The organism is Ruegeria sp. AG1 (assembly GCF_056541705.1).
Map to the genome: position 1 here is coordinate 1 of NZ_JBQFYU010000006.1, position 230,686 is coordinate 230,686.

At 58.3% G+C, this 230,686-nt stretch carries 215 protein-coding genes and 1 tRNA gene (1 of these 216 cut by a window edge); 98 read left to right on the forward strand and 118 right to left on the reverse strand.

Features of this window, described 5'->3' with window-relative positions; translation table 11 throughout:
• Positions 1–146: 146 nt before the first annotated feature.
• Positions 147–491 (forward strand): YbaB/EbfC family nucleoid-associated protein, encoded by a 345-nt coding sequence (locus tag ACR0B5_RS10185; protein WP_170328851.1) that lies wholly within the window; start codon positions 147–149, stop codon positions 489–491.
• Between the two features lie 61 nt (positions 492–552).
• On the forward strand, positions 553–1,146 hold the full coding sequence (gene recR / locus ACR0B5_RS10190) for a recombination mediator RecR (RefSeq protein WP_480540224.1): 594 nt from the start codon (positions 553–555) through the stop codon (positions 1,144–1,146).
• A 69-nt stretch (positions 1,147–1,215) separates the two neighbouring features.
• On the opposite strand, the gene ACR0B5_RS10195 is transcribed toward recR, so the two are convergent.
• Entirely contained in the window at positions 1,216–1,713 is a 498-nt protein-coding gene (locus ACR0B5_RS10195; protein WP_170666037.1) for a lactoylglutathione lyase family protein, read from the reverse strand.
• A 198-nt stretch (positions 1,714–1,911) separates the two neighbouring features.
• Between ACR0B5_RS10195 and ACR0B5_RS10200 the strand changes: the two genes are divergently transcribed.
• On the forward strand, positions 1,912–2,400 hold the full coding sequence (locus ACR0B5_RS10200) for a hypothetical protein (protein ID WP_170666038.1): 489 nt from the start codon (positions 1,912–1,914) through the stop codon (positions 2,398–2,400).
• Here the strand turns inward: ACR0B5_RS10200 and ACR0B5_RS10205 are convergent.
• Positions 2,397–3,038: a ribonuclease T2 family protein gene (locus tag ACR0B5_RS10205; protein WP_480540225.1), complete on the reverse strand. Its 642-nt coding sequence runs from the start codon at positions 3,036–3,038 to the stop codon at positions 2,397–2,399. The two genes, ACR0B5_RS10200 and ACR0B5_RS10205, sit on opposite strands and share 4 nt — an antisense overlap.
• A 130-nt stretch (positions 3,039–3,168) precedes the next feature.
• Here ACR0B5_RS10205 and ACR0B5_RS10210 point away from each other — a divergent pair, with 130 nt between their 5' ends.
• Positions 3,169–3,933, forward strand: a complete 765-nt coding sequence (locus ACR0B5_RS10210) for a DUF1013 domain-containing protein (protein ID WP_480540226.1) — start codon at positions 3,169–3,171, stop codon at positions 3,931–3,933.
• Positions 3,934–3,985: 52 nt separating this feature from the next.
• Positions 3,986–4,375 (forward strand): hypothetical protein, encoded by a 390-nt coding sequence (locus ACR0B5_RS10215; protein WP_170661522.1) that lies wholly within the window; start codon positions 3,986–3,988, stop codon positions 4,373–4,375.
• Positions 4,376–4,428: 53 nt separating this feature from the next.
• On the opposite strand, the gene ACR0B5_RS10220 is transcribed toward ACR0B5_RS10215, so the two are convergent.
• Both ACR0B5_RS10220 and ACR0B5_RS10225 read right to left on the reverse strand, forming a co-directional pair.
• Complete coding sequence (locus ACR0B5_RS10220; protein ID WP_475218526.1) at positions 4,429–5,460, reverse strand: permease; 1,032 nt, start codon at positions 5,458–5,460, stop codon at positions 4,429–4,431.
• Positions 5,453–5,761 carry a winged helix-turn-helix domain-containing protein gene (locus ACR0B5_RS10225; protein ID WP_170766627.1) on the reverse strand — a complete coding sequence of 103 codons (309 nt, stop codon included), beginning with the start codon at positions 5,759–5,761 and terminating at the stop codon, positions 5,453–5,455. Before ACR0B5_RS10225 ends, ACR0B5_RS10220 begins: the two co-directional genes overlap by 8 nt.
• Positions 5,762–5,893: 132 nt before the next feature.
• Here ACR0B5_RS10225 and pdxR point away from each other — a divergent pair, with 132 nt between their 5' ends.
• From pdxR to ACR0B5_RS10260, 7 genes are all read left to right on the forward strand, one after another.
• On the forward strand, positions 5,894–7,354 hold the full coding sequence (gene pdxR, locus ACR0B5_RS10230) for a MocR-like pyridoxine biosynthesis transcription factor PdxR (RefSeq protein ID WP_425083547.1): 1,461 nt from the start codon (positions 5,894–5,896) through the stop codon (positions 7,352–7,354).
• A gap of 129 nt (positions 7,355–7,483) precedes the next feature.
• Complete coding sequence (gene xsc / locus ACR0B5_RS10235) at positions 7,484–9,262, forward strand: sulfoacetaldehyde acetyltransferase (RefSeq protein WP_170642664.1); 1,779 nt, start codon at positions 7,484–7,486, stop codon at positions 9,260–9,262.
• Positions 9,263–9,267: 5 nt separating this feature from the next.
• On the forward strand, positions 9,268–10,305 hold the full coding sequence (pta, locus tag ACR0B5_RS10240) for a phosphate acetyltransferase (protein ID WP_480525786.1): 1,038 nt from the start codon (positions 9,268–9,270) through the stop codon (positions 10,303–10,305).
• Between the two features lie 55 nt (positions 10,306–10,360).
• On the forward strand, positions 10,361–11,392 hold the full coding sequence (locus ACR0B5_RS10245) for a YeiH family protein (RefSeq protein ID WP_480540227.1): 1,032 nt from the start codon (positions 10,361–10,363) through the stop codon (positions 11,390–11,392).
• A 27-nt stretch (positions 11,393–11,419) separates the two neighbouring features.
• Entirely contained in the window at positions 11,420–14,239 is a 2,820-nt protein-coding gene (locus ACR0B5_RS10250; RefSeq protein ID WP_480540228.1) for a molybdopterin oxidoreductase family protein, read from the forward strand.
• A gap of 103 nt (positions 14,240–14,342) precedes the next feature.
• Positions 14,343–15,092, forward strand: a complete 750-nt coding sequence (locus tag ACR0B5_RS10255; protein ID WP_480540229.1) for a 4Fe-4S dicluster domain-containing protein — start codon at positions 14,343–14,345, stop codon at positions 15,090–15,092.
• Positions 15,092–15,979, forward strand: coding sequence for a dimethyl sulfoxide reductase anchor subunit family protein (locus ACR0B5_RS10260; RefSeq protein WP_480540230.1), 888 nt, complete (start codon positions 15,092–15,094; stop codon positions 15,977–15,979). The genes ACR0B5_RS10255 and ACR0B5_RS10260 overlap by 1 nt, the downstream gene beginning before the upstream one ends.
• Before the next feature lie 71 nt (positions 15,980–16,050).
• Here ACR0B5_RS10260 and dapA read toward each other — a convergent pair whose 3' ends face one another.
• On the reverse strand, positions 16,051–16,923 hold the full coding sequence (gene dapA / locus ACR0B5_RS10265) for a 4-hydroxy-tetrahydrodipicolinate synthase (protein WP_480540231.1): 873 nt from the start codon (positions 16,921–16,923) through the stop codon (positions 16,051–16,053).
• A gap of 134 nt (positions 16,924–17,057) precedes the next feature.
• On the opposite strand from dapA, the gene ACR0B5_RS10270 reads away from it, so the two are divergent.
• Positions 17,058–19,031, forward strand: a complete 1,974-nt coding sequence (locus tag ACR0B5_RS10270) for a lytic transglycosylase domain-containing protein (protein ID WP_480540232.1) — start codon at positions 17,058–17,060, stop codon at positions 19,029–19,031.
• Here ACR0B5_RS10270 and ACR0B5_RS10275 read toward each other — a convergent pair.
• Both ACR0B5_RS10275 and mnmC2 read right to left on the reverse strand, forming a co-directional pair.
• Positions 19,005–19,874, reverse strand: a complete 870-nt coding sequence (locus ACR0B5_RS10275) for a DMT family transporter (protein WP_480540233.1) — start codon at positions 19,872–19,874, stop codon at positions 19,005–19,007. The genes ACR0B5_RS10270 and ACR0B5_RS10275 overlap by 27 nt on opposite strands.
• A complete protein-coding gene (mnmC2, locus tag ACR0B5_RS10280; RefSeq protein WP_480540234.1) occupies positions 19,871–20,536 on the reverse strand; it encodes a tRNA (5-methylaminomethyl-2-thiouridine)(34)-methyltransferase MnmC2 in 666 nt (221 codons plus the stop codon). Before mnmC2 ends, ACR0B5_RS10275 begins: the two co-directional genes overlap by 4 nt.
• Positions 20,537–20,591: 55 nt before the next feature.
• Here mnmC2 and ACR0B5_RS10285 point away from each other — a divergent pair, with 55 nt between their 5' ends.
• Positions 20,592–21,626, forward strand: a complete 1,035-nt coding sequence (locus ACR0B5_RS10285; RefSeq protein WP_480540235.1) for an NAD(P)/FAD-dependent oxidoreductase — start codon at positions 20,592–20,594, stop codon at positions 21,624–21,626.
• On the opposite strand, the gene ACR0B5_RS10290 is transcribed toward ACR0B5_RS10285, so the two are convergent.
• From ACR0B5_RS10290 to ACR0B5_RS10305, 4 genes are all read right to left on the reverse strand, one after another.
• Complete coding sequence (locus ACR0B5_RS10290) at positions 21,618–22,412, reverse strand: HTD2 family dehydratase (protein WP_480540236.1); 795 nt, start codon at positions 22,410–22,412, stop codon at positions 21,618–21,620. The genes ACR0B5_RS10285 and ACR0B5_RS10290 overlap by 9 nt on opposite strands.
• Positions 22,413–22,423: 11 nt before the next feature.
• Positions 22,424–22,969 (reverse strand): NADPH-dependent FMN reductase, encoded by a 546-nt coding sequence (locus ACR0B5_RS10295; protein WP_170552461.1) that lies wholly within the window; start codon positions 22,967–22,969, stop codon positions 22,424–22,426.
• Between the two features lie 126 nt (positions 22,970–23,095).
• Positions 23,096–23,767, reverse strand: a complete 672-nt coding sequence (locus ACR0B5_RS10300) for a YiaD family glycine zipper/OmpA-like lipoprotein (protein WP_170661536.1) — start codon at positions 23,765–23,767, stop codon at positions 23,096–23,098.
• A gap of 126 nt (positions 23,768–23,893) precedes the next feature.
• Positions 23,894–24,586, reverse strand: coding sequence for a helix-turn-helix transcriptional regulator (locus ACR0B5_RS10305; RefSeq protein WP_480540237.1), 693 nt, complete (start codon positions 24,584–24,586; stop codon positions 23,894–23,896).
• Between the two features lie 109 nt (positions 24,587–24,695).
• Here ACR0B5_RS10305 and ACR0B5_RS10310 point away from each other — a divergent pair, with 109 nt between their 5' ends.
• Entirely contained in the window at positions 24,696–24,887 is a 192-nt protein-coding gene (locus tag ACR0B5_RS10310) for a hypothetical protein (RefSeq protein WP_170471344.1), read from the forward strand.
• A gap of 2 nt (positions 24,888–24,889) precedes the next feature.
• On the opposite strand, the gene ACR0B5_RS10315 is transcribed toward ACR0B5_RS10310, so the two are convergent.
• Positions 24,890–25,537 carry an RluA family pseudouridine synthase gene (locus ACR0B5_RS10315; RefSeq protein ID WP_480540238.1) on the reverse strand — a complete coding sequence of 216 codons (648 nt, stop codon included), beginning with the start codon at positions 25,535–25,537 and terminating at the stop codon, positions 24,890–24,892.
• A 95-nt stretch (positions 25,538–25,632) separates the two neighbouring features.
• On the opposite strand from ACR0B5_RS10315, the gene ACR0B5_RS10320 reads away from it, so the two are divergent.
• Entirely contained in the window at positions 25,633–26,043 is a 411-nt protein-coding gene (locus ACR0B5_RS10320; RefSeq protein WP_480540239.1) for a nuclear transport factor 2 family protein, read from the forward strand.
• Between the two features lie 2 nt (positions 26,044–26,045).
• Positions 26,046–26,756, forward strand: a complete 711-nt coding sequence (locus ACR0B5_RS10325) for an SGNH/GDSL hydrolase family protein (protein ID WP_480540240.1) — start codon at positions 26,046–26,048, stop codon at positions 26,754–26,756.
• Here the strand turns inward: ACR0B5_RS10325 and rarD are convergent.
• The 11 genes from rarD to ACR0B5_RS10380 all read right to left on the reverse strand — a co-directional run bounded on the left by rarD (position 26,747) and on the right by ACR0B5_RS10380 (position 39,374).
• Positions 26,747–27,652 (reverse strand): EamA family transporter RarD, encoded by a 906-nt coding sequence (rarD, locus tag ACR0B5_RS10330; protein ID WP_480540241.1) that lies wholly within the window; start codon positions 27,650–27,652, stop codon positions 26,747–26,749. The genes ACR0B5_RS10325 and rarD overlap by 10 nt on opposite strands.
• A 254-nt stretch (positions 27,653–27,906) precedes the next feature.
• Positions 27,907–30,360 carry a GcvT family protein gene (locus ACR0B5_RS10335; protein WP_480540242.1) on the reverse strand — a complete coding sequence of 818 codons (2,454 nt, stop codon included), beginning with the start codon at positions 30,358–30,360 and terminating at the stop codon, positions 27,907–27,909.
• An 89-nt stretch (positions 30,361–30,449) separates the two neighbouring features.
• Positions 30,450–31,433 carry a GlxA family transcriptional regulator gene (locus tag ACR0B5_RS10340; RefSeq protein WP_480540243.1) on the reverse strand — a complete coding sequence of 328 codons (984 nt, stop codon included), beginning with the start codon at positions 31,431–31,433 and terminating at the stop codon, positions 30,450–30,452.
• 17 nt (positions 31,434–31,450) lie between these two features.
• Entirely contained in the window at positions 31,451–32,344 is an 894-nt protein-coding gene (locus ACR0B5_RS10345) for a homocysteine S-methyltransferase family protein (protein ID WP_170642648.1), read from the reverse strand.
• A gap of 12 nt (positions 32,345–32,356) precedes the next feature.
• Positions 32,357–33,409: an alcohol dehydrogenase family protein gene (locus ACR0B5_RS10350; protein WP_480540244.1), complete on the reverse strand. Its 1,053-nt coding sequence runs from the start codon at positions 33,407–33,409 to the stop codon at positions 32,357–32,359.
• A gap of 97 nt (positions 33,410–33,506) precedes the next feature.
• Positions 33,507–35,954: a GcvT family protein gene (locus ACR0B5_RS10355; RefSeq protein WP_480540245.1), complete on the reverse strand. Its 2,448-nt coding sequence runs from the start codon at positions 35,952–35,954 to the stop codon at positions 33,507–33,509.
• Positions 35,955–35,970: 16 nt separating this feature from the next.
• Positions 35,971–36,351: a GFA family protein gene (locus ACR0B5_RS10360; RefSeq protein ID WP_480540246.1), complete on the reverse strand. Its 381-nt coding sequence runs from the start codon at positions 36,349–36,351 to the stop codon at positions 35,971–35,973.
• A 4-nt stretch (positions 36,352–36,355) separates the two neighbouring features.
• Positions 36,356–36,979 (reverse strand): LysE family translocator, encoded by a 624-nt coding sequence (locus ACR0B5_RS10365; RefSeq protein WP_480540247.1) that lies wholly within the window; start codon positions 36,977–36,979, stop codon positions 36,356–36,358.
• The gene (locus ACR0B5_RS10370; RefSeq protein ID WP_170375545.1) at positions 36,979–37,548 is read right to left on the reverse strand and encodes a helix-turn-helix domain-containing protein; all 570 of its coding nucleotides are present in this window, start codon (positions 37,546–37,548) and stop codon (positions 36,979–36,981) included. The genes ACR0B5_RS10365 and ACR0B5_RS10370 overlap by 1 nt, the downstream gene beginning before the upstream one ends.
• Positions 37,549–37,673: 125 nt before the next feature.
• Positions 37,674–38,126, reverse strand: coding sequence for a GAF domain-containing protein (locus ACR0B5_RS10375; RefSeq protein WP_480540248.1), 453 nt, complete (start codon positions 38,124–38,126; stop codon positions 37,674–37,676).
• 75 nt (positions 38,127–38,201) lie between these two features.
• Positions 38,202–39,374, reverse strand: a complete 1,173-nt coding sequence (locus ACR0B5_RS10380; RefSeq protein WP_480540249.1) for a thiolase family protein — start codon at positions 39,372–39,374, stop codon at positions 38,202–38,204.
• Positions 39,375–39,474: 100 nt separating this feature from the next.
• On the opposite strand from ACR0B5_RS10380, the gene ACR0B5_RS10385 reads away from it, so the two are divergent.
• From ACR0B5_RS10385 to ggt, 3 genes are all read left to right on the forward strand, one after another.
• The gene (locus tag ACR0B5_RS10385) at positions 39,475–39,813 is read left to right on the forward strand and encodes an STAS domain-containing protein (protein WP_480540250.1); all 339 of its coding nucleotides are present in this window, start codon (positions 39,475–39,477) and stop codon (positions 39,811–39,813) included.
• Between the two features lie 101 nt (positions 39,814–39,914).
• A complete protein-coding gene (locus ACR0B5_RS10390) occupies positions 39,915–40,283 on the forward strand; it encodes an ATP-binding protein (RefSeq protein WP_480540251.1) in 369 nt (122 codons plus the stop codon).
• A gap of 228 nt (positions 40,284–40,511) precedes the next feature.
• Entirely contained in the window at positions 40,512–42,089 is a 1,578-nt protein-coding gene (ggt, locus tag ACR0B5_RS10395; protein ID WP_480540252.1) for a gamma-glutamyltransferase, read from the forward strand.
• Positions 42,090–42,114: 25 nt separating this feature from the next.
• On the opposite strand, the gene hspQ is transcribed toward ggt, so the two are convergent.
• Positions 42,115–42,441: a heat shock protein HspQ gene (gene hspQ / locus ACR0B5_RS10400; protein WP_170690673.1), complete on the reverse strand. Its 327-nt coding sequence runs from the start codon at positions 42,439–42,441 to the stop codon at positions 42,115–42,117.
• Between the two features lie 80 nt (positions 42,442–42,521).
• Between hspQ and ACR0B5_RS10405 the strand changes: the two genes are divergently transcribed.
• Complete coding sequence (locus ACR0B5_RS10405) at positions 42,522–43,403, forward strand: AEC family transporter (RefSeq protein ID WP_480540253.1); 882 nt, start codon at positions 42,522–42,524, stop codon at positions 43,401–43,403.
• Positions 43,404–43,464: 61 nt separating this feature from the next.
• Positions 43,465–44,046, forward strand: coding sequence for a transglycosylase SLT domain-containing protein (locus tag ACR0B5_RS10410; RefSeq protein ID WP_170375559.1), 582 nt, complete (start codon positions 43,465–43,467; stop codon positions 44,044–44,046).
• Positions 44,047–44,056: 10 nt separating this feature from the next.
• Here the strand turns inward: ACR0B5_RS10410 and ACR0B5_RS10415 are convergent, their stop codons facing one another.
• The 4 genes from ACR0B5_RS10415 to ACR0B5_RS10430 all read right to left on the reverse strand — a co-directional run bounded on the left by ACR0B5_RS10415 (position 44,057) and on the right by ACR0B5_RS10430 (position 50,257).
• Positions 44,057–44,653, reverse strand: coding sequence for an outer membrane lipoprotein carrier protein LolA (locus ACR0B5_RS10415; protein ID WP_170642640.1), 597 nt, complete (start codon positions 44,651–44,653; stop codon positions 44,057–44,059).
• Positions 44,654–44,692: 39 nt separating this feature from the next.
• A complete protein-coding gene (locus ACR0B5_RS10420; RefSeq protein ID WP_480540254.1) occupies positions 44,693–47,623 on the reverse strand; it encodes a DNA translocase FtsK in 2,931 nt (976 codons plus the stop codon).
• A gap of 14 nt (positions 47,624–47,637) precedes the next feature.
• Positions 47,638–48,819 carry an aminotransferase class I/II-fold pyridoxal phosphate-dependent enzyme gene (locus ACR0B5_RS10425; RefSeq protein WP_480540255.1) on the reverse strand — a complete coding sequence of 394 codons (1,182 nt, stop codon included), beginning with the start codon at positions 48,817–48,819 and terminating at the stop codon, positions 47,638–47,640.
• A gap of 109 nt (positions 48,820–48,928) precedes the next feature.
• A complete protein-coding gene (locus tag ACR0B5_RS10430) occupies positions 48,929–50,257 on the reverse strand; it encodes an amidase (RefSeq protein WP_480540256.1) in 1,329 nt (442 codons plus the stop codon).
• Positions 50,258–50,344: 87 nt separating this feature from the next.
• On the opposite strand from ACR0B5_RS10430, the gene ACR0B5_RS10435 reads away from it, so the two are divergent.
• A complete protein-coding gene (locus ACR0B5_RS10435; RefSeq protein ID WP_480540257.1) occupies positions 50,345–51,571 on the forward strand; it encodes an FAD-dependent monooxygenase in 1,227 nt (408 codons plus the stop codon).
• Positions 51,572–51,596: 25 nt separating this feature from the next.
• Here the strand turns inward: ACR0B5_RS10435 and ACR0B5_RS10440 are convergent, their stop codons facing one another.
• The 6 genes from ACR0B5_RS10440 to ACR0B5_RS10465 all read right to left on the reverse strand — a co-directional run bounded on the left by ACR0B5_RS10440 (position 51,597) and on the right by ACR0B5_RS10465 (position 55,773).
• Entirely contained in the window at positions 51,597–51,782 is a 186-nt protein-coding gene (locus ACR0B5_RS10440) for a Trm112 family protein (RefSeq protein ID WP_170460087.1), read from the reverse strand.
• Positions 51,779–52,420: an LON peptidase substrate-binding domain-containing protein gene (locus ACR0B5_RS10445; RefSeq protein WP_480540258.1), complete on the reverse strand. Its 642-nt coding sequence runs from the start codon at positions 52,418–52,420 to the stop codon at positions 51,779–51,781. The genes ACR0B5_RS10440 and ACR0B5_RS10445 overlap by 4 nt, the downstream gene beginning before the upstream one ends.
• A gap of 27 nt (positions 52,421–52,447) precedes the next feature.
• Positions 52,448–53,365, reverse strand: coding sequence for a thioredoxin (trxA, locus tag ACR0B5_RS10450; protein ID WP_475218443.1), 918 nt, complete (start codon positions 53,363–53,365; stop codon positions 52,448–52,450).
• Between the two features lie 76 nt (positions 53,366–53,441).
• Complete coding sequence (locus tag ACR0B5_RS10455) at positions 53,442–54,230, reverse strand: exodeoxyribonuclease III (RefSeq protein WP_480540259.1); 789 nt, start codon at positions 54,228–54,230, stop codon at positions 53,442–53,444.
• A 125-nt stretch (positions 54,231–54,355) separates the two neighbouring features.
• Positions 54,356–54,727 (reverse strand): VOC family protein, encoded by a 372-nt coding sequence (locus ACR0B5_RS10460; RefSeq protein WP_480540260.1) that lies wholly within the window; start codon positions 54,725–54,727, stop codon positions 54,356–54,358.
• 359 nt (positions 54,728–55,086) lie between these two features.
• Complete coding sequence (locus ACR0B5_RS10465; protein ID WP_170375588.1) at positions 55,087–55,773, reverse strand: response regulator transcription factor; 687 nt, start codon at positions 55,771–55,773, stop codon at positions 55,087–55,089.
• A 162-nt stretch (positions 55,774–55,935) separates the two neighbouring features.
• Here ACR0B5_RS10465 and ribA point away from each other — a divergent pair, with 162 nt between their 5' ends.
• Both ribA and ACR0B5_RS10475 read left to right on the forward strand, forming a co-directional pair.
• Positions 55,936–57,030, forward strand: coding sequence for a GTP cyclohydrolase II (gene ribA, locus ACR0B5_RS10470; protein WP_480540261.1), 1,095 nt, complete (start codon positions 55,936–55,938; stop codon positions 57,028–57,030).
• Positions 57,027–57,527: a L,D-transpeptidase family protein gene (locus ACR0B5_RS10475; protein WP_480540262.1), complete on the forward strand. Its 501-nt coding sequence runs from the start codon at positions 57,027–57,029 to the stop codon at positions 57,525–57,527. The genes ribA and ACR0B5_RS10475 overlap by 4 nt, the downstream gene beginning before the upstream one ends.
• Here ACR0B5_RS10475 and ACR0B5_RS10480 read toward each other — a convergent pair.
• Positions 57,511–58,170: a YggS family pyridoxal phosphate-dependent enzyme gene (locus ACR0B5_RS10480; protein ID WP_480540263.1), complete on the reverse strand. Its 660-nt coding sequence runs from the start codon at positions 58,168–58,170 to the stop codon at positions 57,511–57,513. The two genes, ACR0B5_RS10475 and ACR0B5_RS10480, sit on opposite strands and share 17 nt — an antisense overlap.
• Positions 58,171–58,273: 103 nt before the next feature.
• Entirely contained in the window at positions 58,274–59,347 is a 1,074-nt protein-coding gene (locus ACR0B5_RS10485; protein WP_480540264.1) for a porin, read from the reverse strand.
• A gap of 281 nt (positions 59,348–59,628) precedes the next feature.
• On the opposite strand from ACR0B5_RS10485, the gene ACR0B5_RS10490 reads away from it, so the two are divergent.
• The 4 genes from ACR0B5_RS10490 to holA all read left to right on the forward strand — a co-directional run bounded on the left by ACR0B5_RS10490 (position 59,629) and on the right by holA (position 64,258).
• On the forward strand, positions 59,629–60,117 hold the full coding sequence (locus ACR0B5_RS10490; protein WP_170376039.1) for a DUF3576 domain-containing protein: 489 nt from the start codon (positions 59,629–59,631) through the stop codon (positions 60,115–60,117).
• Positions 60,118–60,190: 73 nt separating this feature from the next.
• On the forward strand, positions 60,191–62,743 hold the full coding sequence (leuS, locus tag ACR0B5_RS10495) for a leucine--tRNA ligase (protein ID WP_480540265.1): 2,553 nt from the start codon (positions 60,191–60,193) through the stop codon (positions 62,741–62,743).
• Entirely contained in the window at positions 62,730–63,233 is a 504-nt protein-coding gene (gene lptE, locus ACR0B5_RS10500) for an LPS assembly lipoprotein LptE (RefSeq protein ID WP_170666101.1), read from the forward strand. The genes leuS and lptE overlap by 14 nt, the downstream gene beginning before the upstream one ends.
• Positions 63,230–64,258, forward strand: a complete 1,029-nt coding sequence (gene holA, locus ACR0B5_RS10505) for a DNA polymerase III subunit delta (RefSeq protein WP_480540266.1) — start codon at positions 63,230–63,232, stop codon at positions 64,256–64,258. The genes lptE and holA overlap by 4 nt, the downstream gene beginning before the upstream one ends.
• Here holA and ACR0B5_RS10510 read toward each other — a convergent pair.
• Positions 64,255–65,433 carry a TIGR03862 family flavoprotein gene (locus tag ACR0B5_RS10510; protein WP_480540555.1) on the reverse strand — a complete coding sequence of 393 codons (1,179 nt, stop codon included), beginning with the start codon at positions 65,431–65,433 and terminating at the stop codon, positions 64,255–64,257. The genes holA and ACR0B5_RS10510 overlap by 4 nt on opposite strands.
• A 46-nt stretch (positions 65,434–65,479) precedes the next feature.
• Between ACR0B5_RS10510 and ACR0B5_RS10515 the strand changes: the two genes are divergently transcribed.
• Positions 65,480–65,776, forward strand: a complete 297-nt coding sequence (locus tag ACR0B5_RS10515; protein ID WP_170483195.1) for an HNH endonuclease — start codon at positions 65,480–65,482, stop codon at positions 65,774–65,776.
• A 100-nt stretch (positions 65,777–65,876) separates the two neighbouring features.
• Here the strand turns inward: ACR0B5_RS10515 and ACR0B5_RS10520 are convergent, their stop codons facing one another.
• From ACR0B5_RS10520 to ACR0B5_RS10530, 3 genes are read right to left on the reverse strand one after another with little or no spacing between them, the layout of a single operon-like run.
• Positions 65,877–66,608, reverse strand: a complete 732-nt coding sequence (locus ACR0B5_RS10520; RefSeq protein ID WP_480540267.1) for a VOC family protein — start codon at positions 66,606–66,608, stop codon at positions 65,877–65,879.
• A 2-nt stretch (positions 66,609–66,610) separates the two neighbouring features.
• A complete protein-coding gene (locus ACR0B5_RS10525) occupies positions 66,611–67,219 on the reverse strand; it encodes an enoyl-CoA hydratase/isomerase family protein (RefSeq protein WP_480540268.1) in 609 nt (202 codons plus the stop codon).
• Positions 67,216–67,959, reverse strand: a complete 744-nt coding sequence (locus ACR0B5_RS10530; RefSeq protein WP_480540269.1) for an SDR family oxidoreductase — start codon at positions 67,957–67,959, stop codon at positions 67,216–67,218. Before ACR0B5_RS10530 ends, ACR0B5_RS10525 begins: the two co-directional genes overlap by 4 nt.
• 139 nt (positions 67,960–68,098) lie before the next feature.
• Here ACR0B5_RS10530 and ACR0B5_RS10535 point away from each other — a divergent pair, with 139 nt between their 5' ends.
• From ACR0B5_RS10535 to lpxK, 5 genes are all read left to right on the forward strand, one after another.
• Complete coding sequence (locus tag ACR0B5_RS10535; RefSeq protein WP_480540270.1) at positions 68,099–69,619, forward strand: DUF2125 domain-containing protein; 1,521 nt, start codon at positions 68,099–68,101, stop codon at positions 69,617–69,619.
• 108 nt (positions 69,620–69,727) lie between these two features.
• Positions 69,728–71,074 (forward strand): TldD/PmbA family protein, encoded by a 1,347-nt coding sequence (locus ACR0B5_RS10540; RefSeq protein WP_170766735.1) that lies wholly within the window; start codon positions 69,728–69,730, stop codon positions 71,072–71,074.
• On the forward strand, positions 71,061–71,861 hold the full coding sequence (locus tag ACR0B5_RS10545) for an inositol monophosphatase family protein (RefSeq protein ID WP_480540271.1): 801 nt from the start codon (positions 71,061–71,063) through the stop codon (positions 71,859–71,861). Before ACR0B5_RS10540 ends, ACR0B5_RS10545 begins: the two co-directional genes overlap by 14 nt.
• Positions 71,858–73,093, forward strand: a complete 1,236-nt coding sequence (locus ACR0B5_RS10550) for a 3-deoxy-D-manno-octulosonic acid transferase (protein WP_480540272.1) — start codon at positions 71,858–71,860, stop codon at positions 73,091–73,093. Before ACR0B5_RS10545 ends, ACR0B5_RS10550 begins: the two co-directional genes overlap by 4 nt.
• Entirely contained in the window at positions 73,080–74,081 is a 1,002-nt protein-coding gene (gene lpxK / locus ACR0B5_RS10555) for a tetraacyldisaccharide 4'-kinase (RefSeq protein ID WP_480540273.1), read from the forward strand. Before ACR0B5_RS10550 ends, lpxK begins: the two co-directional genes overlap by 14 nt.
• A gap of 54 nt (positions 74,082–74,135) precedes the next feature.
• Here lpxK and ACR0B5_RS10560 read toward each other — a convergent pair whose 3' ends face one another.
• Both ACR0B5_RS10560 and ACR0B5_RS10565 read right to left on the reverse strand, forming a co-directional pair.
• Positions 74,136–74,798, reverse strand: a complete 663-nt coding sequence (locus tag ACR0B5_RS10560) for a DsbA family protein (RefSeq protein WP_480540274.1) — start codon at positions 74,796–74,798, stop codon at positions 74,136–74,138.
• A gap of 13 nt (positions 74,799–74,811) precedes the next feature.
• Positions 74,812–75,318, reverse strand: a complete 507-nt coding sequence (locus ACR0B5_RS10565; RefSeq protein ID WP_170375623.1) for a DUF721 domain-containing protein — start codon at positions 75,316–75,318, stop codon at positions 74,812–74,814.
• 81 nt (positions 75,319–75,399) lie between these two features.
• On the opposite strand from ACR0B5_RS10565, the gene mutY reads away from it, so the two are divergent.
• Together mutY and ACR0B5_RS10575 are read left to right on the forward strand one after the other, a co-directional pair.
• The gene (mutY, locus tag ACR0B5_RS10570) at positions 75,400–76,455 is read left to right on the forward strand and encodes an A/G-specific adenine glycosylase (RefSeq protein WP_480540275.1); all 1,056 of its coding nucleotides are present in this window, start codon (positions 75,400–75,402) and stop codon (positions 76,453–76,455) included.
• Between the two features lie 61 nt (positions 76,456–76,516).
• Positions 76,517–77,653, forward strand: a complete 1,137-nt coding sequence (locus ACR0B5_RS10575) for an alkane 1-monooxygenase (RefSeq protein WP_480540276.1) — start codon at positions 76,517–76,519, stop codon at positions 77,651–77,653.
• A 78-nt stretch (positions 77,654–77,731) separates the two neighbouring features.
• On the opposite strand, the gene ACR0B5_RS10580 is transcribed toward ACR0B5_RS10575, so the two are convergent.
• The 4 genes from ACR0B5_RS10580 to ACR0B5_RS10595 all read right to left on the reverse strand — a co-directional run bounded on the left by ACR0B5_RS10580 (position 77,732) and on the right by ACR0B5_RS10595 (position 81,657).
• The gene (locus ACR0B5_RS10580) at positions 77,732–79,114 is read right to left on the reverse strand and encodes an adenylate/guanylate cyclase domain-containing protein (protein WP_480540277.1); all 1,383 of its coding nucleotides are present in this window, start codon (positions 79,112–79,114) and stop codon (positions 77,732–77,734) included.
• Positions 79,115–79,252: 138 nt separating this feature from the next.
• A complete protein-coding gene (locus ACR0B5_RS10585; protein WP_480540278.1) occupies positions 79,253–80,356 on the reverse strand; it encodes a DNA methyltransferase in 1,104 nt (367 codons plus the stop codon).
• 107 nt (positions 80,357–80,463) lie between these two features.
• Entirely contained in the window at positions 80,464–81,081 is a 618-nt protein-coding gene (locus ACR0B5_RS10590) for a ribonuclease HII (RefSeq protein WP_480540279.1), read from the reverse strand.
• Between the two features lie 108 nt (positions 81,082–81,189).
• On the reverse strand, positions 81,190–81,657 hold the full coding sequence (locus tag ACR0B5_RS10595) for a hypothetical protein (protein WP_170483169.1): 468 nt from the start codon (positions 81,655–81,657) through the stop codon (positions 81,190–81,192).
• 177 nt (positions 81,658–81,834) lie between these two features.
• On the opposite strand from ACR0B5_RS10595, the gene ACR0B5_RS10600 reads away from it, so the two are divergent.
• The 3 genes from ACR0B5_RS10600 (at position 81,835) to ACR0B5_RS10610 (ending at position 84,558) form a co-directional block, all read left to right on the forward strand.
• A complete protein-coding gene (locus ACR0B5_RS10600) occupies positions 81,835–82,122 on the forward strand; it encodes a hypothetical protein (protein ID WP_480540280.1) in 288 nt (95 codons plus the stop codon).
• Positions 82,094–82,795: a winged helix-turn-helix domain-containing protein gene (locus ACR0B5_RS10605; RefSeq protein WP_170460025.1), complete on the forward strand. Its 702-nt coding sequence runs from the start codon at positions 82,094–82,096 to the stop codon at positions 82,793–82,795. The genes ACR0B5_RS10600 and ACR0B5_RS10605 overlap by 29 nt, the downstream gene beginning before the upstream one ends.
• Before the next feature lie 185 nt (positions 82,796–82,980).
• A complete protein-coding gene (locus ACR0B5_RS10610; protein ID WP_480540281.1) occupies positions 82,981–84,558 on the forward strand; it encodes a DUF427 domain-containing protein in 1,578 nt (525 codons plus the stop codon).
• 111 nt (positions 84,559–84,669) lie between these two features.
• Here the strand turns inward: ACR0B5_RS10610 and ACR0B5_RS10615 are convergent, their stop codons facing one another.
• From ACR0B5_RS10615 to ACR0B5_RS10640, 6 genes are all read right to left on the reverse strand, one after another.
• Positions 84,670–85,464: a DUF1217 domain-containing protein gene (locus tag ACR0B5_RS10615; RefSeq protein WP_480540282.1), complete on the reverse strand. Its 795-nt coding sequence runs from the start codon at positions 85,462–85,464 to the stop codon at positions 84,670–84,672.
• Complete coding sequence (flbT, locus tag ACR0B5_RS10620; protein ID WP_170375637.1) at positions 85,461–85,862, reverse strand: flagellar biosynthesis repressor FlbT; 402 nt, start codon at positions 85,860–85,862, stop codon at positions 85,461–85,463. The genes ACR0B5_RS10615 and flbT overlap by 4 nt, the downstream gene beginning before the upstream one ends.
• Positions 85,859–86,236, reverse strand: a complete 378-nt coding sequence (gene flaF / locus ACR0B5_RS10625) for a flagellar biosynthesis regulator FlaF (protein ID WP_170483159.1) — start codon at positions 86,234–86,236, stop codon at positions 85,859–85,861. The genes flbT and flaF overlap by 4 nt, the downstream gene beginning before the upstream one ends.
• A gap of 77 nt (positions 86,237–86,313) precedes the next feature.
• On the reverse strand, positions 86,314–87,525 hold the full coding sequence (locus ACR0B5_RS10630; protein WP_170375639.1) for a flagellin: 1,212 nt from the start codon (positions 87,523–87,525) through the stop codon (positions 86,314–86,316).
• Between the two features lie 207 nt (positions 87,526–87,732).
• A complete protein-coding gene (locus ACR0B5_RS10635; protein WP_480540283.1) occupies positions 87,733–88,089 on the reverse strand; it encodes a flagellar biosynthesis protein FlgN in 357 nt (118 codons plus the stop codon).
• Positions 88,079–88,354 carry a rod-binding protein gene (locus tag ACR0B5_RS10640; protein ID WP_480540284.1) on the reverse strand — a complete coding sequence of 92 codons (276 nt, stop codon included), beginning with the start codon at positions 88,352–88,354 and terminating at the stop codon, positions 88,079–88,081. Before ACR0B5_RS10640 ends, ACR0B5_RS10635 begins: the two co-directional genes overlap by 11 nt.
• A gap of 112 nt (positions 88,355–88,466) precedes the next feature.
• Here ACR0B5_RS10640 and ACR0B5_RS10645 point away from each other — a divergent pair, with 112 nt between their 5' ends.
• The 3 genes from ACR0B5_RS10645 to ACR0B5_RS10655 all read left to right on the forward strand — a co-directional run bounded on the left by ACR0B5_RS10645 (position 88,467) and on the right by ACR0B5_RS10655 (position 91,274).
• A complete protein-coding gene (locus ACR0B5_RS10645) occupies positions 88,467–89,666 on the forward strand; it encodes a flagellar hook-length control protein FliK (protein WP_480540285.1) in 1,200 nt (399 codons plus the stop codon).
• Between the two features lie 3 nt (positions 89,667–89,669).
• A complete protein-coding gene (locus ACR0B5_RS10650) occupies positions 89,670–90,332 on the forward strand; it encodes a flagellar hook capping FlgD N-terminal domain-containing protein (protein ID WP_480540286.1) in 663 nt (220 codons plus the stop codon).
• A 93-nt stretch (positions 90,333–90,425) separates the two neighbouring features.
• On the forward strand, positions 90,426–91,274 hold the full coding sequence (locus tag ACR0B5_RS10655; protein ID WP_480540287.1) for a phosphotransferase family protein: 849 nt from the start codon (positions 90,426–90,428) through the stop codon (positions 91,272–91,274).
• Here ACR0B5_RS10655 and ACR0B5_RS10660 read toward each other — a convergent pair.
• From ACR0B5_RS10660 to ACR0B5_RS10670, 3 genes are read right to left on the reverse strand one after another with little or no spacing between them, the layout of a single operon-like run.
• Positions 91,261–92,253: an ABC transporter substrate-binding protein gene (locus ACR0B5_RS10660; protein ID WP_170678057.1), complete on the reverse strand. Its 993-nt coding sequence runs from the start codon at positions 92,251–92,253 to the stop codon at positions 91,261–91,263. The two genes, ACR0B5_RS10655 and ACR0B5_RS10660, sit on opposite strands and share 14 nt — an antisense overlap.
• Positions 92,232–93,599, reverse strand: coding sequence for a sensor histidine kinase (locus ACR0B5_RS10665; RefSeq protein WP_480540288.1), 1,368 nt, complete (start codon positions 93,597–93,599; stop codon positions 92,232–92,234). Before ACR0B5_RS10665 ends, ACR0B5_RS10660 begins: the two co-directional genes overlap by 22 nt.
• Complete coding sequence (locus ACR0B5_RS10670) at positions 93,589–94,257, reverse strand: response regulator transcription factor (RefSeq protein ID WP_480540289.1); 669 nt, start codon at positions 94,255–94,257, stop codon at positions 93,589–93,591. Before ACR0B5_RS10670 ends, ACR0B5_RS10665 begins: the two co-directional genes overlap by 11 nt.
• 107 nt (positions 94,258–94,364) lie before the next feature.
• Between ACR0B5_RS10670 and ACR0B5_RS10675 the strand changes: the two genes are divergently transcribed.
• The 5 genes from ACR0B5_RS10675 to ACR0B5_RS10695 all read left to right on the forward strand — a co-directional run bounded on the left by ACR0B5_RS10675 (position 94,365) and on the right by ACR0B5_RS10695 (position 99,366).
• The gene (locus ACR0B5_RS10675) at positions 94,365–95,348 is read left to right on the forward strand and encodes a tripartite tricarboxylate transporter substrate binding protein (protein WP_480540290.1); all 984 of its coding nucleotides are present in this window, start codon (positions 94,365–94,367) and stop codon (positions 95,346–95,348) included.
• 69 nt (positions 95,349–95,417) lie between these two features.
• Entirely contained in the window at positions 95,418–95,900 is a 483-nt protein-coding gene (locus tag ACR0B5_RS10680) for a tripartite tricarboxylate transporter TctB family protein (protein ID WP_170460001.1), read from the forward strand.
• 1 nt (position 95,901) lies between these two features.
• Complete coding sequence (locus tag ACR0B5_RS10685; protein ID WP_170375649.1) at positions 95,902–97,413, forward strand: tripartite tricarboxylate transporter permease; 1,512 nt, start codon at positions 95,902–95,904, stop codon at positions 97,411–97,413.
• Complete coding sequence (locus ACR0B5_RS10690; RefSeq protein WP_170642609.1) at positions 97,403–98,590, forward strand: CoA transferase; 1,188 nt, start codon at positions 97,403–97,405, stop codon at positions 98,588–98,590. The genes ACR0B5_RS10685 and ACR0B5_RS10690 overlap by 11 nt, the downstream gene beginning before the upstream one ends.
• Complete coding sequence (locus ACR0B5_RS10695; RefSeq protein ID WP_480540291.1) at positions 98,587–99,366, forward strand: citryl-CoA lyase; 780 nt, start codon at positions 98,587–98,589, stop codon at positions 99,364–99,366. Before ACR0B5_RS10690 ends, ACR0B5_RS10695 begins: the two co-directional genes overlap by 4 nt.
• Here the strand turns inward: ACR0B5_RS10695 and ACR0B5_RS10700 are convergent.
• From ACR0B5_RS10700 to ACR0B5_RS10720, 5 genes are all read right to left on the reverse strand, one after another.
• Positions 99,363–101,066, reverse strand: a complete 1,704-nt coding sequence (locus ACR0B5_RS10700) for an ABC transporter ATP-binding protein (RefSeq protein ID WP_480540292.1) — start codon at positions 101,064–101,066, stop codon at positions 99,363–99,365. The two genes, ACR0B5_RS10695 and ACR0B5_RS10700, sit on opposite strands and share 4 nt — an antisense overlap.
• A 4-nt stretch (positions 101,067–101,070) precedes the next feature.
• Positions 101,071–102,021, reverse strand: coding sequence for an ABC transporter permease (locus ACR0B5_RS10705; RefSeq protein ID WP_170375658.1), 951 nt, complete (start codon positions 102,019–102,021; stop codon positions 101,071–101,073).
• Positions 102,018–102,995 (reverse strand): ABC transporter permease, encoded by a 978-nt coding sequence (locus ACR0B5_RS10710; protein ID WP_170375660.1) that lies wholly within the window; start codon positions 102,993–102,995, stop codon positions 102,018–102,020. The genes ACR0B5_RS10705 and ACR0B5_RS10710 overlap by 4 nt, the downstream gene beginning before the upstream one ends.
• A gap of 106 nt (positions 102,996–103,101) precedes the next feature.
• Complete coding sequence (locus tag ACR0B5_RS10715) at positions 103,102–104,667, reverse strand: ABC transporter substrate-binding protein (protein WP_480540293.1); 1,566 nt, start codon at positions 104,665–104,667, stop codon at positions 103,102–103,104.
• A 90-nt stretch (positions 104,668–104,757) separates the two neighbouring features.
• Positions 104,758–106,338: an ABC transporter substrate-binding protein gene (locus ACR0B5_RS10720; protein ID WP_170678071.1), complete on the reverse strand. Its 1,581-nt coding sequence runs from the start codon at positions 106,336–106,338 to the stop codon at positions 104,758–104,760.
• A 273-nt stretch (positions 106,339–106,611) separates the two neighbouring features.
• Between ACR0B5_RS10720 and ACR0B5_RS10725 the strand changes: the two genes are divergently transcribed.
• The 3 genes from ACR0B5_RS10725 (at position 106,612) to ACR0B5_RS10735 (ending at position 112,602) form a co-directional block, all read left to right on the forward strand.
• Complete coding sequence (locus ACR0B5_RS10725) at positions 106,612–108,354, forward strand: type I secretion system permease/ATPase (RefSeq protein WP_170638171.1); 1,743 nt, start codon at positions 106,612–106,614, stop codon at positions 108,352–108,354.
• Positions 108,351–109,658, forward strand: coding sequence for an HlyD family type I secretion periplasmic adaptor subunit (locus tag ACR0B5_RS10730; RefSeq protein ID WP_480540294.1), 1,308 nt, complete (start codon positions 108,351–108,353; stop codon positions 109,656–109,658). The genes ACR0B5_RS10725 and ACR0B5_RS10730 overlap by 4 nt, the downstream gene beginning before the upstream one ends.
• 154 nt (positions 109,659–109,812) lie before the next feature.
• Positions 109,813–112,602 carry a bifunctional aconitate hydratase 2/2-methylisocitrate dehydratase gene (locus tag ACR0B5_RS10735; protein WP_480540295.1) on the forward strand — a complete coding sequence of 930 codons (2,790 nt, stop codon included), beginning with the start codon at positions 109,813–109,815 and terminating at the stop codon, positions 112,600–112,602.
• Between the two features lie 74 nt (positions 112,603–112,676).
• Here ACR0B5_RS10735 and ACR0B5_RS10740 read toward each other — a convergent pair whose 3' ends face one another.
• The 7 genes from ACR0B5_RS10740 to ACR0B5_RS10770 all read right to left on the reverse strand — a co-directional run bounded on the left by ACR0B5_RS10740 (position 112,677) and on the right by ACR0B5_RS10770 (position 121,227).
• Positions 112,677–114,737, reverse strand: a complete 2,061-nt coding sequence (locus ACR0B5_RS10740; protein ID WP_480540296.1) for a bifunctional aldolase/short-chain dehydrogenase — start codon at positions 114,735–114,737, stop codon at positions 112,677–112,679.
• Positions 114,738–115,838 carry an S-methyl-5-thioribose-1-phosphate isomerase gene (gene mtnA / locus ACR0B5_RS10745; RefSeq protein WP_480540297.1) on the reverse strand — a complete coding sequence of 367 codons (1,101 nt, stop codon included), beginning with the start codon at positions 115,836–115,838 and terminating at the stop codon, positions 114,738–114,740.
• Between the two features lie 105 nt (positions 115,839–115,943).
• Complete coding sequence (locus ACR0B5_RS10750; RefSeq protein ID WP_480540298.1) at positions 115,944–117,245, reverse strand: NAD(P)/FAD-dependent oxidoreductase; 1,302 nt, start codon at positions 117,243–117,245, stop codon at positions 115,944–115,946.
• On the reverse strand, positions 117,242–118,060 hold the full coding sequence (locus ACR0B5_RS10755) for an ABC transporter permease (RefSeq protein WP_170375678.1): 819 nt from the start codon (positions 118,058–118,060) through the stop codon (positions 117,242–117,244). The genes ACR0B5_RS10750 and ACR0B5_RS10755 overlap by 4 nt, the downstream gene beginning before the upstream one ends.
• Positions 118,057–118,947 carry an ABC transporter permease subunit gene (locus ACR0B5_RS10760; protein ID WP_170376046.1) on the reverse strand — a complete coding sequence of 297 codons (891 nt, stop codon included), beginning with the start codon at positions 118,945–118,947 and terminating at the stop codon, positions 118,057–118,059. Before ACR0B5_RS10760 ends, ACR0B5_RS10755 begins: the two co-directional genes overlap by 4 nt.
• The gene (locus ACR0B5_RS10765; protein ID WP_425083623.1) at positions 118,947–120,074 is read right to left on the reverse strand and encodes an ABC transporter ATP-binding protein; all 1,128 of its coding nucleotides are present in this window, start codon (positions 120,072–120,074) and stop codon (positions 118,947–118,949) included. Before ACR0B5_RS10765 ends, ACR0B5_RS10760 begins: the two co-directional genes overlap by 1 nt.
• Positions 120,075–120,141: 67 nt before the next feature.
• Positions 120,142–121,227 (reverse strand): polyamine ABC transporter substrate-binding protein, encoded by a 1,086-nt coding sequence (locus tag ACR0B5_RS10770; RefSeq protein ID WP_480540299.1) that lies wholly within the window; start codon positions 121,225–121,227, stop codon positions 120,142–120,144.
• Positions 121,228–121,369: 142 nt separating this feature from the next.
• Between ACR0B5_RS10770 and ACR0B5_RS10775 the strand changes: the two genes are divergently transcribed.
• The gene (locus ACR0B5_RS10775; protein ID WP_170661606.1) at positions 121,370–122,053 is read left to right on the forward strand and encodes a GntR family transcriptional regulator; all 684 of its coding nucleotides are present in this window, start codon (positions 121,370–121,372) and stop codon (positions 122,051–122,053) included.
• A 75-nt stretch (positions 122,054–122,128) separates the two neighbouring features.
• A complete protein-coding gene (locus ACR0B5_RS10780; RefSeq protein WP_480540300.1) occupies positions 122,129–123,526 on the forward strand; it encodes an aspartate aminotransferase family protein in 1,398 nt (465 codons plus the stop codon).
• Positions 123,527–123,596: 70 nt separating this feature from the next.
• Here ACR0B5_RS10780 and ACR0B5_RS10785 read toward each other — a convergent pair whose 3' ends face one another.
• The 5 genes from ACR0B5_RS10785 to ACR0B5_RS10805 form a co-directional block, all read right to left on the reverse strand.
• Positions 123,597–124,913 (reverse strand): lytic murein transglycosylase, encoded by a 1,317-nt coding sequence (locus tag ACR0B5_RS10785; protein WP_425083627.1) that lies wholly within the window; start codon positions 124,911–124,913, stop codon positions 123,597–123,599.
• 86 nt (positions 124,914–124,999) lie between these two features.
• Complete coding sequence (gene nagA / locus ACR0B5_RS10790; protein WP_425083628.1) at positions 125,000–126,157, reverse strand: N-acetylglucosamine-6-phosphate deacetylase; 1,158 nt, start codon at positions 126,155–126,157, stop codon at positions 125,000–125,002.
• Positions 126,154–127,185, reverse strand: coding sequence for an SIS domain-containing protein (locus ACR0B5_RS10795; protein ID WP_480540301.1), 1,032 nt, complete (start codon positions 127,183–127,185; stop codon positions 126,154–126,156). The genes nagA and ACR0B5_RS10795 overlap by 4 nt, the downstream gene beginning before the upstream one ends.
• 8 nt (positions 127,186–127,193) lie before the next feature.
• Positions 127,194–127,958 carry a GntR family transcriptional regulator gene (locus tag ACR0B5_RS10800; RefSeq protein ID WP_170638126.1) on the reverse strand — a complete coding sequence of 255 codons (765 nt, stop codon included), beginning with the start codon at positions 127,956–127,958 and terminating at the stop codon, positions 127,194–127,196.
• Positions 127,958–128,845 carry a glucosamine kinase nucleotide-binding domain-containing protein gene (locus ACR0B5_RS10805; RefSeq protein ID WP_480540303.1) on the reverse strand — a complete coding sequence of 296 codons (888 nt, stop codon included), beginning with the start codon at positions 128,843–128,845 and terminating at the stop codon, positions 127,958–127,960. The genes ACR0B5_RS10800 and ACR0B5_RS10805 overlap by 1 nt, the downstream gene beginning before the upstream one ends.
• A 156-nt stretch (positions 128,846–129,001) precedes the next feature.
• Here ACR0B5_RS10805 and ACR0B5_RS10810 point away from each other — a divergent pair, with 156 nt between their 5' ends.
• From ACR0B5_RS10810 to ACR0B5_RS10835, 6 genes are all read left to right on the forward strand, one after another.
• A complete protein-coding gene (locus ACR0B5_RS10810; protein WP_480540305.1) occupies positions 129,002–129,883 on the forward strand; it encodes an N-acetylmuramic acid 6-phosphate etherase in 882 nt (293 codons plus the stop codon).
• A 29-nt stretch (positions 129,884–129,912) separates the two neighbouring features.
• On the forward strand, positions 129,913–131,163 hold the full coding sequence (locus tag ACR0B5_RS10815; RefSeq protein WP_170690753.1) for an ABC transporter substrate-binding protein: 1,251 nt from the start codon (positions 129,913–129,915) through the stop codon (positions 131,161–131,163).
• A gap of 64 nt (positions 131,164–131,227) precedes the next feature.
• Positions 131,228–132,142: a carbohydrate ABC transporter permease gene (locus tag ACR0B5_RS10820; RefSeq protein ID WP_170459957.1), complete on the forward strand. Its 915-nt coding sequence runs from the start codon at positions 131,228–131,230 to the stop codon at positions 132,140–132,142.
• Positions 132,143–132,152: 10 nt separating this feature from the next.
• Positions 132,153–132,992, forward strand: coding sequence for a carbohydrate ABC transporter permease (locus ACR0B5_RS10825; protein ID WP_170375704.1), 840 nt, complete (start codon positions 132,153–132,155; stop codon positions 132,990–132,992).
• Positions 132,989–134,017, forward strand: a complete 1,029-nt coding sequence (locus ACR0B5_RS10830; protein WP_480540308.1) for a Gfo/Idh/MocA family protein — start codon at positions 132,989–132,991, stop codon at positions 134,015–134,017. The genes ACR0B5_RS10825 and ACR0B5_RS10830 overlap by 4 nt, the downstream gene beginning before the upstream one ends.
• A gap of 1 nt (position 134,018) precedes the next feature.
• Positions 134,019–135,014 carry an ABC transporter ATP-binding protein gene (locus ACR0B5_RS10835; RefSeq protein WP_170552175.1) on the forward strand — a complete coding sequence of 332 codons (996 nt, stop codon included), beginning with the start codon at positions 134,019–134,021 and terminating at the stop codon, positions 135,012–135,014.
• 2 nt (positions 135,015–135,016) lie between these two features.
• On the opposite strand, the gene ACR0B5_RS10840 is transcribed toward ACR0B5_RS10835, so the two are convergent.
• From ACR0B5_RS10840 to ACR0B5_RS10905, 14 genes are all read right to left on the reverse strand, one after another.
• Positions 135,017–136,276 (reverse strand): aminotransferase class V-fold PLP-dependent enzyme, encoded by a 1,260-nt coding sequence (locus ACR0B5_RS10840; protein WP_170552172.1) that lies wholly within the window; start codon positions 136,274–136,276, stop codon positions 135,017–135,019.
• Between the two features lie 146 nt (positions 136,277–136,422).
• The gene (locus ACR0B5_RS10845; protein ID WP_170471522.1) at positions 136,423–137,529 is read right to left on the reverse strand and encodes a LysM peptidoglycan-binding domain-containing protein; all 1,107 of its coding nucleotides are present in this window, start codon (positions 137,527–137,529) and stop codon (positions 136,423–136,425) included.
• Positions 137,530–137,569: 40 nt separating this feature from the next.
• A complete protein-coding gene (locus ACR0B5_RS10850) occupies positions 137,570–138,679 on the reverse strand; it encodes a LysM peptidoglycan-binding domain-containing protein (RefSeq protein ID WP_170375715.1) in 1,110 nt (369 codons plus the stop codon).
• 45 nt (positions 138,680–138,724) lie between these two features.
• Positions 138,725–139,987, reverse strand: coding sequence for a substrate-binding periplasmic protein (locus ACR0B5_RS10855; RefSeq protein ID WP_480540311.1), 1,263 nt, complete (start codon positions 139,985–139,987; stop codon positions 138,725–138,727).
• Positions 139,988–140,008: 21 nt separating this feature from the next.
• A complete protein-coding gene (locus tag ACR0B5_RS10860) occupies positions 140,009–140,794 on the reverse strand; it encodes a PP2C family protein-serine/threonine phosphatase (protein ID WP_480540313.1) in 786 nt (261 codons plus the stop codon).
• A gap of 3 nt (positions 140,795–140,797) precedes the next feature.
• Entirely contained in the window at positions 140,798–141,862 is a 1,065-nt protein-coding gene (locus ACR0B5_RS10865; RefSeq protein ID WP_480540315.1) for an FHA domain-containing protein, read from the reverse strand.
• Between the two features lie 203 nt (positions 141,863–142,065).
• Positions 142,066–144,258, reverse strand: coding sequence for a protein kinase domain-containing protein (locus tag ACR0B5_RS10870; protein WP_480540317.1), 2,193 nt, complete (start codon positions 144,256–144,258; stop codon positions 142,066–142,068).
• A 340-nt stretch (positions 144,259–144,598) separates the two neighbouring features.
• Entirely contained in the window at positions 144,599–145,882 is a 1,284-nt protein-coding gene (locus tag ACR0B5_RS10875) for a dynamin family protein (RefSeq protein ID WP_170690768.1), read from the reverse strand.
• Positions 145,879–147,921 (reverse strand): dynamin family protein, encoded by a 2,043-nt coding sequence (locus ACR0B5_RS10880; protein ID WP_480540319.1) that lies wholly within the window; start codon positions 147,919–147,921, stop codon positions 145,879–145,881. Before ACR0B5_RS10880 ends, ACR0B5_RS10875 begins: the two co-directional genes overlap by 4 nt.
• A 68-nt stretch (positions 147,922–147,989) precedes the next feature.
• On the reverse strand, positions 147,990–148,820 hold the full coding sequence (locus tag ACR0B5_RS10885) for a hypothetical protein (protein WP_480540321.1): 831 nt from the start codon (positions 148,818–148,820) through the stop codon (positions 147,990–147,992).
• A 23-nt stretch (positions 148,821–148,843) separates the two neighbouring features.
• Entirely contained in the window at positions 148,844–149,245 is a 402-nt protein-coding gene (locus ACR0B5_RS10890) for a hypothetical protein (protein ID WP_425083643.1), read from the reverse strand.
• 37 nt (positions 149,246–149,282) lie between these two features.
• Positions 149,283–151,013, reverse strand: coding sequence for a dynamin family protein (locus ACR0B5_RS10895; RefSeq protein ID WP_480540323.1), 1,731 nt, complete (start codon positions 151,011–151,013; stop codon positions 149,283–149,285).
• Between the two features lie 8 nt (positions 151,014–151,021).
• Positions 151,022–153,034: a dynamin family protein gene (locus ACR0B5_RS10900; RefSeq protein ID WP_170375735.1), complete on the reverse strand. Its 2,013-nt coding sequence runs from the start codon at positions 153,032–153,034 to the stop codon at positions 151,022–151,024.
• Between the two features lie 2 nt (positions 153,035–153,036).
• The gene (locus tag ACR0B5_RS10905; protein WP_170459901.1) at positions 153,037–153,459 is read right to left on the reverse strand and encodes a hypothetical protein; all 423 of its coding nucleotides are present in this window, start codon (positions 153,457–153,459) and stop codon (positions 153,037–153,039) included.
• 416 nt (positions 153,460–153,875) lie between these two features.
• Between ACR0B5_RS10905 and ACR0B5_RS10910 the strand changes: the two genes are divergently transcribed.
• Positions 153,876–153,960: transfer RNA gene (locus tag ACR0B5_RS10910), tRNA-Leu, on the forward strand.
• Positions 153,961–154,040: 80 nt separating this feature from the next.
• Here the strand turns inward: ACR0B5_RS10910 and ACR0B5_RS10915 are convergent.
• Entirely contained in the window at positions 154,041–155,099 is a 1,059-nt protein-coding gene (locus ACR0B5_RS10915; RefSeq protein WP_480540325.1) for a transporter substrate-binding domain-containing protein, read from the reverse strand.
• Between the two features lie 208 nt (positions 155,100–155,307).
• On the opposite strand from ACR0B5_RS10915, the gene dapE reads away from it, so the two are divergent.
• A complete protein-coding gene (gene dapE / locus ACR0B5_RS10920) occupies positions 155,308–156,447 on the forward strand; it encodes a succinyl-diaminopimelate desuccinylase (protein WP_480540327.1) in 1,140 nt (379 codons plus the stop codon).
• Positions 156,448–156,509: 62 nt separating this feature from the next.
• Positions 156,510–158,768, forward strand: a complete 2,259-nt coding sequence (gene rnr / locus ACR0B5_RS10925) for a ribonuclease R (RefSeq protein WP_480540329.1) — start codon at positions 156,510–156,512, stop codon at positions 158,766–158,768.
• On the opposite strand, the gene ACR0B5_RS10930 is transcribed toward rnr, so the two are convergent.
• The 4 genes from ACR0B5_RS10930 to ACR0B5_RS10945 all read right to left on the reverse strand — a co-directional run bounded on the left by ACR0B5_RS10930 (position 158,765) and on the right by ACR0B5_RS10945 (position 164,792).
• Entirely contained in the window at positions 158,765–159,877 is a 1,113-nt protein-coding gene (locus tag ACR0B5_RS10930) for a TfuA-like protein (RefSeq protein WP_480540331.1), read from the reverse strand. The genes rnr and ACR0B5_RS10930 overlap by 4 nt on opposite strands.
• Positions 159,874–161,082, reverse strand: a complete 1,209-nt coding sequence (locus ACR0B5_RS10935) for a YcaO-like family protein (protein ID WP_480540333.1) — start codon at positions 161,080–161,082, stop codon at positions 159,874–159,876. The genes ACR0B5_RS10930 and ACR0B5_RS10935 overlap by 4 nt, the downstream gene beginning before the upstream one ends.
• Positions 161,083–161,102: 20 nt before the next feature.
• The gene (locus ACR0B5_RS10940) at positions 161,103–161,399 is read right to left on the reverse strand and encodes a hypothetical protein (RefSeq protein ID WP_419739375.1); all 297 of its coding nucleotides are present in this window, start codon (positions 161,397–161,399) and stop codon (positions 161,103–161,105) included.
• 102 nt (positions 161,400–161,501) lie between these two features.
• Complete coding sequence (locus ACR0B5_RS10945; RefSeq protein WP_480540335.1) at positions 161,502–164,792, reverse strand: adenylate/guanylate cyclase domain-containing protein; 3,291 nt, start codon at positions 164,790–164,792, stop codon at positions 161,502–161,504.
• 183 nt (positions 164,793–164,975) lie between these two features.
• On the opposite strand from ACR0B5_RS10945, the gene ACR0B5_RS10950 reads away from it, so the two are divergent.
• From ACR0B5_RS10950 to ACR0B5_RS10990, 9 genes are all read left to right on the forward strand, one after another.
• On the forward strand, positions 164,976–165,617 hold the full coding sequence (locus tag ACR0B5_RS10950; protein WP_480540337.1) for an NADPH-dependent F420 reductase: 642 nt from the start codon (positions 164,976–164,978) through the stop codon (positions 165,615–165,617).
• Between the two features lie 1,079 nt (positions 165,618–166,696).
• On the forward strand, positions 166,697–167,257 hold the full coding sequence (locus ACR0B5_RS10955; RefSeq protein ID WP_480540339.1) for a hypothetical protein: 561 nt from the start codon (positions 166,697–166,699) through the stop codon (positions 167,255–167,257).
• 652 nt (positions 167,258–167,909) lie between these two features.
• Positions 167,910–168,935, forward strand: coding sequence for a LacI family DNA-binding transcriptional regulator (locus ACR0B5_RS10960; RefSeq protein ID WP_480540341.1), 1,026 nt, complete (start codon positions 167,910–167,912; stop codon positions 168,933–168,935).
• A gap of 94 nt (positions 168,936–169,029) precedes the next feature.
• Positions 169,030–170,331 carry an ABC transporter substrate-binding protein gene (locus tag ACR0B5_RS10965; protein ID WP_170471559.1) on the forward strand — a complete coding sequence of 434 codons (1,302 nt, stop codon included), beginning with the start codon at positions 169,030–169,032 and terminating at the stop codon, positions 170,329–170,331.
• A 109-nt stretch (positions 170,332–170,440) separates the two neighbouring features.
• Positions 170,441–171,307, forward strand: coding sequence for a carbohydrate ABC transporter permease (locus tag ACR0B5_RS10970; protein WP_170375757.1), 867 nt, complete (start codon positions 170,441–170,443; stop codon positions 171,305–171,307).
• 12 nt (positions 171,308–171,319) lie between these two features.
• Entirely contained in the window at positions 171,320–172,150 is an 831-nt protein-coding gene (locus tag ACR0B5_RS10975) for a carbohydrate ABC transporter permease (protein WP_480540343.1), read from the forward strand.
• A 12-nt stretch (positions 172,151–172,162) separates the two neighbouring features.
• Entirely contained in the window at positions 172,163–173,167 is a 1,005-nt protein-coding gene (locus ACR0B5_RS10980; RefSeq protein WP_480540345.1) for an ABC transporter ATP-binding protein, read from the forward strand.
• Positions 173,164–173,937, forward strand: coding sequence for an L-iditol 2-dehydrogenase (locus ACR0B5_RS10985; RefSeq protein ID WP_480540347.1), 774 nt, complete (start codon positions 173,164–173,166; stop codon positions 173,935–173,937). Before ACR0B5_RS10980 ends, ACR0B5_RS10985 begins: the two co-directional genes overlap by 4 nt.
• Positions 173,937–175,433, forward strand: a complete 1,497-nt coding sequence (locus ACR0B5_RS10990) for a mannitol dehydrogenase family protein (RefSeq protein ID WP_480540349.1) — start codon at positions 173,937–173,939, stop codon at positions 175,431–175,433. The genes ACR0B5_RS10985 and ACR0B5_RS10990 overlap by 1 nt, the downstream gene beginning before the upstream one ends.
• Positions 175,434–175,508: 75 nt before the next feature.
• Here the strand turns inward: ACR0B5_RS10990 and ACR0B5_RS10995 are convergent, their stop codons facing one another.
• The 5 genes from ACR0B5_RS10995 to ACR0B5_RS11015 all read right to left on the reverse strand — a co-directional run bounded on the left by ACR0B5_RS10995 (position 175,509) and on the right by ACR0B5_RS11015 (position 180,715).
• Positions 175,509–177,002, reverse strand: a complete 1,494-nt coding sequence (locus ACR0B5_RS10995; protein WP_480540351.1) for a cryptochrome/photolyase family protein — start codon at positions 177,000–177,002, stop codon at positions 175,509–175,511.
• A 27-nt stretch (positions 177,003–177,029) separates the two neighbouring features.
• Positions 177,030–178,265: an FAD-binding domain-containing protein gene (locus tag ACR0B5_RS11000; RefSeq protein ID WP_480540353.1), complete on the reverse strand. Its 1,236-nt coding sequence runs from the start codon at positions 178,263–178,265 to the stop codon at positions 177,030–177,032.
• Entirely contained in the window at positions 178,262–178,393 is a 132-nt protein-coding gene (locus ACR0B5_RS11005) for a DUF2256 domain-containing protein (RefSeq protein WP_170552600.1), read from the reverse strand. Before ACR0B5_RS11005 ends, ACR0B5_RS11000 begins: the two co-directional genes overlap by 4 nt.
• A 2-nt stretch (positions 178,394–178,395) precedes the next feature.
• Positions 178,396–179,934, reverse strand: a complete 1,539-nt coding sequence (locus ACR0B5_RS11010) for a cryptochrome/deoxyribodipyrimidine photo-lyase family protein (RefSeq protein ID WP_480540355.1) — start codon at positions 179,932–179,934, stop codon at positions 178,396–178,398.
• Between the two features lie 361 nt (positions 179,935–180,295).
• Positions 180,296–180,715, reverse strand: a complete 420-nt coding sequence (locus ACR0B5_RS11015; RefSeq protein WP_480540357.1) for a hypothetical protein — start codon at positions 180,713–180,715, stop codon at positions 180,296–180,298.
• A gap of 302 nt (positions 180,716–181,017) precedes the next feature.
• On the opposite strand from ACR0B5_RS11015, the gene ACR0B5_RS11020 reads away from it, so the two are divergent.
• Positions 181,018–181,206, forward strand: coding sequence for a hypothetical protein (locus ACR0B5_RS11020; RefSeq protein ID WP_170375770.1), 189 nt, complete (start codon positions 181,018–181,020; stop codon positions 181,204–181,206).
• A 238-nt stretch (positions 181,207–181,444) separates the two neighbouring features.
• Here the strand turns inward: ACR0B5_RS11020 and ACR0B5_RS11025 are convergent, their stop codons facing one another.
• Positions 181,445–182,596 carry a hypothetical protein gene (locus ACR0B5_RS11025; RefSeq protein WP_480540359.1) on the reverse strand — a complete coding sequence of 384 codons (1,152 nt, stop codon included), beginning with the start codon at positions 182,594–182,596 and terminating at the stop codon, positions 181,445–181,447.
• 179 nt (positions 182,597–182,775) lie between these two features.
• On the opposite strand from ACR0B5_RS11025, the gene ACR0B5_RS11030 reads away from it, so the two are divergent.
• The 3 genes from ACR0B5_RS11030 (at position 182,776) to ACR0B5_RS11040 (ending at position 185,433) form a co-directional block, all read left to right on the forward strand.
• The gene (locus ACR0B5_RS11030) at positions 182,776–183,393 is read left to right on the forward strand and encodes a PepSY domain-containing protein (protein ID WP_480540361.1); all 618 of its coding nucleotides are present in this window, start codon (positions 182,776–182,778) and stop codon (positions 183,391–183,393) included.
• 37 nt (positions 183,394–183,430) lie between these two features.
• A complete protein-coding gene (locus ACR0B5_RS11035) occupies positions 183,431–184,090 on the forward strand; it encodes a response regulator transcription factor (RefSeq protein ID WP_170375774.1) in 660 nt (219 codons plus the stop codon).
• Positions 184,091–184,164: 74 nt separating this feature from the next.
• A complete protein-coding gene (locus ACR0B5_RS11040) occupies positions 184,165–185,433 on the forward strand; it encodes a sensor histidine kinase (RefSeq protein ID WP_480540363.1) in 1,269 nt (422 codons plus the stop codon).
• A gap of 143 nt (positions 185,434–185,576) precedes the next feature.
• On the opposite strand, the gene ACR0B5_RS11045 is transcribed toward ACR0B5_RS11040, so the two are convergent.
• From ACR0B5_RS11045 to dctP, 10 genes are all read right to left on the reverse strand, one after another.
• On the reverse strand, positions 185,577–186,188 hold the full coding sequence (locus tag ACR0B5_RS11045) for a transmembrane anchor protein (protein WP_480540365.1): 612 nt from the start codon (positions 186,186–186,188) through the stop codon (positions 185,577–185,579).
• Between the two features lie 13 nt (positions 186,189–186,201).
• Positions 186,202–186,918: a HupE/UreJ family protein gene (locus ACR0B5_RS11050; RefSeq protein WP_480540367.1), complete on the reverse strand. Its 717-nt coding sequence runs from the start codon at positions 186,916–186,918 to the stop codon at positions 186,202–186,204.
• 49 nt (positions 186,919–186,967) lie between these two features.
• A complete protein-coding gene (locus tag ACR0B5_RS11055) occupies positions 186,968–187,288 on the reverse strand; it encodes a hypothetical protein (RefSeq protein WP_480540368.1) in 321 nt (106 codons plus the stop codon).
• A 197-nt stretch (positions 187,289–187,485) separates the two neighbouring features.
• Positions 187,486–188,295, reverse strand: a complete 810-nt coding sequence (locus ACR0B5_RS11060; protein WP_480540370.1) for a PhzF family phenazine biosynthesis protein — start codon at positions 188,293–188,295, stop codon at positions 187,486–187,488.
• A gap of 2 nt (positions 188,296–188,297) precedes the next feature.
• The gene (locus ACR0B5_RS11065) at positions 188,298–189,704 is read right to left on the reverse strand and encodes an amidase (RefSeq protein WP_480540372.1); all 1,407 of its coding nucleotides are present in this window, start codon (positions 189,702–189,704) and stop codon (positions 188,298–188,300) included.
• A 4-nt stretch (positions 189,705–189,708) separates the two neighbouring features.
• Positions 189,709–189,912 carry a hypothetical protein gene (locus ACR0B5_RS11070; RefSeq protein WP_170678175.1) on the reverse strand — a complete coding sequence of 68 codons (204 nt, stop codon included), beginning with the start codon at positions 189,910–189,912 and terminating at the stop codon, positions 189,709–189,711.
• Between the two features lie 129 nt (positions 189,913–190,041).
• Complete coding sequence (locus tag ACR0B5_RS11075; RefSeq protein WP_480540374.1) at positions 190,042–191,196, reverse strand: M24 family metallopeptidase; 1,155 nt, start codon at positions 191,194–191,196, stop codon at positions 190,042–190,044.
• A gap of 153 nt (positions 191,197–191,349) precedes the next feature.
• Positions 191,350–192,645, reverse strand: a complete 1,296-nt coding sequence (locus ACR0B5_RS11080; protein WP_480540376.1) for a TRAP transporter large permease — start codon at positions 192,643–192,645, stop codon at positions 191,350–191,352.
• Between the two features lies 1 nt (position 192,646).
• A complete protein-coding gene (locus ACR0B5_RS11085) occupies positions 192,647–193,258 on the reverse strand; it encodes a TRAP transporter small permease (protein ID WP_480525595.1) in 612 nt (203 codons plus the stop codon).
• 64 nt (positions 193,259–193,322) lie between these two features.
• Positions 193,323–194,327, reverse strand: a complete 1,005-nt coding sequence (gene dctP, locus ACR0B5_RS11090) for a TRAP transporter substrate-binding protein DctP (protein ID WP_480525594.1) — start codon at positions 194,325–194,327, stop codon at positions 193,323–193,325.
• Between the two features lie 172 nt (positions 194,328–194,499).
• On the opposite strand from dctP, the gene ACR0B5_RS11095 reads away from it, so the two are divergent.
• Positions 194,500–195,225, forward strand: coding sequence for a maleate cis-trans isomerase family protein (locus ACR0B5_RS11095; protein ID WP_480540379.1), 726 nt, complete (start codon positions 194,500–194,502; stop codon positions 195,223–195,225).
• Positions 195,226–195,269: 44 nt separating this feature from the next.
• Positions 195,270–195,965, forward strand: coding sequence for a GntR family transcriptional regulator (locus ACR0B5_RS11100; RefSeq protein WP_480540381.1), 696 nt, complete (start codon positions 195,270–195,272; stop codon positions 195,963–195,965).
• A 189-nt stretch (positions 195,966–196,154) separates the two neighbouring features.
• Here the strand turns inward: ACR0B5_RS11100 and ACR0B5_RS11105 are convergent, their stop codons facing one another.
• Positions 196,155–196,580: a hypothetical protein gene (locus ACR0B5_RS11105; protein ID WP_480540383.1), complete on the reverse strand. Its 426-nt coding sequence runs from the start codon at positions 196,578–196,580 to the stop codon at positions 196,155–196,157.
• 79 nt (positions 196,581–196,659) lie between these two features.
• Complete coding sequence (locus tag ACR0B5_RS11110; RefSeq protein WP_480540385.1) at positions 196,660–198,348, reverse strand: winged helix-turn-helix domain-containing tetratricopeptide repeat protein; 1,689 nt, start codon at positions 198,346–198,348, stop codon at positions 196,660–196,662.
• Between the two features lie 92 nt (positions 198,349–198,440).
• Between ACR0B5_RS11110 and ACR0B5_RS11115 the strand changes: the two genes are divergently transcribed.
• Entirely contained in the window at positions 198,441–198,914 is a 474-nt protein-coding gene (locus ACR0B5_RS11115; protein WP_480540387.1) for an SRPBCC family protein, read from the forward strand.
• Between the two features lie 423 nt (positions 198,915–199,337).
• Here ACR0B5_RS11115 and ACR0B5_RS11120 read toward each other — a convergent pair whose 3' ends face one another.
• The 6 genes from ACR0B5_RS11120 to ACR0B5_RS11145 are packed head-to-tail and all read right to left on the reverse strand — an operon-like array spanning position 199,338 to position 206,673.
• Entirely contained in the window at positions 199,338–200,411 is a 1,074-nt protein-coding gene (locus tag ACR0B5_RS11120) for an ABC transporter ATP-binding protein (protein WP_480540389.1), read from the reverse strand.
• Positions 200,411–201,658: an MGH1-like glycoside hydrolase domain-containing protein gene (locus ACR0B5_RS11125; RefSeq protein WP_480540391.1), complete on the reverse strand. Its 1,248-nt coding sequence runs from the start codon at positions 201,656–201,658 to the stop codon at positions 200,411–200,413. The genes ACR0B5_RS11120 and ACR0B5_RS11125 overlap by 1 nt, the downstream gene beginning before the upstream one ends.
• A gap of 5 nt (positions 201,659–201,663) precedes the next feature.
• The gene (locus ACR0B5_RS11130; RefSeq protein ID WP_480540393.1) at positions 201,664–202,872 is read right to left on the reverse strand and encodes a carbohydrate ABC transporter permease; all 1,209 of its coding nucleotides are present in this window, start codon (positions 202,870–202,872) and stop codon (positions 201,664–201,666) included.
• Positions 202,872–204,107, reverse strand: coding sequence for a carbohydrate ABC transporter permease (locus ACR0B5_RS11135; protein WP_480540395.1), 1,236 nt, complete (start codon positions 204,105–204,107; stop codon positions 202,872–202,874). Before ACR0B5_RS11135 ends, ACR0B5_RS11130 begins: the two co-directional genes overlap by 1 nt.
• Before the next feature lie 58 nt (positions 204,108–204,165).
• Complete coding sequence (locus tag ACR0B5_RS11140) at positions 204,166–205,521, reverse strand: extracellular solute-binding protein (RefSeq protein ID WP_170667753.1); 1,356 nt, start codon at positions 205,519–205,521, stop codon at positions 204,166–204,168.
• A gap of 21 nt (positions 205,522–205,542) precedes the next feature.
• A complete protein-coding gene (locus ACR0B5_RS11145; RefSeq protein WP_480540397.1) occupies positions 205,543–206,673 on the reverse strand; it encodes a LacI family DNA-binding transcriptional regulator in 1,131 nt (376 codons plus the stop codon).
• Between the two features lie 319 nt (positions 206,674–206,992).
• Here ACR0B5_RS11145 and ACR0B5_RS11150 point away from each other — a divergent pair, with 319 nt between their 5' ends.
• Both ACR0B5_RS11150 and ACR0B5_RS11155 read left to right on the forward strand, forming a co-directional pair.
• Positions 206,993–207,199 carry a HupE/UreJ family protein gene (locus ACR0B5_RS11150; protein WP_480540399.1) on the forward strand — a complete coding sequence of 69 codons (207 nt, stop codon included), beginning with the start codon at positions 206,993–206,995 and terminating at the stop codon, positions 207,197–207,199.
• A 461-nt stretch (positions 207,200–207,660) separates the two neighbouring features.
• On the forward strand, positions 207,661–207,852 hold the full coding sequence (locus ACR0B5_RS11155; protein ID WP_480540401.1) for a hypothetical protein: 192 nt from the start codon (positions 207,661–207,663) through the stop codon (positions 207,850–207,852).
• Positions 207,853–208,365: 513 nt separating this feature from the next.
• On the opposite strand, the gene ACR0B5_RS11160 is transcribed toward ACR0B5_RS11155, so the two are convergent.
• Positions 208,366–209,145 carry an MOSC domain-containing protein gene (locus ACR0B5_RS11160; RefSeq protein ID WP_480540403.1) on the reverse strand — a complete coding sequence of 260 codons (780 nt, stop codon included), beginning with the start codon at positions 209,143–209,145 and terminating at the stop codon, positions 208,366–208,368.
• A gap of 397 nt (positions 209,146–209,542) precedes the next feature.
• Between ACR0B5_RS11160 and ACR0B5_RS11165 the strand changes: the two genes are divergently transcribed.
• The 10 genes from ACR0B5_RS11165 to ACR0B5_RS11210 all read left to right on the forward strand — a co-directional run bounded on the left by ACR0B5_RS11165 (position 209,543) and on the right by ACR0B5_RS11210 (position 220,031).
• Entirely contained in the window at positions 209,543–210,862 is a 1,320-nt protein-coding gene (locus tag ACR0B5_RS11165; RefSeq protein ID WP_170375848.1) for an ABC transporter substrate-binding protein, read from the forward strand.
• Between the two features lie 79 nt (positions 210,863–210,941).
• Positions 210,942–211,889 carry a carbohydrate ABC transporter permease gene (locus tag ACR0B5_RS11170; protein WP_155150124.1) on the forward strand — a complete coding sequence of 316 codons (948 nt, stop codon included), beginning with the start codon at positions 210,942–210,944 and terminating at the stop codon, positions 211,887–211,889.
• Positions 211,886–212,824 (forward strand): carbohydrate ABC transporter permease, encoded by a 939-nt coding sequence (locus ACR0B5_RS11175; protein WP_480540405.1) that lies wholly within the window; start codon positions 211,886–211,888, stop codon positions 212,822–212,824. The genes ACR0B5_RS11170 and ACR0B5_RS11175 overlap by 4 nt, the downstream gene beginning before the upstream one ends.
• Positions 212,821–213,009: a hypothetical protein gene (locus ACR0B5_RS11180; RefSeq protein WP_155150119.1), complete on the forward strand. Its 189-nt coding sequence runs from the start codon at positions 212,821–212,823 to the stop codon at positions 213,007–213,009. Before ACR0B5_RS11175 ends, ACR0B5_RS11180 begins: the two co-directional genes overlap by 4 nt.
• Before the next feature lie 2 nt (positions 213,010–213,011).
• The gene (locus tag ACR0B5_RS11185; protein ID WP_480540407.1) at positions 213,012–214,109 is read left to right on the forward strand and encodes an ABC transporter ATP-binding protein; all 1,098 of its coding nucleotides are present in this window, start codon (positions 213,012–213,014) and stop codon (positions 214,107–214,109) included.
• Positions 214,102–215,094 carry an ABC transporter ATP-binding protein gene (locus tag ACR0B5_RS11190; RefSeq protein WP_170642541.1) on the forward strand — a complete coding sequence of 331 codons (993 nt, stop codon included), beginning with the start codon at positions 214,102–214,104 and terminating at the stop codon, positions 215,092–215,094. Before ACR0B5_RS11185 ends, ACR0B5_RS11190 begins: the two co-directional genes overlap by 8 nt.
• Before the next feature lie 11 nt (positions 215,095–215,105).
• Positions 215,106–216,728 carry a dihydroxyacetone kinase subunit DhaK gene (locus ACR0B5_RS11195; RefSeq protein ID WP_170642540.1) on the forward strand — a complete coding sequence of 541 codons (1,623 nt, stop codon included), beginning with the start codon at positions 215,106–215,108 and terminating at the stop codon, positions 216,726–216,728.
• 7 nt (positions 216,729–216,735) lie between these two features.
• Complete coding sequence (locus tag ACR0B5_RS11200) at positions 216,736–217,794, forward strand: LacI family DNA-binding transcriptional regulator (RefSeq protein ID WP_170678223.1); 1,059 nt, start codon at positions 216,736–216,738, stop codon at positions 217,792–217,794.
• A gap of 27 nt (positions 217,795–217,821) precedes the next feature.
• On the forward strand, positions 217,822–218,877 hold the full coding sequence (locus tag ACR0B5_RS11205) for a sugar phosphate isomerase/epimerase family protein (RefSeq protein WP_170678225.1): 1,056 nt from the start codon (positions 217,822–217,824) through the stop codon (positions 218,875–218,877).
• The gene (locus tag ACR0B5_RS11210; protein ID WP_480540409.1) at positions 218,877–220,031 is read left to right on the forward strand and encodes a Gfo/Idh/MocA family protein; all 1,155 of its coding nucleotides are present in this window, start codon (positions 218,877–218,879) and stop codon (positions 220,029–220,031) included. Before ACR0B5_RS11205 ends, ACR0B5_RS11210 begins: the two co-directional genes overlap by 1 nt.
• A gap of 324 nt (positions 220,032–220,355) precedes the next feature.
• On the opposite strand, the gene ACR0B5_RS11215 is transcribed toward ACR0B5_RS11210, so the two are convergent.
• Positions 220,356–221,324 (reverse strand): LysR family transcriptional regulator, encoded by a 969-nt coding sequence (locus tag ACR0B5_RS11215; RefSeq protein ID WP_480540411.1) that lies wholly within the window; start codon positions 221,322–221,324, stop codon positions 220,356–220,358.
• Between the two features lie 128 nt (positions 221,325–221,452).
• On the opposite strand from ACR0B5_RS11215, the gene ACR0B5_RS11220 reads away from it, so the two are divergent.
• The 7 genes from ACR0B5_RS11220 to ACR0B5_RS11250 all read left to right on the forward strand — a co-directional run bounded on the left by ACR0B5_RS11220 (position 221,453) and on the right by ACR0B5_RS11250 (position 229,406).
• Entirely contained in the window at positions 221,453–222,460 is a 1,008-nt protein-coding gene (locus tag ACR0B5_RS11220; RefSeq protein ID WP_170377124.1) for a TAXI family TRAP transporter solute-binding subunit, read from the forward strand.
• Positions 222,461–222,540: 80 nt separating this feature from the next.
• Positions 222,541–224,754 (forward strand): TRAP transporter permease, encoded by a 2,214-nt coding sequence (locus ACR0B5_RS11225; RefSeq protein ID WP_480540413.1) that lies wholly within the window; start codon positions 222,541–222,543, stop codon positions 224,752–224,754.
• A 4-nt stretch (positions 224,755–224,758) separates the two neighbouring features.
• Positions 224,759–225,997 (forward strand): NAD(P)/FAD-dependent oxidoreductase, encoded by a 1,239-nt coding sequence (locus tag ACR0B5_RS11230; protein WP_480540415.1) that lies wholly within the window; start codon positions 224,759–224,761, stop codon positions 225,995–225,997.
• A 28-nt stretch (positions 225,998–226,025) separates the two neighbouring features.
• A complete protein-coding gene (locus ACR0B5_RS11235) occupies positions 226,026–226,766 on the forward strand; it encodes an aspartate/glutamate racemase family protein (protein WP_480540417.1) in 741 nt (246 codons plus the stop codon).
• Between the two features lie 37 nt (positions 226,767–226,803).
• Positions 226,804–227,532 (forward strand): TSUP family transporter, encoded by a 729-nt coding sequence (locus tag ACR0B5_RS11240; RefSeq protein ID WP_480540419.1) that lies wholly within the window; start codon positions 226,804–226,806, stop codon positions 227,530–227,532.
• A 16-nt stretch (positions 227,533–227,548) separates the two neighbouring features.
• Positions 227,549–228,565, forward strand: a complete 1,017-nt coding sequence (locus ACR0B5_RS11245; RefSeq protein ID WP_480540421.1) for a D-cysteine desulfhydrase family protein — start codon at positions 227,549–227,551, stop codon at positions 228,563–228,565.
• A 355-nt stretch (positions 228,566–228,920) separates the two neighbouring features.
• The gene (locus ACR0B5_RS11250) at positions 228,921–229,406 is read left to right on the forward strand and encodes a DUF3124 domain-containing protein (RefSeq protein WP_480540423.1); all 486 of its coding nucleotides are present in this window, start codon (positions 228,921–228,923) and stop codon (positions 229,404–229,406) included.
• Between the two features lie 284 nt (positions 229,407–229,690).
• Here ACR0B5_RS11250 and ACR0B5_RS11255 read toward each other — a convergent pair whose 3' ends face one another.
• Positions 229,691–230,329 carry a class I SAM-dependent methyltransferase gene (locus tag ACR0B5_RS11255; protein WP_480540425.1) on the reverse strand — a complete coding sequence of 213 codons (639 nt, stop codon included), beginning with the start codon at positions 230,327–230,329 and terminating at the stop codon, positions 229,691–229,693.
• 105 nt (positions 230,330–230,434) lie between these two features.
• Here ACR0B5_RS11255 and ACR0B5_RS11260 point away from each other — a divergent pair, with 105 nt between their 5' ends.
• Positions 230,435–230,686, forward strand: partial view of a LysR family transcriptional regulator gene (locus ACR0B5_RS11260; protein WP_480540427.1) — the beginning only. 648 nt of this gene lie beyond the right edge of the window; 252 of the gene's 900 nt are visible here — the first part of the coding sequence; its start codon is at positions 230,435–230,437; the stop codon falls past the right edge of the window.

Sequence of the window (230,686 nt, forward strand, 5' to 3'; positions counted from 1 at the left end):
CTCGGGCTTTGCCCGAGCGCTGCCGGGCCCAACGGGAGGAAAGGTCTTGCCAAAGACCTTGACGACGGGCGGGAGTGTGCTCTGCTCTTGTGTCACCACGGTGACCCCCGTATCTAGTCAAAAACCGGACCTACAGGAGAAGCAACATGCTCAAAGGACTAGGCGGCCTGGGCGATATGGCCAAGATGATGAAATCCGCGCAGGATCTTCAGACCAAGATGACCGAGATGCAGGAAGAGCTAAACAACCTTATGGTTGTAGGCGAGTCCGGCGCAGGGCTGGTCAAGGCAACCGCAACCGCCAAGGGAGAGCTGAAGGGCTTGGATATCGATCCGTCGATCTTCAATGGCGACGACAAGGAAGTGGTCGAGGATCTGATCCTTGCGGCCATCAAGGACGCTCAGACCAAAGCCGCCGAGCGCTCGCAGGCCGAAATGGCCAAACTGACCGAAAGCATGGGCCTGCCCGCAGACATCAAGCTGCCGTTCTGATCTCCATCTTTTCAATAATACTCCCGCCGGAGGCTCCCTCCGGCGCCAGACAGGACAGGCCGTGAGTTCCAACAGCGACATCGACAATCTGATTGACCTGATGGCCAAGCTCCCCGGCCTCGGCCCCCGCTCGGCCCGCCGCGCGGTGCTGCACCTGATCCGGAAGCGCTCCCTGCTGCTGACGCCTCTGTCCGACGTGATGCAGCAGGTCGCCATCACCGCCCGCGAATGCCTGAATTGCGGCAATGTGGGCACCACCGACATCTGTGACATCTGCAACGATGAGGCCCGCGCAACCGGAGAGCTGTGCGTGGTCGAGGACGTCGCCGACCTCTGGGCGATGGAGCGTGCCGGCGTATTCAAAGGCCGCTATCACGTGTTGGGCGGCACGCTGTCAGCGCTGGATGGTGTTGGCCCGGATGAGCTGCGCATTCCCCGCCTCAAGGATCGGGTGGTGGCCGAAGGCGTCTCCGAAATCATTCTGGCCCTGAACGCCACCGTCGACGGCCAGACCACGGCGCATTACATCGCCGATCAGTTGGAGGGGCAGGTCCGCCTCACCTCATTGGCACAAGGCGTGCCGATTGGTGGCGAGCTGGACTATCTGGATGACGGGACGATTACGGCGGCGTTGAGGGCGCGGAAGGAGCTTTGAGCAGTGCAAAACACAGCAACCGGAACGCTTTCACCCCTTCCGGTTGCACACGAGACTCCGCCTCGCATGTCAGGTGTAAGCACCCGACGAGTAGGTCAATTCGTAGGAATGGCTGTAGATCTCGAAGACAATACCAAAGGGGTCTTCGACGTAGACCATTCGGTAGGGTTTTTCTCCGGGATAATAGTATCGAATCGGCATCCGTTGTTTGCCACCGGCTGCAACGATTTTTTCTACTAGACCTTCGACATCCGGGTCTTGGACGCAAAAATGGAACGTACCATTCTGGCGAAAGTCGATATTGTTTTCCGGTACATAATTCCCGTCAAACTCGAAAAGCTCGAACCCGATGCGATCAGCAGTCGCGAGATGCGCGATACGTAGTTTTTTCCATTCCGGACCAAACACATCAGTGCACATGACACCAATATCCGTGTCATCCTCTACCACATCAGTCGGTGGCATGATCACGTAGAAACCAAGGACTTCGGAGTAGAACTTTACAGCATCGTCAACGTTTGGGACGGACAATCCGATGTGAGAGAACGTTCTTGGATGTTGCGGCATGGCTCGTTCCTTGTCTTATGGGGCAAAAACTATTGTGCCACAGCCGAGTTTCAAGCGCCTCCCCCGGCGAGACATAGCCGGGTTCGGCCATGCACATAGGTCTTCTTTCGCGGCGACCTCAGTCAAGAATGGCCTTTGCCTGCCGCACGCGGCGTGTACTATGGCTATGACCTTATCCGTTTGATTTTGGGAGCTGTTATGAAACGCCTTTTCGCCCTGGCACTTGCCGCCTTTACAGCCACTGCAGCGTTTTCTCAGCAACTGATCGACAAAGGCTTTGTCGACGGCTGGAACATCATGATGGACCCCGCGTTGGGCAATGGGTGCCTGATCCAGACGGTGTATCAGGACCTCTCGGTCGTTCGGATCGGCTATGACGCGCTAGGCAATCGCGGGTATTTCGCCGTCTACAACAAGGCCTGGGGCGATATCGAGCAAGGCAAAACTTACCCGATCCGATTTGCTCTGGACGGCAAAAGCTATGACGCTACCGCCATTGGCTTCAACGAGCGTGACGTCCCCGGCGCGACCGTATTTTTCACGGATCGGAATTTCGTCACTGCGATTGCTCAGAACAAGACGATGACGGTTTACAACCCGGCCGGCGAAGTGGTGATGGCCATCGACCTCAAAGGCACCGCCAAGGCGCTGGAATACGCGCGAGATTGTCAGAATAAAAAGCTCTAGCGAATCGGGTCGAACAGGGCGTCCTTGGCCGTGCAGTCCCGGATGACATCGCGGCCACAGGGCACGGGATCAAGGTCGCGGGACAGGCACAGGCGGACCTCTTCGATATAGCCCTGTTTACAGGTGATGGTGATCATGTCGCGCTCGAGAGCTGGGTTGGCTTTTAGAAAGGCCTCTTCGACGATCGACGCGGGCAGATTGACCGAGGTATCAAGCTGCCGGAACACCTCGGGCCGGGTCACGCGACCATAAGCTTCGCGCGACAGATCCATATAGCCCTGCGCCGACAGGCCCGAGCAAGTGCCGTGTTTCTTCCACTGATGCCATGCAAGGCCCGCACTGCCCTGAATATCCTCCATCGCGCGGGTCATTGCGCGCGACGGCGGGGCCTCGGGCGTGCGGCAAAGGGAGGGCCAGCCCTGATGGAACTGAGGCCAGAGCCCGTGCAATATCCAGCCATGCTCATGCCGGGCGTCGCATTGGTCCGACCCGCGGGCATCCCCTTCGCGCGCGCACCAGTTCGGAGACCAGCTCAGCGCGAGGACGTAATAGTCGAACTCACCGGCCTTTTCGCCCTCGGCCAGCCCAGCAACTGCGCTTGTGACCCACAAAACCAGCGCTAAAAACCCTTGGCGCATTCGCCTCTTCCCTTCTTGCGTCGCGGCGACTATATACACCCCAAGTTCCCCGACAACGGAAACCTGCCCCAAAACCCCGGGGCCGCCGAATTCCGGCGACGGGACAGATGTATGTATAGGAGACGGGCTGATGGCAAAACCGCTTATGGCCAAGGCAACAGCCGTATGGCTGGTGGACAACACCACGATCAGCTTCAAGCAGATCGCGGATTTCGTAGGGATGCACGAGCTTGAAGTGCAGGGCATTGCCGATGGCGATGTGGCCGCTGGTGTCAAAGGGTTCGACCCGCTTGCCAACAACCAGCTGACACAGGAAGAGATCGACTCGGCGCAGAACAATCCACTGCACAAACTGAAGCTCAAGTTCAACCCGTCGGCAACGGGCGAGGAAAAGCGCCGTGGTCCGCGCTATACCCCGCTGTCCAAGCGTCAGGACCGTCCGAACTCGATCCTGTGGCTGGTCAAGTTCCACCCTGAACTCAGCGACGGTCAGATCGCCAAGCTGGTTGGCACCACCAAGCCGACCATCCAGTCGATCCGCGAACGCACGCACTGGAACATCGCCAACATGCAGCCCATCGACCCAGTTGCCTTGGGCCTGTGCAAACAGTCCGAACTGGACGCCGTGGTGCAGAAAGCCGCTGCGAAGAAAGCGGCTGAAGGCGGCGTGATGAGCGATGACGAGCGCCGCAAGCTGGTCTCGACCGAGCAGTCGCTGGAAATGGATGCAGCGCCGAAGATCCCGACCGCGATTGAAGGTCTGGAAACCTTCTCGCTGTCGGACGAGCCGGAAGCCGAGAAGGAAGACAGTGATCCGATCGTGGACGCCGACAGCTTCTTCAACCTGCCCAAAGGCGGTGGGGACGACGAAGACGAAGACGATCTGCGCCCCTGATTTCTGACCCGCCCCGGTCTAAACTGGCCGGGGCGTTTTCTTGGGACCTCTCATGCTCAACATTCTATCTGCCATCTTTGGCCCACACCGCGCCGTAACGATCTACGCCTTCCTAAAAACCTGGGGTTTGGGTCTGGCCGCTGCCGTGGTCATGGCTTTCATCGTCGGCGGTCTTTTCCTGTTGGGGGATGACGGCGAGCATGAGCATCATTCTTTCATGACCGTCCCGGTTCTGTCGGCCACAGCGATCAACGGGGACCTGAAAAACGGGGTCATCGCTTCGGTTCGTCTGCCGGATGGAACGGCCACGTCGATCACCTCGACCGAGGCGCCAATATCCCAATCGGTGGGCACCAGCGCCTGCGTGGAAAAACGCGTCTACGTGGAAAGCGGAGAGGCACGATACCGGTTCAAACTGCCTCGGTTCTGCGAGGCTGGGTGATCCCAAACGAACCAGAGAAAAACGCCCGGGCACTGCGCCGGGCGTTTTCTTTTTCAGAGCATCTGGAACAAGATCCCGGCGACAATCGCGCCCCCGACCCCGAGGGTCAGATAGGTGGCAAAGACGCGCGGTTTCACCAATGACCAGACCGCAGCCATGGCCGGGATTGAGCTTACCGCCCCTGCCACCATGAAGGACATGGCCGCGCCCGCCGTCATGCCTTGCTCCATCAGCCCCGCCAAAAGCGGTGGCGCGACGTAGGAGTTCAGATAGGCGGGCATTCCGACCAGCGCGGCAACGACGATGGGCAGAACGCCTTCTCCGCCGACAACGCGCGCGATCAGGTCTGCAGGCACATAGCTGACCAGAAGCGCCTCAAGCACATAGGCCAGAGCAAGCCATTTCAGCAGGAAAATACCGTTATGCACGAACTCAGAGCGGAAACGCTGACGGCGTTCGGGTTCCTGCCAGAACTTCCAGACGGGTTTGTCATCCAGCTTGGGGCCGCAGCCACAGCAACCAGCGGGTTTGTATTCGCGCAGGGGCTGAGCGAAGGCTCCGTTGCGCATCAGAAGGCGCACAGCGAACCCGCCGAACAGGCCCAAGGCAACCGCTGCAACAGCCTTGCCGATGGCAAAAGGCCACCCCAACGCGCCTGCGGTGATCAGCAATGTCGGCGGATCAATCAGCGGAGAGCTAAGCCAGAAGGCCATCACCGCAGACAGCGGCGCACCCAGTGCCAGAAGCCCGGCGATGAACGGGATCACCTCGCAGGAACAAAACGGCGCAAGCCCTCCGAACAAGGCAGCCAGAAAGATCATCCGGGTTTCCCGCCCCTCAAAAGCGCGCGCCACCATAACCTCGGCCCCAGTGGCCTTGAGATAGGACAGCAGAAGTACGGCGAACAGGATATACTGGCCCGTATGCGCCAGCGCCTTGGCGGCGAAGGTTACGACCTCAGCCCAGTTGCCCGGATCGAAAACTGCGACCAACGCCAGTATCGCGACGATCAAAGCCCAAGGCGTTTTGATCACATCCAGCGCGAGTTTGGCCGAGGCTTTTGGGTTTTGTGATAGTTCAGCCATCGTTTGCGGCCTTTCCTACTTCGTCTGCGCAGCATTCGCTTAGAATAAACTGCGCCAGGTTTCGCAACTCGTTGAAACAGGCGCGATTGATCGTCGTGCGCCCGTTCTTTTCCTGTTCAACCACACCACCTGCAGCCAGAAACCGAAGGTGATGCGCAAGGGTGGAGGGGGCGATGCCGGTACGTGTCTGGATCTCACCCACGGTCAGACCGGCCTGCCCGGCCCTCACAAGTGTTTTCAGAACCTTCAACCGGGCCTCGGACCCCATGGCCGAAAATCCTGCTGCAGCGGTTTCCCACATCTGAATTTTCCATTAAACTAGATTTCTAGTTATTTAGGTGATTCGAATTTACTCGTCAAGCCGCATCACAAATTCACTCCGAGGCATGTAAGTCCAGATTGCCACCGCCTTAAGTCCAATCTATAAGCGCTCATGGCTATCTCGGTTGACACTTTCTTTCTTGAGCTGAACGGACAGGGGACTCTGCAGGCGCAAATCCAGCAGATGATCGCCGAAGGCATTCTGTCGGGTCGGTTCCACATTGGGGAAAAGCTACCGTCGTCCCGCAAGCTGGCAACCCATCTGGGCGTCAGTCGGATTACGGTGACACTGGCCTATACCGAACTTCTGGCCAATGACTACCTGACCGCCAAAGGGCGTTCGGGCTACTATGTATCAGAAAATGCGCCGGTCCCGCCGAAATACACACCCGTCCCGCGCAGCGAAGAGACGGTCGACTGGGACAACGCGCTGGCCCGGCGGTTTTCGGGCGGTAATGTGCTGACCAAACCTCAGGACTGGCGCAACTACAAATACCCGTTCATCTACGGGCAGGCTGACCGGACACTGTTTGACCACGCGAATTGGCGGCTATGTGCGGTTCGGGCGCTGGGACACAAGGATTTCGAGTCCCTAACGACTGACTACGCTGATCAGGACGACCCGCTGCTGGTCGAGTTCATTGCCCGCCACACCCTGCCACGCCGAGGCATCACCGCCCGCCCCGAAGAGATCCTGATCACGCTTGGCGCGCAGAACGCGTTGTGGCTGGCCTCGCGCATTCTTTTGAAAAAAGGGCGCACAGCGGCAATCGAAGACCCCTGCTACTACGCGTTGCGTGAGCTGCTGAGCCATTCGGATTGCACCATGGCCCCGATTCGCGTGGATGGTGACGGTCTGCCGCCCGAGGCCCTGCCAGACGACACCGATGTTATCTTTACCACCCCCAGCCACCAAAGCCCCACAACGGCCACCATGCCCGTCAGCCGCAGAACCGCCCTCTTGGAACGCGCGTCCGCGCTGAACGCCATGATCGTTGAGGACGACTACGAGTTCGAGATGGCCTATCTAGGCGCACCTTCACCCGCGCTCAAGTCGATGGATCGCGACGGGCGGGTGGTCTATGTGGGCAGCTTCTCGAAATCGCTGTTTCCGGGGTTGCGTCTGGGCTACATGGTCGGGTCCGAGACCTTCATCCGCGAGGCACGCGCGCTGCGGTCGCTCGTGTTGCGGCATCCACCCGGGCATGTTCAGCGCACGGCAGCCTATTTCCTGTCACTCGGGCACTACGACGCTCAGATCAGGCGCATGTCTAACGCCCTGGCCCAACGGCGCGAGGCGTTGGACGAAGCCGTTCAGACCCATGCGCTGCAGGTCGCGGGGCGCGGCGTGCTCGGCGGGTCCTCCATATGGATGCAGGCCCCCGCGCATGTGGACACCGCGCAGCTGGCGGCCACGTTGCAGGCGCAAGGGGTGCATATCGAACCTGGCGCGCCGTTCTTTTCGGGGCCAAGGCCGCCTGGGAATTTCTACCGTCTGGGATATTCCTCGATTGCACCCGACCGCATCGAGGCCGGGGTGAAACTGATCGCGGATGCGATCCGGGCCAGTTAGCCCTCGGCTGGACGTATTCCGCCGCCTCATCTGGCCCTAACGCCATCCGCACCCATACGCCAAAACCGTATCAAAGGCCGGGCTGAACCCCCCCGGCCAATTCACGCATTCAGTTTTGGAGAGCCACCGATGAAAATGACCACGGAAGAAGCCTTTGTTAAGGTTCTGCAGATGCACGGGATCGAGCATGCCTTTGGCATCATCGGTTCTGCCATGATGCCGATCTCGGATATTTTCGGGAAAGCTGGCATCACCTTCTGGGATTGCGCGCATGAAGGCTCGGGCGGCATGATGGCCGACGGCTACACCCGCGCCACCGGCAAAATGTCGATGATGATTGCGCAGAACGGCCCGGGCATCACCAACTTTGTCACCGCCGTCAAAACCGCCTACTGGAACCACACCCCGCTGCTGCTGGTCACTCCTCAGGCCGCGAACAAGACCATGGGCCAGGGCGGTTTCCAGGAAATGGAACAGATGCGGATGTTCGCAGACTGCGTCTGCTATCAGGAAGAAGTACGCGACCCGTCGCGCATGGCCGAAGTCCTCAGCCGCGTGATCACCAAAGCCAAGCGCGCCTCCGCCCCGGCACAGATCAACGTACCCCGTGACTTCTTCACTCAAGTTGTCGACATCGAGCTGCCTGCAGTGGTCGAATTCGAACTGCCTTCGGGCGGCGCCTCTGCCGTGACCGAAGCTGCCGCTCTGCTGTCCGATGCCAAGAACCCAGTCATCCTTAACGGTGCTGGCACGGTACTGTCCGCGGGCGGCATCGAAGCGTCGAAAGAACTGGCCGAGCGTCTGGACGCCCCCGTGTGCGTTGGCTACCAGCACAACGACGCTTTCCCCGGCTCGCACCCGCTGTTTGCTGGCCCTCTGGGTTACAACGGCTCGAAAGCTGCGATGGAGCTGATAAAGGAAGCAGACGTGGTTCTCTGCCTTGGTACACGTCTGAACCCGTTCTCGACCCTGCCCGGATACGGTATGGAGTACTGGCCGACTGAAGCGAAAATCATTCAGGTCGACATCAACCCGGACCGCATCGGCCTGACCAAGAAGGTCTCCGTTGGTATCGTTGGCGACGCAGCCACCGTTGCAACCAGCATCCTGGCACAGCTTTCGGGCACTGCGGGCGATGAAGGCCGCGATGCGCGTAAGGCGAAAATCGCTGAAACCAAGTCGCGTTGGGCGCAGGAACTGACCTCAATGGACCACGAGCAGGACGACCCGGGCACCACCTGGAACGAACGCGCCCGTGCAGCCAAGCCGGACTGGATGAGCCCGCGCATGGCGTGGCGTGCGATTCAGTCCGCACTGCCGAAAGAGGCGATCATCTCGTCCGACATCGGCAACAACTGCGCCATCGGCAACGCTTACCCCTCGTTTGAGGAGGGCCGCAAATATCTGGCCCCTGGCTTGTTCGGCCCCTGTGGCTATGGTCTGCCGTCAGTGATCGGCGCCAAGATCGGCTGCCCGGATGTGCCCGTTGTTGGTTTCTCGGGCGACGGTGCCTTTGGTATCGCCGTAACCGAGCTGACTGCAATCGGCCGTGAAGAATGGCCCGCGGTGACCCAGATCGTCTTCCGCAACTACCAGTGGGGCGCTGAAAAGCGGAACTCGACCCTGTGGTTCGACGACAACTTCGTCGGCACCGAATTGGACACCAAGGTCTCTTACGCCGGTATCGCGGAAGCCTGCGGTCTGAAAGGCGTCGTCGCCCGTACGCAGGACGAACTGACAGCTGCGCTGAACCAGGCGATTGAAGATCAGAAGAACGGCATCACCACCTTGATCGAAGCCATGATCAACCAGGAACTGGGTGAGCCGTTCCGTCGCGACGCGATGAAGAAGCCGGTTGCGGTTGCGGGTATCGAAGCAGCAGACATGAAGCCGCAAGTCGAGGCCTGATCGCGGTGAAGCCCCTCCATCAAATTCTCGGGGCTGCGACCAGTTCCAAAAAGACCATCGCCCTTGCTGAGGGCGATGATCCACGTGTTGTAGAAGGTGCGCTGAAAGCACGTACCGAAGATGCAGCCGATATTATCCTTGTCGGCGATCAGACCAAAGTTGCCTCTTTGCTGGCTGAAAAAGGCGGAACGGATGTTGCCGGGATAGACATCCACGATCCGGCAACTTCGCCCCACTTGGATCGCTTTGCTGATGCCTATTTCGAACTGCGCAAACACAAAGGCGTAACGCCTGAGACTGCGAAGTCGCTGGTGCAAAACCGTCTGAACTACGCCGCGATGTTGGTCCATCTCGGGCTGGCTGACGGCACGGTCGGCGGTGCTGTGGAAACCACGTCGGACACTGTTCGCGCCGCTTTGCAGATCATCGGCAAAGCACCTGACGCCCATATGGTGTCCAGCTTCTTTCTGATGATCTATGACCGCGACCACCACACGGTTCAGGGCGCCCATATTTTCGCCGACTGCGGGCTGGTCGTTGATCCGAACGAACGCGAGTTGGCCGAGATCGCTCAGGCCTCGGCCGCATCCTATCGCACACTCACCGGGAAAGAGCCTCGTGTTGCGATGCTATCTTTCTCGACGAGCGGCAGCGCCAGCCATCCGAAAGTGTCAAAGGTGGTTGAGGCCACACAAATCGCCAAAACCGCCAATCCGGACCTGATCATCGACGGAGAGTTGCAGTTCGACGCTGCCTATGTGCCAGAGGTCGCCAGTAAGAAAGCCAAGAATTCGCCATTGGCAGGGAAAGCAAACGTGTTTGTCTTTCCCAACCTCGATGCGGGCAACCTGGGGTACAAGATCGCCCAACGTATTGGCGGGGCCGAGGCCATTGGGCCTGTTCTACAAGGCTTGGCAAAACCCGCAAACGACCTGTCGCGCGGCTGCTCTTCGGACGATGTGTTGCACATGATCGCCGTGACCGCCGTGCAGGCACAACAAGTGGGTTCATCGCAAGAGCCAGCTCATCCAGCTACTGCATAACCTCTGCGGCTTTGCCGTTTAACTGTAAACGTGTTCAAGAAAGATCAACGAACCGATGCTGGGTAAGACTGAACTCAAAAGCTCCTTAGGCGCGGATGTCGCCCAGACGGCTCGAACCATGTTCCCCGGGGTTATGGTGGCGATCACCGTAGCCGTAACGGCAAAATTCCTGTCGGAACACTACGCGACCCCAGCCATGCTGATGGCCTTGCTGCTTGGCATCGCACTCAGCTTTCTGGGCGAAGAGGGCAAGACTGTCCCCGGCATCGGTTTTGCAGCCCGATCCCTGCTGCGGCTTGGCGTGGCGCTTTTGGGTGTGCGGATTTCTATGACGCTAATGATGGGATTGGGTTGGGACCTGATCGCCCTTGTGGTTGGCGGCGTATTGGCCACCATCGCGTTCGGTCTTTTGATCGCACGTTTCTTTGGTCACAAATGGCGTTTCGCGTTCCTGACGGCGGGCTCTGTCGCCATCTGTGGCGCGTCTGCGGCAATGGCGATCAGCGCCATCCTGCCTAAAGACGAACGATCCGAAGAGCGGCTGATTTTCACCGTTCTCGGCGTCACTGTCCTGTCGACCATCGCCATGATCGCCTATCCGATTCTAGTGCGCACGCTGGGCATGGATGACGTAGCGGGCGGTGTGTTTCTGGGCGGAACGATCCACGACGTGGCACAGGTTGTCGGCGCAGGCTTCTCAATCTCTGAACAAACCGGCGACACCGCCACGCTGGTCAAACTGTTCCGCGTGGCGATGCTGGCCCCGGTGGTTCTGGTCGCCTCGCTGATCATCCGCAGCGTCACCGACATGGACGAAGCAGGCAAGCGCCCTCCGATCCTGCCCGGATTTGTGATCGGGTTTCTGGTGCTGGCCGCGGCCAGCTCGTTCGGCCTGATCCCGCCCTTCCTGTCCGAGTTACTCAGCCAGACTTCCCGCTGGCTGCTTTTGATCGCGATCGCGGCGGTTGGAATGAAGACGAACCTGAAACAAATCCTCTCGGTCGGAGGCGCAGCCATCGCCCTGATCGTCGTGGAAACTCTTTTTATTGCAGGAATTATCCTCGCCGGACTAACATTCCTAACCTGACCCGCCGCCCCGACATAAGGACGCCAGATGACAATCCAGCAACCGAAGATCGACACCAGCCCGAAAGTCTCGGACGAGATCCGGCGCACCACCTGTTATATGTGCGCCTGCCGCTGCGGCATCAATGTTCACATGAAGGACGGCAAGGTTGCCTATATCGAGGGCAACCGCGATCACCCGGTCAACAAAGGCGTGCTTTGCGCCAAGGGCAGCGCAGGCATCATGCAGGTCAACGCGCCCTCGCGCCTGCGCAAGCCTCTGCGGCGGGTCGGTCCGCGTGGCTCGGGTGAGTTCCGCGAGATCGAATGGGACGAGGCGATCAGCACTGCCGTCGGTTGGCTGAACGAGTTGCACGAGACCGCACCGCACAAGCTGGCCTTCTTCACCGGGCGCGACCAGAGTCAGAGCTTCACCAGCTTCTGGGCACAGAATTTTGGTACGCCCAACTATGCGGCCCATGGCGGGTTCTGCTCAGTCAACATGGCAGCGGGCGGCATTTACACGATGGGCGGCGCGTTTTGGGAGTTCGGCCAGCCCGATTGGGACCATACCAAGCTGTTCATGCTGTTCGGTGTGGCCGAGGACCACGACAGTAACCCGATCAAGATGGGCATCGGCAAGATCAAGGCGCGCGGCGCGCGGGTGATCGGGGTGAACCCGATCCGCTCGGGATATAACGCCATTGCCGATGATTGGGTCGGGATCACGCCGGGCACCGATGGGCTGTTCATCCTGTCGCTGATCCATGTGCTGATGAAGGCTGGCAAGATCGACCTCGACTACCTTGCCCGCTACACCAACGCGCCGGTTCTGGTGAATGCTTCTGACGGCCCGGAGAAGGGCCTGTTCCTGCGCGACGCCGACGGAAAGCCTTTGGTGATCGACCGTGTGACCGGCGAACCAACCGCCTTTGACAAACCCGGCGTGCGCCCGGATCTGTCCGCCACCTATGACAAGGATAGCGTAACTCACCGCCCGGTCTTCCATCAGATGGCCGAGAAATACCTCTCGGACGATCACGCCCCCGAAAACGTGGCCGAGCGCTGTGGCATTCCGGCCCAAAAAATCCGCGCCATCGCCGCCGAAATCGCCCGCGTCGCCTTTGATGAGGCCATCGAGCTCGACCAGGAATGGACTGATTTCCGGGGCGAAAAGCACTCCAAGATGACAGGCCGCCCGGTTAGTTTCCACGCCATGCGGGGGATCTCGGCCCATGCCAACGGCTTTCAGACCTGCCGCGCGCTGCATGTGCTGCAGATCCTGCTGGGCACGGTCGAGGTCCCCGGTGGCTTTCGCTTCAAACCGCCCTACCCCAAACCCGTCGAGGCGCACCCAACGCCACACGGAGACCGCCGCCCGGGCCGCCCGCTGGAAGGCCCTCACCTTGGCTTCCCGCGCGGCCCCGAGGACCTGCTGCTAGACGAAGACGGCACCGCTCAGCGTATCGACAAGGCCTTTACATGGGAAAACCCGATGTCGGCCCACGGGCTGATGCACATGGTGATCTCGAACGCCGCCGCAGGCGATCCCTACAAGATCGACACGTTGTTCATGTATATGGCGAATATGTCGTGGAACTCCTCCATGAACACCAAAGGTGTGATGGAGATGCTGTCGGCCAAAACCGAAGACGGCAAATACGTCATCCCGCATATCATCTACTCGGATGCCTATTCCTCGGAAATGGTCGCCTATGCCGACCTGATCCTGCCCGACACCACTTATCTGGAGCGGCACGACTGTATCTCGCTGCTGGATCGCCCGATCTGCGAGGCCGACGCCGCTGCTGATGCGATTCGCTGGCCAGTGGTCGAACCCGACCGTGACGTGCGCGGGTTCCAATCGGTGCTGATTCAACTCGCCAACCGCATGAGCCTGCCGGGCTTCACCAACGAAGACGGCACACCGAAGTGGAAGGACTATGCCGACTATATCGTCAATCACCAGCGCAAGCCGGGCATCGGCCCTCTGGCCGGGTTCCGTGGCGAAGATGGCACCAAAGAAGGCCGCGGAGAGGTCAACCCGGACCAACTGAACCGCTATATCGACAACGGAGGCTTCTACGTCGCGCATATCCCCGCAGGTGCGGATTACTACAAACCGTGGAATACCGCCTATCAGGACTGGGCCGTTGGAATGGGCCTCTACGACAGTCCGCAGCCCTACCTGTTCCAGCTGTACTCCGAGCCGATGCGCAAATTCCAACTGGCCGCCGAAGGACACGGACCGAACCAGCCCCCCGACCACCTGCGACAACGCATCAAGGATGCCATGGACCCTCTGCCCATTTGGTACGAGACCGACCAGCAAGGCAACGAGGGCTTCACCGTCAACGCCTTAACCCAGAGGCCAATGGCGATGTACCACAGCTGGGGCACCCAAAACGCCTGGCTGAGGCAACTTCACGGGCGCAACCCGCTTTACGTCCCCACGAAGCTGATGCGCGAACACGGGCTGCAAGACGGCGACTGGGCCAAGGTTACCTCTCCTCACGGCGAGATCACCGTGCCCGTGATGGAGATGGCCGCGCTGAATGAAAACACCGTCTGGACATGGAACGCCATCGGCAAGCGCAAAGGTGCCTGGGCGCTGCAAGAGGACGCACCCGAGGCCACCAAGGGTTTCCTACTCAACCACCTGATCCATGAATTGCTACCGCCTAAAGGCGACGGTATGCGATGGGCCAACTCAGACCCGATCACCGGTCAGGCCGCGTGGTTCGACCTGAAAGTCAGGATCGAAAAGGCGGCCCCTCCAGCAGATACCGAAAGCCAACCCGAATTTGCCCCGATCAATTCCCCCGTAGGCACCGGCCCGAAGGATATCGCGTGGAAGGTAGGCAAATGATCCAATCTTCATCTGGCCAAAAATATCTCGGGGGTGAATTGAGCCAAAGGCTCAAGAGGGGGCTGGCCCCCTGCCCCGCCCACCAAAGCCGAGGTTCCCTGATATGACGCAACTTCCCCAGTCTACCGAACGCAAAATGGGCCTCGTTATCGACCTCGACACCTGTGTCGGGTGCCACGCCTGCGTGATTTCCTGCAAAGGCTGGAACACCGAAAACTACGGTGCACCCTTGTCTGATCAGGATGCCTATGGCGGCAACCCCTCGGGCACATTCCTGAACCGTGTCCACTCCTACGAGGTCACACCGACCGAGGGCCCTGCCCAACTGATCCACTTCCCCAAATCCTGCCTGCATTGCGAAGACGCACCCTGCGTTACGGTCTGCCCAACCGGAGCCAGCTACAAACGCGTCGAGGATGGGATCGTGCTAGTCAACGAAAGCGACTGCATCGGTTGCGGCCTCTGCGCCTGGTCCTGCCCCTATGGCGCGCGGGAAATGGACATGGCCGAGGGCGTGATGAAGAAATGCACCCTCTGCGTCGATCGCATCTACAACGAAAACCTGCCCGAAGTGGATCGGGTGCCGTCCTGCGTCCGCACCTGCCCAGCCGGAGCGCGTCATTTCGGGGACCTCGGCGATCCTAACAGCGACGTCAGCAAGCTGGTCGCTGAACGAGACGGTATGGACCTGATGCCAGAAATGGGCACCAAACCTGTCAACAAATACCTGCCGCCCCGCCCCAAGGATCAGATCGAGGACCAGATCGACATTCTGGCCCCACTGCTGGCCCCCGTCGCGGAAGAGCCCAAAGGGTTCCTCGGCTGGCTCGACAAAACTCTGGAGAAGCTCTGATGCATCCGGCCCCATCCGTTATCATCTTCACCACCTTGTCCGGCCTCGGCTTTGGGTTACTATTTTTCCTGGGCCTCGGGATGCCAAACGTTACAGGCTGGGTCGCCTTTGTCTTCTTCCTGATTGCCTACGGGCTGGCCCTCGGCGGATTGCTGGCGTCAACCTTTCACCTCGGTCACCCAGAGCGTGCTTGGAAGGCGTTCACGCAATGGCGCTCTAGCTGGCTCAGCCGCGAGGGTTGGTGCGCCGTGATCGCACTGGTCCTGATGGGCCTGTTCGCAATCGGTTCAGTTTTCATGGGCGAACGCTGGAGTCTTTTGGGCTGGCTCGGCGCGTTGTTCTCGCTGGCTACGGTGTTCACCACATCAATGATCTACACCCAGCTCAAGACGATCCCCCGTTGGAACATGAAGCTAACGCCGGCCATGTTCCTCAGCTTCAGCCTGGCCGGAGGAGCCCTGATGGCCGGTCAAACCTCGGTCGCGCTGCCTTTGCTGTTGATCGCCGCTCTGGTGCAGATTCTGTACTGGCGTCAGGGGGACAAGGCGCTTGCCAGCTCGGGGACTGACCTTGGGACAGCAACAGGATTGGGTCAGCGCGGGTCGGTGCGGGCGTTTGAGCCTCCGCATACCGGGACCAACTACTTGCTACGAGAGTTCGTCCACGTGGTTGGCCGCAAACATGCTGAGAAGCTGCGGATCATCTCGTTCCTGCTGGCCTTTGCTCTGCCCGTCGTGTTCGTCGCGATCCCATTGGAAGGGCTCGCGCTAAAACACCTGCTTGCGCTTCTGGCGGTCGTTTCGCACTTGGCTGGGGTTGCCGCGTCACGCTGGCTGTTCTTCGCGCAGGCAGAGCATGTGGTTGGGCTCTACTACGGCAAACGTTGAGCACCTTTGCAGCAAACAAAAAAGGGCGGCGCTCGATATTCGAGGCCGCCCTTTTCATTAGAACGTCTAGTTTAGATCAGACCTGCATGCGCCATCGCGGCTTCGATCGCAGTCTTGGTGCTGTCTTCCAGTTCAGTCAGAGGGGAGCGAACTTCGGTGCTGCAGAGGCCCAGTTTGCTCAGCGCGTATTTGGCGCCGACTAGGCCGGGCTCGATGAAGATCGCTTCGTGCAGAGGCATCAGGCGATCCTGATAGTCCAATGCCTTGGCATAGTCGCCCGCCAGCGTTGCCTGTTGGAACTCGGCGCAGAGTTTCGGAGCCACGTTGGCCGTGACCGAGATACAGCCTACCCCGCCATGCGCGTTGAAGCCCAGCGCGGTGGCGTCTTCGCCCGACAGCTGACAGAAGTCGGCGCCACAGCTTGCGCGCTGCTGGCTGACTCTCGCCAGATCGCCGGTTGCGTCTTTGACACCGACAATGCGCGGCAGCTTGGCCAGTTCGCCCATGGTCGCGGGGGTCATGTCAATGACCGAGCGGCCCGGGATGTTGTAGATGATGATCGGAATCTCGGCGCAATCGTGCAGGGCGCGGAAATGGGCCAACAGGCCTTTTTGAGTCGGCTTGTTGTAATATGGTGTGACCACCAGTGCCGCATCGGCCCCGACATTCTTGGCAAACTGGACGAATCGAACTGCCTCGACGGTGTTGTTCGAACCTGCGCCCGCAATCACCGGCACCCGACCTGCGGCAGCTTTGACCACTTCGGCCACGACGGTTTCGTGCTCTTCATGGCTCAGCGTCGGGCTTTCGCCGGTGGTGCCAACGGGGACCAGGCCGGTTGAGCCTTCCTTTATCTGCCACTCTACCAAGTGTTTGAGCGTATCCAGGTCCAACTCGCCGTTGCTGAACGGGGTGACGAGGGCTGGAATTGAGCCTTTGAACATGGGTCGCGCTCCTTGAAGTGCGGTTGCAGTATTTGCACCATCCTCGCTCACGTTTTTGGCTTTGTGAGTTGATACTGGCGGCGCAAGGTTTATCCTGAATGGCTCTATCCTCGGTTGGTTGGGAAATGCAAGGGATGACACGCGTTCTGGCCTTTTTGGCAACAGTGATTCTGTGTTTTGGGATGCAGGCAAGCGCCGCGCGGGCCGATGCGACCGGTGATCTGCGCGCCGGGCTGGCCGAAATGCGCAAAGGTGACTGGAACGAAGCGCTAGCGGTTTCTGGCGCACGCGGCTCGGTTACGCGTGACATCATCGTGTGGCATTGGCTGCGAGAGGGCTTTGGCAGCTCAGGCGATGTGCTGGTGTTTCTTGAGCGTCGCCCCGACTGGCCCGGACTGGCCTGGCTGCGCCGCAAGAGCGAGCCGTCCTTTACCGGGGCTGATCCGGATCGAGTGGTGAACTTCTATGCCGATCAGCCACCGCAAACGGCCGAAGGCGCGCTCAACTATGCGGTCGCTCTGAAAGCCAAGGGTCGGATTGGGGACGCCGAGGCGGATATCGTCACAGCCTGGCGCACCATGCCCATGGGGTCAGGGTTGCAGCAGGACTATCTTGAGAATTTCGGCAAATTGCTGAAACCGCACCACACAGCGCGACTGGATCGGATGCTGTGGGACAATCATTTGGTCAGCGCCGGGCGTATGCTGCCTCTGGTCAACGCCGATCGGCGCAAGCTGGCGGAAGCCCGCATTGCCCTGCAAAAACGCGAACCGGGCGTGGACGGCAAGATTTCTGCCGTACCCAAGGCTCTGGCAGGGTCTCCGGGGCTGGCTTTTGATCGCTTTGTCTGGCGCGACAAGAAAGAGTTGGACGACAGCGCCATTGATCTGATGCTGTCACGCTCAACTGGCCCGGACGCCTTGGGTGAGCCGGACAAATGGGCCGAAGGGCGACGCCGACTGGCCCGGCTTGAGATGCGGCAGGGCAGTGCGGCCCGTGCCTATGAAGTCGCCGCCAATCATCATATGACGCCAGAGATGGGTTATGGATACGCCGACCTGGAATGGCTGGCCGGGTTTCTGGCTTTGCGAAAGTTGAACGACCCCGCGACGGCGGTTCGGCATTTCCAAAACTTCGAAGGCGCAGTGAAGTCTCCGATATCACGTGGCCGCGCCGGCTATTGGCTGGGTCGCGCTTACGCGGCACAAGGGGATGCCGAGAAAGCATATGACGCTTATGCAATGGGTGCAGATTATCAGACGTCTTTCTACGGCATTCTGGCAGCCGAACAGATCGGGCGACCGTTTGACAGCACCCTCGCCAACCCACCCCGCGCCGCGCATTGGCGACAAGCCGAATTTGCGAACTCCAGCGTTTTGGAGGCCGGTCTGCTGCTGCTAAAGGCAGGGGAGGACAATCTCTCAGAACGGTTTCTGACCCACCTGGTCGAAAGCCTCGATACAGCGCAAGCCAATCAGCTGGGCGATCTGGTCATCGAGTTGAAAGAGCCGCATCTGGCCGTGATGATCGCCAAACGCGCCGCGACCACGGGAACAGTTCTGCCCGCAGCCTATTACCCCGTGCATCCGGTCGCAGATATCGGCCTGCCGATGGCCAAAGAGATGACATTGGCCATCGCCCGGCGTGAAAGCGAATTTGATCCGGTGGTGATCAGTGGCGCAGGCGCGCGAGGCTTGATGCAGGTGATGCCAGCGACGGCCAAACTGGTCGCGCAGGAGCTGGGGATCCTCAGCGGGCATCAGACCGGGCGGCTGACCACGGACTGGGAATACAATGCCAAGCTGGGGGCCAACTACCTGTCCAGCCTTGCGGCGGATTTCAACGGCAATGTGGTCATGATGGCTGCCGGGTACAACGCCGGACCGCGGCGGCCGATCTCATGGATGGAGCGCTATGGCGACCCCCGCGCCGGTGAGGTGGATGTGGTCGACTGGATCGAGACCATCCCCTTCAGCGAAACGCGCAACTATGTGATGCGCGTGACCGAAAGCCTTCCGGTCTACCGCGCGCGTCTGGGCAAACCCGCCCTGCCTGTGCCCTTCTCGCAGGAGCTGACTGGATCAACCCTTGCGGCGTTCGCGCCATAGAGTGAACAGCCCCGCAGCAACCACCAGCCCTGCGCCGACGACAACTTCAGGGCGCAAAACCTCGTTGAAGATTGCGATGCCAAGGATCGCCACCCAGACCAGATGGAGGTAGGCAAAGGGCTGCACCGCACTGGCCTCGGCCGCCTCATAGCATTTGATCAGCAGCCAATGGCCAAAGGCACCGCTAACACAAAGCGTTGCCATCCAGGCCCAATCCGCCTTTGCCATCGGCTCCCAGAACCACATGCCGACCAGCGTCATGGCAACGGCTCCGCTGACACCAGTCCAGAAGAAGCTGGTGGCGGCGCTGTCTCGGCGCGCGGCATAGCGGGTGAGCAGCGAATAAACCGCAAACAGAAAGGCCGAGATCAGCGGAATGATTGCCCAAGGATTAAACACGCCGACCCCTGGTTGCAGGATGATCAGCACGCCGACGCAGCCGACCCCGATCGCCGTCCAGCGCCGCCAACCCACGCTTTCACCCAGAACCGGGCCGCTGAGGGCCGCGACCAGAAGGGGGTAGCAGATGAAGACCGCCATGCTGTTGATCAGACCTAGCTTGGTGAAACCAAAAACGGCGACACAGATCTCAGTCACCAGCAGAACGCCGCGAAAGATCTGCAGTTTCGGCTGATCGGTGCGCGCCGCAGCCTTCAAGCCACCCGGAGCGCGCGCCGCCAATGCGATGACAAAAGCCGCGAAGAACCAATAGCGGACCATCACCACCATATAAGTGTTATACGTCCCGGCCAAATGGCGCGAGATCCCATCCTGCAAGGCAAAAACCACCGTCGAGGCGACCATCAGCGCGATCCCGGCCGAGATATTGTTCTGCTGCGTCACGCTTTCACCGCCCGTGTCATATGCCGTTTGCGACCGTATCCGGGCGCGCGGGTAACTGCGAAACCGGCCTCCTCCAACCCGCGGCGGACAAAGCCTGCCGCGGTGTAGGTGGACGCAGTGCCGCCCGGTGCCATATGATCGGATACCTGCTGCATCAACTCCGCGCCCCAGAGTTCGGGGTTTTTCGCGGGCGAGAAGCCGTCTAGAAACCACGCATCGGCCTTGCCGGTCCATCCGGGCAACGTCTGACGCGCGTCGCCTTCGATCACCTCAAGGTGCAGCGTGTCGAACTGACAGGAGCCGCCGTGCCATTGCGACAGGAAGCGGTCTGCCCAAGGTTGCACCTCGGGGAATGCGGCCAAGGCGCGCGCCATATCCTCGGGGGCCATAGGGAAGGCCTCAAAACTGGTGAATCGCAGCGGAGTGGTCTGGCCTGCGGCCTCCCACGCGGACCAGACGGTCAGCAGGTTCAGGCCGGTGCCGAAGCCCAGTTCGGCAATATGAAACCCCGGCGCAAAGCGTGCGGGCAGGTCGTTACCCGATAGAAAGACATGCCGCGTCTCCTCCAACCCGTTCTGCAACGAGAAGTAGGGGTCATTGAACTGGTCCGAGACCGGAATCCGGTCCTCTCTCCATGTCAATTCGGCGTGCTGGTCTGCCATCGGGGAATCCTGTAGCTAAGCGGCGCGACACTGAACAAGGAAGAGGGGTTTGGCAATGGTCGATGTGACGGTACGCGGCGCTGGCATTTTTGGCCTCTCCATCGCCTGGACCTGCGCCCGGCGCGGCGCGAAGGTGCAGGTTGTCGATCCCTTTGGCCCCGGCGCGGCCTCCAGCGGAGGGTTGGTCGGCGCCCTGGCCCCGCATGTGCCCGAGAACTGGAATGCCAAGAAAGCCTTTCAGTTCGACAGCCTGATCATGGCCGAACCCTTTTGGGCGCAGGTCGAAGCGACCGGAGGGGTCTCAGCCGGGTATGGGCGTCTGGGACGTCTGCAACCCATCATGGATGAGCGCACCCTGCAACTGGCGCACCAACGGCATGCCACCGCGCAAGAGCTCTGGCAAGGCCAGGCCGAGTGGCAGGTGCTATCCACGACGGAGGCAGGCCAATGGTGCCCGCCCAGCCCGACCGGCTATGTCATCCACGACACCCTGACCGCGCGCATGCACCCGCGCAGGGCCTGTGCCGCGCTGGTTGCGGCGCTCTCGGTCATGGGGGTTGAGGTGGTCGCTGAGGCCCCGGACAAGGGCCATGTGCTGCACGCGACAGGTGTCGCCGGGTTGCAGGAGCTCAGCCAAAGTTTCGGAAAAACTGTCGGCAATGGCGTCAAGGGACAGGCGGCATTGCTGCGCTTTGATGCGGGTGCGGTGCCGCAGCTTTTTGCAGATGCGATCCATATCGTGCCGCATGCAGACGGCACGCTTGCGATCGGCTCGACCTCGGAGCGGGATTATGATGATCCAACCAGCACCGACGACGCGCTTGAGGATGTGATCGACCGCGCCACCCGCGCCGTTCCCGTGCTGCACGGAGCCGAAGTGATCGAGCGGTGGGCCGGCGTTCGCCCCCGCAGCAAAAGCCGCGCTCCGATGCTGGGTACACACCCGCTGCACGACGGTCAGTTCATCGCCAATGGCGGTTTCAAGATCGGCTTCGGCATGGCCCCGAAAGTGGCCGAGGTGATGGCGGACCTGATGCTGGACGGTCGAGATGAAATCCCTGCGGACTTCCGGCCCGAAGCATCACTCTGACCGCGCTTCTGCCTGCATGCACTGTCGCCCTTCGGGGCCTCGAACCCACAGGTCTTGTCCTTTGCGGCAGAGTGTGGCCGTCTCGAAATGCAAAAGCGGCGCGGTTGCCCTGAAGGAAAAGTACGTCAGCGGGCCGATCACCTCCTCCGCAAACAGCATTAACAACTGCGCCAATAGCGGCCCGTGTACGACCAGCCCGCCATACCCTTCGACATCGCGCGCATAGTCCAAATCGTAGTGAATCCGGTGGCCGTTGAAAGTAAGCGCAGAGTACCGGAACAATAGGGTGCTGTCGAAGCTCACCTCGCGATGGTCTGTTTCGTCACCACGCGCCACGGGCGGCGTTGGCTTTACCTCATCCAGACCGGGATCTTCTCGATAGACCAGATCCTGCCATTCGGTGACACAGAGCGCCCCATCCTGCCAGATCTCATGCTTGAGCGTGACAAACCCCAACGGCCCAGTGCGCCCGGTTTTGCGGCTCTGTTTCTCCAGAGCCGAGTACCGCTGGGCCTTCACACCTGCGCGCAGTGGGGTATGGAAATCCAACCGCCCCCCGGCCCACATCCGGCGCGGCAGGCCCATGTCCGGGATCAGATCAATACCGACCCGAGGGTGCCCGTCGCGCCCCAGATCAGATGGTGCACGCGGGGACCAGAAGTAAAGCTGATGAAAGAACGGTGGCAACGCTGAACCGCCAGAGATCGTAGGCTCCAACCCCAGCGCAACTTGCAAGCCCGCCGCCCGGGCCGGGTCCATCACATCGCTTTGCCGAACCTCATGCATACCGTATCCGCCTAAAGACGCCCGACCTCAGCCCGCAGTTTTTGCATCAACGCATGTATGGTCTTTTCGTAGCGCTCACTTGTCAGCCGTCCCCCGTCGTCAAACGCGTTGGAGCTGTCGGCCAGATGGACCTCGGGGCCTTGCAGAATGCGCGGCTGGAACGGCACCAAATAGGCGCGAAGGACCATCTGGGCGCGCTCCCCTCCGGCCCGGCCCGCTGCGGCGGACATTACCGCAACCGGCTTGTCGGCCCAAGGTTTGCCCGAAGTGCGGCTGACCCAGTCCAGCGCGTTTTTCAGCACGCCCGACGGCCCCTTGTTGTATTCCGGTGTGGAGATAATCACCGCATCCGCTTGCGCGATCTGGTCAGCCAGCGTTTGCACGGCGGCTGGGATGCCCTCACCCTCTTCCAGATCCCCATCATAGAGGGGCAGGTTCAGATCCGCTTCGACAAAGCTGGCAGGATCAAAAAGGCGTGCCGCCTCGCGCAGAAGCTTACGGTTTGTTGCTGACTGACGCAGGGAACCGGACAGGCCAAGGAGGGTCGGTTGGGACATTGCGGGAAACTCCGTTTCAGTGTTTCCCAATAGGTAGACCGAGACGCGCGTGATCCAAACCCCATTTCTTGCACAGATCGTGCGCGCAAAAGGGCAGCCCTAAGACCGCCCGCAATGCACATAGAATTACGAGTTTGCGCTGGGTACGATGACGATCTCGACCCGCCGGTTCTGCGACTTGCCTTCCGGCGTCAGGTTCGAGGCAACCGGGTTGTTTTCACCACGTCCGATGGTGACGATCCGGCTGTAGTTCACACCGTTCGCCTGAAGGACGTCAGCAACCGCATTGGCGCGACGCTCGGACAGGCCTTGGTTGTAGGAGGCCTCGCCATCACTGTCGGTGTGACCGATGATCTGCACGTTCGAGTTCGGATAGTTCACGAGGTTCTGACCAACTCGCACCAGATCGGCGCGCAATGCCGGGCGGACCGTCGCACTGTCAGTGTCGAAGGTGATGTCATTGGGAACGGTCACAATCAACCGGTCGCCCGCGTTGACAATGGTGATCCCATCATTGGCCAGCTGCTGACGCAATTCTGCAGCCTGTTTATCAAGTTGGTTGCCGATCAGGCCTCCGCCAGCCGCGCCGATCGCACCGCCTGCCACCGCGCCCAAAAGAGGGTTCGAATTATTCGCGATTGCGCCAACACCAGCACCGACCAAACCACCCAAAACTGCGCCTTGCTTTGCGTTCTGATTCGGATCGGAGGGCAGGTTCAACGTGCCCGGATCGGTACAGGCCGCCAGAGCCATGGCCGAGCATAGCCCGGTTGCCAGAAAAAACTTGGAAATCGTCATGGTATCACCTTCTGCTCGGGCCCCCGTTGATCGGGTTTGCCTTGTTGCAGATCAGTATATCACGGCAGCGTTGCGCGGGCTCAAGCAACAATGCGGTGAAGTCGGCGAATCCCCGCCCATACCGGTTCAGACGGTCTGCGTGGCCGGATCTTCACGCTCCTGCTCGTTCCACAAATCCCGTAGCGAACTGCCTTGGCCCCGGAAACTCTGGCCCGTGTCTTCACAGGCCCAGATACGGTCCGTCCGGAAATGCCGGAACCCGCTCCGCAGCTCGCACCACCCGGCGAGCATCGTGCATTCGATGTGGTAGATCAGAGCCACAGGCCGAATGACTCGCTCAGAGCGTTCGCCCGCACCGTTGACATAGGTGATGCGCACTTTCTGCTCGGCCCGTATCGCTTCGCGGTAACTGGCCACAGGGATGCATCCTTTCGCGGGATCATCAACCGGCGCACCCCAGGTCGAGACCTGCAGCCAATCGGCAGGACAATGGAGCGCGTCGATCTTGTCACAGATGCGCCGCGCTGCCCGTTGCAGATGACTGTCCCCGGTGCGCGCCAGCATCGACAGCCCGACCCACAGCGCCTCAACCTCTTCGGCGTCGAAATTCAACGGTGGTAGATCATAGCCGCGCCGCATCAGATATCCGACGCCTGCCTCCCCCTCGATCGGTGTGCGCTGCGCCTGTAGCTCGGCGATATCACGGTAGACTGTGCGCGTGGACACCTCGAGCTTTTCGGCCAGTTGATCGGCTGTCACAGGCGCATCTGCGGCCCTGAGCATCTGGATGATTTCGAACAACCGGGTCGAGCGGCTCATGTCGGGGTCTCCTGTCAAACTGCTGACAGCCTAGCACATCCCCCTGACAAGGGGGTGTCAGGAGTGGTGCGCAACTTTGGGTCAGATTTCAAAAACCCGGAGGCCCAATATGCCCAGCCTAGACAACCATGTTCTGATGCATCTGAAACTTGAGCGCTGGTCGCAAGATCACACCCTTCGCGCCTATGAGATCGAGCGTGAACTGGCAGCCGATCGACACCGCGCACAACCCGCGCGCCGCAAAAGATCGCGTAGGTTTTCCCTCGGGAACCTGAAACTGCTGTGGACCAACGTGGCCTGACCCTAGAAATCCGCCTTGGCGCGAAACTTCATTGCCACGCCGCCCTCGGGGCTTTTAAGGCGCAACTCCTCGGAATGCAGCATGAGGCGCGGGAAATCGCGCGCTGCGCCATCGGCGTAAAACGGGTCACCCAGAATCGGGTGGCCCAAGGCCAGCATGTGAACGCGCAACTGATGCGAGCGACCGGTTTTCGGAAACAGGCGCACGCGCGTCGTGTCACCTTCATATTTGACAACACGCCAATCGGTGACGGCCTGTTTGCCCGTGCCTTGGCACACCATCTGACGCGGTCGGTTGGGCCAGTCGACGATCAGTGGTAGATCAACCGTGCCCGTCTTGGCTTCCAGCCGCCCCCAAACACGGGCAATGTAGGTTTTGCGGGTTTGTCGCTGCTCGAACTGCATGCTCAGATTGCGTTGCGCATGGGGTGTCTGCGCAAACACCATCACGCCCGAGGTATCCCTGTCCAACCGATGCACCAGCAGGGCCTGCGGAAACACCGCCTGCACGCGGGTCAGCAGGCAATCCGCCAAATGCGTACCTCGCCCCGGCACCGACAACAAGCCCGAGGGTTTGTTCACCACAATCAGTTGCGCATCTTCATGCAGCACATCCAGCGGTGTCTTGGGGGGATCGTAGGTCTCGCTCATGCCCGCGTGCCTATCCCACAGCGTCCCTTCCCGCAACGTCGTCCTTGCGCGAGACGCGCGTATCGTGAACCGTTGAGGAAAGAAGGGGAGAGGACATGCATCCAACAATCGAACGTATGCAAGAAGTTGTCGCCAAAGGGGACGAAGCCCTCATTCACGCGCTTTTGGCCGAGGACGTCCGCTTCATGCCGCCCACCTACTACAGCACCTGGACCGGCCGCGCGCAGGTTGCGGCCGTTTTGAGCCATGTGGGCAAGGTATTTTCCGACTTCCGCTACCGGCGGATCATGGGCAGTGGCAATGACTGGGCGCTTGAGTTTCAATGCAAGGTCGGAGATCTGGATGCGGTCGGCGTGGACCTGATCACACTAAACGACGACGGTTTGATCCAGCAATTCGAGGTCGTCATGCGCCCTCACAAGACCATTGGTGCCCTGCGTGAAGCGATGATGGCCCGTGTGATGACCGACCCGCGATTTCAGGAATTCAAATCCGCACTGAGCTGATCATGTCAAATCCGCTTGCCGCCGATCAGATTCTGCGTGTGCCCCTGCTGCCGGTTCTGGCGGCTCAGGGCTTGGCTGTGCGCCGCAAGGCCCAGCTGCTGCCGGAACCAATCGGACCGCGCCAGGGGCGAACCGGCCGAGGGCCTCGCCTGCGCCTGTTAATTGCAGGCGACAGTTCTGCCGCCGGCGTCGGCGCGGGCACACAGGATCAAGCGCTGTCGGGCCATTTGGTCAAACACTTGGCGCGGCGTCACTCGGTCGAATGGCGGCTTGAGGCAACAACCGGACACACGACCCGAGACACGCTTGAGAGGTTGCAAGCGATCGACGGCACATACGATGCGGTCGTCACCGCGCTCGGCGTGAACGACGTGACCCGAGGCGTGACCTACAAACGCTTCGTCGAACGGCAAAACCAATTGGCCAGGACTCTGACCCAACGCCTCGGTGCGCGACGCGTCGTGGTGACAGAAGTACCGCAGATGAACCGCTTTCCGTCCCTGCCCCATCCCTTGGCTTGGGTATTGGGTCGACAATCCGCGCGCCTGGATCGTGGTCTGCAACAGGTCGTTGCCGCCCATCCGCAACTCCGGCACTTGTCGCTGGATTTACCGGATGATCCCGCTCTTGCCGCGCCAGATGGATACCACCCCAGTCCCAAAACCTACGCGATTTGGGCCGAAAGCGCCGCGCGTCTTCTGCTTCAGGCCTGAGCCCGCGCCTGTCGGATCATCGGGATCGAATACACCACAAGCGCCGCCCAGATCAGAGGGAAGGCAATCATGCGGCCCCGGTCAATCTGTTCTCCGAACACGGCGACTGCGGTGATGAAGATCATGGTGGGCGCGATGTATTGCAGGATGCCCATCGTCGACAGCCTGACGAGCTTGGCCCCGTTGGCATAAACCAGCAAAGGCACCGCGGTCACGACACCAGCGCAAGACAGCAAAACAGTATCCGAGGCCAACACCCCGAAATGCCCGGTTCCCTGAACCCCAAGCCACGTCACATAAGCGATCGCGGGAATCAAAAGGATCAGAACCTCAAGCAGAAACCCCTGATTGGGCCCAATCGGCAGAGACCTTTTGAAGAAGGCATAGAACCCCCAACTCACCATCAAACCCAGCGCCGCCCAAGGCAGACGCCCCGCCTCGACCACCAGAACCAAAACGCCCAAAGCTGCCAGCCCGACAGCAACCAGTTGCATGCGCGTCAGAGGTTCTCGCAGCAACACAGCGCCCAAGGCGATACTGAACAAAGGGTTGATATAATACCCGAGCGCCGCATCCAGCGCATGGCCGGTTGAGATCGCCCAGACATAAATCGCCCAGTTGACCGAGATCAGCGCCGCCGTCAAAGCCGCCATTCCCAACATCTTGGGATTGCCCAACGCGGCCCTAAGGTCTCGGGTCCGCCCCAGAATGACAAGCAGAAGCCCCGCCACCGGCACCGACCAGATGACCCGATGCGCCACAACCTCAACCGGGCCAATATGGCTCAGCGCTTTCATATAGAGAGGCAGGAAACCCCACATGACATAAGCAGAAACTGCCAGCACAAACCCTTTTGGGGTGTCCGCATTCTGTGAAGGTGAGGAGGCAGTCGCCACGGGAAATCTCCGACAAGTATCGGACCCATTTACGGCAGTTCCTGAAGGGTTGAAAACTCTGAAAACAGTGAAGTCGCGCATAACGAATTGTGATGGGTCGACTTCGAACTCGCGCTTTTAAGCGAGGCTCTGCCTCGCGCTCCGGGATATTTTTAGCCAGATGAAGACCGGATCCCCTGCTTCATCTGGCCCTAAATATCCCGGGGGGAGTCGCGGCTCGCCGCGGCGGGGGCGGAGCCCCCCTGTTCTGCGGGTTAAACCTTCACGCGCTCGGACTTTGGATCATACATCGGTTTCAAAGACGCCTCGGCCTTCACTTTGACACCGCAAACGTCAATCTCGTAGCTCGATGCCAGAACATCCGCAGCTTTTTCGCCTTCACACGGCACATAGCCCAGACCGATAGCACCACCCAGAGTGTGGCCATAATTGCCGGAACTCAGGTAGCCGACATACTCACCATCGCGCACGATAGGTTCGTTGTGGAACAATAGCGGCTCGGCCTCAGTCAGTTTGAACTGCACGAGACGGTTTTTTGGGCCGCTCTCTTTCCGCGCGATCACGGCTTCGCGGCCGATGAAGTCACAGCCCTTGTCGACCTTCACGGCAAAACCAAGCCCGGCATCAACCACGTGGTCTTCACAGGTGATGTCATGCCCAAAATGGCGGAAGCCCTTTTCGATGCGGCAGCTGTCCATCATGTGCATACCGCACAGCTTTAGACCCATATCCTGCCCAGCCGCGTGCAGCGTCTCGAAGGCATGTCCTGCCATGTCAGAAGAGACATAGATCTCCCATCCCAGCTCTCCCACATAGGTGACGCGATGCGCGCGGGCGAGGCCCATGCCAAGCTCGATCTCTTGTGCCGTACCAAATGGGTTGGCCGCGTTTGAGAAATCGTTGGGCGAGACTTTCTCGAGCAAAGCGCGCGCGTTCGGTCCCATGACGGCCAAAACGCCTTCGCCGGCGGTCACATCTGTGATGACGACGTTGAAGTTGCCCGCGTTGCGCTGCATCCATGTTTGATCCGACAGACGGGTCGCGGCTGGTGTGACGACCAGATAGGCGGTCTCGGTCAGGCGGGTCACGGTTACGTCGGCCTCGATCCCGCCGGTGCGGTTCAGGAACTGGGTGTAGACAATCTTGCCATTCGGCACCGAGTAATCTCCACCGCCGATGTAGTTCATGAACCTCTCGGCGTCGGGGCCTTCGACGCGGATTTTCCCGAAGGAGGACATGTCATACATGCCGACATTTTCGCGCACGGCGCGGTGTTCTGCGGCAGAGTTTTCGAACCAGTTCTGACGCTTCCAGCTATATTGGTATTCGCGTTCCTGCCCGTCATTGGCGAACCAGTTGGCGCGTTCCCAACCGGCCAATTCCCCCATGACCGCGCCTTGTTCCAACAGGTGATGGTGGAACGGAGTTCGCCGCACTCCGCGTGCCGTGGCTTTCTGACGGTAGGGGAAGTGATCGGCGTAGAGCAGGCCCAGAGTCTCTTTCGAGCGCTCGAACAGGTACTGCTTGTTGCCTTGGAAGGGCTGCATCCGGCTGATGTCGACATCGCCCAGATCAAACGGCTTCTCACCGCTGTCCATCCATTCGGCCAACGCCATGCCCGCGCCACCGGCCGACTGGATACCGATCGAGTTGAAGCCCGCCGCGACCCAGACATTGTCCATCTCGGGCGCAAGACCCAAGTGATAGGCATCATCGGGAGTGAAAGATTCAGGTCCGTTGAAGAAGGTGTGGATACCGGCTTCGGCCAGCATCGGCATACGGTTCACCGCCGCTTCGAGGATTGGTTCAAAATGGTCGAAATCCTCGGGCAGTTGATCGAACTCAAAGCTGTCGGGGATACCATTCATGCCCCAGGGCTTAGCGTTCGGTTCAAACGCGCCGAGCAAAATTTTGCCTGCGTCTTCCTTGTAGTAAGCGCATTCATCCGGGACGCGCAGAACCGGCAGCTGTGTCAGGCCATCGATGCCCTCGGTGACAATGTAGAAATGCTCACAGGCATGCAAAGGAACGTTCACGCCCGCCATGCGACCCACTTCGTGGCCCCACATCCCAGCGCAATTCACCACCATATCGCATTCGATGTGGCCGGAGGCATTGCCATCGTCGGCAACCCAGTCAACGCCGGTGACCTTGCGCCCTTGCTTGACGACATCGGTGACCTTCACACGCTCTTTCACAATACCACCGCGTTGGCGCGCGCCCTTGGCCAGCGCCAGCGCGATATTCGCCGGGTCACCCTGCCCGTCCAACGGCAGATACACAGCCCCTTTGACGTCTTCGATGTTGAGATGTGGATACAGCTCGGCCACGCGCTCGTTCGAGATCTCTTCGACCTCAACGCCAAAGGCGCGGGCCATGGCGGCCTGGCGGTAGATCTCTTCCTTGCGCTCATCGGTCAGCGCGACGGTGATTGAGCCACAGCGTTTGAAACCTGTCGCAACGCCGGTTTCTTCCTCGAGCGAGCCATAGAGTTCCTGACTGTACTTCGCCAGCTTGGTCATGTTCGCCGTCGCGCGCAGCTGCGCGATCAGACCGGCCGCATGCCAGGTCGTGCCGCTGGTCAGTTGCTTTCGCTCAAGCAGCACAACATCTTTCCAGCCCTTCTTGGTCAGGTGATAGGCAACCGAGCATCCGATCACGCCGCCGCCGATGATGACCACGCGGGCCTTGCTGGGAAGATCAACCATAGTGAAGACTCCGTTCGTTCAGGTTTGTCCCTGAATGGCATGAAAAATCGGCGCGGAATCCATCAAAAACGTCATCGCATCCGCAAAAATCATCTCTGCGCGGCTTGTCTCTTTTGTTGGCGCATCACAAAGGGGGTCACACCGAAAAAACTCCGGTAAACTGATGAGAACCCGTTCGGGAAACCGCAGGCCAAACCTATTTCGCGCACGCTCATGGTGGTGTTCAGCAAAAGATTGTTCGCCTTGGCCAACCGCATTTCGCGATAGAACCCGTTGGGTGTGGTGCCGAAGAACGCTTTGAACTTCCGCTCAAGAGATCGATTCGAGATATTCAGGCTGTCCACAAGGTCCTGGATCGGCAAAGGGTCTTCGATGTTGGCCTGCATCAGCTTGATGCAATGATCCAGTTTCTTGTCCCCAGTCGCGGTGTTTTTCGCGCCCGAGAACGGCTGCATCGACGAAAAATCGCGAATATTTTCATGCAGCATGACGTCCGCCACGGTCAATTGCGTGGGCCCCGAGATATGCCGCCCGATCACGACCAGTGCGATATCGGTGGTGGCCCCCATACCTGCACAAGTGACGACTGCGCCGCGCTCGGTTGCGATGGACAGTTTCGCTTCGAACCGTGCACCGCGCTCACGCAGGAATGAGGCGTTTTCCCAATGGGTTGCCAGATCGGCGGTACCCTGCTCGTCGATATACCGGCTTGCCGCCTCAGCCAACAAAAACACCCGCGCGCCGCGGTAGGTATAGTTCGACACCACTCGGCCCAAAGACAGGTCGGGGTGATCCGGGTCCGAGTTGCCAATCACAAACAGATAGGTGGCATCGGGTTGGTTCGGGATGGTTTCGGTCTGAACCGTTGCGTCGCTGCTGCTGGCGATTAGACCGCCACGCAGGGATCGGTAGGTATAGGTGAACGGCGGCGTCGCAGACACCCGATTGGAAATCCTTAGAACATCTACCAGCGACGCGAGTTCCAGCAGCACAAAGCCCGGCGCGACCAGAATGTCGAAATGCACGGGGCTGGTCTGACGCCTGTCAGTGGCTGGCGATGATGTCTCGGACATACCGTTCCCTTGTCGGTTCAGACGATCCGATGACCGGCTGATTCCAGGCGACGCGCGAGGGCCTCGATATGATCCGGGCCGATCTCGCAGCATCCGCCAACGATTGTTGCGCCTTGGTCGACCCAGGCCATCGCGTGGTCGGCATAGGCCTCGGGGCTGAGATCGTGGCGCTGTGCGAGACTATCAACCGTAGGGGCGTCTTGCAAAAACCCCTCGGCGATATGCGTGAAGCCGTTGGCATAGGCGCCATATGGCAGTCCCATCCCGGACAGTATCTCAAGCCCGGCTGGAACCGCTTCGGGACGGGTGCAGTTGATCAAAACGGCTTGCGGATTGTAACGCTCGACCAAGGGGGCAATCTGACCCAGCGGCTCGCCAGATCGCAGCCGCGTTCCGTCTTCGTCCATCGGAGACAGGGCCAGCCACACAGGTTTCCCGCAGCCAGCAGTGCCCCTCAGGGCGCCTTCGGCCTCCATCACCGACGAGACAGTTTCGATCAGGATCAGGTCCACACCATCGCCCATAAGCGCGACCAGTTCAGCGAATTTGCGTCCGGCCTCCTCCGGATCAGGCTCGAGATCGGGTCTGTAAGAGGCCAATAGCGGCCCGAGCGCTCCGGCAATGCGCCCGCCATTCCCTGCGCGCGCCAGATCGGCCTGAGACACGGCGGTGTGGATCAATTGCGCCAACTGGTCCTCGATCCCTTCGCGCACAAGGCGCGAGCGGTGGACGGCATAGGTGTTGGTTGTCGCGACTGTGGCCCCGCGCCGGAAGTATTCGGCATGAACCTCGCGCACCAATTCCGGATGATCGATCATCACCCGCGTCGACCAAAGCGGCGTTGGTTGTTTGCCGCTGCGCTTGACCAGCTCCTGCCCGATCGAGCCATCTAACAGAGTAATTTCGGCCATGTCATAAACTCCTTACGGGATCAGCACCAATTTCCCCGGCAACGCTTTGGATTGGAAATCCTCTTGTGCCTTGGCAATATCCCTTAGGGGATAGGTGCGGGAAATCAAAGGCTTGATCCGACCGGCATTCATCAGCTCAACCAGACGGCCAAACACCTCGGGCGGTTGGTGAGTGCAGCCGTGAATGGTGATATCGCGCAGGTAGATGTCGCGCAGATCGGCCTGCACCATCGGGCCTGCAATTGCGCCTGATACAGCGTAGTGCCCGCCGGGTTTCAGGGCCAGCATGAGGCCCGCCCATTTAGGGCCTCCAACCACGTCGATCACGACGTCGAACATGTCTGCAGGCAACGCAGCATCGCGATCAAAGGTCTCAACCGCGCCTTGGGATTTCACAACCTCGGCCTTGGCGGCACCGGTTATGCCCCAGACGGACGCGCCGCGCAGGCGGGCCAGTTGCACTGCCGCCAGACCGACACCGCCCGAAGCCCCAGTGATCAGCACCTTGTGGCCAGCTGTGACCCCGGCGCGGGTCAAAAGGTTCTCGGCCGTGCCATAGGCGCAGGGAATGGCCGCGATCTCGGTATCTGACAAGGGCGAAGCGGAGACATCGTAGAGATCATCCGCCTCCACCAGACAGTATTGGGCAAAGGCTCCGTCGATCTCCGAACCTAAGGCAATGAATCCCTGCGGATGGCCGGGTCTTGGGCGCGGCAGATTGATTGGGCAGGTCACGCGCTGACCGGGGCGGAATCTCGCACCCGGACCGGCTGCTTCGACAATACCGCACAGGTCGCCGCCTTGTATTCGAGGGAACTGCAGTGCGCCGCCCCACCCACCGGCGTCGACATCCTGATCGACGTCATCGGTGGCCGCTGTCACGTCCGAGGAGTACCACCCGACCCGCGTATTGATATCGGTGTTGTTGACCCCGGCAGCTGCGACGCGGACCAGAACCTGCCCAGGACCGGGCGTTGGAACGGGAATATCCTCGCGCCACTGCAAAGCCTCCGGCCCGCCGTGATGAGTGAGGTAAACGCCGGACATATGTGCAGGGATCGTCATTTAAGCCTTCCGATTTGGACTTTGGTGAAAGGCAGACTGGGGCCCGCCATGGACCCCAGCTTGGAGTTTTGTGCCAATTTGGCAATCCCCAAAGGGATCAGGCACGCAGACGCTCGTTTGCGGGATCCCAGAGCGGCTGGTCTTCCTGCACCACGGCGCGGTATTTCTGGCCGTAGATTTCAACCTCAAGCTCTGTGCCTGGGTTTGCGACGTCGGTCTTGACCATGCCCAACGCGATAGACTTGCCAACGCGATAGCCCCATGCGCCCGAGGTGGTCTCGCCCACGATCTGATCGCCCTGCCAGATGCAGGACATGTAAGGCGCATCGCAATCGCCTGCGTCCACTGTTAGCGTGACAAAGGATTTCTTCACGCCCTGCTGCTTTTCGTTCAGGATCGCGGCCTTGCCGGGGAAGTCCTGCGGTTTGTCCAGTTTAACGAACCGCTCCAGCCCGCCTTCCAGCAGCGAGTAGTCGGTCGACAGATCGCCCTTCCACGCGCGGTATCCTTTCTCGATCCGCAGAGAATTCAACGCATACATGCCGAACGGGGTTGCACCCGCGTCGAGGATCGCTTCGTAGATGGCTGGCATGTCTTCGTTGAGGGCGTGAACCTCCCAGCCCAGCTCTCCGGCGAAGGAGACGCGGATCAGGAAGACCGGTTTGCCCGCAACCGTCGCGGACTGATGCGTTAGCCAGCCAGTGGACAGGTCCGCATCGCTGAGGCCCGAGAGGATCTCGCGCGATTTCGGGCCGGTCACGATCAGCGTGTCGCGGGTGGTGGTGACGTCTTCGACCGAAACGCTGGAGGGCATGGCGGACAACAGGATGTCGCGGTCGTGCCACTGCGCGGTAGCGGCGGTGATCATCACAAACTCATCCTCGCCCAGACGAATACAGGACATCTCGGTCAGGATACGGCCACGGTCGTCCGAAATGTAGACGAGGTTGATGCGGCCAATCTTGGGCAGACCACCGGTGATCAGGCCACGCAGAGCTTCTGCCGCTCCTTCACCTTTGACCATGAAACGCGAGAAGCCCGGCAGGTCCAGCACGCCGCAATTGTCGCGGACAGCTTCGCACTCTTCCTTGATACGCTGCTCCCACGGGCCGGAGCGGCCCCATGTATGTGTGGCCTCAAGCGAGGTGTCGTCGCCCGGCTTGGCAAACCAGTTGGCGCGTTCCCAGCCGTTATAAGCGCCCATGACGCCGCCCAGTTCCTTGACCTTGGCATGGACTGGCGACAGTTTCTTGTCGCGCGCAGCAGGCCATTCGTGGTGCGGGAAGTGCATGGCGTATTCGTTGCCGTAGACCTCCATGCCCTTCTGGTTGCAGTAGTCCTGATCGGTGTAGTCGGTGTAGCGGCGCGGATCGACGGCCCACATATCCCATTCAGTGTGGCCATCAACGATCCATTCGGCCAGCACTTTGCCTGCACCACCGCCTTGCGCGATGCCGAAGGTAAAGCTGTGCGCTTCAAACGCGTTCTTCACACCGGGCATCGGGCCGATCATCGGCAGACCGTCCGGCGCGTAAGGGATCGGGCCGTTGATCACGCGACCAACCCCCGAGGTTGCCATCAGCGGAACGCGTTCCATCGCGTCGGTGATGATGTCCTCAATCCGGTCCAGATCGTCGTTCCAAAGCTGGAAGCTGAAATCCTCGGGCATCGGATCGTCTTCGGTCAACCACTCGCCCTTGCAGTTGGGCTCGTAGGGCCCAAGGTTGAAGCCGTTCTTTTCCTGACGCAGGTAGTATGAGATATCCACGTCGCGCAGCAGAGGCAGTTTGCCACCGTTCTCCTTCGACCATGCTTCAACCTCGGGGACTTCATCGGTCAGCAGATACTGGTGGCTCATGACCATGGCGGGCACCATGCGGCCGCCATAGGGTTTGAACATCTCACCGACACGCTGCGCGTAGTATCCAGCTGCGTTGACGACATAGTCACAGGCGATGTCGCCCTTTTCGGTGTGAACGGTCCAAGTGCCGTCATCGTGCTGCGTTACATCGGTGGCCGGGCAGAAGCGGATGATTTTTTGGCCCAGATCACGCGCGCCTTTGGCGAAGGCTTGTGTCAGCTGCGCCGGGTCGATGTCGCCATCGGTCGGGTCGTACAGCACGCCTTCCAGATCATGTGTTTCGAGGAAAGGGTAGCGCTCTTTCGCCTGCTCTGGGGTCCACATCTCCATCGGGATGCCCTGGTACAGGCCCATCGACATGGCGCGTTCGAATTCCTGCATGCGCTCTTTACTGTGCGCCAAACGGATCGACCCCGAAACGTGGTAGTTCATCGGATAGTCGACCTCTTCGGCCAGACGCGAATACAGCTCGGTCGAATAACGCTGCATGTTCATGATTGCCCATGAGGTCGAGAAGGTCGGCACGTTACCCGCCGCATGCCATGTAGACCCCGCGGTCAGTTCGTTCTTTTCCAGCAGAACGCAGTCCGTCCAGCCCTTTTTCGCCAGATGATACAGGGACGAGCAGCCGACAACGCCGCCACCGATGATGACCACACGGGCCTTGGTTGGAAAATCACTCATGTGTTTTGATCCTCTGTTACTGTGCCCGCTGGGGCAGATCGTCTGAGATGTCGTAGTAGTCACCCTTGTCCGCGACAAAGATGTGCTTTGAGAGTTTCAGGCCCGTCGGTGCGCTGAGCGCCCCCATCGAGATCGAAATCGTGTCTTCTTCATTGTGCTGCCAGAACAGGAATGAGCCGCACTCGCTGCAGAACCCGCGCCGCGCGGTCTCTGAGGCGCGGAACCAACGCAGTGTGTCACTGGCGGTGAAGCTCAGGTTGTCCTGATGTGTCCATGTCGATGACCAGACATGACCCGATTGTTTTCGGCACTGACCGCAATGGCAGGCGGAGGGCGGCGAGAGGTCTCCGTTAATCGTAAACGCGACTTTGCCGCAAAGGCAGGATCCCGTCTGCATATAGCTACCCCCTTGCTGCGGGCGCAGAGCTGGCACCCAGCAACACGCCATAGATGATGAAACAGGTCGCCATGATCCGGCGGACCCAGATATTGAACACAGCCCCCAATGCCGCCTTGCCCATCAACGCGCCCAGCAGGGTGAAGCCGGTATAGCTGAGCGTCGTGATGATCAGAGCGGTCGGCATGATTACCCCCATCTGCTGCCAGATCGGCACGTCGGGCTGCACGAATTGCGAAAAGGCCGCCAGATAGCCAGCAACGCTTTTTGGATTGATTGTCGCCACCGCAAGCGCATGCAGATAGACATGCCGCGCAGGGCGCTCAGTGGCAGGCGCCGGCCGTTTCGCGTTGATCCATCCGCGAATACCGACCCAGATAAGAAACCCCGCACCGATCAGTTTAGCGAAGAAGAAGGCGGTAGGTGAGGCTGCGATCAGGGCCGTTACACCCAGCGCTGACAAGATCAGAAACGCGCTGGCCTGTGTCAGGATCGCAAGCACCCCAAGCATCGCCTTCGGGAAGTGCAAGCTCATACCGTTTGAGATACAATTGACCGCATTCGGCCCCGGAGTGGTGACGAACACCACCCAGAACAGCGCGAATATGGTCCAGGCCTCAAAGCTCATCAGTATACCGGTGGTGCAATGACCCAGATGGCCACGGCGGGCTCATCATAGGGGTTTGCCCATTGATAGGGTTCGTGCTTGATGCGGAAACTATCGCCCGGCCCGACCGTGAAGTGCCGTGCACCGATCGTCAGGTCCAGTTGGCCCGAGATCATATATCCGACCTCCTGCGTTGGCCGGTCCGCGGGTTTTTGCATTTTGGATCGGGGCTCAAACGTGGAATGCACCATCTCGAAATCATCGGTCAGGTCTGGCGACAGCAGTTCTTCGATCAGACCTTCTTCACCCGAGCCCATAGGACGTCGTGAAACGGCGCGAACCACATAGCCTTGCTCCTCAACCGGAGCGGCAGAATGCGAAAACAGCATCGACATGGGAACACCCAGACATTCCGCGATCTGACGCAGGTCCGAGATTGAAGGGTCGGACATGTCCCGCTCGACCTGACTCAGCCAGCCGACCGAGCGGTTCAGGCGATCGGCAATTTCAGTCAGCGTCAAACCCCTTGCCTTTCGCAAGGCCCGCAAGTCCGCTCCGAGCGTCGCGCGCTGAGGGGTTTGCGTGTTCAAAGCCAGACTCCGATTCTCGTGAAATTCCTTCTACGTTTTTCACGATGCCTCAGTTCCGTGAAATTTCAAAGCATTTTTTCACGACAGGTCGTAAGTCAGCGACCAAACCCAAACATAACAAAGGCTTAGGCAGAGAACACGTCTTGAAGAATTTTCGTCAGTTCGGACGCGTCCACATCCGTGAAAGCATCCGGCTGGTCGCTGTCGATGTCAAACACGGCAATAACCGCGCCCGAGTCATCGCGAACCGGCAAAACAAGCTCTGACCTTGTGGAAGATGCGCAGGCGATATGACCAGGAAAGGCATCCACATCCGGAACCAGCTGCACTTCACCCGTGCGCGCGGCTGCGCCGCACACGCCGCGCTCGAACGGGATGACTAGACAGCCGTGACCGCCTTGATACGGGCCGATCTTCAGCAGGCCCGGTTCGGTGACGCGGTAGAACCCCGTCCAGTCAAAGCGATTATCGGCGTGATGCACCTCGCACGCGATGGTCGCCATCAGGGAGACCTGATCGGTTTCGCCTTCGGTCAGGGAGGCGATGGTTTTGGCGAGGGTGTCATAGTCGACGGTCATATTGGCACTGCTCCGATCCGGGTCTTGGGGTGGCGACGCCCCCAGTCCCCGGAGTATTTGCAAAAGCGCGAAGGGTCAAACGCGTTCGATGGCGATCGCCGTGCCCTCTCCGCCACCGATACAGATCGCAGCGATCCCGCGTTTCAGGTCGCGTTTTTCCAGAGCGTTCAGAAGGGTGACCATGATCCGGGCACCAGATGCGCCGATTGGATGGCCCAGGGCGCAGGCTCCGCCATTGACGTTGACCTTGTCGCGCGGCAGGCCCATTTCGTGCATGAAAGCCATAGGAACCACGGCGAAGGCCTCATTCACCTCCCACAGGTCCACATCATCTTTGGCCCAGCCCAGACGCTCCAATAGCTTTTGCGCGGCAGGAACCGGAGCGGTTGTGAACAGGCCCGGCGCCTGCGCATGGCTGGCGTGACCCAAAACACGCGCGCGGACGGTTAGTCCTTTCGCCTCAGCGGCGTCTGCAGAGGCTAGAACAAGAGCCGCCGCTCCATCGGAAATGGAGGAGGAATTTGCTGCCGTCACCGTGCCGTCTTTGCGGAAGGCTGGTTTTAGCGTCGGGATTTTCTCAGGCCGGGCGGATTTGGGTTGCTCATCCGACCCAAGCACCAGCGCGCCCTTGCGGGTTTGCACCGTAACCGCGGCAATTTCCCCATCAAACGCGCCACTGTCTTGGGCAGCCAAAGCGTTCGAAAGGGATCGCAGCGCATATTCATCCTGCGCCTCACGGGTGAACTGATAGGTCTCGGCGCAGTCTTCGGCAAAAGTTCCCATCAGACGGCCTTTGTCATAGGCATCTTCAAGCCCATCCAGAAACATATGATCCACAACCTGCCCGTGCCCGATCCGCGCACCGCCGCGCATCTTGGGCAGCATGTACGGCGCGTTCGTCATACTCTCCATCCCGCCCGCGATCATGGTATCTGTGTGGCCCAAGGCGATCTGGTCATAGGCGATCATGGCGGCCTTCATACCCGAGCCGCACATCTTGTTGAGGGTCGTGGCGGGCACCTCTTCACCCAACCCGGCAGCAAACCCCGCCTGACGCGCTGGGGCCTGTCCCTGCCCCGCCGGAAGTACGCAGCCCATCAGGACTTCGTCGACGGTTTCCGCGCCGGCCTGCTGCAGGGCTGCGCGAATCGCGGTTCCGCCAAGTTCGGCTGCGGGAATGCCATCGAACATGCCCTGGAACCCTCCCATAGGTGTACGGGCCGCGCCTGCGATCACTACGTCTTTCATCGAAAATCCCTCCTCTTGCCGGAACTTGAATACCGAATGGTAAGATTTGCCGTCTAGCGTATTTCTACGACGCAATTTCAGCTGAAAAGGGCGGTCAATCATGGGGCTGACCAGCACAACTACCGAAGGGGCACAGATCATCACCGTTCATTCGGAACGGATAGATGCGGCCATCGCGATCCAGTTCAAGGAAGACATGCGCCGCGAAACAGAAACCGACGCAGCTCGCATCGTTCTGGATCTGGCAGGCGTGGAATTCATTGATTCAAGCGGATTGGGGGCCATCGTCGCCTCGATGAAACAAATCGGAAGCGGGCGGCGGCTGGATCTGGCCGGGCTGCAACCCGTGGTCGAAAAAGTGTTTCGCCTGACGCGAATGGATACCGTTTTCAGGTTGTTCGATTCCCTCGACGACGCGCTGTCAGCACAAGCAGACTAACGCGGCCAACGTAGATGTGTGTAACGCCGTCCAGTGATCAAACCTGCCTGCAGCTGAGTTTTCCGGCTGTAGAAACGGAAGCCAGCGCTGGCATTGCAAAATTGAGCGCAGGCCTGGCCCGTCACGGCTTGCCTGTCGAAAAGGCGGATGACGTGAAGATTGCCTTGGCGGAAGCAATCAACAACGTCGTCGAGCATGCCTATTCTGGCATTGAACCCGCCAAGGTGCAGGTTTGTTGCCGGTTGGAGCACAACCAGCTGGACATTCTGATATCGGATACGGGGCGTCCGCTGCCCGGCTGCAAACCTCCGGATGGGACCCCGGCCTCGGTTGAGACCAGCCTGCAGAACCTGCCAGAAGGGGGTTTTGGTTGGTATCTGATTCACGAACTGACAAGCGAGCTTCGGTATGAGCGTCGTGATGGTTGCAATCTGTTGTCGTTGCGGTTCGACGTCCCAATGCCCGAATGACCCGAGGGATTTGACGCGAAATGGCCACAATAAGGCCTTTTTCGAACCATTACGCCGCCCCAAACGACTGTCAAACATAACACCGTAGCTCAGATAGCTTCCCTCGGCGCCAAGTGTCACAGCCCCCACCCAGTGAACGGCGCCGAGGAACCTCCCTACTCTCATTGAAGAACTGGACAATCATTCCCTGCGCGATAGTTTCGCGGTGTTCAAAACAGGGGGATAATGATGCGGGATTTACACAAGCCGGGCCGGTCCGAAGTTCTGGCCACAAACGGGATGTGTGCGACTTCGCACCCCCTTGCAGCGAAAACCGCCGTCGACATTCTGGAACGCGGCGGCAATGCCATGGATGCAGCCATTGCCGGGGCGGTTTTGCTGGGGATTTGCGAGCCGCAGATGACCGGTTTGGGTGGCGATTGCTTTGTCCTCTACAATCGCGCGGGGGAAAACCAAATCCGAGCGTTGAATGGCTCGGGCCGGGCACCTGCTGCTGCGCAAGCCAGCGCGCTGCGGGAACAAGGCTTGACCTCGGTGCCTTTGGCCAGCCCCGACGCGGTTACGATCCCGGGCGCGGTCGACGCCTTCTGTCACCTTAGCCAGACCGAAGGCCGATTGGCGCTGGATGCAATTCTGCAACCGGCCATTCACTATGCAGAGCAGGGTGTGCCGGTTGCTCCACGCGTTTCTTTTGACTGGCGCAATGGCGAACCGACCCTCCAGGGGGCCGCGCGGGATCACTATCTGATCCACGGGCAAGTCCCCAAGACAGGTCAGGTCTTCCGCGCGCCAAAACAGGCGGAGGTTCTGCGGCAGGTCGCAAAAGATGGCCGGGATGCGTTCTATTCAGGTGAAATCGCGGAGGATATGATCGCCGCCCTTTCCGCCTTGGGGGGCCTCCACACCGCCGAGGATTTCCAATCGACCCAATGCACCCCCTCCGAACCGATGCGCGGCACCTATCACGGCGTTGATCTGGTCGAGCATCCCCCCAACGGCCAAGGCGCAACGGCGATTTTGCTGCTCAATATTCTCAAGCATTTTGACCTTGCCAGCATGAACCCATTGGGCGCGGAACGGGTCCACATCGAGGCCGAAGCTACGAAACTGGCCTATGACGCACGCAACCGCTTCATCGCAGATCCCGATCATATGGCGCGGGCCGAGCAGTTTTTGGACAAAGACATCGCCACATCCCTCGCGGCTTTGATTGATCCGAAACAGGCCATGCCCGCTGCCGCCCCGCTGACCGAAGCGATCCACAAGGACACCGTCTACATTACAGTCGTCGACCGCGATCAGATGGCCGTGTCGTTGATCTATTCGATCTTCCACAGTTTCGGCTCGGGGATCGCATCCGAGAAATACGGCATCTTGCTGCAAAACCGCGGCGCAGGCTTCACCCTGCAAGCCGGGCACCCAAATGAGCTGGGTGGCGGCAAACGCCCGATGCACACGATCATTCCCGGCATGCTGGCCGAGAACAACCGCGTGATGATGCCCTTCGGTGTTATGGGCGGGGCGTATCAACCCACAGGACATGCGCGGTTCGTGTCAAACCTGATGGATTTCGGCTTTGACCTACAAGAGGCCATCAACGCCCCCCGCGCCTTCGCCGACGGAGGCATCCTGAAGCTCGAGCGCGGGTTCCCCGAAGCGGTAGTTCAACAATTAAGCGAATTGGGTCACACTGTGGAAACACCAGAAACTCCACTGGGTGGCGCACAGGCCATACGAATCCGTGAAGACGGTGTTTTGGAGGGGGCCAGTGACCCCAGAAAGGACGGTTGCGCGTTGGGATATTGATAAACGCGCCGACGCGTCGCCCCGCTCAGTTCAGATGGAAGTGCAGCGGGTATGACCCATCCTCGAAAGGGCCGAACATGTTGGGGATGTCAGGATGCTCAACCGGCTCACCCGATCGGTCCTCAATCAGATTTTGTTCTGAAACATAAGCCACATAGAAGGATTGGTCGTTCTCAGCCAACAGGTGATAGAACGGCTGATCTTTGATCGGCCGACTGTCTTCGGGGATGGCTTCGTACCATTCCTCGGTATTCGAAAACTCTGGATCCACGTCAAAAATCACCCCTCGGAAGGGATGTTTCTTATGTCGCACAATTTGTCCCAGGCCGTACTTGGCATGTGTCTTTAGCATTGTTTCAGCCCCCAAAGAGGTTACTACCTCTTTCCGGGCGGAAAAGCCAATCATTGATGTGAAATTAAGGGAAACAGTCTGTGAACCTCTTACTGACAGTGTTCGAAATTGCGGCACCCGTGTTCCTTTTGTCAGCAATCGGCTTTGTCTGGGTCAAGCTTGGCTTTGAATACCGCCTACAGTTTGTGACGCGTTTTGCGATGACGCTGGCAGTCCCCAGTCTGATTTTCGTGGCCTTGATGCAGACCGAAATTCCGGGTGGTGACCTGTCACGGTTCACTCTGGCCACCATTGCGGCCAATCTGATGCTCGCGGTCGTGTTCTGGGTCATTGTAAAGGTGCTAAAGCTTGAGCAGCGCACATATCTGTCGCCGCTGATCTTCGGAAACACCGGCAATTTGGGCCTTCCCCTATGCATCTTTGCATTTGGGCAGGCCGGTTTGGGATATGCCGTGATCTTTCTGGCCGTGACCGCGCTGTTTTCCTTTACCTACGGGATCTATCTGGTGGCGGGCAAAGGCGCTTTCGGGCAGGTCATCCGCCAGCCAATGGTCTGGGCCACGCTGCTGGGGGCGCTGTTTTTGTGGCAAGACTGGGAAACGCCTCTGTTCCTGACCAACACCCTGGATTTGCTGGGGCAAATGGCTGTTCCAATGATGCTGGTAACCGTCGGAGTTGCGATCGCGCGCCTGACCTCTCACAGTCTTCGCCAGGCCATTTGGCTGTCACTTCTCAAGCTGGCGGTCTGCTTTACCCTCGGATGGGGCGTTGCGATCCTCTTCGGGCTTGAAACCATCGCATTCGGTGTTCTGGTCTTGCAAATGTGTACCCCGGTCGCGGTCACCTCATACCTGCTGGCCGAGCGGTTTGAGGCCGATGCAGACGCCGTTGCGGGCATGGTCATGGTCTCGACAGTTCTGTCTGTCGCCGCGTTACCGGGTGTTTTGGCTATCGTTCTGTAACGATTGTGATTTCCTCAGCGCTCAATCTGCGCTAGAATGCCAGAAAAAAGGCACGAGGCACATGAGCAGAATTCTTTTCGTACTCCTAGGGGTGCTGCTTTTGGCATCCTGTGGTGGCGGGTCTAAACAGCCACCCAGCAGACTAAATGACGCGTGCAGCATTGCGCGCGAGAAACCTGACTACATCAAAGCCTTCAAAAAAACCGAGCGGAAATGGGGTGTCCCCGTTCACGTTCAGATGGCGACGATCTATCAGGAAAGCCGCTATCGTCACGATGCGCGTACCCCGCACCGCTATGTGCTGGGCGTGATCCCGATGGGTCGGCAGAGCAGCGCCTTTGGCTACAGCCAGGCTCTGGACGGCACGTGGGAAGAATACCAGCGTGAAACCGGAAAACGCCGCGCCAAGCGGGACCGAATTCGCGACGCGTCCGATTTCATCGGCTGGTACATGAACAAAACCTACGAGCGGAACGGCATCAACCTGGGCGACACTCGCAACCAGTACCTGGCCTATCATGAAGGCCATACGGGTTATGCGCGCGGCAGCTACAACCAGAAATCCTGGCTGTTGAATGTGGCCAGCGATGTTGATGCACGGGCCAACCTGTATCAAGCTCAGCTGGCCAGCTGCCGCTACTGATTTGGGCGGGTCAGCGGTCGCTGGACCCGACCCGCTTTCCGTTTGAGAACAAGCTCTGATCGAGGCGTCCGCCCTCGGTCAGTTCCCCCAGAAGAACCGTGGTTTGAGTGCCTGCGTTGTCGTGGATCACCCATTTCCGCAGCTCGACGGGGTTGTCCGTAAACATCAGCTCAATTCGCCCCGACTCAGGGTTTTTAGGGTCTTGTGCCGTCACAACGGTTGCGGTGCCGTCAAAGTCGTGACCAACGACCATATTGGCCTGCCCCAGATTTACGTTCCGAGCCAGCACAAGTGACAGAGGCGTCCGTTTCAGCGGGTATTGTTCGGGCGGCTGGTTGGATTTCGGGTCAAAGATCTGAACACTCCCCGAGCGCGCAAGAACAACAGCACTGTCGGGTGGATCATATTCGAACCGCATCTTCCCGGGCCGTTGGATCCATAGCTTGCCGGTACTCAGCGAGCCATCATCATTCACTTGGGTAAAGCTGGTCTGAACCGTTTTCATCTTGTTCAGATAATTAGAGATCTCCGACAGCGGGAGCTTGTCCGCAGCCCATGCGGCAGGCGCGGCCAGTGTCAAAGCAAGGGCAAAAGCAATCTGTTTCATACGACTCAGATAAGACTTCTGCCCTTGTTATTAAATATCCTACTGCTCGGGGACGAGGATTTCCCGCTTACCGACGTGATTTGCCGCCGAAACAACGCCTTCGTCTTCCATCTGCTCAACCAAACGCGCGGCTTTGTTGTAGCCGATGGCAAGTTTCCGCTGAATATAAGAGGTCGAGCATTTGCGATCCTTGATAACAATCGCCACCGCTTGGTCGTAAAGGGCATCCTCGCCGTTGGTGTTGCCGCCGGTGCTTAGGCCCAACACAGCGTCGATGTTGTCGGCTTTTTCCTCAGCCGGACCATCGACCACACCGCTCATGTAATCGGGCGGACCGAATTGCTTCAGGTGGTTGACGATTTCTTCGACCTCTTCGTCCGAGACAAACGGGCCGTGGCAGCGGGTAATCTTGGCACCGCCCGCCATATACAGCATGTCACCCTGCCCCAGCAGCTGTTCGGCGCCCATCTCACCCAGAATGGTCCGGCTATCGACCTTCGAGGTCACCTGGAACGAAATCCGGGTCGGGAAGTTCGCCTTGATCGTCCCGGTGATCACGTCGACCGAGGGGCGCTGCGTGGCCATGATCAGGTGGATACCCGAGGCCCGCGCCATTTGCGCCAGGCGCTGAATACAGGCTTCGATCTCTTTACCCGCGACCATCATCAGGTCGGCCATCTCGTCGACGATGACGACGATATAGGGCATCGCCTCGGGCGCGAACTCTTCCGTCTCGAAGGTGGGTTCGCCGGTTTCATCGTCAAAGCCCGTCTGGACCGTGCGGCTGAACATCTCACCTTTAGCCAGCGCGTCTTTCACCCGGCCATTATAGCCTGCGATGTTGCGGACACCCATTTTGGACATCTTGCGATAGCGATCCTCCATCTCGCCCACGACCCATTTCAGCGCGACAACCGCCTTTTTCGGGTCGGTCACAACGGGCGACAGCAGATGTGGAATGCCGTCATAGACCGACAGTTCCAGCATCTTGGGGTCGATCATGATCAGGCGGCATTCATCAGGGCTCAGTTTGTAAAGCAACGACAGGATCATGGTGTTGATCGCCACCGACTTACCCGAGCCGGTCGTCCCCGCGATCAGCAGGTGAGGCATCTTGGCCAGGTTGGCCACAACGGACTCGCCCCCGATATCCTTGCCCAGCGCAAGAGGCAGAGCATGGTTGCCATCACCGAAATCGCGGCTGGCGAGAATTTCGCGCAGCACCACCATCTCGCGGTTTTCATTGGGTAGTTCGATGCCAATGACCGAGCGTCCGGGCAGGGTCGAAACCCGTGCCGACAGCGCCGACATCGAGCGTGCGATATCGTCGGCCAGACCGATTACACGGCTCGCTTTCAGACCCGGAGCAGGCTCCAGCTCGTACATGGTGACCACGGGACCGGGGCGGACGCTGACGATCTCACCCTTCACGCCGTAGTCATCTAGCACGTTCTCCAGCATCCGTGCGTTTTCTTCCAGCGCCTCGTCACTCAGGTGATGACGCTGAATGCTGGCCGGGTTGGACAACAGGCCCAAGGGGGGCAGTTCGAAATCGGAATGGCGTTCCTCGAAGGACAGGGTCGGCTGCGCCTCGGCCTGTGCCCGACGAGACGGCGGCGGCGTGCGACGGACGGGTTGGGCCACTACCGGCTTGCGCGGCTCGGCCACCGGGATCTTCACGGCTGGGCGCTGCCGCACAACGGGTTCCGGTGTCGCCGTATCTTCGAACACCGCGTCATCGTCATAGTCCTGCGCGGCGTAGTCGTCCTCGGGCATGTAGCCTGCATCGGGCGCATAATCAGGTTCGGACTGATAGTCATGCGCCGTGTCTTGCCACGTCGGTTCAGCCGACAGAACAGGCTCGGGCGGCAAGCCAGCGGTCATGGGCGGTTCAGGCGGCAATTCATCCGCCCCTCTGGGATTGAAGATCAGCGGGTCCGGCCCACGACCGCGGCCCTTGGTCAGAGGCAGATTGGGGTCATATTCCGGGGCCATCTCACCGGTCGCCACCTTGCGATTGCGCACAGCGGCCGAAATCTTCGAGCGGATACGATCTTCACCCGGCATTTCATCGAAACCCTGTACAGGCATGGCTTCAACCAATTCAGGCTCTGGCAGTGGCTCAGGGCGGCGGATCAGCGCTGGCATCCGGGCCAGCAGGCCGGTCTTGGGGGCAGGTTCGGGTTCTTCCTCGGCGTCTTCGAAGATTGGGTCTTCAAACGCGATCTCATCGTCGAAAACGGGTTCGATCCGCGCGGCGCGGTGTTCCTTCCATTGCTCACGACGCTCTCGCGCAGACTGTACCGTGGCCGAGGCACCCCGACCCAACAGGTTCATCAGCATGTCGTAAGACATGACCAGCCCAAGCAGGAACGCCCGCGTTCCACGCGCGACATCAGCTTTGGTGAAGCCCAGAACAAAGATACCCAGCGCCAGCATTCCGACGGCCATGGCCAGCGACATCAGCTTAACCAGGAAATGCGAAGAGATCGGCAGAAGCGTCAGCAAAGCCCCCATGACGGTATCGCCAAACAGTCCGCCCAACCCATAGCTATGGGTCGCGCGCCAGACCTCGCCCGGAACCAGAGTGGCGGCGTAAACCGAGACAATGGCAATCCAGATCGGCGCAAAAATCAGCCGAGCCACGGCGCGATCTTCGCCGAAATGACCGGCAAAACGCACACCCCAGCCGATCAGAACCAGCGCGATCCCCCAGCTGCCCCAACCGACGATCATGAACAACGGCGCAGCGATGGAGGCACCGATCCGCCCCATCCAGTTTTGTACCGGCGCATCGGTCGAGACCATCCAGTTCGGATCTTCCGGCGTGTAGGACCAGATCATTGCCGCAGCGGCCAGCCCCAACAGAATCAGAGCGATCCCGATCAGTTCCTTGGTACGCCGCTCAATCGCGGCCTGAGTCGTGCTGTCCAGTAATGGATCGCGGTTGCGCGCGTTCAATGTTGCCATTTTGCCCTCGTACCTCACGAATAGATGCAGTCACGAAGCTTGATCAGCCCCTGCTGCAACTCTTTTTTTGGAGCCACCAAAGCGGCCCGGATAAATTGCTCTCCCGGGTTTTGCCCCGGATCACCCTGAGAAAGATATGCGCCCGGCAGGACCCGAACGCCGGTCTCCTGCCACAGCTTCAATGCGGTTTCTTCGCCGTTCTCGACTGGCAGCCACAGGAAGAACCCGGCCTCGGGCGGCATGTAGCCCTGCAGGCCCGAGAAGACCTCATCCGCGATGGCGTATTTTTCTTGATAGAGCGCGCGGTTCTGGGCCACATGCGTCTCGTCGGCCCAGACGCGCGCGGCAGCAGCCTGCAACGGCAGCGGCAATGGCGCACCCGCGTAATTTCGCAGCTGTTTGACCCGTTTGATACTATCCGGACCGCCAGCAATCAGGCCCGAGCGCAGCCCGGCCAAGTTCGAACGCTTGGACAGAGAGTTGAACAGCAAAACCCGCTCAGGATCAGCACCCAGCTCTTGTGCGACGGTCAAAGCACCAGTTGGGGCCTCATCGCGGTAGATCTCGGAATAGCATTCATCGGCGAAAATGCGGAAATCGTATTTCTCGGCCAACCCGATCAACTCGGCCCAATAGTCGCGCGAGGCGACGGCCCCCTGCGGGTTCGCAGGCGAGCAGATATAGGCGGCAACCGTCCGGTTCAGCACATCCTCAGGCAGGTTGGCATAGTCCGGCAAATGGCCAGTCGCGGCGGTGGCGGACACGAAGTAAGGCTGCGCCCTGACCGAGATCGAGGCGACCATATAGACCTGATAAAAGGGGTTCGGACACAGAATGATCGGATCCTGCCCGTTCTTCTGTTCGGGGCACAGCGCCATAGCGGCATTGTACAGCCCCTCACGCGTGCCGTTCAGGGCCATCACGTTGGTATCGGGGTTCATCGTCACGCCATAGCGGCGCTTGATCCAGTCGGTGATCGAACCACGCAGCTCAGGCGAGCCTTCATTCGGGGGGTAGCCCTGAAACCCGGCTGCGTTTTCCGTGATGACATCTGTGACCCAAGCGGGGAAGTCATGCATCGGCGCACCGATGGTCATGTGAATCACGTCTCCGCCCGGTTGATGGTGGTCCAACAGGGTGCGCAGACGCGGGAATGCGTATTCCGGTAGGTTCGAAAACCGCTCGGGGAAATTCATATCTACTGCCTCAATATCGGGATCGTTTTCGCCCCGTTTGATTGGCAGATTACAGATCAGACCCCGCCCCGTCCAGACAAAGAGGTTCCGAATCAGGGGATTGTGGCATTCACGCCAATGCGGTTTCCGCCGCTGATCCAAGCCGCAGTAGTGCTTCTTCCGAGCCGGGATAGCCCAGCATCATCAAGCCACAACCCGCAGTTCCCGTCGGAAGGGTCAACGCCGCAAGACCCATCAGATTGCCAATACGCGTATTGCGCAGGGCCAGCAGATTCTCGGTCACGTAGTAGTCGTGATCGCTGAGGAGCCGTTCCAGGTTGGGCGGCAGGATGGGTGCGGTTGGGGCCAGAACCCCATCAAACTCGGCGGTCGCCGCGTCCCATGCCGCACGGCAGGCCTTGAGCTTAGACCACGCGGCCACATAGTCGGGGCCTGGAACATCTTTCCCGGTGCGGAACCGTTCAAGAATCTCGGGATACATCGCCTCGGGGTTGGCTTCGATGACGTCTTTCCACAGCCCGTAGGCCTCAGTCGTGTAGAGAACACCCGAAAGCGCCATAGCATCGTGCAGTTCAGGCACCTCCAGCGGCACAATCTCGGCCCCAGCATCGCGCAAACGATCCAGCGCATCGTCGAAGGCCTGTCGCGGCGCATCGCGCAGGTCGTCCTTGGCGACGTTCTGCAACTCGGCAAAGCGGCGGCCTTTCAGGCTGGCACCCCGCAGATCCGCAGGTGTGCCGCCTTCCAGCATGGCCAGCATATGGGCGGCATCTTCGACGGAACGCGCCAGAGGGCCAACCGTGTCGAACCGCAGACAAAGTGGCACGACCCCTTCAAGGCTGAGCCGCCCGGCCGTGGTTTTCAGCCCCACCAGATTGTTCCAGGCTGCCGGGATTCGCACCGACCCACCCGTATCCGAGCCAATCCCGCAGGCCGCCAGCCCCCAAGCCACCGAGGCCCCAGCCCCCGAGGATGACCCGCCCGGCACAGCATCCTCATCATCCACACAGGGCGGCGTGTCCGTGATCGGGTTCAAACCTAGCCCCGAAAACGCCAACTCGCTCATGTGAGTTTTGCCGAGGCACACGGTGCCCATGGCCGTTGCGTTGCGCAAAACCACCGCGTCCGCGTCCGGCACGCGCCCTTTCAACAGGGCCGAGCCCGCCTCAGTCCCGATACCAGCCGTGTCGAACAGATCCTTCCAACTGATCGGCACGCCATCCAGCAAGGACCGACGCAGGCCCAAGGCGGCGCGCTCTTTCGCGGCTTTCGCCTCAGACCGGGCGCGGTCATGGGTGACGCGCGCATAGATACGGTCGCGATGGGGATGGGCGTCAATGGCGGCCAGATAGGTCTCGGTCAATTCAACGGGGTCGATTTGCCCCATACCGATACCACGGCCCAAATCACAGGCCGTCATGGTTAGCCATTCCTGCATCACACCCCTCCTTGCGTCTGACTTTCTGGGACGGTAGCGACAGGACCGCACATGGACAATCCCGAAAGGGCGCGCATATTGCAGGGCATGACACAGGCATCGAAAATCCTGATCGTGGGCGGAGGCCTCAACGGCGCGGCCCTTGCATTGGCACTTGCGCAAACAGGGCATTCTGTTTGCGTGATTGACACGTTGGGTGAAAAGGTCCGCAAAAACGCCGCGTTTGACGGGCGGTCTTATGCGCTGGCGCTGGCCTCCAAACGGTTGCTTGACGCAATCGGCGTGTGGGCGCGGGTCGAGGAACATGCCCAGCCCATGCTTGAGATCAAGGTCACCGACGGCCATGCGGGTATCGGGCCGTCACCCTTTTTCATGCATTTCGACCATGCCGAGATCGAGGAAGGCCCCATGGGCTATATGGTCGAAGATCGCCACCTGCGCCGCGCGTTTCTTGAGGCGATGGCAAAAGACAAAGCGATCACCCAGATCAACGGCAGAACGGTCGTTTCGCAACAGGTTGATGCAACTGGCGTGACGTTGACGCTGGATGATGGTGCGAGGGTTGAGGGTCATCTGATCGTAGGCTGCGACGGGCGCAGTAGCGGAACCGCGGCCCGCGCCGGGATCAAGCGTACCGGCTGGGATTACGGCCAGACCGCCCTCGTCTGCGCGATTGAACACGACCTGCCGCATCACGGCATTGCCCATCAGTTCTTCATGCCCCCCGGCCCGCTTGCGATCCTGCCACTGACCGGCAATCGTAGCTCGATCGTCTGGAGCGAACGCACCGAAGCAGCACAGCGCATCAACGCTTTGCCTGAGGCCGAATACCTGCAGGTCTTGCGCCCTCGGTTCGGGGATTTTCTGGGCGATATCCGCCTGCAGGGTGACCGCTTTACCTATACGCTGAACCTGACCATCGCCAATTCCTTCATCTCGGATCGCCTAGCCCTTGTCGGCGACGCCGCACACGGGATGCACCCTATTGCAGGCCAGGGCCTGAATGCCGGGCTGCGGGACGTGGGCGCCTTGGCCGAAGTGCTGACCTTGGCCGGACGGCGCGGCGAGGATATCGGCTCGGTTCTGGTGCTGGAGCGCTATCAGGAATGGCGGCGGTTCGACACGGCCTCGCTAGCGATGGCGACCGATATGTTCAACAAGCTGTTTTCGAATGACAACCCGCTGCTGCGCCTTGGGCGGGACATCGGGATGGGCATTGTCGGATCCCTGCCCGGCCTGCGCCGGGGCTTTGTTCGCGAAGCCGCCGGGTTGACCGGCGACGTGCCGAAGCTGTTGCAAGGACGGGAAATCTAGAGCGTTCTTGAGCGTTCAGAACCGCTCAGTCCAGCGCGCGGGCCTCATCTACCAGCATCACGGGGATGCCGTTGCGGATCGGAAAGGCCAGACCGGCGGCCTTCGACACCAGCTCTTGCTTGTCAGCATCATAGTGCAGCGTCGTATGCGTCTGAGGGCAGATGAGCGCCTCAAGCATGTGGCGGTCGAAAGCGTGTTCAGGCTCGCTCATTGCAGTTTTTCCTCGTTTGATCCGCCCCGCAGCGCGAATTCGATCAATGTCACTAGCGTCTCGCGCCTTGTACGCAGGCAGGGGGCCTCCAGTAGGGCCTGTTTGTCTTCCGGATCAAAATCCATCAGCATCGACAGCGAATTCACCAAAAGCTCATCATCTGCTTCTTTCAGCGAGTCCCAATCCGTCGACAGATCACGCGATTCGAAGAAGCGTTCCAGCAGGTTCAGAAAGCGGCTGCGGTCGAACACATCGTCCTTCTCGGCCTTGCCAAGATCGCGGTCAAACCCCTCCCAGGACACTTCGCACCGGCGGTAAGGCGTGAATGCATCCAGTTCGGACTTGATGCGGAATCGGGAAACACCGGTCAGAGTGATCAGATAGCGGCCATCCTCAGTCTCTGAGAATTGCGTGACACGACCGGCGCAACCAATGCGATGCAGTTTTGTGTCATCGCTCAGCGAGGGGTTCGGCTGAACCATTCCGATCAGCCGCTCCTTTGTTTTCAAGGCATCGTCAAGCATCTGCAGGTAGCGTGGCTCGAAGATGTGCAACGGCAATCGAGACCGGGGCAGCAGCAACGCCCCGGGCAGTGGAAACACGGATATTGTATCCGGCAAGTCGGCGGGATGAATCATAGACCCGAGTCTAGCTCTGATCCGAAATTAGGCAAATATCATCGAGCTGAGTTTGCGCCGCCCGTTCAGAACAATCGGATCGTTAGGCTTGAGCGCATCGAAGATCGTGAACAACTGCGTTTTGGCGGCGCCCTCGTTCCACTCACGATCGCGGCGGAACAGCTCCAACAGTTGCGTCACAGCCTCTTCCACATCGCCATTGGCATGTAGGGCCTGTGCGAGATCGAACCGAGCCTGATGATTGTCCGGCTCGGCCTCAACGGCTGCGGTCAACTCAGCCACCGGGCCCGCATCCGCCGCCTGCTTGGCCAATTCCAACTGGGCATGGGCAGCTTCGAGTTCCGGAGCGTTTGAGATCTCGGCAGGCGCACCGTTCAGGATCGCCTCGGCCTGTTCCAGATCATCCGAGGCAATATGCGCACGCACCAGACCACCATAGGCAGCGGCATGGTTGGGGTCTTCGCCCAGAATCGCGGCAAAGGTCTGCGCCGCATCCACGGCTGCGCCTTCTGCCAGCATTTCCTCGGCTGCTTGTACGGCATCCTCCAGTTGACCACCGGGGCTTTCGCCACCGGCCGCCTCGATCACGCGGTCGATAAAGGCCTTGATCTCGGAACCCGGCAAAGCGCCTTGAAAGCCGTCCACCGGCTGACCCTTGAAGAATGCATAGACGGTTGGGATCGACTGAATGCGCATCTGAGACGCGATCATTTGCGCCTCATCTACGTTAATTTTGACCATCTTGACCGCGCCTTTGGCCGCGGTCACCGCCTCTTCAAGCGCGGGGCCAAGCGTCTTGCACGGGCCGCACCAAGGTGCCCAGAAATCCACGATCACCGGAATTTCCTGCGACGCCTCGACAACATCCTCCATAAAGGTGGCTTCGCTGCTGTCCTTGATCAGATCGGTGGCTGAGGTGCTTTCCGCGCCGCTCAGAAGGTCCATGGCATTCACTCTCCGGTTCAAACGTGCGCCCTATATGCAGTCCCTTGCTGCAGAAACCAAGAGCCGAGTTGCAAGTCTAAAGGTCGAAACTGGCGAAAACGGGGGCGTGGTCGCTTGGTTTTTCCCACCCGCGCGCATCGCGCAGGACACGGCTGGAATGCCCCGCGTTCGAGATATCCGGCGTGGCCCAAACGTGATCCAGTCGCCGGCCCTTGTCAGCAGCGTCCCAATCGCGCGCCCGGTAGGACCACCAACTATAAAGCTGCCCTTCAGGGATGTCCTGCCGGGTGATATCGACCCAACCGCCCGCATCTTGTGTTTCAGCCAATGCCTCAACCTCGATCGGCGTGTGTGAGACGACCTTGAGCAGTTGTTTGTGCGACCACACATCATCCTCGCGCGGGGCGATGTTCAGATCGCCGACCAGAATGGATTTCTCGGGCTTCTCAGTGTGGAACCAGTTGCGCATATCGCTGAGATAGTCGAGCTTTTGCCCGAACTTCTCGTTCACCTCACGATCCGGTACATCCCCGCCTGCTGGGACGTAGAAGTTTTGGATGGTGACGCCATTTTCCAACCGCGCGGCGATGTGACGAGCATGGCCGAGACCGGCAAAATCCTTGTCGCCGACCTCCTCCATCGGGATGCGCGACAGGATGGCGACCCCATTGTAGCCCTTCTGCCCACGGGCCACCATGTGGGTGTACCCCAGTTCCGCAAACCCTTCGGTCGGGATCTTTTCAACCGGAGATTTGCATTCCTGCAAACACAGCACGTCCGGAGCCTCTTCCTGCAGCAATTTCAGCACGATAGGCTCGCGCAAGCGGACCGAGTTTATGTTCCAGGTAGCAAGGGTGAAGGGCATGATAGGGGAATCCTCTGTCGAAGCCGGGCTTGGCGTGGCACGGCGTTGGGCGCCACGAGAACAGGCCACAAACGGCTAGGGTTCGTCAATGACTGCTATGCGGGCGATACGAGCTTTTGCTGCGATCAGTCCACGTCGCCGAAATAGACGAAACTCATTTTGTTGCCATCAAGGTCCCGAACGTAAGCTCCATAGAAGTCAGGGCCATATTGCGGGCGTGGTCCCGGCTCCCCTTCGTTGGTTCCGCCAGCAGAGAGAGCCGCCGCATGGGCTGCCTGAACTTCTTCTTCACTTTCACAAAGCAAACCGACCATATTCCCATTGCCTGGCGTTGCTGCTTCCTTGTTGAACGGCGGCGCGACCCAAATCCGTCCACCACCGCGCAGACCATAGCAAAATCCATGGGGCATGAATTCCATGACCACCGTTCCACCAATCAAGGGCAGGACGGCATCGAAGTAATCCCTCGCCTTTGCTACATCGTTTGAACCGGTCATCACGTAATTTAGGGACATAGTATACCTCGCGAAATTGATGGAACATATCAGGAACAAATGACATTCCGTCGACCGTAGTGCAACCCCTGAATTGCGGAGGTCGCGAAAGGCCCCATGCCTCAGACACTGGTTCAACTGACGCATCTTGCCGATTGAACAAACATTTTCTGAGCGTGTAGTGATAGGCAGCCCAACGCCGGGGCATGAGCGATTGTGGACACGCTCAACGAAAAAAGCCGGGCCATCTGGCCCGGCAGTCCAACAGGGAGGTACATGTCATTACCCGGACATGCACGGGTTGGGAGTAACCTAATTATGACTTCAGGGTATCACTTTGATCCAAATCAATCCACCTCGGATCAAGATACCAGTCGATATCCACCTGACTCTGTGACCAAAAGGCGAGCATTTGACGGATCAGGCTCGATCTTCTGACGCAGGCGGTAGATGTGCGTCTCCAGCGTGTGAGTCGTAACACCCGCATTGTAGCCCCAGACCTCATGCAGCAGGACATCGCGCGCCACCACGCCATCGGTCGAGCGGTAGAGGAACTTGAGGATGTTGGTTTCCTTCTCGGTCAGACGGATTTTCCGGTCTTCCTCGGTGATCAGCATCTTCATTGCAGGCTTGAACGTGTAAGGGCCAAGCACGAATACGGCGTCTTCGGACTGTTCATGCTGGCGCAGTTGGGCGCGAATACGGGCCAGCAGAACCGGGAACTTGAACGGCTTGGGGACATAGTCATTGGCACCGGCATCCAGACCCAGGATCGTGTCGGCATCACTGTCATGGCCCGTCAGCATCAGGATCGGGCTTTTGACACCCTGCTTACGCATCAGGCGGCACAGCTCTCGACCGTCCGTGTCGGGAAGACCCACATCCAGAATCACGAGGTCGTAGATCGCTTCGCGTGCACGCTCCATTGCGGACGCTCCGTCAGAGGCTTCGAACACGTCGAAATCCTCGGTCATCACGAGTTGCTCGCTGAGCGCCTCGCGCAGGTCCTCGTCATCATCCACTAATAGGATTTTCTTGAGCTGAGCCATTCTTGGGTCCTCCAAAGCCTTTCCCATCACTTGCGTGTGGAATATGCAATCAACAAGATTTACTGCAACCGTCTCACGCCTTCGTGTCAGACGCAGCGGAAATGTTTCACAATTCCAGCCGAAAGCGCTAGGAAAAGGGTCGAACGTTATAGGGTAACATAGATGAGTCTCATCCCCGATATCACCGAATTGCTGGCGCGCGCGCGGGCTGACCTGCGGATGGGCGTGCCAATCGTGCTGGTGGATGACAATGGCGGCAGCGTTCTGGCCATCTCGGCCGAGACGATCACGCCCCAACGACTTGCCGATCTGCGCAGTTTGGGTGGGGCACCTGTGGTGGCCATCACCGGGCGACGGGCGGAAACGCTAAAAGCACGCGCTTACGATGGCGATCTGGCGCGGGTGTTGATCCCGGCAGATGCAGACATGGCATGGGTGCAGGCCGTAGCGGACCCATCAGACGATCTGAATGCGCCGATGAAGGGCCCGCTGATGACCGAAAGGCAGGGCAAGGCCAATCTGCATCGCATTGCCATCGCGTTGGCCAAATCCGCCCGATTGCTGCCTGCCGCCGTGGTGCTGCCGGTCGAAGACGGTCGTAATTTCGTGGCAACCTACGGTTTGACCTGCATAGATCACTCCCGGGCCGCGCCGCATCTTGCAGATCGCAGCGCCCTGCACCCGGTTGTCGCCGCGCGCTTACCAATGGAAGTTTCTGAAGCTGGCCGGTTGCACGTTTTCCGCCCCGAAGACGGCGGGGAAGAGCATTACGCGGTCGAGGTCGGGCGACCGGATCGCAGTAAACCCGTCTTAGCACGGCTTCATTCGGCGTGTTTTACAGGCGACATCATGGGCAGCCTGAAATGCGACTGCGGCCCTCAGCTGCGCGGCGCACTGGCTCAGATGGGTACCGAGGGTGCAGGCGTGTTGCTCTATCTGAACCAGGAAGGGCGCGGAATCGGACTGGCCAACAAGATGCGCGCTTATTTCCTGCAGGATCAGGGCTTTGACACGGTCGAAGCCAACCATCGCCTTGGATTTGAAGATGATGAGCGCGATTTCCGCCTCGGGTCGGATATTCTGAAATCGCTGGGCTTCAGCTCGGTCCGGTTGCTGACCAACAATCCCGCGAAGATCGCCATGATGGAGCGCACGGGGATCGCCGTCGCCGAGCGGGTTCCGCTGAAAGTCGGGGAAACCGCCCACAACCGCGGATATCTTGAGACCAAGGCCGCGAAATCCGGGCATTTGCTGTGACACCCGCAGATTTGGTGCTGACCCCGCGGGGCATTCGTTTCCGGGGGCGGTCCTTTCCCTGCTCAATCGGGAAAGGCGGGCGGAGTACTAGTAAATGCGAAGGCGATGGCGCCACGCCGGTCGGTGTTCATCGCATTGTCGGCATGCTCTACCGCGCGGACCGGATCACGGCCCCCACGTCATGGGCTATTCCGATCGGCGCGCAAGACCTGTGGTCAGACGATTCGAAGGACAGTCGTTATAACCAACTGGTCACCGCCCCCTATCCGTTCAGCCATGAACGGTTGCGCCGCGCGGACCCTCTCTATGACTTGGTGCTGCTGACCGATTGGAACTGGCCGAATGCGGTGCCGGACAAAGGCTCTGCCATCTTCCTGCACCAATGGCGGAGACCGGGTTATCCGACCGAGGGCTGTGTCGCCTTCCGGCGCGATCACCTGCGCTGGATAGCCAAGCGGGTCACGCCCGGCACCCGCCTGATCATTCCTGAGGTCTGACCCGTTCGCCAAAAATGGCCGATCCGACACGCACATGGGTGGCCCCTAGCGCAATCGCCTGTTCGAAATCGCCGCTCATGCCCATCGAAAGACCCTCGAGGTCATTGCGAGCGGCAATCTTCGCCAGCAATGCAAAATGCAGCGCGGGTTCTTCCTCGACCGGCGGGATGCACATCAGACCGCGTATGGGCAGGTCCAGCGCCCGGCATTCTGCAATGAACCCATCCGCATCTGCGGGAAGGATACCCGCCTTTTGTTCCTCTTCCCCCGTATTGACCTGGATGAACAGGTCCGGACAGGACCCCAACTCCTGTGCCAACCGTGCCAGAGTCTTCGCCAGTTTCGGGCGATCGACCGAGTGGATGGCATCGCAAAGCTCCATCGCCTGACGGGCTTTGTTGGTTTGCAATGGGCCGATCAAGTGTAGATCAATTCCTTCGAATTGTTCCTTGAACGCGGGCCACTTTCCGGCTGCCTCCTGCACGCGGTTCTCGCCAAAGCACCGATGACCCTGTTCCAGCACATCCTGCACACGCTCGTTTGGTTGCACCTTGGATACGGCAATCAGCTTCACCGACTCGGCAGCCCGCCCGGCTTTGGCTTCGGCTTTTGCGATACGGGCGGAAATCTCTGACAGCGACATGGCGATCCTCAAATCTGATTTGCAGCGAGACAAACACCAAGTCGGTGCAAAAGAAAAGGGCGGGTCCGAAGACCCGCCCTAGAACCGTGTGGTTCAGATCAACTTAGAAGTTGAACTGGGCACCAAAGTCGGCGCGGACAAAGCTGTCTGCTTCACCTTCTTTGATCTGGCCGATACCACCGCGCAGCGATACACCGCCACCCAGGTCGTAGTGAGCGCCGATACCAACGTTGCGGGTATCGCCATCAGCCGAACCGTCACCGTAGACGAACTGGATGGTGGTCGCAGCGCCAACGTTGTAGGCAACCGACAGACCGTATGCAGTGCCGTCGGTGGCATCTACTTCGGTGTTATCGTCTGCAACAAACAGAGTACCTGCGAAGTCACCAAACTCAGCACCCAAGGTGAAAACGAGCAGGCTTGGGTCGTCACCCGAACCACCGTCGGTCTGACCGTAGGCCAGAGCGGCAGTGATGTTGTCGAAGGTGTAGGTCGCGCTGATGTCCCAACGGTCTCCATCTTCTTCGGTCAGGTCAAGTGTACCCACGGTTGCTGGCGGAACCGGAGCAACAGGGTTGCTTGCGGTGATGGTTGCAGCTTGGTCATACGACGCACCGAATGCGAAGTCACCAACAGCGTACTGGAAGAAGACGCCGTTTACGCCTGCACCGGTCGAGCTGTAGGTTGCGAAGCTATAGTCAACACCCGAGTACTGACCCAGGAATGTTTCCAGACCAACTTCGTAGCCGTAGTAGTTTGCAAGGTTGTCGAACGAACCGGCGATGTTGCCAGCGTCAACACGCAGACCACCGAAGATAACCGAGTAACGTGCGCCGTTCAGCTGAGCTGTACCAGCTTCGCCTTGGCCATCGTCGTCAGCCTGTACACGAATACGACCTTCGAAGCGAACGCCGCCATCGGTTTCTGCGATGCCGTCAATGTTCAGACGGAAGCGCGAAACCAGGATAACGTCGTCAGACTCAGTCGTACCTGCATACGACACATCATCGGAAGTACCCGGTACGCCGTCGGCGCCAGCATCGGTAAGGGTGGTGGTTTGCGTACGGTCTTCCTGGTAACCCAGACCAAACCGGCCGTAACCGCTGAAGTTAACTTCAGCTGCTGCAACGCCTGCGGTCGCTACCAGCGCCGTCGTTGCGAAGAGAACTTTTTTCATCTTGTTTCCCTCGGTTTCAAAAAGTTTTTCTACTCGACACATGCAAAGCATATGTCTCAGCACGGACATCGTTTCGCTCTTTTCCCCCCCTTTGTGCAAGGTTGGCCTAAATACCGGGACCGCATTGAAGTTGGATTGGTGCAAGGATGCCACAGTCCTGATCACCGCCCTGTCACGCGGATATAGTGGGATTTGATAAGAATAGGCTTGTTGCGCAAAGGGTCCTTGGCTAGGAGTAGCTTCCAATGACCGCAATTATAGCGAAACAGGACCGACCAACGATGCGCTTGCCGACGACTTTGGGTTTGATCTTTCTGACTGCAACTCTTGCAGCGTGCGGACAGAATCGCAGCGCCGTTACGAACCCGGACCTACTTACTTCCAACAGCACCCGCACCGATGAGCGCGAGCTGGATGATCCCGAACGTACGTCGATCTGGGATATCTTCGGCCCCAACAACGCCGAGCAGACCACAAACGTAAACCGTTACCTATGGGCGGCGTCGCTGGATGTTCTGAATTTCCTGCCCGTGCAAGAGGTTGATCCCTTTACGGGTGTAATCGTAACGGGTTACGGCACCCCTCCGGGCGGTGGGCGGCAGTATCGCGCCACCGTGCATATAAGTGACCCGGCGCTTGCCGCGCGCTCCCTTTCGGTTGCGCTGCAGTCCAGCGGGGGCTCTCCGGTCAGCGCCGCAACCACCCGCGCGGTCGAGGATGCGATCCTCTCGCGCGCAAGACAGCTACGGATTGCAGACAACAAGTTCTAGCAACCCGATCAAAATCGCTCTAAAGACCACGCCGGGTTCCTACCCGGCGTTTTCAGTTACGAAGGACCGCATGATGTCGCGCTACTCGGCCAGTGAAATCGAAGCAAAATGGCAAGAGGCCTGGGACAAGGCCGGAATCTTCACCGCCGACCACAAGGCGGACAAGCCGAAATACTACGTGCTTGAGATGTTTCCCTACCCATCTGGCCGAATCCATATGGGGCATGTGCGCAACTATACGATGGGCGACGTGATCGCACGGCACAAGCTGGCGACCGACCATAACGTCTTGCACCCGATGGGATGGGACGCGTTCGGGATGCCGGCAGAAAACGCCGCGATGGCGATTGGCGGCCATCCCAAAGACTGGACCTATGGCAACATCGCCGACATGCGCGGGCAGATGAAACCTCTGGGCCTGTCGATCGACTGGTCGCGCGAATTCGCCACCTGTGACCCGGAATATTATGGCCAGCAGCAAGCGCTGTTCCTCGATATGCTCGAAGCCGGTCTGGTTTATCGCAAGAACGCCGTCGTGAACTGGGACCCGGTCGATATGACCGTTCTGGCCAATGAGCAGGTTGAAAACGGGCGCGGCTGGCGTTCGGGCGCGCTGGTGGAACGGCGCGAGCTGACGCAATGGTTCTTCAAGATCTCGGACTATTCCGAGGAATTGCTGGACGCGCTAGACGCGCTTGAAAACTGGCCCGCCAAAGTCCGCCTGATGCAAGAGAACTGGATCGGCAAGTCGCGTGGCCTGCAATTTGGCTTTGAACGCACCGACGGAGGTGAGCCGATCACCGTCTATACGACTCGCCCCGACACCCTGCTGGGCGCGTCTTTTGTCGGTATCTCACCAGATCACCCGATTGCCAAAAAGCTTGAGGCCGAAAACCCGGAAATCGCTGAATTCGTTTCTGAATGCCGCAAGGGTGGTACCACCGAAGAAGCGATCGAGACCGCCGAGAAGCTGGGCTATGACACTGGCATCAAGGTGAAGCACCCGCTGGATCCGAATTGGGAACTACCGGTCTGGATCGCGAACTTCATCCTGATGGATTACGGCACCGGCGCGATCTTCGCCTGCCCGGCCCATGACCAACGCGATCTGGATTTCTGCCGCAAATACGGCCTGCCCGTGGTCGATACGTTCTTTGCGCTGGACGATGAGTCTCCGGTCGACAAGCTCGCATTCGTTCCGCCGAAAACCGAGAAAGTCCGCTGGGTGAACCACTTCGCGGGCCTGACCGAGGCAACCGGAGAAGAGGCCATCAACGCCACCGTCGATTTTGCTGAAAAGGCGGGTTGGGGCGAAGGCGTCACCAAATTCCGTCTGCGCGACTGGGGTCTGAGCCGCCAGCGCTACTGGGGCTGCCCGATTCCCGTGGTTCACTGCGAAAAATGCGGCACGGTACCCGAGAAGAAAGAGAACCTGCCGATCGAGCTGCCCTATGATGACGGCAACGGCAAAGCCATCGACTTCTCGATCCCCGGCAATCCGCTCGACCGCCACCCCAGCTGGCGGGATACGCCCTGCCCGTCCTGTGGCGCACCGGCCAAGCGTGAAACAGACACGATGGACACGTTCGTCGATTCGTCGTGGTACTATGCCCGCTTCACCGCTCCGCGCGCGGAAACCCCGACCGATCTGGCCGAGGCCGAGTACTGGATGAATGTCGACCAGTATATCGGCGGTATTGAGCATGCGATTCTGCACCTGCTCTATTCCCGCTTCTTCGCCCGTGCGATGCAGATCACCGGCCACCTGCCGCAAAAGGCCATTGAGCCGTTCAATGCGCTGTTCACTCAGGGCATGGTCACACATGAGATCTACCAGACGCGCGACGCTAACGGCCGCCCGATATATCACCTGCCCGAGGATGTGACCGACGGCAAATTGGCCGATGGCACCGAGGTCGAAATCATCCCTTCGGCCAAAATGTCGAAATCCAAGAAAAACGTTGTGGACCCGGTCAGCATCATCTCGGCATTCGGTGCAGATACCGCCCGTTGGTTCGTGTTGTCCGATTCGCCACCCGAGCGCGACGTGGAATGGACAGCCTCTGGCGCCGAGGCCGCATTCAAGCACCTTAGCCGTGTCCATCGCATCGCCTCCGAGATCGCCGAGTCGGATGTGCCGGCCAATGGTGAAGACGAAACCCTGATGCGCGAGATGCACAAAGCGATCCATGATGTTTCGGGGGGAGTCGAATCCTTTGGCTTCAACGCCTCCATCGCCAAGCTTTATGCGTTCACCAATACTCTGGCGAAGTCGAAAGCAGGGACCGAGGCCAAGCGCGAAGCCGCTAAGACTTTGGCACAGTTGATGTCGCCAATGACGCCGCATCTGTCCGAGGAACTCTGGCAGCTGCTGGGTGGTGAGGGTCTTGTGGCAACAGCTGCTTGGCCGATCGCGGATGAGGCGATGCTGGTCGATGACACCATCACCCTGCCGATCCAGATCAACGGCAAACGCCGCGCGGAAATCAGCGTTCCCAAGGATATGCCCAAGGATGAGGTTGAAAAAATCGCACTCAGCACCGAAGCTGTGCAAAAGGCGTTGGAGGGATCCGCGCCGAAGAAGGTGATTGTTGTCCCGGGCCGGATCGTGAATGTCGTCGTTTAACCGCAGAAGTTTTTTGTTTGCCCCGCTGGCTGCCTGTTTTCTTGGGGCCGCCTGCGGGTTTGAACCGATCTATGCGCCCGGTGGGGCGGGGTCGGAACTCTTTGGTAGGGTTGAAGTATCGGCCCCGAACACGGTCGAGAGTTACCTGCTGGTTCAAAACCTCGAACAAAAGCTGGGGCGCAGTGCGACGTCGGGCAATGCCTACCGTCTGGATGTCCGTGTTGAGACCGCCGTCCAGGCTGCTGCGATCACGTCCACCAACGAAATCAACCGTTTGTCCATCGACGGGCGCGCCGAATACACGCTGAAATCGAATGAAACCGGGCAGATTCTAGCCTCGGGCGAAGTCACGGATTTCGTGGGCTATTCGGCGGCAGGTTCCACCGTTTCGACCCTGGCGGATGAGCGCGACGCCCGAGAGCGCCTGATGGTGATTCTGTCCGACCAGATCGTCAATCGCCTCTATGCGACGCCGGGCCTGACCTCATGAGGTTGAGCCCGCGCGAGGCTGACGGGTATTTTGCCAGACCGGACGCGAACAAGACCGGGTTGCTGATCCACGGCGCCGACACTATGCGCGTGGCTTTGAAGCGCCAACAGGTGCTGACCGCGCTGCTTGGTGCAAACGCCGAAGAAGAAATGCGCCTGACCCGGATGCCCGGCGGCGATCTGCGCGGCGACCCAGCGCTATTGCTGGATGCGATCAAAGCGGTTGGATTTTTCCCCGGCGCCCGCGCGGTGTTCGTGGAAGAGGCAACAGATACCGCCGCGCCCTCGATCCTCGCCGCGCTTGAGGATTGGGCCCCCGGCGATGCTCAGATCATCGTGACAGCAGGCCAGCTGAAAGCCAGCTCGAAAATCCGCAAGGCCTTCGAATCGCACCCGGCGGCCTATGCGGTGGGCATTTACGACGATCCGCCCTCTCGGGCCGAGGTTGAACGCATTCTGACTCGGGCCGGCTTGCAGAACATCCCGCGCGACGCGATGTCGGCGCTGGGAGAGTTGGCGGTCAGCCTCAGCCCCGGTGATTTCACCCAAACGGTCGAGAAGCTGTCGCTGTATAAACGCGGCGACGAGAGCGAACTCAGCCTCGAAGACATCGAAGCCTGCGCGCCCCGCTCGACCGAGGCCGCGCTGGATGATGTATTGAACGTGGTCGCCGAAGGCCGTGCCGGAGAGATCGGGCCGCTGATCCGTCGCCTGCAGGCGCAGGGCACCAATGGGGTGACGCTGTGTATCGGCGCGACCCGGCATTTCCGTACGCTTTACGCTTGCGCTTCCGACCCCGGTGGGGCGGCGCAAGGGATTGGCAAGTTGCGCCCGCCCGTCTACGGCAAAAGACGCAACCGTATTTTACGGCAGGCTCAAGGGTGGGGCGCGCCAAAGCTGCAGACGGCGCTGACAGTGCTGACAGATACCGACCTGTCGCTACGCTCGGCCGGACAAACGGCCCCCACGATTGCCTTGGTCGAACGCGCGATGATCCGGCTGGCAATGCTGGCCCGGTCGCGTTAGCGGTTCAACCAGTCGCCCGCCGACCTTCCTGCCCAGCGCCCCGTCGCCAGACAGGCCGTGAGAAGGTAGCCGCCAGTGGATGCCTCCCAATCCAACATCTCTCCGGCGCAGAACACACCGGGCATCGCGGTCAGCATCAATCCGTCGGTCAATGCAGCGCGTGTGATGCCTCCGGCGGTCGAGATCGCCTCATCCATCGGGCGCAATCCTGCGTGGTGTACCGGCAGGGCCTTGATCAACGCCGCCACGTCGTCGGGTGTAGTTGGAAGGGGGCGGGCGAACTCCATAAGCAACGCGGTTCGCACCGGCCCGAGTTTCAGAGCTTTGCGCAGGTGATTGGACAGGCTCATTTTGCCGCGCGGTTTTGCTAGGCGTGCGGCCACTTCTGAGACAGGCAGGTCAGGCATCAAATCGATCGTCAGGGGCGCACCCTCTCGCACGGGCTTGCAGATGGAGTAGACGCCCCCGCCTTCCAAGCCGCGGGCAGAGATCACCGCTTCACCGCGTGTGCGCTGGGTTCCGGCTTGCAGCGCGACCCCTTTGATCGGCGCCCCGAAATGCGCAGTCATGTGATCCGACCAGTCGACCAAAAGCCCAGCATTTGCAGGTGCAAACGGCGCGAGTTGCACACCCTTCGCCGCCAGCCATGGTGCCCAGGTCCCGTCCGAGCCTAACCGCGCCCAGCTGGCCCCGCCCATGGCGAGCACGGTTGCGTCGGGCTGCAGCTGTTGCGCGCCATCAGGCGTGTCAAAAACCAGCGCATCGCCCTCCCACCCCGTCCAGCGCCAGCGGGTTTGTATCTCGACACTTCTATCCGCAAGACGCGCCAGCCATGCACGCAGCAAGGGTGAGGCTTTCATAACGGTCGGAAAAACACGGCCTGTTGAGCCGGTGAAAAGCTCTTGTCCCAAGTCGCGCGCCCAGTCCTGCACGGCCTGCGCGTCGAACTCGGCCAGCATCGGGCGCAGCCAGTCTGCGGCCTCATCATAAGATTGGATCAGTGTCTCAAGGGGTTCATCCTTAGTCAGGTTCAGACCCGACTTTCCGGCCATCAGAAACTTGCGCGCGACCGAGGGCTTGGCCTCGGCCACTAGAACCGAGTGACCGGCAACGGCAAGCTGCTCGGCCGCCATCAACCCGGCCGGTCCTGCCCCGATCACCACTGCCTGCGCCATCTTCGCCCTCTTGCCTTCGCCGCCCGCAGGCGCATCATTCCCAACCATGACGAACAGCGATCCGATCTGCCCGCTTTGTGACCGCCCCATTCCCGATGGCGGCGGCAGCCTGCATCATCTGATCCCAAAACTCAAAGGAGGCAAGGGCGGACCGACCGTTCTGCTACACCAGATCTGCCACAAAGAGGTCCACGCCACCCTGTCCGAAGCCGAGCTGGCGCGCAGCTTCAACACGGTCGAGGCCCTGCGCGCCCATCCAAGGCTTGAGAAATTCCTGAACTGGGTTCGCAAACGCCCGCCCGGTTTCCGGTCGAAAGTTCCGGGCAAACGGCGCGGGCGCTGATCAGATCGCTTTGCGTTTGATTTGAATCGAAATACGCTGCCTCTCCCTGCGGTCGAACGCGCATTTCGATGATCTCACCTAAAGTAAAACGCAAAACGCTTTAGCCGGGCAGAACCGGATCGCCAAAAGCATCCGAAAGTGCGGCGGGCAGACCCTCGACCTCGATCCCCTGATAGTCGGGAACAGGCGCGAATTGGGCTCCTTGCACATGCTGGAACTCGAGCGTTGTGTAGGGTCGTTTCCAGAGCCATTCGCGATTCTCAACCGCCCAAAGGTCAGGATCGGGCGGAGCCTCATGCGTGAAGGCATAGAAATTCAGGTCAAACCCATAGGTCGCCACATCCTGCATCGACAGAAGCTTCATACCCTGAGCACGACAGAACGCATCCTCGGCGGCGATATCCCCTGTGCGCAAGGTGATCTGACCCACTCGTGCGCCGGCGAACGGGGCCCCAGGGTCGGCGGCATTTTCCGGGCGGTTGCCTTCAAAATCATGCTGCAAAAGCTCGATCACAAAGCCTTCGGGGTCGCTGAGATGCGCCATGTACCCAATATCGAGGAACTGACGCGGCTCACTGACAGCATAGCCTTTGGCCCGCAGTGTATCGGCGGCCAGATCGACATCGGGCAGAGTGATCCCGATCTTCCAATAGCGATGCCCCTGATCGTGGGAATACCCCCTACCGCCCGGTAGCAGCAGCAGATCAGCATCTTCACCGACATATCCTACACGCCGGGAATCGCCGATTTCCTGCACGGACATACCCAAAACATCCCGATAGAACCCGGCCAGTCGAGCCGGATCAGCGACGCGCAGCCTGACTGCGGACAATCTCAGCGACAAAGCTCTGCAATCCCTGCTGCGATCTCTGGTTTTGCCGCCAGGCTGTCGGCCACCAGCGCGCGCGCCGTCGACATCAGATCGTCAGGCGAGACGATGCGATCCACCAGACCGAACGCATAGGCCTCCTCCGCCGAGATCTTCTGGCCCGACATCAGAATCAGCTTGGTGCGCGCCGGGCCGATCATTGCGGCCATGCGCTTGGGATCGGAGGGTTGCGGCAGAAAACCAAGCTTCATCACCGGATAGAAGAACTTGGCCGAAGGCACCGCGATTCGCAGGTCGCAGGCCAAGACCATGCCGTTTGCACCGCCCGCCAGCGTTCCGTTCAATGCCGCAACGGTCAGGCATGGCAGTGCCGCGATTGCACCTGACAACCGCTCCCAGACGTCCGACGTGGCAAGCCCCGCTCGGGCTTCTTCCAGGTCAGCACCGGCGCTGAAGACCTTGCCCGCACCGGTCAGGATCAAGGCGCGCGCCTCAGTCGCGGCCTCGGCGATTTCGGCCAGTTCGGTCAGCATCGCGCCGGTCAGTGCGTTGGCCTTGCCCGGATTGTCGATCGTGACGGTCCACAATCCGTCTTCCTTGGTCAGTTCAATCAAGTCAGGTCGATCCTTTGGCGAATGTCGTCTTGGCGCAGGGAAATCTCGGCCCCCAGATATTCGTCGGCGTCCGAAGAACACATCCACAGCAATGCCCGTGCGGGCCAATCCGCCGGGATGTGAACATCCCAGTCCAGCTGGCTGACAGGGTTGATGCCGCTGGCCTTGATGACGCGCTGCATATCGGTTGCCACTGTTCCTGGCGACAGGCCCATGGCGCGGATACCGTTATGAGCCTCTTCCAGATGCAGACATTCCGTCAGCATTTTCGCACCGGCCTTCGAGGCGCAATAGTGGCTCCAGGCCTCAACCGGGTTCGAGGCGGCGCCTGAGGAAACGGTCAGAACCGTCCCTCCACCCGCCGCCCGCATCACTGGCAGAGCGGCACGCATCCCGTAGAATACGCCTTTGAGGTTGATATCAATGGCCTGGCTCCAGGCGCTGACATCGGCATTTGACAGGTGAAAGATCGGCTCGATCACACCGGCATTGCCGATCAAAACGTCCAAACCGCCGAAACGCGCGACGCAATCGGCCACCGCCTGTTCGACCTGCGCGAAATCGCTGACGTCGCAGGCCAGTGCCATCGCATTGTCGCCCAACGCAGCCGCAAGCGTATCAATTTGATCACGACTACGGGCCACCAGCGCGACATTCGCCCCCGCTGCGGCAAACACGCGCGCGGCCTCGGCGCCGATTCCACGGCTGGCCCCTGTTATGAGTACTGTTTTTCCCTGCATTTAACGCTCCTCACGTCTTGGGCTGACCTTTGGCTACAGGCGTAACGCGGAAACGGGGAAAGGGTCCAGCCCTTGCCCCCTTGACGATGCCTGCCACAAGCCCGACCATGCGCGCAAATTGATCAAGAAGGGTTACCTTATGTCTGTTTTCATCCGCCGCAGCTGTGGCACCGTTCTGGCCTATGCCGTCGCAACTCAAGGTGCATATGCCGACCTGACTGCAAATGACGTCTGGAACGACTGGCAAGAGTATTTCCGGTCCGTAGGTTACACGGTCGAGGGCGAACCCAGCAGCGCTGGCGATGTCATGACCATCAACGACATGACCCTGTCCATGGACTTCCCTGAAGAGGACGGCCAGTTCCAGATGACCATGCCCGAGGTCACGTTGACCGAAAACGGCGATGGCACCGTCAACGTCGGCTTCCCCGGTAGCTTTCCGATGGTCATTTCGGGCGGTGTCGAAGATGAAAAGTTCACAGCAAACCTGACCTACAGCCAGACAGATCTGGAAATGGTTGTGTCAGGTGATCCTTCCGACATGACCTATGACTACACGGCGGCAGCCCTCGGGATTGTGTTGGATTCGATCGAGGGCGGAGACGAGCCAATTCCCGAAGATGCGCTGGAAGGTGGTATCGAATTTACAGGTATGGCTGGCACATCGCGCATGCTGATCGGCGACAATCGCGAGATCACGCAGACGCTCGACGCCGACCAAATGGCCTATAAGTTTAGCTTCAAAGACCCTGAAACCGGGGAATCGGGGTTGATTGACGGGGTACTGAACGGCCTGACATCCAGCGGCGACAGTGTCCTGCCCTCTGGGTTCGATCTGGCTGATCCGCAGGCATTGTATGACGCAGGCTTCGCCTTTTCCGGCATGGTCGCCTATGGCTCGGGCAAGACAGACATCAGCGGCGTCAGCGAAGGTGAGCAATTCACCATGGCAAGCTCGTCCCAAGGTGGTCGACTTGAGGCCAGTGTAGATGGCGAACGTGTGGCCTATGACCTTGAACAGAATGACGCGAAACTGGCAGTGACCACCGGTGACCTGCCCTTCCCGATTGAGATCGCAATGGCGAAGGCGGGTCTGAACCTGGACATCCCAGTGCAAGAATCGGAGGAAGCTGCGCCCTTTGCCTTTGGCCTGAACCTGACCGATTTCACCATGTCTGACGTCCTTTGGAGCATTTTCGACCCGGCGGGCAACCTACCGCGCGATCCGGCCACCATTGCGCTGGACACGACCGGCACGGCGAAAGTTCTGTTGAACATCTTCGATCCGGAACAAGCTGCTGCGCTTGAAGAAGAAGGCGAAGTCCCTGCCGAGCTGCATTCGCTGAAAATCAACGAATTGCTGGTCTCGATGGTTGGCGCGCGCTTGACCGGGGATGGTGATTTCACGTTGGACAACGAGAACCTCGACGAATTCGGCATGCCCATTCCGACGGGTGTTGCGAACCTGCAATTGGTTGGGGCCAACGCGCTTATCGACAAACTGATCGGCATGGGCCTGATGTCCGACAACGACGCCTTGGGTGCGCGTATGATGATGGGCATGATGGCCGTTCCGGGCGATGAACCCGACACACTGAATTCGACAATCGAATTCACTGAAGACGGTCAGATTAAGGCCAATGGTCAGCGCATTAAGTGATGATATCCGGGAGGGCCGCAGGTGATCGGCCCTCCCACACAATACCGTCAGGGTCTTGCGAGAGGCGCGGTGCAAGGCTAGGTCCTTGGCAACACATCCGGAGGCCGCATGACCCGCACACCAGAAGAAATCAGCCAGCAATTGCTTGACGCCGCACGCCTCGCAGGGGCCGAGGCGGCAGATGCCATCGTGATCGACGGATCCTCCGTTTCGGTCGAGGTACGTGGCGGCGCGCTGGAACATGCGGAACGCTCGGAAGGCACCGATCTGGGGCTGCGGGTATTTCTGGGAAAGCAGCAGGCCATTGTTTCAAGCTCTGACAGCCGTCCCGAAACGTTGACGGCCATGGCCGAACGGGCCGTCGCCATGGCGCGCGAAGCGCCCGAGGACCCTTTCACCGGTCTGGCGGCCAGCGAGGAATTGACCAACGGCTGGGATCTCGACGCGCTTGAGCTGTTTGATCCCTCCCCGGAACCCTCTGCCGAGGCGCTGATGCAAGATGCGCTGGCGGCTGAGGCTGCCGCTCTGGCCGTGCAAGGCGTATCGCAAGTCTCGGACGCGGCGGCGGGCTATGGCACAAATCGGGTGCATCTGGCGGCCACCAACGGATTCTCGGGCGGGTATGCGCGCAGCAGCCGGTCAACATCCTGCGTTGCGATCTCGGGCGAAGGCACCGGGATGGAGCGGGACTACGACGGCGACAGCCGCACCTTCCAAGCCGACCTGCGGGACGCCAAGGAGATCGGGCGGACGGCCGGAGAACGCGCAGTAGAACAAGTGGGCGCGCGCCAGCCCGCAACGGGCAGTTTTCCGGTGCTCTTTGACGAGCGCATTTCATCATCGTTGATCGGGCACTTGCTGGCCGCCAGCAACGGCGCAGCGATCGCGCGTGGGGCGTCGTGGCTGCAGGATTGTCTGGGCGAACAGGTATTGCCGGAACATCTGTCGCTGATCGAAGACCCGCACCGCCCACGTATCTCAAGCTCACGCCCATTTGACGCCGAAGGGCTGGCAACGCGCCGCCGGGCGATTGTCGAGAACGGAGTACTGACCGGCTGGACGCTAGATCTGGCCAGCGCCCGCAAGCTTGGCATGAGCTCAACCGGCAATGCAGCGCGCGGTGTCTCGGGGCCGCCCTCGCCCAGCAACTGGAACCTCAGCCTGACCCAGGGCACCCAAAGCCGCGCGGATCTGATGCGCGATATGGGTACCGGGTTGCTGGTCACCTCGATGATCGGATCGACGATCAACCCCAATACGGGGGATTACTCGCGCGGGGCCTCTGGCTTTTGGGTCGAGAATGGCGAGATCACGCATCCGGTCAATGAATGCACCATCGCGGGCAACCTGCGCGACATGCTGAAACGGATCATCCCAGCCAATGACGCGCGCCCTTACCTGTCGCGCGTTGTTCCCTCGGTGCTGATCGAAGGGATGACCCTTGCCGGCAACTGACCTGCCACTCCTGATCGACGCCGCACGCAAGGCCGGAGAGATCGCGACCCGTTTTTCGGGCGCGCAGGCCCAGCGTTGGGACAAGCCCGACGGTGCCGGGCCGGTTACCGAGGCCGATCTGGCCGTCAACGAAATGCTGGAACAGATGCTGCCCACGGCGCGGCCCGACTATGGCTGGCTCAGCGAAGAGACCGAGGATAGTCCGAAGCGCCTGTCGCGGGACCGCGCCTTCATCATCGACCCGATTGACGGCACCCGCAGTTTTGCCGAAGGCTCGCGCACTTGGGCACATTCGTTGGCCGTTACTGAGCACGGAGAAGTCACCGCAGCTGTGATCTACCTGCCCCTGCGCGACCTGTTCTATTCGGCGGCGAAAGGTCAGGGCGCCACCCTGAACGGTGCGCCAATCCGCGCCTCGGAGGCTTCGACGCTTGGGGCTGCCACAATTCTTGCCGCCAAGCCCAACATGAACAGCCACCATTGGCGCGGTGGCGAGGTGCCGGAGTTTGACCGTGCCTATCGCCCGTCGCTGGCGTATCGCATGGCCTTGGTCGGTGAGGGGCGTTTTGACGGCATGTTGACCCTGCGACCCAGTTGGGAATGGGATATCGCGGCGGGCGACCTGATCATTCGCGAGGCCGGAGGGATCTGCACTGATCGCGCAGGCCAGCCCCTGCGGTTCAACAACGCACAGCCTCGGCTAAACGGCGTTCTGGCCGCGGCGCAGGAAATCCACAACCAGCTTTCGTCCCGGCTTGATCCGAACGGCCCTGGCATCTCCCCATGAGCAAACCGCGATCTCTGAGTCTTGCGGCCTACCGGGTCCTGTCCTGGGGGGGTGCGCAGCAAAGCATCCGACCGGATCAGCCCCGCCCGGACGGAGAGCTTGTGTGGGTGCACATCGCAACCCGCGATCGCCTGCGTGCGATCTGTGACTTTTGCCTCAGGCTGCAACAGGCCCGACCCGGCCTGTCGATCCTGCTGAGCGCCCCGCCCGAGATCGACCTGAGCCGCTGGACAGGAAGCCCCTTTCCCATGGTCAACCTACCCGCCGAACAAACCGGCGCAGCGCGGGCTTTTCTGGACCATTGGAAACCCGATCTGGGTCTTTGGGTCGGAGGGGGATTGATGCCCAGCATCATCACCCGCGCGGAAGAGCGCAAAATCCCGATGCTTCTGATTGAGGCGCAGTTGGATGTCGTCTTGTCCCGCAATGCGCGGTGGCTACCGGATATCAGCAGATATACGTTCGATTGCTTCGAGCATATCCTCACCACCACCGACGAAACGGCCCGCCAGATCCGGCGGATGGGGGTTGCTTCCTCCAAAGTGCGCAAGGCGCCCCCACTGCAGTTCAGTCCGAACCCGCACCCCTGGCCCGAGGACGAATTGATCGAGACCAACCACGCCCTCGCCGGACGTCCGGTCTGGCTGGCGGCGCGGGTTCAGGCGAAAGAGTTCATCTCGGTCCTCAGTGCCCATCGGCAAGCGCTGCGCATTCTGCCGCGATTGGCGCTGATCTTGCACGTGGCGGATCGGGCCGAGGCCGCGCCGCTGCAGCGACGGCTTGAAACCATGGACTTGCGCTGTTCCAATTGGGATGACGGCGGCCCTATCGAGGACACGACGCAGGTGATTGTCAGCTCTGAGCCCGAAGATCTTGGCCTTTGGCAGCGTGTGTCACCTGTGTCCTTCATGGCCAGCTCGCTGGAACGCGGCGCGGGCGGGCAGGACCCGCTGGATGCTGTCGCGTTGGGATCGGCGGTTATCTATGGCCCTCATGTCGATATCTTTCAGACGGTTTATGCCCGCCTTGCCGAGGCCGGTGCCGCCCATCCGGTCAAAACCGCGACCGAGCTTGGAGATGCGGTCGTCGCCCTTCTGGCCCCGGATCGCGCGGCGGGGATGGCGCTGGCAGGTTGGCAGGCGATCACCGAAGGTGCACCACAGGCCGAGCGGCTAGTCGACATGCTGCAGGACCTTTTGGACCAGCGGAGTAACCACGATGCGCGCCCCTGACTTTTGGAACTCGGACCCCGCACGCCCGGCGCTGCGTGCCCGACTACTCAGCCCATTGGGGCGGCTATATGCGGCGGCGACGGCTCGCCGGGTCAGCTCTCATCCCGGGTTGAAACCGGGTGTGCCGGTAATCTGCATCGGCAACCTGAACGCAGGCGGAACCGGCAAGACCCCCACGGTGATCTGGGTACTGGAACAGCTGCGCAACGCCTGGCACGAGCCGCATGTCGTCACGCGCGGACATGGCGGGTCGCTGGAAGGCCCAGTTCGGGTTGACCCCGCCAAACACAGCGCCGCTCAGGTCGGGGATGAGCCGCTTCTGCTGGCCATGTTCGCCGAGGTCTGGGTCGCCAAGGATCGTGCCGCAGGTGCGCGCGCCGCGGCAGAGGCGGGCGCAAGCGTGATTGTTCTGGATGATGGCTTCCAGAATCCGTCGGTCGCAAAGGATTTCTCGATAATCGTGGTGGATGCCCAGCGTGGGTTCGGCAACGGCCTGTGTCTGCCAGCCGGTCCCCTGCGCGAACCCGTAGAGGTCGGCTTGAAACGCGCCGATCTGGTTCTGTCATTGGGCGATACGCAAGCGCAAGAAGACTTCGCCGCGCAATGGGGCCACAAGCTAACAGTGCCTCATGCAACGGGCGTTGTCGCGCCGTTGCAAACCGGCATGGACTGGGCTGGATCGCGGGTTTTGGCCTTTGCCGGGATCGGCCACCCTGAGAAATTCTTTAAGACCCTGCGCCAACAAGGGGCTGAGCTTTTGCGTGCCGAGGCGCTCGACGATCATCAACCACTGACCCCGGCGCTGATGACCCGGCTTGAAAACGAAGCGCGCCTGCTTGGCGCTCAGATGGTGACGACGGAAAAAGACGCGGTGCGCTTGCCGCAAGCTTTCCGCAACAAGGTCGTCACCCTGCCCGTCCGGCTGCAAGTGAACGACCCCGAGCAGGTCAAAGAGATGCTCCTGAACGCGGCCCCATCCCCCAAGTGACCGGCCCCAAGTCACGAGAATGGTCGGCCCGAGCGCAGGCCGACCAATGGGCAGTTAGCTGCCCAATTCGTCTTCGATCAGTTGCTTGAAGTCCTCATAGGACTGGTTCGAAACCTTCTTGCCGTTCACAACAAAGGACGGGGTGCCCGTCACGTCATCACGCTCGGCGTTTTCCTGATACCAAGCCACCAGAGTCTGGGCGCGTGTGCCGTCCTGCAGGCAGGCCTCAAGCTGGTCATTGTCGATACCCGCCAGACGACCAATCTTCCGCAGCTCATCCACGATCTCCGTTGGACCACCGGCTCGGGTCCATTCGGACTGGCCCTGATAGATCAGATCGGTAATGCCAAAAAACTTCTCGGGCCCAGCGCAGCGCGCAACCATCGACGCCCACAAGCCATAGCGGTCAAAGTAGACCTCACGATAGATGAACTTGACCTTGCCGGTGTCGATGAAGTCCTTCTTCAGCTGCTTATAGGCACCCTGATGGAAGGTGGCGCAATGCGGACAAGTGTAGGAGGCATATTCGATGATCTCGACCGGCGCATCCTCGGCCCCTTGCACCATCTCGATGATCGTAGAGGTGTCGAGATTGGCCTCTTGCGCGATGGCGCTGCCAACCAAAGGATTGACGGAAGACGTGTTCGAAGCTGTCATCCAATAGCCACCAGCGGCTACGGCGACAGCCGCACAGATTACGGTTGCAATACGGCTCATTCTCAGCCCTTTCTCAGCGTTTCTGCTTGGATAAAACGTTGCGTCCCAGACGTTCAAGGGCCGCACGTAAATCTTCATCATGAACATCCTGCGAGACCCTGCCCGCTTCGGCCATGATTTCAGGTTTGATCTCTGGTTTCGCTTGTTTCGGCTTGTGGTCGAAACTGGCCTGCCCCTCGGCAAATCCGGTCGGAGCGGTCTGGGTGATGCGCACACGGCTGATCGCGTTGTAGCCGTAAACGGCGTTCACCTTCCCGCGCAGTTGTTCTTTCTGCATTTCCAGCATGGGGGCCTGCGGCCCTGTTGTCAGCACGGTCAGGGTCGCCCCCATCCCGTTCCTGCCATAGCCCACATTCACGGGTCTTGCGATGGCGGCAGTGTCCTGGCCCACGATCTCGGCCCAATGGGTCAGAAGGCGCGAAACGGCAAAGCCCCGGCTTTCGCCGGCGCGCCTGATCTGATCGTTCAGCAATGTCGCGGTGCGTTTGAACCCGCGGGTCGAAGAACGTCTGCGCTGCATCTGGTTTCCAACTCCTGCACCGCTATTGTAATAGGCAGGCCAGCGGGCGCCAGCGAAACCCGACAGTGAGACAGATAAAACTTGCGTGACAGCCCCGAATTTAACCTGAGCGCTGAATTGCTCGACTGGTATGACCGCCACGCGCGTGAGATGCCATGGCGTGTTGGCCCAGCCGACCGCGCCGCAGGCGTGGCGCCGGACCCTTACCGGGTCTGGTTGTCCGAGGTCATGCTGCAACAGACGACCGTCGCTGCCGTGCGGGACTATTTCACCCGCTTTACAACGCGCTGGCCCACAGTGCAGTCGCTGGCCGCAGCCCCTGATGATCAGGTCATGGGGGAATGGGCGGGCCTCGGCTACTATGCCCGCGCCCGCAACCTGCTGAAGTGCGCACGTGTAGTGGCAGAGGAGTACGACGGACAGTTCCCCGACACCTATGACGCGCTGTTGGACCTGCCAGGGATCGGCCCCTACACCGCCGCCGCGATCTCGGCCATTGCGTTTGACCAGCCCGAAACCGTGCTGGACGGCAATGTCGAGCGGGTGATGGCGCGGCTTTACGACATTCACGACACGTTGCCCGGATCAAAACCTGTTCTGAAAGAGAAAGCGGCCGCTCTGACACCCGAGCTGCGCCCCGGAGACTACGCGCAGGCCGTAATGGATCTGGGGGCCACAATCTGCACACCCAAATCCCCGGCCTGTGGAATCTGCCCCGTGCAGACCCCCTGCCTTGCCCGCGCTGCAGGCACGCAGCCGGAGCTGCCGAAGAAATCGCCCAAAAAGCCGAAACCCACGCGATTCGGCTATGTCTACATTGCGCAAGACCCAAACGGAGCGCTCCTGCTGGAACGCCGCCCCGACAAAGGCCTGCTGGGTGGCATGTTGGGCTGGCCCGGCTCGGACTGGTCCGACGCTCCGCCCGAGGCCCCACCGTTTTCGGCAGAGTGGCGCGCGCTGAACGGCGAGGTGCGCCACACCTTCACGCATTTCCATCTGGTGTTGCGGATCTGGACCGCACCGCTGCCCGAGGGCACCGAACCCGACGGGCTGACCCTATTGCCCAAGCATGACTTCAAACCCAGCGATTTGCCGACAGTGATGCGCAAAGCCTACGACCTGTGGCGGGGTCAATAAGCCCGCTGGGCAAGCTCGGTCCGTCCGGCTAGGGTGCATCTGCCTATTCGGAGCATCTAGGATGATCGCGACTCAAACCCTTTCGCGCTGGCAAGCCGCCCTGCCCTATTGGGTATCCATCCTGCTGATCCCGCTGATCTGGGCAACGGTCTTTGCGGGGGGGTGGTGGGTTTTGCTGATCCCCCTGTCCACATGGTGGGCCTTTGCGATTCTGGACCGCCTGACCGGCCTCAATCTGCAAAACGCCGACCCTGAAACGCCCGATGACGCGCTGCATTGGTACATCCTGCTGACCAAGCTCTGGGTGCCTGTCCAATTCCTAACGCTGTTTGGCCTGATCTGGTACGCAACCCATAGCGATCACCTGTCGAGCTGGTCGAAAATCGGGCTGTTCTTCGGCATGGGCGTCATCTCAGGCACGATCGGGATCAACTACAGCCACGAGCTGATGCACCAGAAATCCCGATCTGAGCGTTGGCTGGGCGATCTCCTTCTTGCGATGGTCCTCTATTCTCACTTCCGGTCCGAGCATCTGCTGGTCCATCACCGTCACGTCGGCACCCCACGCGACCCGGTGACGGCGCGCTACAACGAAGGTTTCCACCGCTTCTACCCCCGTGTCCTTTGGCAATGCCTGATCTCGGCCTTCCGGGCCGAGCGGGACAAGCTTGCCCGAAAGGACCGACCGTGGACTGACCTCTCGAATCCGTTCTGGCGCTACTGGGCCCTGCAAACCGGCATGCTGATCCTCGCCGCCCTGATCGGAGGTTGGCCCGGCCTCGTCCTGTTCCTGCTGCAAGCGGGCGTCGCGATCTGGCAGTTAGAGCTGGTCAACTACGTGGAACACTACGGGCTGACCCGAAAACACTTGGGCGAGGGAAAATACGAACACGTTCTGCCACGGCACTCCTGGAATGCCTCGCAAAAAGCGTCGAACTGGCTGCTCATCAACCTGCAGCGACACTCGGACCACCACTACAAACCCAATCGACGCTTCCCGCTGCTGCAGAACCACGCGCAGGAAGACGCACCGCAACTGCCCTACGGCTACCCGGTCATGACCGTCGCCGCGATGATCCCGCCCTTGTGGCGCCGCGTCATGAACCCTCGCGTCCGCGCTTGGCGGCGGCACTACTACCCCGAGATCACCGACTGGCACCCCTACAACAAAGCACTGAACCCAGGCCCAAGGGCGTGACAGCAGCGCGCACCGAGCGCTGCCCGGCCCAACTGGAGGGGCTGCATCTTTGATGCTGCCCAATCAGGCGGGAGCCGTTCACAAAACCCAGATATCCATAGGGGTTTCAACTCCGCGAACGGTCTGGCCCAGGCGTTTCTGAAACCCATCCATCAACGCTCCGCCATTCGGATTCTCGCGCAATGCCTGCTCCCGCAACGCGTCACTGACCACGATCCGGGCGTTAAAATCACGGGTCATCGCCTCCAACTTGGCCGAGACATTCACTGCATCTCCAATCACAGCAAATTCCAACCGGTTGGCCCCGATATCCCCCAGAACGACCGAACCAAAATGCACGCCGATCCCGACATGGATATCATGCTCTCCCGCATGAAGCCGTTCCTGGTTCCAATCGTCGATGACGCCAACCATCGCGCGCGCGCAGCCCAGCGCATTGCTTGCGTCCAAAGGCGTTGCGACCGGAGTGCCAAAAGTCGCCATCAGCCCGTCACCCAGATATTTGTCCAACGTGCCATGGTGACGGAACACTTCGGCCTCCATCCGAGCATGAAACCCGCGCAACACCTCGATCACCTCATAGGGGTCCCGTCCGGCCGCAAATTTCGTAAAGCCCACAATGTCTATGAACAGCACCGCGATGTCCGCCTTGCGCACCTGCTTTAGCGGCTCGTCATTCTGGCTGAGCTCATCGACCACATTGGGCGAGAAGTAACGCGACAGATTCGCCCGCTCCCGCTCCAAACCCGCGTTGCTCATCAACAAGCGATTTAGCCGTCGCATCGACACGCCAAGCGTCACCGCGACCATGACAAACACGATCACCTGCTGAATGCGCTGCGGGATGTCAAAACTGTTTGGGTCTAGCAACTCCGCCACGTCCGGATAGCCCTGCAAAGCCGCCGCCACCTTCTGGCTGATCCCCGGAATCGGCGTGGCCACCCACCAGGCGATGATCCAACCCGCCGTCCAGATCAGGGCCGTCCAGGAGCCAATCGCGACAACCGTGCGCCACGAATAGGCCAGTGTACCTGCGGCCAGAATAATGAAGAAATATTGAAAATTGTCGAACCGGTACTGCATGGCCAGCGGCCGCACATCATCGCTGAACGGGTTCGGAACAATCATCCCAAGCGTCATGATCAGAAGATCGACAAAGATCAGCAACAGCTCGGTTCGCGATTGCCCAACCCGCCCTGCGCGCCGGATCAACCAACCATTGGCGCAGATGAGAAGCAGGATGAAATGATACCACAGGACCTCCCATTGCGGGTTCAGAAAGATCAACAAAACCCCAGTCAAGGCCATGGCGATCCAGCGTGCGCGGACGGCCAGTTCAAGGCCCTCCTGCTTGTGCCGTTGCATTGCGGCTTCGGTGTATTTGTTGTCCAGATCCACAAAATCCGGCTGCGTTACGGCGAACCGTTCCAGTCTGGATGGGCTGGCAGTTGACTCGCTCATGACAGGAACCTCTGAGGCAGTGCTGGCGACGCGCCCATGCAATCACCTCTGACCGGAAAACAAAAGACCCCGCCGAGAACGGCGGGGCAAGGCGTAGTGCCTTGTGTCAGGCCACAGGCACCGGCGGTTTTCGTGATATCAGTTGTGCATCTCGGCCCGGATCTGCTGACGCAGCACGTCGATCGGCACTGTTTTGCCATCGCGCTTAAAGCACCAGTAAGTCCAGCCGTTGCAGGAGGGGGCGTTCTCAAGATGTGCGCCAACCTGATGGATCGAGCCTTTGACATTGTCGCCAACCAGCGTGCCATCCGCGCGAACCTTCGCCTTGTGACGCTGGTTCATCGAATACAGCTCTTCGCCCGGGCGCAGCATCCCACGTTCAACCAACTGGCCGAACGGTACACGCGGCTCGGCGCGTTTGCTGGCGCTGACCTCAAGCGCCTCGCGGTCGAATTTGCGCACCTTCGATATCCGCTTCTCGGCCACTCTACGATAGCTTTCCTCGCGCTCGATGCCGATGAACTCACGGCCCAACATCTTGGCGACAGCCCCAGTCGTACCTGTGCCAAAGAACGGGTCCAAAATCACGTCACCCGGATTGGTCGAGCCAATCAGAACGCGGTGCAGCAGAGACTCGGGCTTCTGTGTCGGATGCGCCTTGTCGCCATTTTCGTCCTTCAGGCGCTCATGCCCGGTGCAGATCGGCAGAACCCAGTCACTGCGCATCTGCACGCCTTCGTTCAGCGCCTTCAGAGCTTCGTAGTTGAACGTGTATTTCGCGCCTTCGCGCTTCGAGGCCCAGATCATCGTCTCATGCGCGTTGGTGAAACGCTTGCCGCGGAAATTCGGCATCGGGTTCGACTTGCGCCATACGACGTCGTTCAAAATCCAGTATCCCGCGTCCTGCAGGGCTGAGCCTACGCGGAAGATGTTGTGGTACGAGCCGATCACCCAGATCGCGCCGTTCGGCTTGAGCAACCGGTGCGCCGCTTTGAGCCAATCGCGGGTGAATTGGTCATAGGCCCCAAAGCTTGAGAATTGATCCCAGTGATCGTCAACCGCATCCACCTGGCTGTTGTCGGGGCGATGCAACTGGCCTTTCAGCTGCAAATTATAGGGCGGATCCGCAAAGATCAGATCAACCGACGCCTCGGGTAGACTGTTCATCACATCGATGCAGTCGCCAGATAGAATCGTGTTTAAAGGGAGCGCTTTTGCGCCCTTTTTGGTGGTCGTTGTCATATCACTGCCTCAAGTATCCACGGCGCTTTTGCGCTCATTTGGTTGAGATAAGGATGAGTCAAAGACGATTCGCCGTCAATTTCTTTTTTGAATCAGAGACTTACGATTTACTCTTGATACAAGATATTGTGTACCGTCTTGAACGAACGCCTATGATGTGGGGTCACGCCAAGATTTTGCAGCGCCTCGCGGTGCTGTTTTGTCGGATAACCGGCGTTTGCCTCCCAGCCGTAGCCGGGATGCTGTTGCGCTAAATCCACCATCAGGTGATCGCGCCAGTTTTTCGCGATGATCGAAGCCGCCGCAATCGACACAGATTTGCCATCCCCCTTGATCACGGCTTCGGACGGGATTTGTAGCCCATTCGGAATCATATTCCCGTCGATCAGCAAGAAATCGGGGGCCGGATCCAGCGCCTGCACCGCGCGCACCATGGCCAGATGCGAGGCGCGCAGGATATTGAGCTCATCAATCTCGGCGACCGAGGCCTCGGCCACGGCGATCTCGGCCCGGTCCCGCAACTCTGCCTCCAACGCAGTGCGTCGCTTGAGCGAGAGCTTCTTGGAATCGTTCAGCCCCTCGGGAATATCCTTTGGATTCAGGATCACGGCGGCGGCAACCACGGGGCCGGCCAACGGGCCGCGCCCGACCTCATCCACGCCTGCAATCCGGATATGGCCCTGCGCGAGCAGCCCCTTTTCAAGTTCATAAGTCGGTTTTGTCATCCCTTCGGAAAACCGCGTTTTCAAAGCCGCCGCAACAAAAAAGAGAGGGCAGCTTGCGCAACCCTCTCTCATCGCGGTGCTGTTTCGCACCACTCCTGCTCGACCGTGTTACTTGTAAACGACGCGGTATCCGTGATGACGCAGGCATGCAGGTTCATACGCCCGCTTTACCTTGTTGCCATTCCAGAACCCGACCTTGCACTCTTGCGGCAGGCTGTTGGCATGTTTGTAGTGCTTGTTGAGGCACTTTGTGCCCAGCAGCGGACGCTGCCCATAATTGTCATGCTGGCGCAAGCAGCGTTGTGGCAGGTCATAGCGTGCCACGTGTCTGGGCAAAGGCTTTACCTTGTGGTGTTTGACCTGAGGCGCGGTTTGCACGTGGTTGTATTGCCGTGCGGCCTTCTCACGATCCTTGCGCTTTTCCTTGTTGTAGTAGTGTACCCCCGCGCCAATGATCGCGATCGCGGCCAGCCCCCCGAGGATATCCCCCGTATCCGCAGCACGCGCCTTTGAGGCCGATACGCCAGTAATCGCCATAGCCGTCGCAATAATCAGAGCGATGAATTTCTTGTGCATGATGCCTGTCCTTTCCGAGATTTTTGGCGACCCCGTGATGGACCGCGTCTTTGATGCCTCAACACTGGGTCCACCCCCCTCAGACAAGCAATATCGGCCCCGTGTTATTGGATATCAGGCACCGCAAACCCCTTTGGTCATTGAATATCAGCCCAAGCCATGCGCAGGATGCAGCTTATGAAACAGATCTTCTCTTCTCTGGTCGTAGCTGCGCTGATATCGGTGGCCCCGGTGGCTTTGGCCGCGGAATGTTATGCCGATTACAAGGCCAAACAGGACAACCCGCTGCGTCTACACTACGGCGTGATGCAGGTGTCGTCCTGCGACAAAGGGCAGGCAACGAGTGAAGTCGCCCAGCGCCTTAGCGGTTCTGGGTGGACCCTGCTGAATGTCCAGTCCGTCTTCGGGCCGGAAGGGTTGGATCAAAGGAAGGCCAATGCCGGAAAATTCTATCTCCGTTTCTGAGGCGCGACGCTCGGGCGTGCGTCTTGTCGGTCTGGGCATTGCCGCCATTGTCGTGATCCTAATCACCGCCGCGCTGTTCCTGTTCTGGACACTGCCCGATGCCAATGCCTTCAACGCTCGCGTCGAACGGTTATTTGTTGAGGCGGATCTGACCTCACAAACCGAAATCCGGTTGCTTGAAATTTTGGCCCAATCGGGAACGGCCTTTGCCGATACGCTGTCCAGCTACCGCATGGTGATCTATGTACTGCTGGTCTTTGCCTGCGCGATGATGATCTCAGCCCTTGTGTTTCTGGTGATGCTTGCGCTGCTGAACCGGCGCATGGCACAGATCGAACGCACCGGCATCCAGGTGACATCGCTGCTGATCAGCCGCGAGGAAAACACCGTCTACCTGAACAACATGGATTTCAAACTGACCCCAGCGGCCATGGAGACCCTCTCGGTGCTGGCGGAATCCCGTTTGGATGATGAGGTCCTATCAGGCGCTCAGATCGAGGCGACGATATCGGGGCGCGATGCAGCCGATTGTGACGAGGCCGCAGGCGCCACCCGCATCAAACGGCTGCGCGACGCCTTGGGCAATCAGATGGTCAGTGAGTTGCTGGTCAAGAACATCGCCAAAAAGGGCTATATGCTTTCGATCGAAAAAGACGTCATCCAGATGGTTTAAAGCGTTTCGAGTTTTCGTTGAAGCGCCATGTATCGCTTTTCGCGTTCGACCGAAGGGAGAGGCAGCGAATAAGCGATACAACATAAACTTGAAACGCTTTTGGCCGCAGGAAAACCCGCGCCCCTCTTGGAATGCCCGACCAAAACGCCCATTCTATAGGGACCCCGGGCAAGGGAGGGATGGCGATGAACGTCCACACCACACCAAAATCCAACGGTTATGACATCTCGGTCGAACATCTGTCCGACAGGATCGCGATTTTTCGCGATGGCCTTCTGTTGGCCGAAAGCCGGAATGCCAAGGTGATGTATGAAACCCGGCTACCACCGACGATCTACGTCCCGCGTGCGGATGTTTGCGTCGACCTGAGCGGTGAAACCGGCCTGCAGACCTTTTGCCCTTTCAAAGGAACCGCCACTTATCACGATATAAATCTGCCCGGAGCTCGCTTGGCCAATTCGGTATGGGCCTATGATGACGCCCTGCCAGAGAGTGCTGCAATTCGGGGGCATATTGGGTTCATGCCCAGTGCCTATACGGATATCGACCTGGGCAAGAACCAACTACGCGACACCGAAAACACCAATATCAGCGGTCCGCTGATCGACTGGCTGATGCGTGGGGCGTCCCTGTCGGATACACCAGAAGCGTTCACCAAGGCGTTGGCCGAAAAGATGCTGGAACACGGGATAGCGATCCAGCGCCTCAGCATTCTGGCATGGTCCTTGCACCCCCTGATCGCAGGCAAACACTTCATATGGGAAAAGGGTGAAGATGAGATCCTGACCCGCGCGCCCACCTATGAAATCTACGACCACCCCGCATTCATCAACAGCCCTTTGCGCCATGTCTCGAACGGATTGGGCGGCGTGCGCCAAAGGGTAAATGACGAGGATCCGCATAACAGCTTTCCCATCATCGAGGATCTGCGCGCCAAAGGGGCCACGGACTATGTCGCCATGCCGCTGCCCTTCTCGGACGGTCGAACAAACGTGCTAACGCTCAGCTGCGATCATCCCGATGGGTTCACGACAGAGAACCTTGGTCTAGTGTTCGAATGCTCTGCCGTTATCGCCCGCTTTTACGAGGTGTTTATGCAGCGCGAAAATGCGCAAGTTCTGCTGGAAACCTATGTCGGCAAACGGTCAGGCGTGCGCGTGCTGGGCGGAGAGATCCGACGCGGCGACGGAGATGAGATTGATGCGGCCATCATGTTCTGCGATTTGCGCAACTCGACCAGCCTGGAAGAAAGCCTTAGCCGGGATGCCTATATCAATCTACTTAACGAGTTCTTTGAGACGGTCTCGGGTATCGTGGATGAAAACGGGGGCGAGGTTCTGAAATTCATCGGCGACGCCGTTCTGGCCGTTTTCCCAGCGGGCGAAGAACCCGCGCAGGCCCGCGCGAATGCCCAACAGGCGGCAACGGAAATCGTCGAAAAACTCGCCGAACTGCGTTCAGCGGATCCTAATATCCACTGCGACTGCTCAATCGGCGTGTCCTATGGCCGGGTGACCTATGGCAATGTCGGCTCGCGCGAGCGGCTGGATTTCACCGTTATCGGAAAAGCCGCCAACGTCGCAGCGCGTCTGGGTGAGCATAGTAAATCGACCGGGTACCGCATTGTCGTCTCGCAAGATATTGAGCCCGCATGCTGCAATGCAATCCCGCTCGGCGATATCAAACTGCGCAACGTGTCCCAGCCAGTCACGTGTTTTGCCCTGCGAACGGCGGCTGATGTTGAGGTCGGTGGTCCAGCTTAACCTCGGCGACTTATCAAGCTCGCTGCGTTTGATTTGGTTCGAACATATGATGCGCAGGCTAGATTGGGTCCCATTCCACCACCCTGACGATTGGTGCATAAAGCACCAACTCTAGCCCGCACCCAACAAAATCAAAGCGGTCTGCGCCGGTGATATTGTGCTTTGCAACTGCGCGATCTGACTGCGAGCCAGATACGTATCCGTCAGTTTCTGAATAGCTTCAGGCTCTGTGAATTGGGCCAGATCATCCGATCCGGTTAAGCCCGACAAACGGTCCTTGAACACCTCAAGCTGCCTGTCCAGATCGAGCTGCGAAAACGAGGATGGCAGGCCAAGCGCAGTCTCCATCATGCTACGCAAGGGTGGCAAGCCCATCAAGTCGAACCATTTTGTGTCCGCGCTGCTGTCACCGGCAGCCAGTTCACCAAGCGCATGTTGCGCGTAGAGGGAAATCCGCATTGTCTCATTCGTCTCACCCACGGAAACTTCGAAACGGGACACCAGATTTTCTTCGGCGATCTGCTCCATATTCGTGATCAGACCGGTCTTGCGCACCTCTCCGGGGCCAAAACCGAACGCTTGAGAAAACTCGCGATACCGCTCGTCGGACAATCGGTTGGACAGGGCATCATCGGTTTTGGTTCCATCCTCCAATATCTTTTGGATGAAGAACCGATTGTTGATGTCCTCTTCCAACCCGAAAGCGCCCAAAGCAACCTGTAGCAACCGACGATCCGACACAAGGTCTTCGGCGGATTGAACCTTGCTTATGTTTTCCAGAAAATACTGCCTGTCCCTCTGGTTGACGCTGGAGTTCGTAAAGCTCTCCAGCTGTGCGTCATAGGTCCGCTGCAAAAAACGCCAGCCGACAATGCCTCCAGAGGGTATGACAGGCTGGAACGTCATTGTTGGTACGCCATCAGCCGCTCTTCCCGTGGCAGCAAAGAGCGGAGAGATTTGAGACATTTATAGTATTGCTCGGCCACCAGCGCTTCAGTCGCTTCGCTCAAGACACGCCGACTGTCTGAATCCGTGAACACCTGGCTCAGTTCCTCGACCCTTCGCAGCAATTGCTGGCGCGCCTGATCAGGCTCCATATCTCCAGACAATACCAATTGAGCAGCATAGCAAACGCGGCGCACAGGTGTTGTGACTTCGTCCGGGTGGATCGCATCGCGCAGACGCAAAACGTTGGCTTGCGGTGTCATGATCGAAAACCGGCTGCGGCGGTCTCCATTTTCGATCACTACACCATTGATCAACACCCTCTCTTTCGGGGCAAGTTTCAGGACCAGGCCACTCATCCGGCGGCCCTCATGTGTCGCAGACCGCGCAAAACCGCCATGTTGATCTCCAGCAAAGGTTCTACCGTCGCAGTGTTCCCCAAAACCTGTGCGCTGTGCTGCTCCGTAAACTCGGCCAGGTAGAAAATCCGCGCGCGCAGATCCTTGGGCAGCGAGTTGTCCGAGTCCGCCACGCCGGTCGCCAGTACGGTCCACAACCGCCGATTTTCGTGCAATGCCTGAACAAATCCGGAAAAATCCGTCGCCTTCCGGGCTGCTGCCGCCTTGAGCCGATGCGTGATCTTCGAGATCGCCTCATACTCCGTATCCCGCGGTGTGCGGGTCGGAGCGGCAGATTGCGCATAGGCGCGTTGAGCGTAGCTTTGCGGTGTCACTTGAAATCCTTCCAATAGGCCATCTTCAGGCAGTCAGGACCGGGGCGCGGTGTTCACGCCCCGGCCAGTTTCCAGATTTACCGGAACAGAGACAGGATCGACTGCGGCGCCTGGTTGGCAATCGACAGCGACTGGGTGGCCAGCTGCTGCTGCACCTGCAGTGCCTGCAAACGGGCCGAGGTTTCTTCCATATTGGCGTCTACCAACGAGCCGATGCCCGATTTAAACGAGTCTGTCAGGTTCGAAATGAACTCTTTCTGGGTCTCGATCCGACCCTGGGCCGAACCGAAAGCGGCCGAAGCGTCGATCGAGGTGTCGATCAGCGATTCAACGGCTGCCAGCGCGGCGGTTGCTCCCGGACCGGTCGACACGTCAATGCCAGTCAGCGCTCCCAGACCACCCGAGCCTGCGTTCACGTACTGAGCAGAGAACGAAACGTCTGAACCCGTGCCATTCGTAACAGACAGAGTGCCTGCCGTACCCGAGTCGTAGTCAACGGTCAGACCGGTTATGCCTAATTCTTCGATCTTGGCTTTCAAACCAACGGCAACAAGGTCACCGGTTGTGGTGGCTGCCGCATCTGCCGCAGACACGGTGTAGGACACAACCTGATCATCAATAGCGACAACCACTTTATCGCCCGCCGCGAAAGCACCACTGGACTCATCGGTCACCAATGCGGTTGCCGATGTAGCACCAGCGGCAATGGTGGCACCGACGCGGTCATTGGCTGTCGACGAGCCGGTCGAGCCGTCGAATACCGCCGCTGAGGTATAGCCACCAGTCGACAGGTTCTGACCCGCCACCGTGATGGAAGAAGCCGTCACAGCACCGGTGTTGTCCCGATCCAAAGAGGCTAGGATGGATGCTGAACCAGCCGAACCATCAACAAGGTTCAACCCATTGAATTGGGCAGCACCCACAACCGAAGTGATCTGGTTCTTCAGCGCAGTCACATCATCGTTGATCTTGCCACGATCCACGTTGTCTTCCTGCGCGGCGACGATCTTTTCCTTCATCTGGGTCAGAAGGTCGGTGACAGTTTCAGACGCGTTTCGCGCAACAGCGACCGTCGATTCACCCAGCGAAAGGCTGTCTTTGATCGCGTTGAAACCTTTGACGTCCGATTCCATCACTTTGGAAATCGCCCAGACGGCCGAGTTGTCTTTTGCTGTAGCGACATCCTTGCCGGTCGAGATTGCGTTCTGAGTCATCTCGAGGTTTTTGTTGACCGATTTCAGGGTCTGCAGCGCAACCATCGCGCCGTTGTTTGTCAGAATACTGGACATAATTCCATCCTTTTGCGTTAGGGCTTCAGCGCCCAAGATCACCCCGCTAGACAAGCGGGCTTTGGTGTCTTTCTGACCTGTGCGATGCGCCGTCCGACCCATCGCGCCACCCGCTGTTTCAGGTGCAGCACCACCTTTGACCTCGATCCCCTAACGGAGTGCTAAAGCGGCCCGACTCGAAATTTTGGATTTGAATCAATTCCGGCCCTATGCGCGTTTTTCAAGCTTTGCTTGAATCCGCACGGCAAAGCCGTTGCGTTGTCCATCGGCTCCATAAGTTCTGAATTCCTGCCGCACGCGACGCAGCTCTGCCATGCGGGTGGCCACCGCGCGAATCCCCTCTGCCGCGCTGTTCAGTAGCGCCTGATTGCGCTCCACCTTTTGATGGACGCGAAGCAGATCATCGCGGCTCAACACCTGAAGATCGTTGATCGCACCGATCAGTTTCTCTTTTTCAGGGACCATATGATTGAGACGCCCGAGATCACCGTCCACGAGCGCGGCGCGCTCAAGATCAAGGACCTCCTCCAGTGATTTGATCAGAAGGTTGGGTTCATGTGTCATCGGAATTCTCCATCAAGGATTGGAACAGAAGTTCAGACAGGCCAAAACCGCCGGATTGCGCCATTTGCCGGGCCTGCTTCTGCACAAGAAAGGACGAGAACTGGTCCTCACCGGCACCGCCACCGAACGATTCGCGTGCTTTTCCCAAGCCTGCGGATTTCAGCATTTCGGCCAGAAACGCCGCCTCAAGCTCGACTGCGGCGGCTTGCAGGCGGTCATGGGTTGAGGGTGGCGACGGCATCGACTGGAGGGGAGGGATTTTCATCGGCTTCTCCGAAAATTGCATCGAACTTTCTTGATCAAAGACGAAAGCGGTTAAAATAAACGTAACCTCCTTTGGGCAGTTTGACGGTCAACCACGACGGAGCCGGAGCAAAATGCCCAACCCTCTTACGCTGATGACACCCACGCAAACTGCGGCCACGAAACCGGCGACGCGCGAAGCCGCATCCGAGGCATCCACACGCTTTCAGGATGTTCTGGAGGAAGAGACGTCGCAGCCTGAACCCGAGGTCGCAGCTGAGGATGAAACCGCTGTTGAACAAGACATCATGCCCGAGGATCCTGCCCTCGAAGGCGTGCTGAAAGACCATCTGCCAGTCCAGCCCGACGCTCCTGAGGAACATGTGTTTGAAGACCTGACCGCACTGCCCCTGCCGAGCGTGACGCAGGTCCCGCAAGGGTCTGAATCCGTTCCTATTCCGCCGAAACTCGATAGGACAGAGGCACCAAAGACCGACACTGGCGCAATACATCAGGTTTCAATTGCTTCACCGCAACGACCAGAGGTGGAAAACACACGCAGTTCTCCTGTTCAGCCACACCCCAACACGGTCCAACCGGTTTCCGCCAAGGCGTCGGACGGTCATGTCTTGCCTGCAAAGCCGATTGCGGTGCAGCCTGCTCCAGCTGAACGGGCGCAACCCTCAGCTTCGGCGCTACCCGCTGAAACAGCGGCTTTGCCTCAGATAAATGCGGCTCCAAGCACGCCTCAACCCACCAGATCCTCGCCGCCTCTTGCCCAGATGCAGGTGATGGCGTCCGTGCGGAACGCAGATGCCGAAACCGCCACAGCGATTCGCGAAACTAACGGTGTAATCGCCACGCGCGAGGAACCGCTTTTGCAGAACACCCGCGATTCGGCTTCTGTTGCGCAGCCCGCGACGCAGGCTGCCAGGGCTGAGATCACACGAGCAATCGCCGGGCAGATGGCAGCGGCGATTCAGGTTCGGGCGGGTTCCGGCGCGATCGAGATTGCCCTCAGCCCAGAAGAGCTTGGGCGGGTTTCCATCACGCTCAACGGTCGCGAGGATGGGATGGTTCTGATCATAGCCGCCGAGCGCCCCGAAACACTGGACCTGATGCGCCGGCATCTCGCGGTTTTGGACGCTGAATTCCAAAGCCTTGGATATGGCGACATCTCGTTTGACCTAAGCACATCGGACGATACGCAGGAAGATACCGCAAACCCGAAGGCAAGCGACTATGGCCCGTCCCATTCGACGCAACTGGACGCGCCAAACGCCCCGCTCATTCCCCGAAATCTCTCGGGTCGTGGCATTGACATGAGGCTTTGACCAATGATCACCCCTACAAGTTCCGCCCAGACTGCGGCACAGACCCCGACCTCGGCCGCATCACAAGCGTCCAAGCTAACCTCGGATTTTGAGACCTTTCTGCTGATGCTCACTGCACAAGCACGAAACCAGGACCCGCTGGAGCCTATGGATTCCTCGGAATACGCGTCTCAGCTGGCTCAGTTCTCGATGGTTGAACAGCAGGTTCAGACCAATGACCTGTTGTTTTCCCTAAGCACGGCCTTGGGTGGGCAAAAGCTAAGTGAACTGTCCAATTGGGTCGGCGTTGATGTTCGATCAGCTTCAGCCTTTCGATTCGAAGGCCAGCCGGTCACTCTGTTTGCTCAGGCCGATGCAACAAGTGATGAGGCCATCATGGTGATCCGCAATTCAACCGGTACCGTGATCGACCGCATTCCAGTCAATCACACAGACACTGAATTCCTCTGGGCTGGAACCGATGCTTCTGGCAATCCGCTGGGACAAGGCACCTATTCCGCCACGTTGGAGAGCTACAGGGATGACGAGTTGTTGTCGCAACGTCTGGCCGCCAGCTATAACCGCGTGGTTGAGGCCCAAGTCGCTGATGGGACGGTGCATCTGTCCCTGCAAAGTGGGGCCACTGTCCGCTCGGATGAGGTGACGGCGATCCGAACAGGCGCTTGATCTGGTCGGGCAGGCAGTCCAAACCTTGGCAAATCACGATTCCCTTGCTGAGCGGTACGTCCTCTGCCCCATGCCAACGCGCCTCTACCAGACTTGATTGACCAGCTGCGCTCGCGCGGGCTGATCACGGGGTCCGTGCAGTTCGAACCCCTGTTTGGGGGTCGGACCAATATGGTGTGGAAGGTTCTGGGGGAGAGTGGCGACACGGTATTGAAGCTTTACCGAACCAAACTGCGCAACCCCTTGTTCCGCAATGATGCCCACCTCGAAGCGCTGTGCCTGCGCGCGTTTGAGCAGGACGGGTTCGTACCCCGGTTGCGGGCAACGGGGCAACATCAGGGCGACGCCTGGGTTCTGTACGATCACGCGCCGGGTCGCCCGTGGGAAAGTGACACGGCTCAGGTCGCCTCTTTGCTGCGCAGATTGCATAGCGCTACGGTCGACTTGCCGCTGCCTACAGGACGGAACGGCAGCGCTGATCTGGCTCGCCACGGGGCCGAGCTTTTGGCGTTGTGTTCCTCTGGCTTTAAAGATCGCGTCACCGCGATGCGGCCCGAGGACCCTGTGCCGCCAACAAAAAGAACGTGTCTTATCCACGGCGACCCTGTGGCCGGGAACATTCTGGTGGACGGTTCCAACCTGACCCTGATCGACTGGCAATGCCCGGCAATTGGCGATCCCTGCGAGGATCTGGCCCTGTTCCTATCGCCTGCCATGCAGCATCTGTATCGCGGCGCACCACTGAACCCAGATGAGCACGCGCAGTTCCTAACCGCGTATGGCGAGCACGAAACAGCTGCCCGCTACGAAGCATTGCGTCCGTGGTATGCGTGGCGAATGGCAGCCTATTGCCTGTGGCGGTTTGAGAACGGATCAACAGACTATGAAAAGGGCCTGCAGCTTGAGCTAAAGGCGCTTGAGGGCCACGCTATTTCTGAATGACGGCATCTTCCCAGGCCGTCAGGAATTTCTTGCGTTTGAGCGTGTCGAGATAGGTCAACAAAGCGGGCTCCAGCGTGATAACTGCGGCCTCTTGCTCCTGCTGTGACGTGAGCAAGGGTAAAGGTGCCAGCTCAGGCCCTGCAACGATCAGGTGGCGGACAAACGCCTCGGCGGCGGCAGGATATTGCGTGTTTTTCACCACCATTGCCGTTCGCATCATGGTGGTCTGAAAATCGCTGGGCAGAATGACCTCGAGCGCTTCTTTGCCTTCAACCCGCGCCGTTGCGTAGCTGCCAAGCACGTTATATGCGACCGCGATTGAACCGCTTGTCAGATCGTCAATCATGTCGCCCGAGCAGCAATACAGACGCAAGTCCAGCCCGCCCATGACCTCCATCAGACGCCAAAAGGTCTCAGACGCGCGAGCATCTTGCGTAGCGAACAAATAACCCAAGCCAGATTGCCGGATATCATAGGTGCCGACCTTTCCACGAAAGGCTTCGGGGCGCGCGCGCAGGGCCTCGATAAGTTCCTGCCGGGTTTGCGGAACGGGATACCCAGCGAAGGCCGCACGGTTGATGACGATAGCCGCAGGTTCCTGCGTAAAGGCGAAAAGGCTGTCATGCCACTGGGCCCAGTCCGAACCGGGCATATTCTCCAGCGGCATTGCGAACCCATCATTGGCAAGTTTCAGCTGTAAATCCATCGCGCTGGAAATGACAATGTCAAACGCCTCAGGCGCTGCCCGCATACGCGCATTCAGATCGGCGGTTCCGGTCACCAGATACTCTACGGAGACGTCCGGGTTTTGCGTCAGGAACCCCTCGATCAACGGCGCGAAAAGCGCGGTGTCGGTGCTGGAGATGATGCGCAAACGCGGACCATCAGCGGCAGCGTTGAACACCCGCTGGTCTTCCCACTCCTCGGCCGCGCAGACTGAGGCCAGTAGTGTGAGGATCAAAGCAATAAGGTAACGCATGCGCCTTTGCCTTTTCGGTTGGTCAGGATCAGATCGCCGCCATGGGCCTTCGCGACATCCTGAACGATGGTTAGACCAAGCCCCGAGCCAATAGTCCCGGCCGCATTCTTACCGCGCTCGAACCGCCGGGTGAGCGTGCCAATTTCGCTTGGTGGAAAGCCCGGCCCCTGATCGCGCACGCTGATCTGCGCTTGCGTCCCTTGCGAGACCTCGATCTCGACCACGCTTTCGGCAGGGGCATATTTTAGCGCGTTGTCGACCATGTTGCGTACCGCATTCTGGATCAGGATCGGATCGCCCGAATAGATCACAACGGGGTCTCCGACCAATGTCAGGGAAAGGTCCTTCATCTCGGCAATGGGTGTAAGGCGCTGAACCAGATCGCGGACGAGAGCGACAAGATCAATCTCTTCCCGCTCCAGATGATCGGCGCGAAAAGTGATCATTGCGTGATCCAGCAATTGCCCCGCCGCCCGAGAGCTTTCGTCAATCGCCCGAACCATTGAACGCAAAGCCTCTCTATTCTCTTCTTTTTCAACACGTTGCAAGGTTGTATCCGCATAGGATCGAACCGTTGCCAATGGCGTCCGGACCCGGTGTGCCGCCTCGGCTATGAAATCCTCGGACTGGCTGAGCGACTGATCCAAACGCCCCATCAAAGAGTTCAGCGACGACACTAGCGGGGCCATTTCCCGCGGCACCGGTTTTCTGAATGGGCTGAGGTCTTGTGGGCCCCGGCGAGTCACCGACGTCGTCAGCTTGTTCAACTGTCCGATTGTGGCTGACGTTGCCCAGAATGATAACCCGGCGACCAAGGTAAAAAAGCCGATCCCCAGATACGCCGCGTTTCGTGAAATCTGCCTGAGGGTTTCGGCCAATGCGTCTTGCGTTTGACCAAGGGCCACTTCGACTTCGGTCCGGGTTCCTAGCCCTACCAAAGTGCGGCTGGCGCTGACCTGGCGAATGGTCTCTCCGCGCACCTCGCCCGATTGAAAAGTCCATTCGCCCTTGGGCGTTCCATTCGTGGCTGAAAGATCGTCGTAGCCGGACAACAGTTCTCCGTCCTGAAAGATGGCGTAAAACACCCGATCATCCGACGGCGTACTTAGCATCGAGAAGGCGGCGTAGGGGATGTCGACCTCAAGCTCTCCGTCCCGCAGAGCGACGGCATCGAGGATCGAGGTGACCGAGGCGCCAAGGATATTGTCCTGCCCTTGCTGCGCGACGCGAGCGGCATAACTGCGCACTGTAAAGAACAAAAGCAACGCCAGAATGGCCGCGCCGCCAATCAGGGTCAGCACCAGACGATTACGTAGAGATCCTGAAACCGCGGGGCTAGCTGACATGATCCAGCCTGTAGCCCAGGCCACGCAACGTGGTAATTTTCAACTCCGAACGCTCGAGATGTTTGCGCAGGCGGGCGACATAAACCTCGATAGCATTGTCCGAGACATCTTCATCGTAGGAAAACAGCCTGTCCGCCAGTTTTTGTTTCGAGAACACCTGACCGGGCGCGTTGATGAAGAACTCCAACAGGCGCAGTTCCCGGTTACGTAGCGACAGGGTTTCACCGCCGACAATCAGGTGACCGGCAACCGGGTCGAAAACGATACCGCCGATCTCGATCGTCGTTTTGGCGATCCCGGATTTGCGGCGCAAAACGGCGCGGCAGCGGGCCTCAAGCTCTGCGTGATCGAAGGGCTTGGTGACATAGTCGTCAGCCCCCAGATCCAGCGACCCGATTCGATCCGAGACCTGGCTGCGCGCGGTCAAAACGATGACAGGTGTGTCCAGATGACTTGCACGATGGCGTTTGAGGAAATCGCGCCCATCCCCATCGGGCAGCATGATGTCCAGTAGGATCAGGTCATATTCCTCAGCCTCGACGAACGCGGTCGCATCGTCCAAAGTTGCAGCATGATCAACGACATGGCCGTCCAGTCGCATCCGCGAACCGATAGCGTTCGCGAGGTCCATATTGTCTTCGACCAGCAGGAATTTCATGAGGCGTTCGCAGTATTTTCGCGCATGACAGGTTGATGTCAGGTTGATGTGTTTTCTTGATCTCAATCTGTGCCGCCAAGCGGCCAGTTGTCAAATGGGAGGACATCATGACAAGTTTCAAACTGGGCCGTCGCGCCCTGATCGCGGCTGTGGCCGCTGTTGGTCTTGCGGGACCTGTTTTGGCTGACGGCCACGAAGTCGTGGACAGCATCCATTTCCTGATCCCCGGCGGCGCAGGCGGCGGCTGGGACGGTACCGCCCGCGGCACCGGCGAGGCGCTGACCAAAGCAGGTCTTGTGGGCACCGCGTCCTACGAGAACATGTCGGGCGGCGGCGGCGGTAAGGCCATCGGGTATCTGATCGAAAACGCCGACAGCAACCATGGTACGCTGATGGTGAACTCGACGCCCATCGTGATCCGCTCACTGACGGGTGTGTTCCCGCACAACTTCCGCGACCTGACACTAGTGTCTGGCACAATCGGCGACTACGCGGCCATTGTTGTCGGCAAGGACAGCCCGATCAACTCGATGGCGGACCTGCTGGCCGCCTATGACGCTGATCCCGGTGCAACGGCTATCGGCGGCGGCTCGGTTCCGGGCGGCATGGACCATCTGGTTGCGGCCATGGTGATGGAAGCAGCGGGCAAGGACGCGCTTGGCGTCAAATACATTCCTTATGATGCAGGCGGCAAAGCCATGGCGGCGCTGCTGTCCGGTGAGATCGCAGCGCTGTCCACCGGTTTCTCGGAAGCGGTTGATCTGGCCAATGCAGGCGAGGTGAAGATCATCGGCGTGACTGCGGATGAGCGTGTGGACGCAGCGCCTGACGCACAGACCATGAAGGAACAGGGCATCGACACCACCTTCGTCAACTGGCGCGGTTTTTTCGCCGCCCCTGGCCTACCCGAAGACAAGCTGGCCGCCTACCAAGACGCCATTGCCAAGATGTATGACACCCCAGAGTGGGAAGAAGTGCGCGCGCGCAATGGTTGGGTGAACATCCACAACTCGGGCGACGATTTCTCGACCTTCCTCGAGCAGCAAGAGCAGCAGATCAGCGATCTGATGAAAAAACTGGGCTTCCTCTAAGCACCACTCACGGCAGAGCGGCCCGCCCGCTCTGCCACAATTAACAAAAAACACGAGGGAGGGGATGTCATGGCGCTGGATCGCTGGATCGCGCTTGTTTTGCTTGGGGTCTGTCTGGCCTATGGCTACGCCGCCTGGTTTACGATGGATGGCAGCCTGCCCCCTTTCATGCAGCGCAACCCAATTTGGCCAAGCACCTTCCCCAAAGTGCTGTCTGTTCTGGGCATCATTGCCTGCACAATCATCCTGCTGGGCTTCGAAAAATCCGAGCCGAAAGCGGCGGATATCGACTACCGACGTCTGGGTGACTACCACCTTGATCAAGCTTTGATGCTATTGGCCCTGATGGTGATTTATGCCCTGTGCCTGCGGCCCGTCGGCTTTCTGATCTCGACTTCTGCCTTCCTGATCCTTGGCTCCTTCATTCTGGGCGAGCGCAAGTGGCACATCATGCTGCCGGTTGCGTTCATCGCCACCGGCGCGGTCTGGTACCTGGTTCAGGAAGTCTTGGGCATCTACATGCGCCCCCTGCCGGGCATTTTCGGAGGCTGACATGCTTGAAGGACTTCTGATCGGCCTGCAAACGGCATTCTCAATCCAAAACCTGCTGATGGTCATCGCCGGCTGTCTGATCGGCACTTTCATCGGCATGTTGCCGGGCCTCGGCCCAATGTCGATCATCGCGATCATGATCCCGGTTGCTATTTCGATGGGCGATCCTTCGGCAGCCCTGATCCTGTTGGCAGGCGTCTACTATGGCGCGATTTTCGGCGGGTCGACCTCTTCCATTCTCCTGAACGCGCCGGGGGTCGCGGGCACCGTGGCCTCAAGTTTCGATGGCTACCCGATGGCGCGGCAAGGCAAGGCCGGTAAAGCACTGACGATCGCGGCCATTGCCAGCTTCGCGGGTGGCACGCTCGGCGCCATTCTGTTGATGGTCTTCGCGCCAGCACTGTCCTCAGTCGCGTTGCTGTTCCATTCGGCCGAGTACTTTGCCCTTATGGTCGTAGGCTTGTCCGCCATCGCGGCCTTTGCAGGGTCGGGTCAGGTCGCCAAAGCAATGATCATGACGATCCTTGGCCTGATCATGGCAACCGTTGGCGAAGGTGCGCTGTTCAACCTGCCCCGCTTCACCATGGGGATCATGGACCTGCAGTCCGGCTTTGGCTTCATCACGCTGGCCATGGCCATGTTCGCCCTGCCTGAGGCGCTGTTCTTAGTGCTGAAGCCCAAAGACCTGAAAGGCGACGACGGAGAGATCAAGGACCTGCGCATCACCAAAGATGAGGCAAAAGCCATCGCGCCCGTGATCGGTCGCCAATCCGTGCAAGGTTTCTTCATCGGCGTCCTACCGGGTGCGGGGGCGACAATTGCCAGTTTCCTCGGCTACGCGGTCGAGCGCAATATTGCACCGAAGCAGGAACAGGAAGAGTTTGGCAAAGGCTCGATCAAGGGTCTGGCCGCGCCGGAGTCCGCCAACAACGCGGCCTGTACCGGGTCATTCGTGCCCCTGCTAACGCTGGGCATCCCGGGGTCGGGCACAACAGCCATTCTGCTGGGCGCTCTGATCGCGCTGAACGTGACACCCGGCCCGCGCCTGATGGTGGATGAGCCTCAGATCTTCTGGGCCGTCATCATGTCGATGTTCATCGGCAACCTGGTGCTGCTGATCCTGAACCTGCCGCTGATCCCCTACATCGCCAAAGTGCTGGCCGTGCCGCGCAATTTCCTGATCCCGTTCATCCTGTTCTTCACCCTGATGGGCGCCTATATCGGCCAGAACAACGCGACCGAGCTGCTGATCCTCGTCGGCTTCGGCATCTGCGCCACGGCGTTGAAATTCGCCGACTACCCCCTCGCCCCGCTTCTGATCGGCTTCATCCTTGGCGGGATGATGGAGGATAACTTTGCCCGCTCGATGCAGCTCTATGACGGTATCGCTTTCATCTGGGAACGCCCGATGACCCTAGGTCTGCTGGTAATCGCCGTCCTTCTGGTTCTGCTGCCAAGCTACCGCGCTCGCCGTGCGCGGGCACGGGCCGCGGGGATTGCGGATGGGGACTGACCCTCTGGCCGGCATCCGCGTTCTAGATCTGACGAACGTGCTTGCCGGCCCCTATTGCTGCTACCAGCTCGCATTGATGGGCGCCGAGGTGATCAAGGTCGAACGCCCCGGCTCGGGCGATCTTGCCCGGGTGTTGGGCGCCGATCCTGAGCGCAATAAGGCGGGCATGGGGATCAGTTTTCTGGCGCAGAATGCCGCGAAGAAATCCGTCACGCTGGACATGAAATCCGACCGGGGCAAGGCGCTGCTGAAACGTCTGGTTCACTCGGCGGATGTATTGGTCGAGAATTTCAGGCCCGGCGTTATGGATCGATTGGGTCTGGGCTATGAAACCCTGAAAGCTGAAAACCCGCGACTAATCTACTGCGCGATCAGTGGCTTTGGGCAGAACGGACCCCGCCGCGATGATCCCGCTTATGACCAGATCGTTCAAGGGGTCAGCGGTGTCATGTCGATCACCGGCGCGCCAGATACGGCGCCCTACCGCGTTGGCTACCCACTGGCGGATACGGTCGGTGGCCTGACCGCAGCATTCGCCATCTCATCCGCCCTGAATACGACCCCGCGTGGCGCGTTTCTGGACGTCGCAATGACCGAGGCGGTGATTTCTACAATGGGTTGGGTCGTCTCGAATCACCTGATCGGGGGCGTCACGCCTGCCGCGCATGGGAACGAGAACACAACCTCGGCCCCCTCGGGCACCTTTGCCACTGCAGACAGCCCGATCAACATTGCCGCCAACCGCGATGAACAATGGCAGGCGCTGGCTCAGCATCTGGGCCGGGACGACCTTCTGGACGATCCAGCCTACACAACACGAGAAGATCGCAAGACCAACCGTCACGCCTTGCGCGCGGAATTGGAGCACACGCTGACCACGCGATCAGCAAAGGATTGGGTGCGAGAGTTGAATGATATTGGAGTGCCCACCGGGCAGGTTCTGACCGTCTCTGATGCGCTCGACGACCCGCAATTATCTGGGCGGGGTTTGATCGGTACGCTGGACATTCACGGTGAAGACCTGCAGCTCGCTGGCAGCCCTATTGTCATGGACGGCGCGCGCAGACATCCTGGGACCGCGCCGCCGGAATTGGGCGCTGATAACTCCGCAATCTGGTCTGACCTCGGGTTGTCGCAGGATGAGATCAACGCCCTGAAAAAGGAGGGCATCATATGAGCGATGTATCCGATTGGTGGCAAACCTCGATCATCGACATGGAGCCTGGCCGGGTACACCTGCGCGGAGAGCCAATCCAGGATTTGATCGGCAACCTGAGTTTCGCCGAAATGATCTGGTTCATGCTGCGCGGCGAGAAACCGACCGAAGCACAAGCTCGTTTGTTCGAAGCGGCTTTGGTTGCGGCCGTTGACCACGGCCCGCAAGCGCCCTCAATTGCGGCGGCCCGGATGGCGGTGACCTGCGGCCTGCCGCTGAACAACGCGATGGCCAGCGCGGTTAACATGCTGGGCGATGTGCATGGCGGGGCCGGAGAGCAGGCGGTGCAGCTCTATCACTTTGTTGCAGGGCATTCGGGCGATTTGGGGCAAGCGTTGGACGCATGGATCACCACTCACGGAAAGATCCTGCCGGGCTTTGGCCATCGCTTTCACACCCCGACCGATCCGCGCGCCCCGCGCCTGATGGCGCTGGTCGCCGAAGCCGTCGAACAAGGGGCATGCAGCGGTGATTTCATGCGGATCGGGCAGGCGATTGAGGCCGAGCTGGCCCATCGCAAAGGCAAACCCGTCCCCATGAATATCGATGGCGCGACGGCAGTGATCTATGCCGAGCTAGGCTTTGCGCCACCCTTGGCGCGCGGGTTGTTCTGTCTGTCCCGTTCGGTCGGCATCCTGACTCATGCATGGGAGCAGATGGAGCAAGGTGGCCGCAACAAGGGACCAACCCCGCCCGCCTATCGCTGGACTTATGTGGACCCAACAACCAAGACTTAAACGTCCAGTCCTTCGGTCGACAGATCATCAAGTCGCGGCATCAGGTGCAATAGTTCGTTGGCGTAGTCCGTCTGCGGGTTGGCGAACAGGGCATCGGTCTCTTGGATCTCGACCATCTGCCCTGCCTTCATCACGGCAACGCGGTCGCACATCTGACGCACCACAGGCAGATCGTGGCTGATGAACAGCATCGTCAGGCCCAGATGCTCTTGCAGGTCCTTCAGGATGTTCAGGATCTGCGCCTGGATCGAGACGTCTAGCGCACTGGTCGGCTCATCGCAGATCAGGAACCGAGGCTGCGTCGCCAAGGCGCGCGCGATGGAGATACGCTGACGCTGCCCGCCCGAGAACTCATGCGGGTATTTCAGGCCCGCTTCCGAACCCAGCCCGACCTGATCCAACAGCTCATCCACCCGGCGTTTGACGTCTGAACCGCTCATGAGGCGGTGATGACGGATCGGTTCCGCGACGATTTCGTCCACGCGCATTCTGGGGTTTAGCGAGGAATAGGGATCCTGAAAGATCATCTGGATGTTCTTGCGGTACGCGTCCTGCACGGCTTTGTCGCCCAGATCACTTACCAACTGCCCATCAAACGTGATTGAGCCGCCATCGACCGGATACAAGCCAGCAATCATGCGCGCAACGGTGGACTTGCCCGAGCCGGACTCGCCCACCACGCCGAAAACTTCGCCCGCACGGATATCAAAGCTCACGTCATCGACAGCGGTGAAATAGGTCCGATCCCAAGGTAAAAGTCCGCGCCGTTGCAGGAAGCGTTTGGTCAGGTTGCGGATTTCGAACACGGGCTTGGACGTGTCATTGTCCACTTTCGGCCAATGGCGCGCCATATCCTCGATCGCAAAGCGCGTCTCACGCCCGCCATAGCTGATCTGCGGGAACCGGTGCAGCTTGAGCGTCGGCCGTGGCACCGCCGCGATCAGCGACCGCGTGTATTCGTGTTGGGGCTGCCCCATCACCTGCGCGGTTGTTCCGGTTTCGACAACCTTGCCAGCATACATGACGGTCACGCGGTCGGTCGTATCGGCGATGACGCCCATGTCATGGGTGATCAGAATGACGCCGACCTGCCGTTCCCGCGCCAATTCCTTGATCAGGTCCAGAATCTGCGCCTGAACCGAGACATCCAGCGCCGTTGTCGGCTCATCCGCGATGATCACATCTGGTTCGGTACAAAGCGCCAAGGCGATCACCACCCGTTGGCGCATCCCGCCCGAGAATTGGTGCGGATATTGGTCCAGACGGGTATCAGGATCTGGGATACCCACCCGGTCAATCAGATCTCGGGCGCGTTGATTGGCCTCTGCGTCGGTGCACCCCAGATGGGCCAGAATGGTTTCGGTCAGCTGCTCTCGGACCGTGAACAAAGGGTTCAGCGAGGTCAGCGGGTCCTGAAAGATCATTGAGATCTTCTTGCCGCGTAGGCCGCGCATCGCTTCGGCATCGAGGCCACTGATCTGTTCGCCACCCAGCTTGATCTGGCCGCTGGCGATCCGTCCGGGACGTTCTAGCAGCCCCATGACGGCGGCACCGATGGTGGATTTGCCTGCGCCAGATTCGCCCACCAAACCGTGGATTTCACCCGGCTCGACGGACAGGTCTGCGTGATCCACCGCAGTGAACAGCTTGCGGCGTGTTGGGAATTCGACGGTGAGGTCTTGGATGGTCAGAAGGCTCATGAAATCACCGCAGTTTAGGGTTCAGCGCATCGCGCAGCCAGTCGCCCAGCAGGTTGACGGACAGGGCGAGGGCCAGAAGGGTACAGGCGGGGAAGAACAGAATCCACCACTCCCCCGAGAACAGGAACCCCTGCCCGATACGGATCAACGTCCCCAACGAAGGTTGGGTCGGAGGCGCGCCGACGCCAAGGAAGCTCAGCGTCGCCTCGGCGATGATGGCCAGCGCCAGCGAGATGGTGGCAATCACCAGAACCGGGCTGAGGACATTGGGCAGGATGTGACGGAACATGATCGGGATCGAACCGCGACCGATTAGCCGCGCCGCCTGCACGTATTCCTTGTTCTTCTCGACCAGCGCAGCCCCGCGGACGACCCGCGCAAACTGTACCCAGTCGGACAAAGCGATGGCGATGATCAGCACATAGATCGCCATCTCATCGCGATATTCAGGCGGGGTCACGCCCTTGGCGATGCCAAAGATCAACATAGCGACCAGAATGGCCGGAAAGGTCAGCTGAACGTCGGCGATCCGCATGATCAGCGTCTCGACCCAGCCGCCAAAATAGGCCGCGACCAAACCCAGAACGACTCCGATGATCAGAGCCAGCAATACAGCGGCAGCCCCCACGAACAAGGAAATGCGCAGCCCATAAAGGATGGTCGAGAACACGTCCCGGCCCTGATCATCCGTACCCAGAAGGAAGGTTTCCTGCGTAAACGCATTCGGTGTACCCGGCGGTGTGAAGCCGTTCATCAGGTTCAGCGTCGCCGGGTCGAACGGATTGTAAGGCGCGATCAAGGGCGCGAAAATGGCACAAAACACAAGGATCAGCACAACGGCCGAGGCGATGACAGCCACGGGCGAATGCCTGAAGGACCATGCGAAATCACTGTCCCACGCTTTGGCAAAACGCGACTTGGAGACGGGTTGCGGGGTTTCGATCGTATCGGTCATGTGGCCCTCGCGTCGACACGCAGGCGCGGGTCAATTGCATAGTAGAGAAGATCGACGATCAGGTTGATCGTCACGAACATGACCGAGATCAGCATCAGATAGGCGGCCATGACGGGAATATCGACGAACTGGATGGCGTTGATGAACAGCAGTCCGACGCCGGGCCATTGGAACACAGTCTCGGTGATAATGGCAAAGGCGATGATCGATCCCAGTTGCAAACCTGTGATCGTAATCACCGGCACCAGCGTGTTTTTCAGTGCGTGGCGGAAGTTGATTACCCTGTCCGACAGCCCTCGGGCGCGGGCGAAACGGACGTAGTCGGCGCGCAGGACCTCGAGCATCTCGGACCGCACCAGACGCATGATCAAGGTCATCTGATACAGGCCCAGCGTAATCGCGGGCAGGATCAGTGCCTTCAGGCCCGAGGTGGTCAGAAACCCGGTTGACCAGCCCCCTATCATGACCGTCTCACCCCTGCCGAAACTCGGTAAGAGGTCAAGTTCGACTGAGAAGATGTAGATCAGCAATATCCCGATCAGGAAGGTGGGCAGAGAGACCCCGATCAGACTGACTGTCATGATGATATTCGCCGCTACCCCTTGTCGTCGGATCGCGGTGAAGACGCCCAGCGCGATGCCCATGGTGATAGCGAGGAAGCCTGACACGAAGGCCAGTTCCAAAGTCGCAGGCGCACGTTCAGCGATGATGGTCGAGACCGGACGGCCCTGACGGTAGGAGACGCCAAAATTGCCTTGAACCGCGCCTTGCAGGAACTTGGCGTATTGCACGACAAATGGCTGATCGAGGCCTAGTTCCGTCCTGAGCCGGTCGATATCGGCCTGTGTGCGTTCCTGACCCAACATGTTGTCGATCGGATCGCCGACAAAACGAAACATCGAGAACGCGACCAGACCCACGACCAGCAAAACGATCACGGATTGGAACATCCTTCGAACAATATATGCGAACATTCAGAATCCCCGGTTGATCGGCCTGTCTAAGCCGCGTCTGACCAAATGGTCAAGATACCGCTAACGAAACAGGGGCCAGAACGATCCGACCCCTTGAACAGCGTTTTCAGTTTACGGTCGCCCACCGCAGGATGAAGAAGTTGTCCGGGCGTTGGGTCAGCTCGATATTGCTGCGCGTCCCCCAGACCAGAGGTTGCACATACATGGGGACATAGACCTGCTCATCCTGAATGATGCTGGTGACCTCGTCCAACATGGCCTGACGAGCGCCTTCATCCAATTCGGACTGAATCTGCGGCAGCAGTTCGTCGACACGCGCGTTCGAGAAGCCACCGAAATTCCAGCTGCCCAGTTTTTTCTCTTCGTTGGGTGTCGCGACCAGAAAGCGCACCGGATGTTCGGCGTCGAACGTGCCCGGGCTCCAGCCCAGCAGGTACATGTCGTAATTGTCTTCGCGCAGCTCGGGCCAGTAGTTGCGCACCGGCATCGCGTCCAGTTCGGCAGTTAAACCGATCTGCGCGAGCATGCCGACAATCGCCTGACAGACGGCCTCGTCATTCAGATAGCGATCATTGGGGCATTTAAGGCCGAATGAGAATCCGTCAGCGTATCCAGCCTCTGCCAGCAAGGCCTTTGCGGCCTCGACATCATAGGCGGGGCGCTCTGCATTGGCCGCTGAGTAACCGCTCATCGCAGGGCTGACAAGTTGCGACGCCGCTTCGGCGTTGCCGCGCATGATCGTGGCAAGGATCGCGTCGACATTAACGGCATGCGCCACGGCCTGGCGCACGCGCGCATCCCGGAACGGGTTCGGTTTGCCAGCATCGTCGGTGTATTTCAGAGACTCAGCCTGATGATCAAAGCCCAGCATGATCACGCGGGCCTCAATCCCCTGAATGACCTCGACCTCATCATTGCCCTGAAGGCGCGCCACGTCCTGAATCGGAACGGGCTCAATCATATCGACATCGCCGGACAGCAAGGCCGCGACAGCGGTGGCAGAGTTCTGGATCGGGTTGAATTCGGCGCGGGTTATGTTGTGCTCTGCATCCCCCCACCAACCGTCAAAAGGTTCCAGAACGGTGCGCAGACCGGGCTCACGCGCGGTGATCTGAAACGCACCAGTGCCGTTGGCATTCAGCGTCGCGTAGTTCCCGGTTTCCTTGTCGGGCAGAGCGGCATCATTCGCCTCAGCCCAGCCCTGATCCACGATCATCCAGTTTGCGATGGACGACGGGAAAAGAGGGTTGGGCGCCGTGGTCATGAAATCGACGGTGTAATCATCAACCACCTTGACCTCGCTGATCGGTGCAAACCAGCTGCGGGTATCCGAGACCTCATCCGAGGCGCGTTGGTAACTGAAGAGAACATCCTGCGCGTCGAATGTGCTGCCATCGTGGAACGTCACGCCCTCGCGCAGGGTGAACCGCCAGCCTTCGCCGTCTCCAATCGGTTCCCAACTGGTGGCCAAAGCAGGCTCAACGCTCATGTCCTTGCCGCGGCGGACCAGCCCTTCGTAGACATTGTTGAGGAAGCCAAGAACAGCAGCCGAATTGACGGCATGCGGGTCCATGGTCTGTGGATCGGTGGTCGAGGCCCATTTGAACTCGGCTGCCTGAGCAGCGCTTGCGGCCAAAAAGGCCAAACCGATGGCTGTTGCCTTGAAGGTCATGGCGATACCTCTCTGTTTTGGGTGAACAGTCGTGAAACACCAAATGACAGGGCGCTGGTCTGCGCCCTGCCCTGTCTTGGATCCTGAACCTTAGTTCATGGTGAAGTATTTGATCTTCGGCGAATCTTCCGGCTCAACAATTGTGCCGACATTCGACTTCATACCCCAGTTCAGCACCTGATGGTGAATCGGGATATACAGTTGATCGTCCTGCACAACCTGCCAGATCTCAGCGATCTGCGCGTCGCGCTTCGGAAGGTCCGTTTCAGAGGCCAGCCCTTGGATCTTGGCGTCCAGATCCGGGTTGTTGTAGCGGGTCGCATTCCACGAGCCGTATTTCTCACCCTTGGTGTGAACCAGGAAGTTGAAGATATATTCGGAGTCGTAGGTCGGAACGCCCCAGCCCAGCATGTAGAAGTCGGTCTCGAGGTTCGAGAGCAGCGGGAAATGCTGCGCCTTGGGTTTGGCATCCAGGTTCACCGTGACACCAATCTGCGCCAGCATGCCAACGGCAGCCTGACAGATCGCTTCGTCGTTGACATAGCGGTCATTGGGGCAGTTCAACGTGATCGAGAACCCATCCGGATATCCAGCCTCGGCCATCAGGGCCTTGGCGCCTTCGATATCGGTCGTGGAGGAGCTGTCCATGCCCTCATCCCAACCGTTCACGAAAGGCGGTGCGATCATGCCAGCAGGGGCCGACTGGCCACGCATAACGACCTGCTTGATGGCATCCCGGTTGATTGCCTTGGACATCGCCTGACGCACGCGTACGTCTGCCAACGGGTTCTTCCCGTCCACATTGTCCGAGCCCAGATCGGCATCACCCATGTTCATGCCGAAAAAGATCACCCGGTTCTGAGGCGCGGTCCGCACGTCCAGACCATCGGTATCCGCAACGCGGGCCAGATCCTGCACCGGAACGTCCTGAATGAAGTCGACCTCACCAGATAGCAAAGCAGCAACCCGGGTCGCGGCGTTCTGGATCGGGGTATAGATGATCTCGGTCACTTCCAGGGGGAACTCATCCTTGCCCCAGTAGTTCTCGTTCGCGGTCAGAACGGTTTTCACGTCGGGTTCACGGCTGACCAGCTTGTACGGGCCGGTACCGTTTGCGTTCTTGGCGGCGAATGTGTCCTCGCCCCCTTCATAGTCCTGCACCTTCACGGCGTTATTCGCCTCGGCCCAAGCCTTGTCCATCATGAACATGTTGGTCAGGTTGTTGGGCATGATCGGGTTCGGACCGTCGGTTTCGATCTCAACCGTGTATTTGTCCGGCGCGCGCACCTCCTTGACCGAGGCCAGCAGCTCTTTGTAGTCCGAATCCGGCGTCATCGCGCGGTTGAGCGAGAAGACAACGTCTTCGCTGTCGAACTCGGCGCCGTCATGGAAGGTCACGCCTTCACGCAGTTTGAACACCCAGACGTTCGGGTTTTCCTCCGACGGCGCCCATTCGGTCGCCAGCGACGGCACAAGCGCCCCGGAATGGTCGCGCATCACCAGCGTTTCCATGATCTGATGCGCCATGGCCGAGGTCGGACCCTCGTTCTGCGCATGCGGGTCCATCGTAAGCGAGTCGCCCGCGCGTGCCCAGCGCAGCGTTTCCGCAGAGGCAGTACCAGCCAAAAGGGCCATGGCACTGGCTGCGACCAGCAAGTGTTTCACTTTCATTGTAATCTCCCCAATTCTCTTTTAACCCGCACGGATGGAGGGTGATCGACGAAGCGCGATCAACGTGCCCTTGATAATCCAAATCATTCTGAAACTTGCAATGCCTAATTGGGGTGCTGGACCCGAGGGGAACCTGCCAGATTTTAGCCGTTTGGCCGGATTTCGCTGGTCCTTTGACGATCGAGTTGCATACCCTAACTCTTTCTTCGAGACTCGGTTCGCGGTAAAAAAACGTAGCCGCATCAGGCTGGACATCGTGTCGGGGACATTGATTTGAAACAGACAAACCGCAAACCGCCCAACCCGAGGCGAGAGCTTCAGAGCGTGCGCAACCAGAGCGTATCGTTTCTGGGTGTCGCGTTTCTATTCAGCATCTTCGTCAATCTGCTGATGCTGACCGGGCCGCTGTTCATGCTGCAGGTTTATGACCGGGTTCTCAGTTCGCGCTCAGTCGAAACACTGACGGCGCTGTTTCTGCTGGTTGGGCTGCTCTACGGCCTGATGGCCATGCTGGATTACGCGCGCGGCCGGATCGTGGCGCGGTTCGGGGCCAAGTTCCAATCCTCGCTGGACGAGAGGGTTTTTGACGGAACCATTCGGCGGGCACTGTATCCTCAGGTCCGTTCAGCCCCGGCGACGGCGTTGCGCGATCTGGAGGCCGTGCGGTCGCTTTGCGCCTCGCCCGTATTCCTCGCCGTTATGGATATCCCGTGGACGCCCGTTTTCCTGGCCGCGATCTTCCTGTTTCACCCGTTGCTCGGCTGGCTGGCGGTTGCTGGTGGTAGTTTGCTGATCGTCATCGCATTGCTCAACCAGATCTTGACCAAACAGAAGGTGGCCGAGGCACAGGTTGCCTCGGGCCGGGCCAATGCCTTTGCGGAACAAGCGCGGCAAGCCGCCGAGGTAGTGCGGTCGCAAGGCATGCAGGGCGACGTCGCACAGCGCTGGTTGTCACAGCGTAGCAACGCCTTGTCACAGAGCATATCGGCCAGCGACTGGACCGGTAGTTTCACGTCTTTGACCAAATCGCTGCGCCTGTTCCTGCAATCCGCGATGTTGGCGCTTGGCGCTTGGCTGGTGTTGCGCAACGAGATGACAGCGGGGGCCATGATCGCGGGTTCGATCTTGCTGGGCCGGGCTTTGGCACCTGTGGAAATGGCGGTGGGCCAATGGGGTCTGATCGAAAACGCGCGAACCGCGTGGTCTCGTCTTGGCACTTTCCTCGATGAAACCCCACCCGAGCAGACCAAGACCAAGCTGCCCGTGCCCGAGGCGCGTCTGGTCGCAAAAGGTCTGACGGTCATTCCGCCCGGCGTTCAAAAGCCGACCCTGCGCAATGCCTCGCTGCTATTGGAACCCGGCAAGGCGCTGGGTGTGATCGGCAAAAGTGGCTCGGGCAAGACAACTCTGGCTAAGGCGCTTTTGGGTCTGCTGACCCCCGCAGCGGGTGAGATTCGCTTGGGTGGCGCGACACTGGACCAATATGCCGCAGATGATCTGGGCCACTACATCGGTTACCTGCCGCAGCAGGTCACACTGTTCAACGGAACGGTAACTGAGAACATCGCCCGGATGTCGCAACAACCCGATGACGCCGCTGTTGTCGCCGCCGCCAAAAAGGCCAACGCACATGAGCTGATCATGTCTTTGGAGAAGGGCTATGACACTTTCCTGGAAGGCAATGACAGCCAGTTGTCCGGCGGTCAGAAACAACGGATCGCGCTTGCCCGGGCGCTCTATGGTGATCCTGTTCTGCTGATCCTGGACGAACCGAACTCGGCCCTGGATGCCGACGGTACTGAGGCGTTGAACCGCGCGGTGCGCAGCCTCAAGAAAAGCGGCAAGGCCGCGATCATCATGACGCACCGCCCGCAGGCGATTTCCGAATGTGATGACCTGATCGTGGTCGAGAAAGGCCAGATCGTCAAAGCAGGCAGCCGGGACGAAGTTCTGGGCTCGATGGTCCAGAATGCCGGTGCGATCAAACGACACCTCAATAAAGTGGGTGAGAAATGAGCAACCCTCCTGCGCGCCGCAGTTGGCGCATAACCTTCCCTGCAACTGTGGGCTTTGTTGCGCTGCTCATCCTTGTTGTGGGCATCGGCATCTGGAGCGTTCGGACCCAACTGGCCGGTGCGATCATCTCACAGGGTGTGATCGAGGTGCAAAGCAACCGTCAGGTGGTCGAGCATCCCGATGGCGGGGTCGTCGGCGAGATTTTTGTGCGCGACGGGGATCTGGTGGAAAGCGGCGAACTGCTGCTGCGTCTGGACGATACGTTTCTGGCTTCGGAAAAAACCGTGGTCGAGACGCAATTGTTCGAACTGCTCAGCCGTCAGGCCCGATTAGAAGCGGAACGCGATGGGGCCACCTCCGATGAGTTGGCGGCAAAGCTGCGAGAGGTACAAAAACGCGAAAACATCCCAGAAGACCTGATCGCAGGTCAGCAGCGCTTGTTTGACGCCCGCAACGAGACGTTGACGCAACAGACTGAGCAATTGACCCGTCAGAAAACACAGATCGAAAACGAAATCGACGGCACACAGGCACAGTTAACCGCCGCCCAAAAGCAAGTGGAGCTGATCAGCGAAGAGCTCAAGGATCAGGAAAGCCTGTTGCAGCGCGGCCTGACACAGGCCAGCCGCGTATCGGCCTTGCAACGGGAAGAGGCCAATTTGACCGGCGCCATCGGGCGGCTCGAGGCGACCATCGCCCGGCTTAAAGGACAGATCGCATCGACCGAGATCCAGATATTGGAGCTGAACGCAACCCGCCGTGAAGAAGCGATCACAACGCTGCGTGACGCGCAAACGCGCATTGCCGAGCTTGCTGAACGACGCCTATCGCTGGCCGAGCGCCTCTCGCGTCTGGATATCCGCGCGCCCGTTTCAGGAACCGTTTATGACAGTCAGGTTTTCGCCCTGCAGTCGGTCATCCAACCGGCTGAACAGATGATGTACGTGGTGCCTCAGGATACGCCCCTTTTGGTAGCGGCCAAAGTGGATGCGATCCATGTGGACCAGCTGTTTCGCGGGCAAGAGGTCGCCCTGCGCTTTCCCAGCTTCAACCAGAGGGAAACCCCGGAACTGGATGGCCATGTTATCAATGTCTCAGCGGACACATTCACCGACGAGGGCACAGGCTTCACCTTCTATCGGGCTGAACTGGTCCCTGATGACGGTCAGCTGGATCGCCTGAATGGGCAAACTCTTCTGCCGGGCATGCCGGTGGAGGCAATGATCAAAACGGATGAGCGTACCCCGCTGTCCTACCTGACCAAGCCGCTGACCGACTACTTCACGCGGGCGTTCCGGGAATAACACATCACGCCTGGGGCAACCTGTCCCAGTATCGCGACTTGCAATCCCTGACTATTTAGTATACCGCCGCATACAAAGAGCATGCCCGGGCTTCAAATCCATGTCTGAGACCGGGAACTCAAGCACCTTCTAACGCCAATACGTCGGGATAGCCATGAGCCTGTATACTGATTACCTTGCCGAGATCGAAACACGCAAAGAGCAGGGCCTGAGCCCCAAGCCCATCGATGACGGCGCCCTGACTAAAGAGATCATCGACCAGATCCGCGACCCTAAGAACGAACACCGCGCGGACTCGCTGCATTTCTTCATCTACAACACCCTGCCCGGCACAACCAGCGCCGCAGGAGAGAAGGCCGCGTTTCTGAATGAGATCATTCTGGGTCAGGCCGATGTCGAAGAGATCTCGCAGGATTTCGCGTTCGAGCTGCTGTCGCACATGAAAGGCGGCCCCTCGGTCAAGGTTCTGCTGGATCTGGCTTTGAGTGACGATGTAGCGATTGCGGGCAAAGCGGCTGAGGTGCTGAAGACTCAAGTCTTCCTGTATGACGCGGATACCGACCGGCTGAAAGCTGCGCTCGATGCTGGCAATGCCGTCGCGAAAGACATCCTTGAAAGCTACGCCAAGGCCGAGTTCTTCACCAAACTGCCCGACATCGACCAAGAGATCGAAGTCGTCACCTATGTCGCAGCCGAGGGTGACATTTCAACCGACCTGCTGTCGCCCGGCAATCAGGCGCACTCGCGCGCAGACCGTGAATTGCACGGTAAATGCCTGATCTCCGAGACCGCGCAACAAGAGATCGAAGCACTGAAGCTGAAGCACCCCGGCAAGCGCGTCATGCTGATCGCTGAAAAAGGCACCATGGGTGTGGGCTCGTCCCGTATGTCAGGTGTGAACAACGTGGCTCTTTGGACCGGCAAACAAGCCAGCCCCTATGTGCCCTTCGTCAACTACGCCCCCATCGTGGCTGGCACCAACGGCATTTCGCCGATCTTCCTGACCACCGTCGGCGTGACCGGCGGCATCGGGCTGGACCTGAAGAACTGGGTCAAAAAGGTCGATGAGGATGGCAACGCAATCCTCAACAATGACGGCAACCCGATCCTGGAAGAGAAGTACTCGGTTGCGACTGGCACGGTTCTGAAGATCAACACCAAAGACCACAAACTGCTGAGCGAAGATGGTGAAGAGCTGGTCGAAGTGACCTCGTCCTTCACGCCGCAAAAGGTCGAGTTCATGAAGGCAGGCGGTTCCTACGCCATCGTCTTTGGTAAGAAACTGCAGACATTCGCGGCCGAGGCATTGGGCGTCGAAGCGCCGCTGGTCTTTGCTCCGTCGAAGGAAATCAGCCACGAGGGTCAGGGCCTGACAGCGGTTGAAAAGATCTTCAACAAGAACGCCGTTGGGACCACGCCCGGCAAGACCCTGCATGCCGGATCGGACGTGCGCGTCAAGGTCAACATCGTCGGCTCACAAGACACAACCGGCCTGATGACCATGCAAGAGCTTGAGTCGATGGCGGCTACAGTTGTCTCACCCATCGTCGATGGGGCGTATCAGTCTGGCTGTCACACGGCCTCTGTGTGGGATGCTAAGGCGCAAGCCAACACCCCCCGCCTGATGAAGTTCATGAATGACTTCGGCCTCGTCACCGGGCGTGACCCGAAGGGCGTTTACCATTCGATGACAGATGTGATCCACAAGGTGCTGAACGACATCACCGTGGATGACTGGTCGGTCATCATCGGCGGCGACAGCCACACTCGTATGTCCAAAGGCGTGGCCTTCGGGGCCGACTCGGGCACTGTTGCTTTGGCGCTGGCCACAGGTGAGGCCTCGATGCCGATCCCTGAATCGGTCAAGGTGACCTTTAAGGGCAAGATGGCCGAGCATATGGATTTCCGCGATGTCGTACATGCCACCCAGGCACAGATGCTGGAACAGCACGGCGACAACGTGTTCCAAGGCCGCGTGATCGAAGTTCACATCGGCACGCTGCTGGCCGACCAGGCCTTTACATTCACTGACTGGACGGCTGAGATGAAGGCCAAGGCTTCGGTCTGTATTTCGAATGACGAGACCTTGATCGGTTCACTGGAACTGGCCAAGTCGCGCATCCAGATCATGATCGACAAAGGCATGGAGCATGAGAACGGCATGCTGCAAAAGCTGATCAACATCGCCGACGCACGCATTGCCGAGATCAAGTCGGGTGAGAAGCCAGCGCTGCGCCCCGATGACAACGCGAAATACTTCGCCGAGGTTGTCGTCGATCTGGACCAGATCGTTGAACCGATGATCGCCGACCCGGATGTCAACAACGCCGACGTCTCGAAGCGCTATACCCACGACACGATCCGCCCGATCTCGTACTACAATGCTGAAAAGCATGTGGATCTGGGCTTTGTCGGGTCCTGCATGGTGCATAAGGGCGACATCAAGATCGTGGCCCAGATGCTGAAGAACCTTGAAAAGGAAACCGGCAAGGTTAAGTTCCAGGCCCCGCTGGTGGTTGCAGCCCCGACCTACAACATCATCGACGAGTTGAAGGAAGAGGGCGACTGGGAAGTGCTTGAGAAATACTCGGGCTTCGAGTTCGACGACTTGTTCCCGAAGGAAAAGGCGCGGACCGAGTACGAGAACATCCTGTATCTCGAACGCCCCGGCTGTAACCTGTGCATGGGCAACCAGGAAAAAGCCGCCAAAGGCGACACGGTTCTGGCGACCTCGACCCGCCTGTTCCAGGGCCGCGTGGTGGCAGATGCACCGGACAAGAAGGGTGAATCGCTCCTGGCCTCGACCCCGGTTGTTGTCCTGTCGGCCATTCTGGGCCGGACGCCCACGATCGAGGAATACAAAGCCTCGGTGGAAGGGATCGACCTGACCAAGTTCGCCCCACCGGTTGTGAAAAACCCGGCCACTCAATCGGCGCATTTCTAACGCCGCATTTGACAAGTTTTTCATGCGCGCGGCCGTTCATCGGTCGCGCGAAGTGGTTTTTTTGGGGGGCGAAGCTAGCGCAGTTCGGCCTCGGTATTGCCACCATCGACCGTGATAACGTGACCGGTAGTGCGCTCCATCAAAGCAAGATTGACAAAACCCTCGGCGACATGATGCGCCTCGACCTCGCGGCCCAGAAGGTTACCGCCCATATAGACCTCTTCGCTGACACCCCGCGCGGCGGCGCGTTCCTTGATGAACGCATCCGTCAGCAGACCCGAACGTATCTTGTCGGCATTGACCCCGTTGACCCGAATACCAGACCCCGCCAGTTCCAGCGCCAGTTGCCGCATCAGGAACATCGTGGCGGCTTTGGGGGTTCCATAGGCGCCTAGATTGCGACCGGGATTGACCGCCTGTTTGGAGATATTGAACAGGATCTGCCCACCACGCCCCTGATCCTGCATCAACTTGGAAGCGGCGGTGGCAAAAGCCTTGTGCGCGAAAAAGTTCAACTCGAAAGCCGCTCGGAAGACATCATCCTCCAACTCGACCAGAGCGCCCCCTGTGGCCGTACCCGCATTCGACACGAGAATATCCAGCCCACCAAAGGCCGCGACCGCATCGGTCATCGCGGTATCGGCAGCGTTAGCTTGCGTGATGTCGAGCGCGCAGGCCGCATGCCAGCGACCCAAATGGGATAGTGCGGCATCCAGAGCCGCTTGATCCCGATCCACCAGAACGACATTCGCGCCCTTGGCGGCAAAGGCCTTGGCGGTTGCCAGACCAATCGCGCCTGCCCCTCCGGTCACCATGACGACCCGGCCCTGAAACGGCGGAGGGGTGCCTTTGCCCAACTTTGCTTGCTCCAACGACCAATATTCGCAATCGAACATGTCCTTTTCACCGATGGGATAGAACCCGCCCGCATCTTCTGCGACAGCGCGCGCGCGGATGTTCTGTTCAGCAAGATCAGCCGAGGCTGAAGCCGCCTTAGCGTTCACCCCAATCCCCAGCACACCGATCCCTTCGATCCACGCATGTTTCGGGTCAGGGGTCAGCATGGTCTTGGGTTCCGCGGCCTGAGGGGCCTGACGATCGAAATAGGCGCGGTAATCCACAGCGAAGGCTTCGACCTTGGCCTTGATTTTATCCCGGTCGGTCAGGTCCGACTGTTTCAGCACCAGCGGCCAGCCCTTGGTGCGCAGAACGTGATCCGGTGAGGCCATACCGCGAGTCGCCAGCGCGTCCACATCGCTGCGCGCCATAAACGCATGTGTCGCGGGGCCGTTTCTGAGATCAAATACGGGCATCGCACCGTCCCGATCCGCAGTGACCTCAGCGATCACACCGCGCAAGACGGGCAACATTTCCAGCCCGTTGGCAGGCAGACGTTCGCCAATTGGCGTAAGTTCGGTCAGGCCGAGATAAGCCGCGACCTCATTGGTATGCTGAACGATCTTGTCATAGCTTTCCTGCGCGGTGGCGCCAAAGGCGAAATGACCATGTTTAAGGAGCAGCAGCCCCTCAACATCAGGGTTGGCGTCGTACACATCCGCCGCCGCCTTCGCGAGGCTGAAACCGGGCATGATGTAAGGCACGATCCCCAAGCGGTCGCCGAAAATCTCACGACAGACCTCTTCGGCATTGGGCAGGTCGGCCAGAATCAGAAACGGCGTGGCGTGGGTGTGATCGACGTATTTATGTGGCAGGAAGGCATGCAGCAGCGTTTCGACTGACGGGTTGGGCGAGGCCGAATTCAGCAGGCTTGAGCGCTGATAGTTCACCATGTCCTCATCCGACAGCTTATCGAGCGCGCGCAGCTTCAACAGCGGCTCTTGCCAGACACCGGGCAGTCCGGGCGCTTCGATCGTGTCCAGATCCCAGCCCGAGCCTTTGACGTGCAGAACAGGCCGCATCTCACCGAACAGATCGGGGCGCTCTAGCTTGACGGAGGTATTGCCCCCGCCATGCATCAGCAGATCCGGATTCTGTCCAATCAGGCGCGAAGTGTAGACCCGCTCTGCCAACTCCTGATCAGCCGGATCGGCGCCAGCGGCCGCACGCCAGTCTGCGGCGGCCTGCGCCTTGTACATGTTTTCGATCATGTCTTTTGTATCCTTGTCGTCTTGCACTCAGGCGGCTTGGCCAACCTTTTCAGGGAACATGGCCGCCAGACCTTCGGCGCTGGCGTCGCAGACGCCCCTCTCGGTGATCAAACCGGTGACCAGACGATTCGGCGTGACGTCAAAGGCCGGGTTACCTACATCCGAGCCATCGGGGACGACACAGACCTCTCCAATACCGTCCTTTGTCATGCCAAATACGTGCGAGATTTCGCGGTCCGGTCGGTCCTCGATCGGGATTTCGGCAACCCCGTCCCGCAGCGTCCAATCGATGGTGGGTGAGGGCAAGGCCACATAGAACGGCACGTTGTTGTCATGCGCGGCCAGGGCTTTCAGATAGGTGCCGATCTTGTTGCAGACATCGCCGGTCGAGGTTGTTCGATCCGTCCCGGTGATCACCAAATCTACCAGACCATGCTGCATCAAATGACCACCGGCATTGTCGACGATGTATTGATGGTTGATGCCATGTTCGCCCAGCTCCCACGCAGTCAAGGCCCCCTGGTTCCGGGGTCGTGTTTCATCGACCCAGACATGGATCGGCAAACCAGCGTTATGCGCCTGATACATTGGGCTGGTCGCAGTGCCCCAATCCACGGTGGCCAGCCACCCGGCATTGCAATGGGTCAACAATCGCACCGGCTCACCCGAGGGTTTGCGGGCGGCGATGTCGCGGATCAAAGCAAGCCCATGTTCTCCGATCCGGCGATTGATCTCGATATCCTCTTCGCAGATTTCATCCGCCAGCGCCCAGGCCACGGCGGCGCGTTGATCAGTTGGCAGAGGCAGCAGGGCCTCCCGGCAAAGCTGCAACGCCCAGTTCAGGTTCACCGCCGTTGGCCGGGTCGCGTTTAGCACCGAGGCTGAATGTTCAAAACTCTGATCAGACGGGTCGCGGGACATCGCATCCGCCATACCATAGGCAGCGGTCGCACCGATCAGAGGCGCGCCACGCACCCACATCTCGCGGATTGCGGCCTCAAACTCGGCCAGAGAAGACAACGTGGCGATCCGGAAATCATGCGGCAGCCAGCGCTGGTCGATGATCCTGACCTCGCCACTTTCAGCGTCGCGCCAGATCGAGTGGTAGTGAACACCGCCAATTTTCATCTTCTGCCCTCCGGTCGGGTATCATGGGGTCTGCCACACGTTCCAGTATTTTCACGCAGGCCTCAAGCGCCGATGGGTTGTTTCCGCACGGCTTTCAGCAGCGGATTACAGATCGGCCAGCCCCATAGCGGCATAGGCGGGTGGCATCAGGGCGCGCCGCCACCTGCCCAAAGGAAAGCGTCGGGCTGTCTCGGACATGACATTTGGCAATCCGCTGGTCTGACCCAGCGCCAACCGCGCTAGGGCACGGCCGCTATAGGTCCCCATGGCGACTCCGTTGCCATGATAGGCGAAGCCCGCAAACATCCCTGCCTGTCCCGGAACCGGCCCGACAAAAGGCACCAGATCGCGCGACATGCATACCATGCCCGACCAGATATGAGTGACGTCCACCTCGGACCACGCCGGGAACATTCGCTTGAAGTCGCGCTGCACCTGCGTGCGGATCGCTGCCTCGGATTTGGGTGAGGACAGCAGCCCGCCCCGCATGCCAAACAGGAACCGACCGTCCGGCATCAGGCGGAAATAGTGCAAGAGATTGCGCGTATCGTAGGACATCTGATCCGAGGTCCAACCCTGCGCCTCCTTCTCGCCCGGCGTCAGAGGACGAGTGACCAGCACCGTGGATTGGGCAGGCATGTAACGAGCCGACATCCAGGATGGGATATCTTCGCTGGAGTACCCATTGGTGCAGACCAAGACCTTGTCGGCTCGGATTTGGCCTTTTGGTGTTTGAACAGCAAAGCCTGACGCGGTCTTCTCAATGCTCAGAACGGGGCTGTTCTGAAAAAACACTGCGCCTTGCGCCTGCGCGGCTTGGGTTAAACCAAAAAGGTATTTCCGAGGATTCAGGCCGAACCCAACAGGAGTTGTGTACCCGCCGTGAAACGGCCCGTTCAGGCCCAGACCGGGTAGATCAGCGGCTTCATGCAAAATACCGTTCTCTTCGGCATTGCGCCTCAGCGCCTCCATCGCGCGGCGGGAATGGGCCAGTTGCGTCTCACCTTTTGAATGCCGATCCACGTCGATCCCGTAGCGGTCCAGAAGGCTTTCGACGAGTTGCACCGAGTCGCTTTCAGCCTCGGAATAGGCTTGCGCCGAAGCCTCACCATAGCGACGACACGTTGCCTTGTAGCTGAGTTTCGATCCCCCCAGACAGCAAAACCCACCATTGCGACCTGATGCCCCCCAACCGGGTGTTTCGGCTTCACACACTGCGACGGGCACGGCGGCATCCGCCAGATGCAGTGCGGCTGAAGCTCCGGTGAAACCGCCGCCGATGATGGCAACATCAACTTGCAAATCACCCTGCTGTTCAGGCCAGTCGGGGGCGGCGATAGTTTCGTCCCACCAGCACCCATGCCTTGGCCCATCACCATAGGTGTAGTCTGGAAATATCCGTTTCATTCGGCGCGCACGGCGGCCATCTCATCCTGCTTTTGCCGCATCATGGCGCGTTTGGTCACCAATGAGGCGGTGATGACGCCGATAGTCACAACCGCGATCATCAGGGTCGACAGCGCGTTGATCTCAGGGCTGACACCAAGCCGCACGGCCGAGAAGATTTTGATCGGCAAGGTCGTGGCCGACGGACCCGAAGTAAAGGACGCGATCACCAGATCATCCAGAGACAGAGTAAACGCCAGCAGCCAGCCTGAGATCACCGCCGGCGCGATGATCGGCAGGGTCACTAGACGAAACGCTTGCGCGGGTGAGCAGCCAAGGTCCAAGGCGGCCTCTTCCAGCGACTGGTCAAAAGTCACAAGGCGCGAGGAGACAACTACCGACACAAAGCACATCGAAAAGGTCGTATGGGCCAAAACGATGGTCAGGATCCCTCGGTCCAACCCGATCCCGATGAAGAGCAGCAACAGGGACAGACCTGTGATCACCTCGGGCATGACCAGCGGCGCATAGATCATTCCCGAGAACAGGGTGCGGCCAAAGAAGCGCCCTCCGCGTACCAGGACGTAGGCCGCGGCGGTGCCCAGAATGGTTGCCAATGTCGATGAGAACACCGCCACCCGGATCGTCACCCATGCCGCGTCCAGAAACGCTTCGTTCTGAGCCAGCTCTCCGTACCATTTGGTTGAGAATCCGGCCCAGACAGTCACCAGTTTGCTTTCGTTGAAGCTGAAGATGATCAGGATAATCATCGGGATGTACAGGAACGCGAACCCCAGTGTCAGGGAAACCGTATTGAACCAGCTTAACCTGTTCATTTCTCAGCCTCCGCCTGTTTCTGCTGATTGCGCTGGAACAGCACAATCGGCACCACGAGGATCAGCAGCAGAACCACCGCCACCGCGCTTGCGACCGGCCAGTCACGGTTTGAGAAGAACTCCTCCCACAGGACCTTGCCGATCATCAGGGTGCCCGAGCCGCCCAGAAGTGAGGGGATCACGAACTCACCGATCACCGGGATCATGACAAGGAAACAGCCCGCAATGATGCCGGGGCGCGACAAGGGGATCGTTACCAGCCAGAAAGCCTGGAGGCGCGAACACCCCAGATCCTCGGCGGCTTCGATCAGTGACTCATCCATGCGCTCCAACGACGAATAGATCGGCAGGATCATGAACGGCAGATAGGTGTAGACGATCCCGATATAGACAGCCGTATTGGTGTTCAGAATCGTCAGCGGGGTCGAGATGATACCCGTCCACAGCAAGAGCTGGTTAAGATACCCTTCGTTCGACAGGATCCCCATCCACGCGTAAACGCGGATCAGGAATGAGGTCCAGAACGGAAGGATCACCAGCATCATCAGTGTCGGTCGCCATTCGGCCGGCGCGCGCGCCATGCCATAGGCAATCGGGTATCCCACCAGCAGCGTCAGAAAGGTTGAGATCACAGCGATCTTCAGGCTGGAGAGGTAGGCCTTCCAATACAGGTCATCCTCGGTCAGCCAGACGAAATTCTCAAAATCCAGCTGGCTGAAGAAATCCTTGATCCCGGCCCAACCCTGCGACAGGTCCAACGTCGGCGTGTAGGGCGGGATCGCCAGTTCCGTGTCCGAGAGTGATATTTTTAGGACAATGAAAAACGGCACCAAAAACAGCGCCAACAGCCAGACATAAGGAACTGCGATCAGCAGCGCGCGGCGCATCAGCTTGCCAACAGGACCGCAGCCGTCGCTGTCCAGGACAGCCAGACCGGGTCTTCCCATGTGAATGACCGACGCGAGATGCGGCGAGTATTGGCCGTTTGCGCCTTGATGATCGTGCCGTTCGGCAGCTCGACATGATAGGTCGAGAGGTTGCCCAGATAAGCGATATCCAACACCTTGCCCTGCACGGCATTGATTGCCTCGGCAGGGCGGTCGGTTGAGATCGTCACCTTCTCGGGCCGGATCGCCAGATGGCAGGCCTGACCCTCCGAGAAGCCGTTCGCCGAGGTTGCCGTCAGCGGAGCCTGCCCTTCGGCCCAGTCGATCCGATAGGTTTGCTCACCATTCGCGGTGGCGTGGCCTTCGATGATATTCACGTCACCGATGAAATCCGCGACATAGACCGAGTTCGGGTTTTCATAGATGCGATCGGGCGTGGCGACCTGCATCAAACGACCTTGATCCATTACCGCCACGCGGCTGGCGACGGTCATGGCTTCCTCCTGATCGTGGGTAACGATCACAAAGGTTGTGCCGGTCTTCTCCTGAATATCCATCAGTTCGAACTGCGTATCCTGTCGCAGTTTCTTGTCCAACGCGCCCAGAGGCTCGTCCAACAGCAACAGCTTGGGCGCCTTCGCCAGCGACCGCGCCAGCGCGACCCGTTGCCGTTGACCGCCCGAGATCTGATGCGGCTTGCGACGAGCGAATTGCTCGAGCCGGGTCAGGCGCAGCATCTCTTCCACCCGGTCTTCAAGGTCATGCTTGGGCATGTTGTCCCGGCGCAAACCAAAGGCGATGTTTTCCCAGATGCTGAGATGCGGAAACAGCGCGTAGGACTGGAACATCATGTTCACTGCGCGTTTGTTTGGCGGTATCGGGTCAATGTCCTGACCGCCCAGAATGATGTGCCCCTCGGTCGGCGTTTCGAACCCCGCCAGCATGCGCATCATCGTGGTCTTGCCGCAACCCGACGGACCGAGCAGGGCAAAGAATTCTTTCTCGAAAATGTCCAGAGACAGATTGTCTATGGCCGTGAAATCTCCAAACCGTTTGGTAACATTCTGGAATTGGATCAAGGGTTTCGCCTGCGGGTCATCCCACGGCGCAAAGACGTCAGAGTTCAAAACGGCCCCCGTTCGACAATCTGGAAGTGGGCGCAAGGCGATCCCCGCCGCCTTGCGCGAAATCGGATCAGGTGCCCGATTTGATCTTGGTCCACATACGGGTCACAACCCGCTGCGTTTTTGCCGGGTAAGGCGTCGTGATGTAGAGATTCTGCATCGTCGCATCATCCGGATAGATCGCCGGATCACCGATAACGTCTTCCTCAAGGAACTCTTGCGAGGCCTTGTTGCCGTTTGCGTAGTACACATAGTTTGACGCCGCCGCCATGTTGTTGGCGTCAAGGATGAAATTCAGGAACTTATGCGCGCCTTCCGGGTTCGGAGCGTCCGCCGGGATAGCCATTTGGTCGAACCACATCAGCGAGCCTTCGGCGAAGGGATGGTATTCGATCTCAACGCCGTTTTCGGCCTCGGCCGCACGATCACGGGCCTGCAGAATGTCACCCGACCAGCCAACTGCCACGCAGATATCGCCATTGGCCAGTGCGTTGATATATTCCGAGCTGTGGAACTTCTGGATATAGGGGCGCACGCCGGTCAGTACTTCCTCGACCTTCTTGATGACGTCCGGGTCATGGCTATCCGGGTCCTCACCCAGATATTGCAATGTCATCGGGATCATTTCGGCGGGAGCATCCAAGAAATGCACTCCGCACTCGGCCAGTTTCTCCATGTTTTCGGGCTTCAGCACCAAATCCATGCTGTTCAGCGCCACGTCATCCCCCAGCGATTCTTTCACCTTGCCGACATTCACACCAATGCCAGTGGTGCCCCACATGTAGTTGATCGAATAAGCATTGTTCGGGTCGTATCCGGCAGTACGCTCCTGGATGACATCCCAAAGGTTGCCAGCATTGGACAGCTGAGCTGTATCCAGTTCCCGGAACGCTCCGGCCTGAATCTGGCGTTGAAGGAATGTACCCGAAGGCACCACGACATCATAGCCAGAGCCACCGGCCAGCATCTTGGTCTCTAGCAACTCGTTGCTGTCGAACACGTCGTAGATCAGGGTCAGCCCTGTCTCTTCCTCGAACTTCGTTAGAAGCTCCTCGTCGATATAGTCCGACCAGTTGTAGACTCGCACCTCTTCGGCGAAGGCCGCCGAAGTCCCCAATGCGAGAACCGCTGTCAGTGTCAGCGTCTTGAACATCATTTTTGTTCTCCCTGCGATTATGGTGGGTATTGTCCCGTTTTTTTGGATTTGATCAAGTTTTGCGTTTTTCGACTTTTTGAACTATGGTTCCAAAAGGTCAACAGCCCGGCAAGTCGGCACCCATCGAGACAAGGCAAACCAATTGGATTTGATCAAAAATAAGGCACCTAAGCCCAATATTGACGCCGGGAAACGGCCCGCGCACGAACAGGTCTACCACACCCTGAAATCCATGATCATGTTCGGCGAGCTGGTCCCAGGTCAGCCCGTCACTATTCAGGGCCTTACCGATTCGCTCGGCGTCGGCATGACCCCCGTGCGTGAGGCGATTCGACGTCTGATCTCGGACGGCGCATTAGTGTTTCAGGGCAATCGCAGGGTCAGTGTGCCGTTGTTGTCCAGCGGTGATGTTGAGCAGGTGATCTTCGCCAGAATTGCCATAGAATCAGAGCTTTCAAGGCGATCCACCGCCAAAATGTCCGCCAGCGACGTTGATCAACTGGAATCTATCGACCAGCAATTGGACCAGATGATCGCGGATGGTGACGTTCACGGCTACCTGCATCTCAACCACAGATTCCACGAAACGCTATATGCACATGCCGATGCGCCCGTTCTGAGCGATCTGGCCGAGCGTCTGTGGCTTCGATTCGGGCCATCCTTACGTGTGGTCTGCGGCCGCTTCGGCACTCAAAGCCTGCCTGATCGCCATAAGGATATCATCGCAGGGCTGCGCGCCGGGGATGCGGAAAAAGTGGCGAAGGCGACCGCTCAGGATATCGAGCAAGGCATGGAACTGATGATCGAGTCTGCCTCGGACATCTAGAAAACACCGATTCGATTGACAGGAAATAATTTGATCATATTGTGACTCGCAACCACCGTTGCAGGAGTCTTTCGGATGTCCACGATCACAAACCACATGCCCACCGCTGAATTGCAGGCGCTGGATGCCGCCCACCACATGCACCCGTTCTCTGCCAACGGAGCGCTGGGGAAAGAGGGCGCGCGCGTTATCACCCGCGCCAATGGCGTCTATCTGACAGACAGCGAAGGCGAACAGATCCTGGACGCAATGGCCGGCCTGTGGTGCGTGAATATCGGCTACGGGCGCGATGAGCTGGCCGACGCCGCCGCCCGCCAAATGCGCGAGCTTCCGTACTACAACACCTTCTTCAAAACGACCCACGTGCCTGCAATTGCACTGGCCAACAAACTGGCCGAGCTTGCCCCAGGCGATCTGAACCACGTGTTCTTCGCCGCTGGCGGGTCCGAGGCGAACGACACCAACATCCGTCTGGTGCGCACTTATTGGGCCGAAAAAGGCCAGCCCGACAAGAACATCATCATCAGCCGGCACAATGCATATCATGGCTCGTCGGTGGGCTCTGCCTCGCTGGGCGGAATGGCCGGAATGCACGCACAGGGCGGTATTCCGATCCCGAACATCCACCATATCAATCAACCCAACTGGTGGGCCGAAGGCGGTGACATATCGCCCGAAGAGTTCGGCCTCGCCCGTGCACGCGAGTTGGAGGACGCCATCCAGGAACTCGGCGAAGATCGCGTCGCGGCCTTCATCGCCGAGCCCGTACAAGGCGCAGGCGGCGTGATCGTTGCGCCCGATACCTACTGGCCCGAAATCCAGCGCATTTGCGACAAATACGACATCCTGCTGATCGCCGATGAAGTGATCTGTGGCTTTGGCCGTACCGGCAACTGGTTCGGATCGCAAACAGTTGGTATCAAGCCGCATATCATGACCATCGCCAAGGGCCTCAGCTCGGGCTACGCGCCTATCGGAGGCTCCATCGTCAATGACGAGATCGCCGAGGTGATCGGCGGCACGGAATTCAACCACGGCTACACCTATTCCGGCCACCCGGTCGCGGCTGCTGTTGCTCTGGAAAACCTGCGCATCCTCGAAGAGGAAAAGATCGTCGAGCATGTCCGCGACGTAGCCGCCCCCTACCTGAAACAGAAATGGGAGGCGCTGGCCGATCACCCGCTGGTGGGCGAGGCCAAGATCGTCGGCATGATGGCGTCGATCGCGCTTACCCCCGACAAAGCCAGCCGCGCCAAATTCGCCTCGGCCCCCGGCACGGTGGGCTATATCTGCCGCGACCGCTGCTTTGCCAACAACCTGATCATGCGGCATGTGGGCGACCGGATGATCATCTCTCCGCCTCTGATCCTGACCCCAGCGGATATCGACGAAATGTTCGTGCGCATCCACAAGTCCCTGGACGAAGCCCAAGCTGAGATCATAGCGCAGGGCCTGATGAAAGCGGCCTCCTGATCCGCTCTTCATCTGGCTGAAAATATCCCGGGGGAGACGCCGATAGGCGGCGGGGGCAGAGCCCCCCCCTCTACCTCAACCGCTCAAGCAAACGAATGGACGCGTAGCCATCTGGCAGTAGTCCTTGCGCCAGTTGATAGGCCCGCACTGCATTCACCGTATTCGGCCCGGTACGCCCGTCTATGCCCTGAGTATCGAACCCGGCCTGCGTCAACCGCGTTTGCAATTCCTTTTTCTCGGTAAAACTCAGCACCCGGTCGCCACGCGGCCAACTGGCCTGAAACGGAGCATCTCCACTCAGGCGGTCTGACAAATGGCCGATCCCGATTACATAGGCATCCGCACCGTTATACGCCTCAATCACGCTGAAATTGTCGAAGATCATCAGCGCTACACCCTGCCCGCCCGCAGGCAGCAAGATCGCAGCCCGACCATGATCGCGCACCGGTTTGCCATCCAGCCCGACCACACCACGCGCCGCCCAGTCAGACGGCATCAGAGTGTAATCCCGCTTGGCCGTCGCATAGTCGAACCCCTCGGGCAGTTGCACCTCAACACCCCAGGGTTGCCCTTTGGTCCACCCATGCCGGGCCAGATAGGCGGCGGCCGAGGCCAGCGCGTCTGTCGGATCCTCAGACCAGATATCACGCCGACCGTCGCCATCGAAATCAACCGCGTGATCCAGATACGAGGTCGGCATGAATTGCGTATGCCCCATGGCGCCAGCCCAGCTGCCCACCATGCGACCCGCACTTACATCCCCGGCCTGAATGATCCGCAAGGCGGCAATCAACTGGGTCTCGAAAAACGAAGCGCGACGGGCATCAAAGGCCAATGTCGCCAGTGAGCGGATCGTCTGATTGGTGCCACGATAGGAGCCAAAGGAAGTCTCAAGGCCCCAAATGGCGGTCACGACCTCTTTTTCAACGCCATATTGCGCCTCGATCTGGCGAAGGACTTTCCGATGCCGGTCCAAACCCGCGCGACCATTTAAGATGCGTGTGTCCGAGACAGCCGCGTCCAGATATTCCCAGATCGGCTTTGAAAATTCGGCCTGATTGCGATCCCGTTTGATAACCTTTTGATCATAACTCAGCCCGGCCAGTGCCTGATCCAAGGTCTGCTGAGTGATCCCCTGCTCCACCGCCCGCCGCTGAAACGCGCCGAGCCATGCCTGAAAGCGGGCATTGCCTTCTACCGACACCCGAACGGCCTCAGCCGGGGGTCGCGGCACCGGCCGGAGGGAGACCACCACATCCGCCGAGGCCAATTGTATCGTATTGTCCAAAAGTCGATTTTCTGACCCTTGAGAAGTTTCTGCTGAACCTGCCTGCATCATGGATGCCCACAATGCGGCGGTCATGACGCCGCCTATGCATTTACGCATTCCGTTTTTTCCTGATTACTGCTCTGGCGCAGAATAGCGCAAAATGGGCGGTTTTCAAAGCACGCAGACCGGTTCTGCCGATAGGGTCATCCGAGGATTTTCTGGCCGTTCTGCCAGACGGCCAGCAGATCCCCCTCAGGGCCGATATGCAAGACATGTGCCAGCGCGCCTTTGACCAGACGTCCGATCTGGCGATTGCCGATCAAGTTCGCGGGCACAAGGCTGGCCATCTGCAGGGCCTTAGCAAACGGCACATCGACCTGCGTGGTAAGATTCCGCGCCGCCTGCAACAATTCCAGATGCGCGCCGGCCAATGTTCCGTCGGCCAGCGTTAGCCGGTTGTCCTCCCGGTGGATTTCACGGCCGTTGAGCTCAAACACGCGGATATCCGACCCTGCCGTCGCCATGGCATCGCTGACCAGAAAAATCTCACCCGGCCCCTGCTTGGCGTTCAATGCATTGCGGATCATGGCAGGATGCACATGGATCATATCCGCGATCAATCCCGCCGAGAATTCCCCCTCGGCCAATGCCGCGCCAACGGTTCCCGGCGCGCGTCCTTGCATCTGGCTTTGCGCGTTGAACAAATGCGTCACACAGCGCGCACCGGCCTTGGCGGCAGCAACGCAAACCTCATAGCTGGCGTCCGTGTGCCCCAAGGCGACCAATACACCTGCCGCCGTCAGCGTTTCAATCTGGGCGCTTGTGACGCTTTCTGGTGCCAGCGTCACTTTAAGCACCGGCAATTGGGCGGCGGCCTCAAGCAGGACCGCGACGTCCGCATCTTCCATCAGTCGGATGAAGGCAGCGTCATGCGCGCCTTTGCGGGAGACGGCCAGATGCGGGCCTTCCAGATGTAGGCCAACGATCCCCGGAACGCCTTGCCGCACGGCCTCAATCGCGGCCGAGATGGCGTTTGCAGTGACCTCGGGCGAATCCGTGATCAAGGTCGGCAGGATCGAGGTCGCCCCGATCTGCGCATGAGCCCCAGCCATGATCTGCAGCGCGGCAACATCCGGCTGGTTGTTGAACATCACCCCACCGCCGCCATTGACCTGCAGATCAACGAAACCCGGCGCGAGAAGTCCACCCTCCAGCGTGATTGGCACATGCCCAGAGCCAAGTTCCGACATGGGAACGACGCCATCAACCCGCCCACCCCGATGCAACAGCGCGTGGTCTTTCACGATGCCGTCCGGCGTCAAAATATCCGCTCCGATGAGGGCGTGGGCTGCCTCAGTCATACCGTCTCCGTCACCTTCTTGAGGTGCCGGGGGGCATCCGGGTCAATGCCGCGCGAGGCGGCGAAAACCTCGACCATGGAATAGAACGAAACGATCAGGCTCAGCGCGTCGGTCAGCGGGTGTAGCGTGCGGACATGTTCGACCGGTGACGCAGATTTGACCTTGGTCGTAGTGGCAAAAACGCGGGCCCCTTTGGCGCTGATCGCATCGGCGACTTCGGACAGCGCGGATTCCGCAGCATCGGCAGTAGCAAAGCTGAAGACAGGAAACCCTTCTTCGACAATCGAGACCGGCCCATGCAGCACTTCGGCCGAAGAATAGCTTTCGGCATGCAACTGGCAGGTCTCTTTGAACTTCAACGCGGCCTCGTTGGACATGGCGAGCACCTGCCCGCGCCCCAAGGTGAACAGCGACGGGTTCGCCCCAATCGCAGCCCGTACCTCGGGCCAGTCGATACGCGCAGCCTCCGCCAGCCGTTCTGGCAAATCGCGAATGGCATCCAAAAGTGCCTCGTCCCGCGCCCATTCGGCTAAGACCCACAGGCCTGCCACAGCAGAGGACACAAATGTCTTGGTCGCAGCCACACTTAGTTCGGGGCCTGCCTGTATATCAATCGTATGGGCACAGGAAGCCGCCAACGGAGAAGCCGCGTCATTGGTCAGCCCGATGGTCAGCGCGCCATCACGATCCGCGCTGCGCACCATCGCCAGGATATCCGGGCTTTGCCCGGACTGGGACACGGCCAGACACAGGCTGTTTTGCAACCGAAGCGGCGCGTTGTAGATCGACGCGACAGAAGGTCCAACCGAGGCCACCGGCAGGCCCAACAGGATTTCCGACGCGTATTTGAGATAGGTGCAGACATGATCCGACGACCCCCGCGCCACGCTTGTCAGAAAGGCAGGATCAAGGGTCCGGGCGACCTCAGCCGTGGACGCAATGTCCTGTTGACCCCGGCTGAGCAGCCGTTCGACCGCGTCAGGTATCTCATCGATTTCCCGGCGCATCCGGGTGATCTGCTGTTGCATGTGCTTTCCTAGCTGTTTGCAAGGCGCAGTTCGGCCACGAAATCGTAGGCATCACCGCGATAGACAGAGCGGGTGAACTCCACCACGCGTCGATTGGACAGGAACGAGGTCCTGACGATCCGCAGCCCGGCCACGCCCGGCTCGACCCCCAGAACAGCGGCGTCGTTGGCCTCAAGGTTGATCGCTGAAATCCGCTGCATGGCGCGCACCGGGCGGTTGCCGTCGCGTTCCAGCACCTCGTAGAGCGAGGATGTCACGCCTTCGGGATGCGGCAGGATATCGACCGGCAGGGCCGCGTGCTCAATCGCCATTGGCCTGTCATTGGCCATGCGCAGGCGCGACAGCCGCGCCACCTCTTCGCCCGAGGACAGGGCCAGTGCCATGACCTCCTCGGGTGAGGGCGTGTGGATGCCCCGGTCCAACCACTCGCTGGTCGAATCCAGCCCCCGACGGGTCATGTCTTCGGTAAATGAGGTCAGCAGAGACAGCGATTGTTCGACCCGAGGCGTTCCGTCCGCCACGAAACTGCCCGAGCCCTGACGCTGCACGATGATGCCACGCTCGACCAGATCCTGCAGCGCGCGCCGGACGGTGACACGGGAGAGGCCGGTCAGATGGGCCATCTCACGCTCGCCCGGCAGCGGGGCGCTTTCGGCCAGAACGCCGGCCTCGATGCTTTGCTCAAGCCGCTTGCGCAACCGTACATAAAGGGGGCCTGTGGCCTCCTGCAGCCAATCGGCGGGTTTCAGGAATGTCTCGATCGTGTCGCTCATCAGCCTGCCCCTACCTTTGCCCGCTCGGCCAGGTGACGCGCTAGGATCAGGGCCCCGTCAAGCGGTGAGCCCTTGGCCTCGGTCAGGCAGGCCTGCATGTGAGGGGGCAGATAGTCTGCATAGTGCGGTGCGACCCCGCCGATCAAGCAGATGGGCGATCCGTTGGTGTGACCAAGGGCGCGCAGACCCTGCGCCAGATAGTCGGCCCCGCTTTGCATCAGATCCCGCGCCACGGGATCGCCACCCGCCGCAGAAGCGATGATCTCAGGGGCGAGGCCTGCGAAATCAGAGGGGTTCGCCTGACCAACAAACGCAACGATCTTCATGGGATCGTCGTCATATTCCGCGCTGATTTTTAGGGTCAGCGCGCTGTGGGGTTGAATGCCGTCCATCGCCAATAGAACGCGTTGCAGCAGCTGAACGCCTAACCAATTGCCCGAGGCCTGATCGCCGATCAAAGCCCCATAGCCGCCAATAAACTGCGTTCGCCCATCGACCTGACGGGCCAGAAAGGACCCCGTTCCAACGCCGATCACAGAACCGTCCTGCGCGCCCAACGCGCCTACAACCGCCGATCTGCGATCATCTTCGACCTCGACAATCCGCGAGGGCAGGCTGCGCGCAACCTCCGACGCCGCACCGGCATCCGTCACCCCGGCCAGCCCCGCATAGGTCGGAATCTCGGCCAGATATGCTCGGGGCAATTGCGCCTTATCCGCCAAGGTCTGCAGCCCCTCATCGAGGGTACGGAGCGCTTTTTGACGATCCGAGAAGGCATTGGCACTGCCCAATGTCACCTCGACCCGACCGTCAGGTGTGGCCATCGCGAACCGGCAGTTTGTGCCACCGCCGTCGATTGCAATCAGGTATTGGAAGGACTCATCCATATAGATACCTTTAAGATACCTTTTGCCGAAAAAAAAGCCCTCAGCGCGTTCAGTTTGCCTAATTCGCGTTTTTATTGAGGTTTTGAGCGGATACATCCAACGAATGGTAGACAAAAGGTATTATATAGGTATTACTCGCATCTGGGAAGGAATCAAATGCTGCCACAAACCGAGATGCTGCGCGACGAAGTCGAAGGGCTGGACCTACGTCCGGATATCGACATCCTCGACTATCTGCTTGAAGCGCAGAAGGCAGCGCTGTGCGGACTTGATAGCTGCTTGAGCGCCCTCTCGGATGGGGCCTCCATTTTGGCCAACACGGTGCGCCAAGGCGGCAAGATTTACTACGCTGCAGCCGGTTCGTCGGGCCTGATGGGGCTGGCGGACGGGGCTGAATTATCCGGAACATTCGGCCTTTCGCCTGAGGCCATGGCAATCTGCATGGCAGGCGGGATACCACAGGGCGCTGCAATGCCCGGCCATACGGAAGATGATGAAGCCGCAGCGCAAACTGCCGCGACCAATGTGAGGTCGGATGACGCTGTGATCGCCCTTTCCGCCAGTGGCAGCACGCCCTATGCCGTCGAATTCGCCCGTCACGCACGCGCGCAGGGCGCCAAGGTGATCGGGATCGCCAACAATGCAGAAGCCCCGCTATTCGACTACGTAGATTGCGCCGTCCACCTGAACACGCCGCCTGAACCCATTGCAGGCTCAACACGCCTTGGGGCCGCGACAGCGCAGAAAGTGGCTCTGAATATGATGTCCACGCTGATGGGCATTCGCCTTGGGCATGTGCATGACGGGATGATGATCAACGTCATCGCCGACAACCATAAACTGCGCCAACGCGCCGAAGGGATCGTTGGAAAAATCGCCGGGGTCTCGGCAGATCAGGCCAGTGATGCACTGAGCCGCGCGTCCGGTAACGTGAAACAGGCAATCTTGCTGGCCGCAGGCGCCGACAGCCCAGACCGGGCCGAGGCGCTTTTGGCGCAATCTAATGGGCACCTGCGCCCAGCGCTGAAACAACTTTAAAACCAAACAAAATACCAAGGGAGAAAACCATGAAGAAGATATCACTAAGCGCCGTTTTGCTGGCGTCGTCGGCCCTTGCAGGCGCTGCCTATGCCGAAACGGTTCTGACCATCGAAAGCTGGCGCAATGACGATCTGGCGCTGTGGCAGGAAAAGATCATCCCTGCGTTTGAGGCGCAGAACCCGGACATCAAGATCCGGTTCACACCCTCGGCCCCTGCCGAATACAACGCCGCCCTGAACGCCAAACTGGATGCCGGGTCGGCCGGAGACCTGATCACCTGCCGTCCGTTTGACACTTCGCTTGGCCTTTATGAGGCCGGTCACCTGACGGATCTGTCCGATCTGGGCGGCATGGCCAATTTCTCGGACGTGGCGAAATCTGCGTGGCAGACTGATGACGGCGCGGCGACCTTCTGTGTTCCCATGGCCTCGGTGATCCATGGATTTATCTACAACAAGGACGCCTTCAACGAGCTGGGTATCGAAGTCCCGACAACCGAGGCTGAGTTCTTCGCTGCGCTCGACAAGATCAAAGAGGACGGCACCTATATCCCGATGGCCATGGGCACCAATGACCAGTGGGAAGCGGCCACCATGGGCTACAACAATATCGGCCCAAACTACTGGAAAGGTGAAGAGGGGCGTCTGGCGTTGATCGAAGGCTCGCAAAAGCTGACGGATGAAGCATGGGTCGCTCCCTATCGCCAATTGGCGAAATGGGGTGAGTACATGGGCGACGGGTTCGAAGCCCAGACCTATCCGGACAGCCAGAACCTGTTCACTCTGGGCCGGGCAGCCGTCTATCCGGCGGGCAGCTGGGAGATCAGCGGTTTCAACAACCTGGCCGATTTCGAAATGGGTGCGTTCAAGCCTCCGGTCCAGAATGCGGGCGATGAATGCTATATCTCGGATCACACCGATATCGCCATCGGCCTGAACGCAGCCTCGCCCAACGCTGAGGCCGCCCGCACCTTCCTGGATTGGGTCGGCTCGGAAGAGTTCGCAACCATCTACGCCAACGCCCTGCCCGGTTTCTTCTCACTGTCCAGCTTTGACGTCGCGATGGATGACCCGCTGGCGCAGGAGTTCGTAAGCTGGCGTGGCGAGTGTGGCTCGACCATCCGCTCGACCTACCAGATCCTGTCGCGCGGCACGCCGAACCTTGAGAACGAGACGTGGAACGCCTCGGCTCAGGTCATCAAGGGCGAAGAAAGCCCCGAAGACGCCGGTCAGCGCCTGCAGGATGGCCTCGCCTCCTGGTACGCACCGCACCAATAACCACTCACGAAACCAACGGGTCCGGCCTTCGGGCCGGACCCACCCAGAACAGTCGAGGCACAAGATGGGCAACAGCCGGATCAAATGGCACATAGTGGTGTTTCTTGCACCCGCCGTGCTGGTTTACACCGCCGTGATGATCCTGCCGCTGTTCAACACGCTGCGGCTGGCGCTTTACACCGAGGTTGATCAATCCCGCGTTTTTGTCGGGCTGGACAATTTCCGCACCCTGTTCGGCGATCCCTTATGGTCGGATGCGTTCTGGAATGCGCTAGGTAACAATTTCTGGTTCTTTTTCATTCACATGCTGGTGCAAAACCCCATCGGCATCGCGCTGGCTGCAATGCTCAGCCACCCGCGGCTGAGGTTTGCGGCCTTCTACCGCTCGGCCATCTTCATTCCGACAATCCTGTCTTTCGTGATCGTTGGCTTTGCCTGGAAACTGATCCTGTCGCCGATCTGGGGCATCGCGCCAGACATGCTGGCCGCTGTCGGCCTGAAATCCCTCTATGCTCCGTGGTTGGGGAAAGAGGAGTATGCCCTGACCACCCTGGCGCTCGTGTCGGTCTGGCAGTTCGTCGGTATCCCGATGATGCTGATCTATGCCGCCCTGCTGTCGATCCCCGAAGAAATCCTTGAGGCCGCCGAGGTCGAAGGCATCACTGGCATGGCCGCCTTCTGGAAGATCAAACTGCCGCTGATCCTGCCGTCGATCGGCATCATCTCGATCCTGACCTTCGTGGGGAATTTCAACGCGTTTGACTTGATCTATGCCGCGCAAGGCGCACTGGCCGGCCCCGATTTCTCGACGGATATTCTGGGCACCTTCATGTACCGCACCTTCTTCGGGTTCCAGTTGCAGCTTGGCGATCCGCATATGGGCTCGGCCATTGCGACGGGGATGTTTGCGATCATCCTAACCGGCGTCTGTGTCTATCTGTTCCTGATCCAGACCCGCATCCGCCGGTATCAGTTCTGAGGGCCTAAAGATGAACAAAGCCCGCAGAAACCCGTTCAATATCGCCGCCATGCATGGCGCGCTGATCCTGTACACCCTGATCGCGCTGTTCCCGGTCTTCGTGATCGTGATCAACAGCTTCAAGTCCCGCAAAGCGATCTTTCGTGAGCCGCTGGCCCTGCCGGATGCCGAGACATTCTCGATGATTGGCTATCAGACGGTGATGAAACAGGGGGATTTCTTCCTCTACTTCCAGAACTCGATGATCGTCACGGTGGTGTCGCTGTTCTTCATCCTGCTGTTCGGCGCGATGGCGGCCTTTGCGCTGAGCGAGTACCGCTTTCGCGGCAACACCCTGATGGGCCTTTATCTGGCCTTGGGCATCATGATCCCGATCCGCATCGGCACAGTCGCCATCCTTGAGATGATGGTCGCAACCGGGCTGGTGAATACGCTGATGGCCCTGATCCTTGTCTATACCGCGCAGGGTCTGCCTCTGGCCGTTTTTATCCTGTCCGAGTTCATGCGGCAGGTCAGCGACGATCTGAAAAACGCGGGCCGCATTGATGGCCTCAGCGAATACACAATCTTCTTCCGTCTGGTTCTGCCGCTTGTACGCCCAGCGATGGCGACGGTGGCGGTGTTCAACATGATCCCGATCTGGAACGATCTGTGGTTCCCACTGATCCTGGCCCCGGCCGAGGAAACCAAGACGCTCACGCTGGGCAGTCAGGTATTCATCGGGCAATTCGTCACCGACTGGAACGCGGTTCTGTCCGCGCTCAGCATGGCGATCCTGCCGGTCATGGTTCTCTATGTCATCTTCTCGCGGCAATTGATCCGCGGCATCACCTCGGGGGCGGTCAAATGATCCGAGTCCTTATCGCAGGTCTGGGCAATATGGGCCTCAGCCACGCGCTGGCGCATCACCATCATGCCAACGCGCAGATTGTTGGGTTGGTCAATCGCTCGGGCCAGGTCGATCAGTCGGAGTTGCAGGGCTATCCCGCCTTCTCGGATTTCCACACTGCTTTGGCCGAAACCGCGCCAGATCTTGTGGTCCTTGCGACCTATTCCGACAGCCACGCTGACTATGCCCGTGCCGCGATGGAAGCAGGCGCACATGTGTTTGTCGAGAAACCTCTGGCCACCACCGTCGAGGATGCGCGCCGTGTTGTCGCCAAAGCGGTTGAGACGGGGCGCAAACTTGTGATCGGCTATATCCTGCGCCACCACCCCTCGTGGATGCGTTTGATCTCTGAGGCGCGCGATCTGGGCGGACCCTACGTGTTCCGCCTGAACCTGAACCAGCAATCCACCGGCCCGACTTGGGAGACGCATAAGGCGCTAATGCAGACCACCTCGCCGATCGTCGATTGTGGCGTGCATTATGTGGATGTGATGTGCCAGATCACCGACTCCCTGCCCTTACGGGTCAACGGCATGGGCCTGCGCCTGTCGGACGAGATCGCACCGGATATGTACAATTACGGCCAGTTCCAAGTGGTGTTCGCGGACGGATCAGTCGGCTGGTACGAGGCCGGATGGGGCCCGATGATGTCAGAGACCGCGTTCTTCGTGAAAGACATCGTCTCGCCCAATGGGGCCGTTTCGATCACCGAGGGCAACAAGGGCGCTTCGGACGACGTGGACGGTCACACCAAAGTGGGCGGCATTCTTGTACATCGCCTGGATGGGGACACTCTGATCGAAATGGACGGCGAACCGGGCCATCAGGAGCTGTGCGATGCAGAGCAAGCCTACATGCTGCGCGCCATCGCCGAGGATATCGACCTGACCCGCCACATGAGCGACGCGGTGCAATCCCTGCGGATCTGTCTGGCGGCTGATGAAAGCATTCGAACCGGACAGCCGGTTGACCTGAAGGAGGCGTGACGTGACCGCCCTGAAGCTGAGTAGTGTATGTAAATCCTTCGGACCAGTTGAGGTGCTGAAGAACATCGACCTGACCGTCGAGGAGAATGAATTCGTGGTCTTTGTCGGCCCCTCAGGCTGCGGTAAATCGACCTTGTTGCGGGTGATTGCGGGGTTGGAGGGTGCGACCTCGGGCACGGTCGAAATCGACGGAGAGCAGGTCAATACCGTGCCCCCGGCGAAACGCGGGCTTGCGATGGTGTTCCAGTCCTACGCGCTCTACCCGCATCTCACGGTGCGTGGAAATATGGCGCTTGGGCTGAAGCAGGCTGGCCACCCGAAGGATGAAATCTCGCGCCGCATTTCCGAGGCCAGCCGGATGCTGTCGCTTGAGGACTATCTGGAGCGTCGCCCCGCCGAGCTGTCAGGCGGCCAGCGGCAACGTGTGGCCATCGGGCGCGCGATTGTGCGCAACCCGAAACTGTTCCTGTTTGATGAACCATTGTCCAATCTGGATGCCGCCCTGCGCCTGAACACACGGGTCGAGATCGCCAATCTGCACCGCCAGATTGACGCCAGCATGATCTACGTGACCCATGATCAGACCGAGGCGATGACACTCGCCGACAAGATCGTGGTTCTGCGCGACGGGCGCGTGGAGCAGATCGGCAGCCCAATGGACCTCTACAACAACCCCGCCAACCGCTTTGTGGCCGAGTTTATCGGCTCCCCCGCGATGAATTTTGTCCCGGCGGATATGATCGGCGGCCCAAAGGGCACCTATTTCGGCATCCGCCCGGAATATGCCACCCATTCTGAAACCGGGGCCCTATCCGGCACCGTGGTGCATGTGGAAAACTTGGGGGCCGATACGAATATCATGGTCGATATAGGAACCGGAAAACCCTTCACCATCCGCGCCTTCGGCCAACACAGGGTTGAGCCGGGCGCGCGGACAGGAATCGCCTTCGATCAGGCCAACGTCCTCGCTTTTGGCGAGGACGGGCAGAGACTTTAGCGCTACGCGTCTTCCCCAAGCTCTTTGACGGCGGCCAAGAGGCGGGCGATTTCCTGTTCTGTGTTGTAGTGACAGAAGGAAATGCGGATGCAGTCCGATAGCCCCAATGGCCCCAGCACATTGCCCGAGTAATGGTCGGCCTTGCGCGTATGGGTTCGAATGCCCTGCTGATTCAGTGTCTCGACCACATCTTCGGATGCCTTGCCTTTGAACACAATCGACACCAGCCCCTCACGCGCTGGGTTGTCGGCCCCGGCAAGAATGGTGACGTGATCCATATCGCGCAGACCGGGCAGATTGCCGGTGCCGTTGATGGCTGTATCGGTGAGGTGCGTCTCGTAGTCATGAATGGCACGACCCGCAGCCTCGATCCGCGCGCGCGGGTCAGTCTCGTCCGATACTTCCCCACCCAGCCAGTCGAAGTAAGACACCACATCCGACACCGTCGCATAGGAACCTGTGTCGCGGGTGCCGAACTCCCACCCTGTCGCGGGGGCGTCGATCAGCATGTCGTGGGGCGTATGGGTGAGACGGTCAGAGATCCACGCAATCCCGTATCCGTGACGCGAGAACACTTTGTAAGGTGAGATCGCATAGCCATCTACGTTGTAGGCATCCAGATCCAACTGCCCATGGGCCGCGTGCTGGATGCCGTCGACAATGATCATGCAATCCGGCGCAACCGCCCGGATCGCGGCCGAGATCGCGGCCACATCCATGCCCATGCCTGTCACCGGTGAGGCATGCAGGATCGTCGCCACCGCCACATCCGGGGTCATCAGTGCGGTGTAGTCCTCGGGCGTGACCAGACCGGTGTCGTTGTCATGCGGCACGTTCACATAGTCCAGCCCAGCAATCTCGGCCCAGCGGCGTGCGGCGCTGCGGGTGGCCGGGTGTTCGATGGAGGACCCGATCACCTTGGCTCCCTTGGGTGCGGCCAAACACGCGGTGCGAATCATGCGGAACAACAGCTCGGTGCCGCTTTCGCCTGCAAAGAACTGGCCGCTTGAGGCGTTCATGAACACGCCCAGATCCTGCTTGGCTTTGTTGATCACATTTTGCGTACCCTGCCCCGCAGGGTTGATACGGCCCGGATTGTCCGGGATCGCCGCATAGAAAGCCGAGGTCTCAGCCACCGATTTCAACGTCAGGGCGCCGCCTGCATTCTCAAAGAAAATGCGTTCGCCCTGAAACGGGCACGTGTCGACATGGGCGAACCTGTCGCGAATGGCATCAATAAGCGCGGGGTTGTCTTGGATCATGGGTCAGTCCTGTGGAAAGTCAGAGCGTTCGGACAGCTTGCACGGGCGTGCCGAACAGATCGAATTCAAACACCGGTTTTGTCTTCATGACAAGAAAAAGGGCCGGTTGAAACAACCGGCCCTTCTGCGTCAGTTGAACCGAGGGATCAGTTCGAACCGGCGTTCAGCTTTTCGTTCTGCTCGCGCAGCGTGTCCGAGATGATCGCGTACCATTCGCCGGACTGGCGCATCTCGTTCAGACCTTTGTTCATCATCGCGATGTATTCGCGGGCAAACGGGTTCGAACGGTGAGCCATGAAGCTCATCGACGAGAGAGTCGAAACATAGGGGTTTTCGACGATATCGTCCGATGTCAAACCCATGTCGTTCATGGTTGAGGCAAACAGCTCAACCTCGAATGCAGCAACGTCTGCTGTGCCGGTGAGAACGGCGTCCAGGCACTCACGCGCCGAGTTCGGATGAATCAGGTTCAGGTTTTTGCCGTTCAGGCCAACTTCTTCCAGAACAACCATGCTCCAACCCGCCATACGGCAAAGGGTTGCGCCTTCGAGATCCGAAAACTCTGTTGCGGCGGCGTATTCGCTTTCGGGCAGCGTGAAGAAGCCGCCAACAACGTCGTAGATCGGAACAGACGCCACGAACTGCGTGCAGCGGGCTTCGGTTGCCTCAGACCACTCGTAAGAGCGGTTTGTACAATCGGGCAGCGTCCAGGCAATCGAGATGTCGAATGCGCCCAGCGGCAGCAGAGTGTCCAAGTGCGAAGACCAGTCATCCACGAAGCTGACCGAGAAGTCGCGGCTATTGCCGGCACGCTGCAGGCTGGTTGTCGCCAGACGGGTCATGATGCCGCCGCCGCTCAGGGATTCTGTTGTAAACGGCTCCCAGCCGTTGCCCGCAACCAGTTTGATCGGTGGTGCATAGACGTTCGAACGTTTCACGCTGGCCGCACGCTGTTCTTCCGCCGCGATGATTTCCTGCGCCGACTGACCGTTGGGCAGGCTGCCATCCTCACACGGCAGAGCCAGGACCAGGCCGGGCTCTAGCGAATTGGGGTTGGTGATCTCGTTGCGGTTCGCGTTGAAGATCGGCTGATAGTTCGATGTGCCATAGGCTGCGATCGCGATGGTTGCCATCGTGTCGCCATCCTGCACGGTGTAGTTTGAACAGGCTTCCTGCGCTGCTGCAGCACCTGCGGAGAGTGTGAGGACGGCGGTTGCCGTCATCACTTTGGTATTGAGTTTTTCTCTTAGCATTTTTTATTCCTCCCATAAGTTGGAATGTGGAGATGAGGTTTCAGTTGATTGCGTCTAGCAGTCTTTCATTATGCTCATTCAGGCTATCCGAGATGATGGCGTACCATTCCCCGGTTTCACGCATTTCGTTCAGGCCCTTGTTCATCAGGGCAAGGTATCTTTGACCCTGAGGATTGGACCGGTGAGTGATGAAGCGAAGGGACGACAGCGTCGAGACATAGGGGTTCTCGACCAGGTCGTTGGCATTCAGGCCCATTTCGCTCATGGCGTCTGCGAACAGCTGCAATTCGAACGTTGCGATGTCAGCCGTTCCGGTGATGACCGCATCCAGACATTCCCGTGCGGTGGCGGGCTGCACAACCGTCATGGTATCGTCGCGCAGCAAACCTTCTTGCTCCAGATCGTGCAGAGGCCAGCCTTCCATACGGCAGATCGTGGCGCCGTGCAGATCATCAAAGCTGGTGGCTCCGGCGTATTTGCCCTCGGGCACGCTGTAGAAACCGAAAACGATGTCATAGACCGGGGCCGAGGCGTGGAACTGCGTGCAGCGGACCTCGGTCTCCCATGACCATTCATAGCTGCGGTTGGTGCAGTCGGGGATATTCCAGGCCATCGACACATCAAACGCGCCCAGCGGCAGCAGGGTTTCGATATGCGAGTTCCAGTCATCCACGAAGCTGATCGAGAATTGCTCGTTATTGCCACCACGCTGCAGCGTTGTGGTGCCCAGACGGGTGATGAACCCGCCACCGTTCAGGGTTTCATCCGCGAACGGAGCCCAGCCATTGCCGGTCACCAGTTTGATCGGCCGTTTGAACGCACTGCTCTGCGCAGAGTTTGCAAAACGCTCCTGCTGCGCCGCGATGATGTCGCTTGCGCTCTGACCGTTTGGCAGGTTTCCGTCCTCACAAGGCAGGACCAGAGACAGCCCAGGATCCAGCGCGTTGGGGTTGCTGATCGCATCGCGGTTCGCGTTGAAGATGGGCTGGTAGTTGGACGTGCCATACGCGGTCAGCGCGATGGACGCCATGGTATCGCCGTCCTGCACGGTATAATTCGTACAGGCTTGTTGGGCGGCAGCGGCTCCGGCACTGACCGTCAATACGGCAGCGGTTGTCAACGCAACATTATGGAGCGTGAAGTTGGGCATTCGGTGTTTTCTCCAGATAAAATTTGAGATGGCTTTTCAGTTTTCTCAGCCGTTTTCCATTTGATAGCGAAGAGCGAATGACACGATGTCTCGCCATTCACCGGATTGCTGCATGATCGCCAGACCCTTGTTGAGCGTTTCCAGAATCGCTTCTCCGTCCGGGTTGTCCTTGTGCGTCATGACATTCAGCGACTTGATCGCCGCCAAATTCGGGTTCTCGACAATGCGGTGTTCGTAGCCAAGACGACCGATGGCTCCGTCGGCCAGGTGCGCTTCGATTGCGACAATGTCGGCCTCGCCCGTCATCACGGCTTCAAAGCACTCGTCCGGCGATTCCGGGCGCAGCAAGGTGATGATCGGCTCGTACAGACTGACCGCATCCATATGTGACAGCGACCAACCTTCGGGGCGGCAGATCGTCGTGCCGGCGAAATCAGCGTAGCTCAGCGCTTCGACATAGCTTGTGCCTTCGCGGGCGAAGAACGTGTCGACCACTTCGTAGAACGGGTTCGAGAAGTTGTAGGTCTCACAGCGGTTGCGGTCGTTTTCGGACAGCGCCGCAGGTTCTTCGCAATTCGGACGCGACCAGGGGAACGTGCCATCGAACGCAAGTGTCGGCATCAGCAGATCCAGATGCGAATTCCAGTCGTTGACGAACTGAATCTTGTAGGCCTGCTCGGGCGCGGCGCGCAGCATCGCGGTTTCCACCAGATGTGTATAGAGGCCACGGTGCGGCAGTGCTTCGTCCGTGAAGGGCTGATAGTCACCGCCGGTGATCAATAGCACCTGACGATCGCGCACTTCTGGGCGTTCGCCCGTACCGGCGTCGCGGATCAGGGCGGCGCCTTCGGCGCGTGCGGCCTCGATTTCCTCACGCGCGGCGGCCTTTGCTTCAACCACGGCCTGTTCACTGACCTGCTTGACCTCGGCTTCGGCGGCGGCCACACGGGCTTCGGCCTCGGCGATTGCCTGTTCTGCGCGCTCTTCGGCAGCTTTGACCAGCTCGGCAGCCATTTCGGCGGCCAGACGTTCGGCCTCGGTGTCAGCCAGAACCGGAGTGCGACCGATATCTTCAAGGCAAGGCATTTCCAGCACGTCACCGACCCGAATGATGTTCGGATTGGATCCAATCACATCGCGGTTGGCGTCAAAAATGATGCGGAAATCTTCCGTCGCATAGACCTGAATCGCCAGCTCTCTCAGACTGTCGCCGCGCTGAATCTCGTAGCTCGAGCACGCCTCTTGCGCGGATGCTGCACCTGTAGCCGCCGCCAGGGCCAGGCTCGATATGATCAATGTGTTTTTCATGGGTCCCGTTGCTTTGCCTTATTATTGTTTCGCAAGTTTCACGACTGCGATTGAGAGGTTGTCTTGATCAGGGTTGTTCTTCGCCAGCACCGCCTGCTGCAGTGCCTCTGCGATTTCTTGCGCCAATGCCTGCGCGTGGCTGCCTACGACCGCCTGAAGCTCGTCATCGGTCAGGGTCTGCAGGCCGTCACTGCCCAGGATGAGGATGTCCGCAGCCGTCATTGCCAGCGGATCTTCCGGGCAATCCACTTTGGGAATCGCACCGCCCATGATGACCGAGGTTAGCTGATTGCGGTCCGGATGAGACCGCGCCTGCGCTTCGGTCAGCGTACCGTCAGAAACCTGCGCGTCGATCATCGGCGCCATCGAATGGTCTTCGTTGATCTGCATCAGCGCGCCGTCCCGAAACAGGTATAGCGGGCTGTCGCCAATCGAAATCCAGAACAAACGCTGCCCCAACAGCAAGGTACCCAGCAAGGTGGACCCCATGTTGCAGCCATCGCCCTGTTCTTCATTGCGGTTCGAAATCAGCGCGTTGGCCTGCATGGCCGCCAAAGGCAGCGCATCTATCGCCGCGCGTTCCGACAGAGTGTCGCTTTCCAGCTCGGCGTCCAACGCCTCGCGCCAGGCAGCGACCACAAGGCTTGAGGCGACCTCACCAGCCTCATGCCCGCCCATACCGTCTGCGATCACGACATAGCCTGCATCCGCCGCGTCGAACATACGCGCAGCGATGGCATCCTCCTGCGTGTCCCGCTGACCCTGGTTCAGGATCAGCGCAACGTCATATGCCGGAGTCGCGAGCATCTATCAGGAATCCCGCCAATCAAAACCTTCGTCGCAGAAGGCCATGAAACGGATCGAGGTTTCGCTGATGCGGATCAGATCGCCATTGGACAGCGCCACGGTGCTGAGTACCGGCTTGCCATTCAGGCGCACCAGATTGGCTTTACCGCCGTGACCCAGATAGCATTTGCGATCTTCCGGGTCGTAGGCAATCACGGCGTGGTTGCTGCGCGAGATGCCAGTGTCGCCGAAATCCAGCTGGATGGCCTGATCATCATTGCGTCCGATCTGCATCAGACCTTCGGTCAGGGTGATGCTGGACCCACGGCCGGGGCCTTGGGTAACAACCAGCCAACCCACCGGGAAGGTCTCTTGCGCGGCTTCGGTCTTGGCCACCGGCTCGGCGGTTTCGATCAGATCCTGAACGTGGGTATCTGCGCGTTCGAAGCCCAGGAAAGTGGTCTTTACACGCGAACGGCGATCCTCGGCTGGGGCCGGAGTTGGCGCTGTTGTCGGTGTCGGCTCAACCGATGCGGCCTGCACCTCGGGTTCGGGCTGCGGTTCGGGGGCTTCCGCCACCGGCTCCTGAACTTCGACCTCAGGCTCGACCGGCGCGGCGGTCGGTTCCGGAGTGGGTTCGACTGCGACAGGTTCGATCACTTCGGGCTCTGCCGCTTCGACCTCATCCTGAATCGGCGTTTCGACACGCTCGTCTTCGGACAGATGCAGGGTCACGATCTGCTCGTCAGCTTCCGGTTCATCAATCGCTGCTTCCTCGGCCAGCTCTTCGGTCACCGGAGCCTCTTCTACGAAGATCGACGTTTCTTCCTCAGTGTCCTCGGCCACGTCCTCGGCATCCGAAAACTCGGGCATCTCGCCTTCGACGGTCAGCTCATCCTCTTCGTCATAGGTCTCTTCATACGCCTCAGACGCCAGATTGCCGCCGCCCAGCGCCGCACGCAGCGCGTTGAAGTCTGCAATCGGTTCGGGCTTTTCCTCGGCCGGGGATGCTGCCTCGGTTGTTTCTTCTTCTTTGGCTTTGCCGGCACCTTCTAGAAGCCGGCTGAGAGGGCTTTTGTATTTGAACATGGTGTCGACACCTTCAACTTGTTGGCACACAATTCTGTGCCGTTTCGCTACCCGCACCGCGACTGTCCGCGCTGCGGTCTTCAATCTTGAAACCAGGAAACTTTTTACCTTTCTGCGCCGGGCCGGATCCCGTCAGGGTGGCTTTCTTTCGAGGGCCACCCTCAGCAAACACACGCTGGCAGATTACGTTCGAACCGGTCTGATCACTCCTGCGCAAGAGGCATGGTTGCGTTGGCATCGGCACCGTTGCGCGATACCGCAAACTGCGCCTGAGGCTGCTCGCCAGACACCAGTTCCGCCAGAACCGCATCGAGGCTTTCCGGTCCTTCGAACGCAAGACCCGTTTCGGCCTCGCTGACCAGCACATCCCCTGTTTGCAAGCTGCCCGACGCGCCCTCGGGCACCTCTGTCACAACTGTCTGCCAGCCACCGGCCCCATTGCCATTGACGCTAAAGCCGTAGCCGTTTTCCAACCCGATCGTGCGGAATGCAGGTAGCGCCAGCAATCCGTTCTGCGCCCGTGTCTCTCCCAGAGGACGGTAGCGCGCGGCCACGCGCAGATACCCGTCGGGATCCACCTGCAGGTTCTCAAGCACCTGTGCCGCAAACGAGGCATCGTCGCGCACCGGCTTGCCGTTCAAGGTAAAGATGGTGGCCCCGCGCTGAACCCAGTCGCCGATCACCGACATATCCTGATTGGCATCCACACCCGTGATCGAGAACATATTGCCGGTCGAGGCGCGACGGCGGGACGTGTCAAACGGAACCTCAACATCCCAATGAGAGAACGCCACCTGAGCCTCGGCCAGATTGACCGGAGCTGCAGGGACCTCAGACTCAGGCGCGGTCACTTCGGGCGCGGATGCCGTTTCTTCGGGTGCGGCTGCTGTTTCTTCGGGCGTTGCGTCTTCGGTCACCGTTTCTGCGGGGGCTGCTTCTGTGGCAACCGTCTCCGCAGTTTCAACCGGCTCCTGCTCAACAGGCTGCACTGCAGCGCTGACTTGTTCCAGTTCCTGTGAAGGCTCTTCTGTTTGGGCCGTTTCGACTGCCGCTGTTTCGGATTCCACCGCTGCGGTTGCGGGCTCCGCCGCTTCCGTCGCAGGGGTCACCGCCGCCGCTGTCTCGGCCTTGTCCGCATCACCGGACATCATCACATACCCACCTGCGGCCAGAGCAATGGCCACAACAGCCACACCTGCCAATAGCTTGCCATTGCCGCTCGATCCGCTTTTTACAACCGTATCAACGGCAACCGCTGTTTCTTCGCGGGGCGAGAGCTTGGACAGATCCTCTTCGGCCTTGTCCTCATTGCCCATGACAATGTCGGAATTGCCCGCCAACAAAGCGGTCACAACCGCCTCGGCGTTTTCGCTTTCAGCCTTGATCCGAGCTTTCTCGGCCTCTTTGTCTTCACGGTCCATGCCGACGATGACCGAAACCGGACGATAGGCGAATGTATCGAACATCACCCCCGGCCCGCGGAACATGCGCAACCAGTCCAGCGCCGATTGCAGGCGGTCGGTGGCGTGAACCTCCATCGCTTTGTCGATCGCTTCCAGGAATCCCTCGGGATAGCCTTCGAACCGACCGGTCAGCGGGGTATAGGGATCTTCCTGACCGTTGTTGAACGCGTTCAGGCGGCTTTGACCATCGATCGGACGCTCACCGCTGATCGCGTGATACAGCGTTGCCGCCAGCACATAGAGGTCGCTGCTGGGGCCTTGCTCAGCGCCGCGCACATAGAATTCATGGGGCGAGTAGCCATCCTTGATCACCCGCAGCGTCAACAGCGCCGCCGACTTGTTCGCCGCCTGCTCGCGCGCAGCGCCAAAGTCGATCAGAACCGGATCGCCATTCTCGTCGATCAGGATGTTGTCGGGGGAAATGTCCCGGTGCAGCATGCCGCTCTGGTGGATGAACGAGACCGCCGACAGCATCTTTTCGGTCACCTGCACGATGAAGTCAGGGCCGCTTTCGTTCTCGGGCTTCTCCATGTAGTCCAGCAGGTCGCACCCGCGGATCAGGTCCATGGCGATATAGGCGGTGTTGTTGTCCTCGAACACCTGATGCACGTCGACGATGTTGGGATGCACCAGCCGCGCGTGGTTACGCGCTTCCTGGATGAAAAGGTCCACGATCGCGCGCAGGTCTTCAGAGTAGGAGGGATCAGCGGCTTCGACCAGGTCTCCATCGCGACGGCAGAGCGCGCCGGGGAAACATTCTTTGATAACCACGTCCCGCTCCAGGCTGTCACGGGCCAGATAGGTGATTCCGAAGCCACCATTGCTGAGATAGCTCAGGATTTCATACTGCCCCCGCAGGAGCTTGGCTCCGGGTTGCAGACCTTCAATTTTTGGTTCGTCGTGCGATGCACCGACAGCCTGGTTATGGCTCATTTCAATCCGCCCGTATTTCTCAAATCGCGGTACAGAAAACTGGGCAATCAGCCCGCGAACTCATAACCAAAAACAACCGCAGGACACTTAAGTCCGGTTAGACGTTTCAAATTTGACTTTATTGGGGCCGCCTCATGGCTTCACTATGGATCGTATTTCCCCTAAATCAACATATAGTGTTGGGTCCATTTTGCAATCATAGATATGGTAAATTCACATATATAATTCGAAAACTGAACCGACTAAAACAAGCGGTTGGTCTACGAATTCGAAACAATAGGGAATCGTTTTGGACAGGTCTCGAATCGCCGCAGTGCAGCTCAATTCCAGGTGGAGAGCGTCAGGTTCCGGTCTTGGACTGCTCGGTCGCCACAGTGCTACCAGCCCAGGCGAGGTTGTCGCTCAGCTGTGCCAGTATACTGATGGCATCACGCAGAGGTGCGTCGCCGCTTTCGAATTGCAGTAGCAGCAGAAGGTCGGTGGCCTTTTCGAACTCACCGGGGATCCAATCTGCATCGGGGTCGATCTCGCCGCCCTGTTCCAGACGTTCGGCAAAGTCCTCGACGATTTCCTGACAGCTCTGCAGGAACGCGGCCGGTTCGATATCCGAGGATTCACGCAGGTCCTCATAAATGCTGGCAATCGCGGCCAGCCAGTCCTCGAGGATCGGGTTGTTCAACGGTGGCAGGGCCGATCCGAGCGCAGCTTGAACCGAGGGGCTTTCGGTCTCCGGCTCTGGCTCGGGGCCAGCGAGAGTTTCCAGAAACGGCTGGAACAGCTCGGCAATGTCTTTGCGGGCTGCGTTCAGGTCATGCATCCGACGAGCGGAAGCCGCCTCAAGCACCTTCTCGGCCAGATTCTGACCGCCGCAGTTTTCCCACAGATCAAAATCTGGTTCAGGCTCTTGCGCCATAGCTTTCACAGCGACAGGCGTACCGATTGGAACCACGGCGTTGAAAAGGCCTTCTTTTTCCTTGTTCAACCGGGCAAGCACGCGATCCAGAGCATCTCGGACGTGAGGCAAATCGGTATGCGTAACGGCCAGCAGACTGTTGTCGCGTAATTCCTGCGGGACCTGTGCCCAAAGATGACGTTCGGTCTCGCGCCAGGCGTTTGTGCCGTTGGTACACCAGATGGCGCAGTCCACGAAACGCAGCAAGTCGAGCGTTGGTTTATAGGTCTCATCCAACGCGCCCGAGCCAGGCAGATCGAACAGAGAGATCTCGCGCAGCGCGGGCGTGTTCAACCCGACGGAGATGAAATCAGGCTCATCTTCGGCCGCTTTCTCCAGCACGATCCCCGAGTAAGTCTTGGGCTCCTTGTCCCACCAGCCGACGGTGGTTTCAGGCGCATCCGCATAAGCAACGATTACGAGGGGCAGCTTCAGATGCTGTGGGCCGGTAGGCAGAATGTCCGCCCCGGCCAGCATATTGGCGAGGCTGGACTTACCCGCCCCGAATTCCCCGGCAAAACCGATATTGACCGCGTTGGACAGACGCTCGGCATGGGCCAGAGCCTTCGCGCGCATATCCTCCAGCGCCGAATCCATTGACAGGGATTCGGTTGCGTTCAGAAAGCGCTCAAGCTGTCTGACGTCCTGTTCGGTTCCGGGAAATTCGATCATTCCGCTGCCTTTGCTTGTCCTTCATCCGCGCGCACCGGGCCGAACACCGTTTCCAGTTCATCGGCGATGCGACGGGCCCGATCGAACGCATCCTGCGCTTCGGCCTGAGCATTAGTTTCACCCGATCCGGTCCGGTGTTCAAGATAGCCGCCCAACAGCGCCACATAGTGGTCCAGAACCGTTTTCAGCCGCTCCATCAAGTTTTCACGAGCCGTGTCGATCAGATCATCCCCGATCAGTTCGAATTCCTGCACGATCATCCGCTCTGCGCGCGTGACCACGCTTTTGCGCGAAATCAGGCGCGACAGCCAGTTCACCCGCAACTCAACCGTAATACCGCGAGTGAGCGCCGTGGTGTCAGGACGGAACCACCGCACCGCGCTGGTGTTCATGCGGTTGTCGACGGGGTCCTGCCATCCGGGCAAGGCGCGCAGGGCCGCGTTGGCCTGCATGTCAATCGCGTAAAGCTCGCTCAGCATGCGCTGGCGGACGACCTGCGTGGCCCCCTGAATCAACTCGCGCATCCGGTCGCGCAGAGGGGTAAAGTTCAGCTCGGTCTCAGCACCTTTGGCCAGCAGAGGCGAATTGCCATCCGGGCCGCGCACCACCGCCGAGACCGCCTCGGCCACCGTGTCATCCATGACGCCGCGCAAATTGGCCAGCACGTCGTCCATGTCGCGCGTCATCACCTCGGTCTTCTCGGCGACGAGCGCCCTGAGTTCGCCAAGCGTTTTGTTGTTTTCGTCCAGATCGACTTTTGCCAAGCCATCCTCGGACTCCAGCGCGCGCAGCTCGGCCTGCGACCGTTCCAATTCGCCCTGCGCGAAACTGTTCAAATGCTGCCACGCCATCCGCAGCTGTTCGCTACGCGGTCCGTCGGCCAAGGCCTGCGTCACATGGCGCCGCAGATCCGGTAGGCCCGAGGCGATCATGGCGGCAAAGCGCAGCACGCCCTCACGGCTGATTGGGCCAGGGCCTTGCTTGATCTCTTCCACACCGTCCAGATACTGCTTCATCTGCTCGGGATGGGCGCGCAGCCAGGCCAGAACGTCATCGTGATTGACGCCGGTCTCATCCCCGGTCAGCGCATAATGCGCCCATTGGGCACTGCCCATCAGCACATCAATGTCCGAATTCCCCAGCGCTTGTTCCAGACCGTCCAGAACATCACTGCGAACCTTGCCTGCATCCTCGGCCCCGCCGCCCAGCTCATCCACGCGGTTGATGAAGACGACGATCTGACCCAGTTCCAGCGCCTGCATCAGGCGGAACAGCTTCAGGTCAGCCCGTGACAAGGCCTGATGCGCAGACAGAACCACCACAAAGAAATCGGATTCCTTTAGGTACTGGCGCGAGATTTCCTCGCGGATCAGCAGCGGGTCGTTGACGCCCGGCGTGTCGGTAACGGTCAGTGGAAACGGGAAATGGCCGATGTCAAAATAGACCTCGGCCTTACGGGTGATATCGCTGTAGAGCCCCCGATCCGAGCCGGGATCGTGGGTTTCGCTATCGCTCGGATCATCGCCCGCGCAGACATAGCGGGCCAGATCGTCCGAGTTCAGGTCTTCCAGATCGTGGTGCTGACCCAACAATTGTTCGTAACTGTCGCCAAGACGCAGACGGGCGCGGGTTTTCATCGCCTCGACCTGCTCTTCGATCATCTCGCGCTTATAGCTGTCCTCTTCATCAGGGAACATGTTGCGCAGCTCTTCACCCTCGGCGATCAGAGCCTGCCACTGGTGGTTGTCGAAGAAGTGGAACTCTGCCCCGTCGGTCCGGCCCGAAGGATGGCCGAAATGCATATCGGTGATCACCGTCGTCCACGGGTTCACATCCGAGGGCAGGTATTCGGCCTGCCCCGTGAAGCCGTTGATCAAACGCGATTTTCCCGCCTTGATCTGCCCGACAAAGGCGATCGACGGTTTCAACCCTGAAAGGTCTCCGACAATGCGCGAGATGAACTGACGGGTTTCGTCATTACTCGTCTCGTTCATGTCTTCGGCAATGCGAATAAGCTCGCGGCGACTGGTTTCACTCATAACTTTTTACCCTGGCAACAAGAAACACTGGTTTGAATTGATGGAAAATTTGAAGGATCGGGAGGCGCTCATGAGTCACCCCCGGAAAGTTTGGTCCACAGGCCAACAACGGCACCCAGCTTGCGCGCGTCATGGACGGCAATAGCGGTCTGACCTTGATCCTGCACCACCGCCACGGCGGCCCCCTTGCCCCCCGAAGGACGCATGACAATCAGTTGAGGTTGCTGCAGCTCGGACTGGCTATCATCGTTCCATCCGGTCAGATCCGCCATGAAACGCGCCAGAAGACCGGCATCCGGGCGCAGTGCGGCGTCTCCTTCGAACTGAGGATCACCTCCGTCGATAAGGCCACGCGCCTGCGCGAAACGCTCGGCACTGTCAAAGAACCCCCGCGCGGCAGAACTGGCATCCGTTGTCTGAAGCGCAGGCTCTTCAATATCCGGTACCACCGAAACAATCGGCTCCGCCGGGAGTTCAATCCGGGCGCAGGCCGTTTCGATTTCGCCAAGCGTGACACCGACGTCATCGGCCTCAAGCTCGGCGTCGGGTTTTAGCGAGACAAATTCCAGCGGCGCGGGCGCGTCGGCGATGTCCGACACCAGTTGCGCAAGTTTGCCGATCAGCCCTTCGCGTGGTTCGGTTTCAAAATCAGGCACCATTCCCGACCGGACGCGGAACACATCGGTCACGCGGGCATTACTGACCTCGATCGCCAGCACGTCTCCGTTGGCCGCGGTAAACTCCAACCGGCGCGGCAGAACGGTGCCGCGAATTGCGCGCAGAACGCCCGCACGGCGCGCAACAGAGGTTTCGCCCTCGACCGGGACGGCAGGCGACAAACGTGCAACCGAGGACCGCCCGATATTGTCGAGCATGTCGAGTATGTTCGTATCCATCATACCGTGACCCCCTCTGGTCCCGTTCAGACTGCGGCCGCAACCGGCCCTAAGCTGAGATGTGATTTGGTAAGCGCCAACCCTACATTCGCGCTGTTGCTGCAGATGTAGCAGACCACATGTTCGGGATACTCCCCGGTCCGCTGGAAAATGATCAACCTGTCGCCGGAAAACACCGCGATTTCCCCAAATCCCGGTGTTTCAGACGCGTCCCCGCCTGCCTCGCGCAGCATGGTTTCAAAAGCCACCACCCCGCGCCCCTGAAACAGGTTTGCCGCGGCCAAAGCCAGCGTGTCCAGCACGTCCGAGGCATCAGGGTCCTTGACGCTGGTACCCAGCAACATCCCCGTTTCCATGTCGACATACCCGGCTGCAACGCAGTCGGGTATGGTCTCCATCGCCGCGGTCAGAGCAACTTGAATAGACATTTAATCCCTGACCTTCTTCATGTCTTGTCGGCGTCGGCTACAGAACATGCCATTCTGCCCCCCTGTGTTCCCCGGCTTTGGGAATGGACCTGATCGCCTCTTTGGCCTGAGTTTCGACATGTTCGTGGGCAATCTGGTCGAACTCGGCTAGGAAGGCCAAGAACGCGCGTTGAAGCCCCTCGGCATCGGTCGGCAGATCCCCGGCGGCGGCAAGCTCTCGCCACATCGCGGCTGCGCTGGGAAGCTCACCTGCGGGGATGTCCAGCAGCCCTTCGGTTGCATCTTCCTCAACCTCTTCCGGTTCGGGCTGCGGCATCAGTCGCACTTCAACCAGACCGTTGGTTTCGGGCTCCGGTTCAAAGTCGTCGTCATCGCTTCCCGACTGTTCCGCCATCAATGCCGTGATCGACGAGACCGAAACCTCGATCCCGGGCGCATCCGACTGGTCTTCTGTGGCCTCCGTCGGCACAACCTCGGGTGTGTTGGACAAGGTTTTGTTGAGCGATTCCAGAAGGTCTTCAGATTCTTCAGCCTCAGGCGCTGCCTCAACCACGTCATTTGATGGGCTAGGTGTTTTATCCTCTTCGGCAAAGACATTCTCATCTTCGTCTTCCGCACCCGAGAATTCGAACACGTCCAGATCCGCCTCGTTATCAGCGAAAGAGGACAGGTCCAGTGGGTCTTTGGGCCCTTCTCTGAACTGGGCGCGCAGCTGGTCCTCTTCCGTCTCGGCGGGTTGAGGGTCCGGCGTCGGGACCATTTCGGCGCGCAGGCGCTCGGCCTCGTCCGCATTAATCCGCTCCCGCTCTACCTCGTCCGAGCGGCGTTCGACGCGGGACGGGCGCACTGGGAAATTGGTGACCACGCCACTGTCCTGATCTGCCACCTCCGGGGTCTCCGAAGTAACCGGATCCACCAGTTGCAACGGCGCGACCTCAGCGTTCTCGTCCTTGCGCTTGGGCCGGGTCGGGCGCACCAGCGGGCCGTCAGACTGGCTCTTGTCAATTTGGTACCGCGACAGATGGCCGGCGCGGGTGTCCATGATCTGCTCGGTGATCCCGAGGAAGCAGTCAATCATCTTGCCGCCACCGCTGCGCGCCCACATCTCGGGGTCGCCGGTCTTGTCACGCGCGGTAATCGCATCGCGGGCGGAAAACAGGATCGAACGGTTGAACAGATGCCCCGCCTCGCGGTTGACCCGGCGCAGAACTTTTTGGCGGTCCTTCTGGCCCAGCGCATCAGCGCGCGTAATCAGCAGGATCGAATTATTCTGCAACCGTTCGGGCAGAGAGACCCATGTCGCCCGCTCTGTTTCCCGCCAAGCCTGTGTCGCATGGGTACACCACAGAACGCCATTAGCCTGCCCGACAGCGCGCTGCCAAACATCGGTTGAGATTTTGGGGTCCGAGATACCTGGCGTGTCGATCAGATCCACCGCCTCAAGAATATCGGCCTCAAGGAAAATCCGAATGAACTGCGCGTCGTTGACACCGACGCTCTCAAGCTGATCCAGCGAGATATCTTCGGTGCTGCCATCATGGCGTTTGACGTAAGCCGAGCGGTTGCCATAGCTAAACCAAACCGGCGGCAGCTGGGTTGCGGTGACTTGCGTCGGCAAGGCCTGCTTGCGCAGCAGAAAGTTCATAAGCGTCGATTTACCGGCGCTGAACTCGCCCATAAGGGCGAAAACCGGCTTACGGCGCGACCACTGCTCGATACGCTCCCATGCCTTGGGGGTGATGAAACGGTTTTGGATGTCTTTTGCCATTTTTCTACTTACGCCGCTTCGTTGCTTAGATCTTTGAGGATGCTGCCCAGAATCTCGTCACGGGATTTCTGCAATTGCAAACCCGCCATCAGCGCCGGGTTCTGCCCTGCATCCTTCTCGGCCGTGGCCGAGATATTCAGCAGGGTTTCCTTCTGCTCGCGCAGGAAGTCGGTCAGGACGGCCCGCACGTTTTCAAGCACGGCGGCGACCTGATTTTCCTCGATATCCTTGGTGATCGAGTTCGCTTCGGACGCGATCAGACGGGTGTAGTCGGATGCATAGGCCTCGAACCCTTTGCGCCGCTGCCACCAGCGTCGCCACCATGTGCTTTGCAGGTCCAGCGCGATGGTGCGGCCAATCCCCAGCGGGGGCGGCACTCGGGGCACAATCGGGGCTTCGATGTTGAACTCACCTAGGTGATTACCAAGCAGTTTCTGGTATAGCGCCTCGACATCCGCCGCAGCTGCCGAATAAAGCGCGCCAGCTTCCTTGCGCATCGAACGGGCAAAGCTGAAATACGCCGCTTTCTGCAGTGTCCGCAGACCCGCAGGATCATACTGCCACGTACCCTGTTCACCATTCTGTTCCAGGTGCGAAATCAGAGAATCGGTGGCCCGTTTGACAAAACTCGTCTCGGCCGAGTTCAAACGCTCCAGCACCTTGTCGCGTAGCTTGGCGGTCAGGTCAGCGGCCTTTTTGTCATACTCGGCGGAAACAGCGGCAATCGCATCCTCGGGCGACGCGCCGTCAAGATCCCGCACGACGCCCTCCCCCCCAGACAGGGTCTTTGCGACAGCGGTGGCGCGAATCTGGCTGGCAATGTTGCGCGCCCGGTGGCGCACGCGGTCCAGCAATCTGGCCCCTGCCCCTTCGGCGATGCGTTCGTTCATTGCCAGTAGCAGATCGGGCAGGCCCGAAAGCGCCCAAATCTTGTCAAGCGACGGTGCCTGATCCCCGAACCCTGCGGCAAGGTAGAAAGTGTTCAGGGTCTCGCGCGATTCCTCTGTCAGAATATCCGGGTTGCCGGTCAAGGCGGCCTCTGCCCAGAGGGCGCTGCCGAACACGACACTTGTATTGGCGTCGATGTTGTTCTGTTTCAGCGTATCCTGAATCCGGTCGCGGATCTCGGGCACCTGGTTCACCGGATCTGCCAGCTCATCAATACGGTTCACGAACAAGACGATCTGACGGTTTTCGAACTGGGCGATGATCCGCATCAACGCCATATCCATCGTTGTCAGCGCCTGACTTGCAGCCAGCACGACAACACAAACCTCGGACCCGCGCAGGCTACGCAGCGTGATCTGCTCGCGCACCATGAAGGTATCGTTCACACCGGGCGTGTCGCAGAGCTTCAGCGCAATCGGGTATTGCGGGATGTCCATGTAAAGTTCGGCCGATTTGGTCACATCGGCGAACCGCCCGGTCTTGGGGTCGATATCCGGATCGTCCTCATCGCCCAGACAAACGTAGCGCTGGATCAGCTCTTCGTCGAAGTAATCGTACTGGTGACTTTGACCTAGGATCAGGTCGAAATGCTTGCCAAGACGTTCTTCGGATTTGGCTTTCATCTCACCGATCTGGCGGCGGATATCGTCCATCTCGTCATCCGCACCGGCGCGGTTGGCCAGCTCGCCCAGACGACCACCGCCCACCATCAGGTTGTCCCATTCTTCCTGCTCGAAGAAGGTGAACTTGGACTTGGTGTCGCCCGGCGGACGCGTGTTGATGTTCAGAGTCGTGACCACCGAGGTCCACGGGTTGACGTCAGAAGGCAGCAGCGCAGGACGGCCTGCCAGAATGTTAACGATCGAGGACTTTCCGGCCTTGACCTGCCCCACCATCGTCACGCTGGCGGTGAAGTTCTCCATCCGCGTTTTGAGCGTCGCCAGACGCGCCGAGGAGCGCGCATCCGCCACCTCTGTCAGTTGGTCGATCTGCGATGTCAACGACGTCATCGCCGACGTCATCGGCATCAGAGCTTCGTTGCCCACAGACAAAAGGTGGTCATTGCGCGCCATGTTTAGCCTCCGGTTCCTGTTGCCGCGATCCGGTGCGCGTGGTCCGCGCCTTGAGCCGGGATCCCGGTCAGGGTGTCGATACGGGCAATCAGGTTCAGGGCGTTGCCCAGAATCTCGGCCTCGGCCCGTGGTGTAATGGTTTCATAGCCTTCGGAATCTGCCAGAACCTCGATCGAGCTGAAGCGGTCGCCATTTTCCAGGCAGGCCACACGACGCCCGGTCGGAAAGCCGTCAGACTTGCTGGCGGGCAGCGGCATCCGCGCGTTTGCCAGCAGATAGTGCTGGCCTGAATGGGTGCGCAGTGAAATTCCAAAGCCGGTATTGGGGTAGTCACGGTTCAGGGTTTTGAGTTCACCCAGAAAACTCTCACGTGCAAAGATGACGGCATCCTGCTCGTGGGCAGCGGAGTTGTTCGGATCGGTCACAGCAAAGAACCTCGAGACTGGAGTTGAGTAAAAAAACTCGTAAGGGTGCCTAAGTGGCAGAAAAGACTCATTAACTCCTACGCGACCAAGAAGCCCGTTCAAGGCGGTGTTATTTTGACGCGAATAAGATATTTTGGCGTTTCAAATGTGGCGCCATTAAGGCGCGCGATTCATAAGAATGCCTCAACCCCTACGTGTACGGGGTTCTTCTTCAAAAACACCTATCTCGCGACAAACCGCATAGTCTGCAAATTGGCGACGTTGGCGGACTATACCGCAGCGCTTGGCAAATACCAGCGAATCGCAATGGCGTTTTGTTCAAGCGCAAAAACTTGCCTTTGGATGGATTTTACCCCTCGCGCTGGCGGGAAAGCTTTGCTATCCAGCGCTCCAGTCCGACGCATAAGCGTCCGGTTGCGGGTGTGGCGAAATTGGTAGACGCACCAGATTTAGGTTCTGGCGCCGCAAGGCGTGGGGGTTCAAGTCCCTCCACCCGCACCACTGATATCCATAGGCTATAATTTTAGCGTTTCAGCTGGTCCGCTCAGCCGGCTGTCACTGCGAAACCAGAGGCCAGCCACTTAGTTTCGCGATCCGAACCATTTGCGGTAAATCTCGTCATAGGTGCCATCTTCGCGCAAAGCCAGCAGCGCCTGATTGACCTCTTCCACCAAGGGTGATCCCGTCGGGAAGGCTATGCCGTAGTTTTCACGCAGGAAGATCCCTCCGGTCATCGTGGCGATCCGACGGCCCTCATGGGCGGCGAAATAGGACAGGACGGGGGCGTCGAATACGACGGCATTCAGGTCTTCGGCCTTGAAAGCCTCCAACATTTCATTAAGCCCGGGGTAGGCGACGTATTCGATCTCGCGCCGGTTGAGAAAACTGGCAGCAGTCGATCCTTCGATCGTGCCAACATTCTTGCCGTAAAGGTCATTGACCGAATTCACATTCCCGGTGATCGCATCCACCGTCATGACACTGGTGATCCGGGCGGTGAAGACCGAGACGATGAACAGGGACGACACTACCAGTATGACCCCCAAAATCCGGCCAAAGGGCGTGCGAGGCATCCTCTCTTCAAAGCCGCCATTGACGACCAGATTCAGCGCCCACCAGAAGGATGGAAACCACGCCTCGTTCAATTTCCGGTCGAAATAGGGCTGCGCGCGACGTTCGAAACCCCACATCAGCATGCCGCCTCCCAAAAGGATGGCAAAGGCCAAGCCGATGGCAAAAAACAGCTCCGCTGACAGCAGCGCCTGCAGCAGCGACGGCTTGCGTGCCGAATCCGAGGGCACCATGATCTGCAACCCGGCCTCAAAGATCGGCTGGCTGAAATCCATCTGCGTCTCGCGCAGCGCGGTGATCGAGATATTTGCGATCGCCAGATCCGCCGTTCCATCCTGCACGGCCCCCAGCATGTCACCAAAGGCCTCGACCCGGGTGACGGAGTACTCCCACTCCAGCGACTCGGCGAGGGCGGCCAGCAGATCCATGGAAAAACCAGCCTCGGCGCCGTCCTCGACATAGGAAAACGGCGGGCGGGTCACCGTGGTGACGTTCAAGGTTTGGGCCAGGCTTTGCTGTGCGAGAACGGCGAAAGTCAGGCTGATCAATGCGTAAAAGGCGCGCTTCATGTTCAAATTACCTGTTTCGCCGCCCTGTAGCGCGATTGAGGTCAAAACAGCAAGGTCGCCGCTGGGTAAAGCGCCATGTTTTATTGGCGTCCCAACTCGACACATTTTGGGAATTACCGGGGGAATCTGGCGGATTGGGGTTGGCAATCCGGCCAATTCGTTGAATCTGTGCGGTAACCTGAACGAAAACCCAATCCCGAGGCCCGAAATGACGGACGCAGTTCAATTGACAGCGGATTTTATCCGTTGCCCATCGGTCACACCCGTTGAAGGGGGGGCTTTGGTCTTGCTGGAAAATCTGCTGTCAGATGCGGGGTTTGACTGCACGCGGGTGGATCGCGGCGGCATCTGCAACCTGTTCGCCCGTTGGGGGACCAAAGGGCACCCGCGCAGTTTTGGTTTCAACGGCCACACCGACGTTGTTCCGGTAGGCGATGAGGCCGCATGGACCAAGCCCCCCTTCGGGGCCGAGGTGCATGACGGCGTTATGTTCGGACGCGGCACAACCGATATGAAATCCGGAGTTGCGGCCTTTGCTGCCGCCGCAATTGATTTCGTGCGCGATACCCCACCCGATGGGGCCATCATCCTGACCATTACCGGGGATGAGGAAGGCGACGCGCTGGACGGCACGACGGCCCTCCTTGACTATATGGATCAATCGGATGAGCGGATGTCGGTCTGTCTGGTGGGCGAGCCGACCTGTCCCAACCATATGGGCGAAATGATCAAGATCGGTCGTCGCGGCTCAATGACTGCGTGGTTCACGGTGACCGGGGTGCAGGGACATTCGGCCTATCCCCATCGGGCGAAGAACCCTTTGCCGGCGATGGCGCGGCTGATGCATCGGCTCGCCAGTCACGAGTTGGATCAGGGCAGCGATCACTTCGATGCCTCTACGCTGGCCGTTGTGACAATCGACACCGGCAATGCCGCGACCAACGTGATCCCGGCGCAATGCTGTGGCGCGGTGAATATCCGCTTTAACGACCTGCATTCCGGGGCTGCCCTTAGCGATTGGTTGCTGCAGGAGGCCGATCAGGTGGCGCAACATTTCGGCGTCGAGGTTGAGACCCGGATCAAGATCTCGGGCGAAAGCTTTCTGACCCCTCCGGGGGCGCTGTCCGATCTGGTGTCTAGCGCCGTCAAAGCCGAGACCGGCATTACGCCCGAGCTATCGACCACGGGCGGAACGTCCGACGCGCGGTTTGTCAAGAACCACTGCCCAGTAGTCGAGTTCGGGTTGGTCGGACGGACCATGCATCAGGTGGACGAATGCGTCGAGGTGGCTCAGATCGAGCAACTCAAGGCGATCTACACCCGCATCCTGAAAGACTACTTCGCCTGACAGGCTCAGCGGGCTGCGATTTTAGTCATGACGCCGTCGCACCACCGTGCTAGGCCAAACCCATGACTCGCATCCCCACCAAGCAAGAGGTCCTGGATTGGATCTCGGCGAACCCCACCCTGACCTCGAAACGCGATATCGCCAAGGCCTTTGGCATCAAGGGCGCGGATCGGATTGATCTGAAACGCATCCTCAAAGAGCTTGAGGCCGAAGGGCATCTGGAAAAGCGCAAGCGCAGCTATCGCGACCCGGATCGTCTGCCCCCGGTCAGTGTGCTGCAGGTGAAGGCCCCAAATGAGGATGGCGACCTGTTCGCGCGGCCTCTGGAGTGGCATGGCGAAGGGGTTGAGCCGGTCGTGCTGCTGATCACCCGAGCCAGCGACCCTGCGTTGGGCGAAGGTGACCGGATTCTGGCCCGTCTGACCGTGGTGCAGGAAGAAGACCACAATTACGAGGCCCGCCTGATCCGCCGTATCGGGACCAACCCGCGCAAGATCGTAGGTCTGTTCCGCAAAGGGGCCGAGGGTGGGCGGATCGTGCCTATCGACAAGGCCAGCCAGACCGAATGGCAAGTGCCCGAAGGCGCGGTGCATGGGGCCAAAGATGGTGAGCTGGTTGAGGCCGAACGGGCCGGACCCAAATCCCGCATGGGCCTGCCCCGCGCCCGCATTGTCGAACGTCTGGGCGACCCCTCCGCGCCCAAGGCCGTGTCGCTGATCGCGATCCATCAGCACGGCATCCCGGACGATTTCCCCGACAAGGTCATCGCCGAGGCGGACAAGGCCAAACCCGTTGGCCTGAAAGGCCGCGAAGATCTGCGCGACATGCCGCTGCTGACCATCGACCCCTCGGATGCGCGCGACCATGATGACGCCTGTTATGCCCATGCCGATGACGACCCCAAGAACCCCGGTGGTCATGTGATCTGGGTGGCGATTGCCGACGTTGCGGCTTATGTGCAGCCCGGCACTGCGCTGGACCGCGAGGCACGCAAACGCGGCAACTCCAGCTATTTCCCGGATCGCGTCGTGCCGATGCTGCCGGATCGCCTGTCCGGTGATCTGTGTTCCCTGCACGAAGGCGTCCCGCGGGCCTGCATCGCTGTGCGGATGCAAATCGACGCCGAAGGCAACAAGATCGGCCATCGCTTTTTGCGCGGTTTGATGCGCTCGGCAGCGTCTCTGTACTATGCTGAGGTGCAGGAGGCCATCGACGGCACCCCCAACGACCGCACCGGACCGCTGTTGGAGACGGTTTTGAAACCGCTCTACGCCGCCTATGCCGCGCTGAAAACCGCGCGCGCAGCGCGGCAACCGTTGGAACTGGACCTACCGGAACGCAAGATCGTTCTGTCCGAGACTGGAGAGGTGACCAGCGTCGCCTTCCGCGACCGTTTGGATGCGCATAAGCTGATCGAGGAATTCATGATCCTCGCCAATGTCGCCGCGGCTGAAACGCTGATTGCGAAACGTCGCCCCTTGCTGTTCCGCGTCCACGAAGAACCCGCGCCTGAAAAGCTGGAGAGCTTGCGTGAAACGGCCCAAGCCGCTGGCCTGAACCTTGCCAAGGGGCAGGTTCTGCAAACCCGTCACCTGAACGCCCTACTGAATGCGGCTGCGGGTACCGAGGATGCGGAACTGATCAACCTGACGACCCTGCGGTCGATGGCGCAGGCCTATTACAACCCCGAAAACTTCGGTCATTTCGGGCTGGCGCTGCGAAACTATGCGCATTTCACCTCGCCCATCCGGCGCTATGCTGACCTGATTGTCCACCGCGCGCTGATCTCGGGCCATGGTTGGGGTGATGACGGTCTGACCGAGGACGAAATCATGCGGCTGGACGAAACCGCGACGCATATCTCGGACACCGAGCGGCGCTCGATGATGGCCGAGCGCGACACGACTGACCGCTACCTGGCGGCCTATCTCAGCGAACGTGTGGGTAATGAATTCACGGGCCGGATCAGCGGCATCGCGCGCTTCGGGGCCTTCGTGAAGATGGACGAAACCGGCGCGGATGGGCTGGTGCCCGTCCGCTCACTGGGGCGCGAATTCTTCCATTTCGACCGCGAAGCGGGAACCCTCATGGGCTCGGATACCGGTCTGATCATAGCGATTGGTCAGCGTGTGACCGTGCGCTTGACAGAGGCGACGCCGGTTACGGGCGGCTTGGAGTTGGAGCTGCTCTCCATCGACGATCAGGCCCTGCCCCGAGGACGCGGGCCGAAGGGACGCGCAACCAGACGCAAGTCGGTCAGCACCAAGCGCAAGAAGGACAAGATCAAGCGTAAGGTCGAGCGGAAACGGCGTCAGCGCTAGCCTTTGTCCGCAGGTTGTGACGGCCCCTGTGCAAAGACAAGCAAGTCTCGCATGCGGTCGTTCAGGTGGGGTTCAATCTGTTGCCGCGCCCGGGTGATCCGCGCGCTTTCCTCCAACTTGCGCGACAGGGCGTCGATATCCACGCCGTTTCGACCCAGCCAGTGCTGCAGCGCCTGCTGATCAAGCAGGCCGTGCTGCTGCCGAAACTCTGATACTGCACGCACAAGGTCTTCGCCCGGAACGGGTTGCCCGGAGCGCTGGTCCAGCGCAAGAGCCAACGCGTCGATCTCAGCGGCAAGGCGCAGCGCGTCGAACCGATCACCGGAGGCGGTCTTGCATCGTATTAGAACCTCGGGATCGTTAATTGGGTTGTAAGACAGCACACCCGTCAGAAGGGTTTCGAACGCGTCCGTATGCCGGAACTCGAACGCTGGAGCGACGGTTAGCGTGTCGTTCTGCCAGTCGCTCTCGGCACGCAGCAAACAGGCCTGAGCATCCCGGTTTTTCTGATCAATTCGACCCTCAGGGAGCCATAGCTTCAGGCGTTCTGCGGCGGCCGGGTCCAAAGCTGCACAGTCTTCCAGGAGGCTGTCAAAGCTGCGATCAGGATAGAACCTGCGACGGGCGGCTGCGACAAGGGCATCCGCCAACTGCCGCTCAACAACCTGCGCGGCGACAGCGGCTTCTAGAGTCCAGCGGATGTTCACCAGTGGCTCGGAAAGATTGTTAAAACCAACCTCTTCAGGCGCATGGATCAGGGCGACCTCATCGTCCGCCTCAAGCCGGAATTGGGCGAACGCTTCAAAGATCTCACCGACCCCGATCATGCCAAAACTGCCAAGCTCACACGCGCGCAGAGCACCGATCGAGGCGGCACCATAGACGGGGATGCCTTCGGACAAGGCCCACAGGATTTCCTTGTGGTAGACGGCAGGCAAGGCCTCGAAATAGCCATCCAGCAGGATGATGGCACGCGGGCGAGCAAGCGCTGCCTTCAGCAGATCGCCCTGCGCCGCAGGCCCAAGACGCCGGATCGGCAACCGGTCTTCCACGTCACACCGGCGCGGCAGGGAAGGACCGGCAAAGAGGACGATGTCACCTTGGCTCATGACACCTTCCGCGCGCGCGCTCCGGGGCGGTATCCGGGCGCGTAGGATGTACCTTCAAGCCCCGGCGCAATGACCCGCATGACCGTTGCGGGCAGGTCGGGAACCGAAAGATCAACGGCAACCGGCACCTCAAGCCCGGCCCGTTCTAGCGCGGCCAGCATGCAGTCAAGGCTATCACGAGGGGAGCGGACCTGATGAAACGGCACTCGATCGAACCGGTGTGGCGTGTCCGCCTCAACGATCTCGGCGCGCTGCGACCAGAGCGTTTCCGCATTACGCCGTGCTTCATAATAGTCGCGCGTGCGATCATCCCGCGCGCCTGAGATGAGGGTCAGCCGACTTTGCGCCGCTTCGGTCAGGGCACGAGACAAGGCGATGCCCCGCGCAGGGTGGCACCCTGCCCCCGAGGCCGCCTGCAAGCCACGTCTCGTGTCATCCTGACGGTCGATGATTGTTGCAAAGAATGCGGGAATTCCAAGGTCCGAGGTCACGTCCCAGATCGCGCAAGCCACGCCTGAGGCGTCGAACCTGTCAAGAAGCGCTTTGCAAGTCGGGTCTGTGACGGAGTGCAGATCGACCCGGCAGGACGCCATGTTGCTTGGGTTGAGCTTCCACAAAGTCACCGCATCACGCTCCAGCGTTTCGGCCAGAGCCTGACAGGTAGCCTCATCAACGCTGCTGCCCGAGGCGAGGCCGGTCGACGACATCAGAAAACACCCCAACCCGGGCTGCAGGGGCAGCGTGTAATCCATATGGACCAGCTCGTAAGGAACCCAGGCCGAATGATCATCTGAGAGCGCCTTGCCCTCGGCCCAAAGCACGGGTTTGCTGCGCGAAATGGGGTGATCTGAGATCCGGGGCAGACGCTCAAGATCAATCACTTTTTCCGTCTTCGCCAAGTCATCGGCGCTTGCCAGACGCAGGGGCAAAACCGGGGTTTCGGCGCAGCTGAGCTCGACCGCCTCCATCAAGGCCGAAACCTTTGCATCCGCGACGGTCGCGCCTTTGCCTTGCGTCACGGCCAGAGACCGCGCATTCGGACGATGCGCGGCGTAGACGGGAATGCCGATGCAATCCAGGCCGGTCAGTTCAGCCAGCCGGGTGACGCCAAGACGCTTCATATGGGGCAAGACACGGTCCAGAACCTGTACGGACGGAACCGCGTGGGCAGGCGCTCGGTGTTGGTATTCCCCCTCCTGCCCCATGTCTGTCAGCGGGGCTGATCCTAGCTGCGTGTGAATTTGTGCCTCTGTTTCAGCCCGTCGATATTGACCAGATAGCAGGTGCCTTCGGGCTCGAACTTGTCAGGCGGCAGGAAGTCTTTGGGCGGGATGGTGGCAAGGTTCACACCACATTCCAGAAGCTCTCGGACCAAGGCCCAGCCCTTGTCGTTCTGGTACTTCTCAGGATCAACCTGATAGGCTTTGTTGTCCCAGACCTCACGCGGGATATGCAGCACTGTGCCATCATCGCTTGCAATAATCAGGTCGTGTCTAAAGTTCTCAATATCGCTTTCGGACATTATGTCTCCTCCACTCAATACAGGCACGTTCACTACAGCAAATCGAACCCGGTGCCGCAAGCTTTCCCTCGGGCTGGGGCAGTCTTGGGCAAATGGGCCGTGTTAGAGGAACCCAGAATAGCGTGCAGCGTCGATCAACGCGGCAATGCGTCTTTTGATCAGGGGCACGTCATCCGTACCAGTCAGGGTGGCGATATCTGCCACGACATTGCGCAGCGTCTCGGGCAGGTTCTGCTGGCTACTGTTCAGAAGGCGCGCGCATAGCTTTGGCACCTCGGAAAGGTCTTTCTGCGTCTGACTGGATGCGATCAAAGGCAACAGCGCAGACCATTCAAACGGATAAGCGATCGAGGTCTTCTCGAACTGAACCATCGCGTCGCGGGCCAGCTTGCACGCTGTGCTGTCTGCGCTGCGCTGCCAAGCCTCCCACGACAGGTTGGCGGTTGCCAATGCGATGTATTCATGCATTTGGAGTTCCCGCGCCAGCGCAATGCTTTCGTGAGACAGGTGCGTGGCCTCTGATGGGTTGTGCATGCGCCGGTAGACGAGGGACAGATAAGTCATGCAGCGCAACTCGATCTTGCGGTGACCGGATTGGCGCGCGGCCTCCAGACCAGCGCTCATCGCCTCCTGTGCCTGAGGCAGGCGGATGCAGTGCAGATTGACAAACCCAAGGATAAACATGGCCGAGGCAACTATGGCGAGGTTACCAGTTTCCTCAGCCGCAGACACATAGTTCGATGCGGTTTCAATCGTGTCCTCGGTCGGATCATAACGCGACATTCTTAAGTCACGCAGTACCAGTTGATCGAAATACTCGGCGCGTTGTTCGGCGGTCATGCTGCCCACATCCTGCGCCAGTCCAGCCGCCAGTTGAGACATCGCTTCGCCGTCCCCACTCCAGTAGTGAACGTTTAGCGTATTAAGCTGGATGTCGATCCACTCCCGCAGCAGCTCGGCGTCGTCCCGCCACGCGGTTTGATCCAGCGCGGCCTCGGCGGCGGCAAGTTCGGCCAGTGATCCCGCGCGATCCTGTTGCAAGGCATTGCCGGTCAGACGGTGTAACCGAGCAGTTTTCCGCGGGTTGTCTTGAACCAACCCTACGGCCTCACGATAAGCCGCAACCGCGCCGTCAAGGTCGTGAACCAAGGTCAAGACGGTGCCAAGCTGTTCCAGCAGATCGGCACGTTCCGGCAGTGTGCCGGGGTGTAACCCGTCCGAAAGGGTGACCTGTTCCAGATGGTTCAACGCGGATTTGAAATAGGCCGTGGCCTCTGTATTCGCGTAGCGCGAACTTGCCTGCTCCGCCGCTTGCTGGAAGCACCGTGTTGCTTCCGCATGGTTGCCGGACAAACCCCAATGGCTGCCCAGAACATGGGCGGGCGTGATTTTGCGAAACCGCGCACCAAGTACAGCCGCAATACGCGCATGCACCATTGCACGCACGGATCGCAGCATGGTCTCATACGCTGCATCGCGCATCAGGGCGTGACGGAATGAGTATCTGCGAGCCGCAGCCGGGGCGGGAACAATAATCTGCGCCGATACCAACGTGTTTAAATGAGCCGACAGCGCATGATCGGATTCATCAATCACGGCAGACAGAACGTCGAAGGAAAAATCCCGACCAATGGCCGCAGCCGTCTGCAGTATCCGGCGGGATTCGGGGTGACGATCAAGGCGGGCGACCAACAACTCGTTCAGCGTGGTCGGTACCGCCGTCTCATCAATCGAGGTGCCGCCCCCATCGGTTCGGTCAAAGACCCCGGTTTCAATGAACGACTTGGAAAGCTCCTCGGCAAAAAGCGGCACCCCGTCGGACCGATCCGCGATCAATTCCAGCACCGGCATCGGCACCGGTTTCAGATCGTAGACATGTGCCGCAATCTCGCCGATTTCCTCGTTGGACAGCCGGGTCAGTTCGATGCGGGTATTGACCTCCCACGCGGTTTGAAACGCGGGCCTGCAGGTCAGCAGCACCATGACCTGCTCATCTTTGAACGTCTCAAGCAGCCGTCCCAATAGCTCTTTGGTGGTCGGGTCGATCCAGTGAAGGTCCTCGAAGACAACCAGCACTTTCTTGTCGCGCACATACCATTCGAACAGAGCGATCAGCGCCTGAAACGTCATCTCTTTCCGGCCCAGCGCATCAAGAGGCAGCGTGGTGTCGCGCCCGTGTTCGCGAAACTGCATCAAGGCATCCGCCAACGAAGCTGTCTTGCCCGGATCCAGGGTTGTAGCCGAAAAAATCTGTTCCAGCCGCTGGGCTGTGTCCCCGGCCGAAAGCTGCCCCCCACCCAAAACCATAGACCAGATTTGGTTCAATACCGGATACAGGGCGTCATTGGTATGAAAAGGCGAGCATTGAAATCGCAGAACGTCGCCCTCAGCCTCAAGCACATGCGATACGAACTCTTCCACCAGTCGGGACTTGCCAATCCCCGGCTCACCAGAAATGAGCGTCGAGCGAGGAACGCCCTGCTCGACGCGTTCCCACGCGCTATCCAATTGGGCCAGCTCAACCTTGCGGTTGATGATCGGCAGCTTTTCTTTTGACCGACGCTTGAAATCGGGGGTGGGGCCGTCCGTTGCGCCTTCGACGCGCCAGATACGCACCTCGCCGCGGAAGCCTTTCAATTTGTGATTTCCCAGATCGGTCAGATCGAATTTGCCTTCGACAATCTTCTTTGTTTCATCCGAGATCGCCAAGGTGCCCGGTTTTGCCATCAACTGAATTCGCGCGGCCAGGTTGGGCGCGCGCCCGACGGCCTGATCCTCTTCGATATATGAGTTGCGGATCAGATCCCCGACAACAACATTGCCCGTCGCGATGCCAATACGGCAATTTAGCTTAACCCCATGCGGCCGCCCAAGAAAATGCATCGAATCGGCGATGCTTAGCCCCGATCGGATCGCCCGTTCGGCGTCATGATCATAGGCCTGCGGCCAGCCGAAATAGGCCAGAACGCCATCGCCCAGATATTGCGCGACAAAGCCGCCGTATTCCTCGACGATCTCGGTCACGGCGCTTTTGTAGCTGGTCAACAGGGTCGAAAGCTCTTCTGCATCCAGTTGTTCGGACAGTTGGGTCGAGCCGACAAGATCCGTGAACACCACTGACAGCTGCCGTCGCTGTTGCGGCGCGACCGAGTGGCTACGATCCGCCTTTTCCGCAAAAGGACCGTTTGCCAGGTCCGATGCCTGCCCGCTGCGCAGCAAGGCAATCGCGTTCAATAGCTGACGGCGATGGCCAACCGATGCGATCCCCATATCCCTGAGGTCTTCTGCAGTGATCGTCGGCAACAGGCTGCCGTCCACATCATGATCATGAAACGCCGAGATGTAGCGCTCCATTCCAAGCGCGCGCAGCCAATCGTCGAGATCAATTGCCATCGTGTTGTTTCACCGTCCACCCTACCAACGGGCACATAAGAAGCAGTTGGAAGACATTCCCCGACACCAACCGCCTGCCCAAAACGCTGCAATCTGAAAGAGAGAGCAAAAAAACAATTATCATCATGATACCGATTCCACTATCCTCGGAATCGCAACATTATCAAGGGGAAGAACGTCGTCGTGCCCAACTCAAGAAATTTGCTTATCGTCGGAACCGGCAATGTCGCCAACGCGCTTGCGCGCCGGTTTTCTGCAACGGATCACGTGGTTCATATCGGCTCGCGGGATGCCGGACGGGGGGCCGAGGCCGCGGACCGACATGGTATTGAAGGCGGCCTTGCAGCCGATCTGGTTCAACACGCCGAGGTTGTGTTCATCGCCGTGCCCTTCACGGCGCTGGACGACACGTTGGAGGCTCTGGGATCGCTGGAAGGCAAGGTGGTGGTCGACTGCACCAACCCTCTGACCGATGACTACATGGCTCTGACCCTGGGGCATACCACATCCGCAGGTGAAGTCTGCCAAGCGAAACTGCCGGGTGTTACGGTCGTCAAAGCCTTCAACGCGATCTTTGCTGATGTCGTTGACTCGGATCCGACCTATGGCGGCATCCGCCCTCAGGTCTTCCTTGCCGGGGATGACGCAGGGGCAAAAGAAACGGTGGCCGAGCTGGTTCGCGCCATCAACTATGACCCGGTCGATAGCGGGGCCATGCTGAGCGCACGGTATCTGGAACCTCTGGCCGAGTTGATCATTCAGATGGCCTATGTTCAGGGCGAAGGCACGCGGATCACGCCTGTCATCCTGCGCTCAGACGCATAAAAAAGCTTGAATACCCGGAGAAGCAGGCAGGCTCGGACGCTCTGCTTGCTTCGAAGGCCCATTGCAAATAGCGGCCTCCGCCGCATGTATGGGCCGGAGCTTCGGATCGCCGTTCCTTAGACTCCGACGTGGTCGCCTGTTGGGCTGTGTCACCCGCCATACAGTTCTTCCCAGATCTTCCCAGATTCGTGAAGCTCTTTCGATCTGTAGGAATACATGCTTTTGGAGATACCGTCGCGGCAGCACAGGGCAACAATGCTCATCATTCCACAGAGTCCGGTCAAAACACTCGTGATCTTCTCATCAACCGAATACTGCTTGATTGTGTTTGACACCTTTGACCAGCTCGTCAGCCGCATCTCTTGGTGAGAGATTTTCAAAGACATATCAGAACAGTCCCTCACGCAATATTGAGCCATAACGGCAGGTGTTCCTTACCCAGGAATATACGGTGGAGCCTTCTGGACAGTCGTTAGCTATGCGGACGAAGCTGCCATTTTCGGGCTGTTCAATTTTGTAGGTACGGTCGACGCTATTGGCGATGGTTCTGCCCAACTGAAGCCTAGACGAGTATATTCTCACTTCTCATTGAGGTTGCATCGTAACTTTTGCGGTTTCCTAGCAGACTGTTCTTCTAGGAACAGGACGCCTACGGTAAGAACGGAATCTGCGACCCACAACGTGCAGAGGTAACTTGTGTGATCAAGGGCATTCCGAAGCGGACCATGATCGTCGGCTTTCTAGGTGTGACGGCGACAATCAGCGCCGGAGTTGTTTGGTTCATAATGTATGGACCGGGGTCTTGGACTGACAACATTTCCAATCGCGACCTCATTGATACGACTCCAGATGCTGGCCTGCCTAGAGAAGTGGACGGCCAATCCGCCAAACTCCTCTCGGCCTTCCACGGGCTTGACGCACTTCCACGAGTCTCAAATGTGATTTGCAGGGGGTCTGAGGGCAACACCGGAATGCCAGTGGTCTTTTCTACTGAGATAGACATCGCGACTATGCAGGCCGGAGACTTTAAAGTCACTACTCGGTCAGGCGCGTCCGGGAAAATGCACTGCGCGTCCGTGTTGCCAGCCACAGACCCTGGTGAGTTTCGCACGGTTCTTTTGATAGGGCAATTGGGACCCGCCGAAACCGACCCACCGGTTAGAGTTGACGTTATCGGGCATTTGCAGTCGATCGACGGCATGCTTGATTTTCAGGGAGCTAGTGCATCGGTAATACCCTTAGAAGACGGACCATCGATTGTTTTGGCCGAAGTCGTGGAGGACTGGACATTGGTCGGCACTTTGGGCCCGCGTCGCGTCAGGGGCAGCCTCTGCCCGACGGAAGGCGTCGTTCAGGCGATCCGAGTGACGTGGGAAGGGGGTGTGACGCTTAAGGATGGCAGCGAACCAGATGAGGCAGAACGCGATCTATACGCCATCACCGTCGCGGCACCCGATGGGACCCGTCGTGAAGTGAAGCCGCTCGCGCTCGCCAACCTAGGTGACGGGGACAACAATCATATGCTGTGCATGGACACGACAGATCGGCCTATCTCAGTGTCCTTTCCAGAAGGCGTCTTTACGGACCCGAACGATGATTTGAACCCAGCTACAAAGATTAACGTAACACCGTATCGGTAAGCATCCTGGCATGACCACTCCGCAGTCTTAGGGTATATGGATACATTGTCTCGTGCTGGTGCGTTATAAGGTACAACAGGTTTGATCGTTGGAGGTGGAATAGAAGGTCCGCTTTGGGCTGTCTGCCGAAATTCACTACGATCTTTCGCCAAGTATATCTTAAGCTCGCCGCCAATTTCATCAAAATGAAATGTCAGGCGGGGCGACTTAGGTGAAAAAGCCCTGAGTACCAATTCCTGCAAACATTCAAGCAGATCGAATGCATTTGAAACGCGTTTATCTACGATGGTAGAAAACCGACCTACGTGCCTAAAGAAAATGACTGAAACAAGGTCATTCGACCGCACTGATAGCGTGATTGGCCCTGAAAGCTGGTTCAACGCATCAAGCGTCGCCTTCCACGAAAGGTTTGGGTGCTGCTCTGACCAGCCGGGGTGTTGCGAAGACGTTGTAATTCCCATTGAGGACGTCGCGAAAATTCGATCAAGCAAGCTTGACCGCTGATGTCCTGGTATCAATCCCGAGATACATTCAAACCCGGCGCCTGCAGAAATACACGGAACTTGACTGGCTATTGATCTTTTTAGCGCGCGCAAAGAATATGTAAAAGTAAGATAAGATCAAAGCGGCTGTGATCCGCAGGCAGACTGGCATGACCAAAATCAAGAATATGGAAGAGTTCGCGGCGCTCAGCGGAATCTCGCGGCCCACTGTGTCCAAATACTTCCACGATCCCGATAGCGTTCGCCCAACGACAAGGGCGCGTATCGAAGAAGCGCTGGAGCGGTTTGACTATCGCCCGAACATCTATGCGGTGAACCAGAACCGTAAACTGACCAAGAATATCGGCATTGTCGTGCCCTATCTGGCTGATCCGTTCTTTGCTGAAATCGCTCGGTATCTTGAACAAAGCTGTATTGCAGCGGGGTATCGTCCGTTCCTTTTCAGCGCTCACGGTGAACAGAAACTGGAAAACGAAATCCTGGACGGTTTGCAATCTTTGAAACCTGCGGGCGTGTTGTTGGCGCCTTTGGGGCGTATCTCTGACAAGTCAGCGATCGAGAAATTCTGTGCCAGTGTGCCGACGGTTCTGTTCGACAGTAACCTTGACGGTTTGGGCGCGGCGTTTATCGGGTCCGACAACTTCAGCTTTGTGTCTCAGACCGTGGAATACATGACCCGCACTGGCGAGCCACCCTCGTTCTTCGAAATGCGGACACCTGCAAACCCCAATGCCAACAAGCGGCGGAAGGCCTATGTCGAGGTGATGGAGCGCCTGGGTTTTGAACCGCATGTGATCAAAATCGAAGGCGCTGGCTGGGCCTTTGAGGAGATTGGTCGACAGGGTGCGCTCAAGGTTTTGGATGAACGCAAGTTACGCACGGACTCGGTTTTGTGCAGCAATGACCGATTGGCAATCGGCTTTCTGGCGGCGTGTTTTGAGCAGGGGATTCGCGTCGGGCGGAAAGCCGACTGTACTCTGCGGGTGGCCTCGAACGACGATCATCCCTTTGCAAAATTCACATGCCCCTCACTGACAACCGCGGCGCATGACTACGACAATGTGGCGGCCCGAAGTGTCGAAACGCTTTTCGAACTCATTGAAAACGGTGGGAAATTTGAGAATCGGACAGAAACCCTCTTCCCGGCCCGATTGGTTCTCAGGGAATCCGCATAACGTCAAAAATTAACGCGCGTAAAGTTTTTATTGACGCCGCGACAAATCTTGAACTACCCTCTCTACACGACATCCAAGCTCAGGGAGGACAGGGATGTATCTGAAACACGCACTTCGTGCGGCGACTGCTTTGACGTTCGTCGCGACGGCCGCGGCCCACGCACAATCCATCACGATCGCCACCGTAAACAACGGCGACATGATCCGGATGCAGGGCTACACCGACAAATTCACCGAAGCGACCGGCATTGACGTCGAGTGGGTGACGCTGGAAGAAAACGTACTGCGCCAGCGCGTGACCACTGACATCACCACCAAAGGTGGTCAGTTCGACATCATGACCATTGGTATGTACGAGACCCCGATTTGGGGCGCAAATGGCTGGCTGGTTCCGCTTGACGGACTTTCCGAAGAGTACGACGTCGGTGACATTTTGCCGGCGATGTCGGGCGGTCTAAGCCATGACGGAACGCTGTATGCGGCGCCGTTCTACGGCGAAAGCTCGATGATCATGTACCGCACTGACCTGATGGAAAAGGCGGGCATGGAAATGCCCGAGGCGCCTAGCTGGCAATTCATCAAAGAAGCAGCGGCGGCGATGACCGACAGAGACGCCGACATCAACGGCATCTGCCTACGTGGCAAAGCCGGTTGGGGTGAAGGCGGCGCGTTCATCACGGCGATGTCTAACTCCTTCGGCGCGCGCTGGTTCGACGAAGATTGGAAGCCCCAGTTCGATCAGCCCGAATGGTCTGACACGCTGAACTTCTACGTTGAAATGATGACGGAATCCGGTCCGGCAGGCTATGCTACCAACGGGTTTAATGAGAACCTGTCATTGTTCCAGCAAGGCAAGTGCGGCATGTGGATCGACGCCACTGTTGCGGCGTCATTCGTGACCAACCCGGACGACTCGACCGTCGCGGACAGCGTTGGTTTTGCGCTGGCACCCGACACCGGATTGGGCAAACGCTCCAATTGGCTTTGGGCTTGGGCACTGGCCATTCCGGCCGGTACACAGCAAGAAGACGCAGCCAAGCAGTTCATCGAATGGGCAACGTCTAAAGACTATATTGAGCTAGTTGCTGAAAACGAAGGTTGGGCAAATGTACCGCCGGGCGCGCGCTCCTCTTTGTATGAGAACCCGGAATACCAGAAGGTTCCGTTTGCCAAGATGACGCTGGACTCGATCCTGTCCGCTGATCCAAACAACCCAACGGTCAAACCTGTCCCATATGTTGGCATCCAGTTCGCTGCGATCCCAGAGTTCGCGGGTATTGCGACACAGGTCAGCCAAGAGTTCTCGGCAGTCTACGCCGGACAGCAAACGGTTGAGGAAGCACTTGCCAAAGCGCAGGCCTTCACCGCCGAAGAAATGGAAGCCGCAGGGTACTGAGGCATCCTCCCACGCGGGCGGGCAGAAGAGCTGCCCCCCCGCTCACCCCTTCCACAACCCACATTTTTCTCGCAGGCTAAGCTACGCCTGAACAGAGAGGGTTTGCGTAATGGCTACTCAACATTCCCGATCCGTCGCGCGCCTGATGATGGCACCCGCAGTGGTCCTGCTGCTTGGCTGGATGCTCGTGCCCCTGACGATGACGCTGTATTTTTCCTTCAAGAAATATCTGCCCCTGCGCGGTGGCGATCTGGGCTGGGTCGGCTTCGACAACTACGTCCGGTTCGTATCGTCCAGCTCCTTCTGGCCCGCGGTTCAGGCGACGCTTGTGATCGTCGGAGGGGTTCTGGTCATCACCGTTATTCTGGGTATCCTGCTGGCGATGCTTCTGGACCAACCGATGTGGGGCCAAGGGGTTGTCCGCATTCTCGTGATCGCACCCTTCTTCGTCATGCCCACCGTGTCCGCCTTGGTCTGGAAGAACATGTTCATGGACCCGGTCAACGGCCTGCTGGCCCATCTTTGGCGCTTTTTCGGGGCCGAGCCGATCTCATGGCTGTCCGAGGCGTCTATGACCTCAATCATCATGATCGTCTCATGGCAGTGGTTGCCTTTTGCGACCCTCATCTTGCTGACCGCAATCCAGTCGCTGGACAGTGAGCAGTTGGAAGCCGCCGAGATGGACGGCGCGCCGGTCCTGAAGCGGTTCTACCACATCATCCTGCCGCATCTGAGCCGCGCGATCACCATCGTGATCCTGATCCAGACAATCTTCCTTTTGTCGATCTTCGCCGAGATCTTCGTGACCACCGGCGGCGCATTCGGCACCCGTACACTCACCTACCTGATCTTCCAGCGTGTGCTGGAAAGCCAGAATGTTGGCCTCGGATCAGCCGGAGGTGTCTACGCAATCATCTTAGCCAACATCGTTGCCATCTTCCTGATGCGCATCGTCGGCAAGAACCTGGACGCGTGAGGAGGTAAGACCATGGCCCGCGCTGTCACAACCCGCCGCAAATCGCAGAATACCGCCCTCGCCTGGGCCGTTGGTTTGCTGATCTTTTTCCCGATACTCTGGACCATCCTGACCAGCTTCAAGACCGAGGCGCAGGCAATCGCCAGCCCACCGTTGTTCCTGAACTTCAACTGGACGCTGGAAAACTACGCCATCGTGCAGGAACGGTCCGACTATATGCGGTTCCTATGGAATTCGGTCATCATAGCCGGGGGCTCGACCATTCTGGGCGTCATCATCGCCGTCCCCGCCGCATGGGCGATGGCCTTCGTTCCGTCCAAGCGCACCAAGGACATTCTGCTTTGGATGCTGTCGACCAAGATGTTGCCTGCGGTCGGCGTTCTCTACCCAATCTACCTGCTGTTCATTCGGTTGGGCCTGCTGGATACGCGCGGAGGGCTGGTCGTCGTCCTGATGCTCATCAACCTGCCGATCATCGTCTGGATGCTGTACACCTATTTCCGCGAAATTCCGGGTGAAATTCTGGAAGCTGCACGGATGGACGGGGCGACATTGAAAGAAGAAATTCTCTACGTCCTGACGCCAATGGCCATCCCCGGTATCGCCTCGACCGTTTTGTTGAACTTCATCCTGGCGTGGAACGAGGCGTTCTGGACCCTCAACCTAACCGCTGTCGACGCTGCTCCGCTAACGGCGTTCATCGCCAGCTATTCCAGCCCAGAAGGTCTGTTCTTTGCCAAGCTCAGCGCGGCCTCGACCATGGCGATTGCGCCAATCCTAATCCTTGGCTGGTTCAGCCAGAAACAACTTGTCCGCGGCCTGACCTTCGGCGCTGTGAAATAAGGAACACGACACATGGGACGTATTCAACTCAAGTCCGTGACCAAAAGCTTCGGCGACGTGCAGGTCATTCCACCGCTTGACCTGACCATTGAAGATGGCGAGTTCACTGTCTTCGTCGGCCCCTCGGGCTGCGGTAAGTCCACCCTGTTGCGTCTTATCGCGGGGTTGGAGGATATCACCTCGGGCTCCATCGACATTGACGGGGCGGACGCCACCGATGTGCCACCCGCCAAACGAGGGCTGGCGATGGTTTTCCAGTCCTATGCGCTCTACCCCCATATGACCGTGCGCAAGAACATCGCCTTTCCCCTGCGGATGGCGAAACTGGATCAGGCCGAGATTGACAAGCGGGTCGAAGGTGCCGCCGGCGTTCTAAACCTGACCGACTATCTGGACCGCCGCCCCGGCCAGCTGTCCGGCGGCCAACGCCAGCGGGTCGCCATTGGGCGCGCTATCGTGCGCGAACCGGCAGCGTTCCTGTTTGATGAGCCGCTGTCAAACCTCGACGCGGCACTACGCGTTGGCATGCGGTTAGAGATCAGCGAGCTGCACGAACGCCTGGCGACCACTATGATCTACGTGACCCACGATCAGGTCGAAGCCATGACCATGGCTGACAAGATCGTCGTCCTTCAGGCCGGAGTGATCGAACAGGTCGGCAGCCCGCTGGAGCTGTATCGCACACCTCGAAACCTGTTTGTCGCGGGCTTCATCGGCTCCCCCAAGATGAACTTCATCGAGGGTGAAGAGGCCGCGAAACATGGCGCGAAAACCATCGGCATCCGCCCGGAACATATTACTGTTTCGGAAACTGAAGGCGAATGGTCCGGGGTTGTCAGCGTATCGGAGCATTTGGGTTCAGACACCTTCTTCCACGTCCACGATACCGGACTGGCCGAGACGATTACGGTTCGCGCCGATGGCGAGGTTGGGTTCCGCCACGGGGATCGTATTCACCTGACGCCACGGGCCGACGTCATCCACCGCTTCGATGAAAAAGGACTGCGGATCGAATGACCCGTCTGAATGGCAAAATCGCTCTGATCACCGGTGGCGCGCGCGGCATCGGGCTGGCCTTTGCCAAATCCTATGTCGCGGAAGGCGCACGCATTGCCATCGCGGACATCGACATCGAACGCGCACAACAGTCGGCAGCCGATATCGGCGCCTCCGCCATGGCCGTCGAAATGGACGTGACGAACCAACAGAGTATCGACGGCGCCATTGCCCACACGGCATCGCATTTCGGCCCGATCGACATCCTGATCAACAACGCCGCGATCTTCACCGCCGCCCCGATTGTCGAAATTGAGCGCGCCGACTACGAGCGCGTTTTTGATATCAACGTCGCTGGTGCCTTGTTCACCATGCAGGCCGTCGCGCGCCATATGATCGCGCATGGCACCAAAGGACGGATCATCAATATGGCGTCGCAAGCTGGGCGGCGCGGTGAGCCACTGGTCGCCGTGTATTGCGCCAGCAAGGCTGCGATCATCTCTCTCACCCAATCTGCGGGCCTGAACCTGATCGCGCACGGGATCAACGTGAACGCGATCGCGCCAGGTGTGGTGGACGGCGAACACTGGGACGGCGTCGATGCGTTCTTTGCCAAACACGAAGGTAAACTGCCGGGACAGAAGAAACGCGAAGTGGCCGCTGCCGTTCCCTATGGCCGCATGGGCCGGGCCGAAGACTTGACAGGCATGGCAGTGTTTCTCGCCTCGGACGAGGCAAAATACATCGTTGCACAAACCTACAATGTCGACGGTGGAAATTGGATGAGCTGATGAACCCAGTGGCACACTCAAACCCTCTGATCCAGCTGCGGCAAGACAGGCTTGCAGACCTCCCAGCGACTGTCGGCACCCCTAACTATAAGCGTTCGGAGCTGACGCCGGGCATTGTTCATATCGGTCTTGGAAATTTCCACCGCGCCCACCAGGCGTGGTACATTCATCAGCTCTTGCAGCAGGGCCAAGCCTACGATTGGGGCATTATCGGAGCCGGAGTGCGCAGCTACGACGCTGAGATGCGTGAGAGGCTGTTGGCGCAGGATTGCCTGACCACGTTGATCGAGTTGGATCCACAAGGAATATCGGCAGAGGTCATAGGCCCGATGATCGACTATCTGCCGATTGAGGCAGGTAACGCAGCACTCATCCGCCGGATGGCTGATCCGTCTATCCGAATTGTGTCCCTGACTGTAACCGAGGGCGGCTATTTTCTGGATGCCAACACCGGCGTGTTCAACTTGGATCATGAAGACATAAGGTACGACGCGAAGAACCCGCATGAGCCACGCACAGTATTCGGTGCGATGGTCGAGGCATACAGGCAAAGGCGTGAGAATGGTTTGGAACCGTTTACCGCGCTGAGCTGCGACAATCTTCAGGGCAACGGCGCAATACTAAAAACCTGCATTGTTAGTTTGGCACGTTTGGTCGACGCGGAACTGGCCGACTGGATCGCCCAAGAGGGCGCATTCCCGAACTCGATGGTGGATTGCATCGTACCCGCGACGACCGAGCAAGTCGTTTCTCAATGCAGGGCGCTTGGAATTGACGATCGCGCTCCGGTCTCGCATGAGAATTTTCGGCAATGGGTCGTCGAGGATGACTTCTGTGCCGGACGGCCGCCCCTCGAACAGGCTGGGGTCACGATGACCCACGATGTTCACGGATATGAAATGATGAAGCTGCGCATCCTGAACGGAGGTCATCAGCTGCTTGCCAATATTGGGGAAATTCTGAACGTACCGACGATTTCAGACTGCATGCAGGATCCGGACATCGTAGCGTTTTTCAAGAAGGTTCAGACAGAAGAGATCTTGCCCTATGTCGAAGCTGTTCCAGGCACCACGGCAACTGAGTATCTTGGTTTGGTTGAAAAACGCTTCGCAAACAGCACCATCCGCGACACAACACGTCGCGTGGCATTTGATGGGTCTTCACGGCATCCGGGGTTCTTGCTGCCGTCGTTGCGCGATGCCCTTGCCTCAGGCCGTTCTCTGACTGGACTTGCTCTGGCCGAAGCGTTCTGGTGCCGGATGTGCGCGGGCGTTCGCGAAGATGGCTCGGAAATTGCGCCAAACGACCCCCAATGGGAGCATTTGCAAAACACTGCTCGGGCCTCCAAGGCCGACCCAAAAATGTGGATCGAGCAACGCCAGTATTATGGTGAGCTAGCTGGCAACACGAGGTTTGCAGAAGCGTTTTCCGGTTGGCTGACCGCAATCTGGCAAGTTGGTTGCCGGGCAGCGGTAACCGACTACGCCACCTCATAGGCAAAGCGACACTAGTCGTGCCGCGCAATGGGCGTAAACTTCCCTAACGCTCATTGAGCGGAACCGTAGTTGCACTCAGTTCAAATTGGCCAGAAAGGAGTTGGCCTTTTTCAGATGCTTCTCTTTTGCTTCCAGCGGCATCCTATCGCCTGTGCGACACATCATGGCCCAACGCGGATTTTTTGAAAGCGTGTCTCTATGCTTGAAAATGAAGCGCCAATACAAGCCGTCCCAAATCTCGGCCCATTCACCTTTGCCCCAATGACTCATCTTCCGAATGTAATTTGATCCGGAAAAATAAGGCTTGGTCGTGATCAACCCGCCATCCGCGTTTTGACTCATTGCATAAACATTTGGAACCATGACCCAATCGTAGCTATCCACGAACATTTCCATGAACCACAGGTACACGTCGTCTGGTTTGATTTCACACAAGAACATAAACCCGCCGAGCACCATCAACCTTTCGATGTGGTGACAGTAGCCGGTCTGCAGTATCCGCCTGATCGTATCGTCAATCGGGTCTATCCCAGTTGTGCCGTCATAGAAGGAGGAAGGCATTGGTCGGTTGTGACGCCAATGATTGGTTGTGCGCATACGCACGCCCAAGTCCTCATAGGTCGCGCGCATGAACTCTCTCCACCCTATGATCTGGCGGATAAACCCCTCAACAGAGTTGAGTGGCGTATTCCTACGCTGGGCATGGTCCAGAGTCGCGTCAATGACTTGCTGTGGCGTGATCAAGCCAATGTTCAATGCAGGTGTGAGGACAGCATGCCAAAGCCAGCTTTCGCCTTCAACAATCGCATCCTCAAAGTCACCAAACTGGTCGAAACGCCGTTCCAAAAACTGGTGCAGCCACGCCAGTGCAGCAGCGTGCGAAGTTGGATAATAAAGGGTATCGAGATCTCCTCGCGCGTCGGGAAATTCAGACAGAACATTGTCTTTCGCCGCTTGGTCCACACTGTCGTGCTGCGGCCAGTCGATCCAAGGCAAGCTTTGTAGCAGGGCTTTTGGAACCTTTTTGCGATTGTCTTCGTCGAAACTCCACTGGCCGCCCAAGGGCTGATCGTTCTCAAGCAAGATGTTCAATCGGCGTCGCTGGCTTTTGTAATATTCCGCCATGAACCAACGTTTTCGGCCGGCAGACCATGCCTGATTGCTGGCACGTGTGTTTAGAAAGCCGGGCGAAGGCAGGAATTCAATCGCAATTCCTGTTGCTTGCGATGCCTCACTTATACGCTTTTCAACAACTGAATCGACGGGATCAGCCATCACGACCCGAGAAATCTGATCCAGAGAAAGCCGTTCGAACAAATGCAGGCAAGCTTTGGTAGAGCGCTCATACTCAAAGAGGTCCACATGAAAGCCCTTGATCTCGAGCTCTTGGCGATACCTGGCCATGCTCGCCCTATGGAGCCAGAGCTTCTGCTTGTGCATTTTGGCGGGATACTGCGGGTCTCCGAAGAACAACGGATCTTCAAACAAGATCACCTTTTGCAGCGGCATCTCAAATGCGGGGTGTTCTGCAAAAATTTGATTTGGAAGCACAATTGCGGCGTATGTCACGGCGTTTTCCCGGTTTTGTTTAAACGGCTAGCAAGTCAGATTAAGGGCCTGCATTATGGACGGGATCTTCTTCTTGAAGCCAAAGAACCCTGCCCTAGCGTGCGGCCATGCGTGCGCATCGTAAGGGCGCCAGATACGATGCAGATGAATACCAGCCTCGTTCAGCTTTGGTTCGGCACGGTCCAAGCACACCCGTGTCGGACCGATAGGACAATAGGGAGTGACGATCGTATCAACATTGTTTGTTTGGGCAGCCCTGATCAGGGGCTCGGACCAATCGTCCTTGACTTGTCCAATCTCTCCGAACGGCGAGAGTGCGCTATTCATTGCTTGTTTGACAAAAGCAGACGGCAAGTCACCGACCGGACCCGGCGAACGACCATCTGTGGCCAGCAGGCCGACCACGCCTGCGGGACGCACTGATGTGATATCTGCTGCGGCAATGTCTTCCTCTGTCACCAGCAGCAGGTACGGCTTTGAGAAGGGTTTTTCTGACTGTGGGCGGATTTTGATGCGCGGATGATTTGTTGCTTCAACCAGCGGCTCGGCGACGTTGGCCAATCCTTGGGGTTGAAACCGTCCATCGGTGTATTTCGCGATAATGTCGGCGCGCGCGAGATAGGTTTTTCCCTTTGTATGGAGACCCGCCACCCAACGCCAACTTAGGGTATTTGATGCCGGATCGCCGTCGACGAGGTGACGCATGAAAACATCTGCGCCCAGTTCCCAGGGAAGTCTAAGCGTGAAAATCCAAATTGAGGCCACCCACATTCTCACGTGGTTATGAAGATACCCCGTCGCGTTTAACTCGCTCATCCAATGATCAAAACACTCGATACCAGTACGGCCTGACACAGCATCCCGATACGCCTCATTCAATGCTGTATCGTTTTCCAAACACTTCAATTGCGCCACCAAGTTTTTTTGATAGCTAAACCAAATACTTGGCCGTTGCTCCAACCATCCTTTGAAATACGTGCGCCAAAACACTTCGTGAATGAACTTGTCTGCGCCCTTTTCACCATGTGCAGACAGAACGCGTGACAGAACCTCTTCCTCAGTTAGCAAACGGTGTCGTATCCAGGGCGAGAGAGTGGATACGTTGCCGCGCCGATCGGGGCCAAAGTCATAGTTTCGACTTTGCGCATAGTCGCGTCCAGCGCGGGGCACGAATTGCTCCAAACGCCTCAGGCCTGCGGCGCGCGTAGGTTCGAACCGCAACTGTTCAAAAGCTCTATCCACCACACGAAATTCCAATGTCATGCGGCTGCCTTGCAGCGCTTCGAGCAGTATTTGACGTCATCCCAGACCTTCTCCCATTTCTTGCGCCACACGAAGGGACGTTGGCAGACTGGACAGATCTTTTGCGGTAAATCCGCCTTCTTGCGCATCTTCACGTGACGTCTCCGAACGGTAGGTCAAGTTGAGCCGCATTCCGGGGTGTTCTGGTTTTTCTTTTACGAGAGCGTTCAGCCTTTCGGCTTGCATGTTTGGTGGCGATTGCGTGCGCTCGATCGCGAAATTCCGGCCCGCGCCTCACTGCCCACATCTTTTCACGCGCAGCCTTTGCCGCCGCCAGATGGTCAAAGACGCGCACCGGGTATTTTCGGTCAAGAACCGCGCCTGCGTTGGCCGCGTTCCATGGATCATGCAGATGTGCATCCGGTATCTCTGCCAGTTCTGGCACCCACCGACGAATGAATATGCCGTTCGGATCCTGATCCCGGCCTTGTTTTACGGGGTTGTAAATACGGATGGTGTTGATGCCGGTTGTGCCAGATTGCATCTGGACCTGACTCCAATGGATACCGGGCTCATAGTCGGTGAACATCCTGGCCAGATGCAGGCCCGGCGCACGCCAATGGAGCCACAAATGATAGCTCGAAACTGCCATCACCATTGCCCGCATGCGGAAATTCAACCAACCCGTCGCGCGAAGAGATCGCATGCAGGCGTCCAAGAAAGGATACCCTGTCTCACCTGTTGACCAAGCTTGTAGAAGCGCCGCATCCGGTTCCTTGGGGCGCAAGCCATCATAAAGCGGGTGAAGGTTCTCGAACTCTATTTGCGGTTCGTCCTCCAGCTTTTGAATGAAATGACAATGCCAGTGCAAACGCGCTGAAAAGGATCGAATCGATTTCTGCCACTTGCCTGCACCTGCGGGAAGCGTGCGCCGGGCATTTTCCGTCTGTTGTGCAATTTCGCGAACAGAGATCGCGCCCCATGCAATATAGGGAGACAGCCGCGAACATGCTGTTGCGCCACTCAAGGGGCTGGACATTGCACGTTGGTAGTCAATGCTCCTGTTGTTCAAAAAGCTGTTCAAAAGCCCCAGCCCGACTTGACGCCCACCTTTCTGCCGACCCGAACATACGGCCCCTGCAAGGCCAAGATCTTTGCTGCTTGGGAGCGCGCCAAGCTCAATGGACAAAGGCGCCAGCTGCGGTGCCTTTTGTGTTGGTCGCGACATCTGCGAGTCCCAATGGTTCGCCCAGCCGTCTCGTGACTTCAGTCGGCGGATAACACCGTGGTTCTGAATCTCATGCCAAGGGACACCTGCGTCGCGACACCAAGCCGCGACATTTCTATCCCTGCTATAGGTCCAATCGTTGCCCGTCTCCTCGTGAGACCATAAGGCCTCCAGAAAACCTTGTTTTTTCAGTTCCGCAAGTGTCTCAATCACTGTTCCGATACGAACGACCAGTGGCTGTCCCAACTGAGCAGTTGCCTCCCGCAATTCCGCAAGTGTCTCAGAAACAAAGCCCCATTGCCGTTCTGAGGCATCAGGCTGCAGCCACAGTTCAGGTTCAACAACATACAGCGGCAACACGGGGCCAACCCTGGCCGCATGTGCCAAGGCCGCATGATCCAAAACACGGAGATCTCGCTTGAACCAGACGACTTGCAAATCCGTACACCTCACCCAAGCCATTCTTTGAGTGATTACGCGTCATGGAATGCAACGGATCAGAAAAAGTGCTGATTTTGCAGAATGATCGCGACGTCTTTGCCTGCATGTCGGCGACTGTAGGTAGTGTCCGTTACTGCGCTTTTCCTCGGTTTAGTTGCTGGCGATAAAGTGCAACAAATCGCTCACTACCATACATCGAAGGACGGCTTAGTCCGCGTCCGCAACCTAACTTACTCCACAATCTTGCGGTTGTAACGAATATCAGTTTTGGCGGGTCACCTTGCAGTGATTGAGGTTGTTGACCTACGGCAGAAAAAGGCCACACGAAGCGGCCTACGGATCAGCCAATTCTCGCCAGTTTTCTTTGTCCGCCAAATGGCAGTCAGTTGAGAATATCCGCTATTGCGCCGATCAGGTTCAGAACTTCGTTAGTTCGTCGATCTACCTCGTAGACATAGTTTCCGGCCCGCACGTAGTATCCGTTTCTTTTCAGACCATATCTGTAGGGATCGTTGATGCGCACATAGCCATCGTAGAGGTAGTCCCCAGCTCGGTATCGTTTGACTTGTCCGGGGGGGACGCACGGAACTGCTTTTTTGGCCAAGCCCGGTGGGCAATGTCCTGCTTTTGATTTCACGAGAACAGGCTGCATAGCATTGTGCGACCCAACAGTCTTTCTAAGATCAAGAGACTGGACGTCAAAACTCGCACTCGCAACCGGCCCGGTTTGCATTACGAACACCGTCGCTGTGATTGCTAGAGCCGTTTTCATCCTTTTGCCTCCTTTAACTGCGTCTTCCATTTATGATCCCCGTCGGGATTTGGCCAATGCAATAGGCGGAGACTGGCTTACCGCTGAAGTCTCCCACTATGACGCGATGGTTCGTTGGCACGACAGCCTCAGCTAACGACCTTTCAAACCGTCAAGTTGGAATGAGGTAATTGAAGAGGCGCACGACCGGACAAATCGTTTGTTCTTATTTCGTAAACAACATTAACCGAACGTGAACAGTGTATTCGCAGTGGGTTCAAACAACTTTAGGCATACTGACTAAGTTGGATCGAACGAGACATATATCGTTTGACGAAAACAAGGGGAACAAAATGGTCAAGCCTGCCTTTATGACTGAAGATCGCAGCACTGAAATTGCGATGCGGACCTCTAGCGAATCTGCTGAAGAGCGCCTGCAAACCACGATGAATTCGAGCAATAGTCGCTTCCCTCCTATTGAAAACGCACTGACAGAGATCATAAAAAACAAGCGGCTATCCGAGGCTCACCAGAACGTCTGAAGACAAATCAGCTGACCCCCCGACAATTCTCGATTATCGTCCTAAACATCGGAATTGTAAAATAAATCCCGCCCCAAATTTGGGCGGGATTTTCTTGTTGCGCATCGCAATCATCAAGAGTTTGCGCCTAGCAGGCCGACTAGGTCGACCTGCCAACTTGGTATCCGAAAGGCTTGCCGGCGCTCCAGCTTCCAGTTCATCCTGAAGTGGAAGCTGGCGATGGCCGGGAAGCCTCAGGTCACAGTCCCAGCAGGGCTTTGACCTGTTCCTCAACTGCATCGGTGACAGGCTTGTTGGCAGCGGCTTCCAGGGCCTCACGTTCTGCCAGGTCTTGCTCTTCGACAAGTTCTGTCAGCTCTTCGACCTCTTCAACAGCTTCATTGTATTCAATGGCTGCCTGTCTCTCGTCATTCAAAGTCTGGGCTTCATCAATCGAAGCGTCCAATTCGGCTTGGGCCTCTTCTAGCTGCGCTTCGATATCCGGATCGCTACCGCCCGCGTCCTCCAAAGCTTGTTCAAGCTCTGCGACCGTATCCCGGTTGGTTTGAACCTCACCCAATGCGACTTCCAAGTCATCCTCGATTTCTTGAACTGTACGATCTGGCTCTTCCAGTCCCTCGAGAAACTCCAACTGTTCTTCCAGTTCCTCACGCAAGGGTTCTCCGGCCAGCACAGTGTCGCGGTACGTGGCAATTCTGCCAACCCGTGAATTGGGCGCAGCATTGGCGAGGGCCGTTGGACTTGCATTGGCCGCGTTCAGTGCGCCCAACTCGGACGGGTGTGCACCAAGCAGCGCAGCCATACGATTACCTTTGTTGCGGGAAACGGGACGCTTTGACTCTTCTACAATGACAGTCTGACGAACCGTTTTTTGCACCTTGGCCTTCTGCGTTCGAAGGGTTGTCGTGGCAACCCTTGAGGTGGTTGCCGTTTTGCGAGTTTTGCCATTCCCGTTGAACAGATCTTTCAGAGAGAACCCGCCGCCTTTTTTCGTACCGGACCGAGCAGACTGAGACTTTGTTTTCCCTTGCCCGAATATCCCGACTCTGGTGCCGCCACGGCTTTTGTCGGCCCCGTTACTACGGCCACCATTTCCAGCCGAGCTGTTGTCTCCGCGATCTCCCTGAGCGCCGTTGCCATTGCCGCCGCTGTTTCCATTGCCACCGCCGTTACCGTTGCCATTTCCACCGCTGTTGCCGTTTCCGCCGCCATTGCCGTTGCCGCCGCCGTTACCACCACCGTTTCCACCGCCATTGCCGCCACCATTACCGTTGCCTGGTTTGGCATAAACAAAATCAGGAGCTGCGACGGTGGCTACAATGGCCGTGGACCCCAACAAGGCAATCGCGATCGTCGAAGCTTTTAGCAGTCCGCACTTGGTGGTTTTCATTTTCAATCTCCTCAAAACCTTCAGCAACGGCAATCAGCGTGCTGAGGTTGACCACAGTGTTTCGGCAGTCTGACTCGCAGTCGAATCAAAACCGTTGCCACTGATTTAACTTGAGGTCGCTTGAACGCAGGGCTAACTGCTTGTTCATCATCGGTTCATGTCTGGCCTAGTAATGTTCAATGAAGGTGTTTGAGGGTGTTATGCAGGCCAAAGCGTTTTTTCTGGTTGCAGCTTTGCTAACCGCCTTGTCCGGGGGACAAGCGGCGGCAGATGCACGCGAACTCAAACAGTCTGAACTACGCATGGCGACGTTGTCAGGCAGTGCGATACGGCTGAACCGTGTCATCAAAGGCGTGAAAAAAGCATACGGCGGAACACCTGTTGATGCGCGCGCATTCAAAACAGACAAGATCTACTATCGTATTCTGGTCAAAAAGCCGGGCGGAAAGATCGTCAGCGTGATCGTGAACGCCGAAACCGGCACAGTCGTCTCGAACCGTTCAAGTACCGGGCGCGAGATTTCCGAAGCCGCACGCAATTCAACCAAATCCAAAAGCAACAACGGTCAGAGCGCCTCGGCCACCCGTGGGAACAGTGCAGGCCGAAGCAATGCTGGCGGCAATGGCAATGCCAGTGGAAATGGCAACGGCGGTGGCAATGGTGGCGGCAATGGTGGCGGCAACGGCGGCGGCAATGGTGGCGGCAACGGCGGCGGCAATGGTGGCGGCAACGGCGGCGGCAATGGTGGCGGCAACGGCGGCGGCAATGGTGGCGGCAACGGCGGCGGCAAAAAATAGAGTTAAGATCGCGCTGATTTAGCTGTAGTCTCTGGTTATGCGAATACTCCTTGCTGAAGACGAACCCCAGCTTTGTGAGCAAGTCAAAAAGCTATTGGGTGCGGAAGGTCGCGTGGTCGACGTGGCCAACAATGGTACAGATGCCCTGCATCTGGGGTCGACTGAACCGTACGACATGATCATCCTCGACATCGGCTTGCCTGAGCGTGACGGCATTTCGGTCCTGCGCGAATGGCGCAGCGCGGGAGTCAAAACGCCGGTCTTGATCCTGACAGCCAGAGATGGCTGGAGCGAACGCGTCGACGGCCTAGATGCCGGCGCGGATGACTATATGACCAAGCCGTTCCACATGCCTGAATTGGCGGCACGTGTACGGGCCATCTTGCGACGTCAGAGCGGTCAGTTGAACCCCGTGATAGAAATGGGAGAGGTTTCTCTGGATACGCGGAATGGTCGGGTCACCGTTGGGGGCATACCTGTCGATTTGACCGCGCAGGAGATCGCTGTTCTGACCTATCTGGCGCACAACATCGGTCGCATGGTGTCGCGTACTGAGCTGTCGGAACACATTTACGAATATGACGGCGACAGAGATTCCAACACGATTGCAGTATTTGTGACCCGCCTGCGCAAAAAACTGGGCTCCGATTTGATCACAACCGTCCGGGGTCGCGGCTATATGATTGATTCCGCCTAATGCTCTCGTTGCGCCAACGGGCATTACTCGGAGGTATCGCTTCGGGAGCGCTGTCCGTAGGGGTCGGTACGCTGATGGTGTTTTCCTACATCAATACGCGCGTTCTGGAGCAGTTCGACGCAACGCTACAAGACCGGCACACGCAGGTTGTTGTTGGCCTCAGCGCCACCACGGATGACCCTGAAACCCTGCGGCAGTTGGTATTCGACCCGGCCTATAGCACGCCATATTCGGGGCGGTATTGGCAAGTAACGGACGGTTCTGGCGCCATCTATACATCTGCGTCACTCTTCGATGAAACGATCGCCGAGCCTCCGCGCGGAAATGACGAAACAATCATTTGGAACACCTCGGGTCCAGATAGCGAAGCCATTCGTAGCGTCTATCAAAAGATCACGTTCGAAGACGGAACGGAGTGGGGCGTAACTGTCGCCGAAAGCAGGAGCGAACTGATCAACGAACGCAGCGCTGCACAAAGATACCTGCTCCCGGTTTTCGGACTAGTTGGGTTGATCGGAGTGGCAAGTTCTCTTTTGTTGATGTCCGCCATTGTTGGCCCGCTCCGGAAATTGCGCGCCGATGTTGCTCATCGCTGGGATCGAGGCGATGAGCTGGCTCCCGAAGACTACCCGGAAGAGGTTTCGCCCCTAGTGGAAGATCTCAACAAACTGCTGCATCGAAACCGCGAGATCGTCTCAGGCTCGCGAAGACAAGCGGCGGATCTGGCACATGCCCTCAAAACACCGACGGCTATCTTACGGAATGAATTGGCGGAACTCGCAGACGCCGGAGCACACACAGAGCCTGCTGAAGAAGCCCTCACCCGAATTGACGCCCAGCTTAGCCGTTCACTTGCGCGCATGCGCGCATCGAACACCGGGGAGTTAACGCATTCTAGGACAGACGTGTCGAATTCGGTCGAACGACTATCCCGATTATTCTCGGTGATGGCCGAACGCGAGGGAAAGACGCTTATTTCGAATTGCGAGGCTGGACTTCACGTTCGAATGGACCCACAGGACATCGAGGAAGTGATCGGAAACCTCCTCGACAACGCCCTCAAGTGGAGCCAGACAACATTCCAAATCACTGCGAGGCGAACGGAAAGCGGCATCGAACTTCGCGTCGAAGACGACGGGCCCGGAATCCCAGAGGAGGCCCGGCTTGAGGTCCTGCGTTCCGGCGGTCGACTCGATACGTCAGTAAGAGGAACAGGGTTGGGGCTGCCTATTTCCATTGATTTATTGGCCGCCTACGGTGGAACGCTGGAACTTGGTACATCGAAGCGCCTGGGGGGCTTGGCTTGTGTGGTGAATATTGGGCGCGGGACATATAGCCAATAGATGACCAGAGCGGCGACAGTGTCCTACCGCGTCGCCAAACGGCGCCAAGACGGGCGTGGACAGTGTATTGATATGATGCGGTACTAAACTCCCTTTGCCTAAATGGCCCGCCGCGCAGAAAACCTGCGCAACGGGCACCTCATTTAATCGACGATCTCACTGTAGTCCCCGCGGACTTGAACCATCACTAATACGTCACCAGAGTCTCGGTTGCGCCAGAACCAACCATGTTCACCGGCAAAGGCCGCTTCGATGGTGCCTTCGGCACCGTTCGATCCACGCCCCTTTTCATAGGTGATCGACTGACCGCCACCGTGACCATGTAGGTCGAAGTTCACCCGACCGCCTGTCACGACCATTCGGTACTCAGCCGTCGCGCCTTCTTCCATGACCAGCTTCCATTCAGCCGACTCTCCGGGCGTCAGTTTAAAGCTGGTTTCGTCCTGCCAGACCTCGGCCTCTTGCGCATGAGCCGAAGCGACAAAGAGGCCAAAGACGTCGTTCAGCAGGCTCGACTGATCCTGGCTTTCGAGTTTGCGGTCTGCTTCGGCCTCGTCCGCAAGTTGCGATTTGATTTCGCCCATCTCTTGCAGCCCGAGCACGCGGCCAACGCCAGTCGGGTCGATCCCGTATTCGGCCGGAAGAACCACCGTGACAAGGATCGCGACGGCAGACGCACCTGCAATGACGGTCGAGCGGATAAGCTGAGCCGAGCTTGGCAGTTCTTCAAGACTTGGTCTTTCTGTGTTGAACATTTTCTGAACTCCGTTATGCGGCAACAAAATAGCCGGTGATCTGATAGCCCATCAGGATGAACCCGAGGGTCATCATGATGACGTTTACGCTGTAGGCTTGCTGGAAGAAGTAAGGGCTTTTGCGCCAGAACCCCATGACGATAAGGATGATCGCAAGGGCCGTAAGCTGGCCAAGTTCCACACCCACGTTGAACGCCAACAGGTTCGCAAGAAGCCCTTCCGGAGCAATATCGTAGTCGAGGATTTTGGTCGCCAGACCCATTCCGTGGAACAGGCCAAAAACCAGCGTCGCGACTTTGGTATTTGGCTGAAACCCCAACCAGCGCTGGAACGCACCAAGATTGTCGAGCGCCTTGTAGACAACCGAAAGGCCAATAATGGCGTCGACGATGTATGCGTTTACACCACAGCCGAACCAAACGCCCAACAGCATTGTCGTCGAGTGACCGATCGCAAAGAGGCTGACATAGATGCCGACATCCTTGGCTCGGTAGAGAAAGAACACAACGCCAAGCAGGAATAGGATGTGATCGTAGCCTGTGACCATGTGTTTGGCGCCAAGATACATGAAGGGAATGATGTTCACGCCCCAAATTTCCTGGATATAGCCCGCATCGCCTTCCGTGACGTTATGAGCCAGTACCTGAGAGGTACTCAGTGCCAGATTGGTTATAATGAGGGCCAGCAGGAGCGTCGCGCGCCTGTCCAGACCCCGTGAGATTAGATTCATGGATGTTCTCCGTTGTTATGTGATGTCGAAAACCCCGATTGGGGCGACGTCACACGCGCGGAGGTCGGTCTATACCGTAGTTCTTGGTTGGGCCGTCCGGCACTCGGTCGAACGCCCTGTCATCTGATAGCGAGGCCAGTGACAGCTCATTTTCCGGTTCCGGTATAACCATTTGGCTGTGGTCGTGATCTGCACCATCATGACTGTGCCCGTGCATCGCCCACAACAAATCTTCTTCAAAGCCATGGGTATGCCCGTGCTCTGCAATGATCTGCAAATGCTCCTGCACGGTTTCAATCACTGTCGGAGCATGGCCCACGTTTGGCAGAAGCGACCAAAAGATCAAAGACAGGCAGAGCAATGCTGCCATCGCATTCTGCGTATATCTTTGAACTGCTCTCAAGTCTTCAGTGCCTCAGCGGCTTTCTATATCCCCCCCAGGGGTTATCCCGACTTATATGATAAAACCGCAAATGCTCGCAAGCCATCCAGTACGCATAACGCGGCAGAAACGTGCCTGAGAGCATCCGTGGTCTCTGTGGCGCCTAGGTTCGGTTGGCAGTCGCTCTATTGAACAACCAAGAAACCTTCCAACGAAGTAACAGCAGCTCCTTCAAGGATGACACGGCTACCATCTGCTTCACACGCAATGATACCGCCTCGCGCAGAAAGTTGACGAGCCAACAAGTGTTTTTTCTTCAGTCTCCGAGACCAGTATGGCGTCAAACAGCAATGTGAAACGCCTGACACGGAATCTTCGGGCACGCCATTTGCCGGGGCAAAGAACCGTGAAACGAAATCAAATTCCCCTGTCCCTTGCGCCGATATGATCACTGCGGGTAACGGTAGTTTTGCCAGAGCAGCAAAATCCGGAGTGCAGCTCAGAATATCATCTTCGCTCTCAAAAACAGTCAGATAGTGCTTTGCAGCCAATAAAGCTGAAGGCTTTTTCCCAAGTGCTTCGATCAGACCCGTGGGGGGATCGACCACCTCTGGCACAAGTGAGGGCATATCCAGACGCAATCCGTTTTCCCCACGTCGAACGGTCATCCGGGCGGATTTGGAATGGAAGGTGACCACCTCCAACCGGACCGCGAGATTGGAAAACACGATGTGAGCGGCCGCTAGGGTCGCGTGTCCGATCATATCCACCTCGCGCGTTGGGGTGAACCAACGTATGTCGAATTCGGAATGCTCTGCGCGGTTGCGCGCATTTGCTCGAGGAACAAAAAACACCGTTTCAGATTGGTTCAGCTCACTCGCGATGGATTGCATGATCGGTACAGGCAGCCATTGATCCAGTGGGCAAACGCCAGCAGGGTTTCCGCTGAGCGTGCGGTCTGAAAAGGCATCGACGATAAAGGTTCGAAGTTTCATCTCTAGCCGTCTACATTCGGGCGCGGGACTGTGAACGCCCCATCGTTTTCAATGGCAAAGGCGGCGCGAAGAACCGTGCCTTCTTCGAAATACCTGCCAACCAGCTGCAACCCTATCGGCAATCCTTCCGAGTGCATTGCACAGGGCATCGTCAGCGCAGGATGGCCGGACATGTTGAAGAAGGTGGTAAAGCGCGTGATGGCATTACCAACCGCTTCTTCTACACCGCCACGCGTTGTCTTCACGGTTCCCAGCTTTTGCGCAATTTCCGGCGTCGCCGGCGTCAGGATCAGGTCGACCTCATCAAACAACGCGTTGGTCTCTTGCCGATAGAGTTCTACGAAGCGCTTGGCCCGGATGTAGTGTTCCGCCAGGAGCGTCTGCCCCAGCGCCAACCCGGCGCGGAAATCCTGCCCATAAAGCTCACCCCGGTCTTGCAAAAAGGCCGAATGCGCGCTCAGAGCTTCCGGCATCTGAACGGTGAGAGACACGGCGCGGCTATGTTCTAAATTCGGAAAGGTCACAGGGACCAAGGCCGCGCCCTTCGCAGTCACAAAGCGCTTTACATCTTCTAATGCTGTCAAGATTTCCGGATCGGTTCGCTCGAAATAGAAATTAGTCGGAATGCCGATGCGCAACCCAGAGATATCGCCGTCAAGCGCTGCAGCATAGTCTTCGATCGCAAGGTTTTGCGAACCCGGATCGCGCGGATCGTAACCCGCAATGATCCCGAGTAAGTCGGCGCAATCTGTGACGTCCCGAGTCATGATGCCCACATGATCCAACGTCCAGCAATATGGCACCACACCCGTCGTTGGTACTCTGCCGATGGTTGGCTTCAGTCCGACCAGTCCGTTCAACGCTGCAGGCGCGCGCACTGATCCGCCAGTGTCCGTACCAAGGCTGGCAGGGACCAAGCCGAAGGCCACCGCTGCCGCTGATCCGCTGGACGATCCTCCGGCCAGTCGGCTTGGGTCATAGGCGTTCACGCAAGTTCCATAGACCTCATTTTCGCCGGTTGCGCCGTAAGCAAACTCATGAAGATTGGTCTTGCCCAGGCTCAGCGCGTTTACCTCTCGCATACGGGCGATGACAAAGGCGTCCTCCGATGCAATTCTGTCATGAAACACGCGCGATCCAGCTGATGTCAAAACCCCTTCGATGTCGAAAAGATCTTTGGATGCGTATGGAATACCCGCAAAACGCGACCGCTCCAGATCTTCGCGCGTGAGGGTCTCGGCCACCTGGCGCGCAGATTTGTCTGTCACGGTGATAAAGGCCTTGGAACGGTCATTGTGCCTTGCAATCCGCTCGGCAAAAACCGCGACCAGTTCAGTTGGCGTTATTTCACCGGCTTCAAGCCTGGATTTAAGACCGCGGACAGTGTCAAACGCTATTTCATTTGTCATCTGTCTATCGCTTCTGAACAGTCAGGGCCGGAGGTATCGTGCCAAGGTCGATCTTGCGAAGGACCTCCAACTCGTCCAGCAACTCCTGAAATCCGGTAATGATACCCAGTTTCGGGTCTACAAGCTCGTCTATTTCCGCATCACTCCAGTCGTGCGAGGCCATCTGATTGCAGATACCTTTCAGAGTCTCTTTTTTCAGTTTTTGCATGTTACCCATCCACGCAGGTTCCGATGAATCTTCCGACGCGCAATACGCGCGCCAAGCTCGTGAGCAACAGTTGCGATAGTTCAACCATTTGGCAATCTGCTGCCATGACCGATACCACCGCCTATAGGCTTATTTGCTAAGCAGGATCTCACGCGGATAGTTGGTGATGTAGTCAAACCCGGTTTCCGTCACGACCACCGAGTCACCAATCCGACCTGCAGTGACACCGTCGACCGAGATGCCGCCATCCACCGCAAAGGTCATGCCTGGCTGCAGAACTGTCTTGTCTCCGGCTTTGAGCTCCGGCGCTTCCAGATATGCGACACCGATGGATCGACCGGTACGGTAGCCTGTTTCAAAACCACGCTCCTGATAGACTTCGTTGGCGGCTGCAGCGACGTCTTCGGCCAGAACGCCCGGGCGGATCGCGTGGATCGCGGCTTGCTGTGCGTCAATCGCAGCCTGCTGCACCTCGCGGTCCAGGTCCTTCACTTCACCGATGTGGAACATACGGTCAAAGCCCAGCTTGTACTGTTTGAACTGCGCCATGTTGCAGAAGCAGAAATAGACGGGATCAAACTTTTCATATGCTTTCACACCGGCACGACCATGCACCATCGAGGTATTCTTGCCGCTTTGAACAATCTGCAGGTTGTGGATCATGGGCGAGACGAAGCTGTCCCAACCCTTGTCGGTCAGGAAAGTGGCCGCCTTGCGCGAACCTGCATCAATTACCGCCAGCGCGCTCTCGTATTCCTGTGCGCCTTCTTTCAAGGAATTATGCGCCGCAAGCATCATCGCGCCAGCGATCTCTCCAGCCTGTTTCATCACTTCTATTTCGAAGGGTGACTTGATGGTCCGCATCGCGCCCAGTACCGGAGAGATATCCTTGAGAGGAACGCCCGGATAAGTCTCGTCCAGATGATTGCGGACAATTGCAGGGATCGAACCCTTTTCAACCCAGATCTCGGATGGGCTCTCGCCCAAAGCACCGGCCAGCGCGCGGCCCCATGTGCGTTGTCCGATATCTTCCCAGGTGCGCACGTCTTCGACCCATGTCATCGCACCGACCATCTCCGACTCCATCAGCGGTGTGATGACGACTGGCGAGTCATCCGCGTCCACCACCAACATCGTTGGGCGCCCGAACTCGATCCCCAGGTAACCCCAGAAACCTGCCAGATAGGCCATTGAGCTTTCATCGGTAAACACGGCCTTCTGAATGCCTGCGTCCTTCATGCGGCTCTGAAGCTTAATCGTTCTTTGTTTTGCGTGTTCAAGCATGTGCCTTTTTCCTTCGAGAAAAGCCAACGGCATGACACCAAAACCGATGGCAGGGTGGATCTTCAGACCGTCATGGCATTGTCGCATGGGCGGCCACTTCGATTTTGAATTTCAACGCTGCCCGCCTTCCATGCGGGCGGCGTTTTTCGCGCCTCAGTCTAGGAGACCCGGTAAGAAGAGAGCGACCGGCGGCACGAAGGTAACAACGAAAACCATCGGCAGGTGACCCAGCAGCAGGAACTTCAAGGTCGGGCCGACATATGTTGACAGGGGTTGTCGTGTGACGCCCCCGGCCATGTAAAGCAGCGGTGCGCAGGGCGGAGAGATGTTGCCCAGTCCCAGGTTCGTACCGACAATGGCAGCGAAATGGATCGGATCCAAACCAATCTTTTGTGTTACCGGCAGCAGGATAATCGCCGCCAGAACGCCACCCGATACGTCGTCGATGATCATGCCCATGATCAGCAACAGCAGATTGATCAGCAACAGGATGACAATCTTGTTTTCCGATATGGTCAGCAACAGATCGGCAAACTGTGTCGGCACCTTGGCCAAAACCATACCGCGGCTCATGACGAACAGGAAAAACAGAACCATCAGGATCGCGCCAGTCAGACGTGCGGCTTCGACTGTTGAGGCAAACAGTTTGTCGAACGGCAGCGTACGGTAGATCAACAGACCAACGGCCAGAGTATAAACCAGCGCCATCGACCCTGCTTCGGTCGGAGTGGCGATGCCGCTGTAGATGCCACCCAAAATGATCACCGGCATGATGATCGCAAGGCTTGCACGTTTACCGGTTTGGCCGATTTCTTTCACGGTGCCCAAGAACGACAGTTTTTCAGCGACCGTGATCGTCGTGTTGTTGCGCAGAAACCAGAAATTCAGCGCGCAATAGGTCGCGGCCAGCAGGATCCCCGGCCCCATGGTCGCCAGAAAACACTTGGCCACTGACTCGCGGATCGCAATCGCGAAGACAATCATTGGAATGCTGGGTGGGATCATCAGCGCCAGAACAGAAGAAACAACCACGAGCGCAGTTGCATGGCCCGGCGGATACCCTCCCTTGATCATGCGCGGGACCATGATTTTCCCGATGGCTGCAATCGCAGCAGAGGCCGATCCCGAAATCGCGCCGAACAGCGCACAAGTCACAACAGTAACTGCGCCAAGCCCGCCCTTGGTGCGTCCGACGAATGAATTAACGAAATCCAGGAGTCGCTCGGATATCCCCGAAGCGCCCATCAGGGTGCCCGACAGGATAAACAGCGGAATGGCAAGCAGCGAGAACGCACTGACCTGCGAATAGCCGAACCCGGCATGAAACGAGATGTCTGTGCCCTGCAAAGTGCCAAAGACAAGCGCACCGATGCCGAAGGCAAAGCCGACGGGCACCTCAATCAGCAGCAGGACAATGACAATTGCGATGGCGACGAAAAACAGCGTCATGTCATTCTCCCCCTTTCCCGGTGATCAGGGCGCGGGCTTCGAGGAAAATCTGCAGCAGCATGTAGAAACCCATCAGCACGAAGCCGAAGACCATGCTGAGATCCCACATGTATTTTGGGAATTTCATGTACGAGCTTTTGCGGTTCAGGTTGATGTTGAACTGCGCAAAATCCCAAGCATATTTGGCAAAAACGACCAGTGCGACCAGGCACAGGATTGATCCGAACAAACGGAGGGCAAGCAATGTCTTTCGATTTCGAAAGACCAGCGACATCACTCCACCTTCGATATGGTCACGCTCGCGCGAGCAATACGCCATTCCGATGAAGTAGATCCACAAGGCCATCATCGGTGCCAGTTCTTCGATACCGAGGAACGGAGACGAAATGACATATCTCATAAAAACCTGCGCGGCCATGACCAGACCAAGGGCAAGCATTGCGACAAACATGATGACTCGCATCAGCCACGCAGCTTTGGCTTCCAGCGAGTACAGGCCATCCAGGCCGCGATAGACAGGCAGTTCGCGATCCTCTGCCGCAGGCACCGGTATGATCGGCGATGGCACCAGGACATCGTCCAAACTGTCCGTGTGCAAGATATCCTTCGTCATTTTCCCTCCCATCCCCATAAGGAAGCACGCGCAAAGCGGGCTTTGCGCGTGTTCGTAAGTGGCGCTATTCCACGCCGGCCGCCTGCTTGATGGCACCCATCACTTCTGTGCCGATGATCTCCTCCATGTAGGGGTATTCGACGGCGACAACCTTTGAGCGATAGGCATCCAGCTGCTCGGGGGTCAGTTCGACGACTTCAATCCCGGCCGCTTCGATCTGCTCGAACCACTTGGGGCTTTCGGACTCGGCGTTTTCCCACGCCCAGGTGACGGCTTCGTCGGCCGCTTCTTTAACCCAGCCCTGCTGTTCCTCTGTAAGGCTATCAAACCATGCTTTGTTTGCGTTCCAGAAGGTGTGTTCGAAGTTTTCGCGCGTGAAAACGTAAGCGCTCAGCACGTCCTTGAACAACAGTACCTCGGATGGCGGCGAGTAAGCCCGACCGTCAATAGCGCCGGTCTGCAATGCTGTATGAACCTCGGAGAATGCCATCGGAACGGCCGAAAAGCCGGTTGCCTTGTAGCGCTCGATCGCCATGGGCATACCCGGAACGCGCATCTTGAAACCTTCTGCATCGGCCGGGAAGTCTACGGGAACGTCAACGCCTTTGCGCACAACGAAACCGGTGAAGTCGGTCGGGATCGTACCCAGCAACTCCATGCCCAAGTCGTTCATGATGTCGTTGTAGACTTCGTTCATCGTCGAACCGGGACCGTAGACTTCCTTGCCCGACTCCCAGTCGTTTGCGACATAGCCCAGAACGGACACGTCCCAGCGCGGATCAAGTTCGGAATGGTTCCACGACATTGTCATCTGAACAGCGCCTTGAGCGACCTGCTCAACGATCGATGTCCAATCGCCTAGATCACCACCGGGGTGATAAGAAACCGACATGGTTCCACCAGAAAGCTCGTCCAGCCGTTCGATGAACTGTTCGGAGACTTTGTGGAAGATGTGTTCCTGATCCATGACGTGACCCAGAATGATGTCCTGAGCCGATACACTGGACGCGGTGAACCCGGCAAAGCCGAGTGCGACAGCCCCAGTTTTCAGAAATTTTGACACCTGCATTTACGAAGGTACCTCCCTTTGATCGAATCTCGGCCTGTGTTTGAGGAACCCCAATCAGGCTGGCGGGACAGTTGACCTGTATACAGCTTAATGTCAATGATCAATTTTATTCGCTATTTTCACACAAAAATGAAGGAGGTGCATGCAGGCTGTGAGAGGTGATCCAGGATCCATGTTCGATGAGGGCCGCCACAAACGGGCAAAAATAGGATTCGTTCTACTCGCGACCGAGCAGACAATCGAAGACGATATGATGGAACTGATGCCAGAAGGCGTCGGTGCACATTTCACCCGGGTGGCCATTCCAGACAGCATCACAGTTGACAGTCTGACCGCAGTCGGGGCTGACCTGGCACGCGCTGCGTCAACCCTGTTGCCAGATGGTAGTCTGGATGTGATCAGCTATGCATGCACGTCCGGCAGTTTGGTCCTGGGCGAAGAAAACGTATTTCGCGAACTGCGCAAAGGCGCACCCAACGCGTTCGCGACCTCTTTGATCACCTCCGCCATTCGCGCTCTCAAAACACTTGCGGTAGAAAAGATCGCGGTGTGCACACCCTATTTGGAAGAAGTGAATCTGAGAGAAAAACAATATCTTGAAAATCAAGGGTTCCATGTCACTGATATACTCGGCCTAAATCTGGAAAAAGACAGCGACATGATCCGTGTGCGCCCGGACGTGATTGAACAGTTGGCCCATTCGGTCGATTCCAGGGCGGCCGATGCCGTGTTTATTAGCTGCGGTGCGTTGCGGTCACTCGAAGTCATTGAACGGCTCGAAGACGCCCTGAACAAACCCGTAGTTTGTTCCAATCAAGCCATGGCCTGGGATGTCTTGCGTAAAGCAGGTGTTGATGACCAAATTGCTGGGTACGGTCGGTTGTTGAGAGTCTACTGATTGGTAGTCTAAGACAGCAAAGAGCACCCAGAGGGATCAGAAACGTGACTATCGCAGATTCAGGAATCGCGGCGCCCTCGAGGGCAACCGTAGACGAGATCCAAGAACAAATCTTGGAGCGCATCTGCTTCGCGCACTACCCTCCGGGCACTCAACTGAAAGAGGCTGCGCTTGCCAAGGAATTCGGAGTCAGCAGAACCCCCGTCAGAGATGCCATCGCGCGCATCGGGCATCTTGGATTGGTAGAGACGCGCAATGGTGTCGGCACCGTTGTCATCGAGCTTTCAGCAGAACGGGTCCGCCATCTTTACGAAATGAGGATGGAGCTTGCCCAGATGATCGGGGCCTTGTCGCCGATCACTGTCACAAAATATCACCGCGAAGAAGCGCGTTCGATCCATGAAAAAGCCGTCGCACTGCGCGAGCGGCTGGACTCTCAGGAATACGTAAAGCTGAACCAACGCCTACAGACCCTGATCACATCTCTGATCGGAAACCACTCTCTGCGCGAATTCTGGAACCAGGCATATTTCCAGTCGTCCAGCGTCTGGCATCGCATGGAACAGATTGTTGGCGTAGTTGCCTACGACTCATTGGTGCGAGAGACCTCTGATTTGACCAACGCACTAGAGCGTGAAGACATCGCCGCCGTCGGATTTCTGCAGAGAGTCTACATAGGATATGCTTTTCAACTGATTGAGACACATCTTTTGAAACGACAAGAAGAACGTGAGTTTTGAGTCGATTGCTCAATGGCCAAAAGAGGTTTTCGTAGAAAATCAACAGATAGGTCTCTGTAGATCAACTTATCTTGCCCCTCTCCACAACCGCACTCTGGTTAGGTTTCGAAATTCTAAAAGTAGAACTATCGGCTAGGATATCTCAAAGCGCAAAGGTTGCTGCGTCTTGCTTTACAGTATGGAAGCCCGCTACTTGATCTGGCCCAATGGCATGACATCTGCCACCTTCATCTTCACCAGAACACAGCCGCGGAGCTTGCTGTCGAGCGCCATGTTGAAGAGCGTAAGTTCGCGATGGTTTTCAGGCGCACCAGGATCGCCCAGAGATGTTTTGGCTTCAGAAGGCGTTATAGACGTATAGCGCGCGCTTTGTTCTAAGCTGGGCGAAGTGCACAAACGTGCATGTGAGTTTGGGTTTCCATGACTGAAACTCCGATCCGCATGCCAGCCCACAACGACAAACCGACGTTGACTCCATAAAACATCACAAGATGCTGAAACCTGGCCTGACAAACCAACCTTTCGCTTCGTGTGCAATACCGGACCAAACAGCCTGCGAGAGGGTATCTCAACGATCGCGTCGTCGTTCAATTCATAGCGATCGACAAGGAACATCAGCAGGGAACAACATGGCTCACACAGACGTTCCTTTGAACAACGGCCATAGCCGGAGCCAAACAGGTCCGAGAGCGTCCTACTCTGGCAACCCGGCTTCGCGCAGATCGTTCAACACGCGTTCCAGATCAGAAGCGACGACATACTTTCCTTCATAATTGTGAAGAACGTCCCGCAGGGAGTATTCAGGATCGAATTTGATCAGTTGCTCGACTGCTTTTCTGGCCTCATCTCGATCGCCCCGACACATCTGGATGATCGCCAGTACACGATAGGCCATTGGGGGTATCTCGGACATGCCGTTCATAGTCTCCAGCGCATCGTCGCAATTCCGAGTATGCCATTGCACCCAGGCAAGGTTCCATTTGATCCAGTCCTCGTGTAGCGGGTCCAAGCGGATGACGCGAAGCATTAGTTCTTCGGCCTCTTCAGCCCGCCCGCCATAGGTCAGTGCTTCGGCAAGTGCCGCCATCGCGCTTGTGTCGTTGGGATTTAGTTCCAGTGCCTTTCGAAAGCGCGCCACCGACTTGTCCAGCGCACCTTCCTGAATATGCATGTAAGCCATAGCAGTATGCGCATCATAGTACTCCGGCGCGACCTGAACTGCCTTGCGCGCGTAGCGCCGCGCGGCATCCAATTCAACGATCGGGTCCTCGTTCGTCCAATTCCAGCGGTATCTGTTGATATGGACAAACGTCAGCCCGACATATCCGTAGGGCTGCGTCGGATCAGCCTCGACCGCAGCCAGGTTCGCCAGACGCGCTTTTTCATTGCCCTCGGGGGTAAACGAAAAGAGATGTTGACGTGCCTTCCAATTCAAAAGCAGGGAGGTCAACTTCGCTTCGTCGGACTTGATTGCTTTCTGACCTTCGAAATTGATAACTCGTTGGGCGACGGTCGCAACTGTTTTCTGCACGATCTCGTCCTGCATCGCAAAGACATCACCAAGGTCACTATTGTAGACATTTGACCAAAGGCTGCGACCTTCGACGGCATCAATCAGATGCACGGTGACGCGCAACTGATCACCGCTTTTTTGTTGGCTGCCCTCCAGCAGGTAACGCACGCCAAGCGCACGAGATATTTGGTTGACGTCGGTGGTGCTGCCTCGAAAGCTGAAGCTCGAGTTTCGGGCGATGACGAAGAGTTCGGAATACCGGGACAAGTCCACGATGATGCCCTCAGCGATGGCGTCGCTGAGATAGTTGGCATCTGGGCCGACGCTAAGGTCTTCAAATGCGAGGACCGCAATGGATGGCTTGGAAGGCAAGGGCAATTCTTCAGACGCTGTCTTCCGCCCCCAGCCCAGCCCCCAGACTGCACCAAGGGCCAGAACCACGACGCCAATGAGGCTTAAGACGGCAAGCCAATGCCGACCGATGCGCGCGTCCGTTCGGCTCGCGGTTTCCGGCTGGACCTCGTCAGATGGAACGGAGGTTGGAACCAGTCTGTAGCCTTTCTTGGGAATGGTCCGGACGATCCTGTGATCGGTATCTTTCAGCGTCCTGCGGATGTCTGCGATGCACTGCGAAAGGCTATCGTCTGTAACCGCGGTCTTGGCCCAGACATTCTCGATCAAATCCTCCTTTGAAACCGTCTCGACCATGCGATCAATAAGGTAGGCCAGAACTTCGGAGCTTTGACGACGCAGATGAACAGGATTCCCGGACCCATCCAGCAACTCCCCAGCCTCGACGGAAAACGCAAGGTTTCCCAACTGTACCATTCCCGATGATTTCAGATCTTTTTCAGGGTTTTCTCCAGACATTTCAGCCGCCTCCATGGCCCCATCAGCCTGCGAAGACTCGCACCCTGAGGCAAGAAAATTCTCCTGCTTCTCTATTTTTGAAAGGAAAAAACATGACGTCGATTGCTAGATTCTCAGTCACCGCCGCTGCTCTGCTTTGCGCAACGGCAGCTTGGCCGGCGGATTTTCAAGTCAAACGGTCCCTAGAGCTCCAGTCTTCAACGCCAGAGGTTTGGCATCTGATCGGCGACTTCTGCGACATTGATGATTGGCACCCCAATGTAGCAGCATGTTCCCTAAAGGTAGTGGATGGATCGCTCGTTCGTGTCTTGAAGATGGATACCGGCGACCGGGTGATCCAAAAGCGCATCGCTCAAGAGGAGGGCCTTTCCTATACTTACGCAACGGTCGATTCCTCTTTGCCGATCCAGAGATATACGGCGACGTTTTCGGTGCAGCCCGGGGAAAAGCTGCTCGTTGAGTGGATTGCCAATTTCTCTTCCGATGATCCTGCATTGGAAAGTGTTGTGGTGGACGAGATCGAAAAGGGATTGTCGGCGATAGAGAGCTTGGTTGTGCTGCGCTGACATTGGAGGCGCGGGGTTCAAGAAAAGTCAGGCGGAAGAAGCCAGAATTGCGCCGCCTGGCCTTGCTAAATGAAGCTGTTCGATCGGGTGGCGATTGTGATCTGTTTCAAGAAATGTATCGAAGATTTCCCGCAGTCCGGACGCGATCTGGCCCGAAGCACGAAGGTGCGAGCCATTCAAGGCTGGCCACCTCTTGACGGTCCGTTGTTCATTTGGCCACAGTCGCGACGCGACCACTAGCCAACCTTGAACGCCATGCTCTAAGTCTGCGTTTGCAACCCGAACGGCTGTCGTTCGCTGCACAGGCAACGTACCGAGTACTATCAACTCAAAATATCTGTCAATGAACTGTCTACTGAATACAGTTGTTCTCAGATCAATAGTTGGCCAGAGCAATCTTTTCGCCCACCCGGACTAAACATCTCAAAAGTGTCGCACCCGTTCATCGGGGCTGATCGTCTGCCCTGCTGCGTCGAAAAATTGCAGTTTCTTGGGTGCAAAATACAAGCCGATTTGCGCTCCGGCTTTGATCTGCGTGTCCCCGCCAAGGCGAACCGTCACCTTCTCTTCAAACCCGCAATCGACGATGATGAACATATCTGCGCCAAGATACTCGACCACCTCTACCTTGCCGTCGCTGTGACCCGAGCCAGGTTCGACCACACTGATATGTTCCGGACGGATGCCCAGCATCGTGGCGGTACCAGCCCGATCAAACGGGCCACCTCCGCCGTTTTCCAGCTGAAACTGATCGCCAGACACGGTGCAGGGAATGACGTTCATTTTCGGACTGCCGATGAACTGCGCCACGAACAGGTTGGCGGGGCGTTCGTATAATTCGCGTGGAGTACCGACCTGCGCGATCTTACCGAATTCCAGCACCACAATGCGATCGGCCAGTGTCATCGCCTCGACCTGATCATGAGTCACATAGATCATCGTGCGGTTCAGGCTCTGGTGAAGCTTGGCAATCTCATACCGCATTTCGACCCTGAGAGCGGCGTCTAGGTTGGATAGCGGCTCATCGAACAGGAATGCGGTGGGATCACGCACAATTGACCGACCGATTGCAACGCGCTGACGCTGGCCGCCGGACAGGTCTTTAGGTTTGCGCTCTAGATAGGGTTCCAGCTTGAGCACCTCGGCGGCTTTACCCACGCGTTCGGCGATTTCACCCTTGGATACGCCCGCCACTTTCAGCGAGAACCCCATGTTTTCGGCTACCGTCAGGTGAGGATAAAGAGCGTAGGACTGGAACACCATGGTCAGCCCGCGCTTAGAGGGCGGATTGTCGGTGACGTCATCCCCATTGATCAATAGCGACCCGCGCGAGATGTCCTCGAGCCCACCGATCATCCGCAACAGGGTCGATTTACCACAACCCGACGGGCCAACGAAGACGACGAACTCACCCTCTTCGATCTTTAGGTCGATGCCTTTGATCACTTGTACTTCGCCGAACCATTTTTCGACGGAATTGAGCTCTATGCTGCCCATCAGTTCCTCCCTGCCCAATGCAGCCAGACGGCAGCGGTCCATGTGAACGAGTTGCCCCCGGCAGGACTGCCGGTGATCGGGTCGTAATACTCGGCAAAGCCGTGGCCCGCGATCAGACGACCGGTTTTCAGGCGCAGTGCTTCGGCCTCAACCCCGTGGCCCATATCCTTCAGACCGAACCCCGTCAGCATGTTCATAAATGCCCATGTTGGCCCACGCCAATACCGGCGTTCGTCAAATTTGGGAGATGTATGATCATAGCTAGGGATCGGGTGCGGAACCGTGGTCAAAACAGTTTTCAATCGGTCCAACATTTGCTGGGATTCGATGCCTGCATACCAACACAGATAGCTTGCATTTGAGACGCTTTCAGCCCATTTGCCCGTATGCGCATTTCGTGAATCAAAGGTGCCCAAAGCCTCGTTCCACAGTGACTTTGCGCCTGCCTCTAGCCGGTCCACGTCTTCACCGAGGCCTTCGGCCCTGATCCCCAATTCCTCGCTGATCGCCAGCAGATCGCGGGCCGCGCGCAGGGTTGTGAAACTCATCGTCGGATCTGCGACGCGGAATGGGTTCTTCTCTAGCAATTGCTGCTGATCCCAGCCCGCTTCACGCCCAATCTGTACCAGTTTGATATAGCAGTCATAGTCGTATTTGGTCGGCCGGTCGGCGCTGTTCACGTGGCTCGTGTCACGGCGCTGGTATTCGCCCACGTCTGAGGCATCAATGCTCGCCATTGCGTCGTCCCAGTCCGGTGCATTGTCACGCCCAGCCTCCCAAGGGTGGGTGGTGCAGACCGCGCCGTGGTCATCGAGACGCCATGTCACGAACCACCGATGCCAGGCCAGCATAGCCGGGAACAGGGCGCGGAGGCGGGCTTCGCCAGCCGCGCGGTCTTTCTCCCATACCCGCCGGGCCATGGTAGCCGCTAACGGTGGCTGGGTTACGCCAGAGGAGGCAATCGGCCCGATGCCGCCCCAGACGTCCGGTCCTGGGAAATAGCCCGGGTCCGTTTTGTGGAACAGGATGTGGGGGACCATGCCGTCCTCCCACTGGCCCGAGAACAGCGTCTCAAGCTCAGTCCAGGCGCGGTCGATATCGAACTCGGCAAAGCCAAGCGCGGCGATCGCGCTGTCCCAGTTCCATTGGTAGGGATAGAGCCCGCTGGTCGGGATCGTATAGCCACCCCGATCATTGGCGATCAGGATATTGCGTGCTGACTCTGTCGGCGAAGTAAAGTGGTTCATTTCTGTCATCCTTTGACCGAGCCTGCTGTCAGGCCTTTGGTCATGAAACGTTCAAGCCCCAGGAACAGGGCCATGATTGGAACAGTGGCAATCACCGCGCCAGCCATGAGGTGTTGGCGAGGGATTTCCGAGGAGTTCAGCATTGTAACTCCTCGGGTTAGAGTGAATTTCGAGGGATCGTCCAGCAGCATGAAAGCCAGAAGGAATTCGTTCCAGGCGATCATGAAGACATAGAGCGACACCGAAGCCAGAGCCGGCAGGCTGAGCGGCAGGGTGATCTTCCAGATCACCGCCAAGCGCGAGAGACCATCCATCAGGCCGGCCTCTTCCACCTCGGTCGGGAGACCACGGAAATACCCCTGCAGCATGTACAGCGCGACCGGGATCGTGGTGACCGGGTAGATCATGACGATGCCCAGGATCGAGTTGCGCAGGCCGGTCAGCGAGAAGGCGATATAGATCGGCAGCGCTAGAACGATCATCGGCACCATGTAGATCAGCAAGATCGAGCGCGAGAACGCCTTTTGCCCTTTGAACCGGAACCGCGCGACCGCATAGGCCCCCGGAATGCTAAAGGCCAGTGTAATGAAGACCGTCAGCACCGAGACGTAGAAGGACGTCCACAGGTACGAGCCAAAATTGAAGTCGCGGAATAGTTCCGTATAGCTGCGGAACAGCGCCCAGCCCTGATCCAGATCCAGCGAGAAATCCAGCGGGTTCTGCAACAGCGCCTGCTGCGACTTCAGGCTAGTCATCACCATCACATAGAAGGGGATGACCACGATCGCCGTGAAGAAGATATAACCGAAACCGGTACAGAACCTGATCACGGCGTCTTCGAACTCGTGACGGGTCAATTCGCCAAAGGGAAGCTCTTTCAGGATTTCAGCGATCGACAGATGCATGACCACGGCAATCGAAACCACGGTGACCGATAACGCCAGCAGTGTTGTGTCCGAGCCGATCAGAACCGGGCCAAAGCCTGTCAGGCAGGTCAGACCCAAAAGGGCCGACACGCCCAGACGCGCCGAGGCATGGCGAGCGGGAAAGCGGACATATGCCAGACCAGCCAACGCGCCCCAGATCAGGCTCAGCAGAACTTGGGGACGGAAGGCCGCGCCCGTGGCGAAGGACATGGTGACCGCGATGGTGGTAGCAATCACCACCAGCCACAGCGCACCCAAGATCGGGCCAGTGATATACCCTTGGCGCATCACAGACCCTCCTCACGGCTGATGAATTTGAAGAAGACAAAGCTGAAGGCGATCAGGCACATCAGGATCACCACGGCCACAGCCGCACCTGCCCCAATGTTCGACACCGCAAAGGCCTGCTCATAGACGTTCACAGTCAGCGTGCGGGTGCCCGCGTTGCCTCCGGTCAGCAGGAAGATGTCGTCGAACTTGTTGAACGTCCAAATGAAGCGCAGCAGGAACAGGACCGACAGTATACCCAGCAGTTGCGGGATGCTCAGCAGCCAGAACTTCTGGAACGGTGAGGCCCCATCCATATCCGCTGCCTCATACATGCTGCTATCGATGGATTGCATCCGCGCCAAAATGAACAGGAAAGACAGCGGGAAGTAACGCCAGATCTCGAACACCGTTACCATGATCAGCGCAAGGGGACGTTCCCCGAAGAAGTTGATGGGCTCGCTGCTCAGCCCCATCTGCACCAGCAAAGCATTGGCCGAGCCCGAGAACGGATCAAACAAAGTGACCCAGGTAAAGGCCACGGCGATGACGGGGGCCACGTAGGGGAACAGGTAAAGACCCCGGATGAACCCCTGCCCCTGGAAGCTCTTGTTCAGCAGCAAGGCGGCGAACAGGCCCATGACCAGCGCGCCAATGGTGCCGAAGACGGTGTAGAAAAGGGTGACCCAAAGCACGCCCCAGAACTCGTCGCCGTCAAACACACGGGCGAAGTTCTCCAGGCTGAACTCAAAGTTTGTCAGAACGCTGGGGCCGCTGCCGGTGACCGTTGGTTCAGACCCTTCAACGAGATCTTCAAGGGCGTCCGGGTCGCCATCGACCGCAACGGGAATGCGAATACGCTCGCGCTCGCCGCCTTCCAGCGTACCAAAGTCGCAGAACAGCTCTTGCCCGTTCAATACACAGGGGGCTGCAACGTCGCCGAGTGCCGTCACGCCATCGGGTAGGACATCCCGGACTGTCACGCCATCGATCGCAATATCCTGACTGGAGTTGCGCAGGCGGTATTCGATCCGCAAATCATCACCCGATCCGCGCAGGCTTTCACGCACGACCGGTGCAGGCGGGCGCAGGTCAGACAGGGTGAAGGGTTTAAAGCTGATCCAGAAGATCGCCAGCAATGGCAGGATCACAACCAGCGACACACTGATGATGGTCGGAGCCAGCAGCGTCCAGGCCAGACGCGCCTCGCGTTTGGCTAACGCCCCGGTTCCTGTCGGTGGGGAGGCCGAAGTCATGGGTTACCTCGAAGGGTTTAGGGGCAGCGGCGCGCACGCCGCTGCAGGTGCCGGGTGGTTACTGAACCTTGGCCAACTCTTCGTTCATCGCCGCGATTGCTGCGGCCGCGTCGATTTCGTCGTCAATATACTGGCGCACGACGCGGTTTATGGCCTGGCTGTTGATCATCTTCGATGCCAGTGCAAGCTGGCCTTCGGCCACGCCCCAGCGCTGCGCTACATCCAGACCGCCAACGATCTCGTCGATCATGGATTGTTCGTACAGATCACCCAGGGGCGCTTTGCGGTCGACACCAACAGGCAGCTCTGCCCAGGCTTCCGAGAACGCGGTCGGGTTGTCGGCATTGCCACGACGGACCGGGAACTTGCCCTCAGGCGCGATTGCCAGCGTCTGGGTGTAGCCGTCGTCCATGGCGAATTTCACGAACTCCATCGCCGCATCGGTATCGGCGTCGTTGGTGATGCCGAAGTATCGCACATCCCCCCATGCCGCACCATCGGGATTCGACGGGCCGGAAAGTTTGGTCACGATGCCAGTCTTGCTGGCCAGATCGCGCGAGGTCGGATCGTCATTGATGGTCGGCGGAGCGCTGTCACGCAGACCTGCCAGCTCGTCCAGGATGAAAGGCGACCAGATGATCATTGCAGCCTTGCCATCAAAATACAGCTCGCGGGATTGCTTCCAGAAAAGCTCACCCGGAGGCGACGCCTTGGAGATTGCTTTGTAGAAATCCAGAACCTCTGTGGTCTTGGCTTCGTCCAGCGGCTGGAACCCATCGGGACCCACAGGCGACACTCCATTGGCTAGGAACACATGCTCCAGCACCTGGCTCATGAAGTTCTCGTCGACCTTGGTTGCCGAGACAAAGCCGTACATTTCCGGCGGGTTGTGCAGGGCCTGAAGCGCAGCCTGAATATCGGCAAAGCTGTCGGGGGCTTCCAGACCGGCCTCTTCGAACAGGTCCTTTCGGTAGACCACCATCTGGGTCCAACCATCGACTGGCACCGAGGCGGTTTCGTCGTTGAACGCAGCCATCGCCAAAGCACCGGGGGCGAAAGTGTCAGCGCCTAGTTCTTCGATCACTTCAGTCGCGGCTTCGGTGTCCAGAATACCGGCCTCGGCCCAAGGCAAAGCGTATTGCAGCGTGTGATAGACAACGTCCGGCAGGTCGCCAGCCGCAAAAGCGGCCGTCGCGCGCGTGCCCAGATCGCTTTCGGTGACCGGGATCACCTCAACCGTGGTGCCGGTTTCGGCTTTAAACTGGTCCGCCATCTCTTGCTGTTTGGCCAGACGTTCAGGTTGCTCCTCGGTGGTCCAAAAACGGATCGTGTCGGCCTGCACGGATAGCGCTGTCAGCGCCAGCGCAAGTGACGAGCCAAGCATCAGCTTCGCAGCTTTGGGTGTCAGTTTCATCGGTGTCCTCCCCGGTTATGTTCACGTCAGATGGTTTAGTCTACGCGCCAATTCGTTTGACGTCAGATTTGGTGGCCCGTCAGAATCACCTTCGATCAGGGTGGCCTCGGCCAGTTCTCGCAAGTCTGCAGCCGCTTCGCCACGGATTTGCCGGATCAGTAGGGTCGCCAACCGTTCACCGGCGGCGCGGGAATCTACGGAAAATGTGGTCAGTGCGGGACGCGCGTAACGGCATTCCGGAATGCCGTCATAGCCAATCACCGAGATGTCCTGCCCGATCTCGAACCCATGATCCTGCGCATCCGCGCAGAATCCCAGCGCGGCCAGATCGGTCGCAAAGACAATCGCCGTCGGAGGTTGATCCAAGGCCATCAGCGCCCGTCCCTGCGCCGCGCCATCTTCACGCGTGCGCGCGCCCTCTTGGATCAAGTCCGGATCCAAGGGCAGACCAGCAGCATGCAATCCTTCGGCATAACCGTCGCGGCGTAGATGCGCGTAGTTGAACTTGGGATCGCTACCGACAAAGCCTATGCGTTTATGCCCCAAATTGCTCAGTCGCAAAACGGCGTTACGCATTGCGCTTTCCCCGGCAATGTCGAACCAAGAAGTCTCGTCCCAGTTGTTCGGTTGTCCATAGCCGGTGCGCCCATACAGAATATGAGGTACCCCAAGACTGCGCAGCAGGCCAATACGGGCATCCTTCACCGCTGTCCGCGGTAGAATGAATCCATCGGCCTTCCGTTCCTCGTAAAGACGGCTCAGTACCTTCAATGTGTCTTTTTCGGAGGTCGCCGTGGAAATGGTCATGGTCCAGTCCAGGCTGCTTGCCGCTGCGCAGGCTCCGGCCAGAAAATCCTGCAAGAAGGGATTGTGCTGATCCGGTTCTTCGCTGTTGATAACCATTGCTATCGCACGAACTTGCCCGGTACGGATCGCCTGCGCATGGCTGAGCGGCCGATATCCCAACACCCGAGCCGCTTTTTCAACCCTTGCGCGAGTCGCCGACGATATATCTGGATACCCGTTAAGCGCGCGCGAAACCGTGCTTTTGGACAAGCCCAGATGCGCCGCCAATTCGTCCAGTTTCACCCGGCCCGTGACGGTTGCGTTACCTGACTGGTCACGCGGTGGATATAAAAGATTCGCGGTCATTGAAGCCATTTGTTCGTTCCGAAACCGGTTTCGGCAACAAAAAAGTTAAAAAAAGTGCAACCTGGCTATTTTTTGAACGTTTTAGGGATTGCTCCGGAACATTTAGAGAGCATGCGGAAGGGCTTTGTCATAAAGTCCGGACCAATCGCGTCTGCGTGGATAAGGCATGTCTTTTTGGCGGTGGTTAAATCCATGCTCGGTAAAGGTCAAAAGTTTGCAACAGATCCTGCCAGTCAGCGTTGCCCACACATATCGGATTGGCAACGGAGCATACGTTTGAGGGATTAAAGCACGTTCTGTCCGTTTTGCCCTGCGCTTATTGCTTCGCGACGTCTGGCGAATGGTCGGACCAATCGCCGCACTCACCCTTGCTCACTGCATCACGCTGGCTTTGGTCTCTTTTAGAGAGTTTCACGTGCCTTTTCAGACGGTCAAAGCTGTTTTTGCACTGTCCATCGTGTTTTTGGCCTTCGAAATCGCCAAACGAAATCACGGTACGCCACAATTGTCCAAAGCTGGCCCTTGATCGTTTCGTTCTCATTCGGTTTGCTGGATGGTCTGCGCCTTGTTGCTGCATATGCTGTCAACTTTGTGGTCATTCGCTGCGAGTGCAAAGGGCTTAGTGAGTCGTGTTTACGTTCAGCGGACTAAATGGACCTACGCAGCGCACGAGCCGAAATTTCGAAGTGTGCGTGGCGACACGTCTATCACTGTGACATCAAAATTGGTGGCGGATATTGTGCGTGCAGTGAGGGAAATGCGACTTATCCCGGAATCCCCAAAGGTCCCACCGAACTTGCTAGTTCGATCTCCGAAACGTGTTTGAAGTTGGTCAGCTTGCATCCCACTGGCGTTCTAGATGCAAGTGACAATTTTGAATTATACCGCGCTCACGTTGGCGGCCGATCGAAAAGATGCAGACATGATAACAGCCCTTAATGACCACCATGTGGACATAGATGCACAAAATGTCATTAGTCGAACGCATTGCATTCAGCCGCTAAGGCTGGAGCTGATCGATGTTTTGAAGTTCTCCTTGCCGCTGGCGCAAATCCGGCGCTCCAGACTTCCACTGGAAAGACGCCTGCCAATTTTTCCGCTGAATTCGACCGTGCCAATATCTTCCGGATGAAATTGGCATGCTCGCCAAATCAAGTGGGTAGAAGCGAGCTTGAATAAGCGCAGAAAATGGCGCAGGAGTCTGCAGAGGATTTTGAGATATAGCGCAAGGCATTTACCAAACAAGAATATGACAATTGCAGGGCGGAAAGGCTTTCAGAGGATTGCTGAGCCAAGGTTGAAGGTCCTGGATGAGGGAATTATGAGAATCTGGTAAGGTTCTGCCATTGAGTAACGGCTGAATCATTAACTTTGAATCACCTATGTTAGCTCGGACGCGAAATAACTGCCATTCACGGCACAAAAACCTTCCTTCGCGTAGTCAGCGAAAGTAGGTACATTTTCCCTCCCAAGCCCTAGAAGAGGTCAAAAAGGTCGACAAACAACGTTGTTGGCAAATCTTCTAGGTTCGGTCAAGAACATGCTTCAACTGGAGCATCGTTTTTCGCGGGAGTTAAATTCGCCACGCTGGGCGAGCTAGAAAACGACTGGCGAAATAGTAGACACAAATCAATTGAGAGAACGCGGGGCAAACCGACTTGGGTTACTGCTTTGGCCGGGGGGGGGTAGTATTCAATCTAGCATTTCCCCAGTTTGGCCCACGCTCAGCTGTCCGCCTTTAGCCACCTCAACATAGACACCCATGTCCATATGACCCATCAACTTCCGAATTAGATAGGGTATCTTCAAGTCCCGCTCGGTCGTATCCGGGTTCACCTCGGTGGCTGCACACCGTTTCGTACGTGAGAGTATCTTTAACTCGACATCGCCGAATCTAAGAACTGATCCAACTGCGCCCAGCTCAGAAAACGGGGGTAAGCCTTCTATCTCAATATTCGCCCGGAAGCGTGCTGGGTGGATTTCCGCGTTCAGTTCTTCACCCAATTTCTCCACCGACGCCAGATTCAGAACGGATATCGCATTCATCATTTTAGGTGAGACGACAGACACATCTGTAAACCGATGAGGAGCAGACGAAACGAAATTTGGCGGTTCGGGATCTTTTAAGTCGATCTCTGAAGACAGGAACCTTGCCGCATTCATCCGTTCGTCTGGTGCTTGCATACTAAAACTGTGAGTTTTGCCGCTCGCCTGGATCTCAAGAAATTGGGTCTCAATATCAAAACTCGTCTTAACGCCTGCAAGCGCAGCTTCATTCAACAAAACAACAAAGCGATCTTTCGGCAATGGCTGAGGGTTCCGCGCGTCGAAACCGGAGTTGTAGCGCGCGAACCCGAACAGGCGATCACCTGGAATCCCCTCCCCCGCTCGCAGCGCCACGGTTTGCATGGGCTCGGCACTCAAACCTTTAATTGGGTACCGGTTCAACCTGACGATAGAGAGCGTGTTCATACGTCTGCACCTGACCAAACGAGTTATACACGATCCTGCTTGGTCCGTGCTGTTTGACGCTATCTCTAATTCTCCAAGGTATCGACCAAATAATCTGTGAGTGCCTCAAAAGCGTGTTCGCTAAACCTTCTGGACACATCATTGCCGTGATTGCGGTCTGTACCGATTTTGGTCAACAGGGCCTCATAAATCCTAACTGCCAAAAATACACGCGCATCAACGCAAAAAAGTAAATTCAATAAAATCAATGACTAAAAAGAGGTTTTAACAACCTTCCTTGACTATTTGAGGTACGAACCTCAAAAAATTCTGGACTTGAGGTGCGTACCTCAAATAGCCTTGGAAGTATGCCGCGATTCGCACATCCTCGATTGACGGCGCAAAAAGGGAGGAATGGATGACTTACACAAAACTGGCCTCGGCCAGCGCAATAGTCCTTGCCGCTACTACTCTTTCTACCAAGGCAAATGCTGAAGATCTGACGCTTTGTTGGGCTGCATGGGACCCGGCCAACGCGCTTGTTGAGCTATCGAAAGAATTCGAAGCGGAATCCGGGCACACGATGAACTTCGAATTTGTTCCCTGGCCAAATTTTGCGGACCGGATGCTGAACGAGTTGAACTCGGGGGGTAAGCTCTGCGACCTACTGATTGGTGACAGCCAATGGATCGGCGGTGGCGCTGAGAATGGTCACTATGTCCAGCTGAACGAGTTCTTCGATGCTGAAGGCATCAGCATGGACGATTTCGCGCCGGCCACTGTTTACGCGTACTCCACCTGGCCTAAGGGTACACCAAACTACTACGCGCTGCCTGCGATGGGCGATGCAAACGGCTGGTTCTATCGCAAGGACTGGTTCGAAAACCCCGACATCCAAGCCGCATACAAAGAGGCAACTGGTCAGGACCTCCGTGAGCCTCAGTCTCAGAAAGAGTTGTTGCAGATCGCACAGTTCTTCCAAGGTCGTGAGATCGACGGCAAGACCGTCTATGGCGCCGCAATCTTTACCGAGCGCGGCTCGGAAGGGATCACTATGGGTGTGACCGGAGCGCTGTATCCTTGGGGCTTCAAATACGAAAACACCCCGGGCTCATATGACATGGAAGGCGCGGTAAACTCACCCGAAGCGGTTGAGGCTCTGGAGTTCTACAAGGAATTCTACGAAACGGCGACGCCTCCGGGATATACCAACTCCTATATGGGTGAGAGCTTGGACGCCTTTAAATCCGGTCAGGTTGCCATGGCAATGAACTGGTTCGCGTTCTTCCCCGGACTCTATGCCGATCCCAACACCGGCGGTGACAAGATCGACTTCTTTGTGAACCCACCACAAAATCAGGCAGGTTCGACACTGGGCGGACAAGGTATCTCTGTTGTCAGCTACTCTGACAAACAGGACGCCGCACTTGAGTATATCAAGTGGTTCGCACAGCCAGAAGTTCAGGCCAAATGGTGGGAGCTTGGCGGCTACTCAGCACATAACTCCGTGCTGGAAGATCCTGGCTTCGTGGACAGCCAACCGTTCGCCGGTGACTTCCTGGAAGCGATGGGCGGTGTGCAGGATTTCTGGCAAGAGCCTGCCTATGCGGAACTTCTGCTGGCCATGCAGAAACGCATCCACGACTACGTTGTTGCTGACCAAGGCACTGCGCAAGAAGCACTTGATCTTCTGATCGAAGATTGGACGGAAGTCTTCGAAGACGAAGGCAAGCTGTAACCCGGACAAAGGCAGGAGCGGGTGCAATCCCGCTCCACCTTCACCCGTGAGTCCTACACCAACAAGAACTGGCAAAGAGATGTCTGACAGGACCGTAGATCGCGTTGCGCAGGCAACGCCCGAGCGAGTTGCGCGAAAAATCCGGGGACTATCCGACCGCGCGATCGCCTGGATATTCATCTCCCCAACGATTTTTCTATTGCTGGCGATCAACATCTTTCCGCTGATCTGGACCATCCAACTGAGCTTTACCAACTACAAGGCCAATCGGATCGGGCGTGAAGTCAAAGATGTCGGGCTCAGGAATTACGAGCGTATCCTGACGGACTCGGACACCTGGCTGAACATGCAGGCAACGGCGCACTTCCTATTCTGGACGATCTTTTTCCAGGTTCTGATCGGGTTCGCGCTGGCGTGGTTGATCAACAAGAAATTCAAGGGCAACGATCTTTGGACCACGATTATCGTGCTGCCGATGATGCTGTCTCCGGCTGTTGTCGGGAACTTCTGGAAGTTCCTGTACCAGCCTCAGATCGGCCTGTTCAATTACATCGTGTCCTGGTTCACCGGCAAGGACCCGTCGAGCTTTGAAATGCTTGGATCAGTCACGTTAGCCCCATGGGCGATTGTGATTGTCGACACGTGGATGTGGACCCCCTTCGTGATGCTGATCTGTCTCGCTGGGCTGCGCAGCATTCCTGACTACATCTACGAGGCGGCTGAAATCGACCGAGCCAGCAAGCTGCGACAGTTCTTTACGATTACCATCCCGATGGTTCTGCCGTTCCTCATGCTCGCTGTGCTGTTTAGAGGCATTGAGAACTTCAAGATGTTCGACCTGGTGGTTCAGCTCACCGGCGGTGGGCCGGGGTCTGTTACGGAACTCACTTCGATCAACCTGAAACGCGAAGCCTTTGAGAAATGGCGTACGGGCTATGCGTCAGCCTATGCGATCATCCTTTTCGTCACCGTGTTCGGCCTTGCGTCGATCTACGTCAAAGCCCTGAACAAGGTGAAACAGAGATGAGCAGTTTTTCCGTCACTGAACCTTCGAACCGGTCCAAGTGGATCGCCGGTTCTCTGGTCATCACCTATGCGCTGATCACAATGATCCCGCTGGTATGGATCTTACTGACTGGCTTCAAGTCTCCGGCCGATGCGATCAGCTATCCGCCCAAAGTGGTCTTTGACCCCACGCTTGAAGGCTACGTCAATCTCTTCACCACGCGTACACGGCAGACGCAGGAGTTTCTGGAAGCGAACCCACCGCAGAACTGGGCTGATGAGATCGTCCGCCAATACGACATGGTGATTGTCGGGCCATCCAAGTTCGGCGAGCGCTTTATGAATTCGGTTATCATCGGATTTGGCTCGACTTTCTTGAGTATCTTCCTTGGCACGCTGGCCGCCTATGCGTTCAGCCGATTTAAAGTACCGCTCAAGGACGATCTTCTGTTCTTCATTCTTAGTACAAGGATGATGCCACCGGTTGCTGTTGCCATCCCAATCTTCTTGATGTTCAGAAACCTCGGTTTAAGCGACACGCATCTCGGGATGATCCTGCTTTACACGGGCGTGAATATCTCCCTGGCGGTTTGGTTGCTGAAAGGGTTCATCGACGAAATCCCCAGAGAGTACGAAGAAGCCGCCCTCATAGATGGCTACACGAGGTTTCAGGCCTTCTACAAAGTGGTGCTGCCGCAAGCCGCCACAGGCATCGCGTCAACTGCGATCTTCTGCCTGATCTTCGCCTGGAATGAATACGCGTTTGCCGTGCTGCTGACATCCGCGAATGCGCAGACTGCACCTCCGTTCATTCCGACGATTATCGGTATTGGCGGCTTGGACTGGCCCGCGGTGGCAGCAGGTGCCACGATCTTCCTGATCCCTGTCATGATCTTCACCATCCTGATGCGCAAACACTTGCTGCGAGGGATCACATTCGGAGCCGTACGCAAATGAGCGAGTTTCTGACCGGATTACTACGGCTCCGCCGCGGCCCATGGGAGATGGTTGCAACCATCCTGATTGCACTGGGTGTCTTCATGCTGATGCAACCCTTTGTCCTTTGGGCCTTCACCTACTCTTTCATCGTCACGCTGATCGGAACCGTCATGTTCATCATCGTCAGTCATTTCCCGGAGTAGAAATGGCCCAGATCGTAGTTAAAAACGTAAAGAAGATGTTCGGCGATTTCACGGCTGTCCGCGAAAGTTCGTTCACGATTGAGGACGGCGAGTTCTTCATGCTGCTGGGCCCGTCCGGATGCGGAAAAACCACGACCCTGCGTATGATCGCAGGGTTGGAGCTTCCAACGTCGGGTGAGATTTATCTGGACGGCGAAGAGATCAGCCAGCGCCCGCCGTCAGAGCGGGACATTGCCTTCGTGTTCCAGATGTTCGCGCTGTACCCGCACATGAACGTACGCAAGAATATCAGTTATCCGCTGATATCGCAGGGTATGCCGCGTGCTGCTGTCAAAGCCAAAGTCGAGGAAGTCGCGGGAATTCTGGGCATCAACGATATACTCGATAGCCCGGTAGGTGGACTATCAGGCGGCGACAGGCAGCGCGTGGCGCTGGGTCGCGCGATTGTTCGCGAACCCAAGGCGTTCATGATGGACGAACCGCTGGGTGCCTTGGATGCCGAGTTTCGTGAGCATATGGCCGAAGAACTACGCGCGCTTCATGATCGCATGGGCGCAACCACTGTGTACGTTACGCATGATCAGCTGGAGGCCATGCAAATGGGCGACAAGATCGTGGTGATGAACAATGCTGTGATTGAGCAATTCGGCACGCCGCAGGAAATCTACGACAAACCAGCTACGATGTTCGTTGCGGACTTTATCGGGTCTCCTTCGATGAACTTCCTGCCGTTTCAAGGAAAGGTCGCGCCTGGCTCGGAAATGGTTCGACTGAATGGCCATGACGAAGCCGTGCCCAAACTGATGGAAGGGGCGGAAGGTGACTTGGTTTTCGGCGTACGCCCCGAGCATGTTTTTCTGTCAGACGACAGCGCTTACCGGGCCAAGGTCCTGGCGGCAGAATATCTGGGAACTACCCAGATCGTGACGCTGCAAAGCCCGAACGGAGAGCTGAAAGCTCGAATTGATGCACGCGAAACCGTTAATCCCGGCGAGACGGTGGGATTGGAGTTCCGCTCTCCCGCAGTAACGCTATTTGAAGAGTCTACCGGGCGTGCTTTGAGATCCGCTCTGAACGACGAGGTACTAAGCAATGGCTGAAGTCGTATTGGAGAATATCTCGAAATCATTCGGCAACGTCAAAGCGGTAGATGATATCTCAATGACGATCCCCAACGGGGCCTTTGTGGTTTTGTTGGGCCCGACTGGTGCGGGGAAAACAACGACGCTGAGATTGATATCCGGGCTTGAGAAACTGGATTCAGGAACGGTGCGCATTGCCGGGCGTGACGTTGGAATTGATACACCTGCCCAGCGCGATGTGGCGATGGTCTTCCAGCAATACTCGCTGTACCCGCATATGACGGTGCGCGAGAACCTGTCTTTCCCTCTGCGGTCGCCGATCCTGAAGACGCCAGAGGATGAGATCGCGAGGAAGGTCAACGAAGTCTCAGAAATCCTCCAGATCCCGCACAAGCTGGACAACAAAGCCACCGAACTGTCAGGCGGCGAAATGCAGCGTGTGTCGATCGGACGGGCGCTGGTGCGCGATCCGCAGATCTTCCTAATGGACGAACCGCTCAGCTCTTTGGACGCCAAGCTACGGGCGGATCTGCGGGTCGAGTTGAAGAGGATTCAGGCCGATCTGGGGTCAACCTTGCTCTACGTGACCCACGATCAGGTCGAAGCCATGACAATGGCGACGCATATCGGCGTTTTGGAGAACGGCCGATTGGTTCAGTACGGAACACCCCGGGATATCTATGAAAACCCGGGCAGTGTTTACGTTGCCAGCAGGTTGGGTTTGCCACGGATCAACATCCTGCCGTCTGAGTTGTTCGGAGGCGATCACAAAGGCCCGCAGATTGGTCTTCGCCCGGAAAACATCATTGAAGGCGAAGGTAGTGAAGCGCGTGTGATACGCGCCGAGCATCTGGGCGATCAAACACGGCTGCACCTGGACCTGAATGGTCACCCGGTTGTGACCTTGATTGATGTCCATCAGGACTACCCATCTGGAAAGATTATAAAAATCCGTCCTAACAACCCGTTGTATTTTGACGCGTCCGGCGCGCGCGTGAATTAAGGAGCAAAAGCATGGCCCAGTTCCTCAACACAAAAGAAACCCTGGTGACAGAGGCCATAGACGGCCTTCTGGCCTCTTCTGGCGGTCGGCTTACTCGGCTGGACGGCTATCCGCATATCAAGGTTGTTTACCGGTCGGATTGGGACAAGTCGAAGGTCGCCCTGGTATCCGGAGGAGGGTCTGGTCATGAGCCCGCCCATGCCGGTTTCGTTGGCGCTGGTCTGTTGACGGCAGCGGTTTGCGGTGAAGTGTTCGCCTCACCCTCGGTGGAGGCGGTTTTGGCCGGCATTCTTGCGGTCACGGGTGAGGCTGGGTGCTTGCTAATTGTCAAGAATTACACGGGTGACCGGTTGAATTTTGGACTGGCGGCGGAACGCGCCCGCGCTTTGGGTCGCAAGGTCGAGATGGTCGTTGTCGACGATGACATCGCCCTGCCCGACCTTCCGCAACCACGTGGCGTTGCGGGAACGTTGTTCGTTCACAAAATCGCCGGAGCGCTTGCCGAAAGCGGTGCCGATTTGGACACCGTCACCGCCGCAGCGAGACGCATCATAGCAAAGGTTGTCAGCATCGGTATGAGCCTGGACACCTGTACCGTTCCGGGATCTCCGAAAGAAGACAGGATCGCGCCGGGGAAGGCAGAGCTTGGCTTGGGTATCCATGGTGAGCCCGGCGTACAGCAAGTCGAGTTCTCAAACGCGGTATCGGCCATGTCCACAGTGGTGGAGAAGCTGCAGCAAAGAGTGGGCGATGGGGACTGCGTGGCGTTGGTCAACAACCTCGGTTCAACTACTCCGCTCGAAATGGCTGTCCTCACCCACGCCTTGTCCGAAACCGGGATTGCCCAGCATATCATTGGCCCGGCCCCCATGATGACATCGCTAGATATGCACGGGTTTTCGGTTTCCATTCTGCCCGTGGATCAGGACGATTTGTCAGCCCTTGAAGCTCCCGTTGATCTGGCCGCGTGGCCCGGGGTCAATTCCATCGACCCGATCAAAGTAGCACCATTGCCTGATGGCCTGACCCCAATCGATCCAATTCCTTCGAACAATCCCGCAACAAAGGAAACGATCACCCGGTTGTCTAAGCTGCTGATCAACGCCGAGAAAACCCTAAACGAGCTGGATGCGAAGTCCGGAGATGGCGATACAGGAAGCACACTGGCCACTGCCGCAAGAGCATTGCAAGGTAGCCTTGACCGCATGCCGCTGGCCGATCTGACGCAGCTGTTTCCGGCGTTGGGCAACGAACTGAGCCAGACAATGGGTGGGTCATCAGGTGTGATCCTTGCGATCTTCTTCAATGCAGCCGGGGATGCCTGTGCAAGCGGAGCCTCCGTGCCGAAATCCCTTGTCGAGGGCCTGAACCGTGTCAGCCAGGTCGGAGGTGCCAAAGTCGGTGACCGGACAATGATTGACGCCTTGGCGCCGGCACTTGCCGCGCTACCATCTGGTCTGACACATGCGGCCGAGGCTGCCCGCGAAGGCGCGAACAACACCGCAAATATTCGTCGTGCGAAGGCGGGCCGGGCAGCCTATGTTCCCGAAGAAAACCTAGTTGGACATAACGATCCCGGCGCCGAGGCTGTTGCTTTGTTGTTTGAAGGCTTGGCGCGGGAGATTGAGGGCTGAAGAACACGTGGAAGACCAAAAACAAAAACTAGAATTGGTGAAAAAGCCAACCGTCAACGACCTCGCGCGCGTCGCTGGTGTCAGTCTCGCGACTGTTGACCGCGTCTTGAACAGACGCCCCGGCGTGCGGGCCGTAACCGTACAGAAAGTACAAAAGGCAATTGATGAGCTGGGCTATGTGCGCGATACGGCCGCGGCCAACCTTGCGCGAAACCGAGTTTACAACTTCCTCTTTGTTCTGCCGGACACTGACAACGAGTTTGTGGAGGCAATCAGCAGTCAGATCGCAGAACAATCCCGTGACCAATTTATCGAGCGGACCCGCATTGCGATAAAGAAGGTCGCTCCGTTCGAGCCGCAAGATATCGTCAACATTCTGGATGCTGTCGACAGTTTGGATGTAGACGGAGTCGCCGTTTTTGGGCCAGAAACGCCTTCTGTCCGCGATGCTGTCAAAAGGCTCAGGGACAAAGGCGTTCCGGTGGTTGCCTTGGTATCTGACTTGCCAAGTTCTGAGCGAGACCATTTTGTGGGAATCGATAACGTTTCGGCAGGACGAACCGCCGCTCAGCTGATGGGGCGGTTTGTCCATCGCGACGGCAAGGTCTTGGTTCTTACAGGATCCCGTTTGGCGCGTGACCACCTGGAGCGTCGCCAAGGCTTTGACATTGTCGTGGCCGAGGAATTTCCGCACCTCCAAGTCGTAGCGTCGGTTGAGGGCCGGGATGACCCTGATCTGATTTACAAGATGATGCCCGAGATCTTTGAAACCTATCCGGATCTGGTCGGAATATACTCGTCAGCAGCGGGCAATGCCGGCCTGATACAATTTCTTTCGGAGAACAGGTTCAGCAAAGATCTGGTGATCATAGCGCATGAGCTTACTCCGCTCAGTCGTGAGGCGCTTAGGCTTGGCACATTTGACGCCTTAATCTCACAAGACACCGGGCATATAGTTCGTTCCGCAGTCCGTCTATTGCGCGCAACTAAGGACAAGGTTCCGTTCAACAAAGCGCAGGAACGTATCCGTATCGACATCTATCTAAAGGAAAATTTACCGCCATAGAGGCTTAGGTTTTGGGGAGGAAATTTTATGAAGACGATCAAAGGTCCAGCTTTGTTTCTTGCGCAATTTGCGGGGGACGAAGCACCGTTCAATTCGTGGGACGCGATCACCAAATGGGCGGCTGATTGTGGATACAAAGGCGTTCAGGTCCCCAGTTGGGACGGCCGGTTGTTCGACCTTGAACAGGCCGCGTCCAGCACCGGCTATTGCGATGACTTCAAAGGCAAAGCCAGGGAGAATGGCGTCGAAGTCACCGAACTCTCAACGCATCTTCAGGGCCAGCTTGTGGCCGTTCACCCAGCCTATGACAGCGCGTTTGATGGCTTTGCTGCCGAAAGCGTTCGCGGGAACCCGAAAGCCCGGCAAGAATGGGCAGTGGATCAGGTCAAAAAGGCTCTGTCAGCGTCAAAGAACTTAGGCATTTCGGCACATGCGACATTCTCAGGCGCTTTGGCCTGGCCCTATGTTTACCCTTGGCCGCAGCGTCCTGCGGGCTTGATTGAAACGGCATTTGATGAGCTCGCTCGTCGTTGGGTACCGATCCTTGATCACGCCGAAGACTGCGGCGTTGATGTCTGCTACGAAATCCACCCCGGAGAGGACCTCCACGATGGTGTGACGTACGAGATGTTTCTGGAACGGACGGGAAATCACTCACGGGCCTGCATGCTATACGACCCGTCGCACTACATCCTGCAATGCCTCGACTATCTTGACAATATCGACATCTACAAAGACCGGATCCGGATGTTCCATGTCAAAGATGCCGAGTTCAACCCAACAGGGCGGCAGGGTGTTTATTCCGGATATCAAAGCTGGGTTGATCGGGCCGGGCGGTTCCGGTCGCTTGGTGATGGCCAAGTGGACTTCGGTGCGGTCTTCTCAAAAATGGCCGCGAATGACTTTGATGGCTGGGCTGTGGTCGAATGGGAATGCTGTCTCAAGCACCCCGAGGATGGCGCGCGCGAAGGCGCTCAATTCGTATCAGATCACATCATACGTGTGACCGAGAAAGCCTTTGATGATTTCGCCGACGGTGGCGCCGACGAAGCCGCCAATCGTAAAATGCTGGGGATTGAGTGATGGTCACAGGACGCAGTGAAGAAACCTCGGGTCGTATTCGCCTTGGCATGGTTGGCGGCGGAAACGACGCATTCATAGGCGGCGTTCATCGCATAGCCGCGCGACTGGACGACAAGTTTGAATTGGTCGCTGGTGCTTTGTCTTCGACGCCAGAGAAATCTCTGGAAAGTGGTCAGGCATTGGGGCTCGAACGGGTCTATGAAGACTTCAAACAAATGGCGATCCGCGAAGCCCGGCTGAAATCCGGAATCGAGGCGGTCTCAATCGTCACGCCAAATCACGTCCACTATGCAGCTGCGCGCGAGTTTCTGAAACGCGGTATTCATGTGATTTGTGACAAGCCACTCACCTCTACCCTTGCCGATGCAAAAAAGCTGGTCAAAGCAGCAGAAACCGCGAATGCCCTGTTCATTTTGACCCACAATTACACGGGCTATCCGATGGTTCGGCAGGCGCGTGAAATGGTTGCCAACGGCGATATTGGCAAGATTCGTGTGGTTCAGGTTGAGTACCCGCAGGACTGGCTGACCGAGCAGCAGGATTTCAAACAGGCTGAGTGGCGAACTGATCCCGAACGCTCGGGCGCGGGTGGATCAACCGGTGACATCGGAACCCATGCCTACAACCTCGCTTGCTTTGTAACCGGGCTGACAGCGGAAAGCCTGGCGGCGGACTTGCAGGCCTTTGTGCCGGGGCGCAAAGTCGATGACAACGCCCACGTCTTGCTTCGCTTCGAGGGCGGAGCGCGTGGAATGCTGTGGTCTTCTCAGGTGGCTCCCGGAAATGAAAACGCACTTCGGTTGCGGGTCTACGGCGAAAAAGGTGGGCTGGAGTGGGCCCAGGAAGATCCCAATTACCTTTGGTTCACGCCATACAACGAACCCAAGCGCCTGATCACCCGAAATGGTGCTGGAGCTGGTGATGCTGCCAATCGTTTGAGCAGAGTCCCTCCGGGCCATCCCGAGGGATACCTTGAAGGTTTCGCCAATATCTATGGAGAGGCTGCTGAGGCGATCCAAGTTTTCCGAAATGGGAGTTCGCCTGATGCGTCGGTTGTTTATCCAACGGTTTATGACGGGCTCAACGGTGTTAAGTTTGTAGCCGCATGCGTGCAAAGCTCTTCAAGGAATGCGGCTTGGGTTAGCTTGACTTAAAACCTGGTTGTGGGCGTAGGGCATACATCTTGGAAGGCGTCGTGAGTATCTACCAAAAACCGAAGCGCGCAACCTATAGCTGAACACTCCGGAACAACGAACCGCGGACGCCACCGAACCATTGCTATGTAAAGCGATCTCTGGTTGAGTGACGACCGTTCAGTGGAACAAATACGAAAGGCTGCTTTGCGGACAAAGCCATCCTTCGGTCCGATCCAAGAAACTGGAGGTTCCGGTCCCATAGCCGAAATTCGTCTACTTGTCGCAAGTCGATCCAAGTCGGCATTCCCTCCGATCAGTTTTCTGTATGTAAAACAATGCCATTCAGGTTTGCTCTCTTCCTGTTTCATCTATCCCAGTTGCGAGAGGGTTGGCATTCACCCCTGCCAACATCTTCATAACTTCGGCTTTCCAGCCCGCTTTGATCTTTAAAGCCAGTTGAGATGGTGGTCGGTGGTCTGGCTCAAGAAGCGCGTACTCATATCTGAGCGGTTTTTTGAAGGGCACGAACGCGACTTTTCCGCTGGACAGGTTTAGTTCTCGTTCAGTCGCTACGGTCAAAGGATCCACGATCGAATAACATTGACCTGAGCTCACAAAGGGTATCAGGGGTAGAAAGTACTGACAGGTCACTGTTGGGTTGTAGTCAGCTGAAACATCTTGAAACTCTTGTCGAATTTTGCGCTGGAACGGGTGCGTGGCATGCAATCCCCCCATAGGCGCTCCGTCGAGATCGGAAATGGATACGGTTCTGCTTGAAGCAAGCGGGCTGTCACGATCAACGGCACAAAAACAATCTGCCCGGATCAGTTCTGTTGAATATTGAGGCTCCTTTCCGGTTGAATGATCGAAGTCTGCAAAGCCGAAATCAATATTCTGCGTGCCCGCAAGCTCAATAATCTGAGGCGAACTGCGTGTAGACAACGTGATACGTATCTCGGGGTTTTCGCCGACTGATTGGCTGATAAAACGCGGGAACAAGAAAGCGGATGGACCCGGCATTGTAGCGATATTCAAGCTGCCGGAATGCCCTTTGATCAACCCTTCCATTGTACTGGAAATCGTCGCGAGGCGGTCCAGAATACCTGTTGTTTCGGCCAAAAGGTAATGCGCTTCGGGAACCGGGACCAATCGCCGTCCCTTACGCTCGAACAGTGTCAGGCCAAGGGTCTTTTCAAGGTTCTTCAAGGCCAAACTGATCGCAGGCTGGGTGCGGTTCAGTTTCTTGGCGGTCTGAGAGATAGAGCCGGTCTCCATCACCTCGCGAAAAACGGTCAACTGCATAAGGTTCATGTTTAATCTATAAACTAAACCTTAGTTTTATGAAATATAACAAATTTGTATTTATGAAAATTGCTACTACGCTTGCATGATCGAAATTCGGCCAAACCGAATCCGACGATCCAACAAGGGAGATGATGATGAAATTTGTGAAATGTTTGACGGGACTGGCCCTGGCAGGCGCACTTGCCGCCCCGGCATTGGCGCAGGACCCAACTTTTTTCCGCATTGGCACTGGCGGCGCAGGCGGAACTTACTTCCCCATTGGCGGCACCATCGCAAACGGAATCTCCGCCCCTCCGGGTTCGCGCCCCTGCGAAGAAGGCGGCCAGTGCGGCGTACCGGGGCTAATTGCTATCGCTCAATCCACCACCGCGTCTGTGTTCAACAATGCCGCCGTTCAGAACGGAGAGCTTGAGGCCGGTCTGGCCGCAGCCGACGTCACCCGCTCGATGTATCTGGGTGAGGGTAAGTTCGAGGGCAAACCTCATCCCAATCTTCGCATCGTGGCCAACCTGTTCCCCGAAGACCTGCACTTGGTTCTGCCTGCCGGCGAGACAATCAACGATCTAAGCGATCTGGAAGGCAAGCGTGTCGGCATCGCGCAAGCCGGTTCCGGTACACAGGTTGCCGTGCTTCAGATGCTCGATGCATGGGGCGTCAACCGCGACAACATGGATGAGGCCGAGCTGAACAACAGCCAAAGCGCCGAGCGTCTGGCTGACGGTCAGCTTGACGCCTATTTCTACGCTGCAGGCTGGCCGGTCGCCGCAATGGTGCAGCTGTCGTCAACCAAGGGCATGAACCTGCATTCCTTCAGCGACGAAGACATGGCGAAGATCAATGAGATCATCCCGGCATACATCCCCTCGGCCATCCCGGGTGGCGTCTATGAAGGTATCGACGGTGAAACCAAGACCCCGGCGGTTAGCGCGATGCTGGTGGTGTCCTCGGAACTATCCGATGAACTGGTATATGGCCTGACCAAGGCGTTGTGGAACGACAATACCCGCAAGCTGCTGGACAATGGTCACGCCAAAGGCAAGCAGATCACTCCCGATACGGCGCTGGATGGCGTCGAGGCGCTGGGTGTACCCCTGCATCCTGGGGCCGAGAAATTCTATAAAGAAGCCGGTCTGCTTCAGTAACCGTACCTTACTGACACCTGTCGTCGGTGCCCCTGCGCGGGGCACCGCACTCTGGAATTATGCGAAATCGGGGGGCCATCATGTCCGAGACCCAGAAACTTGATGACCACGAATTGACGGCCGAGGAACTGGCCGCCATCGAAGAACAGTTCGACGAAGGTGCCGCCGTCCGGCAGGTCACGCCCGCCGCGGGCAAGGTGCTGCGCGTTGTTGCCCTGATCCTTGCGTTCTACGAATTCTTCACGGCCGGTTTTGGCCTGCCCGCCGACCATTGGCACATGGGTATCTATCTGGCCCTGCTGTTCATTCTGGTCTACGCGACAATTCCGATAATCGGTTCCAAAAACCTCTATGCGCTTAAGGTCAGCCGGTTCCGCATCGGCAACATCCCCCTGTACGACTTGGTGTTTATGGCGCTGGGGATCATTGCAGCGCTGTATGTTGGGGTCGCATGGCGCGGCATTCCGTTTCTGGGGATCGAGGAACAGACGTTCCGAATGGGCAACCCGAACACTTATGACGTTGTTTTGGGCGTAATCATCATCCTGCTGGTTCTGGACATCGCCCGCCGCACGCTGGGTTGGGTGCTGCCAATGATCATTTGTGTGTTTATCTCATACGCCCTGTTGGGTCCGTACTTTCCCGGCTTGCTGCAGCATCCAGGTGTGAACTTCAAAACATTCGTGTCGTCGATGTATTTCCCGCAGGAAGGCATCTATGGCGTCACACTCTGGGTCGTCTCGACCATCGTGTTCCATTTCGTCCTGTTCGGCGTGATCGCGCAGCGCACCGGATTGGGGCAACTCTTCATCGACAACGCAACCATTTTGGCGGGCCGCTATACCGGTGGGCCGGCAAAAGTGTCGGTGGTATCCTCGGCGTTCTTCGGCACGATCTCGGGCTCTTCGGTGGCCAACACCGTTTCGACCGGCGCGCTGACCATTCCCAACATGAAGCGCCTTGGGTACCCCGGCCATTTTGCGGGCGGCGTCGAAGCTGCATCGTCAGCCGGAGGGCAAATCACGCCGCCGATCATGGGGGCAGCGGCCTTCATCATGGCAGAGTTCCTTGAGGTGCCCTACACCACCATCGTCATCGCCGCGATCTTCCCCGCGATCCTTCACTATGTCGGAGTCTTTGCGGTGGTGCACCTGATGGCACGCAAGCTGAACCTGCAAGGCTTGGCGAAAGAGCAACTGCCACAACTAAAGGCCGTCTGGGCCGAAGGTTGGGCCAACATTGTACCTCTGATCGGGCTTCTGGTCGTGCTGTTCACAGGATATACGCCGTTCATGTCCGCCTTCTGCGGCATTTCTCTGGCAGTGATCGCAGGCATGTCGCGCATCAAACAGCCGCCCACGCTGATCTATGCCGCAGCGTTCCTAGCCTTCGTGCTGTGGAAATTCTCGGATGGCGGGTTCGATCTGACGATGACAGCGATCCTGTGTGCCTTGTCGGTGATCGCCACGCTGAACCCACAGAAACGCATCGAAGTACCCGAGATGCTGCAAGCGGTTGAGTTGGGAGTGAAATACTCGCTGGCCGTGGGCGCCGCTGCTGCCGCCGTCGGCATTGTCGTCGGTGTTATCAACACAACCGGCATTGGCTTCCGAATCGGGTTCATGGTCACTCAGGGCGCGGGCAATCTAGCCGCTGATCTGTACAATATGATCTCGTTCGGCAGCTGGCAGCTGTTTGCGATGGAAGACCTGCAACTGTTCATTTCGCTGGTCTTCATTGCCATTGTTTGCATCCTGATGGGCGCAGGCATCCCAACCACTGCGCTTTACATCATGCTGGTCTCAGTCGCACAGCCCGCGCTGGCGCAGCTGGGTGTCCCGCCGATCGCAAGCCACCTGTTCGTACTCTATTACGGTGTGGTGTCCGAGATCACGCCGCCCGTCTGCACCTCGGCCTATGCGGCAGCGGCCATTGCGAACTCCAACCCGTTCCGAACTGGTCTCTCTGCCTTTACCCTAGGGTTGGGCAAGGTGATCGCGCCAATGGCCTTCGTTTATGCGCCGGTTCTATTGTTCGTGTCCTCAACCGGGTTCAACCTGTGGGAATTCACCTACACTGCCACCAGTTGTATCGCCGGGGTCATCGCCCTGTCCGCAGCTGTGGTCGGATACTGGCTGAAACCGCTGAACATTGCGTCGCGTATCCTGATGGCCATCGCGGGGGTGATCTTTGTTGCGCCCAGCCTGACGGCTGACCTGATTGCGCTTGCTGTCGCCTCGCCGGTCATTGTCTCCCAACTGATCGCGCGCAACCGCAGCCATTCCCCGGCCTGATACGATGACAGAACAAGTGACCATCATCGGCGCGGGGATCGTCGGCATCTGTTGCGCGCTGTCGCTGCAAGAACGGGGCATACCGGTCCGTCTTGTTGACCGGAGCGACCCTGGACAGGAAACCTCGTTCGGCAATGCCGGGGTTGTGTCACCCTGGTCGATCATTCCGCAGGCCGTTCCGGGCATTTGGAAAAAGCTGCCCCAGATGCTGTTGGACCCGAAAAGCGCGCTTTCGGTCCGGGCGTCCTTCTGGCCGAAGATGATCCCGTGGGGGCTGCGTTTTCTGGGAAAGTCCGGCGAAAAGACGGTTCGCGAAATCTCAGATGCGATGGAGATTTTGTGTCGTCCGTCCATTGATCTGTACCGTCGGCATCTGCAGGGCACTGGCCACGAAGCGCTGATCGTGGACAGTTACTACATCCACGCGTTCCGCAACCCTGAGCAGGCTAACCTAGATGATCTTGGCTATTTGATCCGCCAGGAAAAAGGCGGTGAACTGGAGCGTGTCGATGGCGTTGAATTGCAGCGCCTGGAACCAGCGCTGTCAAAAGACTTCAAGGCTGCGGTTGTGATCAAAGGTCAGGCTCGCGCAACGTCTCCCGGGCGTTTGGGCGCTGTATTGGCCGAAAAAGCACGTGCGCAAGGGGCCGAGTTTGTGCGGTCCGAAGTCACCAAGCTGAGCCACACCGAAGACGGTATTTGGAAGCTTGCCACGTCACATGACACGCTGCACGCGCGCAATGTTGTCCTCTCGGCCGGAGTGTGGTCTGCCGACCTGCTCAAACCCCTTGGCATACCTGTGCCGTTGGTGGCCGAGCGGGGTTACCACGTCGAATTCCCGGCCCCCTCGGCTGTACTGAACAACTCGGTCATGGATGTGGACGCAAAGGTTGTCGCAAGTTCGATGCAGGGCGGCCTCAGGGTTGCCGGTACGGCGGAGTTTGGCAGTGTCGATGCCCCAGCAGATCCGCGCAAGAAAAAAATACTCACCGATCAAGCAAAATCTTTGGTGCCGGACCTCAACACTGGTGAGGCACAGTTCTGGATGGGCCGGCGCCCCTCTTTTCCCGATAGCCTGCCAGCGATTGGGCCGCTGAACGGAAATGGCGGGCTTTTTGCCGCCTTCGGCCATTCTCATTACGGGCTGATGATGGCGCCAAAGACCGGAGAACTTGTGGCGGATCTGGTGTCCGGACGCAGCCCGAATATCAACTTGGACCCGTTCTCGCTGGCCCGTTTCTAAATCTCCTACTCGAAAGGACCTGAGCACCATGCCAATTTACGAAGGTGGCCAAAACATATGTGGGGCTTCGATCGGGGTTTTGTGCCTTGAAAGCTATTTCCCCAAACCGCCCGGGCACATCAAGAATCCGTCCAGCCTCCCGTTTCCCGTTCTCTACGAAATGATCGACGGCATCACCGTACCGACCCTACTCAACAACCCGACACCCGATCTACTGGCACCCTTTATCAAGGGCGCGCAACGGCTTGAGGCCGAGGGCGTTCGGGCAATCACGGGAAGCTGCGGATTTCTGGCTTTGTTTCAAAAGGAGCTGGCTGCGTCTGTTTCCGTACCCGTCTTTGCATCCAGCTTGATACAGGTGCCTTTGGCCTTTCACATGACCGGGGCGAATGCGCCGGTGGGCGTGTTGACCGCGGATGCATCTGCCCTGACGCCGAAGCATTTCGAAGGCGTCGGAGCGGCGGGCATTCCCGTGGCGGTACAAGGCCTAGAGGACACCAACGAATTCGCTGAGGTGATCCTACGAAACACGCGCACCCGTATGGACACCGATCTCATCGAGGCTGAAGTCCTTGAGGCGGCGCGGCGACTTAAACACCAAGCGCCGGACATACGATCGCTGGTATTGGAATGTACCGATTTACCGCCTTATGCGGCGCGCCTTCAGGACGAGTTGCAGCTTCCCGTCTTCGATTTGACGACTCTGGCGCAGATGGCGCATACCGTTGCGACGCGCAAATCCTATGTTGGCATCATGCCTTGGACCTAAAGGAACAGCAGTATAGCGTGGGACTTGGAGGATTTTAGTGTCCGTCGACCTAACCATCCTGATGGTTGCCATCGGCCTCGGCGCAATGCTGCAGGTCGGCGTCGGCATCGGGTTTAGCATCCTTGCCGGACCGCCTTTGATGATCTTGCTTGGTACATCAACGGCTGTTCCAATGCTGCTGCTTTTGAATACGGTCGTTTCAGCGGTCGCGACAGACCGACAGGTGCTGAAGGCCGACCGACAGACCATTCGAACGGCAATCATCGGATGCCTCATCGGAGTGGTCGCGGGCCTTGTCGTATACCCTTGGCTGAGCGAGGCGTTTGTCCTTGCCCTAACCGCCAGCCTGTTGCTGATCGGGCTTGTGACAACCTTGCTGCCCTTACGTCGCTCAATTGGAACAGCAGGGTTTTCGACCGTTTCCGGCTTGTCCGGGCTGGCGACTGTTTGGGCAGCGACGCCCGGCCCGCTAATGGTTTTCGGATTGATTGCGAAAGGACGCCCAGCCAAAGAAGTTGCCAAGTTGGTTCAACCCATTGCGCTGGTGGCATACGGCATCGCATTCCTGTTGCACAGCCTGTCCGAGACTCAAGCCTTCGCTTATGGCCCGCAGCTATGGGGCTTCGTAGCGCTCACATTGATCGGCAGCTTTTTTGGTCGTGCAGTGGGTCCCTATTTGCCTCAGACCTTGGTCACAACGGCTATCCGCGTGGTATCACTGATAGCCTGTGGCGTTCTCTTTCATCGCGCATTTGCGATCGCGTAAACTCGAAGGGCAGACGATGACAAAAGACAACAAACTGGACAGATTTCCTCGTGCCCAATTCATGTCGGGCCCAACCCCATTGGAGCGGCTGGACAGGTTGTCTTCGGAATTAGGCATCGACCTCTGGCTGAAACGCGATGACCTAACCGGGCTTGGGTTTGGCGGAAACAAAACGAGGCAGCTTGAGTTCTATTTCGGTGATGCCCTTCAGAAAGGTGCGGATACCATTCTGATCACCGGCGCAGTTCAGTCAAACTTTGTTCGGTCTGCGGCAGCCGCCGCAGCAAAACTTGGCATGCAATCCGTCCTGCAACTGGAAGAGCGTGTGTCCGATATGGGCGAGGCGTATTACAGCTCTGGGAATGTGTTGCTGGCACAAATTCTGGGTGCCGAACACATGACCTACCCCGAAGGCGAGGACGAAGTCGGTGCGGACGCTGCGTTGCACGCTCGTGCCGACGAGTTGAAGGCGCAAGGGCGTACACCTTATGTCATTCATCTTGGATTAAACCATCCGCCTTTGGGTGCTTTGGGCTACGTCGTCGCTGGACAAGAATTGTGTCAGCAGATGCCTGATATCGATGCGATTGTTGTACCCTCAGGTAGTGGAGCCACACATGGCGGCTTGTTGACTGGAGTAGCCTTGGAAGAAAACACCGCTTCTGTGTTTGGCGTCTGCGTACGCCGCGATCGCGATAAGCAAATGGCCCGCATGAAAACCGTTCTGCAGAAACTAGCGGATTTGTTGGATATCGACGCAGCGCCGTTGCATGACAGGCTTAACGTCATGGACGAAGCGCTGCCTCCCGGCTACGGCAAACTCAGTGGAGGCACGCGGGCTGCATTGGACAAGATGGCTCGCAAAGAAGGAATATTCCTTGATCCCGTCTATACCGCAAAAACCTTCGCAGGGTTGTTGCATTTGGTAAGCGCAGGAAAAATCCAAACCGGGCAGAAAGTAGTCATGATTCACACGGGTGGGTTGCCTGCACTCTTTGGGTACCAAAACGAGTTGGCAAGCGACCTATCCTAAATCCGCAAATACCCCCCCAAAAATAATTTTCCCTACTGAGAAAACAGAGAACAAAACCATAACCCGGATCGAACCCGCGCTCTTCCAAAGCCTAAAGCGGAATTGATTTCCCGCCTCCAGAACACCCTGTAGACAGAATAAACCTACGATCAAATCAATTCCCTTTCCGTGCCTCGATGACCGTTAAAGCACTTGATGCTCCGATGCCGACAACTGCAACAAGAGCTCAAGTGGGGACCTTATCCGCAAGACCCGTAGATGACGGAGCGGCGGGACAAAGCAGACATATTCTTGCGCCGAACCTTGTCATCCGTATGCTCATTTTGACAACAGAAGAAACGGAGCATTCGCCTACATGAATTTTTTCTCCCGCAGAACTCTCTGGTCCTTCTCAATGGCTTTCGCTTCGTTGATGACCGTACCAAGCCTTTCAATCGCACAGGTTTCGGAGACTGTAACCTCTCAAGTCATTTATGTTCCCTCTTACTCGCGAGTTTTCACGCAGGAGGGCCGCAGCGAGCCCCTCGCGTCTACCCTTGTTGTACACAACGTTAGTATTCAATCAGAGATCAAAGTTGAGCGTGTCGACTATTACGACAGAGCGGGGCAGCTTCTGGAAACTCTCATAAACGAGCCCGTTCAACTGATGCCATTTGGGTCGATCAATGCGCTTGTACCTATTGGTAGCGTCGGAGACGGGATTGGCGCGAACTTCGTCGTCACCTGGTCGGCAGAAGTGCCAGTACAGCCCCCCATCATTGAAGCAATCATGGTCGGTGGAAGCGGCACTCAAGGAATCTCGTTTACCAGTCGAGGTCAAGTGTTGTCACAAGAACCGTAGCACCCATCACTATTTTTGTTTCGATATAACCAACTCGATCATCGCGCCAATACTTAGTCCTATCTGGTTTTTTGATTGCCACAGCAACAGGAGCCCACTTTGGGCTCATAGCCAACCCTAGCTGCCATGCGTTCGGATGGTAGCAGGGCGGACAAACCGGCCTTTCCCAATATCTTTCTTTAGGCAGAATCAGAGCCAAGTAACTCCGTTCATTTCAGAAAAGAAGTAACGCGTAATATGACGCAAAGATCTTTTCAATGCATGTCGCTGAACGAACCAAAACTTCAAGATTTTTTCGCGACAACATAGCGGCTTTGGAGCATTGAGGCTTGATCAGACGTATAGAGGATATCGAAGCCTGCGGACGCAATCTTCCTCTCAAGCACTGATCCAGGCACAAAATGCACAAACGGGGCTTTCCCAAGAGCCTGCATGATTGGGATCGCGACCCGACTGATCATCGCATACTTGAAACCACCGCTCTCAGGTGCGCAAACGGTTTTGGATATGAAAAACCCACCGGGTTTTGTAAGTGCGGAAATGTGCTCAAGCGCTTGGTCCAAATCGGGCAGGAGATGAAGTAAATTGTGCGCCAGGACCGCATCGTAAGACCCTTCGTCAAGACCGTGCTCAAGAACTTCGGCCACCTTGAAAGTGACATTCTCCAATCCTTCTTTCGCACGCTTCTCATCGGCAATCTCGATCATGCCCGGAGCGAGATCCGTCGCGGTGATATGGGCAACATGCGGTGCAAGCAGCAGCGCGGTTGAACCCGTCCCGCACCCGATTTCCAGTACGTTGTCGTCTGCTTTCAGGTACGACTTCGTAAGCTCAAGTGTTTTCAGATACCCTTCCATATTTCGGATTGGGTCTGCCGCGTACTTTCGCGAGATTTTGCTCCAGAACGCGGCATCCTTGGACAAAGCAGTCATTTCATTACTCTCTTACAAGATTGTTGCCGTATCCTTTACATCCAAACAATCATTTATGGAATTTCTACAATCTGCAGAAATGTTATGCATAAATGCATGAACTGGAAAGCTATAAACTTCGACTGGAATCAGGTGCGGTCCTTTCTTGCGACAGCCGAAGAAGGCTCATTTTCCGCAGCGGCGCGCGTTCTTGAGCAAACTCAACCCACTGTCGGCCGTCAAGTTGCTGCACTGGAAACCGCGCTTGGCATCACCCTGTTTGAAAGAGTCGGCAAGTCGCTTAATTTAACGACCGCTGGCGCCGAGCTTTTGTTGCATGTCAGAGAAATGGCGGATGTGGCAAACAGG

Bases quoted from the DNA above. Each gene is read 5' to 3' on its own strand.
- ACR0B5_RS10325 (WP_480540240.1), top strand. From the start codon at position 26,046: ATGTCAAATCCGCTTGCCGCCGATCAGATTCTGCGTGTGCCCCTGCTG.
- pdxR (WP_425083547.1), top strand. From the start codon at position 5,894: ATGGCTATCTCGGTTGACACTTTCTTTCTTGAGCTGAACGGACAGGGG.
- ACR0B5_RS11040 (WP_480540363.1), top strand. From the start codon at position 184,165: ATGGTGTTTTCCTACATCAATACGCGCGTTCTGGAGCAGTTCGACGCA.
- ACR0B5_RS10985 (WP_480540347.1), top strand. From the start codon at position 173,164: ATGACCCGTCTGAATGGCAAAATCGCTCTGATCACCGGTGGCGCGCGC.
- ACR0B5_RS10460 (WP_480540260.1), bottom strand. From the start codon at position 54,727: ATGACCGGTTCAAACGATGTAGCAAAGGCGAGGGATTACTTCGATGCC.
- flbT (WP_170375637.1), bottom strand. From the start codon at position 85,862: ATGAGTGGCCTGGTCCTGAAACTTGCCCCGAAAGAGAGGGTGTTGATC.
- ACR0B5_RS11035 (WP_170375774.1), top strand. From the start codon at position 183,431: ATGCGAATACTCCTTGCTGAAGACGAACCCCAGCTTTGTGAGCAAGTC.
- ACR0B5_RS11075 (WP_480540374.1), bottom strand. From the start codon at position 191,196: ATGCTTGAACACGCAAAACAAAGAACGATTAAGCTTCAGAGCCGCATG.
- ACR0B5_RS11190 (WP_170642541.1), top strand. From the start codon at position 214,102: ATGGCTGAAGTCGTATTGGAGAATATCTCGAAATCATTCGGCAACGTC.
- ACR0B5_RS10605 (WP_170460025.1), top strand. From the start codon at position 82,094: ATGCCGGAAAATTCTATCTCCGTTTCTGAGGCGCGACGCTCGGGCGTG.
- ACR0B5_RS11010 (WP_480540355.1), bottom strand. From the start codon at position 179,934: ATGGCTTGGGTGAGGTGTACGGATTTGCAAGTCGTCTGGTTCAAGCGA.
- ACR0B5_RS10490 (WP_170376039.1), top strand. From the start codon at position 59,629: ATGCGCTTGCCGACGACTTTGGGTTTGATCTTTCTGACTGCAACTCTT.
- ACR0B5_RS10215 (WP_170661522.1), top strand. From the start codon at position 3,986: ATGCTCAACATTCTATCTGCCATCTTTGGCCCACACCGCGCCGTAACG.
- ACR0B5_RS10860 (WP_480540313.1), bottom strand. From the start codon at position 140,794: ATGCTCGCGACTCCGGCATATGACGTTGCGCTGATCCTGAACCAGGGT.
- ACR0B5_RS10435 (WP_480540257.1), top strand. From the start codon at position 50,345: ATGACACAGGCATCGAAAATCCTGATCGTGGGCGGAGGCCTCAACGGC.
- ACR0B5_RS10365 (WP_480540247.1), bottom strand. From the start codon at position 36,979: ATGAGCTTTGAGGCCTGGACCATATTCGCGCTGTTCTGGGTGGTGTTC.
- ACR0B5_RS10590 (WP_480540279.1), bottom strand. From the start codon at position 81,081: ATGACAAAACCGACTTATGAACTTGAAAAGGGGCTGCTCGCGCAGGGC.
- ACR0B5_RS11020 (WP_170375770.1), top strand. From the start codon at position 181,018: ATGGTCAAGCCTGCCTTTATGACTGAAGATCGCAGCACTGAAATTGCG.
- ACR0B5_RS10940 (WP_419739375.1), bottom strand. From the start codon at position 161,399: ATGTCCGAAAGCGATATTGAGAACTTTAGACACGACCTGATTATTGCA.
- ACR0B5_RS10615 (WP_480540282.1), bottom strand. From the start codon at position 85,464: ATGACGTTCCAGCCTGTCATACCCTCTGGAGGCATTGTCGGCTGGCGT.
- ACR0B5_RS11095 (WP_480540379.1), top strand. From the start codon at position 194,500: ATGTTCGATGAGGGCCGCCACAAACGGGCAAAAATAGGATTCGTTCTA.
- ACR0B5_RS11180 (WP_155150119.1), top strand. From the start codon at position 212,821: ATGAGCGAGTTTCTGACCGGATTACTACGGCTCCGCCGCGGCCCATGG.
- ACR0B5_RS10210 (WP_480540226.1), top strand. From the start codon at position 3,169: ATGGCAAAACCGCTTATGGCCAAGGCAACAGCCGTATGGCTGGTGGAC.
- ACR0B5_RS11015 (WP_480540357.1), bottom strand. From the start codon at position 180,715: ATGGAAGACGCAGTTAAAGGAGGCAAAAGGATGAAAACGGCTCTAGCA.
- ACR0B5_RS10410 (WP_170375559.1), top strand. From the start codon at position 43,465: ATGAGCAGAATTCTTTTCGTACTCCTAGGGGTGCTGCTTTTGGCATCC.
- ACR0B5_RS10200 (WP_170666038.1), top strand. From the start codon at position 1,912: ATGAAACGCCTTTTCGCCCTGGCACTTGCCGCCTTTACAGCCACTGCA.
- ACR0B5_RS10870 (WP_480540317.1), bottom strand. From the start codon at position 144,258: ATGAGCCATAACCAGGCTGTCGGTGCATCGCACGACGAACCAAAAATT.
- ACR0B5_RS10575 (WP_480540276.1), top strand. From the start codon at position 76,517: ATGATCGCGACTCAAACCCTTTCGCGCTGGCAAGCCGCCCTGCCCTAT.
- ACR0B5_RS10770 (WP_480540299.1), bottom strand. From the start codon at position 121,227: ATGATGTTCAAGACGCTGACACTGACAGCGGTTCTCGCATTGGGGACT.
- ACR0B5_RS10730 (WP_480540294.1), top strand. From the start codon at position 108,351: ATGAGCAACCCTCCTGCGCGCCGCAGTTGGCGCATAACCTTCCCTGCA.
- ACR0B5_RS10645 (WP_480540285.1), top strand. From the start codon at position 88,467: ATGCCCAACCCTCTTACGCTGATGACACCCACGCAAACTGCGGCCACG.
- ACR0B5_RS10560 (WP_480540274.1), bottom strand. From the start codon at position 74,798: ATGAGCCGTATTGCAACCGTAATCTGTGCGGCTGTCGCCGTAGCCGCT.
- ACR0B5_RS10340 (WP_480540243.1), bottom strand. From the start codon at position 31,433: ATGTCCGAGACATCATCGCCAGCCACTGACAGGCGTCAGACCAGCCCC.
- ACR0B5_RS10885 (WP_480540321.1), bottom strand. From the start codon at position 148,820: ATGATGGATACGAACATACTCGACATGCTCGACAATATCGGGCGGTCC.
- lpxK (WP_480540273.1), top strand. From the start codon at position 73,080: ATGCGCGCCCCTGACTTTTGGAACTCGGACCCCGCACGCCCGGCGCTG.
- ACR0B5_RS10675 (WP_480540290.1), top strand. From the start codon at position 94,365: ATGACAAGTTTCAAACTGGGCCGTCGCGCCCTGATCGCGGCTGTGGCC.
- ACR0B5_RS10695 (WP_480540291.1), top strand. From the start codon at position 98,587: ATGAGCGATGTATCCGATTGGTGGCAAACCTCGATCATCGACATGGAG.
- ACR0B5_RS10640 (WP_480540284.1), bottom strand. From the start codon at position 88,354: ATGAAAATCCCTCCCCTCCAGTCGATGCCGTCGCCACCCTCAACCCAT.
- ACR0B5_RS10350 (WP_480540244.1), bottom strand. From the start codon at position 33,409: ATGACGATCCCTGCACATATGTCCGGCGTTTACCTCACTCATCACGGC.
- ACR0B5_RS10760 (WP_170376046.1), bottom strand. From the start codon at position 118,947: ATGCGCCGCGCGCTGCTGATCGCAGTTCCTTATGTCTGGCTGTTGGCG.
- ACR0B5_RS10630 (WP_170375639.1), bottom strand. From the start codon at position 87,525: ATGTCCAGTATTCTGACAAACAACGGCGCGATGGTTGCGCTGCAGACC.
- ACR0B5_RS10960 (WP_480540341.1), top strand. From the start codon at position 167,910: ATGACCAAAATCAAGAATATGGAAGAGTTCGCGGCGCTCAGCGGAATC.
- ACR0B5_RS10680 (WP_170460001.1), top strand. From the start codon at position 95,418: ATGGCGCTGGATCGCTGGATCGCGCTTGTTTTGCTTGGGGTCTGTCTG.
- ACR0B5_RS10270 (WP_480540232.1), top strand. From the start codon at position 17,058: ATGACACGCGTTCTGGCCTTTTTGGCAACAGTGATTCTGTGTTTTGGG.
- ACR0B5_RS11220 (WP_170377124.1), top strand. From the start codon at position 221,453: ATGAAATTTGTGAAATGTTTGACGGGACTGGCCCTGGCAGGCGCACTT.
- mtnA (WP_480540297.1), bottom strand. From the start codon at position 115,838: ATGAAAATTGGCGGTGTTCACTACCACTCGATCTGGCGCGACGCTGAA.
- hspQ (WP_170690673.1), bottom strand. From the start codon at position 42,441: ATGCTAAAGACACATGCCAAGTACGGCCTGGGACAAATTGTGCGACAT.
- ACR0B5_RS10530 (WP_480540269.1), bottom strand. From the start codon at position 67,959: ATGCAGGGAAAAACAGTACTCATAACAGGGGCCAGCCGTGGAATCGGC.
- ACR0B5_RS11230 (WP_480540415.1), top strand. From the start codon at position 224,759: ATGACAGAACAAGTGACCATCATCGGCGCGGGGATCGTCGGCATCTGT.
- ACR0B5_RS11120 (WP_480540389.1), bottom strand. From the start codon at position 200,411: ATGGGCAGCATAGAGCTCAATTCCGTCGAAAAATGGTTCGGCGAAGTA.
- ACR0B5_RS10430 (WP_480540256.1), bottom strand. From the start codon at position 50,257: ATGCAGGAATGGCTAACCATGACGGCCTGTGATTTGGGCCGTGGTATC.
- ACR0B5_RS10595 (WP_170483169.1), bottom strand. From the start codon at position 81,657: ATGCACAAGAAATTCATCGCTCTGATTATTGCGACGGCTATGGCGATT.
- ACR0B5_RS11065 (WP_480540372.1), bottom strand. From the start codon at position 189,704: ATGACAAATGAAATAGCGTTTGACACTGTCCGCGGTCTTAAATCCAGG.
- leuS (WP_480540265.1), top strand. From the start codon at position 60,191: ATGTCGCGCTACTCGGCCAGTGAAATCGAAGCAAAATGGCAAGAGGCC.
- ACR0B5_RS11045 (WP_480540365.1), bottom strand. From the start codon at position 186,188: ATGTTCAACACAGAAAGACCAAGTCTTGAAGAACTGCCAAGCTCGGCT.
- ACR0B5_RS10320 (WP_480540239.1), top strand. From the start codon at position 25,633: ATGCATCCAACAATCGAACGTATGCAAGAAGTTGTCGCCAAAGGGGAC.
- ACR0B5_RS11165 (WP_170375848.1), top strand. From the start codon at position 209,543: ATGACTTACACAAAACTGGCCTCGGCCAGCGCAATAGTCCTTGCCGCT.
- ACR0B5_RS10705 (WP_170375658.1), bottom strand. From the start codon at position 102,021: ATGACCGATACGATCGAAACCCCGCAACCCGTCTCCAAGTCGCGTTTT.
- ACR0B5_RS10845 (WP_170471522.1), bottom strand. From the start codon at position 137,529: ATGCTAAGAGAAAAACTCAATACCAAAGTGATGACGGCAACCGCCGTC.
- ACR0B5_RS10535 (WP_480540270.1), top strand. From the start codon at position 68,099: ATGTCTGTTTTCATCCGCCGCAGCTGTGGCACCGTTCTGGCCTATGCC.
- ACR0B5_RS11055 (WP_480540368.1), bottom strand. From the start codon at position 187,288: ATGGCAGCATTGCTCTGCCTGTCTTTGATCTTTTGGTCGCTTCTGCCA.
- ACR0B5_RS11235 (WP_480540417.1), top strand. From the start codon at position 226,026: ATGCCAATTTACGAAGGTGGCCAAAACATATGTGGGGCTTCGATCGGG.
- ACR0B5_RS10685 (WP_170375649.1), top strand. From the start codon at position 95,902: ATGCTTGAAGGACTTCTGATCGGCCTGCAAACGGCATTCTCAATCCAA.
- ACR0B5_RS10480 (WP_480540263.1), bottom strand. From the start codon at position 58,170: ATGTCGCTGTCAGAGATTTCCGCCCGTATCGCAAAAGCCGAAGCCAAA.
- ACR0B5_RS10305 (WP_480540237.1), bottom strand. From the start codon at position 24,586: ATGAGCCGCTCGACCCGGTTGTTCGAAATCATCCAGATGCTCAGGGCC.
- ACR0B5_RS10840 (WP_170552172.1), bottom strand. From the start codon at position 136,276: ATGATCCAAGACAACCCCGCGCTTATTGATGCCATTCGCGACAGGTTC.
- ACR0B5_RS10485 (WP_480540264.1), bottom strand. From the start codon at position 59,347: ATGAAAAAAGTTCTCTTCGCAACGACGGCGCTGGTAGCGACCGCAGGC.
- ACR0B5_RS11175 (WP_480540405.1), top strand. From the start codon at position 211,886: ATGAGCAGTTTTTCCGTCACTGAACCTTCGAACCGGTCCAAGTGGATC.
- ggt (WP_480540252.1), top strand. From the start codon at position 40,512: ATGCGGGATTTACACAAGCCGGGCCGGTCCGAAGTTCTGGCCACAAAC.
- ACR0B5_RS10780 (WP_480540300.1), top strand. From the start codon at position 122,129: ATGTCCACGATCACAAACCACATGCCCACCGCTGAATTGCAGGCGCTG.
- ACR0B5_RS10510 (WP_480540555.1), bottom strand. From the start codon at position 65,433: ATGGCGCAGGCAGTGGTGATCGGGGCAGGACCGGCCGGGTTGATGGCG.
- ACR0B5_RS10750 (WP_480540298.1), bottom strand. From the start codon at position 117,245: ATGAAACGGATATTTCCAGACTACACCTATGGTGATGGGCCAAGGCAT.
- dapE (WP_480540327.1), top strand. From the start codon at position 155,308: ATGACGGACGCAGTTCAATTGACAGCGGATTTTATCCGTTGCCCATCG.
- ACR0B5_RS10565 (WP_170375623.1), bottom strand. From the start codon at position 75,318: ATGCAGCGCAGACGTTCTTCGACCCGCGGGTTCAAACGCACCGCGACA.
- ACR0B5_RS11170 (WP_155150124.1), top strand. From the start codon at position 210,942: ATGTCTGACAGGACCGTAGATCGCGTTGCGCAGGCAACGCCCGAGCGA.
- trxA (WP_475218443.1), bottom strand. From the start codon at position 53,365: ATGGACCTTCTGAGCGGCGCGGAAAGCACCTCAGCCACCGATCTGATC.
- ACR0B5_RS10360 (WP_480540246.1), bottom strand. From the start codon at position 36,351: ATGCAGACGGGATCCTGCCTTTGCGGCAAAGTCGCGTTTACGATTAAC.
- ACR0B5_RS11205 (WP_170678225.1), top strand. From the start codon at position 217,822: ATGAAGACGATCAAAGGTCCAGCTTTGTTTCTTGCGCAATTTGCGGGG.
- ACR0B5_RS10805 (WP_480540303.1), bottom strand. From the start codon at position 128,845: ATGGATGAGTCCTTCCAATACCTGATTGCAATCGACGGCGGTGGCACA.
- nagA (WP_425083628.1), bottom strand. From the start codon at position 126,157: ATGACTGAGGCAGCCCACGCCCTCATCGGAGCGGATATTTTGACGCCG.
- ACR0B5_RS10220 (WP_475218526.1), bottom strand. From the start codon at position 5,460: ATGGCTGAACTATCACAAAACCCAAAAGCCTCGGCCAAACTCGCGCTG.
- ACR0B5_RS11185 (WP_480540407.1), top strand. From the start codon at position 213,012: ATGGCCCAGATCGTAGTTAAAAACGTAAAGAAGATGTTCGGCGATTTC.
- ACR0B5_RS10935 (WP_480540333.1), bottom strand. From the start codon at position 161,082: ATGGGGCAGGAGGGGGAATACCAACACCGAGCGCCTGCCCACGCGGTT.
- ACR0B5_RS10375 (WP_480540248.1), bottom strand. From the start codon at position 38,126: ATGACCGTCGACTATGACACCCTCGCCAAAACCATCGCCTCCCTGACC.
- ACR0B5_RS11110 (WP_480540385.1), bottom strand. From the start codon at position 198,348: ATGTCTGGAGAAAACCCTGAAAAAGATCTGAAATCATCGGGAATGGTA.
- ACR0B5_RS10635 (WP_480540283.1), bottom strand. From the start codon at position 88,089: ATGACACATGAACCCAACCTTCTGATCAAATCACTGGAGGAGGTCCTT.
- ACR0B5_RS10195 (WP_170666037.1), bottom strand. From the start codon at position 1,713: ATGCCGCAACATCCAAGAACGTTCTCTCACATCGGATTGTCCGTCCCA.
- ACR0B5_RS10245 (WP_480540227.1), top strand. From the start codon at position 10,361: ATGCTGGGTAAGACTGAACTCAAAAGCTCCTTAGGCGCGGATGTCGCC.
- ACR0B5_RS10970 (WP_170375757.1), top strand. From the start codon at position 170,441: ATGGCTACTCAACATTCCCGATCCGTCGCGCGCCTGATGATGGCACCC.
- ACR0B5_RS10250 (WP_480540228.1), top strand. From the start codon at position 11,420: ATGACAATCCAGCAACCGAAGATCGACACCAGCCCGAAAGTCTCGGAC.
- ACR0B5_RS10425 (WP_480540255.1), bottom strand. From the start codon at position 48,819: ATGAATTTCCCCGAGCGGTTTTCGAACCTACCGGAATACGCATTCCCG.
- ACR0B5_RS10710 (WP_170375660.1), bottom strand. From the start codon at position 102,995: ATGTTCGCATATATTGTTCGAAGGATGTTCCAATCCGTGATCGTTTTG.
- ACR0B5_RS10895 (WP_480540323.1), bottom strand. From the start codon at position 151,013: ATGGCAAAAGACATCCAAAACCGTTTCATCACCCCCAAGGCATGGGAG.
- ACR0B5_RS10345 (WP_170642648.1), bottom strand. From the start codon at position 32,344: ATGGCCGAAATTACTCTGTTAGATGGCTCGATCGGGCAGGAGCTGGTC.
- ACR0B5_RS10855 (WP_480540311.1), bottom strand. From the start codon at position 139,987: ATGAAAAACACATTGATCATATCGAGCCTGGCCCTGGCGGCGGCTACA.
- ribA (WP_480540261.1), top strand. From the start codon at position 55,936: ATGAGTCTCATCCCCGATATCACCGAATTGCTGGCGCGCGCGCGGGCT.
- ACR0B5_RS11005 (WP_170552600.1), bottom strand. From the start codon at position 178,393: ATGCGCAAGAAGGCGGATTTACCGCAAAAGATCTGTCCAGTCTGCCAA.
- ACR0B5_RS10225 (WP_170766627.1), bottom strand. From the start codon at position 5,761: ATGTGGGAAACCGCTGCAGCAGGATTTTCGGCCATGGGGTCCGAGGCC.
- ACR0B5_RS11160 (WP_480540403.1), bottom strand. From the start codon at position 209,145: ATGAACACGCTCTCTATCGTCAGGTTGAACCGGTACCCAATTAAAGGT.
- ACR0B5_RS10300 (WP_170661536.1), bottom strand. From the start codon at position 23,767: ATGACGATTTCCAAGTTTTTTCTGGCAACCGGGCTATGCTCGGCCATG.
- ACR0B5_RS10815 (WP_170690753.1), top strand. From the start codon at position 129,913: ATGAAGAAGATATCACTAAGCGCCGTTTTGCTGGCGTCGTCGGCCCTT.
- ACR0B5_RS11060 (WP_480540370.1), bottom strand. From the start codon at position 188,295: ATGAAACTTCGAACCTTTATCGTCGATGCCTTTTCAGACCGCACGCTC.
- ACR0B5_RS10445 (WP_480540258.1), bottom strand. From the start codon at position 52,420: ATGATTCATCCCGCCGACTTGCCGGATACAATATCCGTGTTTCCACTG.
- ACR0B5_RS10260 (WP_480540230.1), top strand. From the start codon at position 15,092: ATGCATCCGGCCCCATCCGTTATCATCTTCACCACCTTGTCCGGCCTC.
- ACR0B5_RS11135 (WP_480540395.1), bottom strand. From the start codon at position 204,107: ATGACTTCGGCCTCCCCACCGACAGGAACCGGGGCGTTAGCCAAACGC.
- ACR0B5_RS10755 (WP_170375678.1), bottom strand. From the start codon at position 118,060: ATGAACAGGTTAAGCTGGTTCAATACGGTTTCCCTGACACTGGGGTTC.
- ACR0B5_RS11145 (WP_480540397.1), bottom strand. From the start codon at position 206,673: ATGACCGCGAATCTTTTATATCCACCGCGTGACCAGTCAGGTAACGCA.
- ACR0B5_RS10440 (WP_170460087.1), bottom strand. From the start codon at position 51,782: ATGAGCGAGCCTGAACACGCTTTCGACCGCCACATGCTTGAGGCGCTC.
- ACR0B5_RS10415 (WP_170642640.1), bottom strand. From the start codon at position 44,653: ATGAAACAGATTGCTTTTGCCCTTGCTTTGACACTGGCCGCGCCTGCC.
- ACR0B5_RS11050 (WP_480540367.1), bottom strand. From the start codon at position 186,918: ATGAATCTAATCTCACGGGGTCTGGACAGGCGCGCGACGCTCCTGCTG.
- ACR0B5_RS11105 (WP_480540383.1), bottom strand. From the start codon at position 196,580: ATGTTCCTTGTCGATCGCTATGAATTGAACGACGACGCGATCGTTGAG.
- ACR0B5_RS10690 (WP_170642609.1), top strand. From the start codon at position 97,403: ATGGGGACTGACCCTCTGGCCGGCATCCGCGTTCTAGATCTGACGAAC.
- ACR0B5_RS10800 (WP_170638126.1), bottom strand. From the start codon at position 127,958: ATGAGCGACACGATCGAGACATTCCTGAAACCCGCCGATTGGCTGCAG.
- mnmC2 (WP_480540234.1), bottom strand. From the start codon at position 20,536: ATGGCAGACCAGCACGCCGAATTGACATGGAGAGAGGACCGGATTCCG.
- ACR0B5_RS10700 (WP_480540292.1), bottom strand. From the start codon at position 101,066: ATGAGCCTTCTGACCATCCAAGACCTCACCGTCGAATTCCCAACACGC.
- holA (WP_480540266.1), top strand. From the start codon at position 63,230: ATGAGGTTGAGCCCGCGCGAGGCTGACGGGTATTTTGCCAGACCGGAC.
- ACR0B5_RS11245 (WP_480540421.1), top strand. From the start codon at position 227,549: ATGACAAAAGACAACAAACTGGACAGATTTCCTCGTGCCCAATTCATG.
- ACR0B5_RS10965 (WP_170471559.1), top strand. From the start codon at position 169,030: ATGTATCTGAAACACGCACTTCGTGCGGCGACTGCTTTGACGTTCGTC.
- ACR0B5_RS10975 (WP_480540343.1), top strand. From the start codon at position 171,320: ATGGCCCGCGCTGTCACAACCCGCCGCAAATCGCAGAATACCGCCCTC.
- ACR0B5_RS10850 (WP_170375715.1), bottom strand. From the start codon at position 138,679: ATGCCCAACTTCACGCTCCATAATGTTGCGTTGACAACCGCTGCCGTA.
- ACR0B5_RS10890 (WP_425083643.1), bottom strand. From the start codon at position 149,245: ATGTCTATTCAAGTTGCTCTGACCGCGGCGATGGAGACCATACCCGAC.
- ACR0B5_RS10290 (WP_480540236.1), bottom strand. From the start codon at position 22,412: ATGCATGAGGTTCGGCAAAGCGATGTGATGGACCCGGCCCGGGCGGCG.
- ACR0B5_RS10795 (WP_480540301.1), bottom strand. From the start codon at position 127,185: ATGCAACAGCAGATCACCCGGATGCGCCGGGAAATCGATGAGATACCT.
- ACR0B5_RS11085 (WP_480525595.1), bottom strand. From the start codon at position 193,258: ATGACGAAGGATATCTTGCACACGGACAGTTTGGACGATGTCCTGGTG.
- ACR0B5_RS11225 (WP_480540413.1), top strand. From the start codon at position 222,541: ATGTCCGAGACCCAGAAACTTGATGACCACGAATTGACGGCCGAGGAA.
- lptE (WP_170666101.1), top strand. From the start codon at position 62,730: ATGTCGTCGTTTAACCGCAGAAGTTTTTTGTTTGCCCCGCTGGCTGCC.
- ACR0B5_RS10650 (WP_480540286.1), top strand. From the start codon at position 89,670: ATGATCACCCCTACAAGTTCCGCCCAGACTGCGGCACAGACCCCGACC.
- ACR0B5_RS10310 (WP_170471344.1), top strand. From the start codon at position 24,696: ATGCCCAGCCTAGACAACCATGTTCTGATGCATCTGAAACTTGAGCGC.
- ACR0B5_RS10720 (WP_170678071.1), bottom strand. From the start codon at position 106,338: ATGAAAGTGAAACACTTGCTGGTCGCAGCCAGTGCCATGGCCCTTTTG.
- ACR0B5_RS10335 (WP_480540242.1), bottom strand. From the start codon at position 30,360: ATGGTTGATCTTCCCAGCAAGGCCCGCGTGGTCATCATCGGCGGCGGC.
- ACR0B5_RS11080 (WP_480540376.1), bottom strand. From the start codon at position 192,645: ATGACGCTGTTTTTCGTCGCCATCGCAATTGTCATTGTCCTGCTGCTG.
- ACR0B5_RS10820 (WP_170459957.1), top strand. From the start codon at position 131,228: ATGGGCAACAGCCGGATCAAATGGCACATAGTGGTGTTTCTTGCACCC.
- ACR0B5_RS10580 (WP_480540277.1), bottom strand. From the start codon at position 79,114: ATGAGCGAGTCAACTGCCAGCCCATCCAGACTGGAACGGTTCGCCGTA.
- ACR0B5_RS10185 (WP_170328851.1), top strand. From the start codon at position 147: ATGCTCAAAGGACTAGGCGGCCTGGGCGATATGGCCAAGATGATGAAA.
- ACR0B5_RS10385 (WP_480540250.1), top strand. From the start codon at position 39,475: ATGGGGCTGACCAGCACAACTACCGAAGGGGCACAGATCATCACCGTT.
- ACR0B5_RS11115 (WP_480540387.1), top strand. From the start codon at position 198,441: ATGACGTCGATTGCTAGATTCTCAGTCACCGCCGCTGCTCTGCTTTGC.
- dapA (WP_480540231.1), bottom strand. From the start codon at position 16,923: ATGTTCAAAGGCTCAATTCCAGCCCTCGTCACCCCGTTCAGCAACGGC.
- ACR0B5_RS10585 (WP_480540278.1), bottom strand. From the start codon at position 80,356: ATGACAACGACCACCAAAAAGGGCGCAAAAGCGCTCCCTTTAAACACG.
- dctP (WP_480525594.1), bottom strand. From the start codon at position 194,327: ATGCAGGTGTCAAAATTTCTGAAAACTGGGGCTGTCGCACTCGGCTTT.
- ACR0B5_RS11025 (WP_480540359.1), bottom strand. From the start codon at position 182,596: ATGAAAACCACCAAGTGCGGACTGCTAAAAGCTTCGACGATCGCGATT.
- ACR0B5_RS10205 (WP_480540225.1), bottom strand. From the start codon at position 3,038: ATGCGCCAAGGGTTTTTAGCGCTGGTTTTGTGGGTCACAAGCGCAGTT.
- ACR0B5_RS10875 (WP_170690768.1), bottom strand. From the start codon at position 145,882: ATGATCGAATTTCCCGGAACCGAACAGGACGTCAGACAGCTTGAGCGC.
- ACR0B5_RS10600 (WP_480540280.1), top strand. From the start codon at position 81,835: ATGAAACAGATCTTCTCTTCTCTGGTCGTAGCTGCGCTGATATCGGTG.
- ACR0B5_RS10980 (WP_480540345.1), top strand. From the start codon at position 172,163: ATGGGACGTATTCAACTCAAGTCCGTGACCAAAAGCTTCGGCGACGTG.
- ACR0B5_RS10285 (WP_480540235.1), top strand. From the start codon at position 20,592: ATGGTCGATGTGACGGTACGCGGCGCTGGCATTTTTGGCCTCTCCATC.
- ACR0B5_RS10945 (WP_480540335.1), bottom strand. From the start codon at position 164,792: ATGGCAATTGATCTCGACGATTGGCTGCGCGCGCTTGGAATGGAGCGC.
- ACR0B5_RS10550 (WP_480540272.1), top strand. From the start codon at position 71,858: ATGAGCAAACCGCGATCTCTGAGTCTTGCGGCCTACCGGGTCCTGTCC.
- ACR0B5_RS10455 (WP_480540259.1), bottom strand. From the start codon at position 54,230: ATGCCCTTCACCCTTGCTACCTGGAACATAAACTCGGTCCGCTTGCGC.
- ACR0B5_RS10665 (WP_480540288.1), bottom strand. From the start codon at position 93,599: ATGTCAGCTAGCCCCGCGGTTTCAGGATCTCTACGTAATCGTCTGGTG.
- ACR0B5_RS10670 (WP_480540289.1), bottom strand. From the start codon at position 94,257: ATGAAATTCCTGCTGGTCGAAGACAATATGGACCTCGCGAACGCTATC.
- ACR0B5_RS10610 (WP_480540281.1), top strand. From the start codon at position 82,981: ATGAACGTCCACACCACACCAAAATCCAACGGTTATGACATCTCGGTC.
- ACR0B5_RS10715 (WP_480540293.1), bottom strand. From the start codon at position 104,667: ATGACCTTCAAGGCAACAGCCATCGGTTTGGCCTTTTTGGCCGCAAGC.
- ACR0B5_RS10380 (WP_480540249.1), bottom strand. From the start codon at position 39,374: ATGAAAGACGTAGTGATCGCAGGCGCGGCCCGTACACCTATGGGAGGG.
- ACR0B5_RS11125 (WP_480540391.1), bottom strand. From the start codon at position 201,658: ATGAACCACTTTACTTCGCCGACAGAGTCAGCACGCAATATCCTGATC.
- ACR0B5_RS11130 (WP_480540393.1), bottom strand. From the start codon at position 202,872: ATGCGCCAAGGGTATATCACTGGCCCGATCTTGGGTGCGCTGTGGCTG.
- ACR0B5_RS11030 (WP_480540361.1), top strand. From the start codon at position 182,776: ATGAAGGTGTTTGAGGGTGTTATGCAGGCCAAAGCGTTTTTTCTGGTT.
- ACR0B5_RS10915 (WP_480540325.1), bottom strand. From the start codon at position 155,099: ATGAAGCGCGCCTTTTACGCATTGATCAGCCTGACTTTCGCCGTTCTC.
- ACR0B5_RS11000 (WP_480540353.1), bottom strand. From the start codon at position 178,265: ATGACATTGGAATTTCGTGTGGTGGATAGAGCTTTTGAACAGTTGCGG.
- ACR0B5_RS11070 (WP_170678175.1), bottom strand. From the start codon at position 189,912: ATGCAAAAACTGAAAAAAGAGACTCTGAAAGGTATCTGCAATCAGATG.
- ACR0B5_RS11195 (WP_170642540.1), top strand. From the start codon at position 215,106: ATGGCCCAGTTCCTCAACACAAAAGAAACCCTGGTGACAGAGGCCATA.
- ACR0B5_RS11250 (WP_480540423.1), top strand. From the start codon at position 228,921: ATGAATTTTTTCTCCCGCAGAACTCTCTGGTCCTTCTCAATGGCTTTC.
- ACR0B5_RS10355 (WP_480540245.1), bottom strand. From the start codon at position 35,954: ATGAGTGATTTTCCAACCAAGGCCCGTGTGGTCATCATCGGTGGCGGC.
- ACR0B5_RS10900 (WP_170375735.1), bottom strand. From the start codon at position 153,034: ATGGCGCGCAATGACCACCTTTTGTCTGTGGGCAACGAAGCTCTGATG.
- ACR0B5_RS10810 (WP_480540305.1), top strand. From the start codon at position 129,002: ATGCTGCCACAAACCGAGATGCTGCGCGACGAAGTCGAAGGGCTGGAC.
- ACR0B5_RS10880 (WP_480540319.1), bottom strand. From the start codon at position 147,921: ATGAGTGAAACCAGTCGCCGCGAGCTTATTCGCATTGCCGAAGACATG.
- ACR0B5_RS10825 (WP_170375704.1), top strand. From the start codon at position 132,153: ATGAACAAAGCCCGCAGAAACCCGTTCAATATCGCCGCCATGCATGGC.
- ACR0B5_RS10660 (WP_170678057.1), bottom strand. From the start codon at position 92,253: ATGCGTTACCTTATTGCTTTGATCCTCACACTACTGGCCTCAGTCTGC.
- ACR0B5_RS10930 (WP_480540331.1), bottom strand. From the start codon at position 159,877: ATGAGCCAAGGTGACATCGTCCTCTTTGCCGGTCCTTCCCTGCCGCGC.
- ACR0B5_RS10295 (WP_170552461.1), bottom strand. From the start codon at position 22,969: ATGTCCCAACCGACCCTCCTTGGCCTGTCCGGTTCCCTGCGTCAGTCA.
- ACR0B5_RS10255 (WP_480540229.1), top strand. From the start codon at position 14,343: ATGACGCAACTTCCCCAGTCTACCGAACGCAAAATGGGCCTCGTTATC.
- rnr (WP_480540329.1), top strand. From the start codon at position 156,510: ATGACTCGCATCCCCACCAAGCAAGAGGTCCTGGATTGGATCTCGGCG.
- ACR0B5_RS10785 (WP_425083627.1), bottom strand. From the start codon at position 124,913: ATGCGTAAATGCATAGGCGGCGTCATGACCGCCGCATTGTGGGCATCC.
- ACR0B5_RS11140 (WP_170667753.1), bottom strand. From the start codon at position 205,521: ATGAAACTGACACCCAAAGCTGCGAAGCTGATGCTTGGCTCGTCACTT.
- ACR0B5_RS10515 (WP_170483195.1), top strand. From the start codon at position 65,480: ATGACGAACAGCGATCCGATCTGCCCGCTTTGTGACCGCCCCATTCCC.
- ACR0B5_RS10420 (WP_480540254.1), bottom strand. From the start codon at position 47,623: ATGGCAACATTGAACGCGCGCAACCGCGATCCATTACTGGACAGCACG.
- xsc (WP_170642664.1), top strand. From the start codon at position 7,484: ATGAAAATGACCACGGAAGAAGCCTTTGTTAAGGTTCTGCAGATGCAC.
- ACR0B5_RS10315 (WP_480540238.1), bottom strand. From the start codon at position 25,537: ATGAGCGAGACCTACGATCCCCCCAAGACACCGCTGGATGTGCTGCAT.
- ACR0B5_RS10990 (WP_480540349.1), top strand. From the start codon at position 173,937: ATGAACCCAGTGGCACACTCAAACCCTCTGATCCAGCTGCGGCAAGAC.
- ACR0B5_RS10830 (WP_480540308.1), top strand. From the start codon at position 132,989: ATGATCCGAGTCCTTATCGCAGGTCTGGGCAATATGGGCCTCAGCCAC.
- ACR0B5_RS10735 (WP_480540295.1), top strand. From the start codon at position 109,813: ATGAGCCTGTATACTGATTACCTTGCCGAGATCGAAACACGCAAAGAG.
- ACR0B5_RS10465 (WP_170375588.1), bottom strand. From the start codon at position 55,773: ATGGCTCAGCTCAAGAAAATCCTATTAGTGGATGATGACGAGGACCTG.
- ACR0B5_RS11210 (WP_480540409.1), top strand. From the start codon at position 218,877: ATGGTCACAGGACGCAGTGAAGAAACCTCGGGTCGTATTCGCCTTGGC.
- ACR0B5_RS10540 (WP_170766735.1), top strand. From the start codon at position 69,728: ATGACCCGCACACCAGAAGAAATCAGCCAGCAATTGCTTGACGCCGCA.
- ACR0B5_RS10865 (WP_480540315.1), bottom strand. From the start codon at position 141,862: ATGTTCAAATACAAAAGCCCTCTCAGCCGGCTTCTAGAAGGTGCCGGC.
- ACR0B5_RS11215 (WP_480540411.1), bottom strand. From the start codon at position 221,324: ATGAACCTTATGCAGTTGACCGTTTTTCGCGAGGTGATGGAGACCGGC.